Source organism: Mesorhizobium sp. M0195, assembly GCF_040322115.1.
In the GTDB taxonomy this organism is placed as follows: Bacteria; Pseudomonadota; Alphaproteobacteria; order Rhizobiales; family Rhizobiaceae; genus Mesorhizobium.
Genome location: NZ_JAMYSV010000001.1, coordinates 1 through 222,957 on the forward strand (window position 1 = coordinate 1; position 222,957 = coordinate 222,957).

Genomic DNA, 222,957 nt, shown 5'->3' on the forward strand with positions numbered 1-222,957 from the left:
ATCTCGTATGCCGGCTATGAAGGCGAAGTAATGCGTGGCGCCTTCGCCGGGGTACCGCTTGGCCAACTCGAAGCGGCCCGCGCTTTCGGCATGAGCCGTTGGAAAATCTTCAGGCGCATATGGCTCCCGCAGGCGATCAGCCGGGCACTGCCGACGCTGGCGGGTGAAACTGTTCTCCAGCTGAAAGCGACACCGCTGGTGGCAACGATAACTATGGTCGACATCTATGCCGTAGCTTCGCGGGTGCGCCAGGATCTATTCATCACCTACGAACCCTTGCTGCTTCTGGCGTTGGTCTATATGTCCATCACCGGTATCCTGGTGTTCGGTTTCCGCAGGCTCGAGGCGCGGATCCCGAGCAAGCTAGGCTAAAGCTGTTAAAGTCGCGAATTCAGGGCAGCTGCCATGCAACTCAGTCTCGACCAGGCGACAGGGCTGTGCCGGATGGCCGCACTTGGCGCCGGCGCCAACGAAGAGGCGGCGCAGTCGCTGGCTGCCTCGATCGTCGCGGCCGAGGCTGAAGGACTGTCGACAGTCGGACTGTCGCACTTCATCGATTATCTCGAAGCACTGGAAGCCGGCCGTATTGACGGCAACGCCGATCCGGTGATCACCAGGCCGGCGCTCGCGGTCTATCTTTCCGATGCGCGCGGCGGCTTAGCGCATACCGGTTTCGACCGCACGATCGATGACCTCGCCAAGGCGGCGCGGCTGTTCGGCGTCGCCATCTTTTCGCAGAAGAATGCTTATACCTGCGGCGCGCTCGGCTATTTCACCGGACGGCTGGCCGCGCAGGGATTGGTGTCGTTCGCCGCCACCAACGGCCCGGCCGTGCTTGCCGGCTCGGGCTCGGTCAAGCCGGTCTACTGCACCAACCCGATGTCCTTTGCCGCACCCACCACGGACGGGGCGCCGCTGGTCATCGACCAGTCGTCGAGCGCCACTGCCTTCGTCAACATCCGCAAGGCGGCCGAGGACGGCAAGAAGATCCCCGAAGGCTGGGCACTGGACGCCAGCGGCAATCCAACCACGGACCCGGCAGCCGCCATGAAAGGCGCCATGCTTGCCTTCGGCGGCCAGCGCGGCGCCAACATCGCGCTGATGGTCGAGGTGCTGGCTGCGGGCCTGTCGGGCGCCAACTGGTCGCTCGATGCGCCATGGTTCAGCGGCGGGCCGGACAGTCCGGGGACCGGCCTGTTCGTGCTCGCCGTCGAGCCCAAGCTGCTCGATCCGAACTTCGAGAAACGGATGAAGGACCAACTCGACAGGTTGCGGCGGCGCTATGGCGTGCATGTGCCGGGGCGTGCCCGGGCAGAAGCGGCAGAGAAGGCGGCGGCGCGCGGCATAAGCGCGCCGAAAGCCGTGGTGCAACGCATTTCCGAATTCGCCGCGCGCTATTCGTCCTAAAGAAATTCGTTTGTACGATGAGCGGCAGAGGCCGGCCGATCCGGGAGCGCGAGCCTACTTCCCGCAATGATGATCGTTGATGACGTTCACCGCATTCGCGTCCGGTCCTACCCTGTTGTAGGAGCAGGGTTCGGCGGCCGTCGTGAACAGGGGGTTGTCATAGTAGCGCGGGCCACCGAACAGAATGTCGATGATGTCGCCGTTGGCGGGAACGTAGCGTTCGGGTTGCGCTTGGTGATGCCGGTTTGCCGCGAATGCCGGGGCACCAATGCTGCAGCCTGTTACGAAAGCCAGAGCGAAGATCGCAACGCGTTTTGTCGTCATCGGCAATATCCTCCATTCGGAATCAAACCATACATCTAAAATCGCCTAGCGAACAAAGGTTCCTGTTCCTAATGGAGTTGCCGTAAAGCCGGGCCTCGACGGCGTTTTCTGCCATTTCGAACGGATCCGGAAAATCATGCTTCAACAGTGCCGGGCGACCTATGGTCGCCCTTTGCCTTTGGCGCGAAACCGACTATGAAACGGCTTCAATCAAGCCATCTGGATAGCCCGCCGGAGCCAGCCATGACCGAAATCCTTCAGACCCCAAAGCTCGTCGTCGTTTTCGGCGGCTCCGGCTTTGTCGGTCGTCATGTCGTGCGGGCGCTGGCCAAGCGCGGCTACCGCATCCGGGTCGCCTGCCGCCGGCCCGATCTCGCCGGTCATTTGCAACCGCTTGGCAATGTCGGGCAGATCCAGCCGGTGCAGGCCAATGTCCGGGTGCGCTGGTCGGTCGACCGCGCCGTGCAAGGCGCCGACCATGTCGTCAATCTGGTGGCGATCGCACATGAGGCCGGCCGGCAGAAATTTACTGCCGTCCACGAGTTCGGCGCGCGCGCTATTGCCGAAGCGGCGCGCGCCGTCGGCGCCGGCCTCACCCACATATCGGCTCTGGGAGCGGACCTCCACGCGCAATCGGACTACGCGCGTACCAAGGCGCTCGGCGAAAAGGCCGTTCTTGAGACGGTCCAAGACGCCGTGATCTTGCGGCCATCGATCAATTTCGGGCCGGAGGACGGTTTTTTCAACCGCTTTGCCAACATGGCCCGCTTTTCCCCAGTGCTGCCGCTGATCGGCGGCGGGCAGACGAAATTCCAGCCGGTCTATGTCGGCGACGTCGCCGAGGCGGTGGCGCACTCGGTCGACGGCAAGGTCCAAGGCGGCCGGATCTATGAACTCGGCGGGCCGCAGGTGCTTACCTTCAGGGAGTGCATGCAAGAGCTGCTTGTCATCATCGAACGCAAGCGTTTTTTGCTGCCCGTGCCATGGTGGCTGGCGAACCTCCAGGCATCAATTCTCGGGCTGCTGCCCAATCCATTGTTGACCAAGGACCAGGTCCTGCTGTTGCGCCAGCACAATGTCGTGTCGGATGACGCCGTCAAGGACAACAGGACGCTTGCCGGCCTCGGTATCCAGCCGCGTTCGATCGGAACCATCCTGCCAAGCTATCTCTGGCGCTACCGCGCCGCCGGCCAGTTCCAGCGCAAGTCCGCCGTATAACACGAACGGACGTCCGGTTGCCTACGGCGCGCGCCTGGTGACCTGCATCGGCAGCCCGCCTTGCGGCTGCGTCGTCAGCTTCTGCACCGGCCAGGGTCGGGTTTGCGCGGTGGTATCGAAACGATAGCGCGAAAGCATGATCGCCAACGCGATGATTGCCTCCTGCATGGCGAAGCTGGCGCCGATGCAGACGCGAGGCCCGGCGCCGAACGGCAAATACTGGAAACGGTCGATCTTTTCGCGATTCCCCGGATGGAAGCGTTCCGGCATGAAAGCGTCCGGCCGGTCCCACAATTTCCGATGGCGGTGGACGACCCACGGCATCACCAGCACCGCGGCACGCCGCGGTATGTAGAGGCCGTTCCAGGTTTCGGGCTCGATCGGTTCGCGGTTGATCGATGGCGCCGGCGGATAGAGCCTGAGCGCCTCTTCGAAGGCGGCACGGGTGAGCGGCATGGCGTCGAGCCATTTCGTCGGGTCGGGCTCACGCGCCAGCACGGCATCGATCTCGTGCTCGATCTTTTCGCGCTCCCACGGCGATTCGGCAAGGCAGTAGAGCGTCCAGCCGAGCGCCCTGGCCGTAGTCTCGTGGCCAGCGCCGATGAAGGTGATGATGTTGTCCTCGACCTCGGACCGGGTTAGCCCGCCCGGTCCCTCCGCCCTCAACAGCAGCGTAAGAAAATCCTGCGGCACCGTGTCCGGAGCACGCCTCAACCGCGCCTCGCGCATCTGCACCGTGTCGGTGACGATCTTGCGGAAGTAGGCCATGGTCTTGCGGCCGCGGATGCGGGTCAGGCGCGGCAGCCAGTCGGGCGCTCGCAACAGGTCGAGCGGATCGACCCGGCCCATCGTCTCGAACAGGCGATCGATCTCCTTGGCGAAGCTGCCGGGCTCGCCCGATATCTCGCCCGAAAACAGTGTCTCGGCCAGGATGTCGAAGGTGAGCAGCGTCATGTTGTGCGCGATGTCGAACGTGCCGCCGCCCTCGTAGCGCGTGACGAACTCCCGCGTGCGTTTCAGCATCGGCTCCGCAAAACCGAAGATATGGCGCGGCGTGAACACCGGCGCCATCGCCTTGCGTGAACGCCTCCACACCTCGCCCTCGGCGGTCAGCAAGCCGTCGCGCAGGATCGGCCGCAGGATCAGCTGGCGAACCGTCGCCATCTTGTAGTTCTTGGCGTTATCGACCAGCACGTGGCGAATGAGACCGGGGTCGTTGGCGATGACCAGCGGCCCGCCGATGCCGGTCACCGAAATCCAGGGCTCGTTATAGGTCGGCTCGCCCCACAGCTCGAGCGGATTGCGGTAGACGATGCGGATCATCTCCAGCGTCGAGGGCGGCGCTGTGCGCGGCTTCGGCGCCGGCGGGACGAAGGGGACGGGCTGACTGTCCATGGCTTGCTCCGCTGACACCTCAATGTAGTGGCGGGCAAGGCAGGCGTCCATGTGACTGGACGACAAGGCGAAGCATCCGCTCTCTGGAATGTGATCAGGGCACCGGAAAGTGCCTGCTTGCTGTGTCCGGCTGCGTGTCTTAGGTGGCAGCACCACAGATGCCACCGATCGGCAGGAGCCCCGCTTTGAAGCACCAGTTGAACGTCATCATCGGCAGCACGCGGCCGGGCCGCGCCGGACCGGTTTTCGCAAAGTGGCTGGAAAGCTTTGCGCGCGAACACGGCAAATTCGAGCCGTTGCTCACCGATATCGCCGCCTTCAATCTGCCGGTGCTGGACGAGCCGCATCATCCGAGACTCGGCAAATACGAAAACAGCCACACGAAAGCCTGGTCGAAAGCAATCGACGCCGCCGACGCATTCGTCTTCGTAGCGCCGGAATACAATTATTTCGCCGCCCCCGCGATCATCAACGCGGTCGACTACCTGCTCAGGGAATGGCGATACAAGCCGGCCGCCATCCTCAGCTACGGCGGTGTCTCCGGCGGCTTGCGTGCGGCGCAGGCGGTCAAACCGTTGCTGACCTCCGTCGGCGTCATGCCGATCCCGGAGGGCGTGGCGCTGCCGATGTACCAGAAGCTGCTCGACGAGACCGGCGCCTTCCTGCCCAGCGAGCAGGTGCTCGGCGGGGCCAGGACCATGCTGGACGAGCTGTTCCGCTGGAGCGAAGCGCTGAAGCCGATGCGGATCGGCTGACAACGCGAACGGCCGAGCTTGCCGATGCCATAACTTGCTCATGCCATAAAGAGATGGAATGCTCCGGCAAACGACCGGGCCGGGGCGGTTCGATTTGCGTCTTCTGTTTGCCTTACTGCTGATCCTCTCGACGGCCTCCGCTGCCGTGGCGGAGCGGCGCGTTGCGCTGGTCATCGCCGAGAACGACTACCGGCTGATCCGGCCGCTCGCCAATCCCGTCAACGACGGCGAGGTGATGGAAACGGTGCTGAGGAAGCTCGGCTTCGAGGTCTTCCTCGAAACCAACCGCGACCTGCGGCGCATGCGCCGGGCGCTCGACGATTTCCGCGAGGATGCCAAAGGCGCCGACGTGGTACTGGTGTTCTTTTCCGGCCACGGGGTCGAGATCGCCGGCGAGAATCGGCTCCTGCCGGTCGATGCAGACGCGTCGTCGCTCGACGCACTGGAAAAGACCAGCCTGCCGCTGGAGGAGATCCGCACGACCGTCGCCGCCACCAGCAAGGTCGGACTGATCGTGCTCGATGCCTGCCGCAGCGATCCGTTTGCGGCTACGGGCGGCGAAGGCCGCGGCGCAACGGCGCTTGCAAAAGAGGTCGGCGTCAAGGTCCGGCCGGGTCTTGGCCGCGTCGGGCGGGCAGAAAACATTCTGTTTGCCTTCTCGGCGGCGCCCGGCGAGACCGCCGCGGATGGGACCGGCCAGAATTCGCCGTTCACTGCGGCGTTGACGAAATATCTCGGCACCGATGGACTCGAGATCCGCTCCGTGCTGACGCTCGTGCAGCAGGAGGTCTACGACCTCTCGCGCGGCAAGCAATTGCCCTATGTCGAGAGCGGCCTGCCGCAGCTGTTCTTTGCCACGACAGCCAAGGAGAAACTGCCCGAGCGCGAACGCTTGTTGCTCGCTATGGCTGAGGTGACGCCTCAGATGCGCGGCGAGGTGGAGAAGATCGCCAGCGACGCCGACATGCCGCTGGCACCGCTCTATGGCGCGTTGATCAGTTCCGATTCCGGCCACCTCTCCGCCGACAGTCTGAACGCCAGGCTGCGTGAGGCAGCCGACGCCTTCGTCAAGGTGCGGAGCGAAATGCAGACGCTTGGATCCGACGATCTGCGGGTGGCAGCGTTGCGCCGGCAGGCCGAAGAGCAGCTTTCGCTGGGAGCGTTCGATGCGGCGCGTAAAAAGCTCGCCGAGGCAGCCGAGATCGATAATGTCTCTCGGAACGCTTTGAAGGCCAATTTCGTCAGCCGCACGCTCTCCGAGGCCGCAACGCGCTATCTGTCCGGCGGGGCGGCGCGCGCCGACCTCGACTACGCCACAGCCATCAGGGACTACGAGTCCGTGCTCGCGCTTTATGGCGAAGCCGGACAGGTGGTGCTGTCGCTCGACGATGCCGACCGCTTGATCCGCACGCTGGACGAACTCGGCAAGCTCTATACCACGGTCGGCAATATCGATGCGGCCGGCCGCGCCTTCGAGGCGCTGCAAGCCGATCTCGAACGGCGGTTGCATCATGAAACCGATCCCAACGTGAAGCGCGACTTCGCCGTCAGCCACGTCAAGCTCGGCAATGTGCGGATGGCGCAAGGCAATCTGCCGACAGCGCTGCAGAATTATGAGACCGCCAAGACCATTCTGCAGGGCCTGACCGAGGCAGAACCGGACAATCTGGAGTGGTTCGGCGACCTCGCCATGGCCAATGACAAGATCGGCAACGTATTGGCGACGCAAGGCGATCTGGCCGGCGCCGCAGAGGTCTACCAGGAAAGTCTGTCGATCAAGAAACAGCTCGCCGCCGGAGAGCCCGACCGTGCCGAACTGCAGCGCGACCTGACCATCACCTACGATGAGATCGGTCACCTTGCCCATGTCGCAGGCCAACTGGACAACGCACAGGCGGCCTATGAAGAGAGCCTGAAGGTGCGGCTGGCGCTGGCGGCGGACAAACCGGGAGACGCCGACCGGCAGCGTGACGTCTCGGTCAGCCACGATACGATAGGCGACCTGCTGCGCGAACGCGGCGACGCCGCCGGGGCGCTGGCGGCTTACAGGGAAGGCCTCGCGATCGTCAAGCAACTGGCGAAACGCGATCCGGACGACACCGAGCTGAAACGCGACCTGTCGGTCGGCAACGCCAAGATCGGCAATGCGCTGAGCGACCAGCAGAATTGGCCGGCGGCACTTTCGGCTTATCGTGAGGCACTTTCGCAGGCCAGCGCGCTCGCCGTCGGCGACCCGAACAACACCGAATGGCAGCGCGACCTGTCCGTCTGCCTCGAGAAGGTCGCCGGCGTCCTGGCGATACAGGGCGACCACAAAGGCGCGCTGAAAGCCTATCTGGACAGTTACGCGATTGCGCAGCGGCTGGCCAAGCTCGATCCGGCCAATTCCGGCTGGCAGCGTGACTTGTCGATAACGCTGTCCGAAGTCGCCACCCTGCGCCTAAAGCAGCGCGACGTCAGCGGAGCCCGGCAAGCCTTTCAGGACAGCCTGACCATCCGCGAGAAACTTGCCCGGTCCGATCCGGACAACGCCACCTGGCAGCGCGACCTGGTGGTCGCCTATATCGACTACGCGCAAGTCGCTAAGGATCCGAAAGCCGTGCTTTCCAAGGCGCTCGACATGACGCTCGAGCTCGACCGAAGCGGGCGGTTGGCGCCGCGATACAAATTCATGATCAAGTTCCTGCGTCAGCGGCTGGCCAGGATCGAAGCCAAGCGCCAGTAGCCGGCCGACGCGACCGTCATTCCGTCCGGAAATGCCTGCAAACCTTGGAAAAACCGCCTTTTGCGCCTATATCTACGACATTAGAAATGCGCGATTCGAAGCCGATTTTTCGCGCTCTGCACACGGCATCAATCAGACAGGTTTTCATGAGCGAACAGACCGATATCGCCAACGGCGTTGAAGCCGAATACGGCGCCGATTCCATCAAGGTTTTGAAGGGCTTGGATGCCGTTCGCAAGCGGCCGGGCATGTATATCGGCGATACCGACGACGGCTCGGGCCTGCACCACATGGTCTATGAAGTCGTCGACAACGCCATCGACGAAGCCCTGGCCGGCCATGCCGACCTGGTGACGGTGACGCTCAATCCGGACGGATCGGTGACGGTCATCGACAATGGCCGCGGCATTCCGACCGATATCCACACCGGCGAAGGCATTTCGGCGGCCGAAGTGATCATGACGCAGCTGCATGCCGGCGGCAAGTTCGACCAGAACTCCTACAAGGTGTCGGGCGGCCTGCACGGCGTCGGCGTGTCGGTCGTCAACGCACTGTCGGCCTGGCTGAAACTGAAGATCCGCCGCAACGGCCAGATCTACGAGATGAGCTTCACGCATGGCAATGCCGACGCGCCGCTGCGTGTCACGGGCAGTTATGAACAAGACAAGCTCCCCGGCACCTATGAAGGCCGCAGCGGCAGCGAAATCACGTTTTTGCCGTCGTCCGAAACCTTCACCATGGTCGAATTCGACTACGGTACGCTGGAGCATCGGCTGCGCGAGCTCGCCTTCCTGAACTCCGGCGTGCGCATCGTTTTGACCGATGCCCGCCATGCCGACATCGTGCGCCATGAATTGCACTACGATGGCGGCCTCGAAGAGTTCGTCCGATATCTCGACCGGACGAAAAAGCCGTTGCTCGACAAGCCGATATCGATCCGCGCCGAGCGCGACGGCATCACGGTCGAAGTCGCCATGTGGTGGAACGACAGCTACCACGAGAACGTGCTGGCCTTCACCAATAACATCCCACAACGCGACGGCGGCACGCATCTGGCAGGCTTTCGCGGTGCGCTGACACGCCAGATAACCGGCTATGGCGACTCTTCGGGCCTGACCAAGAAGGAAAAGGTGGCGCTGATCGGCGACGATTGCCGTGAAGGGCTGACGGCGGTGCTGTCGGTCAAGGTTCCCGACCCGAAATTCTCCTCGCAGACCAAGGACAAGCTGGTGTCGTCCGAGGTCCGTCCGGTGGTCGAAGGGCTGGTCAACGAAGCGCTCGGCACCTGGCTGGAGGAGCACCCGACCGAGGGCAAGGCGGTCATCGAGAAGGTCATCCAGGCCGCGGCCGCGCGTGAAGCCGCGCGCAAGGCACGCGACATCACCCGCAAGAGTTCGCTCGGCGTCACCTCGTTGCCCGGCAAGCTGGCCGATTGCCAGGAGCGCGATCCGGCAAAATCCGAGATCTTCATCGTCGAGGGCGACAGCGCCGGCGGCTCGGCCAAGGGCGGCCGTTCGCGCCAGAACCAGGCCATTCTTCCGCTGCGCGGCAAGATCCTCAATGTCGAGCGCGCCCGCTTCGACCGCATGCTCGGCTCCGACATGATCGGCACGCTGATCACTGCGCTCGGCACCTCGATCGGCAAGGATGAGTTCAATGCCGACAAGCTGCGCTACCACAAGATCATCCTGATGACCGACGCCGATGTCGACGGCGCCCACATCCGCACCTTGCTGCTGACCTTCTTCTTTCGCCAGATGCCGGAACTGATCGAACGCGGTCATCTCTACATCGCGCAGCCGCCGCTCTATAAGGTGACGCGCGGGAAGAGCTCGCAATACATCAAGGACGAAGCCGCCTTCGAGGAATTCCTGATCGGCTCCGGACTGGAAGAAGCGTCGCTTGCGCTCAGCACGGGCGAGGTGCGGGCCGGGCAGGACTTGCGCAGTGCCATCGACGACGCCCTAGCGGTCCGCCAGCTCATCAACGGATTGCACACGCGCTATAACAGAGGCGTGGTCGAGCAGGCAGCGATTGCCGGCGCGCTCAACCCGGAGATCTTCACCGACCTCCGCCGCGCCAACGAGACGGCCGAGCGTGTTGCACGCCGTCTCGACATTATCGCCGAGGATACCGAGCGCGGCTGGATCGGCCGCATGTCGACCTCGAACGAGGGCATCGGCGGCTATGTCTTCGAGCGAACGGTGCGCAGCGTCAAGGAGTTCGCACATCTCGACCTGGCGCTGATCAATTCCGCCGACGCACGCCAGCTCGACCGCTATGCGCCGCGTCTGGCGGAAATCTATGGCGAGCCGCCGGTGCTGCGCCGCAAGGATGTCTCGGAAACTATTTCGGGGCCGCTGGCACTGCTCAATGCCGTGTTTGCCACCGGCCGCAAGGGCTTGACCATGCAGCGCTACAAGGGCCTTGGCGAAATGAACGCCGAGCAGCTCTGGGAAACGACACTTGACCCGAATGTGCGCTCGCTCTTGCAGGTCAAGGTCAATGATGCAACGGATGCAGACAGCTTGTTTTCGCGGCTGATGGGCGACGAGGTCGAGCCCAGGCGCGAATTCATCCAGGAAAACGCGCTGTCGGTCGCCAATCTGGACATCTGAGCCACGATCTCAGATACCCAGCCAGAAGGCAATGAAGTGCATTGGTGCGCCTTGGCGCACCGATGCCGACTGTTGCAAGCAACAGAGATCACCAGGACCGCCGGAACGGAAAGGCTTTCAAGGCATTGTAGTTGATCACAATCGCCGCAGGAGGCATCCATGGGACGTGGCATTTTGCTCTGGCTTCTCGGAGTCCCGATTCCGATCATTATTCTGCTCATGCTGTTTGCAAGATAGGGGGCTTCGATGCCGTCCACCCTAACGACTGCCGACGTTTCCGCACCGACGGAATCCGCTACCCCCGCTGTCAGCTGGGGGCCAATCGTCGCCGGCGCCTTTGCTGCGTCGACGCTTACCTTCATCTTGATGCTGCTCGGCTCCGGGCTTGGGCTGAGCATGGTGTCGCCATGGTCCGGCTCGGGTGCGTCAGTCACCACTTTCGCAGTTTCCACTGCCGTCTGGCTGATCGTCGTGCAGTGGCTGTCGTCGGCCCTGGGCGGCTACCTGGCCGGACGCCTGCGCACCAAATGGGTCGGCATCCACACCGATGAAGTCTTCTTCCGCGATACCGCTCACGGCTTCCTGGCTTGGGCGCTGGCGACGCTGCTGGTCGCCGGCGTGCTCGGCACGGCGCTTTCGGCCGCGATAGGTACCGGTGTACAGGCTGCTTCGACTGTGGCATCGGGCGCGGCAATGGGCGCTTCGGCAGGTGCTGCTGCAAACGCTGGTGGCGCCTCGACTAACGACGCCACATCGTATTTCGTCGATACGCTGTTCCGCCCGGCCGATCCGGCAAGGCTCGCTGCCGCCAATCCGGAGAGCGACGCCGCGGCAACGGCGCAGGCATCGCGCATTCTGATCGCGAGTGCCGCAGCAGGCGAAATATCGGCCGACGACAAGACCTATCTGTCGCGGCTGGTGGCCGCCCGTACAGGCCTGTCCGAAGCGGATGCCACCGCTCGCGTCGATGCAGTAATCGCCAGAGCGCAGGAGGCCAAGGTCAAGGCCCAGCAGGCGGCCGACACCGCCAGAAAGGCAGGCGCCACCTTCTCGCTGATTGGCGCGCTGTCGCTGGTCATCGGGGCCTTCATTGCCAGCGCGGCTGCAGCACTTGGCGGCAGGCAGCGCGACAACGAGGAAGCAATTTTCCTGACCAATCGTTGATCGGTGACTAGGCGAACTCGGTCCGCTTCGGGAAGATTGCGCCCGAAGGGGACCTTGCTTTGAAGTGCCGCCGCGGCATTGTCGTGATCACCGCCTACAGCTCAGCTTCCAGCTTGCGGCCGAGATCGACCGCATCGCGCAGCACGGCAAGGTGCGAGCGCGGCCGTGCGCCGACCGGCGCGTTGACTTCGACGCCGCTCGCCGCCAGCGACCAATAGAGCCTGTGCGTGAAGACGCGGCCAAACGAGCCGCGCAGCTCCACCTGGATGTTTTCCACGCCAGGACCGAAGTTTTCCGTCATCTGCCCTGAAATCGGGTCGCCGGTCAGCCAGCCATTGCCCCTGTCGAAGATATTGGTCCAGCGCGTCGCGGCAAACACCGCGCCATGATGCACCGCCCGCAGCGGCTTGCCGGAATGGCTGCGCCCTTCCTGGTAGAGCATGGTTCCGCCCGCCGCGCTGTCGGCGATCGGCGGGCATGCCGAAAACAGGCGCTCGGCGATGCCGCGCCTGAATTCGGCGAGGTCGTAGGTCACCAGGAACTCGCTGTGGGTCAGCGGACTGCCGAGCGTGACGAAATCGCTGATCTTCCACGGCAGCGGATGATCGGCGTCGCCGACGCGAAGCTGCCGGTAGAGCTCCCATTGGCTGCGCCGGAATGCGGGGAGGTCATCGAGGCTGTCGAGCCAGGCGGAGGCATCGGCGGCCAGCGTCGCCTTGTCGACGGCGTGGATCGCCTTCAGCCGCGCTTTGTCGCGAATGGCTTCCAGCTTTCTAGGCCTGAAATCGGCCCACAAGATCTGCAACAGATCATAGGCGATGATCGACCCGAGGCTGTGCGAGACCAGCACGATGCGGTCATAGGCATCGTCCATCATGAGACGCTTCAGCAGCTTGAGGCCACGCTCGCGGACAAGCGCCCGTTTCTCGACCGTTGCCGCTTCGGCCCGTACATAGGCGGCGACGTCGCCGAAATAAGGCAAGCCAAACTGGTCCACCGACCAGATGACGAACGACGCCAGAACCGTGACAAGCACACCGGTCGTCCAGGAGATGTAGCCTTGCCAGGTCGACGTTGCGAGCGCCAGCGCCGCGCCGAGGACGACGATGGTGGCCAAAAGCGTGACGACGTAGAGTTTGCGCACATCGCGCGGAATATCGGCGGGCTTGCGCCAGAGCAGGGTCGTCACCCAGGCAGCAAGGCGGCTTCGGGTCGTGCCCTGGGTGATGTCGGCCCAGTAAAGCTCGTAGAAATCGGTGCGGCGGCCATCGACATCATAGGGCGTGGTGATCCGGCGGAGTTCGTGCGAATTGGTCCGGCTGTCGGGCGTGATCCAACTCTGGTTGATCTTCGCACCCATCGGGTCGGCCGGATCGGCGACATGGGCATAGAACGGTGCACGGGCCGGATCGTGGCTCCATACGGCCTGGACGAACTCCCTCAACGTGTCCATGGGCCGCTGCTCGCCCATGCCGTGCACGACCACTACCGCCTGGCTGCGCTTGCGTGGCGCCTTCTCTGCTGCGGTCAGATCGGCGGCCGGCGATGCAGCAGAACCAGGGTCGGGCACCAGCACCTCCACGATGACGTCGTTTGCAAGACGACGGGTCGGCATCGTAGCTTCAGAACCGGTAACAGCCAAGAAAAAGCCCGGCGCGGAGCCGGGCTGTATTCGACGATCGGCGGTGAGTTGGCAACGAGGCCTTTTCAGTGATCCATGGCCTTGACGATCTCCTCGGTCATCTTCTTGGCGTCGCCGAGCAGCATCATGGTGCCGTCCTTGTAGAACAGCGTGTTGTCGATGCCGGCATAGCCGGACCCAAGCGAGCGCTTGACGAACAGGCAAGTGCGCGCCTTGTCGACGTCGAGGATTGGCATGCCGTAGATCGGTGAGGACTTGTCGTCACGAGCCGAGGGATTGGTGACGTCGTTGGCGCCGATGACATAGGCAACGTCGGCCTGCGCGAACTCAGAGTTGATGTCCTCCAGCTCGAACACTTCGTCATAAGGCACGTTGGCTTCAGCCAAGAGCACGTTCATGTGGCCGGGCATGCGGCCGGCAACCGGGTGGATGGCGTATTTGACGTCGACGCCGTTGGCCTTGAGCTTATCGGCCATCTCGCGCAGCGCATGCTGCGCCTGGGCGACGGCCATGCCGTAGCCCGGCACGATGATGACCTTTTGCGCATTCATCATCAGATAGGCGGCATCCTCGGCCGAGCCTTGCTTGACCGTGCGCTCGATGCCGTCGTTGGCAATGGCTGATGTCTCGCCGCCGAAGCCGCCGAGGATGACCGAGATGAAGCTCCGGTTCATGCCTTTGCACATGATATAGGACAGGATGGCGCCCGATGAACCGACCAGAGCGCCGGTGATGATCAACGCCAGATTGCCGAGCGTGAAACCGAGTGCGGCGGCGGCCCAGCCGGAATAGGAATTCAGCATCGACACCACCACCGGCATATCGGCGCCGCCGATCGGGATGATGAGAAGGACGCCCAGCACCAGCGAGCCGGCAACGATCAGCCAGAACACCAGCTTGGATTCGGTGGTGACGAGCAGCACGATCAGCACGATCAGCGCAATGCCCAGCGCCGCGTTGATGAAGTGGCGGCCACCGATCATGATCGGCTTGCCCGACATGCGGCCGTCGAGCTTCAAGAAAGCGATGACCGAGCCGGTGAAAGTGATGGCGCCAATGGCAACGCCGAGGCTCATCTCGATCAGCGCCTGGGCATGAATGTCGGCGACGGTGCCGATGCCGAAGCTTTCCGGTGCATAGATGGCGGCGGCCGCCACCATGACCGCAGCAAGACCGACCAGCGAGTGAAAGGCGGCGACCAGCTGCGGCATCGAGGTCATGGCGATGCGCCGTGCCGTGACCGCACCGACCGAGCCGCCGATGGCCAGCCCGAGCACGATCAGCGCGAAGCGGCCGGCGGAAGGGGTGGCCAGAGCCAGCGTCGTGGCGATGGCAATGCCCATGCCGATCATGCCGTACATGTTGCCTTGGCGGCTGGTGGTCGGATGCGACAGGCCGCGCAATGCCAGGATGAACAGGATGCCGGAGACCAGATAGAGGAAGGAAGCGAAGTTGGCGTTCATAGCGGCCTACTTTTCCTTCTTCTTGTACATAGCCAGCATGCGCTGGGTGACGAGGAAGCCGCCGAAGATGTTGACCGATACCAGCATCAGCGCAACGAAGCCGAAGCCGGTGGCGATGCCCGAGGCCGAGATGCCGACGGCCAGCAACGCGCCGACTACGATGACGGAGGAAATGGCGTTGGTGACGGCCATCAATGGCGTGTGCAGCGCCGGCGTCACCGACCAGACGACGTAGTAGCCGACGAAGATCGCCAGCACGAAGATGGCGAAGCGGAAGACGAAGGGATCGATGGCACCGCCGGACAGCGCGTGAGCGGCGTCACCCGCCGCTTCGGTGCCGGGCGCGGCGGCCAGGTTCTGAACCGCGAGCCGCACGGCAGCTGTCGCCTGGTCGAGCTGGTCGAGGGCTTTCTGCAGAGTCTGATCCATCACGCGATCCCTCCGGTGGTCTTGGGCTTCCTCGAAGCGGCTGGTCTCTTCGCAGCCGGCTTCGCCGAAGCCTCGGCAACCATCGTCCTCGCCGGAATGGCCGGTGGTTCGACATGTTGGCCCTTTGGTGGCTCCTGTTCAGCCCTGACGAACGCGGGATGCACGACCTTGCCGGCATCGGTCAGCATGGTTGCCTTGACCAGCTCGTCGTCGCGGTTGATGGCAAGCGTCTTCGTCGCCTTGTCGACCAGCGTCTCGAGGAAGGCATAGAGGTTCCTGGCATAGAGAAGCGAGGCCGAGGCGGCGACGCGACCGGGAACGTTGAGATGGCCGACGATCTTTACCCCGTTGGCGGCGGTCACCACCTTCCCGGGCACGGCGCCCTCGACATTGCCGCCGCGCTCGACCGCGAGGTCGACGATCACGGAGCCGGGTTTCATCGAGGCGACCATCGCCGCCGAAACCAGCTTCGGCGCTGGCCGGCCGGGGATGAGCGCCGTGGTGATGACGATGTCCTGCTTGGCGATGTGCTCGGCGGTCAGCGCCGCCTGCTTGGCCTGGTACTCCTTCGACATTTCCTTGGCGTAGCCGCCAGCCGTCTCAGCCGCCTTGAACTCCTCGTCCTCGACGGCCAGGAATTTTGCGCCGAGCGAGGCGACCTGCTCCTTGGCGGCCGGGCGCACGTCGGTGGCGGTGACCACGGCGCCGAGGCGGCGCGCGGTGGCGATGGCCTGCAGACCGGCGACGCCGACGCCCATGACGAACGCCTTCGCAGCCGGCACCGTGCCAGCCGCCGTCATCATCATCGGCAGCGCCCGGTCATATTCGGCAGCCGCATCGATCACCGCCTGGTAGCCGGCGAGGTTGGCCTGGCTGGATAGAACGTCCATCGATTGCGCCCGGGTGATGCGCGGCATGAACTCCATGGAGAAGGCAGTAACACCGGCCCTGCCAAGGGCTGCGACGGCAGCATCGTTGCCGTAGGGATCCATGATCGCGATGACAGCGGCGCCGGACTTGTAGCCCTTCAGCTCGGCGTCCATGGGGCGGCGCACCTTTAGCACCACGTCGGCCTTGGCAGCATCGCCGGCTTTGCCGATCGCGGCGCCCGCTTTGGCAAACTCCTCGTCGGGAATGCGCGACGCCGTGCCGGCGCCGGTTTCCACGATTACGTCGAAACCCAGCGCTGCCAGCCGCTTCACCGTATCGGGCGAGGCCGCGACGCGAGGCTCGTTTGCGTCGAGCTCGCGAGGGATGAAAACCGTCTGTCCCACCGCACGATCCTTTCGGCCGGAACCCTGTTACCGCAAGACACCGACCGTCCGCGGCGGCGCCTTCGACAAAGGTTGGAGGAGTTATCGGAGAATAAAAGCGCCGATGGCCAGGATCAGCACGAACAGGATAGTCGCCGAGAAGAAGCCGCCCACAAAGAAGCCGAACGCCATGGCAAGAAGCACGGCGGCGCAAAATAGCGACCCATATTTGGCCAGCATCACAAAGCCGGCATAGGTGCGGTCGTGCTCGGCATAGTCCATCTTCGCGCCCAGTTCGACAGGACCGGTCGGCGTGTGTTCAGCCATTGGAATACCCCTTCGAAGACATCTTTCAGGCACATAGCGAAAAGCCGCGTTAAGGGCAATGGCGCTATTGCCGCATCGCCGCAGCCAACAATCTCAAGCAAAACTTGAAATCGCGGCGCGGAGCGCGGCGATACCAATCACAATGGATGGCAGGTCCGCTATTGCCGGTGTCGTCAGCCGGCGAGATGGGGGAACAGCCCGAGCAGGCCGACAACGATCAGATAAAGGGCGACGATATAATTGAGCAGCCGCGGCATCACCAGGATCAGCACGCCTGCAATCAGCGAGATAAGCGGGGTAAGGGCGAGCGTGGAAATGGTCATATCGGTTCCTTTGATCGGATCGCAATCGAAGCGGTGCGTGATGGATGTCGGCCATGCCGACCTACCACCAGCACCCTTGCCCAGAACGCCGAAGCGATCGGAAGGCTCCATGGGCTCGTTCAGGCGGCTTCGCGAAAATACTTGGCGGTCGGCAGGATGGTCAGCGGCGCGAGTTCGCCGGCGCCGGGCTTATCGAACAACATGCGCTGCTCCATCGGCGTCGAACGGAAGAACGGAAAGCGAGCGTAGGTTTCATTCTTGATCGCCAGGACATCGGCCTGATAAAGCAGCGCAAAACAGTTGATCACGCCGGCATAGGGCCGCGCATCACCGATCGGTCGCGCCCGATAGATGCGCTTGTAGAAAGCCGCATGGTCCTCACGGATCATGGATATGCAATAAGGCGCGCCGAAATGGAAGCACGCCATGCCGGCAAGGCGCAGCGTCACATACGGGATCTGAGGGTAAAGCCGTGACCATTCGGCGTCCACGGCAAAACGGCTCGGGTCGATAAAGACTTCGCCGGCCGCCAGACGCGGCATCAACAAGTCCTTGTATACGCTGAGCGCTGGTGATGTGGCGTTATCAGCAGACACGTCATGCAGGCGCATCGTGCTGACCAGCCGCCCCTCGATGTAGATTCCAAACGTATGGCAATTGGGCAGTTCGTCAAACTCGTCATGGACCTGACGGGACGCATTCTCGGGCACCAGATCGTTCATCCGATAGGAATTGTAGCGCAGCCTGTAAATGCTTTCGAAGTCCTCGCCGCTTTCACAGCGTCGGTACTCCGTCCGGTCAAGCAGCGCATAGACATGTTGCGCGAAGCTGGACATGGTCTCGGACGCATCTTTCCCACCAGCGCCCGCCGCATGGCCGAGCGAACTCAACTGGGCACACATGAACTCTATTCCCCGCGATTGCCGCCACCAGCCGACACTACGGACGGGTCATGAGATGTAAAGATGAAAATAAGTAGGAGGTCGTTTACCGCCCGTTAAGGTTAATAATTAATAAAATTATACTAAAATACGCGGTTTTCAGCGCGAAGTCAGCGCCGCGGCGCCTTCCTTGCCGTCTGGATGTCCTTGGCGAAAGGCCAGACGGTGCTCGACATGGTCTCGATGCCGGACGCGCTGAGCGCAGATCCGAACAGAAAGCCCTGGACCAGGTCCGGCTTGACCTGCAATGCCAGGATCTTGAGCTGTTCGAAGGTCTCGACACCTTCGACAGTGACTGAAAGTCCCAGCGGTCGCGACAGGTTGACGATGCCCTTCAGCAATTCGAGCGACCGGCTGTTCTGGGTGACGTCGATCAGGAACGAGCGATCGATCTTGATCTTGTCGAGCGGCAGCTTGTGGAGATAGCTCAGGCTCGAATAGCCGGTACCGAAATCGTCGAGCGCAATGCGAACGCCGAGCCGCTTCAACTCCTCGATATATTGGCGTGTCAGCGACTTGTCGTCGAGCAGCGCCGTCTCGGTGACCTCGATCTCCAGACGTCCGGCGGAAAGACCGGATTCAGCTAGCGCGTCGCGAACCTTCTGGATGACATCACGGTTGCGGAAATCCTTGGCCGAGAGATTGACCGACACGCTGGTCTGGGCCGGCCATTTCGCGCATTCCGTGCAGGCCGCATGCAGGACGAAGGTGCTGATGTCGGAAATAATCCCCATTTCCTCCGCCAGCGGAATAAAGATACCGGGGGAAATCGGCCCGAGATCGGGATGATCCCAGCGGCACAGCGCTTCGCAACTGGCGATACGCATCGTGCTCATCGCCACGATCGGCTGATAGACCACCCGCAATTCGTTGTTTTCCACGGCGCTGCGCAGGTCCGCCTTCATCAGCTGACGGCTGCGGAAGGCAGCATCCATGGAGGCCTCGAACAGCCGCCAACCGTTCTTGCCAAGCTCCTTGGCCTTGTAGAGTGCAAGGTCGGCTTTGACGATCATGGCGTCGACGTCGGTATCCTTGACCCGCGACAGCACCGCGCCGCCGCTGGCCTGGATGCGTAATCCGTGACCGGCGACATCGACCTCGCCCTGTAGATTGACAAAGATCTCATCAACCTGGCCGATCAGATGGCTTTCATCCTCGATGCGCTCGAAGAAGATCATAAACTCGTCGCCGCCGAAGCGGCTGACGGTGATGCCTGGCCCGGCGACCGCGGCCAGCCGCTCAGCAACGGCGTAGATCAATCCGTCGCCGACCGGATGGCCGAGCGTGTCATTGACGCTCTTAAAATCGTCGAGGTCGAGCACCACCAGCCCGCAGAGACGCGCGGGATCCCCTGAGGCCATGGCTTCCACCACCAACTCGTGGAAGTAGGCGCGGTTGGGCAGGCCGGTGAGACTGTCGTAGCGCGCCATGAAGCGGATCTTGTCTTCCGCCTCGACCCGGGCGGTCACATCCTCGAAAGTGACGACGCCCAGTTCCTGGCTGCCTTCGCGCGCCGAAAATTCATAGTGCTGGCCGTTGGTGAGCGAGACCAGGACCTTACGGTCGCGGCCCTCGCGCAACGCACGCGTCAACTGGGCTTCGATGTAACGGCAATCTTTCGGCGCCAACATGCCGCCTGCAGCGCCGCGCATCAGCAGACCGTGGATCGAGCGGCCTAGCAGCGCATCGGCCGATTTGAGCGACATCAGGTGCGCGGCTTCGGCATTGGCCACCGCCACCCGGCCGTCGGGACCAAGCATGACAAGGCCATGCGACATGGTGTTGAGCGCGCGGTTGAAACGCTGCGCGATGCGGTTCGCCTTCTTTTCCTCCGACAGGGCGGTAAACAGGACTTCGCGGACGATGTCGGCGAACCGCTTGATCGCAAACAGAAAAGGGGCCGACATCAGACCGAGGATAATGTGGTAGATATCGCCGCGCAGGATAAAGCCAAGCGATATGGGCCATGTGGTGGTAATGATAAAAATCATGACCATGCGCGGCGACCCATAATTGCGGCCGGCAATCGACGTAACCGATGCAAGAGTGACGCAGACAGAGGCTATTTCGGCATAGTTGTCGTGGCTGTCATTTGCCAGATAAATGCTAACGAAACAGAACGCGCCAAGCATGAAACCATGCATCGAACCGAAAATTATGTAATCATTTTCGCGATCATGGGCTTCTTCCCACGTCGTCGGGGAAGGAAGTCGCCCGTATTTCCGGATGTTGCGAAGGCGCAGAGTACCGACAATGATGAGCCCAGCAGCAACTAGAAGATACGCCAAGTCCATGGTCTTCCAATAGACCAGAATGACGAGGAGTGTCTGCGCAACAAGGCCGATCGACAGCGTGAACCCGTCGCGAAACAGCGTTTCCACGAACGGAATGTAAACGTCGACCGGAATCTCGTTTTTTCGTCTCAGATTCACGCCTGGATCCCAACCCTGGGGAACCCAGCAGTGTCACATTGGCCTTAAGAAAGGTTTAGAGCGGCGTTTCGAGCCCTGCCGGCATCCACTGGTGACGCCGCGGAAGCAGGGAAACTACAGTTCAGGTAAACAAGGGGTGTCAGAGCGCGGAATCATTCGGCGGCTTGAAGTTGCGGCCGCAGCGGCGCCCTCGAGAGGCGGTCGAGCAGGCGCTGGCGTTCGCCGGCGGCTTTTTCGGCACTGGCCTGCTTGACGTGGCCAAAGCCGCGGATGAGCGCCGGTACCGAAACAAGCGCGGCAGCGGCCTCGATCTTGCCCGGCGCCAGCGCGCCGGCGACAAGCTCCAGGTCGGCTTCATAGAGGGCAAGAAGCTGCCGCTCCATACGCCTCTCGGCGCTGTAGCCGAACAGGTCGAAAGCGGTGCCGCGCAGCCCCCTCATCGCCGCCAGCAGGCGGAACCCGTTCATCATCCACGGGCCAAAGCTCGATTTCTTCGGCTTCCCGTCACTGCCGCGCCTGCCCATGATCGGCGGTGCGAGATGGAATTCAAGCTTGCCATAGCTCTGGAACTGCTTTGCGAGCTCTGCGGCAAAGGAGCCGTCCGTATAAAGCCGCGCCACCTCGTATTCGTCCTTGATCGCCATCAGCTTGAACAGGTTCTTCGCGGCAGCTTCGGTCACCACGGTCGAGCCGGGCACAGCATCGGTTTCGGCCTTGCGCAGCGCCGCCAGTCTGTCGGCATAGCGCCTGCCATAGGCGGCGTTCTGATAGGCGGTCAGGAAGGCGACGCGGCGGGCAATGATGTCGTCCAGCGTCTCGGCAATGGCGGCAGGCTGCGTGGCCTTGCCCGGCTGGGCGAGAGGGCCGCGCACGAAATCCGGCTGGTGGGCAGCGCGGCGGCCCCAGCGAAATGCCGCGACATTCATCGCCACCGCCTCGCCGTTGAGTTCGATCGCCTTCTCGACCGCCTCCGCCGACAGCGGCAGGCCGCCATGCTGGAAGGCGAAGCCGAGCATGAACATGTTCGCGCCAAGCGAGCTGCCGAACAGCGCGGTGGCGGTGCGGGTGGCGTCGAAGAAATGCGTCTTGTCGTCGCCTGCGGCCGTTCTTATCGCTTTCTTCAGCCGCTCGACGGGCAGCGAGAAATCGGCCGAACGGGCGAACTCGCCCGGCATGATCTCGGCGGTGTTGGCGAGGAAGATGGTATGGCCTTCGCGCACCGCGGCCAGCACCTTCTTGGCACCCGAAACGACGAGATCGCAGCCAAGCACGAGGTCGGCTTTGCCGGCCGATACCCGAATGGCGTGGATGTCGTCCGGCGTGCGGGCGATGCGGACATGGGTGAACACGGAGCCGCCCTTCTGGGCGAGGCCGGCCATGTCGATCATGCCGCAGCCCTTGCCTTCCAGGTGCGCGGCCATGCCTAGCACCGCGCCTATGGTGACGACGCCGGTGCCGCCGACACCGTCGATGATCGCCGCCCAGCCTTGTTCACCGAGCGTAAATTGCGCCGGCGCCGGCACCCCCGCGAGCGGGTCGGCCGCGCCGGCTATGCCTTCGGCTTTCCTGATTTTGGCGCCGTGAACGGTAACGAAGGAGGGGCAGAAACCGTTGACGCAAGAGAAGTCCTTGTTGCAGCTCGACTGGTCGATCTTGCGCTTGCGGCCGAATTCGGTCTCGACCGGCTGGATCGAGACGCAATTCGACTGCACGCCGCAATCGCCGCAGCCTTCGCAGACCAGCTCGTTGATGAAGATACGCTTGTCGGGATCGGGGAAGGTGCCGCGCTTGCGCCGACGGCGCTTCTCGGCAGCGCAAGTCTGGTCGTAGAGCAGCACCGAGACGCCTTTGACCGAACGCAACTCGCGCTGGATGAGATCGAGGTCGTCGCGGTGATGGATAGTGGCGCCGGCGGGAAATTCCACCTTGCCGGTATATTTGTCCGGCTCGTCGGTGACGATGGCGATGCGCTGGACGCCCTCGGCGCGCACCTGCCTGGCGATCATGTCCACCGTCAGGCCGCCCTCGTGCGGCTGCCCGCCGGTCATCGCGACGGCGTCATTGTAGAGGATCTTATAGGTGATGTTGGCGTCGGTCGACAGCGCGAAGCGGATCGCCAGCACGCCCGAATGGTTGTAGGTGCCATCGCCCAGGTTCTGGAAGATGTGCTCGCGCTTCGAGAACGGCGCCTGGCCGACCCACTGCGCGCCCTCGCCGCCCATGGCGGTGAAGCCTACGGTATTGCGGTCCATCCATAACGCCATGAAATGACAGCCGATTCCGGCGGCGGCGAGCGAGCCGTCCGGCACCTTGGTCGAGGAATTGTGTGGGCAGCCGGAGCAGAAGAACGGCGTGCGCGAGGCGATGTCTGACGTGTCGGCCAGCATCGCCTGGAACTGGCGCAATTTCGCCACCCGCGCGGCGATTTCCTCTGACGGGCCGATCGTTCGCAAAATCCTCTCGCCGAGCGCGATGGCAATGTCGTTGGGGTCGAGCGCGCCCTTGGCCGGGAACAGCCAGTCGCCGCGCTCGTCCTTCTTGCCGACGATGACCGGCTGCGTCGCGGTGCCGTAAAGGTTCTCGCGCAGTTGCACCTCGATCAGCGAGCGTTTCTCCTCGACGACGACGATGGTGTCGAGGCCGCGAGCAAAGTCGGCGACGTGCTGCAGGTCGAGCGGCCACGGGCAGCCGACCTTGAACAGCCTGATGCCGATACGATTGGCGGCCGCTTCGTCGATGCCGATATCCTCCAGCGCCTGGCGAACGTCGAGATAACTCTTGCCGATGGTGACGATGCCAAGCCTGGCGCTGCTGCCGCCCGAATAGACGATCCGGTTCAGCCCATTGGCGTGGATGAAGGCGGAAGCTGCGGCGCGCTTGTATTCATGCAACCGCTCCTCCTGGCCGAGCATGTCGATCTCGTTACGGATGTTGAGGCCGCCGGGCGGCATGTCGAAGTCCGGGACGACGATATCTAGCCGGTCGAGCGCGGCATCGACCGAGGCCGTCGATTCGATGTTGTCCTTAACGCATTTGATCGCCGCCCAGGTGCCGGCAAAACGCGACATGGCAAAGCCGTAGAGGCCGTAGTCGATGATCTCCTGGACGCCGGCCGGATTGAGGATCGGCACCATGGTGTCGACGAACAGGAACTCGGTGGCATGCGCGTTGGTCGAGGATTCGGCCATGTGGTCGTCACCCATCAGGGCTAACACGCCGCCATGTTTCGACGACCCGGCGAGATTGGCGTGGCGGAACACGTCGCCGGAGCGGTCGACGCCCGGACCCTTGCCGTACCAGACCGAAAAAACGCCGTCATGGGTACCCTCGCCCAGCAATTCCGCCTGCTGCGAGCCCCAGCACGCGGTGGCGGCGAGCTCCTCGTTGAGACCGGGCTGGAAGACGATGTCCGACTGCGCGAGCTGGTTTCTGGCCTTCCACAGCTGCATGTCGAGGCCGCCGAGCGGCGAGCCACGATAGCCGGAGACGAAACCGGCGGTGTTCAGGCCAGCCCGGCGGTCGCGCTCGCGCTGCATCAGAAGCATGCGGATGACTGCCTGGGCGCCCGACAGGAAGATGCGCTCCTTTGCCAGGTCGAACTTGTCGTCGAGCGCGACGTTGTGCAGCGTCATCAGGCGTTTCCTGTGCGGAGACCGTGCCAGGAGGTGCACGGCCAACGTCGGAGTCGAGTGCCTACAGTCTTTCTTCCCTTGCCGGGGAGGTCAAACGAAATCGAAGGTGCCAGGCGGTCCGCAACAAACGATCGGTGCGCGGCCGTGTGGCGCCACGAAACGCCTGTCGGGGAGGATGGCCGAGCACGAAAACTCCGGCGGCGGTCGGTGCCGCTGGTGACGCATCATGCAGCCTTTGGGCAACTGGGCTTCGGTTCACCGGGCAGCTTGCCGTCGACATGGCCGGCCAAGTCCTTGTTGAGCTCGTAGACTGGCCCGACCACCAGGGGCCGGTCGGGCAGGACCGACTGGTCGAGCGAGGACGTCAGAGTGGTCTCGAAACTCTGCAGCAACTGGCCGCTGGAATCCTCGATGCGGATCGACACCGCATAGGGCTTGTCCTTGACAACGCAGGTGAGCGGCGGGCTGGTGAGCGTCACATGCGGCAGCTTCGGCCATATTTTCTGGGTGACGATGATCGGATCACCACCGGCCGGGTTCTGGAAGGAGACCACGGCGACCTGCCCCTCACCCACCGGCCGCAGCGGATTGAGGGTGATGACGTAGGTGGCGATACCCAGCCGGTAGTTGAACTCGAACAGCTTCCCGGAAATGGCGAACAGCTGGTCCTTGCCGGAATCACGGCAGGCGCCGAGCGCGGTCGCCGCGAACAACGCCGCGACGACAATCATCGCGCGCGAATATTTCTTAGGCATTGGTGACCTCCCTGGCCGCCGTCCGGCGGCGATAGTATCGGTTTGCCTTCTGGCGGTTGCCGCACACCGCCATATCGCACCAGAGGCGGCTGGAATTGCGGCTTTTGTCGACAAACAGCCAGCTGCAGTTCGGACATATCCTCAGCCTGGCGATGGTGTCGCTGCGCAGCAGCGACAGCGCCGAGACCGCAAGCGCCGCCTCGAAGGCGATCGGCGTTGCCGGATCGCCGAACGGTTTTCCGGGCATGCCGATTTCGGTGTGGCCATGGGCGAGGCCATCGGCGCAGGCTTCCAGGAATTCAGGCATGTCGGCGGTGTCGATCGCACCTTTCGATACCGCGCCGCGAAACAGCCGATCGGTCGTCTCGCGAATCGACAGCACCACCGGTGCGATCTTTTCAGGCGCCGGCGCTACGAGCCGCCTGCCGCCGAGCTCGGTGGCGCGAAAGCCACTCGCGGCTTCGGCAAAGCGGGCGATCTCGGCCGGATCGTCGAAACGGTCGAAAGTTTCCTCCGGATCGTTCCGCAAAACGACGGTATTCGCCGTGTCGAGCGCCAGCATGCCACCGGTGAAGCGGTGCGGAGTCCAGGATACTGTCATATCGCGAATCTAACCGATAAATCGCGTTTGACAAGTTAGATTCCGGGTGCAACGCTCGTCAGTGAGGCGATCGCCGTATTGAGAATGTCGTCGTCTCAACCCCCGCCCCGATTGTGGGGCATGCATCGAGGGTCTTGCATGCTCTATCTCTTCCAGCAGGTTCTGAACGGGCTGCATTCGGGCGCGCTCTACGCATTGCTTGCCTTCGGCTACGTGCTGACCAATGGCATCCTGCACCGCACCAATCTTGCCTATGGCGCGCTGTTCGCCTTTTGCGGGCATACGATGATCCTCACCGCGGCATTTGGCTATCAGGCGCTGTGGCTGACGCTGTTTGCATCGGTCGCGCTCGGCGTAGCGGCGGCATTCCTTTATGCGGCGCTGCTCAGCCACGTCCTGTCGCGAAGCATCTTCGAACCGCTGGCCGACCGCTCGCCCAACGCCATCGTGGTGACCACGCTCGGCATATTGCTGGTCTTGTCGGAAGCCAGCCGCATCGCCGCCGATACCCATGATCTATGGTTGCCGCCAATGCTGGCCCAGACCATCGTCTTCGCGCAGAATGCCAGCTTCAAGGCGACGTTGACACTGATTCAGTTGCTCGATTGCGCCGCCGTGCTGGCGGCTATTTCGCTGGCTGCGTGGGGGTTCACACATTCCAGCTTCGGCCGAAGCTGGCGTGCCGTATCCGACGATCCAAAGGCCGCTGCGATGTGCGGCGTCGATGTCCGCGCGGTGTTTCGGCGTGCGGTGCTTTTCGGCGGCCTTTGCGCGGCAATGGCTGGCGTGCTCGCCGCCTTCTACTACGGCAACATCAGCTTCGGCACAGGGTTGGTCTACGGGTTGAAAATCCTGTTCGTGACCGCAGTGGGCGGCTATCTTTCGCCTTTGCGGGCGGCACTGGGCGCCGCCGCTTTCGGCATGGCCGAATCGCTATGGGCCGGCTATTTCCCGCTCGAATGGCGGGACGGCTGGATGTACCTGTTCCTCGTCGCTATGCTTGTGCTGATCGGCTCCGGCCGCGACCAACAGAAGATCGCCTGAGCCGCATCCGACTTTGGTTGGACATGCAAAGGACGCGGCAGCATTTGCCGGCGGCCACCTCACAACTGTGTTTATGCGGGCTGTCCGATGTTGACCCGCCGAACCACGCACTGCATACCGTTGGTCCACAGCGACGCGACGGACAGGGAACCGGCGCGCTCCGACACAAGGGAGGAATGCATGGCAGGGCTTCTCGCTCTTTCCAGAGCCATTGACCGTTTGAACGAATTCATCGGCAAATGGGTTTCGTGGCTGATCCTGCTGGCGATCCTGGTAAGCGCCGCCAACGCCGTGATCCGCAAGGTGTTCGACATGTCCTCGAACGCCTGGCTGGAATTGCAATGGTATCTGTTCGGCGCCGCCTTCATGCTGGCCGCCGCCTACACGCTGAAGCAGAACGACCATATCCGCATCGATATCGTCTACGGCATGTTCTCGCGCCGCGTGCAGCACTGGATCGACCTTTTCGGTCACGTCTTCTTCCTGATGCCGTTCGTGACGTTGATGGTCGTCTATTTCGTTCCCTATGTGTCGCTGTCGTATCGCAGCGGCGAGATGTCGAACAATTCCGGCGGGCTGATCATCTGGCCGGCGAAGGCGATTCTGCTGGCCGGCTTTTTTCTGCTCGCGCTGCAGGGCATTTCCGAGATCATCAAGAAGATCGCCATCATGCGCGGTCAGATGGACGATCCCACTCCGTTCATATCGGTGCATGAGCAGGCCGAGCTAGAAGCCAAGGCGCTCGTCGAAGAGGTGCGCTCGTGATCGAGTTCATCGCCCAGAACATGGCGCCGATCATGTTCGCCTCGCTGGTCGTCTTCCTGCTGATCGGCTACCCCGTCGCCTTCTCGCTCGCCGCCAACGGCCTGATGTTCTTCTTCATCGGCGTGCTGCTGTCGCCCTATTCGGGCGGCTCCATCAATCTCGCCTGGCCGTTGCTGCACGCGTTGCCGGATAATTTCTATGGCAGCCGGGTGATGTCGAACGATACGCTGCTGGCGATCCCGTTCTTCACCTTCATGGGCATCGTGCTCGAACGATCCGGCATGGCCGAAGACCTGCTCGACACGATCGGCCAGCTGTTCGGACCGGTCCGTGGTGGCCTTGCCTATGCCGTGATTTTCGTCGGCGCGCTGCTTGCCGCGACGACCGGCGTGGTGGCGGCCTCCGTCATTGCCATGGGTCTGATTTCGCTGCCGATCATGCTGCGCTACGGCTACGACCGGCGGCTGGCATCCGGCGTCATTGCCGCGTCCGGGACCCTCGCCCAGATCATCCCGCCGTCGCTGGTGCTGATCGTCCTGGCCGACCAGCTCGGCCGCTCGGTCGGCGATATGTACAAGGGAGCGCTGATCCCCGGGCTCATTTTGACCGGCATCTACATGCTCTACATCCTGCTCATGTCGATCTTCCGGCCGAAGTCGATGCCGGCCCTGCCGCTGGAGGCCCGCACGCTCGGCCACGGCGTGCTGTCGCTGCTGGCGGCGGTGCTGGCGGCGGTGGTGGTTTCCTATGCGGCGTATCGCTACCTTGCGCCGAACCATGGCGGCGACGCCGATATCCTCGGCGCCACTATTGGCGTCATCTTCATCTATGTCGTGGCGATCGTCGACCAGCGCCTGAAGATCAACCTGATGTCGAGGCTGGCGCAGCAGGTGATCATCGTCCTGATCCCGCCGCTGGCGCTGATCTTCCTGGTGCTGGGCACCATCTTCCTCGGCATCGCCACGCCGACGGAAGGCGGCGCCATGGGCGCCGTCGGCGCGCTGGTAATGGCCGCGATGAAGGGGCGGCTGTCGCTCGACGTGGTCAAGCAGGCGCTGGCCTCGACGACCAGGCTGTCGTCCTTCGTTCTGTTCATCCTGATCGGCGCGCGGGTGTTCTCGCTGACCTTTTACGGGGTCAATGGCCACATCTGGGTCGAGCACCTGTTGACCTCGCTGCCGGGCGGTGAAGTCGGTTTCCTGATTGGCGTCAACATCCTCGTCTTCGTGCTCGCCTTCTTCCTCGACTTTTTCGAGCTTGCCTTCATCATCGTGCCGCTTTTGGCGCCGGCGGCCGACAAGCTCGGCATCGACCTGATCTGGTTCGGCGTGCTTTTAGGCGTCAACATGCAGACCTCCTTCATGCATCCGCCCTTCGGCTTCGCGCTGTTTTATCTGCGCTCGGTCGCCGCGCGCGTGCCCTATATCGACCGGCTCACCGGCAAGCAGATCGCGCCGGTCACCACCGGGCAGATCTATTGGGGCGCAGTGCCCTTCGTCTGTATCCAGGTGATCATGATCGGCCTGACCATCGCCTTCCCGCAGATGGTGATGCACTACAAAGGCACCGTCGTCGATCCGGGCACCATCAACTACCAGGTGCCGGAAACGCCTGGCATCGGCTTGTCGCCGCTTGGCACGCCGCCGGCCAACGGCGGCACTGCCCCGGCCTCACCTTCCACACCGGATTTGTCGCAGCCGCCGAGCTTCGACGAAAAGCCGCCCGCGAAGCCGGCGGCACCGGCAATCGATCTGTCGCAACCCCCGAGTTTCAACTGAGGCGAGTTTCAACTGAGGAAGGCCCGGCAGCCATGAAGGCGGTTCGGTTGGAGCGAGTGGGCGGCCTCGCCGTGTGCGAGGTCGAGAAACCGACTGCCGGGCCAGACGAGCTGCTGGTACGGATCGAGGCGTGCGGCGTCTGCGGCACCGACAGACATCTTTTCCATGGTGAATTCCCGTGCACGCCGCCGGTGACGCTCGGGCATGAATTCTCCGGCATCGTCGAGGCGATCGGACCTGCCGTATCCGGCTTTTCGGTCGGCGACCGCGTCAGCGGCGATCCCAATATTGCCTGCGGGCGCTGCGCGCATTGTCAGGCGGGCCGAGTCAATCTCTGCAGCAATCTGCGTGCCATCGGCATCCATCGCGACGGCGGCTTTGCTGAATATCTTGCCTTGCCGCAGAAACAGGCCTTCGTCTTGCCAGGCGATCTGAAGCCTACGCATGGTGCTTTCTGCGAGCCGCTCGGTTGCTGCCTGCATGGCGTGGACCTTGCCGCGATCAAACCAGGCTCGTCGGTCGCGGTGCTCGGCGGCGGCGTGATCGGCCTGCTCACCGTTCAGCTGGCAAAGCTCGCCGGTGCGACGACCATCATCCTGTCGACGCGTCAGGCCTCGCGGCGGGCTCTTGCCGAGCAACTTGGCGCAACGGCGACGCTCGATCCCGGCGCCTTCGATGTCACCGATGCGATCGTAGGCCGGTCGGGTTTGATGCCGGGCGGCGTCGACGTGGTGTTCGAATGCGCCGGCGTGAAAGACACTGTTGAGCAGGCGATGCGGCTGGCCAAAGCGGGCGGCACAATTGTCGTCGTCGGCGTTATGCCGCAAGGCATGAAAGCGGCGTTCGAACCGTTCGACCTGCTGTTCCGCGAATTGAAGGTCCTGGGCTCCTTCCTCAATCCCTTTACCCATCGCCGGGCCGCCGATCTTATCGCTTCGGGGGCAATCGAGGTAGGCCGGCTGATATCGCGGCAGGTCACGCTTGAAGAGTCAGCTGCAGTGATCGCCAATCCGCCTGCGCCAGGCGAGGTCAAGGTTCTGGTGGTGCCCGGCTGATCGCAAACGGAATGCGCTGCGGCGCCAGCGTCCCGAAGGAACGCCGGCGCCGCAGAGCAGCAAGGTTCAGAGCTTGCTGTTGCGCTGTTGGACCATCATGAAGGTGTCGTAGTTGTACTCGGCCACCTGCGCCCAGAGATAATGCTCCTTGCGGAACGCCTTGATCGAGTCCCAGATCTTTTTGAACGGCGCGTTCGAGGCTTCCATCTCGGCATAGACTTCGTTGGCCTTTTCGAAGCAGGCGGCCATGATCTCCTGGCTGAACGGACTCAACTTGGCGCCGCCGGCAACCAGCCGCTTCACCGCCGCCGGGTTGAGGTAGTCGTATTTCTGCAGCATGTTGGCATCGGCCGCTTGGGCGGCAGTGTGCACCAGCGACTTGTAAGCCGGCGAAAGTTCGTCGTATTTCGCCTTGTTGAACATCAGATGGACGGTCGGTCCACCTTCCCACCAGCCGGGATAGTAGTAATAGGGCGCAACCTTGTAGAAGCCGAGCTTCTCGTCATCATAAGGGCCAACCCATTCGGCGGCATCGATCGTGCCCTTTTCCAGCGCCGGATAAATGTCGCCACCGGCGATCTGCTGCGGAACCACGCCGAGCCTTTGCACCACTTTGCCGGCAAAACCGCCGATGCGCATCTTGAGGCCGGAAAGGTCGGCAACCGTTTTGATCTCCTTGCGAAACCAGCCGCCCATCTGCACGCCGGTATTGCCGCCCGGCAGCCCGAACAGACCCTGCGTCGCCAGGAACTCGTTGAACAGATCGATGCCCCCGCCATGATAGTGCCAGGCGTTGATGCCGCGCGCGTTGAGCGAAAACGGAACCGCCGCTCCCAGCGCCCAGGTCGGGTCCTTGCCCCAGTAATAGTATGCCACCGTATGGCAGGCCTCGACCGTGCCGGCTGTGGTGGCATCGGCGGCCTGCAGGCCGGGAACGAGTTCGCCGGAGGCGAAAACCTGGACCTGGAAGTTGCCGTCGGTCGCCTCCGACAGCATCTTGGAAAATACTTCGGCACCGCCATAGATCGTATCGAGCGACTTCGGGAAGGACGACGCCAGCCGCCAGGTCACTTTCGGATTGGACTGGGCGATGGCCGGCGCAGCAAGTGTTGCGGTAGCGGCCGCGGCGCCGAAACCGGTGGTGCCGGCCTTGCGGATGAACGAACGACGATCCATGAAGTTCCTCCCGTTTGGATCAACTGACCGACGTTCGGGACGCTTCGGCGCCCGCATCGGCTTCGAGCCGACAATACACAGGCAAGGAGTCGAGTCCAGCGCGGCAGCCCGGTTTGAGTGGCGCATTTCGGGGAAATTCACGGCGTTGGGCCAGATCTTGCAACTATAGTCTAAGGTCGATTAACTGGCCTACGCGACACGCCGAAACTTGCCATGGAAATGCGCCTTCGGATCGCCTATTTTGCAGGCAGATAATTCGTTGCACCCGATGGGATCCGGACCAAATGCACCAGCCGCTCGTCGCCATATCGACCGACGTCCGCCAGTTCGACAATTACACCTGGCATGCCGCGCCGCAGCAATATCTTGAAGCGGCGCTTTCAGGGGCAGGCGTGTTCCCGTTGCTGGTACCGTCCTTCGGCGACCGGCTCGACTTCGATGAACTGCTTTCCGCCGTCGACGGCGTCATGGTCACCGGTTCGAAGTCCAACGTTCATCCCTCGCTCTACGGCGGTGACGCCAGTGAAGCCAATGGTCCCTACGACCCCGCCCGCGACGCCACCACGCTGCCGCTGATCCGCAGGGCGGTGGAGCGCGGAGTACCGCTGCTCGCGATCTGCCGCGGCATCCAGGAGATGAATGTGGCGCTGGGTGGCACGCTGGCCACTGAAATCCAGGAACGCGCCGGTTCGCTCGATCATCGTGCGCCTGCAAGCGACAATCAGGACGAACGCTTCGCCATCCGCCAGAGCGTGTCGATAAAACCCGGCAGCTGCCTGGCCGGGGTCTTCGGCGCCGGCGACATCTTGGTCAATTCGGTGCATCGCCAGGCTGTCGACCGGCTTGGCCCAAAGCTGCAGGTCGAAGCGGTCGCCGCCGACGGCACTGTCGAGGCGGTCTCGGTGCGCGATGCACGGGCTTTCGCCGTCGGCGTCCAGTGGCATCCCGAATACTGGGTCAAATCGGACAGCGTCTCGGTAAAGATATTTCGCGCTTTCGGCGATGCCGTGCGGCTGCATCAGGCGGCGAAATCGGGTGCGCGCGCTGCGGCAGAATAGCGCTCGTCAGTTGCCGGCCGACGCCAGCGTCAGTAGCGGCAGCGCCGGCGCGTAGGATTCGTAACCGTCGCCATCGGCGACCGAGAACATGACGATCGGATCGCTGCCGTTGGCGCTGAATGTGACCGTACCGTCATCCTGCTCTCGCCAGAACTTCGCCTGCTCGACACCGGGCAACACCCGGCGGCAATTCGCGGCGACCGTCAACAGCGACAGGCCTTGCGAAATTTCGGCGCCACGGGTGACCGCACAAGACGCCTCGTCACCATGGGCTACCAGCCTGTAGGTGCTGGACGAAGGTGCTGGCTCACTGGCTGCGCGGCTTTGACCGCTACCTGCGTAAAACAGCTGGACGCTGCCTAACAGCGCAGCAATCGCCATCAATGCGGGAAGCGTTTTCATGCTGTTTCTCCGCGCATTTCAAGCGCGCCGTGTTCGATGTCATCAGGAGGAGGCGCGCTTCATCTTGCTGCCATGTGCCGTCAAGGGGACATACACTAGCCAAGGAGGCAGAATGATTCCGAAGGGTTAAGCTGAAGTTAACAATAGGGCGGTCACGGCCTCGCCTTGACGTTTGCCGTCTCCGGCACCGGCGTCAGCGCCTTGCGCTGCGAAAACCACGAGACCAGATTGTCGACGCACAGGTCCGCCATGGCGCGGCGGGTGTGCTGCGAGGCCGAGCCGACATGCGGCAAAAGCGAGGTATTGGGCGCGGCAAGCAACGCCGCAGGCACGTTCGGCTCGTCGGCAAAAACGTCTAGCCCGGCAGCGGCGATGCTGCCGCCGGCAAGTGCGGCGGCAAGAGCTGGTTCGTCGACCGTGCTGCCCCGGCCGATATTGACGAAGACGCCGTTCGGCCCCAGAGCCGAGAGGATTTCGGCATTGACGGCCTTGTCCGTCGAGGCCCCGCCGGGTGCGACCGAGATCAGCGTGTCGACCGCCTCGGCGAGACCTTTCAGCGTCGGGTGATAGTCATAGGACAGGCCTTCGACGCGGCGCCGGTTGTGATAGGCGATGGGCAGTCCGAAAGCATCGAGCCGGCGGGCAATGGCGAGGCCGATGCGGCCCATGCCGAAGATGCCGACCTGGCGACCGCGCAAAGTCAGCCGGCTCAGCGGATAGTTGCCGTTGCGCAGCCAACTTCCGTCGCGCAGCCAGGCCTCGGCGCGCGGCAGTTCGCGGATGGTATTGATCAACAGGCCGAGCGCCGTGTCGGCGACCTCTTCGGTCAGCACATCCGGTGTGTTGGTGACCATGATGCCGCGCCGTGCGGCGTGGTGGACATCGACCGAATCATAGCCGACGCCGAAATTGGCGATAATCTCGAGCTTTGGCAGCGCGTCCATCAACGCGGCGCTTATGCCGCCAAAGGCGGCTATGCCGCGCACGGTAAGGCGCATCTCGTCGGTGACCAGCGACGGATCGGCGCGTTCGATCCGGACGCGGCTGAACGCCCCGTCGATGCGGCCGACCGCATGGTCGTTGAACTGGCCCGGCACCAGAATGGTAACAGCTTGCTGGTCGGTTTTTGTCATGCACGTTCCACCGGTTTGCCGGTCGACTGGCGCACATGCAGTTCCGGCTTGATCAGTTCCTGCGACGGCCGCACCGTCTGTCCGTTGAGTTTGTCGAGCAGCGCGCTGGCAGCGCGGCGGCCAACCTCACGCTGGCCGTTCCAGACCGTGGTTAGCGCCGGCGTCGCGATCGCCGCCTCCTCGAGGTCGTCATAGCCCGTGACCGAAATGTCGATGCCCGGCACCAGACCAGCGCGGGCAATGCCGTTCATCAGGCCGATGGCTACGAGGTCGTTCCAGCAGCAGGCCGCGGTCGGCCTGTCCTTTAGCGCCAGGAACTGCCCGGCAGCCTCGAAGCCGGCCTGCTTGGTGCGCGGGCCCGCGATACGCCAGGACGGCCTGACCTCAAGCCCCGCCGCCTCCATGGCGTTGACATATCCCTGATAGCGGTCGCGGCCGGTCGACGTCTGATCGGTACCGCCGATCATTGCGATGCGCTTGTGGCCAAGCGAGATCAGATGGTTGGTGGCAAGCCCGGTGCCATAGGCATCGTCGCCGCGAAACACCGGCACGTCGGCACCTTCGACGGTGCGTGCAATCAGCACTGCCGGGAGACCGTTCTCCTCGGCCATGATTATGTCTTCGGGCGGCGTGCCGATGGCCGGCGACATGATGACCCCGTCAGCGCCGAGCTGCAGAAGCGTGTCGATGAAAGTGCGTTGTTTCTCGAGCTGGTCGTAGTGGTTCGACAGGATGAAGGTTTGCCGGCTGCGGTCGAGCTCGCTCTCTATCGAACGCAATATCTCGGCAAAGAACGGGTTCATGATGTCGTGGACGACGACGCCGACTATGCCCGAGCGCGAGGTGCGCAGGCTGGCGGCGCGGCGGTTGTAGATATAGCCGATGGCGCGGGCATGTTCCTTGATGCGGTCGCGGGTGCCGCCGGCGACCAGCGGGCTGTCGCGCAAGGCCAGCGAGACCGTGGCCGTGGACACGCCGAGCGCATCCGCGATGGTCGAAAGCTTGATCTTCTGTGCCAGCGCCCTGGGCTCCCGAAGCAATTTAAACTGTTTAAAGGCCGGCTCTTATGCCATCGATTCCGAGCAAATCAAAGTTTTTTTGCCAGCGCTTCCGCCTCCGCGTCCAGCGTTGCGCGGTTGCGCAAACGAAGCCGGTGCTCACGGTGAACGATGTAGAGGCCGCTGGCGACGATGACTGTGGCACCGACCAGCGTCCAGCGATCGGGAAACTGGTTGAAGACGATCAGGCCGGAGATGATCATCCAGATCATCTGCGAATAGGGATAGGGAGCCAGGGCCGTGGTGGTGGCAAGGCGATAGGCCTGCACAAGAAGCCAATGACCGATGGCGCCGAAGACGCCAAGCATCAGCAATATGAACCAGTGCCAGCCATCCTGCGGGAGCGAAGGCGAAAACGGCAGTGTCGGCAAAAGCAGCACGGCCGGCGCCAGCGCCGAAAACAGGATGAGGCTTTCGGAGGTTTCCGTAGCCGACATGCGGCGCGTCATGATGACGTAGAAACTGTTCGACAGCATCGAGCCGAGCGCAAAGAGATGGCCGACGCCAAAAACGCCGACGCCCGGCCGGGTGATGATGAGGACGCCGACAAAGCCGCTCATGATCGCCAGCCAGCGCCGCCAGCCGGCCCATTCGCCGAGCAACGGACCGGCAAGCGCGGTGATCACCATCGGGCCGAAGAAGTAGATCGAGGTGGTTTCCGCCAGTTGTAGCGTCCGCAGCACCAGAATGTTGAACATCGTCGATCCGAACAGGAGCAGACCGCGCGTGATGTGCGCCGGCAGGTTGGCGGGACGAAAGCGCAGCGGCTCACGCCATCCGCGCAGAAAAACGCCGACGATCAGCACATGGACCGCGAAGCGGGTCCACGCGACGATCAGCGCCGAGACGCCGGCCAGGACAAGGTACTTGCTGCCGGTGTCGAGGAAGGTGAAAAACACATAGACGGAAAGCATGCACAGGATCGCCGCCGGCGATGTCGCGCTTTCGTCATGTCTTGGGGAAGCATTCAATTTCAGGCCGGACGGGAAGCAAGGCAGTCCTTCACCCATGCGGGAATTGTCGCCCGCGGGCAAGCCAAAAGAGGCTGGCACAACGACAGGCTCAGGTTTTGTTGCTGGTGGCCGGAGAGTCAGGCGTGCATGCGGGCGCCCTTGGTGATCTTGTCGACGAGTTTCTTTTCGGCGCGAAGCGCGATGCCGACCACCTTGGCATCCTCCGGCGCAAATTCGGCAAAGACGGCACGGTTGGCCAGATCATAACCAGTCGAAAACATTTCCTCGACATAGAGCGATACCGTCACACCACGCTCCAGCGCCCGCCGCTGGATCGAGCCGAGCGTCTGGCCGTCCGCCGAAAGCACGATGACCGGCTGGATCGACAGCGGGTTGTAGATGTTGCCGGCGCGATCACGGTAGGGGTCGCCGATAATGTCGGGAAATTGCGCGACGATGCCGCTGGTCAGAAAGGCGGTGACATTGAGCTTTTGCCAGACGGGAAGATCATCCTTGAGCACGATTGCAAATTTCGTATCGAACATGCGACAGTTTCCAATCCGAAAGGGGCCAATCCGAGGCTGCGAGAAAAGCGATGCCGCACGGTCTAGACGGGGAAGCCTTTCAGGGTCTTGGACGTTTGTGCGTGGATGCAGTCGAAAACTGCATCGTACCGGCACCCCGTGCTGCCGGCATGGAACGCATCGAGGCCCGGTTCCACGGCAACGCCTTCGATCTCCATCGCCACGACACCTATGCGATCGGGGTGACGCTTTATGGCGTGCAGCGCTTCCGCTATCGCGGCCAAATGCATCGGAGCCTGCCTGGCCAGATCATTATCCTTTATCCCGACGAACTGCACGATGGCGGTGCCGGCACCGAAGACGGCCTGCGATACAGAATGCTCTATTTGGAGCCGTCGCTGATGCTCGATTGTCTCGGCGGCGGATCACTGCCATTCGTCGGGAATGCCGTGGTGACAGACCGCGATCTCCGCGCGACGCTGCTTTCGGCGCTCGGGCCGCTGGATCAGCAACTGGACGAGCTGTTTGTCGTCGATTTCATGACGCAGCTTATGCAAAGCATGGCCCGGCACGCCGGTCAGCCGGCGAAACCGGTAGCGAAAACGGCGTGGCGCGCCGCCAGCCTGGCGCGCGACTACCTGGAGGAAAATGTCGCGCGGATTGTACGTTCAGACGAATTGGAGGCGATAACCGGATTGGACCGTTATGCTCTGTCGCGGCATTTTCGCGCGACCTTCTCGACCAGCCCGCACCGGTTCCTGTTGATGCGCCGGCTTCAGCGAGCCCGTCGGATGATCGAAGCCGACGAGCCGCTGGCGCAAATCGCCATCGCCGCCGGCTTCAGTGATCAAAGCCATTTCAATCGGCATTTCAAGAAGGCGTTCGGCGTCACACCGGGACGTTGGTCGGCACTGACGCGGCGGCCGTCAGCGGCGAACGCGTGAGCTACACAAGCATCTTGTCTTCGATATCCAGTTCGTCATCCGGGAGCACCATTTCGCCGTTCGACAGGTTCGCCTCGACGCGGGCAAGCAGCTTGAACAGCGCTTTCTGATCCTTCTTGTCGAGACCCTTCAATGCCTGCTTTTCGGTCTTCTTCACCGACTTCTCGATGGCGTGGATGATTTCGCGGCCGGTGTCGGTGAGGAAAATATGCGCCTGGCGGGCATCGGCGGAGGAGGCGCGCTTCTCCAGAAAACCCTGCGCCTGCAGCCGGTTGATGGTCTTGGTGATGGTCGGCGGACGCACGCCGAGGCGGCCGGCAAGGTTGCCGGGCGTCTGCCCATCCTCGCGGTCGAGCGCCAGCATGATCTGGTCCTGGCCGGCATAGAAACCATGCGCCAGAAGCCGGGCGGCGAGCGCCGTGCGCGCCAGCCGCGCCGCCGAATGCAGCCGGCTCATTGTTGCAGTCTTGTCCGCCTTGGCCATGCTCATCCCTCCTCGGCCGAACCGGAGCGGACAGCATAGAAGCAGGCCGCCGGTTGGCAATGACCATCGAAAACATTCCGGCTCGGAAAATAGCTTTGCCGGCAAGCATCGCGGTGTTCGCCGTGGCTAATGCCAGATGTTTATTTCAGTTAGATGACAAACGACTTTCTGGAAGGGCTGGATGGGACATGACGAGGCGTTCTCAACCGGCCTTCACCGCGACCACCATCAAGGCCTGAAAGGCGTCCGCCATTTCCCGCAGCGCTGCCTGCGACAGCAGCCCGGCCTGCCGCGCAATGCCGTCCCGCGCGTTCGATGTATCGCGTTTGCCCGGGCGATCTTTATAGGGCGCGACGGTGGCGAATATCTGCTCGCTGAGGCTGTCGGGGAAGAACATCTGGCCGGTCATTACGGAGCGGTCGTCAGGGAAAATCTTGAAATGGATGTGGGTGGTGCGGCCGCGATACCAGCCGGGATAGATGGTGGCGAAAGAAGCGATGCCGCTTTCATCGGTTCTCTGCCAGCCCCGCAGAAAACTCTGGCCGGACGTGTCGATATCCTGCCCGTCACCCTGTCCGGGATAACCGGAATAGGCGCCCTGGGCGTCGCAATGCCAGATGTCGACGCGTGCGCCGGGAAGCGGCCGGCAGGCGGCGTCGACGATTTGCAACCGCACATTGAGGGCGATGCCCTTCTTGCCCTCGGTGATATCGGCGCGTTCGAGCTTCGGGTCGAAATAGAACGGCCCTTCGGCGACCTCGGGCGTGATGGCGCAGACGCCGGCACCGGCTTCGAACAAAGTAAGCCCGGCATAGGGCGAAACCTTCCCGGCCCTTGCACCGGCGGGCAGGAATATGCCGCCAGCGGTAACCGCAACGAGACGGAGCGCCTGCCGACGGCTTAGTGGCAAGGACTTGTCGGACATCTGGCGTCTCTTCAATGCGAACAGCCCTCGTGAAATGACCTTTTGCCTATCTAAGCCCACCGCCAACCCGCGCCAATGAAAGTTCGGCAATGTGAGGAAAGTTCGGCAATACAGCCTCTCTTTGGTCCACCGGTTTGGCTCGTGCAAAAGCCGAGCACACGTCCTATATGGAGCCGACAATCCCTATTCGAGGCACAATATGAGCGACGCACAGACGCAGATCCCCGTAACCGTCCTCACCGGCTATCTTGGCGCCGGCAAGACGACACTGCTCAACCGCATCCTTTCGGAAAATCATGGCAAGCGCTACGCGGTCATCGTCAATGAATTCGGCGAGATCGGCATCGACAACGAGCTGATCGTGGAATCCGACGAGGAAATCTACGAGATGAACAATGGCTGCGTCTGCTGCACCGTGCGCGGCGACCTGATCCGCGTCGTCGAAGGCCTGATGCGCCGGCCCGGCCGCTTCGACGCCATCGTCGTCGAGACCACAGGCCTCGCCGATCCCGTGCCGGTAGCACAAACCTTCTTCATGGACGACGACGTGCGTTCCAAGACCAGGCTCGATGCGGTGGTGGCGCTGGTCGACGCCAAGCACTTGCCGCTGCGCCTCAAGGATTCCCGCGAGGCCGAGGACCAGATCGCCTTTGCCGATGTCGTCGTGCTCAACAAGACCGATCTCGTCACCCCCGAAGAGCTGAGCAAGGTGGAGGCAACGATCCGCGCCATCAACCCGGCGGCACGCATCCATCGCACCACGCGCGCCAGCGTGGCGCTGTCCGAGGTGCTCGATCGCGGTGCCTTCGACCTGTCCCGGGCGCTGGAGAACGATCCGCACTTCCTCGAGGCGCATGACGATCACGACCATCATGATCATGATCATGATCATGACCACCACCACCATGATCACGACGGCCATGATCACCACGATCATGACGGCCATCATCATGCGCACCCTTCCGACATCCATGACGTGACCGTGCAGTCGGTGTCGCTGCGCGGTGGCGAGATGGACCCGAAAAAGTTCTTCCCGTGGATCGAGAAGGTCACCCAGATGGAAGGCCCGAACATCCTGCGGCTGAAAGGGATCATCGCGCTGAAAGGCGATGACGAGCGCTATGTCATCCAGGGCGTGCACATGATCATCGAGGGCGACCACCAGCGCGCCTGGAAGGACGGCGAGAAACACGAGAGCCGGCTGGTGTTCATCGGACGCGAACTCGATGCCGAGCGGCTGAAGACAAGCTTCGAGGCCTGCCAGGCCGCTTGATTTAGCTGCCTTCTTCCTTTTCCCCCTTGTGGGAGGAGGGGCAGCCGCAACGCTGGCGCTCTCTACTCACGACGATCCGAAGCACGGGTTGAGACGGGCAGCTCAACCCCTTAAGGGTGAGGCAGCAAAAATCTCGAACGGAATTGTCTCTCATGCCCACAGTCGCCCCGCTCGATCTCGAAGGCCACTGCCTCGCCGCCGTGTTCCTCGGCGACGTGCCGCACTTTGCGCTGGCTGACGGCACAATCCATCGGCTCGACCATGGCCACAAGACGGTGCAGGCCAATGACGGAATGCTCGCCGCCTTCCATGATGCGGCGAACGACCGGCTGATCACCGGTGGTGAGGACGGCAGGATCTTTGGCGTGACCGCTGGCGGCAATACCGCGGAATTGGCGACCGCAGGCAAAAAATGGATCACCAGCGTCGCCGCCGGGCCGCAAGGCGCTGTTGCCTATGCTTCGGGCAAGATTGCCTATGTCCGCTTTGCCGACGGCAAAACCAGGGAATTCTCGCATCCGCGCTCGGTCGAGGGGCTGGCCTTCTCGCCCAAGGGCATGCGCTTCGGCGTTGCCCGCTACAATGGCGCGACGCTGCATTTCCCGGCCGCCGACGGCAAGCCGGTCGAACTCGAATGGGCCGGTGCCCACACCGGCATCACCTTCTCTCCGGACGGCGGCTTCGTCGTCACCACCATGCAGGAAAACGCGCTGCATGGCTGGAAGCTCGCCGACGGCAAGCACATGCGGATGTCCGGCTACCCCGGCAAGGTCAAAAGCCTGTCGTGGAGCGCCAAGGGCAAATGGCTGGCGAGTTCCGGCGCGCCGGCGGCGATCGTCTGGCCGTTTTCGGGCAAGGACGGGCCAATGGGCAAGGCGCCGCTGGAACTCGGCACGCGCGGCAATGCGATGGTCACCTCCGTCGCCTGTCACCCGAGCCAGGACGTCGTTGCTATCGGTTATGATGACGGCATGGTGATGGCGGTGCGTTTCGCCGACGCCAGGGAAGTGCTGTTGCGCCGGCCGGGCAAGGGCGCCGTCACCTCGATGATGTGGGACAGGCAAGAGCGCCGCGTCGCCTTTGGCAGCGCCGCGGGTGACTGCGGCGTCATCGATATTTCGGCGTAGCCTGTTACTTACTCGGCTCCGCAAGATACTTTGCCGGTCAATTCATCCGGTTTGCCGTCCTTTTCGGCATCAGCCGTAACATCATAGATTGAGAGCAAATAGCGGCCGTCATAGACGCCTTCGTCGCTGGCCTTGGTCAGGATCGCCAATTCGACATAGCCATAGGCGTTTTCGACCTGCCGTTCGTGGTAGACAAGCAGCCGCAGTTCCTTGTTGTCGAGCCAATATTGCGTGAGGTTCTGATCCCCGAACACCGTCTTGCGCAGACTGTCGGCAGCCGGCCTGCCCAGAATTTCGAGCTCGCCGCTAAAATTGAAGGTCGGCCCGCCCATGCCTCTGGTGACCCCGGCACCGACCTGAAATTTGACGGCTGCATCCTCGGCGGAACACCAGATGCCGCCCGATGCCAGAGCCGCACCAACCGACGACAGCAGCGTTGCTGCGCAGACGATCGCCCGCACCATCTTGTCCCCTCCGGCCGAAGTACCATTGGCGCCCGAAGGCGGCTCGCGGTCAAGCGCCTGTTTCCATTTAAATGACCGCTGACCCAACACAGGGCAGCCGCCCGGCCAATTGCGGTGGCGGATGCCGATTGTCTAAACTGCGACTGAGAGGGGCCGCCATGAACGTCATCGACCATGCAAAGACTTCTATCGGCGGCATCGGCCCGGCCCGGATCGCCGAGTTGTACGAGACCGAGGCAGAAGTCTTCCGCCAGGCGCGGCCGAAATCGATGGCCATAATCGGCAATGGCTTGCCCGGCTTCTTCGGCGGCGTGCCGATGCACTGGATGAACGACTGGCCGACGCCTTTCCCGATTCTGGTCGACAGCGCCAGGGGCGCCACGATCACCGACATCGACGGCAACCGACTGGACGATTTCTGTCTTGGCGACACCGGCTCGATGTTCGGCCATTCGCCGCCGCCGGTCGCCCGCGCCATCCGCCGGCAGGCCGGACGCGGCCTGACCTATATGCTGCCCAGCGAAGACGCACTGGCCATCGGGCCGCTGCTGAAACAGCGCTTCGGCCTGCCTTTCTGGCAGATCGCAACGACGGCGACCGACGCCAACCGCTTTGCGTTACGCGTTGCCCGCGCCGTCACCAGCCGCGAGAAGATCCTGGTCTTCAACGGCTGCTATCACGGCTCGGTCGACGAGACTATGGTGCGGCTGATCGACGGCAGACCGGTCAACCGGCCGGGATTGGCCGGCGAGTTCCGCGACCTGACGCGGGCAACTGATGTCGTCGAGTTCAACGATCTGCCGGCGCTCGACGCGGCACTCCGGGGCAACGATGTCGCCTGCGTCATCACCGAGCCGGTGCTGACCAACTCCTGCATGGTGCTGCCCGAAGCCGGCTTTCATGATGGGTTGCGGCGTCTTACTCGTGCGACCGGCACGCTGCTGCTAATCGACGAGACGCATACCATCTCGACCGGTCCCGGCGGCTATACGAGGAAATTCGGGCTGGAGCCTGATCTGTTCGTGCTCGGCAAGCCCATCGCCGGCGGCGTGCCGGCCAGTGTGTGGGGGATGAGCGAGGACGTCGCGACCCGCTATGCCGCCTATAACAGGGTGAAGGAGCCGGGCTATTCGGGCATGGGCACGACACTGTCGGGCAATCCGCTGCAATTCGCGGCGATGCGCGCCGCATTGGAAGAGGTGATGACCGACGAGGCCTACGGCCATATGGATCATCTGGCGCGGCGGCTCGACGCCGGACTGACCGCCGTCATCGACCGCTACCGGCTGCCCTGGCATGTCTCACGTGTCGGCGCCCGCGTCGAGTTCATCTGCGCGCCCGGCCCGCTGAGGAATGGCGGCCAAGCGGAAGCAGCCCATGCGCCCGAACTCGAAGCGGCGATCCATGTCGCGCTGGCCAATCGCGGCGTGTTGATCGCGCCCTTCCACAACATGATGCTGATCTCCCCGGCCACGAGTGCGGCCCAGGTGAACCGGCTGATCACCGCCTTCGCGGCGGTTGCGGCCAGGCTCACGGCGTGAGACAAGCTTGCGACATGAGAGAAGCACGCAAGCCAGATTTGAGTTCCATAGTGACGTCACCTTCGGGTTCCACGCCCGCAGAGGCGCGAGCCTTTCTCGAGGCCCATCCCGAGATCGAAGCCTTCGATATCGTGCTGACCGACGCCAACGGTGTCGGGCGCGGCAAGATCGTGCGCCGGCACGAACTGATGAGCATCTTCGAGAACGGCCGGCACATGCCGATCTCGATCCTCGGCCTCGATATCACCGGCGAGGATGTGCACGAGACCGGGCTGATCTGGACGACTGGCGACGGCGATCTCCGGGCATGGCCGATCCCTGGCACGCTGGTGCCGCTGTTCGGCACGCAGCCGCCGCGCGGCCAGGTGCTGATGGCGATGTACCATCTCGACGGCCAGCCGATGTCGTCCGACCCACGGCTGGCGCTCGCCCGCCAGGTAGATATCCTTGCGGCCAAGGGCCTGCATCCGGCCGGCGCCTTCGAGCTCGAATTCTTCCTGCTCGCCAACGAGCGCGATGCCGAAGGCAAGGTGCAGCCGGCGCATGCGGTGCTCGACGGACGCCGCTCGGCCAAGACGGAGGTCTATTCCGTCGACCATCTGCACGGCATGGAGCCGCTGTTTTCCGACATCTACGCCGCAGCCAAGGTGCAAGGCATCCCGGCCGAGACGGTCATCTCGGAATATGCGCCCGGCCAGTACGAGCTGACGCTCAACTACCGCAAGGACGTGATGCGGGCGGCCGATGATCTCGTCATGCTCAAGCGTCTGGTGCGGGCCCAGGCGCGCCGTCATGGTGTCACCGCTTGCTTCATGGCCAAGCCGATCGAGAAATATGCCGGCTCGGGCATGCATTTTCATGTCTCGCTGCTGGAGGATGCCGGCAAGAATGTCTTTGCCGAAACCGGCGGTGAAAGCTGGTCGCTGCCGCTGCTGCGCGGCCTCGGCGGACTGATTCAGACGATGGCGGAATCGATGCTGGTCTTTGCGCCGCATGCCAACTCGTGGCGGCGCTTTGTCTCGCAATCCTATGCGCCGGTGGCGCCGACCTGGGGCGTCAACAACCGTTCGGTGGCACTGCGTGTGCCGGCCGGCGATACCAAGAACCGGCGCATCGAACACCGGCCGTCGGGCGTCGACGCGAATCCTTACCTGGTGGCAGCAACGGTGCTGGCAGGCATCGTCAAAGGCCTTGACGAAGGCCTCGATCCCGGTCCCGAAACCACCGGCAATGGCTATGAATCGGCCGTCACGCGCACGACGATGCCGGTCGACTGGCGTGCCGCGATCGAGGCGGCAAGGGCGTCGAGCTTCCTCAAGGGCGCATTGGGCGAAGACCTGCACCGGACGTTCGTGGCGATCAAGCAATCGGAATATCTGCGCGTCGCGCGCACGGTCAGCGAACTGGATTATCACCTCTATCTGCACGAGGTGTAGGGCATCACATCGTCGGCCATCCGCCGTCGAAGGCGCATGCGGAATAATTTCAGCGGAACCTTCGGCGGGCTTTGCTCATTGCGTGTCTGATTGCAGGAGCGAACAAGGCCGCCTTAGTCATGATCGCCAGGATGCAGCCAACCCCGACACCGCACCATGCCAAGGTGCAGGCAAGAAGCTTGCCTGCAAGCAAGTCTCCGGAAACGACAGAAATCGACGCCAGAACGATTCCTGAACTACGCGAAACGGCCAAGATCTGCCGCCGCTGTCCGCTATGGCACGACGCCACGCAGACCGTGTTCGGTGAAGGCCCTGATAAAGCCAAGGTGATCTTCGTCGGCGAACAGCCGGGCGACCAGGAGGATCTGGCGGGCAAGCCTTTCGTCGGCCCGGCCGGCAAGGTGTTCGACGCGATCCTGGACGATGCGGGCGTCGATCGGCTGAAAGTCTACGTCACCAACGCGGTCAAGCATTTCAAGTTCGAGCCGCGCGGAAAGCGGCGCATCCACTCGAAGCCCAATGCCGGCGAGGTGCAGGCTTGCCGCTGGTGGCTCGACAAGGAGATCGATCTGATCAAGCCCAATCTGGCGGTAGCGCTCGGCGCGACGGCGGCGCAGGCGCTGCTCGGCAAGGTGGTGCCGATCATGAAGATGCGCGGGGCGGTGGTGGAGCGCGACGATGGCTTGCGTGTCTTCGTCACCATCCACCCGTCCTTCATCCTGCGCATTCGCGAGCCGGCGGATAAGCAGGCAGAACGCGACCGGTTCCTGCAGGATATGAGAGCGGTGAAAAAGCTGATGGCCGCCTGAGCTATTTGATCAATATCGCCCGGAAATCGTTGACGTTTGTGCCGGTCGGACCGGATACGAAAAGGTCGTCTACGGCATTGAATGCCGTCCAGGCGTTGTTGCCGGCAAGCATGGCCTTGGCATCGACGCCCGCCTTACGCATCCGCGACACCGTCGAGCCGTCGGCGAAGGCGCCGGCATTGTCTTCCGAACCGTCTATGCCATCGGTGTCGGCGGCCAGTGCGTGCACGCCGACCATGCCGCTGATGCCAATGGCGAAGGCGAGCAGGAATTCCGAGTTGCGGCCGCCTTTGCCTTTCGCGCGCAAGGTCACCGTTGTCTCGCCGCCGGACAGGATCAGAACCGGCTTTGCAAACGGCCGGTTGCGCGTCGCCACTTCGCGCGCGATCGCGGCGTGGACGCCGCCGACCTCACGCGCTTCGCCCTCGATGGAATCGGAGAGAATGACCGCCTGAATGCCTTGGCGCTTCGCTTCGGCCGCTGCGGCTTCCAGCGAGACGCCGGCGGAAGCGATCAGATGCACCTCGTTGCGGATAAAACGCGGGTCGTCCGGTCGTGGCGCATCGGCCGCCGGCGAATTGATATGCGCCATGACCGAAGCCGGCAGGTTCATGCCATAGGCAGCGATCGACGCCAATGCGTCCTTACGACTGCCTATATCCGGTACGGTCGGACCAGAAGCGACCAGAGCCGGATCGTCGCCCGGAATGTCAGAAACAACCAGCGAGACCACCTTGGCCGGATATGCGGCGGCCGCCAGCCTGCCGCCCTTGATCGTGGAAAGATGTTTGCGGAGGGTGTTCATCGCGGCGATCGGCGCGCCGGAGGCGAGCAGCGTCTCGCTGACGGCGATCTCGTCGGCCAGCGTCAGGCCTTCGGCAGGTGACGGCAGCAGCGCCGAGCCGCCGCCCGAAATGAGCGCCACGACGAGGTCGTCCGCAGTCAGTCCCTGGACTTTTTCGAGCAGCCGCCGGGAAGCTGCGAGCCCCGCGGCATCCGGCACCGGATGCGCCGCCTCGATGATCTCGATGCGCCGGCAGGCCGCGCCATAGCCGTAGCGGGTGACGACCAGCCCTTCGATCGGCCCGTCCCACACCTTCTCGAAAGCCGCCGCCATCTGCGCCGAGCCTTTTCCTGCACCGATGACGATGGTCCGTCCCTTCGGCCTTGCCGGCAAATGATCTTTGATCGTCCTCTCGGGATCGGCGGCGGCAACGGCGGCGTTGAAGATGGCGGTGAGGAAGGGCTTGGGGTCTACCTCTGTCATTTTGCTTCCGCCGGCAATGCCAGCTCGCGCGCGTCGATGCGGAGATGCTCACACAGCGCATCGACCACCACGCCGTGGTCCTCACGCTCCGGCAGGCCCGAGACGGCGATCACGCCGATGACGCCGGCGCCCTTGACAGTGATGGGAAAGCCGCCGCCGGCCAGCACATAGTCGGCAATATCCAGTCCCTCGCCAGGCTTGAAGCTGCGGTCGGGGCGCTGCTGCTCCAGCACCATGCGGTAGGTGCTTTTCAAGAACCGTCGCACCACGTTGATCTTGCGCCGCGCCCAATCCGGATTGGAAGCATTCGAGCCGGGCATTGCCGCATAGAACAGCGGCCGGTCGAAGGTTCTGATATCGACGATGATCGGCAGGTTTTCCTTGAGAGCCCGGTCGCGGATCGCCGAGCCGATCTCGAAAGCGACGGCTTCATCGAAGGCCGAAAAGACAAGCGTGGCTTCCTGTTTCTTGATCAGAGCGATGTCGTCCGCAACGGCCATGTCGTTCCCCTGTCAACTTCGCCGCACGCTTTGCCGGATGGCTGCCGCACGGTCAAGCCGGTCGCATGCGATAGCTAAACCGCCATGTCCGTCTTGGCCGCGCGGCCGGCGACATAGACCTCGCGCACGGCGCGGTCGTCGCCGAGCGTCTGCAGCAGAAACAATTCCTCGGCGAGCGTGTCCGCCGTCTCGACCCGCAGCCGCATCGCCGGCGTGGCGCGGGCGTCGAGCACGACGATATCTGCGTCGCTGCCTTCCTCTAGGGTGCCGATCTTTTCCGCAAGCGACAGCGCCTCGGCATTGCCGCGGGTCAATTGCCAGAACGACTGGAGCGGATTGAGCTTCTCGCCGTTCAGCGCGATCACCTTGTAGCCCTCGTCCATGGTGCGCAGCATCGAATAGTTGGTGCCACCGCCGACATCGGTGGCGGCGGCGATGCGAAGCGGCTTCCCGCGGCGGCGATAGCGCTGATAATCGAAAAGGCCGGAGCCGAGAAACAGGTTGGAGGTCGGGCAGAACACCGCCACCGAGCCGCTATCGGAAAGTGCGTCCGCCTCGCGTTCCGAGAGATGGATGCAATGGCCGAACAGGCTTCTTCGGCGGAGCAGCCCGTAATGCTCATAGACATCGGTATAGTCGCGCGCCTGCGGATGAAGCTGCTGCGTGAAGGCGATCTCGGCATGGTTTTCCGACAAATGCGTCTGCATGTGCAGATCAGGATATTCGCGGCAGAGCGCGCCCGCCATCTCCAATTGCTCGGGCGACGAGGTGATGGCGAAGCGCGGGGTGATGGCATAGTGCTGGCGCCCCTTGCCGTGCCACTCCTCGATCAACGCCTTGCTGTCGTCATAACCCGATTGCGGCGTGTCGAGCACGCCTTCCGGCGCGTTGCGGTCCATCATCACCTTGCCAGCGATATTGAGCATGTTGCGGTCATGCGACTCGGCAAAGAACGCTTCGGCAGATTCCTTATGCACCGAGCAATAGGCTGCGACGGTCGTCGTGCCGTGGCGCAACACTTCATCCAGAAACAGCCTGGCGATACGGCGGCCATGCTGGGCGTTCTGGAATTTGGTCTCTTCCGGAAAGGTGTAGGTGTTCAGCCAGTCGAGCAGCTCGGCGCCGAAGGAAGCGATGACCTGCATCTGCGGAAAATGCGCGTGTGCATCGATGAACCCGGGCAACAGCAGATGTGGCCTATGATCGATCTTTTTTGTTCCCTCGCCCGCCTTTTTCTCGACTTCGGCATAGGCGCCAGCGGCAACGATCCTTCCGTCGCGCATCAGCAGGCCGCCATCTTGCTCGTAGCGCCAGGCGGAATGATCGTCGATAGTTTCTGGCCAGCGCAAAAACGACAGCGTGCGGCCGCGCAGGAGCGTGCTGGTCATGCTATTTCCCCGCGCCTTCGAACCAGGCTACCAGCAGTGCCCGTTCCTTCTCGGTGATCTGGGTGACGTTGGCGGGCGGCATGGCGTGGCTGCGTCCGGCCTGCAGGTAGATCTCGCCGGCGTGCTCGGCGATGCCGGCATCGGTATCGAGCATCACGCCCTTGGGCGCGTGGTAAATGCCCTCATAGGACGGCTCCGCCGCATGGCACATCGAACAGCGGCCAAGCACCGTGTCACGCACGGCGGGAAAATGCGCCGAGGCGACGTAGACCTGTGCCGCCGAGGACGTTTTGACCTCGCCGGTCAGCAGCTTCGGTGCCGTCGACAGCCAGATGATGACGACGAACAGGACGGCGGCGGCCAGCCAGGTCCAGGTCGGATTGCCTTTGCGCGCATGTCTGGTGTTGAAATAGTGCCGGATCAGCACGCCGATGATGAACACCAGCGAGGCAATGACCCAGTTGAACTCTGTGCCGAACGCCAGCGGATAATGGTTCGACAGCATCAGGAACAAAACCGGCAGCGTCAGGTAGTTGTTGTGCAGCGAGCGCTGTTTGGCGATCTTGCCGTATTTCGGATCGGGCTTACGGCCGGCGATCAGGTCGGCGACGACGATCTTCTGGTTGGGGATGATGACCATGAAAACGTTGGCCGACATGATCGTCGCGGTGATGGCGCCGAGATGCAGGAAAGCGGCGCGGCCGGTGAACAGGTGGGTCAGCCCCCAGGCGATGAACACCAGCACCCCATACAGCACCAGCATCAGTCCGGTGTCGCTGTTGCCGAGCGGCGAACGGCATAAGAGATCGTAAGCCACCCAGCCAACGCCGATCGTCGCCAGCGACAGCAAGATGCCTGCAGGCACCGACATGGCAAGCACATTCGGATCGATCAGGAACAGGTCCGCCCCGGCATAATAGACGATGCACAGCATGGCGAAGCCCGACAGCCAGGTGGCGTAGGATTCCCATTTGAACCAGGTCAGGTGCTCGGGCATTTCGGCCGGCGCCACCAGATATTTCTGCACGTGGTAGAAGCCGCCGCCATGCACCTGCCATTCCTCGCCGAAGGCTCCGGCAGGCATGCCCGGACGCTGGCGCAGCCCGAGGTCGAGCGCGACGAAATAAAAGGACGATCCAATCCAGGCGATGCCGGTGACGACGTGCAGCCAGCGCACGGCGAAACTCAGCCAATCCCAGAATATCGCGAAATCCATCATGAAAAATCGTCCCTGCCGATCGGCTGACTTTACGGGTTGGAGCGCAAACGAAAAGGGCCGAGACGCGCGATGACTTTCAAAAAAAATTGGAAAATACTAGGCTGATCATACGCAGCCACATGAGAGCCACGAAAGCCGCATGGCCTATCTCGATAACATCGCCGTTTTCGTCCGTGTCGTCGAGCTCGGCAATTTGTCGGCGGCTGGGCGCGACATGCGCATTTCGCCGGCGGTCGCTTCCAACCGGATCAAGGAGCTCGAGAAGCACCTGGGCGTCAGGCTGTTCAACCGTACGACGCGGCAGTTGATGCCGACCGAGCACGGCACGGTGTTCTACTCCGGCGCCAAGCAGGTACTGGATGCGGTCACCGAGGCGGAAGCGGCAGTCAGCGCGTTATCCGGCCAGCCGCGCGGCACCATAAAGGTGACAGCGCCGCTCGGCCTCGGGCGGCGGCTGGTAGCATCCGGCATCCCGGATTTCCACGACAGGTATCCCGATATCGAGGTACGACTCCGGCTTTCCGATCACAATGTCGATATCATGAAGGAAGGCATCGACGTTGCGTTCCGGCTGGGCATCATCGAGGATTCCAGCCTGAGGATGCGCGGCATTATGGAATGCGAGCGTGTGCTGGTGGCGGCCCCACAATATCTGGAGGCGCGCGGCGAACCAAGAGAGCCGCAGGAACTGATCGGCAAGAAGCACGATTGCCTGATGCTGCGCTATTCCGGCGCGCGTGAATATGTCTGGACGCTGCAGACGCCGAACGGCCCGCAAAAGTTCGAGGTGCACGGCCCTTACGATACCGATGATGGCGACGTGCTGACCGGCTGGGCGCTGTCCGGCCGCGGCATCATCAACAAACCGCGCTTCGAGGTCGAGCCGTTTATCCGCGACCAGCGGCTGAAGGTGATCCTGAGCAACACGCCGCCGACGCCGGTGCAGTTTGCCGCCGTCTACCCACACAAAAAGCTGCAGGATCCGAAGGTGCGGCTGCTGCTCGATTTCATGGCCGAGCGCTGCCAGCGGCTGATCCGGGATATTCTGGCCGGCAAATGATCGCCGGCTGGCCGGTTGCTTTCCGTCCAGCCGACGAGATAATTCCCAAGGAATCTCGCTCAACAGGGAAAAGCGATGGCCGACGGCGCCACAATGTGTCTGGCCGTTTCACTGTCTCCGGAAGCCGCCCCTTCCCATCCGCCCGGCGCCGGCCCGGACTTCAGTCTGCTGGCGCGGTTCGTGCAAGAAGCCGAAGCGGCCGGCCTGGACATGGTGTTGCTCGGCGATTCCGCGCCGGTTGCAGGTGGGCCGAACCGGCAAATGCGCTTCGAAGCGACGACCTTGCTGGCAGCGCTGGCTACGGTGACAAGCAGGATCGGCCTCGTCGCGGCAGCGTCGACGGTCGCCCACCAGCCCTACAATCTCGCGCGTCGTTTCGCCTCGCTCGATATTATCAGCCCTGGTCGCGCCGGCTGGAACGCGAGCATGAGGCCCGAACCGCGCGAGGCGGCTAATTTCAGCCGGCCGGAGGGGTTTTCCGGCGACGATTTCCGCCTGCGCGCAGAGGAATTCATCGGCATCGTGCAAGGTTTGTGGAAAGGCTGGGACGCAGACGCGCTGCTGTTCGACAAAGCTGGCGGCCGCTTCTTCGATCCCGAGAAGATGCACCTTCTCGACCACAAGGGCGAATATTTTTCCGTGCGCGGGCCGCTCAACGTGGCGCGGTCGCCGCAGGACACGCCGGTGCTGGTCATGTCCGGCCTGTCCGAGCCCGCCATGGATATTGCCGCCCGCACCGCCGATGTCGTCCTGCTGGATGAGCCATCGATCGAGCCGGCCAAGTCGGGCGATCTGAAGCGCCGTGCGCTTACTTTGGGGCGCAGGCCGGAGGCGCTGAAAGTGCTGATGAACGTTACCGGCAGCGCCGAAATCACCGCCGCGCCGGACCTGTTTGCGGACAGGCTCGAAGAGTGCTTTCGCTCGAAAGCCTGCGACGGTTTCAACATCGCCATGCCGTTCACATCGGCACTCGACGATTTCGTCGGTCTCGTGCTGCCGGAGCTTCGCCGCCGCGGCCTTGTCCGGTCCGGCTACAGCGCCGCGAAACTGCGCGCCCATCTCGGGCTTGCAGGGGAGGATCGGCAATGAGCGCCGGTCGAGGCCAGATGAAGCTCGGCGCCTTCCTGTGGGCGACAGGCCACCACATCGCCGCCTGGCGCCATCCGCAGGCGCATGTCACGGCCGGCATCGACATCGATCATTACATCCAGCTGGCGCGGACGGCGGAAGCGGCAAAGTTCGACATGATCTTCTGCGAGGACGCAGCCGGCGTGCGCGAGGCCAATGTCAACATCGCCAGCCAAACGTCGCGCTCGATCGGCTTCGAGCCGATCAGCCTGCTTGCGGCGCTCGCGGTGCAGACGGAGCGCATCGGCCTCGTCTCAACGGCGTCGACGAGCTATAACGAGCCTTACGGGCTGGCGCGAACCTTCCTGTCGCTCGACCATCTGAGCGGCGGCCGAGCCGGCTGGAACCTTGTCACTTCGGCCAGCCAGATCGAGGCCGCCAATTTCGGCTCGACCGGACTGCGCCCACATGCGGACCGGTACGAACGCGCGCGCGAATTCGCTGCCGTGGTTGCTGGCCTTTGGCAAGGCCAGGATGGACACGAAGGCAGAAGTTTTTCGGTGCGTGACCCGCTCGATCTGCCGCGCTCGCCACAAGGTGCACCGGTTATGGTCCAGGCGGGAGCGTCGGATGAGGGCCGCGATCTCGCCGCCCGGACCGCCGATGTGGTGTTCACTGCGGCGCAAACATTCGAGGAGGCAAAGGCCTTCTACGACGACCTCAAGGGACGGCTGGCGGCCCATGGGCGCGAGCCGGAGGACGTCAAGATCATGCCCGGCGTCGCGCCGGTCGTCGCGGCAAGCGAAGCGGAAGCCCGGGCAAAACATGATGAACTGCAGGAGCTGATACCGGACGATGTCGGTGTCGCGCTGCTTTCCAGCTATCTCAGCATATCCGATCTCGCGCGCTATCCCATCGACGGACCGCTGCCCGAGCTGCCGGCCAGCGAAGGCATGCAGAGCCGGCAGGCGCTCGTCATCGAGCAATCACGCCGCGACAAGCTGTCCATTCGCCAGCTTGCCCGTCATTTCGCCGGCGCGCGCGGCCATTGGCGCGTCGTCGGAACGCCCGCCCAGATCGCCGACGAGTTCGAGGCACGCTTCGAGGGCGGCGCGGCAGACGGTTTCAACGTCATGCCATCTTATTTTCCCGGCCAACTCGATGCCTTTGCCACACTAGTCGTGCCGGAGCTGCAGCGGCGCGGGCTGTTCCGTACGGATTATGAAGGCAGCACGCTGCGCGACCATCTGGGCTTGAAAAGGCCGGCGTAAACGACGAGCGGAACGAAAGTCGGAGATCGCCGTTTTGGGATGCTGTGCCGCGCGGCGATGAGGGTGTCTGCGCGCATGTTCGATTGACCTTCCACAAACTTCGCCCTTTTTTAAACCAAGCGGACGCAACCGCCACAGGAGCCGATCATGGATGCCATCGCCACCCGCAACGACCTGCAATCCAATGCCAAGAAAGAGTGTATCGATCTTCTCAATGCCCGCCTCGCCGACGCCATCGATCTGGCCTTGATCACCAAGCAGGCGCACTGGAACGTCAAGGGACCGCAATTCATCGCCATCCACGAGATGCTCGACACGTTCCGCGAGGAGATCGACGGCCATGTCGACACCATTGCCGAGCGCGCCGTACAACTCGGCGGGACGGCGCTCGGCACATCGCAAGAGGTGTCGAAGGCGACTATGCTCGAGGCCTATCCGACCGACATCCACAAGACCCGGGATCATCTGGCGGCGCTGATCGACCGCTATGCCGCAACCGCCAAGCGGGCACGCGCGGCGATCGACGAGGCGGCTGGCGCGGGCGATGCCGACACCGCCGACATTTTCACCGCCTATTCACGCTCGCTCGACAAATTGCTGTGGTTCCTTGAGGCGCACACGCAGGAGAAGGAATAGCCAAAACGTCAGCCGGCCATCGCCTTGCGGTGAGGGGCTTTGGATTGAGCGGACGGTGCCGCCGCATGGCCGGCCAACGCAGTCACAATCTCGGCTACGGCGAGTGCGGCGATCACCTGCGGGCGCTTGTCCTTAACGGCATCGCCGCCGATCGGCGAGACGAGGCGGGCAAATTCCGCCTCGCTTCCGTCCGCCGATTTCAGGAACCAGTTCCGGAACGTCGCCTTCTTAGTTCTGGAGCCGATCATGCCGACATAGGCGGCATCCCGGCGTTTCAGAGCCTCGGCAACGATCAGGAAGTCCAGCGCATGGTCATGGGTGAGAACGACGAAGGCCGATCCAGCCGGGGCTTCGCGCACCATCGCCTCAGGCATCGGCGTCAGCTTGGTTTCGACTGCTTCCGGCATGCCTTTGAGCGCCTCGGCTCGCGTCTCGACAACGACGATATGCACCGGCAGCAAGGCCATCGCCGAGGCCAGCGCTTGGCCGACATGGCCGCCGCCGAGGATGTAGACATGCGGTAGCTGCGCTTCCTCGGCTTCCGCCGCCGCAACCAGCTTGGCTTCAAGCGCGGGGTCGACCAGCTGGATCAGCAGCTCGACCCAGCCGCCGCAGCACTGCCCGATCTCCGGGCCAAGCGCGATGTCGAGGGTATCCCTCCCCCTTGAGGGGAGGGTGGCGGCGAAGCCGCCGGGTGGGGTCGCTGCGGCAGTGCTCGACGCGCCGGCGGTGCCTTCTGAGACGACCCCCTCTGGCCGCTCCGCGGCCATCTCCCCTTCAACGGGGGAGAAAAGCATCTGCCGCGCTTTGTCGATCGCCATGTATTCGAGCTGGCCGCCGCCGATCGTGCCGAAAGTGGCCGATCCTGAGACGAGCATGAAGGCACCTGTCTCGCGCGGCGTCGAACCTTTTGTCCCGGCCACCTCAACTAAGGCGACCCGGCCGGCGCCGGCAAGAAAGGCTTTCAGGCCCTGCACTTTCGCGCTCATCATTCCGTGTTTCCTATCGGGAAATATAGAGTTTTTCGGCCAGAATTGCACGTTCCCAGGGATTCAAGCGCCGGTCTTGGCTTCCCGCTTCAGCCGTTCGATCGCCATCAGCACACGCTCCGGCGTGGCCGGCGGGTCGAGGCGTGGGCAGATCTTGTGGCCGGCAACGCTCGCCACTGCGTCCGACAGCGCATGCAGCACCGACATTGCGAGCGGAAAGGGCGGCTCGCCGACCGCCTTGGAGCGGTACACCGTCGGCTCGCCTGCTTGCGCCCAGTCGGCCAAAGTCACATTAAAGATCTTCGGCCGGTCCGACGCGAGCGGGATCTTGTAGGTCGATGGCGCATGGGTGCGCAGCCGCCCCTTGTCGTCCCACCATAGTTCCTCCGTTGTCAGCCAGCCCATGCCCTGGATGAAGCCGCCCTCGATCTGGCCGAAGTCGATGGCGCGGTTCAGCGAGCGGCCGGTTTCGTGCAGAATGTCGGTGCGCTCGACGATATATTCGCCGGTCAGCGTGTCGACAGAGACTTCCGAGCACGCGGCGCCATAGGCGAAATAGTAGAAGGGACGGCCCTCGCCCTTGTCGCGGTCCCAATGGATTTTCGGCGTCTTGTAGAAACCCGCCGCCGAAAGCTGGATGCGCGCCATATAGGCCTGCCTGACGAGATCGGCGAAGGCGATCTCCTGGTTGCCGATGCGCACGCGGTTGGGCAGGAACAGCACCTGGTCGCGCGGCACCTGGTATCTCTCGACGGCAAAATTGGTCAACCGGTCCTTGATCTGGCGGGCGGCATTCTGCGCCGCCATGCCGTTGAGATCGGAGCCGGAAGACGCGGCGGTGGCCGAGGTATTCGGCACCTTGCCGGTCGTCGTCGCGGTGATCTTGACCTGATCGAGGTCGATCTGGAACTCTTCCGCCACAACCTGCGCCACCTTGACATAGAGGCCCTGCCCCATCTCGGTGCCGCCGTGGTTCAGATGCACCGAACCGTCGGTATAGACATGCACCAGCGCGCCGGCCTGGTTATAATGGGTGGCGGTGAACGAGATGCCGAACTTGACCGGCGTCAGCGCCAGTCCGCGCTTGATGAAGCGGCTGTTGGCATTGAAAGCATCGATGGTGCGGCGGCGCCTCGCATAGTTGGAACTCGCCTCCAGCTCGGCGACTATGCGGTGGATGATGTTGTCCTCGACCGTCTGGTGGTAGGGCGTGATGTTGCGGTCTGAGGTGCCGTAGAAATTCTTCTTGCGGATTTCGAGCGGGTCCTTGCCGACGGCAAACGCGACTTCGTCGATGACGCGCTCGGCGCCGACCATGCCTTGCGGGCCGCCGAAGCCGCGAAAGGCGGTGTTCGATACCGTATTGGTGTAGAGCGGCGCCGACTGCGCGTGCACCGCCGGCCAGAAATAGGTGTTGTCGCAATGGAACAGCGCGCGGTCGGTGACCGGGCCGGAGAGGTCTGCCGAGAAGCCGCAGCGCGCCGCGAACACGAAATCTACGCCCAGAATATTGCCCTCATCGTCGAAGCCGACCTCGTAGTCGACGAGGAAATCGTGGCGTTTGCCGGTGGCGATCATGTCGTCGTCGCGGTCGGGCCGGATTTTTACGGCCCGATGATGTTTCTTCGCGGCGATAGCGGCCAATGCCGCAAACTGATTGCCTTGCGTTTCCTTACCGCCGAAAGCGCCGCCCATCCGGCGGATTTCCACCGTCACCGCGTGGCTCGGAACACCGAGCGCATGGCTGACCATGTGCTGGATTTCGCTCGGGTGCTGGGTCGAGGAATAGATGGTGACGTCGTGGTCCTCGCCAGGGATGGCCAAGGCGATATGGCCTTCGAGATAGAAATGCTCCTGGCCGCCAATGCGCATTTTTCCCTTCAGCCGGCGCGGCGCCGCATTGATCGCAGCCGCTGCGTCACCGCGCTTCAGCGTCAGCGGCGGCGTGACCAGCTTGTCTTTCCCGGGATTGAGCTCGCCGATATCGGCGACGAACGGCAATTCCTCGTATTCGACCTTGGCCAGCCTTGTCGCGCGGCGCGCCTGCTCGCGGGTTTCAGCGATGACACAGAAGATCGGCTGACCGAAAAATTGCACCTTGCCGTCGGCCAGCACCGGCTCATCGTGACGGCCGGTCGGCGAAATGTCGTTCTCGCCTGGCACGTCGCTCGCGGTCAGCACATCGACGACGCCGGGTGCGGCGCGTACCGCCGAAAGATCCATGCTGGTGATGGTGGCATGCGTCGCCGTCGAAAGCCCAAGGCAGCCGTGCAGCGTGCCGGCCGGTTCCGGCATGTCGTCGATGTAAACGGCCGTGCCACTGACATGCTTGTGCGCGGAATCATGGCGCTGGTCAGTGGCGACGCCGCCGGCGATTTTTTGCGCCTTCAGGTTTGGCGTGGCGTGCTTGTTCATCATGCCGCCTCGTGCCGTGATACCTGGATCGGCGCCCGGGTGCCGGTGGTTTCGGCAAAGAAGCGCAGCAGCAGGTTGCGTGCCGCCAGCGCCCGGTATTCGGCGCTTGCCCGCATGTCGGTCAGCGGGGTGAAATCGCCGGCGTACGCGGCCATCGCCGCCTCGACCGTCGCTTCCGTCCAGGGCCTGCCCAGCAATGCCTTTTCGACGCCAAAGGCGCGCTTCGGCGTTGCCGCCATGCCGCCATAGGCGATGCGCACATCCGCCACCGTGCCATCCTCGGCGAGCTTCAGGAAAAACGCGCCCAGCGCTGCTGTGATGTCTTCGTCGCGGCGCTTGGTGATCTTGTAGACTGCAAATTTCGTCTCGCCGGCCGGCACCGGGACATGCACGGCCTCGACGAATTCGCCGGGCTGCCGGTCCTGTCGGCCATAAGCGATGAAGAAATCCTCCAGCGGGATCGTCCGCCGCTTGTCGCCGCGGCGCAGCGTCAGGCGGGCACCGAGTGCGATCAGCGGCGGCGGCGTGTCGCCGATCGGCGAACCGTTGGCGATATTGCCGCCGATGGTGCCCATGTTGCGCACCTGATCGCCGCCGATGCGATCGAACAGCGGGCCCAGCGCCGGGATGCGTTTCGCCAGCGTCGAGAAGGCCTCGCTATAGGTGACACCGGCGCCGATCGAGATGACGCCCTTGTCCTCGGAAATCCCGCACAGACCATCGAGATTGCCGATGAAAATCGCCGGCGCAATATCGCGCATGTGCTTGGTCACCCAAAGGCCGACATCGGTCGAACCCGCGACGATGGTGGCGCCCGGCTCCTTGATCAGCACGCTGGCCAGATCGTCGGCATTGGCCGGCACGATCAGCCGCTTGTTGCCGGAGCCGATCTCGATGCGCGAACCGTCCTTCATCGCTTCGAGCTTGGCCGTGACTGCCTTGCGCTCCACCGCCAACGGATCCTTTGCCGCCGTGCCGTAGCTGGAGATGGCACGTGCGGCGCGCATGATCGCCTCGTAGCCGGTGCAGCGGCAGAGATTGCCTTGCAGCGCCTTTTCTATTGCCGCGTCCGACGGCTCCGGCGACCGCATCCACAGCGCATAAAGCGACATGATGAAACCCGGCGTGCAGAAGCCGCATTGCGAGCCGTGAAAATCGACCATCGCCTGCTGCACGGGGTGCAGCTTTCCTGCGCCGCCGCGCAGATGCTCGACGGTCACGACATGCGTGCCGTCCAGCGAGCCAAGGAAGCGGATGCAGGCATTGACGCTTTCATAGACCAGTCTGCCGGCCGAGAGCCTGCCGACCAGCACCGTGCAGGCGCCGCAGTCGCCCTCGGCGCAGCCTTCCTTGGTGCCGCGCAGCGAGCGGTCGAGCCGCAGCCAGTCGAGCAGGGTCTGGTCGGGTGCAACCGTGCCGAGCGCGACGTCCTCGCCATTGAGGATGAAGCGGATTTCGTTGCGTGTCTTGATCCCGGCCATCTCAGCTTCCCCGGTAGGTCGAATAGCCGTACGGCGACAGAAGCAGCGGCACATGATAGTGCATCGGCTCGGCCATACCGAAGCGGATCGGCACATGGTCGAGGAAGGCCGGTTCCGCCAGTTTTGTCCCTTGCCCGCGCAGATAATCGCCGGCCGCAAAGACCAGCTCGTATTGGCCGGTGCGGAATTCCGCGCCGGCAAGCAGTGGAGCATCGCAGCGGCCGTCATCATTGGTGACAACCGTTTTCAGATGCGTCCGGGCCTGCCCGTCAAGATGATAGAGCTCGATCGACAGACCGGCCGCCGGTTTGCCGGCCGCTGTGTCGAGGACATGGGTCGTCAAGCGCCCGCCTTCGGCTTTCGACGTTTCCGCCACTGGCTGCTCCATTCCCTGAACGGTCGAACACTATTCATGAATTGTGCGCCAATTAAAGGCGATGCATAAGTCCCGGTCGAGCGGAGCGCGACAAAAACACTTTCAAAAATTTCGGGGGAATGCGCAGGCACTCCTTTAGACTATCCTGATCACAATTTCCGGCAGGAGCGAGAATGCGTTACGAACGAGACATGCGCGGCTACGGAGCCAATCCGCCGGATCCGAAATGGCCCGGCGGGGCGCATGTCGCGGTGCAGTTCGTCGTCAATTACGAAGAGGGCGGCGAGAATTGCGTCCTGCACGGCGACAAGGCTTCGGAGGCTTTCCTGTCGGAGATCGTCGGCGCCGCGCCCTGGCCCGGCCAGCGCCACTGGAACATGGAATCGATCTACGAATACGGTGCCCGAGCCGGCTTCTGGCGATTGCTGCGCCTGTTCAGCGAGGCACAGGTGCCGATCACCTGCTATGGCGTTGCCACGGCCCTGGCGCGTTCGCCCGACCAGGTTGCGGCGATGCAGGAGGCCGGCTGGGAGATCGCTTCGCACGGGCTGAAATGGATCGACTACCGCGACCATACCCCGGAAGACGAGCGCCGCGACATGGAGGCGGCGATCCGGCTGCATTATGAGGTCACAGGGGCGCGGCCGACCGGCTGGTACACCGGCCGCACCTCGATCAACACGGTGCGGCTGGCGGCGGAAGAGGGCGGCTTCGACTATGTGTCGGACACATATGACGACGAACTGCCCTACTGGCTCGAGCATGTGACACCGGACGGGTCGGCGAAGCCGCAGTTGGTCATCCCCTACACGCTCGACGCCAACGACATGCGCTTTGCCACGCCGCAGGGCTTCAATTCGGGCGACCAGTTCTTTGCCTATCTCAGGGATAGTTTCGATACGCTCTATGCCGAGGGCAAGGCAGGGCGGCCGCGCATGATGAATATCGGCCTGCATTGCCGTCTGGTTGGGCGGCCGGGCCGGGTCGCGGCACTGAAGCGCTTCATCGACTACGTCAAATCGCACGACAAGGTCTGGCTGGCACGGCGCATCGACATTGCAAAACATTGGCAGGAGACGCATCCGTTCCGGTTGCCGGCGCTGCGCCCGTCGAAAATGGAATTCGAGGCCTTCGTCCACACATTCGGCGGCGTGTTCGAGCATTCGCCGTGGGTTGCCGAGCGCGCTTATGGGCTGGAGCTCGGCCCGGCCCATGACAGTGCCGGCGGCCTGCACAATGCGCTCTGCCGCGTGTTTCGCGCAGCAAGCGAGGCCGAGCGGCTTTCCGTGCTCAATGCCCACCCCGATCTTGCCGGAAAACTGGCGCAGGCCAGAAGGTTGACGGACGAATCGGCCAAGGAGCAAGCTTCGGCAGGGCTCGACGCGCTGACCGAGAAGGAGCGCGAGCTGTTCGCAAAACTCAATGCCGCCTACGTCACCAGTTTCGGTTTCCCCTTCATCATCGCGGTGAAAGGCAGGACCAAGGCGGAGATCCTGGCCGAGTTCGAAGCGCGTATCGGCAACAGCCACGACGTCGAATTCGAAACCGCCTGCAGACAGGTCGAGCGCATCGCGCTGCTTCGTCTCAAGGACATGCTTCCGCAATAGGCCTTGGCTGCCGCGATAGGCCCTGGCTTCCGCAACAGGCTTGAATTTATGGATATGATGAAAATGGCCGAGCGAACCTATTATGCGCCGCAAGGCGGACATCCCGGCCAGAGTGAATTGCTGACCGGCCGCGCTGTGTTCACACAGGCCTATGCCGTGATCCCCAAAGGCGTGATGCAGGACATCGTCACCAGCGCTTTGCCGTTCTGGGATGGGACACGGATCTGGGTGCTGTCTCGGCCGCTGTCGGGTTTTGCCGAGACGTTTTCGCAATACATCGTCGAGCTCGCGCCCGGCGGCGGCAGCGACCGCCCTGAGCTTGACGCCGCCGCCGAAGGTGCGCTGTTCGTGGTCGAAGGCGAGCTATGCGTTTCGCTTGCCGGCAAGAAACATAGCTTAAGGCCGGGCGGCTTTGCCTTCCTGCCGCCGGCGAGCGGATGGACGGTGCGCAATGAAAGCGGTGCCGCCGTCCGCTTCCACTGGATCCGCAAGACTTATGACGCAGTCGACGGCATCGACCAGCCGCAAGCGTTCTTCGCCAACGAACAGGACATCGCGCCGACGCCGATGCCGGGTACCGAAGGCCGATGGGCGACGACGCGCTTCGTCGATCCGGCCGACATGCGCCACGACATGCATGTCACCATCGTCACGCTCGAGCCTGGTGCGGTCATTCCCTTCGCCGAGACTCATGTGATGGAGCACGGGCTCTACGTGCTGGAAGGCAAGGCGGTCTACCGCCTCAACCAGGACTGGGTCGAGGTCGAGGCCGGCGACTATATGTGGCTGCGCGCCTTCTGCCCGCAGGCCTGCTATGCCGGCGGCCCCGGAAAATTCCGCTACCTGCTTTACAAGGACGTCAACCGGCATGCCAAGCTTGGCGGCGCCGGCGTCGCGAGGCGCGCGCCATGACCCGAATCGTCGCCCGGCCGCTGACCCGCGAGACCTTCGCCGAATTCGGCGACGTCATCGATATGGGCAGCGACAACCATTATCCGATCAATGGCGGCAAGGCCGAGCGCTACCACGACCTCGCCACCGCGGAGGCACGAGGGCCGAATGCGCGCGTGCTGATCTCCATGGTGCATGGCACGCCCTATGAACTGCCGTTGAAGCTGACAATGGTGGAGCGCCATCCGTTCGGCAGCCAGGCCTTCATCCCGCTGTCACCACGGCCGTTCCTGGTCGTCGTCTGCCATGATGGCGAGGAAGGACCTGGCGAGCCGCACGCCTTCATCACCGCGCCCGGGCAAGGCGTCAACTACCCGCGCAATCTGTGGCACGGCGTGCTGACGCCGATCGGCGACGTCCAGGATTTTGTGGTCGTCGACCGCGGCGGCGACGGCTCCAATCTCGAAGAGTGTCATTTCTCGCATCCTTACGAAATCCATCTTCCCGACGGGAGCCGGTGATGACCGACAGTTCGCTGATCGATCGCCTGCTCGATGTCATCGAGCACGACATCGTGCCGAAGACCGTCGAAGGCGTCGCGCACGGAAACAAACTGTTCGGCGCGGCGATCCTGCGCAAGGACGACCGTTCGCTGGTGCTTGCCGAAACCAACAACGAGATCGAAAATCCGCTCTGGCACGGCGAGATGCACTGCCTGAAGCGCTTCTACGAAATGCCGAAGGCCGAACGCGTCGATACCAAGGACGCGATCTTTCTTGCCACGCACGAACCCTGCTCGCTCTGCCTGTCGGCGATCACCTGGACCGGCTTCGACAATTTCTACTATCTTTTCAGCCATGAGGATTCTCGCGACAGCTTCGACATCCCGCACGATCTGAAGATCCTGAAGGAGGTCTTCACCCTCGATCCCGGCGGCTACAATGCCGAGAATGCCTACTGGAGGAGCTTTTCGATCCGCAAATTGGTGCGATCGCTGTCTGAGACCGAACGCAAGCGGCTGGAAGCGCGGATCGGCACAATATCAGCGCGCTATGACGAATTGTCCGCCGCCTATCAGGCCGGCAAGGACGAAAACGACATTCCGCTGAATTGACGCGGATTGACCAGCCGAATTCGTTGACTGGCCCACGACGCGCTCTCACGGACTCCATCATCTGGCGCTCCTGGAGTTCGCCCGCATGAAAATCGTCACTAAATTCCCACGAAAGATCGTCGAATTTCCGGATATGGGGATCATCATGCCGGACGGCTGCCGGCTGTCGGCGCGGGTGTGGATGCCGGCCGATGCTGCCGACGATCCGGTGCCGGCAATCCTCGAACACCTGCCCTATCGCAAGCGCGACGGCACGATCTATCGTGATCAGCTGACGCATCCCTATTTTGCCGGCCACGGCTACGCCTCGATCCGCGTCGACATGCGCGGCAATGGCGATTCCGAAGGGCTGATGGACGACGAATATTCCGAGCAGGAGTTGCAGGACGCTTGCGACGTCATCGCCTGGGCGGCGGACCAGCCCTGGTGCAACGGCAATGTCGGCATGATGGGCATTTCGTGGGGCGGCTTCAACTGCCTGCAGGTAGCGTCTAAGCAGCCGCCGGCGCTGAAGGCGGTCATCAGTCTCTGTTCGACGGTCGACCGCTATGCCGACGACATCCACTACAAGGGCGGCTGCCTGCTGATCGAGAATTTCGGCTGGGCCTCGACCATGCTGTCCTATTCGTCAAGGCCGCCGGATCCGTTGCTGGCCGGCGACAACAGATGGCGCGACCTGTGGCTGACCAGGCTGGAGAACCAGCCCTTTCTGGCACCGCTGTGGCTGACGCACCAATATCGCGATGCCTATTGGAAGCGCGGCTCGATCTGCGAGGACTATTCCGCCATCCATGCCGCGGTGCTGTCGATCGGCGGCTGGCATGACGGCTATCGCAATACGATTTCCCATCTCGCCGCCAATATCGAGGCGCCGGTCAAGGGGATCGTCGGCCCGTGGATCCACAAATACCCGCATTACGCCGCGCCCGAACCGCGCATCGGCTTCCTGCAGGAGGCCTTGCGCTGGTGGGACCGCTGGCTGAAGGACAGCGACACCGGCGTCGAGGCCGACCCCGCCTACCGCGCCTATGTCATGGACAGCGTGCGCCCGGCGCGCTGGCATCCGGAGCGACCCGGCCGCTGGGTCGCTGAATCGGAATGGCCGTCACCCAACATCCGGACGCAAGAGGTTGAGCTTATCGCTGAAGGCAACCACGCTATCGTCGCTTCGCCGCAAAGCTGCGGCCTCGCCGGTGGCGAATATTTCCCCTTCACCTTCGGCCCGGAACTGCCGGGTGACCAGCGCCCCGACGACGCGCTGTCGGTGTGTTTCGACCAGCCGGTGCTGACCGAAGCGATCGACATCGTCGGTGCTCCCGAAGTTTTGGTCAGAGTCTCGGCGGATCGGCGCCAGGCGAACATCGCGGTTCGGCTGTGCGACGTCCACCCGGACGGAGCGTCGGAGCTGATCTCGTACGGCGTGCTTAACCTGACGCATCGCAACTCGCACGAATTTCCCGAAGCGCTGGTGCCCGGCGAAACCGTCAGCGCCCGGGTGGTGCTCGACCAATGCGCCTATCGCGCGCCGGCCGGCCACCGCTTGCGCGTTGCCATCTCCAACAGCTATTGGCCGATGATCTGGCCGTCGCCGGAGCCGGTCCGGCTGGAATTGTCGGCCGCGACATTGATGCTGCCGCTGCGCCCGCCGGCGACAGGCGATGAGGTCACCTTCCCCGCCTCCGAAGGCGCGACGCCCTGGGCAACAGAGACACTTCGGCCCGCCAATTCCGAACGTCATGTCGATAGCGACGAAAAGACCGGACTGATCACGCTTTTCATCGTCGACGATTTCGGCGAAGTGCGCGACCTGGAGCATGGCCTCGCCCACGGGAGCATCGCCAGAGAGACATGGGCGATCCATCCCGACAATCCGTTGTCAGCGTCGGGCAAGACGCATTGGACCCAGACGCTGTCGCGAAATGAATGGTCGGTGCGCACCGAAACGTTCGCCGAAATGCGCTCCGACGCGCAAAGCTTCATGGTTAGCGCCAGAATTGAAGCCTATGAAGGCGAGAAACTGGTCTTCGAGCGCAACTTCAAGGAGAAAATCCCGCGCGTACTGCTTTGAGCGCTTATAGCGATTGGTCCAATTGCGACGCACGATTTACGCCACGGCATGTCGCATTCGGTCTTGCTTACCGCTTTCCCTTACGGTCATTATTCTCCCGATCGAAATGAGAAAAAACGACCATAAGGTCGGACCAACAGAGTGAGGAACTTAACATGTCGAACGAACTGGAATATCTGAGCCGGCGCGTTGCGTCCGGCAAGCTGAGCCGTCGCGATTTTCTCGGCCGGGCAGCGGCGCTTGGCGTCACCGCAACCTTCGCCAATTCGCTGCTATCCAGCGCTTCCCGCGCGGCGGGTCCGGTCAAGGGCGGCACGCTCAAGGCCGGCCTGGTCGGTGGCGAGTCCACCAACAGTCTCGATCCGGCGCTGTTCATGACGCAGGTGCCGTTCGCCTTCGGCAAGATGTGGGGCGAACTGATTGTCGAACTGTCTCCTGAAGGCAAGCTCGAGAACCGCATTGCCGAGGAGATCGGCTCGTCGGACGACGCCAAGACCTGGACGCTGAAGATCCGCGATGGCGTCGAGTTCCACAACGGCAAGAAGGTGACTGCAGAGGACGTGGCCGCCACCCTCGAACGCCATTCGGACGAGAAGTCGAAGTCCGGCGCGCTCGGTTATATGAAAGGCATCGAGAGCATAAAGGCCAGCGGCAAGGAAGTGGTGCTGACGTTGAAGGAGCCGAATGCCGATCTTCCCTATCTGCTTAGCGATTATCACCTGATCATCCAGCCGAACGGCGGCAAGGATAAGGCCGATGCGGGTATCTCGGCGGGTCCTTACAAGGTCACTACCAACGAGCCCGGCGTGCGCCATGGCGGCGAGCGCTTCGCCAATTACTGGCAGGGCGACAAGATGGGCCATGCCGACCAGATCGAGATCATCGTCATCAACGACGCCACGGCGCGTACGGCGGCGCTGCAGGGCGGCCAGGTCCACATGATCAACCGCGTCGAGCCGAAGATCGTCGATCTGATCAAGCGCGTGCCCGGCGTCACCATCCGCAACCATTCGGGACCTGGCCACTACGTTTTCATCATGCACTGCAACACCGCGCCGTTCGACAACAACGACTTGCGCATGGCGTTGAAGCTGGCGATCGACCGCGAGGAGATGCTGAACAAGGTGCTGCGCGGCTATGGCTCGCTCGGCAACGACTTCCCGATCAATGCATCGTACCCGCTATTCACCGAGATCGAGCAGCGCAAATACGATCCCGACAAGGCCAAGTTCCACTACAAGAAATCGGGTCATGACGGTGCCGTCCTGCTCCGGACGTCGGACGTCGCCTTCCCCGGTGCCGTCGACGCCGCACAGCTGTTCCAGCAAAGCGCGGCCAAGGCCGGCATCAAGCTGGAGATCAAGCGCGAACCGGGCGACGGCTACTGGTCGGAAGTCTGGAACAAGCAGCCGTTCTGCGCCTCCTACTGGGGCGGCCGGTCGACGCAGGACCAGATGTACTCTACCGCCTATCTGTCGACGGCCGACTGGAACGACACACGGTTCAAGCGTCCGGATTTCGACAAGATGGTGCTGGCGGCTCGCGCCGAGCTCGACGAGGCCAAGCGCAAGGCAATGTACCACGACATGGCTGTGATGGTGCGCGACGAGGGCGGCCTGATCCTGCCGATGTTCAATCAGTTCATCGACGCGACGGGCGCCAAGGTTGCCGGCTGGGTGGATGATCCGCATCAGGAGTTGATGAACGGATATGCTCTGGCGAAGTGCTGGCTCGAAGCCTGAGCCCGGCCTTGCGGATATGTCCTCACCCATCGTGAAACTGGTGGCCCAGCGCATTGCGCTGGGCATCATCCTTCTATTGGCCGTTTCGGTCCTGATCTTCGCCGGCACGCAGATCCTGCCCGGCGACGTCGCGCAAGCCATTCTCGGGCAGTCGGCGACACCGGAGTCGCTCGCCAATCTGCGCGAGCAGCTCGGCCTCAATGATCCCGCCTACATCCGTTATTTTCGCTGGCTCGGCGGCATCCTGACCGGTGATCTCGGCACGGCTATGTCGAGCGGTCAGGATATCGCAACCTCGATCAAGGGAAGGCTGTGGAACACGCTGTTCCTCGCCTTCTGGGCGGCGATCGTCGCGGTGCCGCTGGCGATCATCCTCGGGCTGATCGCGGTGCGCTACCGCAATGGCTGGGTCGACAAGCTGATCTCGGGACTGGCGCTGGCCTCGACGTCCTTCCCGGAATTCTTCGTCGGCTATGTGCTCGTCTTTTTCTTCGCAGTGCAACATCAATGGTTTCCCGCCATTTCCACCGTCTATGAGGGGATGCTGTTCGGCGAACGCATCCAGGCCATAGCACTGCCGGCGGCGGCGCTGACCCTGGTGGTGCTCGCCCACATGATGCGCATGACGCGCGCCGCGATCCTCAATGTCATGCAGTCGGCCTATGTCGAGACCGCGGAGCTCAAGGGGCTGTCGGCCTTCGCCGTCATTCGCAGGCATGCCTTCCCCAATGCGATTGCACCGATCATCAACGTCGTCATGCTCAATCTCGCCTATCTCATCGTCGGCGTCGTCGTCGTCGAAGTGATCTTCGTCTATCCGGGTATGGGGCAATACTTGGTCGACCACGTCACCAAGCGTGACGTGCCTGTGGTGCAGGCGGTCGGGCTGATCTTTGCCGCCGTCTACATCAGCCTGAACATCATCGCGGACATTGCGGCAATCGTTGCCAATCCGCGCCTCAGACATCCGAAATGAGGGGGTCGGGTATGCTCGTCATCAAACGCATCCCCATCCCGGCGCTGGTCGGACTGGTGTTGACGGCGCTGTTCGTGCTGGCGGCGATCTTTGCGCCGTGGATCGCGCCGCACGGCAATGCCGAGATCGTCAGCGACGTCCCTTGGGAGCCAATGTCGGCGGCGCATTGGCTGGGCACCGACAATCTCGGTCGCGATCTGTTGTCGCGCATGATCTATGGCGCCCGCATCACCCTTTTCATCGCGGTGCTGGCGACCGCGCTGTCGTTCTCGCTCGGCGCCATCCTCGGCTTCTCGGCGGCGGTTTTCGGCGGCTGGTTCGACACGCTTCTGTCGCGTCTCGTCGATCTCCTGATGTCGATCCCGACACTGATCATGGCGCTTGTGGTGCTGTCGGTGCTGCCATCCAATCTGGTGACGCTGATCCTGGTCATGGGCGTTCTCGACTCGACCCGCGTCTACCGCCTGTCGAGGGCGGTCGCCGTTGACATCAACGTCATGGATTACGTCGAGGCGGCCAAATTGCGCGGCGAAGGCAGCGGCTGGATCATCTTCCGCGAAATCCTGCCCAATGCGCTGTCGCCGCTGGTTTCGGAACTCGGCCTGCGCTTCATCTATGCCGTGCTGTTCCTGTCGACGCTGTCCTTCCTCGGTCTTGGCGTGCAGCCGCCGGACGCCGATTGGGGCGGCATGGTCAAGGAAAACAAGGATGGCATCGTCTTCGGCATAGGCGCCGCCCTCATTCCGGCGGCGGCGATCGCAGCGCTGGCAATTTCCGTCAATCTCGTCGCCGACTGGGTGCTCAACCGCACGACAAGCCTGAAGGGAGGACGCGGGTAATGGCCGAAAAGCAACCGAAGCCCGGGCAACCGAAGTCCGGCGTGCTGCTCGACATCCGCAATCTGCGCATCGAGGCCACGGTATATCCGCCGGGCGAGGCGCCGAAGAACATCGTGCTGGTGCACGATGTCTCGCTGACGCTCGAAAAGGGCAAGGTGCTCGGATTGATCGGCGAGTCCGGCGCCGGCAAATCGACCATCGGCCTGTCGTCGATGGGTTACGGCCGCGGCGGCGTGCGCATCACCGGCGGCGAGGTCATCCTCAATGGCCGCGACATCCTGAAGGGCGGCAATGAAGGGTTCCGCAAATTGCGCGGCCGCGAGGTCTGCTATGTCGCGCAATCGGCGGCAGCGGCCTTCAATCCGGCGCACAGGCTGATGGACCAGGTGGTCGAGGCAGCACTCCTGCACGGCACGGCGACGCGGGCCGAAGCCGAAAAGCGCGCCGTGGCGCTGTTCAAGAAGCTCAGCCTGCCGAACCCCGAAAGCATCGGCGAGCGCTTCCCCCACCAGGTGTCGGGCGGTCAGCTGCAGCGCGTGATGACGGCAATGGCGCTGTGCTCGGAACCCGACCTGATCGTCTTCGACGAGCCGACCACGGCGCTCGACGTGACGACGCAGATCGACGTCTTGGCGGCGATCAAGGATGCCATCCGCGACACGCATGTGGCGGCACTCTACATCACCCATGACCTTGCCGTCGTCGCCCAGGTCTCGGACGAGATCATGGTGCTGCGCCACGGCCGGCTGGTCGAATGGGGCGGCACGCGCCAGATCATCAAGGAGCCGCGCCAGGAGTACACCAACGCGCTGGTTTCGGTGCATGAGATCGAACATCAGGAGCAGAAGCCCGGCACGAGCCCGTTCCTGTCGGTCAGGAACATCACCGCTGCCTATGGCCGCAGCCACATCAAGGTGCTGAAGAACGTCTCGGTCGATATTTTCCCGGGCCAGACGCTGGCGGTGGTCGGCGAGTCCGGTTCCGGCAAGTCGACGCTGGCGCGCGCCATAACCGGCCTCTTGCCGCCCGAACAGGGCACCGTCACTTTCGACGGTCGTCCGCTCGCCAACCGGCTTGCCGACCGGCCGAAAGAGGATCTGCGCCAATTGCAGATGATCTACCAGATGGCCGATGTGGCGATGAACCCGCGCCAGACGGTCGGCACCATCATCGGCCGGCCGCTGGAATTCTATTTTGGGATGCGCGGGCGCGAGCGCGACAAACGCGTCGCCGAACTGCTCGACAAGATCGAAATGGGCAAAGGCTATGTCGACCGCTATCCCGCCGAGCTTTCGGGCGGCCAGAAACAGCGCGTCTGCATCGCCCGTTCGCTCGCCGCCAAGCCGAAGCTGATCATCTGCGACGAGGTGACCTCGGCGCTCGACCCGCTGGTGGCCCACGGCATACTGGAGCTGCTGCTCGAGCTGCAGAAAGAGGAAAACGTCGCTTATCTGTTCATCACCCATGATCTCGCAACAGTGAAGTCGATCGCCGATTCGATCGCGGTGATGTATCGCGGCGAGGTGGTGCGCTACGGCCCCAAGAGCAAGGTTCTGACGCCGCCGTTCGACGCCTACACAGACCTTTTGCTGTCGTCGGTGCCCGAAATGGAGATCGGCTGGTTAGAGAAAGCGATCAAGGGACGGCGCATGGCCAGCGCGGGGAACTAGCGGGCTGCCCGTTGCGCCCGACGATCCTGTCCGGGCGTGGATTGAACGGCAGGCCCGCCCTGACTTTTCCGATCGAGCCGCATGGAGGCGCCCTTGGCGCTCAACACAAAACTTCTGCTCATCATCCTAGACGGCGTGCCTTACCGGAACTGGCGACGGCTGATGGGCAATCTCGAAGGCTGGGTGCAATCCGGCGACGCGCGCGTGTGGAAGATGCGCTCCGTGCTGCCGTCGACCTCGGCATCCTGCTATGCCTCGATCCACACCGGCGTGCCGCCTCAAGTGCACGGCATCCTGTCCAACGAGAACCGGTTTCGCGTCGAACAGCCGGATATTTTTTCCGAAGTCAGCAGGGCCGGCGGCAAGACGGGTGCGGTCACCCATTCCTACTGGTCCGAATTCTTCCGGGCCTATCCGTTCGACCTGGTCGAGGACATAGAGTTCGACCAGCCGGGCAGGCCGATCAGCCATGGCCGGTTCCACACCATGACCGGCTACAACGCTAGCAACCAGATGACGCCGAGCGACGTCGACCTGTTCGCGACGTTGACCATGCTGACCAGGCGCTACGGCATCGACTACGGCATCCTGCACAGCTGCACGCTGGACTCGATGGGCCACCGGTTCGGCCATGACTGCCGCGAGATGGATCATGCCGTCTATGCAATAGACGCCATGCTCGCCGGCTTCCTGCCGCGCTGGCGGGAGGCCGGCTACGAGGTGGTCGTCACCGCCGATCATGGCCAGACCGATCGCGGCCATCACGGTGGCCACGACGAAGAGATGCAGGATTTCGCACTTTATTACTTCGGATCCGGCGAAGGCCCGGAGGCCAATACGCTGCTCGATCAGCTGCAGCTCGCGCCGACAGTGCTTGCGCGCCTCGGCGTGCCGGTGCCGGTCACCATGAAGGCAGAGCCGTTCCTGAGTTGAGCGCGCGCCCTCTTCTCCCTCTGGCAACGCTCCCGCTCTTCAGTTAGCCTCCGCAAATATACGGGCGGATGCGGTGAACCTTTTTGGGCCGATCAGCGACAGAGCAGGCAGGAGCCAGGCGGCTCGACCGGCGATGACTGCCGCGGAGACCGATCGCGCGCTCGTCGAGCGGGTCGCGAAAGGTGACCGTGCCGCCGTGCGGCTCCTGTTCATGCGCCACCACGCGCGGGTCTACCGCTTCGCGGCACGCCAGACGGGATCGGAACTGAAGGCCGACGATATTGCGAACGAGGTATTCCTTGAACTCTGGCGGCAGGCGCCGGCCTTCGAGGACCGCTCGGAGGTCTCGACATGGCTGCTCGGCATTGCTTCAAGGCGCTGTCCCTGCTGCGCAAGAAGAAGGAAGACTGGATCGACGACGATGACGCGGCCCCAGCTCGCCGACGGTGCCGACACGCCGGAAGTCGTGACGATGAAAGAAGACAAGGCCGCTGCCTTGCGACGCTTCACCGATGTCATGCCGGAAGAGCACCGTACGGTGATCGACCTTGCCTATTATCACGGGCAATCGGTGAGCGAGATCGGCGAGGTACTCGGCATCCCGGTCGCCACGGTCAAGACCAGGATGTTCTATGCCCGCAAGAAACTCGGCGAAGCCCTCAAGGCCGCCGGTTACGACAGGGGGTGGCCATGAGCGCCGCCGAAAAGATGTCGCGCCGCGACGAAATGGAAATGCTGCTGCCGTTTTATCTGAACGGCTCGCTGGAGGGCACCGAGCTCGAAGCCATCGAGGAATGGCTGGCAAGCGATCCGGCGGCGATGGCCGCACTAGGCGAGGCCGAGGCCGAATTCTCCGGCACCGCTGCCGCAAACGAGGCAATCCGCCCGCCTGCCGATGCGCTCAGCCGCTTTGCCAAGGCGCTCGATGCCGAGGCCGGCCCCGCCCGCGGGCCGGCGGCATCGTCCTGGCTGGCGCAGGCCTGGAGCCGCTTCCTGGCGGTGCCCGCCGGCATTGCCTGGGCCGCGGCCGCGGTGCTGCTGGCCCTGGTCGTCGCGCAATCCTTTGTGCAGACCGGCAACAGAGATGGCGATTTCGAGATTGCCGGATCGGACGACGATCTGGCCAAAATGCCGTTTGCCCTTGTGAAGTTCAAACCGGATGCGAAGCTGTCCGACATCGTCGCTTTTCTCGACCAGAACCAGTTGACGATCGCCGGCGGGCCTACCGCCGACGGCGTTTTCCGGCTCGGCGTTCCGGCCAAGACCGCCGCCGACTATCAGAAACTGCTTGGCCTTATTGCCGCCCAGCCTTTCACCGAAGCTGCGCTGGAGGGAAGGAAACACGGCGAGGGATCTCGGCCCCAAGGGCCGCGACAATGATTTCGGTTTTGGCCTGCTGGACACCAAAGCGGCCGAGGCGGCCAAGGAATAGCCCGCTCAAGTCGCATTTTGCCGAGGACGTGCCAGAAAATAGAACGCGGCGATGTGTGTGATCATCAGCAGCGGTACGTAGATGATCGGGATCGCGTAGGTGGCGCCCAGTTCCCCCGCGCGTGCAGGAAGGCCGATCTGAATGGCGTGATAATAGTCGACGACGAGGTCGACCGTCCCTACGAAGTTGAAGGCGACGACCAACGGCCAGAAGAGCGGGGATATCCTCACCGTGAGCAGCGCCAGCATGGCCAGCATGCCAGTCGCGAAATCGCCGTAGGCGGCGAACACGGCGAAATTGGCGGGCAAAGTGGGGCTTACGACGCCCGGAACGAGGAAGACGAGCCCGAAGAATCGGAAGCTGTGCAGCGTAGCGATAGCGCGTTGCGCTGCGACCCGGTCCATCGACCTGAGCCACGGCAAACCGTACGCGCCGAAGCAAAGCAGCCACGCGACGTAGCCGAGAACAAGATGGGTTTGGAACACCATTTCCGTGGACATTTGGCCTACTCTCAACAGTTGGTTCACGCGGCTTTAAGCCTGCTACCGTAGTTCGACTATCCGGTGTAATCACAACAACCTATGAAGCAGAACTACACAGTCCGACATGGTGCGCTGGAGGGCGTCGAGGCGTTCCTGGCCGTCGCCAGGCGCCGTAACTTCCGCCGTGCCGCCGCCGATCTCGGCGTGACGCCGTCCGCCGTGAGCCAAGCGGTGCGCGCGCTGGAAGCTCGTCTGGGCACGGCGCTGTTTGTCCGCACGACGCGGAGCGTTGGTTTAACCGAACCTGGCCAGCGGTTCCTCGACCGTGCCGGCCCTGCATTCGAGGAGCTCGTTGCGGCCGGCGCGGCGGCTCGCGATATCGGCCAACGGCCGACCGGTCTACTGCGCCTGTCTGTACCCCGCGCCATCGTGCCGCTGATGCTGGAGCCGGTGCTCGCGTCGTTCTGCCAAGCCTATCCTGAGATCGAACTTGAGATCGCCGTGAGCGACCAAATGGTCGATCTCGCGACCGGTGGGTTCGACGCCGGCATCCGCCTCGGGCAACTCATCGCCGCCGACATGGTCGCGGTGCGGCTGACCCCGCCGTTCTCGTTCGTAGTCGTCGGCAGCCCTGACTATCTTGAGCACCACGGTCGTCCCGAGCGTGTCGACGACTTGCGCCACCACTCCTGCTTACGCTTGCGCCGCTCGAATGGCGCCATCGCGCCCTGGTCGTTCATCGACGGCAACGGCGCCATCGAAGCGATCGTCTCAGGCCCGCTGATCGCGCACGACTATTCGACGTTGGTCGGGGCTGCGATGCGGGGCGTTGGGCTGGCGCAAACGCCGCGACCACTCGCCGAAGGTCCGATCGCCGAAGGAAAGCTCAAGTCGGTGCTGGACAGCATCGCCACGACGACGCCGGGTGTCTTCCTCTACCATCCTGGCAAGCGCCAAGTCCTGCCGAAGCTGCGCGCCTTCATCGATCACCTCAAATCCGCGGCCTGAAACCAGGACGCACGCCAAATGCTCGCGCTGGCTAACAGCCGCCAACGACCTCGCCCGTATTGAGCTATGCCCCTAGGCCGGGGCGCCGGCTACCGATCCCCTGACCACCAGGTCGACCGGCCAGACCTCGCCGCGAGCGCCCTCCTCCAGGCCGGAAATCCGCGCCGCCAGCCGTTCGGCGATGCGTGCGCCCGCCAGGCGGATCGACGAACGTGTCGTCGACAGCGGCACCGAAAAGTTTTCCGGCTTCAGCCAGGGAAAGACGTCGTCATGGGCGATCAGCGACAGGTCGCCCGGAATGGTCAGGCCGAGATCGCGCACCGCGCGCACCACGCCGAGCGCCATGATCAGGCTGGAGCAGGCGATCGCCGTCGGCGCGTCGCTTTGTTCCAGCAGACGCCTGGCGGCGCGATAGCCGTTCTCCTCGGTCATTGTCAGGGAACAGACATGCTGATCACGAAGCACCAGGCCGCTTGCCGCAAGCGCGCGCCGCACGCCGCGCTCGCGATGTATGGCGAAGGTCTCGCGATCGTCGCCATTGATAAGCGCCAGACGCCTGTGACCGAGCTGGACGAGAAGCCGCGCCGCCTCGTGGAAGGCGCCCTCATTGTCGATGTCGGTGAAGGGATAGTCGAAATCGAAGCCTTCGCTGCGGCCATGGACGATGAAGGGAATGCCGAGCGTATTGACGAGCGCCACCCGCCGGTCGGCCGGCCTCGGCGAGGAGATATAGACCGCATCGACCTGCCGGTTGGCGACAATGCGGCGGTAGGTCGTCTCCTGGTCGTCGGCATCGGCCGGTGACAGCACCAGGTCGAGCTCGTGCGAACGCGCATAGTCGCCGAGGCCGGACAGGAACTCGACGAAATGCGGGTCGATATCGACGGTCGCTCCCGTCGGCAGCACATAGCCGATCATGCCGGTCTTGCCGGTCGCCAGCCGGCGGGCGCTCGGATTGGGGCGATAGCCATGACGCTTGGCGGCATCGACCACCCGCCGGCGCGTTTCCTCGTTGACTTCCGGGTAGCCGTTCAATGCGCGGCTCACCGTGGTCTGCGAAAGCGCTAGCATGTGGGAGAGCTGCTTGAGGTTCACCGGAGGCCTCCAAACCTCAAAGCGCTTTTAATCTGAAACGATCTGGCCCTACGAACCGCGTTGCCGAGCGCAGTGACCATACGCACGGTTCGGACCGGTTTGAAGCCGAATTTGCTGCTGCACCGCCAGAAAACTGTGCTGCAGCGCACTTTTGCCAGCACCCGGTCGCAAAAATTAAATCGATTAGCCTGCCTTCCTATTGACTCGCGATCAATTCAGTGGCGAGATCAAAATGACCAAAGCGCTTTGGAAGACTCCACGAAAGGTTGCAGTTCCTTTCCGACTGAGTCACAGTCCTGCGGCGCCGGCGGACGGAATGGAGGTTTCGTTCGGTGTTTGTCACCACTGGGAGGGAATACCGATGAAAAAAATGCTTCTGCTGGGCGCTGCGTTTGCCACGCTCGCCCTAGCCATGCCCGCGCGAGCCGAACTGAAGTTCAAGCCGGGCGAAGATCCCCGTTTCAACTGGGCCAACTACGAAGAGCTCAAGAAGGTCGACCTCAAGGGCGAGACACTGACGATCTTCGGGCCGTGGCGCGGCGAGGACGAAGGGCTTATCCGCACCGTTCTCGATTACTTCTCCGAAGCCACCGGCGCCGAGATCAAGTATTCCTCGTCGGAGAATTACGAGCAGCAGATCGTCATCGACACGCAGGCTGGCAGCCCGCCCAACATCGCCGTGCTGCCGCAGCCGGGCCTGATCCAGGATCTGGCATCGAAGGGCCTATTGACGCCGCTCGGCGACGACACGGCCAACTGGGTCAAGGACAATTACGGCGCCGGCCAATCCTGGGTCGACCTCGGCACCTTCAAGGACAAGGACGGCAAGCCCGGCTTCTTCGCCTTTCCTTATAAAGCCGACGTGAAATCGCTGGTCTGGTACTCGCCGGACAATTTCGAGGAAGCCGGCTACAAGGTGCCGAAGACGCAGGAAGAGCTTGCCGAGCTCGAAAAGAAGATCATCGCCGACGGCGGCACGCCATGGTGCATCGGGCTTGGTTCGGGCGGCGCCACCGGCTGGCCGGCGACCGACTGGGTCGAAGACATCATGCTGCGCACCCAGACGCCCGAGACCTACGACAAATGGGTGAAGAACGAAATTCCGTTCAACGATCCGGCCGTGGTCAACGCCATCGACATTTTCGGCAAGATCGCGACCGACGACAAGATGGTCGAGGGTGGCGCCAAGGCGGTTGCGGCGACCGATTTCCGCGACAGCCCGAAGGGCCTCTTCTCGGTGCCGCCGAAATGCTATCTGCACCACCAGGCATCGTTCATCCCGACATTCTTCCCGCAAGGCACCAAGATCGGCGAGGATGCCGACTTCTTCTATTACCCGTCCTACGCCTCCAAGCCCGAGCTCGGCACTCCGGTGCTCGGCGCCGGCACGCTGGCCATGATCACCAAAGATAGCAAGAGTGCCCGCGCCTTCATCGAATTCCTGAAGCTGCCGCTCGCTCATGAGATCTGGATGGCACAGGGCGGCTTCGTGACGCCGTTCAAGTCGGTCAACAAGGATGCCTATGCCAGCGACGCGCTGAAGAAGCAGGGCGAGATCCTGGCCAACGCCTCGACCTTCCGCTTCGATGGGTCCGACCTGATGCCGGGCAAGATCGGAGCCGGCGCCTTCTGGACCGGCATGATCGACCTTGTCGGTGGCAAGTCCGCCCAGGACGTCGCCACCGACATCCAGAAAAGCTGGGACGCGATCAAGTAAGCGGCCGGCTCGAGTCCCATGTGATGCGGTCCGGGCCTCAAACGGCCCGGACCTTCTTCGGTGCTTGGCGTCGCGTCGATTGTCGTGAGCACGACGCATTCCGGCATGACGCGCGCCCAGTGACCTGCTTTTCGGCTGGTCGCGCTCCAGACAACTGAATCGGCGCATGATCCCGTCGCCAGAGCCATTCTCGACTGGCGGATCCGTGCGCAGGGGGAGGGACCCATGGCGGCTCAGATTTTTTCGGCGATATTCGTCATCATCATCGGCGTGGGCGGCTGCGTCGCCTATTTCTGGGGTGCCAACAAGGCACTCGACACGATCTTTCCGGCACGCGGCGTTTCCGGCAAGGCGGCGATCGACAATCTGCGCCGGCAGGGGGTGATCCGGCCCTGGCTGTTCGTCGGCCCGGCGATGATCATCCTCACCATTTATCTGATCTACCCGGTGGTGGAGACGCTGAGGCTGTCGTTCCTCGATCGCGGCGGCGCCCATTTCGTCGGCTTGGCCAACTATCAATGGGCGTTCGGCGACCGTGAGTTCCGCAATTCGATCCTCAACAACATCATGTGGCTGGCGGTGGTGCCAGCCGCCTGCACCTTCCTCGGCCTGATCATCGCCGTGCTCACCGACAAGATCTGGTGGGGCACCATCGCCAAGAGCCTGATCTTCCTGCCGCTCGCCATCTCCTTCGTCGGCGCCAGCGTCATCTGGAAATTCATCTACGAGTATCGCGGCGAGGGCCAGACACAGATCGGCCTGCTCAACGCCATTATCCAGTATTTCGGCGGCCAGCCGCAGGTCTGGATATCGCTGCCGTTCTGGAACAACTTCTTCCTGATGGTCATCCTGATCTGGATCCAGACCGGCTTTGCCATGGTCATCCTGTCGTCGGCCTTGCGCGGCATTCCGGAAGAGACGCTGGAAGCCGCCGTCATCGACGGCGCCAACCCTTTCCAGATCTTCTGGAAGATCATGGTGCCGCAGATCTGGGGCACCATCGCCGTGGTCTGGACCACCATCACCATCCTGGTGCTGAAGGTTTTCGACATCGTGCTGACCATGACCAACGGCCAGTGGAACAGCCAGGTGCTGGCCAATCTGATGTTCGACTGGATGTTCCGCGGCGGCGGCGATTTCGGCCGCGGCGCCACCATCGCCATCATCATCATGATAGCGGTCATTCCGATCATGGTCTGGAACATCCGCCAGGCGAACAGAGAGACGGAAGGACATTGAGATGACTGTCTCGACCGGAAAGTCCTTTGTCAGCCGTTTCGGCGTCCATATCGCCGTTTTCATCTTCGTCGCGATCTGGACGATCCCGACGCTCGGCATTCTGGTCTCGTCGCTGCGCGACAAGGACCAGATCATCGCTTCTGGCTGGTGGAACTCGTTCACCAGTTCCAGCCAGACGGAAGCCGGACGGCTGCCGCCCGCCTCGGCGCAGGTCGAGAAGGACGGCAAGTTCGTTCTGCAAGGCAATATCTTCGGCGACGGCCCTGCCCGCAACATCAGCGCCTTCGGCGTCAAGTCGGCAGCGCCGACGCAATATCCCGCCGGCACGACAGCCGATCTCGGCGACGGCGTGACCCTGCAGCTCAATGCCGACGGCAGTTTCGTCATGACCTCGCCGAAGGCTTTTGAAAGCGAACGCGGCCAGCGCGTCTATTACGCCTCCTCGGCGCCGCCGAAATTCACCACCGACAATTACGACACGGTGCTGTTTTCGGAAGGCATCGGCCGCTCCTTCATGAACTCGCTGACCGTCACCATTCCGGCGACTGTCATTCCAATCCTGATCGCCGCGTTCGCCGCTTACGCTTTGGCCTGGATGCGCTTTCCTGGCCGGGCTCTGCTCATCGCCGTCATCATCGGCCTCCTGGTCGTGCCGCTGCAGATGTCGCTGATCCCGCTGTTGAAGCTCTATAATGGCGTCGGCAGCTTCTTCGGCGTGCCGTCGAAGACCTATCTCGGCATCTGGCTGGCGCATACCGGCTTCGGTCTGCCTTTCGCCATCTATCTGTTGAGGAGCTATATCGCCGGCCTGCCACGCGAGATCATGGAGTCGGCGCGCATCGACGGCGCTAGCGATTTCGAGATCTTCGTCAAGATCGTGCTGCCCTTGTCGTTCCCGGTGCTGGCCTCGTTCGCCATCTTCCAGTTTCTCTGGGTGTGGAACGATCTGCTGGTGGCGATGGTTTTCCTTGGTACCGAGGGCGACCAGATCGTGCTGACCGCCAAGCTCAATGCGTTGCTCGGCTCACGCGGCGGCGACTGGGAGATCCTGACGACATCGGCCTTCGTTACCATCATCGTGCCGCTGATCGTGTTCTTCTCGCTGCAGCGCTATTTCGTCCGCGGGCTGCTTGCCGGCTCGGTGAAAGGAGGTTGAGATCATGCAATCCGCTTTGAAGGCCACCCCGAAGCCCGATCTCGCTATCGATCGCGACTGGTGGCGAGGCGCCGTGATCTACCAGATTTACCCGCGCAGCTACCAGGATTCGAACGGCGACGGCATCGGCGACCTCAGGGGCATTATCGGCCGGCTGCCCTATATCGCCTCGCTCGGCGTCGACGCCATCTGGATCTCGCCGTTCTTCAAATCGCCGATGAAGGACTTTGGCTACGACGTGTCGGATTATTGCGATGTCGATCCGATGTTCGGCACGCTGGCGGACTTCGACGCGCTGACCGCCGAGGCGCACCGGCTTGGCCTCAAGGTGATGATCGACGAGGTGCTCTCGCATACTGCCGACGTCCATCCCTGGTTCAAGGAGAGCCGCTCGAGCCGCAGCAATCCAAAAGCCGACTGGTATGTCTGGGCGGACGCCAAGCCGGACGGCACGCCGCCCAACAACTGGCTGTCGATCTTCGGCGGCTCGGCCTGGCAGTGGGACACCAGCCGCCAGCAATATTACCTGCATAATTTCCTGGCCGAGCAGCCCGACCTCAATTTCCACAGCCGCGCGGTCCAGGACGCGCTGCTCGATGTCACCCGCTTCTGGCTGGAGCGCGGCGTCGATGGTTTCCGCCTCGATACCATCAATTTCTACTTCCACAGCCAAGGCCTGGAAGACAATCCGCCGCTGCCGCCCGAGCAGCGCAACGACCAGACGGCGCCGGCCGTCAACCCCTACAACTACCAGGACCATCTCTACGACAAGAGCCGGCCTGAAAACCTGGGCTTCCTCGAACGCTTCCGCGCCCTGCTCGATGAATATCCGGCGACGGCCGCGGTTGGCGAAGTCGGCGATTCGCAGCGTGGGCTGGAAGTCGTGGCGGCCTATACGGCCGGCGGCAAGCGCGTCCATATGTGTTACTCCTTCGACTTCCTGGCGCCGGAGAAGATCAGCGCGGCAAAGGTGCGCTCGGTGCTGGAAACGTTCGGCAAGGTGGCCAGCGATGGCTGGTCGTGCTGGGCCTTCTCCAACCATGACGTGATGCGCCCTGCCTCGCGCTGGGCAGCCGGCGAGCCGGACCCGACCGCGTACCTCAAGGTCATCTCCGCGCTGCTGATGTCGTTGCGCGGCTCGGTCTGCATCTATCAGGGCGAGGAGCTCGGGCTCAGCGAGGCCGAACTCAGCTTCGAGGATCTGCAGGACCCATACGGCATCCGCTTCTGGCCGGAATTCAAGGGCCGCGACGGCTGCCGCACGCCAATGGTTTGGGACGGCGCTGCCCGCAATGGCGGCTTCTCGACGGCAAAGCCCTGGCTGCCGGTGCCGGCCGAGCACCTTGCGCAAGCGGTCAATGCGCAGCAGGGCGACGACGGCTCACTGCTCGAGCACTACCGGCGCTTCCTAGCTTTCCGCCGTGCTCATCCGGCACTGGCCAAGGGCGATATCGAGTTCATTGAAAGCGACGGCGACACCGTCGCCTTCACACGTCGCGAAGGCAACGAGCAGATCGTCTGCGCCTTCAATCTCGGCGCAAAGCCGGCCGAGGTCGATCTTGGCGGCCGCTCACTGCAGCCCTTGCCGGGACACGGGTTTTCGGGACAGACTGGCGCCGGCACTATCCGCCTCGGCGGCTATGGCGCCTGGTTCGGGCGTATCGACTGAATTCAAGGAAGAACTGGAGAGTACCATGGCCGATGTCACGCTAAGGCAAGTGAGGAAATCATATGGCAATCTCAACATTCTGCACGGCGTCGACCTCGACATAAAGTCGGGCGAATTCATCGTCTTCGTCGGTCCGTCTGGTTGCGGCAAGTCCACCTTGCTGCGCTGCATCGCCGGGCTGGAGGAGATCACCTCAGGCGAGCTCAAGATCGACGGCGAGATTGTCAACCACGTGCCGCCGTCAAAGCGCGGCATCGCGATGGTGTTCCAGTCCTATGCGCTCTATCCGCACATGACCGTCTACGACAACATGGCGTTCTCGATGAAGATCGGCAAGGAAAGCAAGGCCGAGATCGACAAGCGGGTGCGCCAGGCGGCCGAGATCCTGCAGCTGACCAAATATCTCGACCGCCTGCCCAAGGCGATGTCGGGCGGCCAGCGCCAGCGCGTCGCCATCGGCCGCGCCATCGTGCGCAATCCCAAGGTCTTCTTGTTCGACGAGCCGCTATCCAACCTCGATGCGGCGCTGCGCGTCGCCACTCGGATCGAGATCGCCAAGCTCAAGGAATCGATGCCCGCCACAACGATGATCTATGTCACCCACGACCAGGTCGAGGCCATGACGCTGGCCGACCGCATCGTGGTGCTGAAGGAAGGCCATATCGAACAGGTCGGCACGCCAATGGAGCTCTACAAGCGGCCCGGCAATCTGTTCGTCGCCCAGTTCATCGGCTCGCCGGCGATGAACATCCTGCCGGCGACGATCGACAGGACCGGTAATCCGACGGTCGTCAGCCATGTCGGCGGCCGCAAGGCAACGGTGCCGATCGCAACGCCTGCCTCGGCGAAAGGCGCTGCGGTGAGCTTCGGGGTGCGGCCGGAGGATCTGATGATCGCAGCCGGCGCCGACTATTTGTTCGAAGGGACGGTCGACTATGTCGAGCAACTCGGCGAGGTCCAACTCGTCTATGTCGACATCGGCCGCGCCGACCTGCCGCTGGTGACCAAGCTGCCGGGCAATGTCGAGGTCAAGCGCGGGGCGTCGATGCGGCTGACGGCGGATGCCGGCGACCTGCATATTTTCGACGCGGACGGACACTCCTTCGCGCTCCATGAAGCAGAAGCAAAGGCGGCTTGAGGCAGGCGTTTTTCCGCCACGCAAAAGACAAGAGCGGCGGCATGGCCCGCCGCTCTTATCTGGAATTCCGGTTCGGCTGTTAGAGCGGTTCATCGTTTTCACGGAAACGCCGAACCGCTCTATCTCTTTGTTTTGACGCAATTCCGGACGGAAAACCGTTTCACACTTTTCCTGGAATTGCTCTAGTTGTTACCGAAGAGGTTGCGGTCGGCGCCCTGAGGCGCGGACTTGGGCACATCGCCAGACGAATTCAGCAACTTGTAAATCGGCGAGTTGCTATCACGCACCGAATATGTCTGCGTCTTGTCGACATTGACGGTCGACTGCTTATTGATGTCGGTCCCGCCAACATTGTCGTTTTGGGCATAGGCGCCGCCGGCGGCAATCAAGAGAGCGGCGGCAGTAAGAACAATCTTTTTCATTTGGATACTCCTGGATTTCGGATCAAAGCGGCGGGCATGCCCGCCCGCCTTGATGGTGGGATCGGCTGTTAGTTGTTGCCGAAGAGGTTGCGATCGGCGCCCTGGCCGACCGGCTGCTTTTCAGCCTGATCCGACTTCTTGAGGGAGGCCGTGTACGAGCTGTCGACCGCGACAGCCGGCTGGTTGGCTCCGTTGGAACCATAATTGTCGCTGCCGGCGAAGGCGCTGCCGGTGATGGCCAAAACGGCGACGGCGGCAAGAGCGATCTTTTTCATTTTTAATACTCCAGTATCTTAGTCTCAGTCCGTCTAGCGGCGTGTCTTGGGAGGAGTTCGCGTCGTTCGGACCGCCCCGATGTGGGAAAGCCAATGGCCAGTTTCCAATCACGAAGTTGTTTGGTGTGGACCAAGAATCTACACCTTGAAATTGTGCCACGGATTCCCTCTGCCACATTTTTATTATTTAATATCAGCGAGATAGCCCATCGCCTCGGTCTGGCTGCAAGGTGACTTGGGAGGCAGCGTTCACAGCGTCCTGCACGCATTGTCAACAGAAACGAACCGTTCGGTTCGATTTTTTAAACCGATAAAAGTCGCAGCCGGGGTTGTTTGTCGAATCGTTAACCATTTCAGCCAAGCGCCGCCTCGCCGTTCCGCCGGTTTTCGGCCCGTTTAGGCCGGCCGACAAAGGCAGCAACCGGGCAAGCAAAACCGGGTCAGACCCCGTAGCGTTCGGTGCGGATTAGAGCCGCAGGCACCCCGGCATCGATCAGTGCCTCGGCGGCGGCCGTCACGAATGCGTTCGAGCCGCAGGCAAAGGCCAGCTTCGGCGGCGCGGGCAGCCTGGTCATGGCTTGCACCATCATCGCGGCGTCGACCCGCCGCGCATAATCCGCCGGACGGCGGGCCGGCTCGCGCGTCAGTGTCAGCACCAGATCGAAGCCATCCCGGCGCTCGGCGAGGTCGATCAGCTCGTCGCGAAAGATCACCTCGTCCCAGACCCGCGCCGAAACCACCAGGGCGGCGGCAACCAGCGACCCCCGCATCGCCCGGTGACGGACCATCGACATCAGCGGCACCACGCCCGACCCACCGCCGACGAGCAGGAGCGGTCCGCCATCGCCGTCGGACCAGACGAAATGGCCGCCGAGCGGCCCGCGCAATTCGAACTCGTCGCCCACCGCCGCGATCTCGTGAAAGAACGGCGAGACCTCGCCGTCCTCGAGCTTTTCAATCGCCAGCTCGATGGTCTCGCCGGTCTCCGGTGCCGAGGCGATGGAGTAGGAGCGCCGCGCCTGATAACCGTCAGGCGCCGTCAGCCTGACATCGACATGCTGTCCGGCACGGTAGGCGAAGGGCCGCGACGGCTGCAGGAAAAAGCTGGTGACGCGCGGCGTGCGCTTTTGGATGCGGGTGATGGTGACTATCTGCCAGGGCGACTGCGCCGCCGGTGCGTCGCTCATGGATCGTTCGTGTAGCGCTGCTCGCGCCACGGGTCGCCATAGATATGATAGCCTCGCAACTCCCAGAAACCCGGCTCGTCACGCTCGGTGAACTGCAGCCCGTTCAGCCATTTGGCCGATTTCCAGAAATAGAGATGCGGAACGAGCAGCCGCGCCGGGCCGCCATGGTCGGGGGTGATCGGCTTGCCCTCGTAAAGCAGCGCCACCATCGCCTTGCCGCCGGTGAGATCCTTTGTTGGCACGTTGGTGGAATAGCCGTCGAAACCCAGCGCCAGCGTGAAGGCGGTGGGCGGCTCGATGCCGGCGTCGGCAAGGATGTCGTCGACCAGCACGCCCTGCCACGCCGTGTCGAACTTGGTCCATGCGGTGACGCAATGGATGTCGCGCGTCATCTTGGTCAGGGGCAGCGCGTTGAACTCGGCCCAGTTCCACTTCTTGATCGGCCGCGGCCCGTGCTTAAGCGTGAACGACCAATCCTCGGTGCGCACATGCGGCGTCGGGCCGGCCGACAGGACCGGGAAACCTTGCTCGAGATATTGCCCCGGCGGGATACGTGCACCCGTATCTGTCGGCGGCTTTCGTCCGGAAGAGAAACCTCGGGTAGCCATCGAGAATATCCGTTTGCGCAAGGTCCAATCGACCTTTGTCAGTTTTCTCGAAGACGCGCGCGCGGGCAACCGAAATCTTGGCTCGGCCGGCAATGCCCTCCATCGATCTTGGCAGCGCGGCGCCTGCCTCAGCCACTGGCGAAGGGGACGGCGACAAACATCTGGGCGTCGCCGCGCTGGACAAGCAGCAGCACCGATTTCTTGCCGGATTTGGCAGCCTGCACGATCGCCTGGTTAGCCTGCCTGGCGCTTCTCACCGGATGCTGGTCGACGGCGACGATGATATCGCCGGGCTGGATGCCGGAAGCCGATGCCGCCTTGTTCGGGTCGACGCGCTCGACAAGTGCGCCGTGCTGGTTGCCTGCCAGGTTCATTGCCTGGCGTACATCCGGGGTGACATCCATCAGGCGGAGACCGAGCGCCGGTGCACGGAGGCCCTGCTCCGTCGACGGCTGACCCTGATCGCCGGTCACCGATCCCGTTGCCATGTCGTCTTCGTTGCGCCCGATCTCGACGGAGATCTGCAGGCTTTGGCCCTTGCGCCAGACATTGAGGGTTTCCCTTGTGCCGGGCGCAACGTCGGCGACGGCGCGCGACAGGTCCCTTGGGTCCTTTATGTCGCGATCGGCGAAGCTGGTGATGACGTCGCCGGTCTCGATGCCGGCCCTGGCGGCCGGCGATCCGTCGCTGACCTGCGCGACCAGCACGCCGGCGGGGTGATCGAGGCCGATGGCGCTCGCCATATCAGGCGTCACCGGCTGGATCTGGACGCCGAGGTAGCCGTACTGGATGGAGCCGCCCTTCATCAGCTTGGCGACGACCTTTTGCGCCTGGTCGGAGGGGATGGCGAAGCCGACGCCGACACTGCCGCCATTCGGCGAAAAGATCGCCGTGTTGATGCCGACGACATTGCCGTTCACATCCGTCAGCGGGCCGCCGGAATTGCCCCGGTTGATCGGTGCGTCGATCTGGATGAAGTCGTCAAACGGCCCGCTGTGCAGGTCGCGGCCGCGCGCCGAGACGATGCCGGCCGTGACCGTGGTGCCAAGGCCGAAAGGATTGCCGAAGGCGAGCACCTGGTCACCCGGCATGAGCTTGTCGGAATCACCCCATCTGACGGTCGGCAAGGGCTTGCCGGCTTTGACCTTGAGCACGGCAAGATCGTTCTTGGCGTCATGGCCGATCAATTTGGCGGGAAGCTCGGTGCCGTCGTCGAGCGTCACCTTGATCGATTGGGCGCCATCGACAACGTGATTGTTGGTGACGATGGTGCCGTCGCTGGCGACGATGAAGCCTGAACCGAGCGCCTCGGTGCGCGGCGCCTGTTCCGGCGGTGTTTTGGGAGCGGGCAATCCCTGGTCACCGAAGAAATGGCGGAAATAGTCGTCGAAAGGGGAGGTTCCGCCAAAGGGAGAGGCGTCGCTCATGGTGTCGGGCTGTTGTACTTTCATGACCGTCGTGATTGTCACCACCGCCGGTTTATCGGCCGCCACGACCGGCGCGAACGAGCCGCTCGGCGCCGTCATGCCGGTGACGGGAGGGGTGACCGTTGCCGCCAGGACATCATTCAGCCTGGGAGCGAGAGGCAGGGCGAAAGGGCTGACGATCAACGCTGCGCCCAGCAGAGCGGCGACGCGATGTCTGCGAAGGGTCTGAATTGGTGACATGGCCGTTGTCCGGGCGAGAGATTGGTGAAGCGCCCTAACGTTCCGTCACCGGAACAATTCATCGGCGCGTCGGTCGTCGGCCTTGCCTGTCTCGCCTGTCAGGCAGCCGACCGGATCGACAGCCCCGCATCTAGGGCGCCGATCATGGTTTCCAGATAATGTTACGAAGATTTAATTTTCGGCTGGCAACGGCCGTGCCGGGCTGGCGCCGAAACCCGAAGACAAAAACCCGCTTTGCGGCGGGTCGTTGGGGCAAATCAGCACCATACCCAAATTACTAGCATAGCTGCCGGCACAAAGCAAGAACAAAATAGCTGCCCAAGCCAAATCGCTTCAGGCCGCCCCTCACTGCCCCGCCAAGGCTTCCTGTGCCGCTGTCCCGTCCGTTCGCCTGAGATACGCCAAGGCGATCTCGCGCATCCGCCTGCCGTCGAAGCTCGGTCCATGGCCGCCATGGCCGATCCGGATCGGCAGGTCGAGCAGCCGCTGCATGGTGCGGCGGTAGGCGGCACGATCGGAATCCGGCAGGTCGTCGATCAGCGTGGCGTCATAGATGGCGTCGCCGGCGAAGAACAGGCCGTCTGCCTCATCGAACAGCGCGATCGAATCCGGAGAGTGGCCGGGCAGGTGCAGGACGCGGAACTGCCGGTCGCCGAGGTCGATCCTATCGCCCTCGTCCAGGATCCGGTCCAGCGGCGCCGGTGGAATCCTGTAATCGGCCGCTTTCCAGCCCTTTGCCGGCAGTCTGGAGACGGCGCCTTCCAGATCATGGAACATGTAGGCGTAGGTCACCGCTTCGTCCATGCTGTCGAACTGCGTGGCGCTGTGGCGCGGACCTGCCCGCAACGGAAACTCGTGCAGCGAGCCGACATGATCGAGATGGATATGCGTGGCGACGACGAGCAGCGGCTTGCCGGCCGGCGTGGCGATCTGCGGCGCCAGCGGGCAGATCCCCATGCCGGTGTCGACCAGCAGGTCGACATCGCGGCCGCGCACATGCCAGATGTTGGCGCGCACGAAATCATGCACGAAGGGCTCGGTCAGCATCGTCGTCTTGGCGTCGACGATGGTTTTGCTGAACCAGCTGTCCATCAGATCAAGGCCGGCATCAGACGAACGGCTTGCCGATCTTGTACTTTCGCGGAACCAGCCGCTTCAGATAGACCATGCCCGCATCGGACAGCCGGTTGACGTCGGGCAGCATAAAATCATCCGGCATATGGCGCGTCTTGCCGGCGACGTTCTTCAGCGGCACCTTCTTCAGCACGGTTTTTTTGCCGTCATATTGCAGCGCCACGGAACCGCCGCCCTCGTCGGCCACGGTGACGGCGAAGGCGCCGGCATCGAAGGCCTCCTGCGCGTCCACCGCGCTGATGGCGCCGACATAGCCGCGCGGCATATAGCCGAGCGCATCGACGCGCGCCCGCTTGCCCGGCAATCCTTCGGCGAGCGCGCGCTCCAAGGCTGCCGGCAGGTCGCTGCCCGACAGCTTGACGTTGCCGTGCTGGTCGCGCTCCAGCCTTTCCGGCGGCACCAGGCTTTCGACCAGCGCCTTGCCGTCGGCGGTGCTGACGCCTTCGGAGACGGCAACGATGCAGCGCTTGTGGCGGTCGAGCGTGGCGCGCACGTCGTCGATGAAACCGGCCGCCGAGAACGGCCGCTCCGGCACGTAGACGAGATGCGGGCCGCTGTCCTGGTCGAGCTGCCAGGCCGCGGATGCGGCCGTCAGGAAACCGGCATGCCGCCCCATGACGATGCCGACATAGATGCCCGGCAGAGCGCGGAAATCGAGATCAACCGAAAGAAATGCTCCAGCGACGAACTCGGCCGCCGACATGAAGCCGGGCGTGTGATCGTTCTCCTCGAGATCGTTGTCGACGGTTTTCGGCGCATGCACGAAGGCGATCTTGCCGCCGGCGGCGTCGGTGAGGATCTGCTGCGTGCCCGAGGTGTCGTTGCCGCCGATATAAATGAAGGCGTCGGCACCGGCTTTCTTCAAGCCATTGAGAATGAGGTCGCAATAGGCGGCATCCGGCTTGTCGCGCGTCGAACCAAGCGCGGCGCTCGGCGTCGCCGCGATCAGCCGCAGGCGGTCCTCGGGGATGGCGGAAAGATCGACGTAATTGCCGTCACGAATGCCGCGCACGCCGTGGATGGATCCCAGCACCTTGGCGCCGGGATGCCGCTTGCGGATTTCGAGCGCAGCACCCACCACGGTCTGGTTGATGACGGCGGTCGGGCCGCCGCCCTGCGCGATGACAAAAGTTCCGGCCATTGTTCACGTCTCCCGGGCGATGAAATCGCAGGCACATTCGCCTGTCTTGCGGCATCGCGCAACGGCAGAGTGATCGCTGAAGGCGAAGCCGCCGTTCAGACGACGACGACCGGGTTTTTCTTGGAGACGCGGCTGTAGAGGTCGATGATGTCCTGGTTGATCAGGCGCACGCAACCCGACGACATCGCCTGTCCAATGCTCCACCATTCGGGCGAGCCGTGGATGCGATAACCGGTGTCGCTGCCGTTCTGATAGATGTAGAGGGCACGCGCGCCGAGCGGATTGTCGAGGCCGCCCGGCTGTCCGCCTTGCCACTTCACCAGTTCCGGCCTGCGGGCGATCATCTCGGGCGGTGGGGTCCAAACCGGCCATTCCTTGCCGTACTGGATGTTGGCGCGGCCGGACCAGCGGAATCCGTCCTTGCCGATGCCGACGCCGTAGCGGATCGCCTCGCCGCCGGGCTGCACCAGATAGAGCAGCCGTTCCTGCGAGTGAACGACAATGGTACCGGGCTGCTCGCCGGTCGGATCGATGACGATCTGGCGGCGAAACTCCGGCTTGATCTTGAGATAGGGCACCTCCGGCACGTTGAAGCCACCGTCGGTAAGCGAAGCGTACATCACGTCGGGGCTGGTGATGTTCTTGTCGACGCTGATGCTCGGACGGACGGGCCGGATCGAGCCGGTGGTGACGTCGTCGAGCTGGAGCGACGGCAGATCCAGCGTCTGGCTGCAGCCTGTGACGCCGAGCAGCGCTAGCGCGCCGGCGCCGGACAGCACCGTGCGGCGGGAAAGCTGTAGTTCGGTTTCGATTGCGTCGCCATTATGCGGCAGCGACAGACCGTGCGGCAACTCACGCATTTACCCAAACCCTACGCTGTCGGCGGGAAACACGGTCCGGCCGGATAGCAGGCATTTTCACCAATCATGGTTGAAAAAGCGTGAAGGCCAGCCGCCTGGCGTTAACGAGGGGCTTTTTCGATTCTTGCCTCTTTACATCTGCGCGAGGTCAAGGATTTATCCTCTTCTTTGAGCTCAAGGAGAAGAAAATGTCCTTCGAAAACTGGGCCGCGTTTGCCGCTGCCTCGGCGGTCCTTCTGGTCATTCCAGGCCCGACCATCCTGCTGGTAGTTTCCTATGCACTTGGCCAAGGCTGGCGCACCGCGCTGCCGGTGGCAGTCGGCGTGGCGCTCGGCGACTTCACCGCGATGACACTGTCGATGCTGGGCATCGGCGCGCTGCTGGCGGCGTCGGCCACCGTATTTGCGGTGCTGAAGGTGATCGGCGCCGGCTATCTGATCTATCTCGGTATCAAGCTGTTTCGCGCCGGCGGCGCGCTCCGGGCCGAACCGCGCACCGATGCGGTGTCATCGGCGAAAATGGCGGCGCATGCCTGGCTGGTTACTGCGCTCAATCCGAAAAGCATCACCTTCTTCGTCGCCTTCCTGCCGCAGTTCCTCGACCGGCACGCGGATTTCTGGACACAGATGCTGATCTTCGAGACGACCTTCCTGACGCTCGCCTTCGCCAACGCCGTCGGTTATGCGCTGATCGCCGCAAGGGCGCGCAACGTCGTGCGCAATCCAAAGGCGATCCGCATCTTCAACCGCACCGGCGGCACGCTGCTGGTCGGCGCAGGCATCGCCACGGTGGCGATGCGATCGGGCAACTGAGGACACGCTATGGCGGTCAGGGATGCATTCGGCCTGACACTGTCTGGCGCGACGGAGGCCGGGTTTTCGTCCTACAGCCAGGCCGTGCGCGAATTGCAGTGCTTCATCGGCGATCCGGTCGGCTCCATTGACCGGGCAATCGCCGACGATCCCGGCTTCGTCATGGCGCAGGTGTTCAAGGGTTATCTCTTTGGCCTCGCCACCGAGCGTGAGGCGATGGCGGTGGCCAAGGCATGTCACGAGGCGGCGCTGCCGCTTGCCGCGACGACACGTGAGCAGGCGCATGTCGCCGCCCTTGGCCACCTTGCGGAGGGACGCTGGCACGAGGCCGCCCGCGTGCTGGAGGATATCGCCATCGAGTTTCCGCTCGATGCGCTGGCGCTGCAGACCGGGCACCAGATCGACTTCTTCACCGGCAACGCGCGCATGCTGCGCGACCGCATCGGCCGCGCGCTGCCGTCCTGGCAGAGCGGCATGCCGGGCTTTCACGCCATACTCGGCATGCAGGCCTTTGGCCTGGAGGAAATGGGCGATTACGCGCGCGCCGAAAAACTTGGCCGCACGGCGGTCGATATCGAGCCGCGCGACGGCTGGGCCCAGCATGCGGTGGCCCATGTCATGGAGATGCAGAGCCGGCAAAAGGACGGCATTCTGTGGATGCGCGCCAATCCCGAAGCGTGGACGCGGGAAAGTTTCCTGCAGGTGCACAATTGGTGGCACCTGGCACTGTTCCACTACGATCTCGGCGAAATCGACGAGGTGCTGGCGCTCTATGACGGGCCGATCTATGGCGAGCGCTCGACGCTGGCGCTCAACATGGTCGATGCCTCGGCGATTCTGTGGCGGCTGCATCTCGGCGGCGTCGATGTCGGCAGCCGCTGGGCGGCGCTCGCCGCCAACTGGTTGCCCAAGGCCATCGCCGGCCATTATGCCTTCAACGACGCCCACGCAATGATGGCGTTTGTCGGTGCCGGCCTCGACGCGCCGGCCAGCGGCTTGCTCGAGGCGCAGCGCGAGGCGATGCTCGGCAAAGACGACAACGCCGGTTTCACCCGGGATGTCGGCCATCCCCTGACGCTCGCCATCAAGGCATTCGGCGAGGGCAATTATGCCGGGGCGATACGCCTGATCCGGCCGATCCGGGCGATCGCCCATCGCTTCGGCGGCAGCCACGCCCAACGCGATGTCATCGACCTGACGCTGATCGAGGCGGCATTGCGTTCCGGTGATGGCGCGCTGGCGAGGGCGCTTGCGGCGGAACGCGCGCTGGCACGGCCGGACAGCCCGTTGTCGGCACTGTTTTCACGGCGCGCAATCGCTCTCACGGCGAATTGACCAAGATTAAATCTTGCCTTAAAAACTGCCCCGGCCAGATTTTTTCGAGTGTCGAAAAAATCTTCGCGTGTTGACTGGAGCGTTTTTCCGGCAGCACGATTGCCGGGATATCTTCGCCGCTCGTGTCGCAGGACTAGGCTGGGAAGCAAGAAAGACCGTCGCCGCCAGGCCTGACGGACATGGGAGGAAGCATGTATCTCGGCCTCGATCTCGGCACGTCGGGCGTCAAGGCGCTGCTGATCGATGCAAGGCAGGGCATCGTCGGCTCCGGCCACGCGCCGCTCGATGTGTCGCGCCCGCATCCCGGCTGGTCCGAGCAGAACCCGGCCGACTGGATTCGCGCCTGCGAAGCGGCGATCGCCGAGCTGAGGTCCATGCATGCGAAGGAGCTCGCGGCGGTCAAAGGCATCGGCCTTTCCGGCCATATGCATGGCGCCACCCTGCTAGATGCCGCCGACCAGGTGCTGCGCCCCTGCATCCTGTGGAACGACACACGCAGCCACGCCGAGGCGGCTGCACTCGATGCCGACCCGCGCTTTCGCAAGCTGACCGGCAACATCGTCTTTCCCGGCTTTACCGCGCCAAAGCTCGCCTGGGCGAAAAACAACGAACCGGCTGTTTTTGCCAAGGTGGCAAAGGTCCTGCTGCCGAAGGACTTTTTGCGGCTCTGGCTCGCCGGCGACCATATCTCGGAAATGTCGGATTCGGCTGGCACGTCGTGGCTCGACGTCGGCAAACGCGACTGGTCCTCCGAACTGCTCGCAGCGACGTCGCTCGATGAAAGGCAGATGCCGTCATTGGTCGAAGGCACGGCCAAGGCCGGTGCCTTGCGCGGCGAACTGGCTGCGAAATGGGGCATGCAGACGGGCATCCCGATCGCCGGCGGCGCCGGCGACAACGCGGCCTCGGCCTGCGGCATGGGCACGGTCGGCGCCGGCCAGGCTTTCGTCTCGCTCGGCACGTCGGGCGTGCTTTTTGCCGCCAACGCGTCCTATCTGCCCAATCCGGAAAGTGCGGTGCACACATTCTGCCACGCACTGCCCGGCACCTGGCACCAGATGGGCGTCATCCTGTCGGCAACCGATTCACTCAACTGGCTGTCGGCAATTGCGGGAAAAGGCGCCGTCGAGTTGACCGCCGAACTCGGCGATGCGCTGCAGGCGCCGACCGGTGTCTCCTTCCTGCCGTACCTGTCAGGCGAGCGGACGCCTCACAATGATTCCGTCATTCGGGGCGCCTTTACCGGGCTTGCCCACGAGTCCGGCCGCGCGGCGCTGACCCAGGCCGTGCTCGAAGGCGTCGCCTTCGCCTTCCGCGACAGCCTCGAAGCCCTGGCCAAAGCCGGCACGACGCTGACCCGGGTGACGGCGATCGGCGGCGGCTCGCGTTCGCGCTACTGGCTGAAGGCCATCGCCACAGCGCTTGGCCTGCCAGTCGATATTCCAGCCGACGGCGATTTCGGCGCCGCCTTTGGCGCCGCCCGGCTTGGCCTGATCGCGGCGACCGGCGCCGATCCGCGCGCCGTGTGCACGGCGCCGGCGACGGACGCCACGGTCGAGCCGGTCGCCGCCCTCGGCGGTGCCTATGCAGATGCCTATCAGCGCTACCGCCAGCTTTACCCGGCGATCAGGAGCGCCACGGCGTGAGCGGTTTCCCACCCTCGCCGTGGCCTGCCGAGAAGGCCTCACTGTGCCGGCACCTTGTCGAGAAAGCCGGTGACGCTTTTCAGCCGGCCATTTTCGATGACGCCGATATCGGTGCCTTCGATGACGGACTCGACGCCTTCCGGCCCGAGATTCCAGGAGAAACGGATGGTATCGGCGAAGCCGTCCGGCTTGCCTTTCAGCGAGAACCTGAAGCCGGCAAAGCGCTGCTGCACGCCTTCGATCAGCGCAGCGATGCCGTCATGGCCGTCGCCCTGCATGATCGGATCGCGGTAGCCGACGTCCTCGGTGAAGGTCGCCTCGAGCAAGGCTTTCCTGCGTGCGGCGTCGCTCTCGTTCCAGGCGGCGATGTAGTTTTCGGCAATGGTGTTGAGGTCGGTCATGGTCTCTCTCCTTCGTTGGGTGGCTTTGACATGAGCCTTTTCGACCAGCGCCAGCGCGAAACCAATTACGCCTGAGGTAATCAGGCCGAACCATGCGAGAGGAAAAGAACATGAGCAGCGGTTTTTTCGGCGACATCCAACAGATCAAATACGAGGGACCGGATTCGACCAATCCGCTGGCCTACCGGTTCTACAATCCCGACGAGATTGTCGCCGGCAAGCGGCTCGAAGACCATCTGCGCTTTGCCGTCGCCTATTGGCATTCCTTTGCCTGGCCGGGCGGCGATCCGTTCGGCGGCCAGACATTTGACCGGCCGTGGTTTCCGAAGGCCGGCAGCACCGACACGATGGAGTTGGCCAAGCTCAAGGCCGACGTCGCCTTCGAGATGTTTTCGTTGCTGGGCGCGCCTTATTTCTGCTTCCACGATGCCGACGTGCGGCCGGAGGGCCGGGACTTTTCCGAAAGTGCGGCGCGGCTCGACGAGATCGCCGATTATTTCTCGGAAAAGATGAAGCAGACCGGCGTCAAGCTGTTGTGGGGCACGGCCAACCTGTTCTCCAACCGCCGCTTCATGTCGGGCGCCGCCACCAATCCCGATCCGGACGTCTTTGCCTATTCGGCGGCGACGGTGAAACACTGTATCGACGTCACCAAGCGTCTGAACGGCGAGAACTACGTGCTGTGGGGCGGCCGCGAGGGCTATGAGACGCTGCTCAACACCGACCTTGCCCGCGAGCAGGAACAGGCCGGCCGTTTCCTCAATCTGGTCGTCGATTACAAGCACAGGATCGGCTTCGAAGGCACCATCCTGATTGAGCCGAAGCCTCAGGAGCCAACCAAGCACCAGTATGATTACGACGTCGCCACCGTCTATGGCTTCCTCAAGCGTTTCGGACTGGAGAATGAGGTCAAGCTCAACATCGAGCAGGGCCACGCCATCCTGGCCGGCCATTCGTTCGAGCATGAACTGGCGCTGGCCAATGTACTGGGAATCTTCGGCTCGATCGACATGAACCGCAACGACTACCAGTCGGGCTGGGACACCGACCAGTTCCCCAACAATGTGCCGGAGATGGCTCTCGCCTACTATCAGGTGCTGCAGGCCGGCGGCTTCAAGACCGGCGGCACCAATTTCGACGCCAAGCTCAGGCGCCAGTCGCTCGATCCGCAGGATCTGCTGATCGGCCATATCGGCGGCATGGATTGCTGCGCTCGCGGCCTCAAGGCGGCAGCGCGCATGGTCGAGGACAAGGCGCTGTCCGCCCCGCTCGCCGAGCGCTATGCCGGCTGGGATTCGGCCGAGGCCAAGGCGATGCTTGCCGGCAAGCGCACCCTGGAGGAAATCGCCGAGCGCGTCGTCAAGGAGAAGATCGAGCCGCAGCCCAGATCCGGCCGCCAGGAACTACTCGAAAACATCGTCAACCGGTACGTCTGAGGCGTACCATCCCGCGGCCGCATTGTTCAGCGGCCGCGGGATAAGAGCACTTTCCGCGGGGCTGAAACCGACAAGGTTTGCCCCGTGCGAAACTTTTGGTCTGATTGCTGACCAGGCCTGGCATTTGCCTTTAGCCGTGATCGAGGCCTCTCAGGTAGGCGCAGAACATGTCGGCCATGGCGTCGGCGTAGGCTTCGATCTCCGCGGGGGTTCGGGGCAACTCCGAGAACTGCTTCCCCACCGTGCTGAGCGTCGTCATGACCAGGTCGCCAGCCAATTCGCGAGTCGCTTGCGCGGCGTTGGGCAACGCCTCCTGCATGAAGAGTTGGATGGTGCGGTCTCCGGACGCCCTTGCCGCCTGCGCCTCAGGCGCATCGCGGTAAAGTGGTGCGGCGTCGTCGAGCGCCACACGTACTGCGGCCTCGTCACACTCCGAGCGGAGGAAGGCGTGGACCAGGCCGCGCAGCCGGTCAAGTGGCGGTTTCCCGACATCCTCGAGGATGTCGCGCAGCAAATCGGTCGTCTGCCGCCATTCGTCGCTCTGGAGCCGGAACAGGATCGCGGCCTTGTTCGGAAAATACTGATACAGCGATCCGACACTGACACCGGCCTTCTCGGCCACCCGCGCCGTGGTGAAGCGCTGCGCCCCTTCCTTCGCCAAAACCTGAACAGCAGCCTGCAAAATCGCAGCAACGAGCTCTGCCGAGCGGGCCTGCTTGGGCTGTTTTCGCGAGGAAATCCGCGGACTGCGGTGATCGCTCATTGAGAGGCGCGCCAATGCGATTAGTAAATGCGAATGAATAGTCGTATTTTGAATGCCGCACAAGAACGCATTCCATTCTGACTGGAGACCGATATGACCACACTGACGACACCGCCGCTCGCGCCCCTGCTGGACCGCCTGTTCGAGGAAGCCGCTGCGGCAACGAGCCCTGCAGCGGCGGAATTCTCCGCCGAGGAGCGGAGCCGCCTCGTTCGAAGCAAGACGGAATACCTCGATTTCTATGGGCGGCTAAAGGACCTCTGGCTTCCCGTTTCGCGAGAGACCGGCACGCTGCTCTACATGCTGGCACGGGGCAGCAGCGCAAGGACGATCGTTGAATTTGGAACCTCGTTCGGCATCTCGACCCTGCACCTTGCCGCAGCCTTGCGGGACAATGGCGGTGGCCGCCTCATCACCAGTGAGTTCGAGCCATCCAAGGTGGCGCGCGCCAGGAACAATCTGACGGCAGGCGGTCTCATCGACCTAGTGGAAATCCGAGAAGGAGATGCGGTGCAAACATTAAGCGTCGATCTTCCCGAAACCATCGACCTGCTTCTGCTCGACGGCGCCAAAGCGCTCTATCCAGAGATCTTGAGTCTGGTCGAAAGCCGCCTCAGGCCGGGCGCCTTCGTCGTTGCCGACAACGCCGATCTTTGCCCCGAATACCTCGAGCGGGTGCGCTCGACCGGAAGCGGCTACATGTCCACGTCGTTCAGCGAGGATGTCGAGCTGTCGATGCGGCTTGGCTGAAGCACTGCCTGACTTGCGGGAACGATCGTGCCCAAGATGGGCGGCGGCGGATAAAACTTTGCCCGGCGCCGCCCATCAATCGCCTCGCTCTTGCCTTCAAACAGCCGTCACGAACCTCCTATAGTGTGGTTCGTGGCGGGAACGGAAAGAAGGAGGCGAAACGATATGCAGCACGAACGCGAAATCGACGCCCTGCTCTCATCTGGCGAGGCCGGATCGATCATCGACCGGCTGATGGCGCTGCCGCACCCGAAGCAAGGTGCGCTGAGTGCGAACGAATGGGATCGCGCGGTCGCCAGCCGCTTCGAGACCCATCTTGCGAGACAAATGCGTTCGCAGATCGACGGCAACAGCGACCGCCAGGACGCTGCCTGATCTACCTTTGTCTATGCATGCCGTTGTCCCAAAACCGCTACGGACTTTTGGGTGACATGCATTATCCCTGACGCAGCCTGACCGGCGCTTCGCCGAACGCTCTTGAAAACGCTCTGGAAAATGCCGCGGCGGACGAAAAGCCCGTTCGCCCGGCAATATCGGCCATGGCCACGCGCGTGTCGACCACCAGCCGGCGCGCGGCGCCGAGGCGCAGCCTGAGATAATAGGCGCCGGGCGTTTCGCCGATCGACTTGCGAAAGATACTTTCCAGCGTTCGTGCCGTCACCCCGGCGCGCTTGGCCACCGCGGCTATGGTCAGCGGCTGGTCGATATGCGCTTCCATCAGCCGGATGGCTTGCGCCAACCTGGGATCGTAGCCGTCGAGACGGCCGAGCGAGACCAGCGGCTGCGCGTCGGTCGCGGCGCGCGCCTGGTCGTAGATGAAGACGCTCGCGACATCGAGCGCCACTGCCATGCCGAGCCGCGTGCGAATCAGATGTAGCATCAGGTCGAAGGTCGGCGAGGCGCCGCCGGAGGTGAACACCGGGCCGTCGATGACGTAGCGATCGGGGCGCACGTCGACGCCGGGAAAGGCCGACGAGAAATCCTCCATGTCCTCCCAGTGGGTGGTGGCGCTGCGCCCTTCCAGCAAGCCCGCGCGCGCCACCAGCCACGTACCCGCCTCGACGCCGCCGCAGGCGCGTGCCGCGCGCGCCGCCCGGCGCAGTCCGGACAGCAGGGCCGATGTGGCATAGTTCTGTGTGCCGAATCCGGCGACGACGACCAGCATGTCGGTTGTGTCAGCCGCATCGAAGCGGCCGCTGACCGCCACCGGCAGGCCGCATGTGGTAACCGGCGCCTCGCCCGTCACCGAGACCAGCCTGAAATCGAACAGCGTCTCACCGGCAATGCGGTTTGCGGCGCGCAATGGATCGACGGCTGAGGCGACGCACATGATCGATGAGCCGGAGAATACCAGCAGCGTTACCTTGAGCGGCAAACGCTCGGCCTGAAAGATCGTCGGTTTTTCGTTTTTGGTCACACGATCTTCGTAAAACGCAAAACAGTTTCCGGCAAGTCAGGCATTCTTGCCCTGCGTCCTATTGGGAGAGAGTCCGATGCCGTTAGCGATGAACCGTGAGGTCTTCATTACCTGTGCCGTGACCGGGTCCGGCAGTTCGCAGGATCGCAGCCCGCATGTGCCGCGTTCGCCCAAGCAGATCGCCGATTCGGCCATCGAGGCGGCAAAGGCAGGTGCGGCGATCGTCCACTGTCATGTGCGCGATCCCGAAACCGGCAAGCCTAGGCGCGACGTACACCTTTATCGCGAAGTAACGGAGCGCATCCGCGCGGCGGATGTCGATGTGGTTTTGAACCTGACCGCCGGCATGGGCGGCGACATGGTGTTCGGCCCGCCGGAAAACCCGCTGCCGCTGAACGAAAAAGCCACCGACATGGGCGGTGCCAGCAACCGCATGGAGCACGTCCGCCAGTGCCTGCCGGAAATCTGCACGCTCGACTGCGGCACGATGAATTTCGCCGAGGCCGACTATGTCATGACCAATACGCCCGGCATGCTGCGTGCCATGGGCGGCATGATGACGGCGCTCGGCGTCAAGCCGGAAATCGAGGCTTTCGACACCGGGCATCTGTGGTTCGCCAAGCAATTGGTCGAGGAAGAAGTGCTGAAGCCGGACGCCTTGGTGCAATTGTGCGTGGGTGTGCCGTGGGGGGCGCCGGACGACCTCAACACCTTCATGGCGATGGTCAACAATGTGCCGGCGACCTGGAACTGGTCGGCTTTTGCCATCGGCCGCAACCAGATGGCCTACGTCGCTGCCGCGGTGCTCGCCGGCGGCAATGTCCGCGTCGGGCTGGAGGACAATCTCTGGCTCGACAAGGGCGTGCTGGCGACCAATGCGCAGCTGGTCGAGCGGGCGGTCAGCATCGTGTCGAATATGGGCGCCAGGGTCATCGGCCCGGACGAAGTCCGCAAGAAGCTCAACCTGACGAAGCGCGCACCGCTTTGAACAGGGAATCGGTTGGGAGGAGCCGCCGATGAAGTCCGTGAAATTCACCGCCATGAAGGACGGCGACCGCGAGGATTACGCCTTCCTCACCGAGCACGAGATCGACTACGCGGCAAAGACCGGCGAACGGCTGCTCGACGCGCTCGTCCAGCTGGATGCGGGTCTCTCGGGCTACAAGATCACACGGCTCGGCCATTCGCTGCAAGCGGCAACGCGGGCCTGGCGCGACGGCGCCGACACCGACTGGATCGCCTGCGCGCTGCTGCACGATATCGGCGACATCTATGCACCCTATAATCACGACGAGTATGCGGCGTCGATCCTGAAGCCTTTTGTGCGCGAGCAATGCACCTGGGTGGTGGAAAAGCACGGCGATTTCCAGCGCCTCTATTACGCCCACCACCTCGGCGGCAATCCGCACGCCCGCGACCGTTTCGCCGGGCACATGTATTTCGACGATTGCGATGAGTTTTGCGAGCGCTGGGATCAGTCGAGCTTCGACCCGGATTACGAGACATTGCCGATCGATTTCTTCCGGCCCTTCGTGCTCGAAGTGTTCGCGCGCAAGGCCTATGACGCGTCCGTGATCCGTGCCGGCGAGCGTGTCGCCCTCACCGACCCCGCAACAGCCAGCACAAGAACCGGAGCTTCCGCATGAGCATCATCAACAAGGCGGCCGCCATCGGTGGTGGCGTGATCGGCGCCGGCTGGGTCGCGCGGCTGCTGCTCAACGGCATCGACGTATCGATCTTCGATCCCGACCCCGAGGCATCACGCAAGGTCGGCGAGGTGATGAAGGGAGCGCGACGCGCCTACAAGCAGATGCTGCCCGGCGGCTTGCCGAAAGAGGGCAAGCTCACCTTCGCCAAGACGCTCGCCGAGGCGGTGGCCGATGCCGATTTAATCCAGGAAAGCGTGCCGGAGCAGCTCGACCTGAAGCACCGCGTGCTGGCCGAAATCGACCTTTATGCGCCGGCCAACGCAATTGTCGGCTCCTCCACTTCCGGCATCAAGCCGACCGACATGCAGGTGGCGATGAAGAAGCATCCGGAGCGGCTGGTCGTCGGCCATCCGTTCAACCCCGTCTATCTGCTGCCGCTGGTCGAGATCGTCGGCGGCGAACAGACCTTTCCCGAGGCGATCGACGTCGCCAAGGAGATGTATGCCTCGATCGGCATGAAGCCGGTGGTAATCCGCAAGGAGATCGAAGCCTTCGTCGGCGACCGCCTGCTCGAAGCGGCATGGCGCGAGGCGCTGTGGCTGGTCAAGGACGGCATCTGCACGGTCGAGGAGCTCGACGACATCATGCGCTATGGCTTCGGCCTGCGCTGGGCGCAGATGGGCATGTTCCAGGTCTATCGCGTCGCCGGCGGCGAGGCCGGCATGCGCCACTTCATGGCGCAGTTCGGCCCGTGCCTGAAATGGCCGTGGACCAAGCTGATGGACGTGCCGGAGTTCAACGACGAGCTGGTCGAGCTGATCGCGACCCAGTCGGACGACCAGGCGCACGGTCTGTCGATCCGCGATCTCGAAAAGATCCGCGACGGCAATCTGGTCGCCATCATGGAGGCACTGTCGAAGCAGAACAAAGGCAAAGGCTGGGGTGCCGGCGCCTTGCATAGGGACTACACCAGGCAGTTGGCCAAGCTTGCGGCGAAGAAGCCCAGCGCCTCCAGGGCGGCCGAAAAGGCCAAGGCTGAAAAGCCGAAGAAAAAGAAGAAAGGCTGAGACCATGGATTTTGGTCTTTCGGAGGAGCAGAAGCTCATCGTCGAGACGACGCGGGCCTTCGTCGAGAACGAGCTTTACCCGCATGAGCGCGAGGTTGAACGTACCGGCGTGCTGCGCCGCGAGCTGATCGAGGAGATCAAGGCCAAGGCGATCGAAGCCGGCCTCTATGCCGCCAACATGCCAACGGAGGTCGGCGGCGCCGGGCTCGATACGGTGACCTGGCTACTCTATGAAAAGGAGCTCGGCCGCGCCAATTACGCGCTGCACTGGACCTGCGTGGCGCGACCCTCCAACATCCTCCTTGCCGGTACGCCGGAGCAGCGCGAGAAGTATCTGTTCCCGTGCATTCGCGGCGAAAAATGGGATTGCCTGGCAATGACAGAGCCGGGCGCCGGCTCCGATTTGCGCGGCATGAAGGCAACCGCCGTGCAAGACGGCGACGACTGGGTGCTGAACGGCACCAAGCATTTCATCAGCCACGCCGACCTCGCCGATTTCGCCATCGTCTTCATGGCCTCAGGGGAGGAAGAGTCTTCGCGTGGAAAACGCAAGAAGATCACCGCCTTTTTCGTCGACAAGGGCACCAAGGGCTTTACCGTGCGCGACGGCTACCGCAACGTCTCGCATCGCGGCTACACCAATGCCATTCTCGAATTCGACGATTGCCGACTGCCGGCGAGCCAGGTACTCGGCGAGGTCCACAAGGGCTTCGACGTCGCCAATTCATGGCTCGGCGCAACGCGCCTGCAGGTCGGCGCCACCTGCCTCGGCCGCGCCGAGCGGGCGCTTGGCCACGCCATCGAATACGCCGCGCAGCGCCAGCAGTTCGGCCAGCCGATCGGCAAGTTCCAAGGCGTGTCGTTCAAGCTCGCCGACATGGCGACCGAGCTGAAGGCCGCCGACCTGATGGTGTTCGAAGCCGGCTGGAAGTACGATCAGGGCACCGTCACCGACCAGGACATGGCCATGGCCAAACTGAAGGCCACCGAAATGCTCGCCTTTGTCGCCGACGAGGCGATTCAGATCCATGGCGGCATGGGGCTGATGGACGACCTGCCGCTGGAACGCATCTGGCGCGACGCCCGCGTCGAGCGCATCTGGGAAGGCACTTCGGAAATCCAGCGCCACATCATCTCGCGCGCGCTGCTGCGCCCGTTCGGGGCCTAGAGCATGCCCCCAAAAAGTGGAATCCGGTCTTTGGAAAAGATCATGCTCAGACGAAAAGATGACAATGCACAGGCTTGAACGTCTTTTGCGGCCGAAATCGATCGCCGTATTCGGTGGTGCGCAGGCGGCGGCCGTCGTCGCGCAATCGATCAAGATGGGCTTTGCCGGCGAGATCTGGCCGGTGCATCCGAGCAAGGACGAGGTCGCCGGCCGCAAGGCCTATCGCTCGGTGGCCGAATTGCCCAGTGCGCCGGATGCCGCTTTCGTCGGCGTCAACCGGCACTTGACCATCGAAGTGGTCAAGGCGCTGGCGGAGCGCGGCGCCGGCGGTGCGGTCTGCTTCGCCGCCGGCTTTCTCGAAACCGAGGCCTATGACGAAGACGGCGAGCGGCTGCAGGCCGAACTGGTCGCGGCGGCCGGCCAAATGCCGATCATCGGGCCGAACTGCTATGGGCTGATCAACTACGCCGACGGCGCGCTTTTGTGGCCCGACCAGCATGGCGGCATCAGGCTGCCGGAAGGCGGTCGCGGTGTTGCCATCATCACCCAGTCGTCGAACATCGCCATCAACATGACGATGCAGAAACGCGGCCTGCCGATCGCCTTCTTGATGACCGCCGGCAACCAGGCGCAGACCGGGCTTTCCGAAATGGCGCTCGGCCTGATCGAGGACGACCGCGTCACCGCGCTCGGCCTGCATATCGAGGCCTTCGATTCGGTAGCCGGCTTCGAAAGGCTGGCGGCACGGGCACGCGAGTTGAAGAAGCCTGTTGTCGCCATGAAGGTCGGCCGCTCCGAGCAGGCACGGCAGGCGACCGTCTCGCATACCGCCTCGCTGGCCGGCTCGGACGCGGCGTCCGGCGCCTTCCTGAGGCGGCTCGGCATCGCCCGGATCGATTCAATTCCCGCCTTCATCGAGGCGCTCAAGCTATTGCACGTCACCGGCCCCCTGCCCGGCTACCGGCTGTCATCGATGAGCTGCTCGGGCGGCGAGGCGTCGGTCATGGCCGACAGCGCCGAAGGCCGCTGGGTGACGTTTCCGCCACTCACCCCCGAGCACCGCGCGCGGGTCAAATCGACGCTCGGGCCGTTGGTCGCGGTGGCCAACCCGCTCGACTACCACACCTTCATCTGGAACAACGAGCCGGCGATGACCGCCACCTTCACCGCCATGGTGTCTGGCGGCTTCGACCTCAATATGCTGGTGCTCGACTTTCCGCGTCCCGACCGCTGCTCGGACACGGACTGGTGGGCGACGCTGCGCGCCTTCGAATCGGCGCTGAAGACCAACAGCGCGCAGGGCGCGATCGTCTCCTCGCTGCCGGAAAACCTGCCCGAGGAATACACTGCCGGCCTGATGGCGCGGGGCATGGTGCCGCTGTTCGGCATTTCCGAGGCCATGGACGCCGCCCAGGCGGCAGCCTTCATCGGCTGGGCGTGGCGCGAGCCGCAGGCGCAGCCGATCGACACTTCGGCGTCCGGCGCGCCGGCCGGCGACCATGTCACGCCGGACGAGGCCGAGGCGAAGGCGCGGCTCATCGAGGCCGGGCTCCCCGTGCCGAAGGGCGAGCGCGCCGGCAACGCGGTCGAAGCTGTGATCTCCTCGATGGCGCTCGGCTTCCCGGTGGCGCTGAAGGCTCTTGGCGTCATCCACAAGTCCGAGCTCGACGCGGTCCGGCTCAACCTCAGGGATGCCGAATCGGTCAGCACCGCCGCCCATGATCTCGGCCCCCTCGGCACCGGCCTTTATGTCGAGCGCATGGTGCGCGACGGCGTCGCCGAGCTGCTGGTCGGCTTCACCCGCGACCCGATGTTCGGCGCGGTAATGACGCTAGGCACCGGCGGCGTGCTGGTCGAGCTGTTGCGCGACAGCGTCACACTGATGCTGCCGGCGACCCGTGACGACATCGAGGCCGCTTTGCGCGGGTTGAAGCTGTTCCCGCTGCTCGACGGTTATCGCGGTCGGCCGAAGGCCGATGTCGCAGCTGCAATCGATGCGATATCGGGCATTGCCGCTTTCGTGCAGCAAAATGCCGGCGAGATCGAGGAGCTCGACATCAATCCTCTGATCGTCTGCACCGAGGGCAAGGGCGCCTGGATCGCCGACGCGCTGCTGGTGCTGGGAGAGAACAAAAATGTCTGACGTCATCACCACCCGCCGCGAGGGCACGATCCTCGAAGTCATGCTCGACCGGCCCAAGGCCAATGCCATCGACCTGAAGACGTCGCGGCTGATGGGCGAGACGTTCAGGGCGTTTCGCGACGATCCCGACCTGCGCGTCGCCATCGTCAAGACCGCCGGCGACAAGTTTTTCAGCGCCGGCTGGGACCTGAAGGCAGCGGCTGGCGGCGATGCCGTCGACGGCGACTATGGCGTCGGTGGCTTCGGCGGGCTGCAGGAATTGCGCGACCTCAACAAGCCGGTGATCGCCTGCGTCAACGGCATGGCGGTCGGCGGCGGCTTCGAGCTGGCGCTGTCCTGCGACCTCATCTATGCGTCGGACCACTCCTCCTTCGCGCTGCCCGAAATCCGCGCCGGCACGCTGGCCGATGCGGCAACGATCAAGCTGCCGAAGCGCATCCCTTATCATGTCGCGATGGACCTTTTGCTCACCGGCCGCTGGATGGATGTCGCCGAGGCGCATCGCTGGGGCCTGGTCAACGAGGTGCTGCCCAAGGAAAGACTGGAGGACCGCGTCTGGGAGATCGCGCGGCTGCTCGCCAACGGCCCGCCGCTGGTCTTCGCCGCGATCAAGGAAACGGCCCGGGTCGCAGAATCGCTGACCTTCCAGGACGCCATGAACCGGGTGACGCGCCGGCAACTGCCGACGGTTGACGCGCTCTACGGCTCGGAGGACAATCTCGAGGGCTTTCGCGCCTTTGCCGAAAAGCGCGATCCGGTGTGGAAGGGCAGATAGTGGGTGTCCCTGGAACGACGGCGTTCCGTCCGAACCCCCTCCGGCCTGCCGGCCAGGCGGATTCGTTACGATCCGTTCCGTTCCCATGACCAACTACAAGAAACTCATCGACGCCGAGACCTGGGCCTTCATCGAGCGGACCAATTCGTATTATCCGCCGGATACGATCGACTACACGATCGCCGAGCAGCGCGCGATCTATGACCGGATGTGCCGCGAATTCTCTGCCGGCTATCCGGATGGCGTGACGGCTGAAACCACCGTCATTGCCGCGCCAGCGCACGACGTCCCGATCCGCATTTATCGCAGCGCAGCGCCGAACGCCTCTGCGATGGTGCTCTATGTCCATGGCGGCGGCTACATCCTCGGTGGACTCGACAGCCATGATGATGTCTGCGCCGAGCTTTGCGCCCGCACCGGCTATGAGGTGGTCTCGGTCGACTACCGGCTGGCGCCGGAACATCTGCACCCGGCCGCCTTCGACGATGTGATGGGCGTCTTCGAATGGGCCACCGCCACTTACGAATGCCCCGTCCTGCTCTGCGGCGACAGCGCCGGCGGCAATCTCGCCTGTGCCGTCAGTCATGCGACGCGTGGCCACGTGACAAAGCCGGTCGGCCAGGTGCTGATCTATCCTGGCCTTGGCGGCGACCGTTCAAGCGGTTCCTATGTCACGCATGCCGAAGCGCCGATGCTGAGGATGCGCGATCTGGAGTTCTATAAAAACGTCCGGACGGGCGGAGTGGACGCTACAGGCGACATCACTTTGTCTCCGCTTGCGGACGCCGGTTTCGCCTATCTGCCGCCTACCGTCGTGATCACCGCCGAATGCGACCCGCTGTCGTCAGACGGTGAAGCCTATCGCGACCGCATCGTTGCCGCAGGCGGACGCGCCTGGTGGTTCGAGGAGCCGGGGCTGGTGCACGGCTATCTCAGAGCCAGGCACACGGCCGGCCGCGCCCGCTCGAGCTTTACCCGGATTGTCGATGCCGTGACGGTACTTGGGAAGGGCGAATGGATCTGGTGAGGGCTGTCCTCCTCGCCGCGAAGGGCCTTTATCGGCCGCTATAGCTCTACTTGCGGCGGCGTCGGCGGCCGGAGACCCGCCTCAACCAAGGTCCCAAATGAAAGGCGCTCATCAGCAGGTACATCGGGACCATGCCGCCCAGCGGCGACGCATCTTGCCCGGTCGAGCACATCATATCCGGCGCTGCGCCGAGAAACGTCAGCAGCGCCATGGTTGCGAAGGTCGGCGCGGCCGCAAAGGACAGCCAATCGGCTGCGCCAAGGCCGGCCGGGCTCGCATCGCCGGTGGATCCGCCTGCATGAATCTCGCTCATGGCCATAGTCCTGCATAGCGAGCGGGATGCGGTCGAATGAACGTGCATCCCGCTCCTCCAATTGTCCTAGCCGCATTTCCGCGACGCCAAACGTTCTATTCGGTGCGGTTCCGGAACGCGGCCTCTCCGGCGTCCGACACCTCGACCCACTTTTTGTCGGGAACGGTTTCGGCGTCGTAATTGTCATGCCAGTTCCACCACTTGTACGTCGGCGTCTGCGGATAGCCTTCGGGCGAATCCTCCCAAACCTCCTGGCGGCCGAGCGGCGACAGGTCGAGATAGCTCCATACGGTCCCCATCGCCTCGTCGCCGCGGTTGTTGATGAAGTAGGTACGGAACACGCGATCACCATCGCGGATGAACACGTTATGGCCGTGCCACTCGTCAACGCCGAAATCGGCATCGAAGCTGTCGGTGATGGTGTACCAGGGCATTTTCCAGTCCATCCGCGCCTTCAGCCGCGCAATGTCGGCCTGGGGTGCGCGCGAGGCGTAGGCAAGCGTGGTGTCGCGGGCGTTCAGATGGGCAAGATTGCCGACCTGGTCTGCCCCCAGCGAGCAGCCGCGGCAAGCGTGATCGGGCCAGCCGAATACGCCGGGCTCGAAGAAAGCGCGGTAGACGATCAGTTGACGGCGGCCCTCGAACAGGTCGAGCAGGCTCATCTTTCCGCTGGGCCCCTCGAACGTATAGGTCTTCTCCACCGCCATCCACGGCATCCGCCGACGCTCGGCGGCCAAGGCGTCGCGAGCCCGGGTCACGGTCTTCTCCTTCACGAGCAACTGCTGGCGCGCGGCCTCCCACGCGTCAGGCGAAACGACCGGTGGTGTCTTCATCGCGAGCCGCGTCGTCTGCTCGCCTGTGCCATTCTGATGTGCCGTCATTGTGCATCTCCCTTGCTGGTCTGTTGTCGCACCATTCCCGGCGCGACGTGTTGCTGATTGGTCATGAGCCAGGATAGGGGCGATAGCGGATTGGCGAGAGTGACAAGTGTGACGCGATTCCGACGGGTCCGCTGATCACGGCCAAATTTGCCGCCCGCGACGCCTCTGCTCATTCCTACCCGGACTGCTGGATGGGCCGTGCGCCGGCCAGGTAGCGATCATTGTCAAACGGTTCGGCCTGGTTGCTTTCCGGGCTCCACAGCTGCCGGTGGGTTCGTGTGAGATCGCCGAGATAGACATGCAGGGCACCGGATCGCGCGCTGCCCGTATTCGCAACCGCATGCACGGTATTTGACGCCATGTGCACGACGGCAGGCGCTGCGATGTCCTGCCTTTCGGGAACATCGAGTTCGCTGCCGGCAACGGGATAGATGAAGTTCGTCTCGCTGCCCTTGTAGATGCCGATCAAGGCATCCATCAGGTGGTTGTGGGGCGGGTACTGCAGGCCGGGCGACAGCGTGATGTGATAGATCGTCAGGTTCGGGCTCGCATGCAAAAGAACCTCGTCGTCGTCTTCTTCGTGGGCGAGTGTTCCCGATGCGTGAAAACGGTTGGTGTAGTCGCCCAGGACCGTCCTTACCGCTTCGAGGGGATCTGGTCCCTTCGCGGCATTGACGATATCATCGGCAACGGCGTAGAGAGGCGAGTTGGCGGGTAAAGGCATATCAGTTATCCTCCCTGAGATGCTCAGATTTCCAACCTGAGGTGCTCACGCTAGCGAATGCCAATGCCAGCGTCAACCGGACAGCCAAACGGACAAAATATGAAAACGACGAAGTTGACCGCCGAACCGGCAGGGCCGGCCACGGTCGAGGCGACAGCACTGTCAGCCGCCGACGTCCTTCGCAGGGAACAGGCATATGAGCAGCTGAGGAACGACATCATTGCCTGCGTGCTGCGCCCCGGCGAAGCGCTGACCGAGAAACAGATCGGCGATCGATACCAGATCAAAAAGGCGACCATCCGCGCGGCGTTGGCCCGTCTGATGCAGGAAGGTCTGGTCAGGAGCGAGCCGCGCCGCGGCTACGTCGTTGCAACGCTCAGCCTGCGGGACGTCAACGAGATTTTCGATGTCCGCAGCTTGATCGAACCGGAAGTGTTCAGGGTGGCGGCATCGAACATTACCGAGCGCGGGCTGGAGGACATCGGGCTGGCAGCGAAAAAAGTGCTGAAGCCGGAGACGTTGCGTAGTCACGTTGCATTCCTGGCGGCTGATCGTGCGTTTCGTCTGGTCCTTGCGGAGCTCTCGGGAAATTTACGACTGGCGCATCTACTGGACCAGATACTCGACCAGTCGGCGCGGGTTCTCCACCTTGGGTTCAAGTCCCGCGACTTCACCCAGTTGATCATCGCCCAGCAAAAAGAACTGGTTCTTGCCTGCGAGGCAGGCGACGTTTCCGGCATCGTCAAACTTGCCCGTTCGCAGTGCCTGTTTCTCAAGAAGCAGGTGCTCGAGGCTTTGCTTGCCGGTTCCAAGCTTCAGGACGTCAATTTGCAGCCCTTCGCCTAGAGCGGTTCTCCTGGAACCGGTAACCCGCTCTAACTAGCTGTTTTGCCACATTTATGCGGACGCCGAATGATTCCATTTGGCTGCAAAATGCTCCAAGGGAAGTTGGCCATTCGGTGCGACCGCCATCTTGTCGCAACGGCCGCCGGCGGGGCTTGTTTCATCCCACCGAGGAAGAGGCCGCCGATGCCTGGTCGCCAAGCGACTGCTCCGGCTCCCTGCTCGACAATGATGGCCTTCTTGCCGGCCGCAGTCAGTTCGGCCGCCGCGACAAGGCCGGCAAGGCCGGCGCCGACGATGATCACATCCGCATCGTCGGGCATCTATTTGGCCATGATCTCGTCCAAAAACCGGCCAGTTGTAGGATCACGGCCGGCCTAGACTGCCTCCCAGCCTTCCTTCTCGCCGGCGCGGAAGATGGCATCGATGACCTTCTGGTTGAGCACCGATTCTTCCAGGGTGAAGACACGATCCTTGCCACCCTGTGCCGCCCGCGCGAAGGCCTCGACTTCCAGCCGGTACTGTTGCGTGCCGGGAAAGCGGAAGACCTGCGCCTCGCTGTGGTTCTGGTTGTGCAGTTCGACGCGGTGATGGTCGTAGAGTCCGGCGTTAAACGGTGAGAACACCTCGATGAAGCCCTTCTCGCCGTGGAAGACCATCACCTGGCGTGCCGCCATCTGCGTCGACAGGTAAAACGACAACTCGAAGTCGCCGAAATCGGCGCGGATCGAGGAATAGATGTCGGTGCCGAATGTCTTGTCGCGCTCGATCGTCGCCTGGACGCGCAGCGGCTCCTTGCCGGTCGAAAAGCGCGTCGATACCGTCGGATAGACGCCGATGTCGGGCAGCGCGCCGCCGCCGAGATCGAGCTTGTTGCGCATGTTGTTGGGGTCGACATTGTAGTAGGAGAACGCGCCCTGGACATGGCGCAGCCGGCCGATGGCGCCGTTGGCGATCAGCTCGCGCACCTTGATCCATTGCGGGTGGTAGACGACCATGAAGGCTTCGCAGACCAGCACCTTCCTGGCATCGCGCAGCTTGATCAGTGGCGGAATGTCCTTGGCGTCGAGAGCCAGTGGCTTTTCGACCAGAACATGCTTGCCGGCCTCGATCGCCTTGGCTGTCCATTCGACATGCTGCGAGGTCGGCAGCGGAATGTAGACGCCGTCGATGTCGCTGGAGGCGAGCAACTCCTCATAGGAGCCGAAAGCATGGCGCGCCCCGAAGCGTTCGCCCAGCGCCCGAGCTTTCGACAGATCGCGGCTGGCGATCGCCGACAGCACGCCGTTCTCCGCCTCGACGATTGCCGGCAAAAGCTGCTCGCGGCCGATTTTGGCCGTCGACAAAACACCCCATCGGAACATCAGATTTCTCCTCTCGATTGCAGGCCTGGAGGTTTGCCTGAAATCGGCGGAAAAGCCAATGCGGGAGCATGGTTCCTCGCCCCACGAAGTGGGGAGAGGAACCCAGGTCCTGCAGCGACGGTGAAATCGCAGGAAGAACCGCTCAACCCCTTCTACCCGTCAGCGTCATGTCGAATTCGACGACGTTGGAATAAATCGGCGTGCCGACATCCATGCCATAGCGCGACCGCAACACCTTGCCTGTGACGTGGAACTTTATCGTGCCCGCCTTGAGGCCGCCGAGCTCGGCCGTGAACTTTTCCTGAAAGGTCTTGCCGCGCGCCGTCAGCCGGCCGGTGACAAGGGCCGACGTGTCGCCGGTGCGTTTGACGCTGGTCGAACGGAACTGGATCTCCGGATTGTTGGTCGCGTCGAAAACCGCGTCCGAGCGGAGAAAGGCATCGATGCGGCTTTGGCCGGTACCGACGCTTTCGGGGAAGATGGTGAAATTGACCTGGGACCGGCCGACATCGCTGTTGTCGATAAGGATATTGCCCTTGAAGCGGGAGAAGGCACCGTCGAGCCCGCCGCCGCCGAGCTTGGCGATGGAGAAGTGGATGCTGGAACTCCCTGGGCTGATCGTGTAGCTGCCGGCCGCCTCGCCAAGGGCAACGGCGGCGAAAACAGGCATGGCAAAACAAGCGGCGGCTGCCGCAAATCCGAAGATGCGCGCGTACATGGAAATGGTCCTCTTGGCAGGCAACGCTTTCTTGCGTCCTCGCCCTATGAACGAATGAGCCGCCCGCTCTATTCCGTCTCGCGATGTGACGAAGCCGTGATCATGCGCGTCAGCACGGTATCCCTCAGCCAGAAATGATGACGCAGCGCAGCAGCGAGATGCAAAGCGACAAGCCTGATGCCGGCATAAGCGAGATACCAGTGCGTCGCTGCCCAGAAGCTTTCTGCCATGTCCGATTCACCAAGCGGCAGATTGGGCATGACGAACAGATTGAACGGCACGCTCGGGATCTCTAGCACCGAGACCGAGACCAGCGCCCAGCCGGACAGCGGCAGAGCGAGCTGAAAAGCATAAAGCGCAAGATGGACAAGCGGCGCCATGCGGCGCTCGAAAGGGCCGACTGAGCGCGGCAGCGGCGGGGCCGGTCTGCCAAGGCGCCAGGCGATGCGCAGGATGACCAGCCCAAGCAACAGGAAACCGAAGGATTTATGCAGCTGAATCAGCTCGAAGGCGGTGCGCTGGCTGGACAGCCGCACCATGACGAAGCCGAGCACGAACTGGCCGATAAAGAGCGCCGCGATCAGCCAGTGAAGGATGATCGCTGTCCAGCCGTAGCCGGTCGGCTGGTGTTTGGGCAGTGCTGACATGGTCTGTGAACGAATGCCAGGTCGGCTTTCTTCCATCCCGGAAAGGCGGTTTCCACTTATGTTTGGAGACGACCAATTGCCGGTGCCAACGGCGGTAAGACGAGCATTCACGCCGAAATAGATTGCCCTCCGCAGTTCCGACGGTGCCCCTATGTACTCACTTTGAAGAAATCGACAAAGGCCCTGAGCGCCGGCCGCATCTGGCGTCGGCTCGGATAATAGACGAAGAAACCATCGAAGGGCGGGCACCAGTCCTCCAGCACGCGAACGAGCTTGCCAGCGGCGAGCGGGTCGCGGACATAGTCCTCGAACACGAAGGCGAGCCCGGCGCCGTCAACCGCAGCATTGGCAATCAGATGGTCCTCGTCGAGGATCAATGGCCCTTGCACCGGGATTTCGATCTCCTCGCCGTTTTTCTCGAATTCCCAGCGATAGATGATGCCGCTGGAGAAGCGGAAGCGGATGCAGCGGTGAGCGGCGAGATCACGCGGATGCTGCGGCTTGGGCCTGGTCTCGAAGTAGGATGGCGTGCCGACCACCGCGCCGCGAAGGCTCGGCCCGATGCGCACTGCGATCATGTCGCGCTGCAGGCTCTCGCCCAGCCGCACACCGGCATCGAAGCCGCCCTCGACCACATCGGTGAAGCGGTCGTCGATGACGATCTCCAGCGCGATGTCGGGATAGGCAGCCGCAAAGGCGCCGAGCCTTGGCGTCAGCGCCAGGTGGGCGGCGGTGCGCGGCACGGTCAGCCTGAGATTGCCCGCCGGCCGGTCGCGCGCCTCGATCGCCGATTCCAGCGCCAGGTCGATTTCCGACAGCGCCGGCCTGAGGCGCTCGAGCAGCTGCGCGCCCTCCTCGGTCGGAGCGACGCTGCGCGTGCTGCGCGCCAGAAGGCGCACGCCGAGGCGCGCTTCCAGGCTGGACACCGCGTGGCTGACCGCCGACGGCGCGATTGCCAGCTCCTTGGCGGCGCCGCGAAAACTGCCGCATTGGGCGACCGTTGCCAGCACGGCAAGCTGTGAAAGATAGGTTCGCTTCATTGATCTATTTTTGGGAACAGCCCGTGCAAATAAGAGGCAATTATCGAACGCTGCGCAAGACGGTATCTCCGTGGCATCACAACCATCACAACAAGGAGACACGTGATGCAAACCCGCAAGCTCGGCAATGAACTCGACGTCTACCCAGTCGGCCTCGGCTGCATGGGGATGAGCTTTGCCTATGGTGGCCAGCCGGAGGCGGAGGCGATTGCCACGCTGCGCCACGCCGTTGAGATCGGGGTCAATTTCTTCGACACCGCCGAGGTCTATGGCCCCTACGAGAACGAGATCCTGGTCGGCAAGGCGCTGAAGCCGGTGCGTGATCGTGTGACGATCGCGACCAAATTCGGCTTCAAGATCCTCGAAGAAGGCAGCGGCACCGAGCGCATGGCTGGCGTCGACAGCCGCCCGCAGCATGTCAAGGCGGTGGCCGAAGCGTCGTTGAAGCGGCTGGATACCGAGATCATCGATCTCTACTACCAGCACCGCGTCGACCCCAGCGTGCCGATCGAGGATACGGTCGGCGCCATGGCCGAGCTGGTACGCGAGGGCAAGGTGCGGGCGCTCGGCCTGTCGGAGGCGAGTGCGGCGACCATCCGCCGGGCGCATGCCGTGCATCCGATCGCCGCGGTGCAGAGCGAATATTCGTTGTGGAGCCGCGATCCGGAGGAGGAGGTGTTTGCCGTCTGCCGCGAGCTCGGCATCGGCTTTGTCCCCTATAGCCCGCTCGGCCGCGGCCTGCTCACCGCCACGATCGCCAAGCCCGATGTTCTCGGCGCCGACGACTGGCGCCGGGGGTTGCCGCGCTTCCAGGCCGACGCCATGGCGGCCAATGCGGCGGTCGTCGCCGTGCTGGAAAATATGGCCGCAGAGAAGGACGTGGCGCCGGCGCAGCTGGCGCTCGCCTGGGTGCTGCATCAGGGCGACTTCATCGTGCCGATCCCCGGCGCGCGAAAAATCCGCCATCTGGAGCAGAATACGGCGGCAGCCGATATCGTGCTGAGCCAGGCCGAAGTGGCATATATTGGCGACGCCCTGTCGCCGGACAAGGTTGTCGGCAAGCGCTATACCGAGGAGCTGCTGGCCCTGGTCGACGGGTGAACGGCAATCGACAGTGCAATCGAAACGGGGCGTTTCGGCACCCCGTTCGAGTGCCGCAGCGGTGCAAATAATTGCGAGAAATTGGCGCGAAACACTCCCATCTGTCCTGCCGGACATCTCCCCCTCAAGGAGGGAAATTGGACGTCACCTCGGCTTGGCCAATCACCGGCGCCGGAAGGGCGGGCAGGGCGCTGGAACTGCCAATTTCCCCCGTTGCGGGGAGATGCCCGGCAGGGCAGGTGCCTCGCGCCGACATTCTACCAAGGCACGACAGTAATCTCCGGCCAGCACTCCTGTGCCCGCCTGCCCTTCATCTCATGGGTCCGCTGATTATCCATCACCCTATTCGGCGTGATGCGGAACGAAAAGATGTCGTCGAGCCCGAACGGTGCCACCAGATCGAGGCGCCCCTCGGCATCGAAGCGGACGCCGACTGCATGCGTCTTCGACGCAAAATAGCTGACCGATTCGCTTGCGCTCATATAACGCGGGCATTCCTGCCCGAACCTGATCGGATACCACAGATGCACCCGCGCCTGATTGCGCACCTCGACCGGCACCGTCAGCCCTTCGAAATGCGCCGCTGCACAACGAATGACCAAATCCTCGGCCTCGTAGGACAGATCGCTCTCATCGAAATAGAACAGGTCGACATCCCGGATGCCGTACCCCGAGGGCTTTCCGGTCAGATGATTCCAGACGCTGTTGTAAAGCGCGCCGGAGACGACCAGCCAGTCGGGAGGTCAAGCGTGCGCACCCGCGACAGCGTCTCGCCGATCAGCGGATCGGCTGAGACGATATCGAGAAAGACTGCACGCTGTTCCTCGAAAGACAGCCCTGAATAGCGCAAATGGTCCATCGCCCTTTGGACGGCGATTCGCCAGGCGCTCGCAACCCCTCAGCCGCGCAGCACACCGCCGGTCTGCTTGTGCACGTTCTCGACGATGCGCTTGGCCAGCGCCTCGAAATCCTCGTCGGTCAGCGTCTTTTCGACCGGCTGGATCGACACCTCGATGGCGATCGATTTCTTCGCCGCGCCGAGGGCGGTACCCTCGAAAACGTCGAACACCGAGACGCCGGAAATCAGCTTCCTGTCGGCGGCTAGGGCGGCGCGAACGAGTGTGCCGGCTTCGACCGCCTTGTCGACGACGAAGGCGAAGTCGCGCTTGACCGCCTGGAAGGCGGACAGATCGAGCCTTGGCTTTGTCCGCGTCGGCTTGGCCTTAGGCTCAGGCACCGCATCAATGAATACTTCGAAGCCGCAGAGCGGGCCGGAGACGTCAAGCCCTTCCAGCGTCTTCGGGTGGAATTCGCCGAATGTGCCGAGCACGACCTTCGGCCCGAGCTTGATCGTGCCGGAGCGGCCGGGATGATACCAGGCCGGGCCGCCGGCCTCGATCTGCAGCCGCTCGACCGGCGCGCCGCAGGCTTCGAGTGCTGCGATTGCATCGGCCTTGGCATCGAAGACGCCGACGGCGCCGGCGTTGCCGGCCCAATGGCGGCCGGAGCCCTCGAGCTTGGCGGTGCCGCGCCGCACGCCGGCGGCAACGCGCCGCTGCTGGTCGGCGCCGTCGCCCTCGTAAGTGCCCGACACTTCGAACAGCGCGACATCGCCGATGCCCTTGTCGGCATTGCGCTGCGCTGCCGCGATCAGCCCCGGGAGCAGCGACGGCCGCATATCCGACATATCGGCCGCGATCGGGTTGGCAAGCTTTAGCGCCTGCTGGCCGCCGCCGAACAATTCGGCGTATTTTGCCGGAATGAACGACCAGGTGACGGCCTCCATCATGCCGCGCACGGCAAGCGCCCGCTTGGCGGCGCGGGTGCGTATCTGCAGCACAGTCAGGATTTTGGCGTTGACCGCATCGTGGGAACCGAGCGGCTGCGGCGCGATATTGTCGACGCCGTGGATGCGCATGACCTCCTCGACCAGGTCGGCCTTGCCATCGACATCCGGCCGCCAGGACGGGACCGCGACATTGACGACATCGCCCGTGCCCTCCGGCCTGAAGCCGAGGCGGGCAAGAATGTCGAGGCTCGTCGAGCGCGGCACTTCGATGCCGGTCAGCCGCTTCACTTCCGACAAAGGGAACGAGACGATCTTCGGCCGATGGCCGGCATAGCCGACGACCTCGGTTTGCGCCGGCGTGCCGCCGCAGAAATCGAGCACGAGCTTCGTTGCCAGCTCCACGCCGGGAACCATCATTTCCGGGTCGACGCCACGCTCGAAGCGGTAGCGTGCATCGCTGATGATGCCGAGCGTGCGGCCGGTGCGAGCGGCGGCGATCGGGTCCCAAAGCGCCGACTCGATCAGCACGTCGGTGGTGTTCTCGTCACACCCGGAATGCTCGCCGCCCATGATGCCGGCGATCGATTCGATGCCGTCCTGGTCTGCGATCACGCACATCTCAGGCGTCAGCGTGTATTCGCGGCCGTCGAGCGCCAGCACCTTTTCGCCGTCACGCGCCCGGCGCACGGTGAGATTGCCGGTGACCTTCCCAGCGTCAAAAACATGCAGCGGCCGACCGCGGTCGAAGGTGACGTAATTGGTGATATCGACGAGCGCGCTGATCGGCCTCAAGCCGATGGCGAGAAGCCTTTGCTGCAGCCATTTCGGCGACGGTCCGTTCTTGACGCCGCGCACCAGGCGCAGCGCAAAACCGGGACAGAGCTCCGGCGCTTCGATCGTCACCTTGACCGGCGTCCCGCCCCTGCCGGGGATCGGCTCTATCGGCGCGCTCTTCAGCGTACCGAGCCCGCTCGCCGCCAGATCGCGGGCGATACCATGGACACTGGTGGCATCCGGCCGGTTCGGCGTCAGATTGATCTCGATCAGCGGGTCGTCGAGATGGGCATAGGCGGCGAAACTGGTGCCGACCGGCGCATCGGCCGGCAGGTCGATGATGCCGTCATGCTCTTCGGATAATTCGAGCTCACGTTCGGAGCACATCATGCCGTGGCTTTCAACGCCGCGGATCTTGCCGACGGTCAGCGTCACGTCGATGCCGGGGATATAGGTGCCCGGTGCTGCAAAGGCGCCGATCAGGCCGGCGCGGGCGTTCGGCGCTCCACACACGACCTGCACAGGTGGCTTGCCGTCGCCTGTGTCGACGGTCAGCACGCGAAGCCGGTCGGCATCTGGGTGCTGCACCGCCGTCACCACCTTGGCGATGACGAAGGGGGCCAGGCTCGCCCGGTCGTCGACATGCTCGACCTCAAGGCCGATCGAGGTGAGACGCTCGACGATTTCCGCCAGCGAGGCGTCGGTCTCGAGATGATCCTTGAGCCAGGAGAGGGTGAGTTTCATGACTGTGTTCCGTCTGGTCTTTGCCGGCTGACTGGTCTTTCCAGGCTGACTGGTCTGGGCACATCGCACTTGAAGCTATGCGGCCGCGCGTCCGACATGTGCAGGAAGGCGAGCTGTCCGCGGATTTGCTGCAGCCCGCTCATCACGCGCTCAAGCCCCCGAACAGCGTCGGCATGTCGAGCGGCCTAAAACCGTAATGCGAAAGCCAGCGGACATCGGCGTCGAAGAAGGCGCGCAGATCCGGCATGCCGTATTTCAGCATGGCGATGCGGTCGATTCCCATGCCCCAGGCGAAGCCCTGGTATTCGTCAGGATCGAGGCCACCGTAACGGAGCACATTGGGGTGCACCATGCCGCAGCCGAGGATCTCCATCCAGTCGGAGCCTTCGCCGAAGCGCACCTCGCCCGGCCGCGAACGGTCGCACTGGATATCGACCTCGAGGCTGGGCTCGGTGAACGGGAAGAAGGACGGCCGGAAGCGCATCTTCACGCTCGGCACCTCGAAGAAGGCCTTGCAGAACTCCTCTAGCACCCATTTCATGTTGGCGACATTGGCCGATTTGTCGATCACCAGCCCCTCGACCTGATGGAACATCGGCGAGTGGGTGGCATCGGAATCCTGCCGGTAGGTCTTGCCGGGGATGACGATGCGGATCGGCGGCTTCTGCATCTCCATGGTGCGGATCTGCACCGGCGAGGTGTGGGTGCGCAAAAGCTTGCGTTCGCCCTGCGCGTCCGGCTGGAAAAAGAAGGTGTCGTGCATCTCGCGCGCCGGGTGGCCTTCCGGGAAGTTCAGCGAGGTGAAATTGTAATAGTCGGTCTCGATGTCGGGGCCTTCGGCGATGGCAAAGCCGAGATCGCCGAAGATCGCCGCGATCTCGTCGATGACCTGGCTGATCGGATGGATGCGGCCGCGCTCGGCCGGCGATTGTCTGACCGGCAGCGTCACATCAACCTTCTCGGCGGCGAGACGCGCCATAATCGCCGCGTCCTTCAGCTCGGCGCGGCGAACAGAAAGCGCCTCGGTGACGCGGTTCTTGAGGCCGTTGATCGCCGGGCCCTTGACCTGGCGCTCCTCGGCGCTCATCGAGCCGAGCGTCTTCAGCATCTCGGAAACCGAGCCCTTCTTGCCGAGGGCCGAGACACGCACCGCCTCGATCGCCTGCTCGTCGGCGGCCGAGGCAATCTCGGCCATCAGGGAATGTTCCAGAGTTTCCATGTCACTCATGTTCCAGATCCGATTGGAAGCAAAGAAAAACCCGCGCCAGCCCTGCCAGCGCGGGTTTCCCAAATCAAGTGTCGAATAGCTTGGGAAGCGCTGGTCTTAAGCGACAGCGCTTTCAAAAGCATTCGGCGTGGTGTTCTTGAGATATTCGAGCGCGACCTTGGCCTTGGCCACGAGTGCGGCGAAGGCCTGCGGCTCGTGGATGGCCATATCCGACAGGATCTTGCGGTCGATCTCGATGCCAGCCTTGTTGAGACCGTCGATGAAGCGGCCGTAGGTCAGGCCATGCTCATGCGTCGCCGCATTGATGCGCTGGATCCACAGCGCGCGGAACGAACGCTTGCGATTCTTGCGGTCGCGATAGGCGTACTGCAGCGACTTTTCCACCGCCTGCTTGGCGATGCGAATGGTGTTCTTGCGACGGCCGTAAAAACCCTTGGCGGCTTTCAGGACCTTCTTGTGCTTGGCGTGCGAGGTGACGCCTCTCTTTACGCGTGCCATGTCATGATCTCCTTAAACGTTGTCCAGGCCGAATGCTCTAAAGGCCGTTCGGCAGAAAATTCTTGATGACCTTCTTGCCGTCCGGTTCAGCCAGAACCATCGTGCCGCGGGCATTTCGAATGAACTTGTTGGAACGCTTGATCATGCCGTGACGCTTGCCGGCCGCAGCCGACAGAACTTTACCCGTACCTGTGATCTTGAACCGCTTCTTGGCGGCCGACTTGGTCTTCATCTTGGGCATTTTGCTACTCCGTTTATATGCGCACCAATGCGCTTTTTGTTCGCTTCAGGCCGACCAAAGCCCGAAAAGCAAATGAAACCGCCACGGCATGCCCTGCCGGGCGGTTTTTTGGGAACGGCGGTCCTATACGTCAAAGCGGGCTGGCGCGCAACACCCCGTGCCCAGCAACACTGTACTCAGCAACACTGCACTCAGGGGAGACGGAACAGCACCGGCAATATGCCGGACTGCTGGGCGCCGTCGATCAGTTCGAAAGCCGGCAAGGCAACCAGGAAGACCAGACCGTCCAGCAGCGTGGTTCGCAGCAGGCGCGGCTTGAAGCCGCCGGTGTCGCCTTCCTGGTACAGCGACAGCTTCGGAAAAAAGCGCGGCACTTTCGCCAGGTAGGCCTGGTATGGCGCGCCGAGAACCTCCTTGAGGAATTTCTCCTCGCGCAGGATAACGATGTAAAAGGCACCAGCGCAGAGCGCTGCAAAGCCGATCGTGGCGGTGATCGAGCCGATCTGTGCGCCGACACCGGCGGCAGCTAAAGTAGAGAAGACATAGAGCGGGTTGCGGGTGATCGAATAGGGGCCGCCGGTCACCACTTCGGAGGATTTGCGACCGCCGATATAGAGCGTCGACCACAAGCGTCCGACGATGCCGAGAAAGATCAGCACGACGCCAACCATTTCGATCGTTTCATGCACAGGCGTATCGGGCGGAAAAACCGACTGCCCGAACAAAAGCATCGCGAACAGGACGACGACGACGACGGCAAGCACCATCCTGCGTGTGTGCTGGTAGCTGCCCAGCCCATATTTGGCTTCCGAATGCTTGACGTCATTGACCATGTCGGGAATCCGATCGTCGAGGGAACCAGAGCGTCTTTGCTCTCGCCGGCGATCGCAGCGTCTGGCCAAGAAAACAGGCGCCCCGCCGATCGCCGGGACGCCTTGCAACATGATTCAGGCGGATTTTATGCACGTCGCCCAAAAGTGCGCAGCGGTTTTGCGACAACGACATGCACAAAACAGAACTAAAGCGCAACGCGCTTTAGCGGGGCGCCAGCACCATCATCATCTGGCGGCCTTCGAGCTTCGGTTCGGCTTCGACCTTGGCGATGGGCGCCACTTCCTCGCGAACCTTGTTCAGAAGCTGCATGCCGAGTTCCATATGCGCCATCTCGCGACCGCGGAAGCGCAATGTCAGCTTGACCTTGTCGCCTTCCTCGAAAAAGCGCCGGACAGCCTTCATCTTGGTCTCGTAGTCGTGGCTGTCGATGTTCGGGCGCATCTTGATCTCCTTGATCTCGATGACCTTCTGGTTCTTGCGCGCCTCGGCCGCCTTCTTCTGGTTGGCGTATTTCAGCTTGCCGAGATCGAGGATCTTTACGACGGGCGGCACTGCATTGGGCGATATCTCGACCAGGTCGAGCCCAGCCTCTTCGGCGAGCAGCAATGCGTCGTTGATGGAGACATCGCCGCGGTTCTGGCCTTCGGCGTCGATTAGCTGGACCCGGGGAACCCGGATGTCACGGTTGGAGCGCGGGCCTTCCTTGGTGGGCGCCGCTGCTTTGAAAGGTCTGCGAATGGTCGTGGTCTCCTTGAGCCGTTTCGTTAAGGGGTTCTTCAGTTCAGAATTGCGAACGCGCAATGTGGTGAGCGCGCGGTCGGAGTCAATAGCACAGCATTCTCAGGAAATCACCTGCCCGATGAATGCTCCTCTGCACCAAGCGAAGAAAGTAGCAGAGCACTTTTCGTTGAACCCCCGCTTGTGCTAAAAGACCGGCGTGAGGGAATACACCATGAGCACCACCCCGATCTTCCTGGCCGTCGACGGGACGAGCATTGCCGTCAGGCATGCGGCAGGTGCCGAGCCCGGCATCGTGTGGCTTGGCGGCTACAAATCCGACATGCTGGGCACCAAGGCCGAAACCTTGTCGGAATGGACGCGCAAAGAAGGCCGCGCCTTCCTGCGCCACGATTATTCCGGCCACGGCGAATCGAGTGGCGCCTTTGCCGACGGCACCATCTCGAAATGGCTGGGCGAGAGCCTGGCGGTTTTCCGCCGCTTCACCCGGGGCAGGCAAATCCTGGTCGGTTCGTCGATGGGCGCCTGGATCGCGCTGCGCATGGTGCAGGAGTTGCACAAGGCGGGCGAGAACAGCGTCGCCGGCCTTGTGCTGCTGGCGCCGGCGCCCGATTTCACGTTCGAACTGGTGGAGCCGGTGCTGACCGGGGCGCAGAAGCGCGACCTCAGGAAAAAGGGCTTTTTCGAAGAGCCGTCGGACTATTCTGCCGAACCGTACATCTACACGCGCGGACTGATCGAGGACGGCCGCAACAACCGGGTGATGACCGGGCCGATCGACACGCACTGTCCGGTCCACATCCTGCAAGGCCTGGCCGATCCCGACGTGCCGTCGAGCCATGCGTTGAAGCTGGTCAGCCTGCTGCCGGCCGACGACGTCACGCTGTCGCTCATCCCCGACGGCGACCACCGCCTGTCGCGGCCGCAGGATCTCGACATGCTAGTGCGGGCGGTGGACGCTATGGTGCGGCAGGCGGGATAGAGGCATGCGCATTTCCATTCCGGTGTCCGCCTTCGTGGCGGCGATCGTCGGCTTCGGCGGTACGCTGGCCATCGTTATTGCCGCCGCCAAGGCGGTCGGCGCAACGCAGGTCGAGACGGCAAGCTGGGTGACAGCGCTTTGCCTGGCGATGGCGATCGAGAGTCTGTGGCTGTCCTGGCGCACAAAAATGCCGGTCATCACCGCATGGTCGACGCCAGGCGTGGCGCTGATCGCCGCGTCGGCCGGCTTTTCGATGGGTGAGGCGGTTGGCGCCTTCGTCGTCACCGCGGTCCTGCTGATCGCCACAGGCCTGTTCGGGCCTTTGACCAAGCTGATCGCCAGAATACCGGCCTCCGTCGCGTCCGGAATGCTGGCCGGCATCGTCGTCACCTTCGCCATCAATGCGGTCAAGACCGTTCCCGTCGACCCCTGGCTGATCCTGCCGCTGGTTGCGGCGTTCTTCATCATCCGCCTGTTCAACCCGGCACTGTCGGTGCTGCTGGTGCTGATCGGCGGCGGTCTCGCCGCCTTTCTCACCGGCCGGGTCGGCGGTCTGCCGGCACCGGAACTCTCGAGCTTGACGCTGGTGATGCCGCAGTTCACCGCCACTGCAATCATCGGCCTCGCCTTGCCGCTCTACCTCGTCACCATGGCCTCGCAGAACCTGTCCGGCCTCGCCGTGCTGAGGGCAGCCGGCTATCATCCCGAACCCGGGCCGCTGATCGGCGTCACGGGCCTGTTTTCGCTGCTGACGGCGCCGTTCGGCGCCTCGACCACCAATCTGGCGGCAATCTCGGCGGCGATCTGCACCGGGCCCGACGTGCATCCCGATCCGGCCGAGCGCTGGAAGACCGGGCCGTTCTATGCGTTGGCCTATTTCGTCTTTGCCCTGTTCGGCGCCTCGCTGGTGGCGATCTTCGCCGTATTGCCGCAGAGCCTGATCGTGCTGGTCGCCGGCCTGGCGCTAATGGCGCCGCTCGCCAATGCACTGTCGATCGCCTTGAAAGGCGAGGACGAGCGGATGGCCGCCACCGTCACCTTCGCCGTCACCGCATCGGGGCTGACGCTGTTCGGCGTCGGCGCGGCGTTCTGGGGGCTGATTGCCGGATTGGTCGTGCTTTTCCTCGAAAATCTCAAAAAGCGATAATCATTTCAGCCGCTTGTCCGGTTTTGGCGATCGCTGTCTTGAATCGCCGTTTTCTCCATCCCATTTCGATTCAACGCAGCCGGATTTGGCTGTCTCCAACTGAAGGATTGGGAGAAATGAACACATCTGCATTGATCCGTCCGGCCTGGACGCCGGCGACCATCGCGTTGATGGTGATCGGGTTTATGGTGTTCTGGCCGCTCGGCTTCGCCATGCTCGCCTACATCATCTGGGGCGACCGGCTCGAGGGCTTCAAGCGCGACGTCAACCGCGCCACTGACGGCATCTTCGCCGGTTGCCGCCGCGGTTCCGACAAGGCCGCGCGCTGGGGTCATGGCTCCGCCCGCACCGGCAACGTCGCGTTCGACGACTGGCGCGAAAAGGAACTCGAGCGGCTTGCCGAGGAACGCCGCAAGCTCGACGAGATGCTGAGCGAGTTCGACGAATATGCCCGCGAATTGCGCCGCGCCAAGGACCAGGAAGAGTTCGACCGCTTCATGGCCAATCGCAATAAGTCGACATCCCCCACGACCGGGTCGGCGACGAACAACAAACCCAGCGGCAAGTCCACGCCAGGCCTGCTCGACGAGTAAGGTCCCGTGCCCAGATAGATAATCCAACGGCGTCGCGTCAGCGGCGCCGTTTCTTTTTTGTTCTAGTCGTTTCCCTCGAATCACGTATCGTCCCGGAATGTCCTTCGGCTTCTTTCGCACCCCGACGAAACCCAAACCCACGCCCGTCGTGGAGCGCGAGCATTGCGTTGCCGGCCGCACGCTGCCGCTCAAGATCGTCGAGAACGACCGTGCCCGCCGCCTTACACTGCGCATCGATTCCGGCGGCCGCGGCTTGCGCATCACCGTGCCGCCGGGGCTGCGGCGCGGCGAGGTGGAAAAATTCCTCGACCGCCATCAGGACTGGCTGGAGCAAAGGCTAGCCAAAGTGCCCAACCGGCCGCAGGTGCGGCCCGGCATCAAGATACCGGTGCGCGGCGTGCCGCATCGCATCGTCCATGAACCGTCGAAACGCGGCACCGTCACGCTGTCGCGCGACGAGCGCGGGCCGCTGATGATCGTGCATGGCGAACGCGTGCATCTGCCGCGCCGCATCGCCGATTTCCTCAAGCGCGAAGCCAAGCGCGAGATCGAAGCGCTGGTGACCAAGCACAGTGCGGCGGTCGGCAAGCGCGCCAAGGCGATCCGCTTCAAGGATACGTCGAGCCGCTGGGGGTCGTGCACGTCGGACGGCAATCTGTCGTTTTCCTGGCGCATCATGATGGCGCCACGGCCGGTGATAAACTACCTCGTCGCGCACGAGGTGGCGCATCTCAAGGAGATGAACCACGGGCCGAAATTCTGGAAACTGTGCGAGCAGCTTTGCCCGGATACCGAACGCTGCAAGGATTGGCTCAAGCGCAATGGCGGCGCGCTGCAGGCGATCACGTTCGAGTAGTTGTCCGATCAATCGTCATTCGCCGCGTTCAACTCCTCCGGCCGCAACCCCTCATCGACATGGCGGGGCCAGGGCAGAAAATCCTTCTCGAAGGTCTCGTTGCTGAAATAAGCCAGCGCCCGGTGCGCCTCGGCGCCGTTGAAAGCCGCCTTGTCCATCAAATGAGCGATGACCTCATGGGCCTGCGCCAGCTTTTGCCTGAGTTCCGCGACGGTCTTTTCCGGCATGATCTTTGTTCTCCCGCCTTTGTGCCTGAGCAAGTAGCGTTGCGCTCTTATATCAGCAAGGTAGCGCGTTCCGCTCTTACATTAGCAAGGTAGCGCGTTCCGCGCTGGCGGCAAACAGGATGCTTTTTCTCGACTCTTTGGCCGTTTCGTGCCAATCCCGCGCCATGGCGCTCGACATCAAGATATGCGGGTTGAAGACCGACAAGGCTCTGGCTGCGGCATTGGCCGGCGGCGCCAGCCATGTCGGCTTCATTTTCTTTGCCAAAAGCCCGCGCTATGTCGAGCCGGCGGAAGCCGGCCGCCTGCGCGAAGCGGCGCGCGGCAAGGCCAAGGCGGTTGCGGTGACGGTCGACGCCAGCGACGTGTTCCTGGATGAGATCGTCGACAACATGCAGCCCGACATGCTGCAGCTTCACGGCGCCGAAACCCCTGGGCGGGTGGCCGAAGTGAAAGCGCGCTACGGCTTGCCGGTGATGAAGGCGCTGCCGGTCGGCGAGGCTGCCGATCTCGCGCGGGTCAAACCCTTCATCGGCATTGCCGACCGCTTCCTGTTCGACGCCAAGCCGCCTAAGGGTTCGGAATTGCCGGGCGGCAACGGCCTTGCCTTCGACTGGCGCGTTCTGGCCGGCCTTGACGCTGGCGTCGATTACATGCTTTCCGGTGGGCTCAATGCCGGCAATATCGGCGACGCCTTTCGGCTGGCGAACCCGCCCGGAATAGATGTTTCCTCGGGCGTGGAGAGCGCGCCGGGCGTCAAGGAACCGGCGCTGATCGAACAATTTTTCCGCGCCGTCGGGGCAGCACGCGACAACCGCGCCGCCTGACCACGCTTCAAACCTCAGACCAGGAGATCGGCGATGGACAAGCCGGCGATACCGAATTCCTTCCGCACCGGCCCCGACGAGCAGGGCATGTTCGGCATTTTTGGCGGTCGTTTCGTTGCCGAAACGCTGATGCCGCTGATCCTCGAGCTGGAGCGGCACTGGAACGAGGTCAAGAACGACCCGGATTTCAAGGCCGAACTGACCGATCTCTCGACGCATTACGCCGGGCGGCCGTCGAAGCTCTATTTCGCTGAAGGCCTGACCAGGCATCTTCGTGAGGTGTCCTCGGCAAAGGGCCTCGGGGGCGGCGCAAAGGTCTATTTCAAGCGCGAGGACCTGAACCACACCGGCTCGCACAAGATCAACAACTGCCTCGGCCAGATCCTGCTCGCCAAGCGCATGGGCAAGACAAGGATCATCGCAGAGACCGGTGCCGGCCAGCATGGTGTCGCTTCCGCCACGGTCGCGGCGCGCTTCGGGCTTCCCTGTATCGTCTATATGGGCGCGACCGATGTCGCCCGGCAAAGCCCCAACGTCTTTCGCATGAAGCTTCTGGGCGCCGAGGTGCGGCCGGTGACGGCCGGCCACGGCACGCTGAAGGACGCCATGAACGAGGCGCTGCGCGACTGGGTGACCAACGTCGAGGATACCTATTACCTGATCGGCACCGCCGCCGGCCCGCACCCCTATCCGGAGCTGGTGCGCGACTTCCAGTCGGTGATCGGCACCGAGGCGCGCGCCCAGATCCTCGAGCAGGAAGGCCGGCTGCCTGACACCATCATCGCTTGCGTCGGCGGCGGTTCCAACGCTATCGGCCTGTTCCATCCCTTCCTCGACGACAGTGGGGTGCGCATCATCGGCGTAGAAGCCGGAGGCCGCGGCCTCGACGGCATCGAGCATTGCGCCTCGATGAGTGCCGGCGCGCCCGGCGTGCTGCATGGCAACCGTACCTACCTCCTGCAGAACGCCGACGGCCAGATCATGGACGGCCACTCGATCTCGGCCGGCCTCGACTATCCCGGCGTCGGGCCGGAGCACTCATGGCTGCGCGATTCCGGCCGCGTCGACTACGTGCCGATCCTCGACAGCGAGGCGCTGGAGGCGTTCCAGTTGACGACACGCGTCGAGGGCATCATTCCTGCGCTTGAATCGGCCCATGCCATCGCACAGGCGGTGAAGATCGTGCCTGACATGGACAAGGACCAGATCGTCATCGTCAACCTGTCCGGCCGCGGCGACAAGGACGTGCATACGGTGGCCAATATGCTGGGCATGGAGATCTGATCATGGCCACCCGTATCGACCGCCGCATGGCAAAGCTGAAGGCCGAGGGCCGACCGGCACTCGTAACCTATTTCATGGGTGGCGACCCTGACTACGACACGTCGCTCTCGATCATGAAGGCGCTGCCCGGCGCCGGCAGCGACATCATCGAGCTCGGCATGCCGTTTTCCGATCCGATGGCCGACGGCCCGGCGATCCAGGCGGCCGGCCTGCGGGCGCTGAAGGGCGGCCAGACACTGGTCAAGACACTGAAGATGGCCTCGGAATTCCGCGCCGGCGACAGTGAAACGCCGATCGTCTTGATGGGCTATTACAATCCGATCTACATCTACGGCGTCGAGCGCTTCCTGAGCGACGCGCTGGCCAGCGGCATAGACGGGCTGATCGTCGTCGACCTGCCGCCGGAGATGGACGAGGAACTTTGTATCCCGGCACTCAAGGCCGGCATCAATTTCATCCGGCTGGCGACGCCGACCACCGACGACAGGCGCCTGCCCAAGGTGCTGCAGAACACCTCCGGCTTCGTCTATTATGTGTCGATGACCGGTATCACCGGTTCGGCGCTGGCCGACACCGGCAAGGTGGCGGCAGCTGTCAAGCGCATCAAGAGCCATACCGACCTGCCGGTCTGCGTCGGCTTCGGCGTCAAGACCGCAGAGCAGGCGCGCATCATCGGCGCGTCGGCCGACGGCGTCGTTGTCGGCACCGCGATTGTCAATGCCGTCGCCAACGTGCTCGGGCCGAAGGGCGAAAAGACCGCCGATCCGGCCGAGGCCGTCGCCACGCTGGTCAGCGGGCTTTCGCAAGGGGTTCGCGCGGCTCGCCTTGCTGCCGCCGAATAATCTTCCTACGTCTTCTTAAGGGACAGGAGCCGAAGCGATGAACTGGATCACCAATTACGTCCGTCCGAAGATCAATTCGATGCTCGGCCGCCGCACCGACATGCCAGAAAACCTGTGGATCAAGGATCCCGAGACCGGCGAAATGGTGTTCCATAAGGATCTGGAGCAGAACCAGTTCGTCATCCCGTCCTCCGGCCACCATATGAAGATATCGGCTAAGGAACGGCTGAAATTCTTCCTCGACGACGGCAAATACGAGACGCTCGAGAACCCCAAGGTCGTTCAGGATCCGCTCAAGTTCCGCGACGAGAAGCGCTACGCAGACCGGCTGAAGGATGCCAAAGCCAAGACCGGCATGGAAGACGCCATCATCAATGCGCTGGGCACGGTCGAAGGCGTGCCGGTGGTGGTGACGGTGCAGGATTTTGCCTTCATGGGCGGCTCGCTCGGCATGGCGGCAGGTGACGCCATCGTGCATGGTTTCGAGGTCGCCTTGCAGCGCAAGCGGCCGCTGATCCTGTTTGCGGCCTCCGGCGGCGCCCGTATGCAGGAAGGCATCCTGTCGCTGATGCAGTTGCCGCGGACCACGGTCGGCGTCGACAGGCTGAAGGAGGCCGGCCTGCCCTACATCGTCGTCCTGACCAACCCGACGACCGGCGGCGTCACCGCCTCCTACGCCATGCTGGGTGACGTGCATATTGCCGAGCCAGGCGCGCTGATCGGCTTTGCCGGACCGCGTGTCATCGAGCAGACGATCAGGGAAAAACTGCCCGAAGGCTTCCAGCGCGCCGAATATCTGATGGAACACGGCATGGTCGACATGGTGGTGTCACGGCTGGAGATGCGCCAGACGATTGCGCGGCTGCTGAGAATGCTGCTCAAGCTGCCGGAAGAGCAAAAACCGCAGGAGCCGGAGATCCTGCCGCCGTCGGTGATTCCGGCCGAAGCCCGGCCGCACGCCTGACGCGACAGCCCGCGGCGCGAGCGGCTGTTGTGTGCCGTTGCGCACGCGCCTAGGATTCTCCCATGACCACGCTTGCCGCGGACCGCGAAATCGAAAGCCTGATGGCGCTTCACCCGAAGGGCTTCGACCTTTCGCTCGACCGCATTTCGCGGCTGCTCGAACGCCTCGGCAATCCGCAGGACCAGCTGCCGCCGGTCATCCACATCGCCGGCACCAATGGCAAGGGCTCCTGTGCCGCCTTTTCACGGGCGCTGCTCGAAGCAGCCGACTACCGCGTCCACGTCCACACTTCGCCACACTTAGTGAACTGGCACGAGCGCTACCGGCTGGCCGCCGATGGCGGCGGCAGGCTGGTTGACGACAAGGTCTTCGCCGAAGCCATCGCCCGGGTCGCCGAGGCCAATCAAGGCCAGAAGATCACCGTCTTCGAAATTCTCACCGCCGTCACCTTCCTGCTGTTTTCCGAACATCCGGCCGATGCCGTCATCCTCGAGGTCGGCCTTGGCGGCCGCTTCGACGCCACCAACGTCATCGCCGAGCCGGCCGTGTCGGTGATCATGCCGGTCTCGCTCGACCACGAAGCCTATCTCGGCGACCGCGTCGAGCTGATCGCCGCCGAAAAGGCCGGCATCATCAAGCGCGGGTGCCCGGTCGTCATCGGCGCGCAGGAAAGCGAGACGGCCCAGCAGGTGCTCATCGAAACCGCCGAACGGCTCGACTGCCCCGCCTTCGTCTATGGCCAGGATTTCCTTGCCTATGAGGAAAACGGCCGCATGGTCTATCAGGACGAAGATGGATTGATGGATCTGCCGCCGCCGCGCCTGCCGGGGCGCCATCAATTCGCCAACGCGGCGGCGGCGATCGCGGCGGTCAAGGCGGCCGGCTTCGAGATCAGCCACCGCGCTGCCGAGAAGGCGATGGCGAATGTCGCCTGGCCGGGCCGCATGCAAAAGCTGCCGCAAGGCCGGTTGAGCGAACTGGCGCCGAAGGGCGCCGACATCTGGCTCGACGGCGGCCATAATCCCGGCGCCGGCGTGGTCGTCGCTGAGGCCCTGGCGGAGCAGGAGGAAAAGAACCCGCGGCCGCTGTTCCTGATCTCGGGCATGATCAACACCAAGGACCAGAGCGGCTATTTCCGGGCCTTCAAAGGGCTGGTGCGGCACGTCTACACCGTGCCGGTGAGCATGAGCGACGCCGGCGTGCCGAACGACCAACTGGCGACCCGCGCCATTGAGGCAGGCTTGTCGGCCGAACCGGTTAGTTCCGTTGCAAGCGCACTGATGCTGCTGCGCGACACATGGGACGGACCGCCGCCGCGTATCCTGATCGGCGGATCGCTTTACCTGGCCGGCGCGGTACTGGCCGAAAACGGCACGCCGCCAACCTGAGGCGTGCGTTCGCCCGGGCCGCGATGACGCCACACCTGTCAGATCACCGCGAGGAGCCAATCATGATCAAGGTAAAGCAGCTCGCACACGTTTGCATTTTCGCGAATGACCTGGAGATGACGCGAAGCTTCTATCGGGACGTCCTCGGAATGGACACTCAGTTCAATTTCCTGCGCGAGGGGAAGATTTTCGGCTTCTACCTCAATTGCGGCAGCCGCAGCCACGTCGAGGTGTTCCAGAAAGACGGCGCAAGCTATAGCGACTTGAACCAGATCAACCACTTCTGCCTCGAAGTGGAAAACATCGACGCCGCGATCGCCCATCTGAGGTCAAAGGGGGTCGATGTCACTTCCAAGAAACGCGCGTGCGATGACACCTACCAGGCTTGGATCCGCGACCCCAACGGTGTGAAGATCGAACTGTTCGAATACACTGAGAAAAGCGCACAATTCGTCGGCGGCGATCGTATCGCGGATTGGTGAATAGCGCCGCGCCGGACAATTGTAGCGGCGCAGCCGGTGGTTGGTGGACTACTTCAGTTCGACCTCGATGAAGGCGAATTCGCCATCGTTTGCGCTGATGACGTCATGTTCGACGCCCTCATTGCGGAAATACGGCGCGCCCTTCTTCATTTCGGCAAAAGATTCCCCATCCTTGGTCAGGAGCTTCACCTTGCCGTCGGTCAACGGCACGATCACATAGTCGTGGCCATGGCGGTGCCAGCCGGTGTTGTCGCCCGGGGCGAAACGGTATTCGGTGACAATGACTCGCTCATTGTCGATGAAGACGGTGGCCTTGGCGGATCCGGTCATATCGCTCCTCCTGCTTTAAGCCAGACAAGAGCATGAGACGACAAGTGGCGAGTGCCAGATCTGCGGATCGGTGGCGCCACAAGAAAGCCCGGCGCGAGGCCGGGCTTTTCTGCAAAATTCTGGTCGGATCAGGCGAGGCTGCCGTTGATCCAATGCGACAATGCCGTTTTCGGCGCAGCACCGACCTTCATGTCGGCGACTTCGCCGCCCTTGAAGATCATCAGCGTCGGGATCGAGCGCACGCCGAACTGCGCGGCCAGCTCAGGATTCTCGTCTATGTTGAGCTTGGCGATCTTTATCTTGCTGCCGAGTTCGATGGCGATGTCCTCGAGCGCCGGGGCGATCATCTTGCACGGGCCGCACCATTCCGCCCAGAAATCGACCACGACGGGCTCCTTGGCGTTGAGCACGTCGGCCTGGAAATTGCTCTTGTCGACCTTGACGGTGGCCATGCTGAGATCCTTTCGATTTGTTCGTCGCACCAAATGTGGTGGTGATCGCGTCCGTCTTCAAGCAAGTGTTGTGTCACGCTCCCGTGAGTCTAGCAAGCGCGTCGTCCATGGCCGCTGCCGGCAGATCGATCAGCCGCGGCGCCTCGGTGAACAGCAGCGCCGCCGAGACCTCGCGTCCCGGATAGAGCGGCTGAAGCAGCGCGCGATAGAGTGCGAGCTGCAGAACATAGGCTTGCGGGACTTCGGCGAGCGTAGCTGGCGCTGGCCGATTGGTCTTGTAGTCGACGATCGAAACCTTGTCCGGCGTTACTGTCAGCCGGTCGATCTTGCCGGAAATCGAGCGCAGTTTGCCCCTCACTCCCAAGCTGCCCATGATGGCGACTTCGGCGGGCGAGTTCGGCGCAAACAGCGGTGCGAAACGGCTGTCGGCAAGAATTCTGAAAACGCCAGCCAGGGCCTTGTCGCGCTCGCCGTCGGGCCATGCCGCGCCGGCTCTTGCCAGATAGCGTTCGGCGGCATCCCGGCGTTTTCCCTCGGCGATGCCGGGCAACATCTGCAGCAATTTGTGCAGCGCCAGCCCGCGCACGACGGCAAAGCCGGGCTCGGCGTCGGCATCCAGCACCGGCGAACGCGTGTCGGCCACCGCTTGCTGCGCCTCGTCGATCAGCACCGAGGCGCCGGACGGCGAGAGCGGCCGCGGCAATTCCTCGAAGGGCGGCAGAGGCTGGAACAGGGTTTCCGGCAATGGCGCGAAGCGTTCAGCCTGTCGTGCCTCATCCACGGACGCCAGTGGCATGGGCGTCAGTTTCGTCACCTGGAAACGATGCACGGTCTCGCCGGTGGCGGGATGCCGGCGTTCTTCGCTCTCCGTGGCACCGACCAGTGCGCGGCTGACGATCGAATGCCAGGTGCCGGTATTCGGCGCCCGCTTGCCATGGTAGCCGCAGACGATCAGCCGATCCTCGGCGCGGGTCATGCCGACATAGAGCAGCCGGCGATATTCATCGTCGGCGAGCTCTCGGGCGCGGGCCGATGCGGCGCGTGAAAATCCATTGGCGACATCGCTGGCCGAACGCCAGAGATAACCCTTGCCCTCCCAGCAGTCGCCCGAGCCTTCGAACGGCATCAATCTCGGCAGATGCTGGTCGCTGAACGGCGCGGAGCCGCCATCGACAAGGAATACCACCGGCGCCTCCAGGCCTTTGGCGGCATGCACGGTCATGACGCGAACCTCGTCGCGGGTCTGGTCCATTTCGCGCTTGATCTCGGGGCCGGCGTTTTCCAGCGTCGACAGGAAGGATTCCAGTCCCGGCAGGCCGGTCCGCTCCTCGGCCAGGCAGAAATTCAGGAATTCGTCGAGGATGTCGCCGGCCTCCGGCCCGAGCCGCGCGATCATCTTCTTGCGCAGGCCGTCGCGGGCGAGAGCTGCAGCATAGAATTCGAACACCGGCTTGAATGCGGCCTCGTTCGACCATGTGTCGAGCCGGCTGACGGCGGCGGCCAACGCCTCGCTTTCGCCGGCATGCCGGCGCAGCGAGGCGATCAGCGAGACGCCCGACGGCCTCTCCGCAGCAAACGCGAAAAGCTGCTCTTCCGAGACATCGAAGATCGGGCTGCGCAGCACGGCGGCCAGCGACAGATCGTCCTCGGGCTGGATGAGGAAATGACCGAGTGCGATCAGGTCCTTCACCGCGATATGGCCAGGCAGGCTGAGCCGGTCGGCGCCGGCCACGGGGATGTCGCGGCGCTTCAACGCCCGTGTCAGGGCATGGACGAAGCGGTCGCGCTTGCGCACCAGCACCAGCACGTCGCCGGGCCGGAGTTTCTTGCCACGCCCTTCGATGACCTCGCCGCCGCCGATCCAGCCGGCAACGGTCGCTGCAACGTTTTCGGCAACGCGCACCGCCGGTGCGTGGGCGTGATCCACCGCTTGCGTCCAGTCGTCCGGTTCGTCGACGGTGTCGGCGCCGAGCGAGGGCCAGACCTCGACATAGCCCGGCGCATCGTTGCGGATCGCCTTGTGGTCGAGCGGATCGGGATCGTGGCTGATGCCGCGCCGCACGTCCGGGTCGGCAAAGACACGATCCACCGCCGCAAGCACGTCGTCGGTCGAGCGAAACGACCAGGTCAGCTTGAGATCGGCGAAGGCGGCGGCGGCGGATCTGACTTTGCCGGCAAACAAAATCCGGCTGTCGGCAAAGGAGTCCGGGGCGGCTCCCTGGAAGGAATAGATCGACTGCTTTTCGTCGCCGACCGCAAAGATGGTGCGGTGGACGGCGTCGCGTGCGCCGAGCCCGGCAAAGAACTCCTCCGCCAGCCGCTTGACCACCTCCCACTGGTCGGGACTGGTGTCCTGCGCCTCGTCGAGGAGGATGTGGTCGATGCCCTGGTCGAGCTTGTATTGCACCCATGGGCCGGCGTCGGGCCGCGCCAGTAGATGGACCGTGCGGGTGATCAGGTCGTTGAAGTCGAGGAAGCTGCGGGCGCGCTTCAATTGCTCGTAGCGGGCGATCAGCCAGTCGGCGATGGTCAGCGCCGCACGGGTGCCCTCCAGCATCCTGAACAAGGCCAGCCGGTCGGAGATTTCGAGAATGGCTTCGACCGCCGCCAGATATCGTTCGGCAAGATCGGGCAACCGGTCAAGCAATGCCCTTTTAAACGTTTTTGCCGGATCGTAAGGCTCGCCGTCGGCCCTCAGGAAAGCCTTGGAGAGCAAATTCAGGCGACGGACCGGATGCTCCTCGGCGAAGGCGAGACGGGCGTATGGCAGCATGTTGTTCAGCACCACGCGGGCATCGGCAGCCTCGGCCGCCCGTGAAAAGGTGACGAGATAATCCGGCAGGAAGCCGGGCAGCGGCCAGACGGAGGCGGCTATGCCTTCGGCCGTCTGGCCGGCGCGGAACTGAAACTCGTCGAACAGCGCCTGAAAACCATCGCCGCCGGCCGCGGCGATGAACGCACGCAAACCATCGCGCTTGCGCACGATCTCGGCCAGCAGTGCGTCGAGCCCATGTTCGCCGCCGCGCTCAAGCACGGTGGCAAAGGCCTCGGCCAATGCCGCATCGCCTGCAACGCCGCCCGAAATCATGTCGCGGCGGGCGGCGGCGAACAGCGAAGCCTCCATTTGCGGATCGAGCATTTCGAAATGTGCCGGGATATTGGCTTCCAGCGGGAACTGATGCAGCACCGATTCGCAGAAGGCGTGGATGGTCTGGATCTTCAGCCCGCCCGGTGTCTCCAGCGCCTCCGCAAACAACCGCCGCGCCCGGCGCATGGTTTCGCGGTCGGGCTGGCGGCCGTCCAGCGCCTCTATCCGTTTCGAGAGCTCGGCATCGCCCAAGGTCGTCCATTGCGACAGGGTCGAAAACACCCGGTTCGACATGTTGGCGGCGGCGGCACGCGTATAGGTCAGGCACAGGATCTTGGACGGATCGGTGCCACGCAGCAGAAGCCGGATAACGCGCTGGGCGAGTACATGGGTCTTGCCGGATCCGGCGTTGGCCGACACCCAGGCGGAATTGCGCGGGTCGGACGCGCTTGCCTGGCTCGCGGCAGTGTCGCTTGGAATGGGGTAGGCCTTTTTCATGCCTCCCCTCCCTCGTCGTCGGCGTCGCCGCCGGCCGACCATTCGAGCACGCGGGCGAGATGGTCATAGTCGCCGTCGGTCTCGCCCTCGCGGAACGGCAGCGCCCGCGACAGATAGCCGGTCGCCGGGTCGGCGTAGTGGATCAGCAGTTTTTCCAGCCGCGCCCACGCTTCTTCGGCGAGATCGGCAGCGGTTCGCGGCCTGCGGTTGTATTCGAGGATGGATTCCTCGAACACTTCGCCATTCGGCCTCAGCCGCACGAAGGCCAGTTGCGACGGCTCGCATGCGCCAAGCTCCTTGAAAGCGCCGCGCCTGAGCAGCGCGCCCTCCAGCGCCAGTTGCGGCGCGAGCAGCGTGTGCGCCTGTGCTTTGGATGGCGACGAGCCGGTCTTGTAGTCGAGGATGTCGGCCATTCCGCCAGCCAGCAGATCGATGCGATCGGCATAGCCGGACAGGGTTACGCCGGATCGGCCCACACCGGTCTTTTCGGCGCGTTCCTCGGCGTGCCGCCGTGCCACGGCTGCGGCCCGGCCGCGCTCCCATTCGATGATGCCGGCGGCAAGCTTTTCGAAGCGTGGCCACCACACCGCCTCGACATCGGCGGGCAGGGCAGCCTCGGCAAAGCAGGAGCGGCCTGCGGCGATGAGCCCGTCCAGCGCCTCCGGCGCGCGCGGGTCGGCCACCCTCGCTGAGAAGAGGTGCAGAATTGCGTGAAACAGCGTGCCACGCTCGGCAGCGCCCGGATCGCGAATGACCGGATCGAGCGGCATCAGGCCGAGTATCCTTCTGGCATAGACCGCATAGGGATCGCGACGCAGCGTTTCGATCTCGGTGACCGAGAAGTGGTGCGGCCGTACGGTGAGCGGCGGCTTCGGCTGCGGCCGCGGCGCAAAGTCCTGCTTTTCGCCGGCATCGAGCACACGCGCCCAGGCAAGCAGTTCATCGCCGCGCCGGCGAAGTGCCGTAGCATGGTCCTCGCCGACGAAGGTAAGGATACGCTGCAGCCAGCGCGAGGGCACCGACGGTGCGTCGCCAGAACGGGCGGAGCGGGCCAGCACCAATTTCTTGGCGCCCATGGCCATCTGGAAATCATGGGCGGCAAGGCCGATGCGCCGCTCCGGCGGTTCTAGATCGATGCCGGTCTTCATCAGCCGCGACATGAAGCGGTCGCTTTCCGGCTTGCGCGGCCACACGCCTTCGTTGAGCCCGCCGACGACCAGCGTATCGATATCCTGAAGCCGCGCTTCCAGCACCCCCCAGATGGCGATGTTCCTGTCGGTGCCCTGCGCCGGCTTGACCATCTCGGGCGCGATCAGCGCCTCCATCACGTCAGGCCATTCGTCAGCCGCGAAGGAGAACGACACCGAGGCCGCGACCAGCCCGCGCAAGAGCTCGGCAAGCTTTTCGCCGGCATCGCCGGCATAGAGTTCGCTCAAGCTGCCGTCGGCGGCGCGTCCGAGGCTTTCGAGCGCAACGACGCTGGCACGCACAAGCGTGGCAAGATCGGCATTCTCCTCGCCGCGAAAAGCAACCAGCGGCGCCAGCGCAGCCGTTAGACGGATCAGCAGCTCGCGCGCCTGTTCGATGCGCCTGACCGAGAGGCGCGATCGCCAGAAAGGCGGGCGGCGATTGCCGCCGCCGTCGAATTCGAGGAGCCGGGTGTCGAAGAGCTGCGGCAGCGACGCGACGTCCGGACGCCCGGTGCCACCGCGCAGCGCCACGAGTTCGACGATTTCGGCCGCATGGCGCACGCTTGCCCGCTCCCGGCCGAGGCCAAGCAGGGGATGCTTGAGCAGCGACAGCAAGGCGACCGGGTCGCCCGGGCGGACGGCTGCCTGAAGCGCCAGCCTGAGCAGGCTGGCGGCTGGCGTGGTGATGAGCGGCGTGCCCCCGGAATCGTCGGCGGCGACGCCGAAGCGCAACAGCTCGACCGAGACGCGCCGCGCCAGCGCGCGATCGCCGGTGACCAACGCGGCGCGCTGGCCGGGCCGTTCGACGGCCTGTTTGAGCGCGACGGCGATCGCCACGGCTTCATCGCGTTCGCTGGCGGCTTCGAGAAGCGTCACGTCAGCGAAGGCCTCGGCAATATCACCGGCGGTAAAGCGGGCGCGCGTCTCGGCCCAGAGCTCGGTAGTCTCCGCCGGGCGAAGCGCTTCGCCGACGAGTGCGGCGCGCAATGCAAGCGGCCGCGGCGCAACAGCAAGGTCCTCGACGTCGGCGCGCGGCACGCCGATCTTGCCGATCAACTTTGCCAGGCCGTATTGCGGGTGGCCAAGCAGCGCCGGGCGCGCACCGAGCGCACTGATGGCGGCAAAGGACGGCTCGTCCAGTGTCCGGTCGAGCCCGGGCAGCACAACGGCGCCATTGGGCAGACCGGCGATCACGGCAAGCAGCTCGGCCGTGGCTGGGATCGATCCTGTGGAGCCGGCGGCGATCACCGGCCCGGCCGGCGGATTGCGCCTGAGCCGCGCCGCCTCCAGCCTTATCAGGGCATTGCGATGCGCGGCGGGATTGGAGCGATGGCGTTCCTCGAGCAGCTTGGGCCAGTTCTCGGTCACGATGCTCAGGAAATCGAGCGTCACCTGCCACCAGCCTGCGAGATTGCCGGTCACAAGGTCGGCGAGCCTCGCCCAATCCGTGCCCTCGGTCTCGATCTCATCCATCAGCCGCGCCAGGTCGCGCGCCAGCCAGAGGGCGTCGGCGGCGGAGGCCGGGATGACGATCTCCTCGTCGAACAATGCGGCGACATGTGCCGGCAGGCGACGTTTCCACGCTCGCACCAGCGGCGCCAGCAGCAGCAGGCGCTCGACCGCGGCGATCGGCGGCGCAAGGTCGATGGCGGCCGAAGCTCCTGCCTCGAAGGCCGCTTCATCTTCGTCGAATTCGCCAAGCGGGCGGATGACCGGCAGGATCGCCGAGCGGCTTCCCGAGCGCGAGAGAGCATCGACGAATTCGCCGCGAAGCGCCCGCGCCGCACGGCGCGTCGGCACATAGATGGTGAGATCGGCCAGCATCAGCGGATCGCCATCGTAGGCAAAGCCGGGAACCAGGCGCCCTGCAAGCAGCGCCTCGGCCAGCGTCGGCAGGAACGGCGCTCCGGGCGGGATCGAGAAAACGCGGCGGGAGCCGCTCATTTCGACTCGGTAAGAGCGCCGGGTGCCTCAGCAACAGCATTGGGCGTGCCGGCAAGCGCGGCGGCGACCGCAGCTTCCGCCCGCGGGATCGCGTCAGGTGTGCCGACAGTGATCCAGTGACCCTGCATCTTCATGCCGAACAGGCGGCCGGCGGCGATTGCCGCATCGAAATAGGCGTTGAGCGACAGCGGGCCGGCCGGCGCATCCTTGAAGATGCGCGGATGGACGATTGCGGCGCCGGCATAGATCAGGCCGGCCGGATCGTTGTTCGCACGCCGCAAGGCGCCGTCCGGCGCCATCAGGAAATCGGTGCCGCCGCTATGTCCGGTTGCCGACTGGAGATCCGCAAGCATCAGCAGAATGTCCATTGTCGCGCCCTCCCATGCAAGGGCAAGACGCCTGAGATTGGAAACGCCGCTGTCGATCCAGAAGGTGTCGGCGTTGAGCACATAAAACGGCGACCCCAAGCTGGGCAATGCCTTGACGATACCACCGGCGGAGTCGAGCAGGCCGCAGCTCTCATCCGAGATGACAATTCTCGGCGCACTGCGGCGGGCCACATGGTCCACGATCTGTTGGGGCAGGTAATGGACATTGACGACGGCCTTGGCGACGCTGGCTTCGGCCAGGCAGTCCAGCCCCCAGTCGAGCAATGTCTTGCCGGCGATCTTGACCAGCGGCTTCGGCATGGTGTCGGTGATCGGCCGCATGCGCTTGCCGAGCCCGGCGGCGAGCACCATGGCGGTCGTTGGCATCGGTCCCTCGTCCGACACCGCCAGGCCTAAATCCTTAGCCGTCAAATCGAGCGTTCCTCCAGCAAGCCGTGGGCGATGTAGAAATCCTGCAGCCCGGCCAGCGCCGGATGCGCCAGCGCCCGGCGAAGATAGTCGCGGATGCGCGGCAGATGCTTCAGATAATAAGGCTTGCCGTCACGTTTTTCGAGCCGCACGAAGATGCCGAGTACCTTGGAATTGCGCTGTGCGGCCATGATTGCATAGGTTTCGAGGAATTCGTCCTCGTCGAAGACGCCGGCCGCGCGCCGCCCGGCGATATAGGCGGCGAGCGTGTGCTTTTCGATTTCAGGTGAAATGGTGACGCGCGCGTCCATGGCGAGCGATGCGACGTCGTAGGCGGACGGTCCGATCAGCGCATCCTGGACATCGACGACGCCGAGGCGGTCATGACCGGAACGGTCAGCGCGCCAGATCAGGTTGGGCGAATGGAAGTCGCGCAACATAAGCGTGTATTCGCGCCCCTCGAGCCGATCGAGCACCGCATTCCATTCGCTGCGGTAGCCGGCGCGCAGCGCCTCGCTTGGCGGAGTGCGTGAAATCGCCGGGACATACCAGTCGACCAGCAATTCGGCCTCGATCATCATGGCGTCGCGGTCGAAAGGCGGCACTTCGTGGAAGACGCCGGGGCCGGCCTGCATGCGGGCCGGCCATGTTTTGCCGTGCATCATGGCAAGCAGTTCGGCCGCCGCCGCATAACGCGCGGCTACCGGCTGGCCGCGCTTGTCGAGAAAGCCTTGGGAACCGAGATGCTCCAGCAGGAGAAAACCCTGCTCGAGGTCCTGGGCATGGACTTCCGGGACGCTGACACCGCCGGCCCGCAAGGCCCGGTCGATGGCGACGAATGCCGAAACGGATTGCGCCGTGTGGGCGATCTCGGCATAGGGTTTGCCGTCGCGGACCGGCGGTCCGAGCACCAGCCTTGGCGAGTTCATCAGCACGCGCGGCGGAAATCCGGCGAGCGTGACGATCTCGTAGGAGCGAGCCGAGGCATCACCGATGAAATATCGTCGCTGCGCGTCGCCCCAACCGGCCTGCCCGAGAAAATCGCGCATTGCCAGCGATCGCGCCGCGCGCTCGAACGCGGCGCCCTCCCCCGACAGTCTCGCCAGTCGGCCGTCGCCCTGCTGGAGAAGTTCGACCAGCACCGACGTATCCGGCAAATATGCCTCTGCCCGCTCCGGCCATTCGATCAGCGCAGCCGCTTGCGTCAGCGCCTCGTCGAAGCCCAGCTCGTCCAGCTCGGACGCCGTGCCCAAGCGGTAGAGATCGAAATGATGGACCGGCACACGCGTGTCGTAGCTCTGGACCAGCGTGAAGGTCGGGCTGGGCACGTCGAGGCCGGCATCGTCGGCCAGCGCCCTGACCAGCGCCCGTGCCAAGGTCGATTTGCCGGCGCCGAGATCGCCCTTGAGAGCGAGCACGTCGCCAATGCGCAGCGACATGGCAAGATCCTCGCCGAGCCTTGCCGTCGCAGCCTCGTCGGCGAGAAAACGCTCCAGCACCAATACCGCCATCGAACGCGCTACTCGGCCGCCGCACGGATGCCCGACGGCGTGTCGGGAAAGGCGCAAACAACCGTGGTGCCCTTATCCCTGCCGGTCTCGATGCGGACGCTGCCGCCATGGAGTTCGACAAAGCTCTTGACGATCGACAGGCCGAGCCCGGCGCCACGGCGGCGGCCGCCATTGGTGCGCGGCTCGAAGCGCCGGAACACTGACTCAAGCAGGTCCGGCGGCATGCCGGGGCCGTCATCGTGAACGGAAAATTCCACGCCGTCGGCAAGCTGGCGGCAGGCGAGCGTTATGGTGCTCGCCTCCGGCGCGTAATTGGCGGCATTGCTGAGCAGATTGTAGAGTATCTGGCGGACGCGGATCTCGTCGCCGTGGAAGGTCTTCGGCGCGGCAGCCGCGTCGATCCTAAGCTTGATCGCATGTTCCTCCAGCCGATCGGCGACCAGTTCGGCGGCGGCCGTAATGGTTCGATTGATGTGAACTTCGGAAATGTCGAGTTCCATGATGCCGGCATCCACCGTCGCCAGATCGAGGATGTCGTTGACGATGGTGAGCAGGACCGAGGAGGACGAGCCGACATGCCCGATATATTCGCGTTGCTTCTGGTTCAACGGACCAGTCGACGGCAGTGAAAGAAGCTCGGTAAAGCCGATGATGTTGGTGAGTGGCGAGCGCAGCTCATAGGAGACGTGCTGCACGAATTCGTTCTTGATCTGGTCGGACTTTTGCAGCGCCTCATTCTTGTCCTTCAGTGCCCGCTCGACATTGACGCTGTCGGTAACGTCGACGAAGGTCATCATCACCTGGCCGTTGGGCAAAGGGATGACGGCGTAGCGCAAAACGGTGCCGTTGTTCAATTCGGTCTGGCCGTGGCGGTCGCGGCGCTCGTCGTCGAAGCCGGTGATGGCGGCAACGAACCCGCCCCACGGACTGTCGACGGCACGGCGGTCGCAAAGTTCGCGGATCGTCGAGACATGGACGTTGGGTTTTGAGGCATCGGCATCCAGCCCCCACAGGGCCGCGAAGGCCGGGTTGGACAATCTCAGCCTGCCGTCGGGGCCGAACACGGCGACGCCTTCGGCAAGGTTGTCGAGCGTCTCACCCTGAACCCGCACAGCGGTCTGATAGCGGCTTTCAAGGTCCATCTTCTCGGTCAGGTTCTCAAACACCCAGGTGACGCCGCCCTTGGGCTGCGGATTGGCGACGACGCGAATGGTTTTGCCGTCCGGCAGATGCCACCAATGCTCCTGCGATTCAACCGCGCGGTAAGCGCCGAGCAGGCTCTCTTTCCAGCGCCGCCATTCGGGCTGCTCGGCGATCTTGCCTTCGCTGCGCAGGCGGTCGAGCAGCAAGGCGTTATCCGGCGCGCTGTGCAGGAAGCCGCTGTCGAGGCCCCATAGTTTCTGGAACGCCTGATTGAAAAACCGCAATTTCTCGTCGGTATCGAAAATCGCCACGGCGGTGTTGAGCTGATCGAGCGTGTCGGCGTGGCTCTGCACGGTCCGCTCATATTCGGCGCGAATGGCCTCGATGGCGCTGATGTCGCAGGCAAGACCAGCCGAACCATCCGCCCCGGCAAAATCGGTCACGGCAAACATACGGCGGTCGCCTTCGATCACCGTGGAGAGCGTCTGTTCGAAGACGGGGTGCGACTTGTGCTGCGCAGCGATCGTGTCGCGCGCCTGGCCTCCGAGGAATTCCTTGCCGTCACGAACCGCCGCTTCGGCATTCTCGGCCTCGACCGCTTCGGCATAGGCCCGGTTGACCCATTTCAGCCGCCCGTCAACGGCCCGCAACCATGATGGCATCTTGAGCGCATCCAGAAGGCCGATCAGCGTCTCATGGTCGGCGGCCAAGCGCTGGTTCTCGATCTTCAGCCTGGCCTGGCTTCGCTGTGTCTCCGAAAGCGAGACGAAGCGAACCAGCACATGCGCCGCACTCTTGCGGCCGTGAACCTCGAGCGGCTGGCCGGCCTGCGATTCGATGACCAGATCGAACGGCTTTGCCTTGTCCCGCAGTGATGCGACGGCATGTTCGAGTGCGGCCGCCGAACGCGGCATCAGCCAGCGGCCGAAAGCCAGGAAGGCCGCCCGGTCCTCCGGCGCGCCGCTCTCGAGCGGCAATGTCCCGACAAGCTCGGGCTTCTTGTTTTCGGCCGCCCATACCACCACGCGCTGATCGCGGGAATGGAGCAGCGCCTCCGAGCGCTGCAGCGCGGCATTGACGTCGGCGATGCGGGTCCTGAGCTCGGCATTTTCCGCCGCGGTGCGCGCCCGTTCGCGGATCAGAAAGATGGCCGACAGCAATGCCGCCCCCATGACGCCGACGAACATGGCGAGTTGCATGACCTCGACCGTGCTGACCGACAGCCCGGCCTTTTGCGCCGCGCGGGTTTGGGCATGTGCAGCAGAGCCAAGCAGCGGACCAACCAGCGCGGACGAAGCAAGCAGCACTCCGATACGGCTGCCGGCACGCCACAAAAGGCTGCCGCCTCTGGCAGCGGAGCCCGTGACCGAATCGTTATGGCCGCCGGAAACGGCCTGTCCCGCGCAAGGCGGGTTATCCCCCGGCATGTCTTGGTCCTCTTCGCCGCCTGAATGCAAGACCGCCCTGATGCGTGCGCCCGGGCCTCGTCCCCGGACCGCGAATCAGCACCATAGCGCTTGCGCGAATCGGCGTGAAGAATCAATCAGCGCAAAAATAAAGCCGGGCGAAAAGTCAATCGCCCGGCTTCAATATCTAGTGGCAAGTTTCGCCGTGGTTAATAGCGGTAGTGTTCCGGCTTGAACGGTCCCTGCGGAGTGACGCCGATATAGGCGGCCTGTTCGCCAGACAGTTCGGTCAGGCGGGCACCGAGCTTGTCGAGATGCAGGCGCGCGACCTTTTCGTCGAGATGCTTCGGCAGGACATAGACCTGGTTCTCGTACTGGCCGGGCTTGGTGTACAGCTCGATCTGGGCCAACACCTGGTTGGTGAAGGACGCCGACATGACGAAGCTTGGATGGCCGGTGGCGTTGCCGAGGTTGAGCAGGCGGCCTTCCGACAAAAGGATCATCCGTTTGCCGTCCGGGAAGGTGATCATATCCACCTGAGGCTTGATGTTGGTCCATTTCAGGTTGCGCAGCGAGGCAACCTGGATCTCGTTGTCGAAGTGACCGATGTTGCCGACGATCACCATGTCCTTCATCAGGCGCATGTGATCGAGGGTAACGACGTCCTTGTTGCCGGTGGTGGTGATGACGATGTCTGCCGTCGGCGCCGCGTCCTCGAGCGTGACCACCTCGAAACCGTCCATCGCCGCCTGCAGCGCGCAGATCGGATCGACCTCGGTGACCTTGACGCGGGCGCCGGCGCCCTTGAGCGAAGCCGACGAGCCCTTGCCAACATCGCCATAGCCGCAGACGACCGCGACCTTGCCGGCCATCATCGTGTCGGTGCCGCGGCGAATGCCGTCGACAAGCGATTCCTTGCAGCCATATTTGTTGTCGAATTTCGACTTGGTGACGGAATCATTGACGTTGATCGCCGGGAACGGCAGCAGGCCCTTCTTCTGCAGTTGATAGAGCCGGTTGACGCCGGTCGTCGTCTCTTCGGTGACGCCGCGGATCGCTTCCTTCTGCCTGGTGAAGAAGCCGGGTGATGCCTGCATGCGCTTCTTGATCTGGGCAAACAGGATCTCTTCCTCTTCGCTGCCCGGATTGGACAGCACATCCTCGCCGGCCTCGGCGCGGGCGCCGATCAGGATGTACATGGTGGCATCGCCACCGTCATCGAGGATCATGTTGGAGGTGCCGCCATCGGCCCACTGGAAGATCTTGTCGGTGTAGACCCAATAATCCTCCAGCGTCTCGCCCTTGACGGCAAACACCGGAATTCCGGCCTCGGCAATGGCCGCGGCAGCGTGGTCCTGGGTCGAGAAGATATTGCAGGAAGCCCAGCGGATATCGGCACCGAGCGCCTTCAGCGTTTCGATCAGCACCGCCGTCTGGATGGTCATGTGCAACGAGCCGGTGATGCGCGCGCCCTTGAGCGGCTTCTTGTCGCCGAATTCCTCGCGGCAGGCCATCAGGCCCGGCATTTCGGTTTCGGCGATCTCGATCTCCTTGCGGCCCCAGCCGGCAAGCGCGATGTCTGCGACCACATAGTCCTTGCTACCCGTCATGGCAGTGCTCCGATGCGAATTGATTGCGGGACGCGCCCCGCCCCGAAGGCGTGTCGGAGGGCGCGAGTTGCCGGCCTGACTAGCAGATCGAGAGTTGGACGACAATGGGATATAAAGAAATCTTTATCCGTGCATGTCTTCGGAAGCGATCAGCACGTCAGCATTCCTCGCCAAAACGGGAAGCAACCAGTTGCTCCAGCGCATCGATGACCTCTTCGGCCTCCGGGCCGGTGGCGGTGACGCGGATCGAATAACCGGGGCTTGCCGCCAGCATCATCAGGCCCATGATCGAGGTGCCGCCGACCTTGACGCCGTCCTTCTCGACCTGGACCGTGGCATTGAAGCCGCTGGCAATTTGAACGAACTTGGCCGAGGCGCGCGCATGCAGGCCGCGCTGGTTGACGATCGGAAAGTCGCGAACGATCTTGTCCTTTTCCGGCAACAGCGCGCTCATTTGCTGCTCAGGAGTTGACTGGCGACATTGATGTATTTGCGGCCGGCAGCCTGCGCTTCATCCAGCGCTGCCGTCATGTTGTCGCCCTTGCGAACGCTGGACAGCTTGATCAGCATCGGCAGGTTCATGCCGGCAATGACCTCGATGCGGCCGGATTCCATCACGGAAATGGCGAGGTTGGAGGGCGTGCCGCCGAACATGTCGGTCAAAACGATGACGCCTGATCCCGTATCGACGCGGCCGACTGCGTCGATAATGTCGCGGCGGCGCTGTTCCATATCATCGTCGGCACCGATCGCCACGGTCTCGAAATTGTCTTGTGGCCCAACGACGTGTTCCACGGCATTGCGGAACTCGGCGGCCAGTTGACCGTGCGTTACAAGCACGAGTCCGATCATTCTTTGGTGGCTCCCGTCATCGCCGCTTCACAGGCGCATTTTATGCTCGCCGACCGTTCCAGGCGGCGGGAGCGCTATCTTGTCGACGCAAGGCCCGTTGACAAGCCCAAAATTGCGCCGGCCCAAGCCAATTTGACGCATTGCAGCAAAAAATCGAAATCGGATCACAGGAAAGGCGCAATCGACAGACGCGACATCACTGCCGGCAAGGCGGCCGGGACATTGCGCCCGGCAAGATCGATGCGCGGCACTGTCACGCCGACAACGAGTTCGCTGCAGTCTTCCTGGAAGCGGACCATTTTGCCGGCTGGCACCAGCCGGATAATGAGGTCGATCACGCAGCTTGGCTCGAACTGTATCGGTTTGGGGCCGAATCCCGGCACCTCGACGAGGCCGGCTATGCTGGCTGGTGCGCGGCAGACCAGCCGCCCCTCGCAATCGGCGGCAAAGAGCTGGTCATCGCCGATCAGCCGGGAAAACAGCCCGCGCTGGCTGCAATGATCGATCAAGGCGAGCGCCAGCGTCGTCTTGCCCAAGCCGGACGGTCCGGTGATGAGAATGCCGCGATCACCTATCAGGATCGCGGTGCCGTGAATGTGTTCAGGCTGCACAATAGGACCAGGCGTGATTGGAATTCATCCCTCAGCCTTCCGCCGGCAGTGTCACCACGAAGCGCGCGCCCTTGATCTCGCCAGGCTTGGTGCCCGGGATGTTCTCGGCGCTCAGCGTGCCGCCATGGGCTTCAACGATCTGCCTGGATATCGACAGGCCAAGGCCCGAGTTCTGGCCGAACGCCTCGCCGGCCGGCCGATCGGTATAGAACCGTTCGAAAATGCGATCGATGTTATCGGCCCGGATGCCGGGGCCATTGTCGTCGACGGTGACGATGTTGAACTTGCCGGCGCGTGCCAGCGATATGGTGATGTGGCCAAGATCTTCGGGAACGAACGAGCGGGCATTCTCGATCAGGTTGGTGATCACCTGGCCGATCCTCAGATCATGGCCGACGACGAAGTAGCCTTTCACGCCCTGCGGCAGTTTGGCGACCTTGAACTCGATCTCGACCGCCTTCTTGTTGCGCGTGGCCTCGCGCGAGACGGCGACCAGATCGGTGATGAACTTCTTCAGGTCGACGGTTCCCGCGTCTTCCCGCGCCAGCTCGGCATCAAGACGGGAGGCATCGGAAATATCGGTGATCAGGCGGTCCAGCCGCCTCACATCGTGCTGGATGATATCCATCAGCCGGCTCCGCGAATTGTCGTTCTTGGCCAGCGGCAATGTCTCCACAGCGCTGCGCAGCGAGGTAAGCGGGTTCTTCAGCTCGTGCGAGACATCCGCGGCAAAACTTTCGATCGCCTCGATACGGGCGTAGAGCGCATTGGTCATGTCGCGCACGGCGATCGAGAGATTGCCGATCTCGTCCTGGCGGTCGGAGAAGTCGGGGATTTCCTCGCGGTTCTTGACGCCGCGGCGAACCCTGACCGCCGCCGCGGAAAGCCGGCGAAGCGGGTTGGCGATGGTGGAGGCCAGCAGCATCGACAGGATGGCGGTAACCAGGGCGGCGATGCCGAACACGCGCAGGATCGCCTTGCGCTCGGCCGCGACGATCTTGTCGATGTCGCCGCCTTCGGTCGACAGCATCAGCACGCCGAGAACGGCACGGAAGCGCTGGATCGGCACCGCCACTGAAACGATCTGCTCGCCCTGCTCCGAGATCCGCACGATCGTCGACGGACTGCCGGTAAGCGCCTTGACCACTTCCGGAAACGCAGCGCCGTTGCCGCCCGGCTGCTCGCGATAGACGGGCAGCTGCTTGTTGCGGAAGAAATCGAAGACGAATTTCTGGATGCGCTCCAGAAGGTCCGGCTGCTCCTCTTCGACCGGCGGCAGGTCGTAGCGAAGGATCTGGCCGCGCGAATAGAGATGGCGGGAATCGAGCAGCAGGTTGGCGTCGCGGTCATAAATGCGGGCGCGCGTGCGCGTCGGCGAGATCAGCCGCCTGAGCACCGGCGCCACGCGCTCCGGATTGATCGGGAAATCGAGATTGTCGAGCTGGTCGGAGCCGGGGCCGAGGCTTTCGCCGGCCTGCAACTCAAGCAGCTTTTCCGGATCGATGCTGATCGAATCGGTTTCGACCGTCGCCGACGCGGCGATCGCGCCGGCGATGATCTCGCCTTGAGTCATCAGGCTCTCGACACGGGCGTCGATCAGCCCGTCGCGAAAGGTATTGAGATAGAGAATGCCGGTGACCAGGACGGCAAGGCCGGCAAGATTGAGAAAGAGGATACGCCGCGTCAGGCTGGAAAAGATGTGATGGCCGAGAAACCGGCGCATCGGCACCGTAATTTTCGACACGAAGGCGGGCAGAATCCGCGGCGGGCGCCTGGCGGCGCCCGACCGTCTCACTCGCTCTACTTCCACTGCCATCGAATAGCAGCTCCCGCTCGGTAATTAGTGAGTAGTGAGTAGGCAGCAGGAATAGAGAAATGGTTGCTGAGATCGCGGCGATGCATGAGTGGCCGCTCGCATCATTCAAAACTGACTACCGACTATTCCCTACTGCCTACTGCCTATTCATGCTTCGCGGAACCGATACCCGACTCCGTAAAGGGTTTCGATCATTTCGAAGTCATCATCGACGGCCTTGAACTTCTTGCGCAGCCGCTTGATGTGACTGTCAATGGTGCGGTCATCGACATAGACCTGCTCATCATAAGCGGAATCCATCAGCGCATCACGGCTTTTTACGACGCCCGGGCGCTGTGCCAGGGAATGCAGGATGAGGAACTCGGTGACGGTCAGCGTCACCGGCTCGCCCTTCCAGGTGCAGGTGTGGCGCTCCTGGTCCATGACAAGCTGGCCGCGCTCAAGCGACCGGGCCTGCTGGTTGGGCGCCTTGGCCGCCGCCTCGCGGGTGCTGGCGCGGCGCAGCACGGCGCGGACGCGTTCGACCAGAAGACGCTGCGAGAAGGGTTTGCGGATGAAGTCGTCGGCACCCATCTTGAGGCCGAACAGTTCATCGATCTCATCGTCCTTGGAGGTCAGGAAGATCACCGGCAGGTCGGATTTCTGACGCATCCGGCGCAGCAACTCCATGCCATCCATGCGCGGCATCTTGATGTCGAGGATGGCGAGGTTCGGCGGGCGCGCCGCCAGTCCCTCCAGCGCCGATGCCCCATCCGTGTAGGTTTCGACCCGATAACCCTCGGATTCGAGGGCGATCGAAACCGAAGTCAGAATGTTGCGATCGTCGTCGACAAGCGCGATTGTTGCCATTTCAAGCGGCTCCCTCATGAGCTGTCCCTTCTTTCGTCGAGAAGGGGCTTTTGCAGGACAAATTAGGTACAAAATGTGGCATAGGCTTTATCCGCTGTCACGCGCGGCACGCCGGCGGCCACAATTGTACCTCGATAGGGATTGGACGAATGAACATCGCCAATCCTTGGGCAACCATCAGTGTTTTTGCACATATAAACGATTTAAACAACTTTCAAAATATTTAAATCGATTAATGATTTGATATCATTCGCCTTTTCTGGTTTTGACGTTATTAGCTCCTGCAATGGGGTTTCCGGAATTCGCCGGTAAAGACGCGGTAAATCGAAGAAGGGACACCCATGTCGGAAGCCGGCAAACGCAATCCTGCATGTGCAATCGATCGGATCGGCCTGAGAACCACTGGCGTGGTGCGCTATAATTTCGGCGCGGCCGCGCTCTACGAGGAGGCCATCCGCCGTGGCGAGGCCCGACTCACCGCGCATGGCGCGCTTGCCGCCGAGACCGGGCAGCACACCGGCCGCTCGCCCAGGGACAAATTCGTGGTGCGCGACGAAAGCACCGCGCCGCATGTATGGTGGGACAACAACAAGGCGATTTCGCCGATCCAGTTCGATACGCTGCTTGCCGATTTTCGCGCCCATGCGGCTGGAAAGGACCTTTATGTGCAGGACCTGGTCGGCGGTGCCGACGAGGAACTGAAGCTGCCGACCAGGGTGATCACGGAGCTTGCCTGGCACTCCTTGTTCATCCGCAATCTGCTCATCCGGCCTGCCGCCGCCGAACTCGAGCATTTCGTGCCCGATTTGACGATAATCGACCTGCCGTCGTTCCGCGCCGATCCCGCCCGTCACGGCACGCGCGGCGAAACGGTGATCGCGGTCGATCTTTCGCGCATGATCGTGTTGATTGGCGGTACCTCCTATGCCGGCGAGATGAAGAAGTCGGTGTTCACCGTGCTCAACTATCTGCTGCCGGCAAAAGGCGTGATGCCGATGCATTGCTCGGCCAATGAAGGGCCCGCCGGCGACGCGGCCGTTTTCTTCGGCCTTTCCGGGACCGGCAAGACGACGCTGTCGGCCGACCCGTCGCGAACGCTGGTCGGCGACGACGAGCATGGCTGGGGACCGCACGGCATCTTCAATTTCGAAGGCGGCTGCTATGCCAAGACGATCAAGCTTTCGGCCGAAGCCGAGCCGGAGATCTTCGCCACCACCCAGCGCTTCGGCACGGTGCTGGAGAATGTGGCGCTCGACGCCGGTCGCGTGCCGGATTTCGACGACGGCGGGCTGACCGAAAACACGCGCTGCGCCTACCCGCTCCATTTCATCCCCAACGCCAGCAAGACGGGGCGCGCCAGCCACCCGAAGAACATCATTATGCTGACCGCCGACGCATTCGGCGTTATGCCGCCGATCGCGCGGCTGACCCCGGCGCAGGCGATGTATCATTTCCTCTCCGGCTATACCGCCAAGGTGGCGGGGACCGAGAAGGGCATTACCGAACCCGAAGCGACATTTTCGACATGCTTCGGCGCACCGTTCATGCCGCGGCATCCGTCGGAATACGGCAATCTGCTGCGCGAGCTCATCGCCCGCCACGGTGTCGATTGCTGGCTGGTCAACACCGGCTGGACCGGCGGCGCCTACGGCACCGGCAAGCGGATGCCGATTAAGGCAACGCGGGCGCTGCTTGCCGCGGCGCTCGACGGCTCGCTGAAAGCGGCCGACTTCCGCACCGACGCCAATTTCGGTTTTGACGTACCGGTGACGGTTGCCGGCGTCGACCGCGCCATTCTCGACCCGAGATCGACCTGGGTCGACAAGCCCGCCTACGACCGGCAGGCGGCAAGGCTGGTCGGCATGTTCGTCGACAATTTCGAAAAGTTCGAAGCCCATGTCGACGCCACCGTGCTCGGCGCCGCACCACGCATGCAGGTAGCGGCTGAATAGCCGTCGCCCCTGGTGATGCTTCAAGGCCCGGCTTCGATCGGGCCTTTTCTTTTTCCGCCTGCCGCGCCATCACTGCGGCATGAACGCCGACGACAAGATCATCATCACCGACGATGCGGTGATTAATCCGGGCGACCTGCACGAGGACTTCATCCGTTCGTCCGGCCCGGGCGGCCAGAACGTCAACAAGGTGGCGACGGCGGTGCAATTGCGCTTCAATGCCGCCAACGCGTCTGGCCTGTCGGAGCGGGTGCGCGAACGAACCATCAAGCTTGCCGGCCAGCGCGCCACCAAGGACGGCGTCATCGTCATCGAAGCCGGACGCTTCCGCACCCAGGAGCAGAACCGGGCGGACGCCCGGGCGCGGCTGACGGCACTGGTCGCCAAGGCCGCCGAACCACCGTCGCCGCCGCGCAAGAAGACTAGGCCATCCAAAGGCGCGGTGGAAAGACGGCTCAAGAGCAAGGCCGGGCGCGGTTCGATCAAGAAACTGCGCGGCCGGGTCGGGGATGACTGACAGCCGAAGCGGCTTCGGATCTCAGATCGCCGGTTAAAGCGCGCAGCCACCGTCGGAGGCGGCTTTCGGGTCGCCGTTTTCGTTTGACGGTGGCATTCTGATTTCCAGACCAACGGATCAAGCGACGCGATGCTCATACTGCCCAAAGGCGTCCGCCATATGCCCGGCTACCTGTCGCGCGCCATGCAGGAAGTACTGGTGGAAGATATCAGGAAAGTCGTGGAGGAAGCCCCGCTGTTCGTGCCGGCAATGCCGCGCACTGGCAAGGAGATGAGCGTGCGCATGACCAATTGCGGCCCGCTGGGCTGGGTCACCGACAAGGAGCACGGCTATCGCTACCAGCCGACCCACCCGGTGACCGGAATGCCCTGGCCGCCGATCCCGGAGATGCTGCTCGATCTGTGGCGGGACGTATCTGCCTATGCGCACCCGCCGGAGGCCTGCCTGGTCAATTTCTATTCGCAGGATGCCAAGATGGGCCTTCACCAGGACCGCGACGAGAGCGATTTCTCCGCGCCTGTCGTCTCGGTCTCGCTCGGCGATGATTGCCTGTTCCGGGTCGGCCAGACCACGCGCGACGGCGCCACCAAATCGTTCAGGCTGAAGAGCGGCGATGTCGTGGTGCTCGGCGGCGAAGGCCGGCTCTGCTTTCACGGCGTCGACCGCATCTACCCTTCGACCTCGGCACTGCTCAAGAATGGCGGCCGCATCAATCTGACGCTGCGGCGGGTGACTATGCCGAAATAGGCTGTTCGGGTGCCCCGGGGGTGCCAGTACCACGACCGCCGTTGTAGCCTTTGGCCAGCAGCAGGGCACTGCCCGGCCAGGGTTGCAAGCCCGGAGCCTGGCGGTGCGTTGCATCGTTGCGCGCACGCCAGGCCTGGAGCGCCAACAGCCGATCTCGGGCGGTCCGGGAATCGCATCATCTCGAGCCGTTCCGCAAACCGAGCCCAGCACTGGCGAATACCCAGTGGCGAAGCATCACATAGTTGACGAGCGGGATTACGAGGCATGTCAGCACAATCGGAATCTGCGCCTGCAGGCCCAGAATCCCGGACAACACGGCGGGCAGAAGAAATGACACCGCCAGACCAAGCAATGTCAGCACGAAAAAGCGAGGCGCCTCGAAACGATGCGCCCCGCTGGACACGAAGGTAAAATACTTGTGTCCGGCATAGGAGAAGACGGCGGCGATGGCATAAGCGAGCACCGAGGCCGAAGCCGGCCGCATCGACACCGCGTCCCCCATCGAAAATACCGCGGCAAGCAGTGCGTAGAGCAGAGTGGCGCCAAGGCCGATAATCAGGAAACGCGCCGGCCGCTTTGCAAGTCTGAAGCCCGAACCGGCGCTAAACACGGCCGCTGCACACATATTGCGCACCGAGCGGCAGATTTGAGAGCCAGCCCTCGACCCTGCGCGCGACCGAATTTGCGAAAGGAAACATCAGAAAATGTCTGCCTTCGACCTGTGTGAGGCCGGCTGTCTCCATGAGATGCCCGGCTTGGCGGCGACTGATCAGGACAGCATCTTCATCGAAGGGGCAGCGGAAGACGGCCAGGCGTGTCAATGGATTGAACGGGTTGTGCTCGATCACCGAGACAACGCCGCCGGGTCGGACGACGCGTCGCATCTCGGAAACGAAGCTCGGCCAATGTTCGGGCGGCACATGATGGACGACGCAAACGGCGAATGCGAGGTCGAATGTGCCATCCGCGTAAGGCAGCACGGGAGCCGTGTAGTCGGCATAGGTGACCCAGGGGTTTTCCTCACGCGCCCGCGCGATGGATTCCTTCGAAATGTCGCAGCCGTGAAGGTCTGGAAAAAGCGGCTTCACGTAAGGATGCAGCGCGCCGATCCCGCAGCCGACATCAAGCGCCCGAACGCTGCCGTCGCGCCTCGCGATACCGCGTGTCGCGATCAGGTCGGCGAGAGGGGCCAACTTGGCGTGCAGGAAGAAGTCATGCTTCAGCCCGGAGAAGCTGATCGAGTCGTCGACAGTCCTGTTATAGGTGGTGCGATATTGATCGAAGAGTTCGGCCATCAACCAAACCTTCTGTCGCGTGACGCCGACAACGTCGCCTCGGTGTTTCGATTGTCGACTTCCGCCCGGAGCGCGTCCTCGAAGCCAGTAAGGCGATCAACGACATAGAGCGGCCGGCGCTTGATCTCGGAGTGGATCCCGCCGACATAGAGGCCGACGATACCGGTCATGAACAGGTTGATCCCGGACAAGAAGGAAACAATCACAACTGTCGACGTCCAGCCTTGGACAACACCGAAACTGAATGCCCAGGAAGCCACGGCAAAGAGCCCGAGCAACGCGGCTACCCCCGAGATAGCGAGCCCGGCCCAGAGCGCCATACGCAATGGTTTTTCCGAAAAGCCGATGACCCCGTGGACAGCCAGGCGGAGCATCTTCCAGAAAGGATACTTTGTTTCACCTGCGGCGCGCGCCGGTCGCTCGAATGAAACCGCCGTCTGCTTGAATCCCATCCAACCGAACATGCCGCGCACGAAACGGTTGCGCTCCGGCATCTGCTTGAACGTATCGAGAGCCTTGCGGCCGATTAGTCGGAAATCGCCAACGTCGCGGGGAATGTCGACCGAAGTCATCTTCTCCATCAGCCGGTAGAAGATGCTGGCTGTCAGCCGTTTGAACCAGGTTTCGCCTTCGCGCCGCATACGCCTCGCGTAGACGATTTCATAGCCCTCCTTCCACTTTTCCACCAGTTGGAGAACGACTTCAGGGGGATCCTGGAGGTCGGCATCCATGACCACCACGGCTTCCCCGGCAGCCGCATCCATGCCGGCCGTAATTGCAATCTGGTGCCCGAAATTGCGCGACAGTTCGATCAGCCGGAAGCGTGGCTCCTCGGCAACCATCCCACGCAGGTAGATCACACTCGTGTCGGTACTGCCGTCGTCGACGAAAATAGCCTCTGCCGGTGCGTCCAGCGCGTCGAGCAGGGCGACTATTCGCCGGATAAGGAGTGGAAGAACCGCCTCCTCGTTGAAGATCGGAATGACCAGGGAATAGCGGGGCTGCCTCGCACGAACTCCGGTACTGCTCGCGTTGATCACAGACTGCTCCCGACAGATCCGCTGGAATTGCCCATCGAACACTAGCCGGGATAGCCTAAGGCGCCGTTAACCGCGCCGTTACAGTTTCCTGAGCGCCACTTCCTCGACCAGATGGTTGGCGCCCTTGCGCAGGATGAGATCGGCTCGGGCGCGGGTGGGCAATATATTCTCGCGCAGATTCTTCAGGTTGATGTTGGTCCACAGGCCCTCGGCGATGGCGCGGGCCGCATCCTCGGAAAGTTGCGAATAGCGGTGAAAGAAGGAGGCCGGGTCGCGGAAGGCGGTTTCGCGCAACCGCATGAAGCGGGCGATATACCAGTGATGGATCAGCGCCTCCTCGGCATCGATGTAGATGGCAAAGTCGAAGAAATCCGACAGGAAAGGCACGATCTTGCCGTCCTTCGGCAGCTTGCCCGGCTGCAGGACGTTAATGCCTTCGAAGATCAGGATGTCGGGCCGGTCGATGGTCTGGAACGCGCCCGGAATGACGTCATAGGTCAGGTGCGAATAGACCGGCGCGCGGACGTTGCGCTGCGCCGATTTGATGCCGGACAGGAAACGCAGCAGCGCGCCGACGTCGTAGCTGTCGGGAAAGCCCTTGCGCTCCATCAGATTGTTGCGGCGCAGGACTTCGTTCGGCAGCAGGAAGCCGTCGGTGGTGACCAGGTCAACCTTGGGACTCGACGGCCAGCGCGCCAGCAGCTCCTTTAGCACGCGCGCCGTGGTCGATTTGCCGACCGCGACGGAACCGGCAATGCCGATGATGAACGGTGTCTTGGCCGCGTCCAGCGCGTTGAAGAAGGCCTGGCGCTGCCTGAACAGGAGTTGACTGGCTTCGACGTGAGCCGACAACAGCCGCGACATCGAAAGATAGATGCGCTCGACTTCGTGGAGATCGACCGGATCGTTCAGCGACCGCAGACGACGGATTTCGTCCTCGGTGAGCGTCATCGGCGTATCGGCGCGGAACCGCGACCATTGCTCGGCCGAGAAGAAACGATAGGGTGAATACTTCTCGGTAGGAGCGAGCTGGTCCATCGAGTTCCTCCGCAGCGATCAGCCCCGGTCCAGCCGAGACGCCTTTTCGGCGATGCCCGAACGACCGGTGCGGCGTTCAAGCTCGTTGAGCACATCGCTCAGCGGAATGTCCGCTATGCCGAGAACGACAAGCCAATGATAGATGAGATCGGCGCTTTCCGAAACAAGCGCGTCCCGGTCGGCGCTGACGGCTGCGATCACCGTTTCGACCGCCTCTTCGCCGAGTTTCTGCGCTGCCTTGCTCATGCCGCGCTGAAAGAGCTTGGCCGTCCACGAATCCGGATCGCCGGAACGCGCGCGTTCGCCAATAATCTTCTCCAGATCGGAGAGCGAGAACTCGGTCATGACGGCGTTTACAGCCTCTTCTTAGCCGGAAAAGGCTCTAGGACCGATTACCCGGCGAGTCCAGCCGCATCGGCAGTCCGGCCTGAGCCATGTGCAGCTTGGCCTCGGCGATGCTGTAGGTGCCGAAATGGAAGATCGACGCCGCCAGCACCGCGCCGGCATGGCCGTCGCGAATGCCTTCGACAAGGTGGTCGAGCGTGCCGACGCCGCCGGAAGCGATGACCGGCACGCGTACGGCGTCGGCGACCGCGCGGGTAAGGGCTATGTCGTAGCCGGCCTTGGTGCCGTCGCGGTCCATCGATGTCAGCAGGATCTCGCCGGCGCCGAGATCGACCACTCGCCGAACGAACTCGACAGCGTCGATGCCGGTCTTCTCGCGGCCGCCATGGGTAAATATTTCCCAGCGGTCGGCCTCGCTCGCAGCGGACACTTTCTTGGCATCGATGGCGACGACGATGCACTGGTTGCCGAATTTGTCCGCTGCTTCGGCGACAAAATTTGGGGTCTTCACCGCCGCCGTGTTGATCGACACCTTGTCGGCGCCGGCCAATAGCAGCTTCCTGATGTCGGCGACCTGACGGACGCCACCGCCAACGGTCAGCGGCATGAAACATTGTTCGGCGGTGCGGGCTACTACATCGAAAATGGTCTGGCGGTTTTCCGACGAGGCGGTGATGTCGAGAAAGCAGAGCTCGTCGGCGCCGGCCGCGTCATAGGCTTTTGCCGCTTCGACGGGATCGCCGGCATCGACCAGGTCGACGAAATTGACGCCCTTGACGACACGGCCGTTCTTGACATCCAGACAGGGGATGACGCGGGCTTTCAGCATCAGATCCTCTCGATCGCCGCAAGAAAGTCGACGAGCAGCTGGCCGACGACGGGCGGAACCTCGGACTGGGAATCAAAGGCCGGGTCGTATGCCGAGAGCGTAACGCCCGCGATCGGGATAGACCTGGCCAGTCCGCAGGCAAGCTGCCGTAACTGTTCCGGGCTCGGACCGCCCGGATGCGTGTAGCGGTTCACCTGCAGCACATTCGGATCGACGACGTCCAGGTCGAGATGCAGATGCGCCCGCACAGTCACTGTCGCCGTGAGCTTTCCGATCATATCGAGTGCACCGGCACATTCGGTGCGCACGATCGGCAAGGTTTCCAGCAGGCGCTTTTCGTCGGGATCGACGTCGCGGGCATCGACCAGCATGCAGCGCGCCGGGTTTATCGGCCGGAACCCCGGAATCGCTGCCGCCATCGGACGCCAGCAGAGCCCGAGAGTCGCCGCCAGCGCCATGCCGTCGAGAAAGCCGTAGGCCGACGTCTCCGGCGTGTTGAGATCGCCATGCTGGTCGATCCAGATGATCGAATCCGCAGCTTCACCGGCAACCGCACCGGCGGCGGTCAGGCAATTTCCAGCAAGGATAATGGGGAAGCGTCCTCCATCGCGGGCGAGGCCAACCTTGGTCGCGACAGCGTTGCAGACGGCGAAGCCGGTTGCGATTTCGCGCCCCTGCTCGTCTCCCACCTTGCCGATATCTTCGACGGCGACTTCATGGCCAGCCACGGTCAGGGCTTCGACGAGCCCACCGCCGACAATGGCGTCCGGACCCTGGCCGCACCCTTCGTGATAGTGCCCGCTGTCATAGGGAGCGAGGATAATCGAGACCTTCACGTTTCACACCCCTGCCATCGGTTTGCCACGCAGGATCGCCAGTGCCTCGGCCGGATCGATGCGGCCGTCGTAGAGCGCGCGACCGGAGATCGCGCCTTCGAGCTTCTGCGCATCGGGCATGGTCATGCGCACGATGTCGGCGATCGAGGCGAGCCCGCCCGAGGCGATGACCGGGATCGAAACCGCCTCCGCAAGATCGATGGTGGCGTCCCAGTTGATGCCGCTCAGCACCCCGTCGCGATCGATGTCGGTGTAGATGATGGCGGCGACGCCGGCGCCTTCGAATTTCCTCGCCAGTTCGATGACGCCGAGACTCGAGGCCTCGGCCCAGCCTTCGACCGCGACCTTACCGCCCTTGGCATCGATGCCGACGGCGATCTTGCCCGGGAATGCCTTGCAGGCCTGCCTGACCAGATCCGGATCGCGCACCGCCACGGTGCCAAGAATGACGCGGGCCAGCCCACGGTCGAGCCAGTCCTCGATCTGCGCCAGGGTGCGGATGCCGCCGCCGAGCTGCACCGGACTGCTCGTCGCCTTGAGGATGGCGCCGACCGCGGCGCTGTTGACGCTCTGGCCCTTGAAGGCGCCGTTGAGGTCGACGACGTGCAGCCATTCGAAGCCCTGCTCTTCGAAGGCGCGCGCCTGAGCGGCGGGATCGTCGTTATAGATCGTCGCAGTTGCCATGTCGCCATGCCTGAGGCGCACACATTTGCCATCCTTAAGGTCTATGGCCGGAAACAGGATCACCTTCAGGCGCCTTCGACGATGACAAAGTGGCCGGTCGAGCCGGCGAGCCTGTACTTCAAGGCCTCCTGGTATTCAGGCGAGCCGTAGCATTCCAGCGCCATTTCATAGGATTCGAATTCCACCAGCACGTGGCGATTGCCTGTCGGTCCTTCCGGGCTGATATACCGCCCGGCGCGCACCGGGAACTTCGCCCCGTATTTCGCGAAAGCCGCGGCATTGGCCTCGATGTACTGCTTGTAGATCTCGGGATCGTGGACATCGACCATTGCCATCCAATAGCCCTTCTTGCTCATGGTTCAGGGCCTCCAGCCTAGGAAATTGGTGATCAGCGCCAGGCCCAGCGCCTGGCTCTTCTCGGGGTGGAATTGCGTTCCGGCCAGGTTGTCGCGGGCGACAGCGGCCGTTACCGGGCCGCCGTAGTCGGCAACCGCCAGCACCTCATCCTCTTTCCGTGCATCGAGATGGTAGGAGTGGACGAAATAGGCGTGCAGTCCCTTGCCGCCCGTCGCAATGCCGGAAAACAGCGGATGCTTGCGCTTCAGGTCAATCGTGTTCCAGCCGATCTGCGGGATCTTCAGTGTCGGATCGGCCGGCGTGATCTCCTTGACGTCGCCGGCGATCCAGCCAAAGCCCTTTGTGACGGTCTTTTCCAGGCCCCGCTCCGACATCAGCTGCATGCCGACGCAGATGCCGAGGAACGGCCGAGCCTTGGCGATCGCCACCTCCTCCACCGCTTCCCACATGCCGGCGACCGCACGCAGTCCAGCGGCGCAATCGGCATAGGCACCGACGCCGGGCAGGACGATGCGGTCGGCGGTCCTGACCCGCTCGGCATCGGCGGTGAGTTCGATCGCGGCGGCAATGCCGGCTTCATGCGCAGCACGCTCGAAGGCCTTGCTGGCCGAGCGCAGATTGCCCGACCCGTAGTCGATGATCGCGACCCTCATCTCAGGGCTTTCCCGGAATATGGTTCAGCCCCAGTGCCAGGCCCATCTGCGCCGGCCGGGCATGTGCTGCGTCTGGGACGATACGCTGCGCATGAGTTTGTGAATCCGAATCCGCAGCGGCTTCCAACACATAGCGGATGTCGGCGTCGTCGAGCCTGTCGGCCTCGACGACACCCCATTCATGCCAGCCGCGGCGACGAAGGGCTGCAATTCGCAAGCCTTGTCCCTCCAGCCCGACAAAGAGCATGACAAGGAAGGATAAAAGCGAGCCGGCTGTTTCCAGGTCCAGCCTTTCGCCCAGCATCGAGAGCAGGCCCATGGCGACAAACGCCAATGCCGCCTCAACCCACAGCCGGTGCCAGGCCAGCCACAGCGGCGGCACCAGGAAGCCGAGCCAGGCAAAGCCGTCACGGATAAAGATGGTGTCCACGCTTTCACCGCGGCCTGGCGGCTCCATCACGACATAGATGGCCATGGCGTTACCCTTTCAGGGATCCCTTGGTGGAGGGAACCGCGTCCAGCTGGCGCAGGTCGCGCTCAAGTGCCGAACGCAACACACGCGCCACGGCCTTGAAGCAGGTCTCGGCGATGTGGTGGTTGTTGGCGCCGTAATGATTGGTGATGTGCAGCGTGATGCCGGCATTCTGCGCCAGAGCGTGGAAGAATTCGCGCACCAGCTCGGTGTCGAACGTACCGATGTTCGGCGACGAGAACGAAACGTTCCAGACCAGAAAAGGCCGGCCGGAGACATCGATTGCCGCCCGCGTCAGTGTCTCGTCCATGGCGAGGTCGATCGAGGCGTAGCGCATGATGCCGCGCCGCTCGCCCAATGCCTTGGCCAGCGCCTGGCCGAGGGCGATGCCCGTATCCTCGACGGTATGGTGGTCGTCTATATGCAGGTCGCCCTTGGCCTTCACGGTCATGTCGATCAGCGAATGGCGCGACAACTGGTCCAGCATATGGTCGAAGAAGCCGACGCCCGTCGAAATGTCGGATTTGCCCGAGCCGTCGACCTGAACCGACACGGAGATGTCGGTTTCCCTGGTCTTGCGGCTTATCTCGGCGGAACGGGGCGCCATGACCTCATCCTTGTCTCAGATTTGCACGTCAGGCGTTCACAGGCCTGAAAACGAAAGCCTTCTAGCAGCATGATCCGGCGATTGCCAGTTACCGCTGCGGAGCACTATCCGGCCCGGCGGATGGCCGGTTTGCAATCGTCCGGCCTATGCATACATATGGCCGATCAAGTCACTCGTAACGCACCGATCGCCTCGATGGGATCGGTGCTTGTCGGAGCAGGAAATGTCGAATGAACTGACCATGCATGCCACGACCATCCTGACCGTGCGCAAGGGCGGCAAGGTGGTGATCGCCGGTGACGGCCAGGTCAGCCTCGGCCAGACGATCATGAAAGGCAACGCCAAGAAGGTGCGCCGCATCGGCAAGGGCGGCAACGTCATCGCCGGTTTCGCCGGCGCCACCGCCGATGCCTTCACTCTGCTGGAGCGGCTGGAAGCCAAACTCGAACAATATCCCGACCAGCTGACACGCGCCTGCGTCGAGCTTGCCAAGGACTGGCGCACCGACCGCTATTTGCGGCGGCTGGAAGCGATGATGCTGGTGGCCGACAAGTCGGTGTCGCTGGCGCTGACCGGCACCGGCGACGTGCTGGAGCCCGAATTTGGCGTCATGGCCATCGGTTCCGGCGGCAATTACGCGCTGGCAGCGGCACGCGCGCTGATGGACAGCGACAAGGGCGCAGAGGAGATCGCCCGCAAGGCGATGCAGATCGCGTCAGACATTTGCGTCTACACAAACAACAACTTCGTCGTCGAAACCCTCGATGCCGCCTGAGCGGAGCCTCCGCTATGGTTTTCGGCCGGTGACCCAGAGGGACCTGCCGATGATCGCCGGCTGGCTTGCCGAGCCGCATGTCGCCGAGTGGTGGGACGACCCAGAGACCGAGATTGCGGAGATCCGCGAGCATATCGACAGCATTTCGGTCGAGCCGCTAATTATCGAGCTGGACGGAAAGCCCATCGGCTATTTGCAGAGCTACGATCCGCATCTGGAGGACGGCCATCCCTATAGCGACCAGCCGTTCGGCACGCTCGGCATCGATCTGTCGATCGGCGTGCCGGAGCTTGTCGGGGTCGGCCACGGCTCCGCGATCGTCCGGCAGTTCGTCGAGCAGCTTTTCGAGGAAGGTACGCCGCGCGTCATCATCGACCCGGACCCCGCCAATGCACGGGCTATCCGTGCCTATGAAAAGGCCGGTTTCACGGCTATCGATCGCAGGAAGTCGGAATATGGCGATGCCGTGCTGATGGCGATTGATGCCCCAGAGGGTGATGCCGGACAGGGTGACGCAGAAGAGGGGCAATAGCAGCATGAGCGTATCCAGCGACAAAACCGTCTCGGCCTACGAAGACAGTTGGCGAATGGGGCTCCTGCTGGTTCTCGGCCTGGTTATCTTCCAGGCCGGGGTCCTCTATGGCATGGGGCGGACGCCGATCTGTACCTGCGGCTATGTCAAGCTGTGGCACGGCATCGTGCAAAGCTCGGAGAATTCCCAGCATATTTCCGACTGGTACAGCTTCTCGCACGTCATTCACGGCTTCCTGTTCTATGCGCTGGCGTGGTTCCTTTTCCCGCGCTCGCCGATCGGGCTCAGGCTGGCGTTTGCGGTCGTCATAGAGGGCGGCTGGGAGCTGCTCGAGAACAGCCCTTTCATCATCGACCGCTACCGCGCCGGCACGATCTCGCTCGACTATTATGGCGACAGCATTGTCAATTCGGTGTCGGACACGCTGGCCATGGTGCTGGGGTTTGTCATGGCGCGAAGGCTTCCTATATGGGTGATCGTCACCCTCGCCCTCATCTTCGAATTCGGTGTCGGCTATCTCATCCGGGACAATCTGACACTCAACGTGATCATGCTGCTGCATCCGTTCGAGTCCATTCGGCAGTGGCAAAGTGGAATTTAGTGATATGAGCACCTTCTCTCCCCGCGAAATCGTTTCGGAACTCGACCGCTTCATCATCGGCCAGAAAGACGCCAAGCGTGCGGTGGCGATTGCCTTGCGCAACCGTTGGCGCCGCCAGCAGCTCGAGGGCCAGATGCGCGAAGAGGTGATGCCGAAGAACATCCTGATGATCGGCCCGACCGGTGTCGGCAAGACCGAGATTTCACGCCGCTTGGCACGCCTTGCCGGTGCGCCTTTCGTCAAGGTCGAAGCCACCAAGTTCACCGAGGTCGGTTACGTCGGCCGCGACGTCGAGCAGATCATCCGCGATCTGGTCGAGATCGCCATCGGGCTGGTGCGCGAGAAGATGCGCGAGGACGTCAAGGCGCGTGCCCACGTCAACGCCGAGGAACGGGTGCTCGAAGCGCTCGTCGGCAAGACGGCGAGCCCGGCCACCCGCGACAGTTTCCGCAAGAAGCTGCGCGACGGCGAGCTCGACGACAAGGAGATCGAGATCGAAGTGGCCGATACCGGCAATGGCGGCATGCCTGGCTTCGAGATCCCCGGCATGCCGGGCGCCAATATCGGCGTGCTCAACATCAACGACATGTTGTCGAAGGCGATGGGCGGCAAGAAGACCAAGTTGCGCAAGACGACCGTCAAGGAGTCCTACGGGCTGTTGATCAGCGACGAGTCCGACAAGCTGCTCGATCAGGACGAAGTGGTGCGCCGGGCACTCGAATCGACCGAGAATGACGGCATCGTCTTCCTTGACGAGATCGATAAGATCGCCTCGCGCGAAGGCGGCATCGGTGCCGGTGTTTCGCGTGAAGGTGTGCAGCGCGACCTGCTGCCGCTGGTCGAAGGCACCACGGTTGCGACCAAATATGGACCGGTGAAGACCGACCATATCCTGTTCATCGCCTCGGGCGCGTTCCACGTCGCCAAGCCCTCCGACCTGCTGCCGGAATTGCAGGGCCGCCTGCCGATCCGCGTCGAGCTGCGGGCGCTGGAGAAGGACGATTTCGTCCGCATCCTCACCGAGACCGAAGCCAGCCTGATCAAACAGTATATCGCGCTGATGAAGACCGAAGGCGTCGACCTGGTCTTCACCGATGACGCGATCGATTCGTTGGCCGGCATCGCCGTGGACCTTAACGCCAGCGTCGAGAATATCGGCGCCAGGCGGCTGCAGACGGTGATGGAACGGGTGCTTGACGACATCTCCTATGACGCGCCGGACCGTAACGGCACCTCGGTGACAATCGATGCCGCCTATGTCGAGAAGCATGTCGGCGACCTCTCCAGAAACACGGACTTGTCGCGTTTCATCTTGTAAGAGACTCTTGATTCTCCAAGAGGCCGGGGAATTACTCCCGGCCTCCGTCAAATTCGGCCCGGCATTCCGGAGGTGTGGCCAAATGGAAGCATCCGGCAAGCTTTCGTCCCGTCCGGTGCAGGCGTCTCTCGACTCCCGGTGGAGCATTACCTAGTTTGCCGCCGACTATTTGGGCGGCGGCGCATGAAAAAACTGATCCTCGTCATTTTGGGGCTGACGCTGGCGACAGCCATGTTCGCCGCGCAAGCGGCAACGATGGTGCCGCCGGGCAACCGCAACACCGAGCAGCCTGACATACCGGGCGCATCGAGCCGGCGCACCCAGGCGACCAACACCACCTTCCAGGCGAAATACCGCAAAGTCTTTGCGCTGCTCCAGAACGATGCCGAGTTGCGCGGCAAGATCAAGCAGGCAGCCGCGGCCTATGGTATCGACCCAATGCATATCGTCGGCGCCATCGTCGGGGAGCACACCTACAATGTCGATGCCTACGACCGGCTGCAGACCTACTACGTCAAGGCGATCTCGTATTTATCGAGCAAGCTCTCCTTCGCCTATGACGGCGAGGACATCACCGATTTCGTGCGGCGGCCGCAATTCGCCAAATGCGCCGGGAAGTCCGATAGCTACGACCTATGGGAGTGCCGCGAGCAGGTGTGGAACCGGTCGTTCCGCGGCAAGACCGTCAACGGCGAGAGCTTCCCCAACGACCGCTTCGGTGCCACTTTCTTCCAACCTTATTATGCCGGCCAGACTTTTGGCCTTGGCCAGCTCAATCCGTTGACGGCGCTGGAAATGAGCGACCTCGTGCACAAGGTTTCCGGCCTGCCGGAACTCGACGTCGGCGACCCCAACGCGGTCTACAAGACCATCATGGATCCTGACCTGACACTGCCTTATGTCGCAGCAACGATCCGGAAATCGATCGACGCCTATAGAAGCATTGCCGGCTACGACATCTCAGGCAATCCCGGCATCACGTCGACGCTCTACAATGTCGGCAACCCCGAACAGCGCGCCTATGCGCTGAAGGCCGAGAACGACAAGCGCCGCGCTGCGGGCGAGCCGGAAAAACTGCCCGAGGAAAATTACTATGGCTGGCTGGTCAACGAGAAGCTGCCGGAGCTGAAAGCGCTGTTTTAGCCAACTCGTTCGGCCAACTATCCACGCCCTCAGTTCACGCCGCCAGCAGTGACTTCAGCTTGACCGTTTGCGAGCCTAGCGCTTCCGGCGCCGGCTTTGCCTGCTTTGCAATCAGCATCTCGGCCAGCCTTATGTCGCGGGCGACCGCGTTGCCGGGGCCGATGCCGCTTGCCGCAACCAGCCTGCCGTCCTCGGCCAGATGAAACAGGATGAAGGCGCCGTCGCCAACGTCGCGGCGAACGATGCTGCGGCCTTCGTCCGACAGGCCGGCGATCTGCAGGCTCAATCCGTACTGATCTGACCAGAACCAAGGCACCGCCGAATGCGCCTCGCCGGCGCCAAGCATGTTCCTTGCAGCGAGTGCGCCCTGTTCCTGCGCATTGCGCCAGGCTTCCAGCCGCACGCGCCGGCCGCCATAGATGGCGAGCGGAAACGAACAGCAATCGCCGGCGGCAAAGATATCCCGGTCGCTGGTGCGAAGCTCGGCGTCGACGGCGACACCATTGTCGATGGTCAGCCCCGCCTGCTCGGCAAGTCCGGTCACCGGCACGGCGCCGATGCCGATCACGGCAACATCGGCGACAATGTCGTGCCCCCCGGCAAGCGCGATGCGCACTTCCGCGCCGTTATCGGCAATGGCCGCGATGCCCTGGCCGCACAGGATTTTTACGCCTTCGGCTTCATGCGCCCGATGGATGACCTGCGCGATCTCGGCCGGCACGCCGCGCATCAGAATGCGCGGCTGCGCCTCTATGACGGTGACCGCGGCACCCAGCCTGCGCGCCGCCGCTGCGAGCTCGAGCCCGATGAAGCCGCCGCCGACTATGGCGATGCGATTGCCGGCGTTGAGATGGGCACGAATGGCCAGCGCGTCGTTGAAGGTTCGCAGATACACGCAGCGCCCGCCAAGGCCCGGCATAGGCAATTTGCGCGGCACCGAACCGGTCGCCAGCAGGAGCTTGTCGTAGGCCAGGGCGGAACCGTCGGACAGGCGCACGACATGCGCCGTGCGGTCGATAGCCACAGCCAGAACCGAATGGATATGCCGGATAGAGCGCTCGGCCAGGATCGCGTCGCTGGCGATCGCCTTGATCAGGGGCGCGTCGGCGACCATCGCGTCTTTCGACAGCGGCGGGCGCTCATAGGGAAGATGCGGCTCGTCGCCGACCAAGGTTACGGGGCCATCATAGCCGAGCTCGCGCAGCGCAAGGGCGGCGCGCCCGCCGCATTCGCCGGCGCCGATGACGACCATTCCCTTCGTCATCATCAACCGATCCGGACAAGGACTTTGCCGGCGTCGACTTTGACCAGATAGGTCCTTAGATCGACGCAGACAGGCGCGCCCCTGGCAGCCCCTGTCTTGTAGTTGAAGCGGCCATTGTGCTTCGGGCATTCGATGATGTCGTCCATGACCAGCCCGTCGGCCAGATGCACCTTCTCATGCGTGCAAAGCCCGTCGGTGGCGAAATACTCGTCGTTGGGGCTGCGATAGATAGCAAAGGTGCGGCCGCCATGGTCGAAGCGCATCACGTCCTCTTCGTCGATGTCCTCGGCGTCACAGGCCTCGACCCAGTCGCTCATTTACGGGTCCCTCGATTTTTGGTGCCTCGGCATGGGCTTGTCATTCGGCAGCCACCGCAGCGGCAGCGTTGTCGTTGTGGAAGTCCTCGCGATAGGGCCTCGCCGTCGGCGGCAGTTCGCGCTTGATGAAATAATCCTCATTGCGCAGCTGCCGCAGGAAGGTCGGTATCATCTCGCGGTAGCCGGCCAGGATGGACGGTGTCGGCGCCGGCAGATCGTGCTTGATCAGCTCATGCAGCCTGGGCAGCGCATGATAGGGCACCATGGGAAACATGTGATGCTCGACGTGGTAGTTCATGTTCCAGTAGATGAAGCGGCTTATCGGGTTCATGTAGACGGTGCGGCTGTTGAGCCGGTGATCGGTGACGTTTTCAGCCAGGCCGCCATGCTGCAGCAGGCCGACCATGACATGGTGCCACGCGCCGTAAAGCCTGGGCAGCCCGACCAGCATCAGCGGCAGGAACGAGCCCGTGTAGAGCGCCAGCGCAATGGTCGCGGCATAGACTGTCGTCCAGATGCGGGCAATGCCAATTGCCTTCGGCTGCTCCTGGTCGGGAATGAAGGTTCTTTCGGCCGGACTGACGATACCGGCTGCATTGCGCAGCATGTCGCTCATCGCATGCCAGGCGTCGAGAATGCCGACGAAGTTGAGCACGACGCGCAGCAGATCGGGCGGACGCATCACGGAGATCTCCGGATCGCGGCCGACGATGATGGTATCGGTATGGTGGCGCGTATGGCTCCAGCGCCAGGTCACCGGGTTGCGCATGATCATGAAGCAGGCGATCTGATAGACCACGTCGTTCATCCACTGCGTTCTGAAGGCGGTGCCGTGGCCGCATTCGTGCCAGCGTGAATCGGTGGAGGAGCCGTAGAGGACGCCGTAGACGAAGAAGAACGGCACGCACCACCAGCTGCCCCAGAACCAGACGCCGCCGGCTCCGCTCAGGATTAAGGCGCCGAGCCAGATGACCGTATCGCGGATCGCCGGGCCGTCGGAGCGCTGCATCAGCTCCTTCATCTGCTTGCGTGGCACGTCCGTGTGATACCACTCGGCCGCCGCCAGCCCGCTCTCGATGGCGAGCTTCGCGTCGCGGCCGATCAGGCTGTAGTCACGCCGGGACGCTGCTGTGGCGATCGTGTTCCCGGTTCGGAGTCCAATATCCACCATGGCGGAGGCCTCGATCATAGTCGGTCCGCATTCAAATAACGCCGAAGCCTGATAGGCTCAATATCACAAAGATAGTTTCTATCATTTTCCATCATAATGGTGTAAAAGCCGAACAATAGAGCGAGGCAGCGATGGCGAAACGGCCGACGATTACCGATTTGGCACGCATTTCGGGGGTCAGCGTCGCCACCGTCGACCGGGTGCTGAACAACCGGTTGCCAGTGCGCGAGGAAACCGCGCGCCGCGTCTATGAAGCGGCGACCAGCATTGGCTATCACGCAGCCGGGCTGATCAAGCAGCGGATGCGCCATGAATTGCCGGAGTATCGGCTCGGGTTCCTGCTGTTGCGGCGGGAGGACGTCTTCTACAGCGAATTTGCCCGCGAGCTTGAACTGGCGGTATCGCAGTCGCCGCGCGTTCGCGGCGTGGCGACCATCGACTTCGCCGGCTCGCTGGCGCCGGACGAGATCGTCGAGCGGATGCGCAAGCTGGCCGCCAAATCCAGGGCCGTCGCCCTGGTCGGGCCTGATCACCCGACGCTGACGGTCGCCGTCGAGGCTCTCAAAGCCAATGGCGTACCGGTGTTCTCCCTGCTTTCCGACTTTGCGTCCGGTATTCGCGAGGGCTATGTCGGCCTGGACAATCGCAAGGTCGGCCGCACCGCCGCCTGGATGATCTCGAAGGCTGCGAAGAGGCCTGGCAAGGTTGCCCTCTTCGTCGGCAGCCATCGCTTCCATGGCCATGAGCTTCGCGAGATCGGTTTTCGCTCCTTCTTTCGCGAGCAGGCGCCGGAATTCACCCTGCTCGAGACGTTGGTCAATCTGGAAGCGAACCAGATCACGCATGATGCAATGATCGAGCTTCTAGCCCGCCACCCTGATCTCGTCGGCTGCTATGTCGCCGGTGGCGGCATGGAAGGCGCGATCTCGGCGCTGAGGGAGGCAAAGCCGGCAGAGGTGCCGGCGGTCGTCTGCAACGAGATCACGCCCGACTCCCGCTCGGCGCTGGCGGATAATTTCCTGACGATGGTGATCTCGACGCCACTGGCAGCGCTTTGCCGCGAGCTTGTCGGGCTGATGGCGCATGCCATCGAGACCGGCGCTGCGAATGCGCCGGGCCAGACCTTTCTGCCCTTCGACATCTATCTGCCGGAAAACATCTGACGTCGCGGTCATTGGCGGCAGACATGATGTAATCTATCAGAACGCTTTCAGGCTTGGCTTGCCTGAGCGTCCGTCCAAATGCGCTTGAAATGCCGAAAATCCATCCTTCATGGCGAAATCTCGCTTGACGCCCACGCGAAATGGAATAAATATTTCACCGACAGAGCATTTTGGTTCTTTCGTTCCGGAAGATCTGTTTCAGGCAAATGCCTCCGGAACTAAAATGGCAATCGGGAGAGAATTCCCTGCGAGATCGGGGATTCCGGGTAGATCGGTGCAGCCGGACACCAATGTGGAGGAGAAATAAAATGAAAAAACTGCTGTTGGGCGTCGCGTTCGCGGCGCTGATGAGTTCGTCCGCCTTCGCTGCCAAGATCGGCGTGTCGATGGCGTTGTTCGACGACAATTTTCTCACCGTGCTGCGCAACGGCATGATCGAGCAGGCCAAGGGCATGGACGGCGTGGAACTGCAGGTGGAGGATGCGCAGAACGACGTCGCCAAGCAACTCGACCAGATCAAGAACTTCGCCGCCTCGGGCGTCGACGCCATCATCGTCAACCCGGTCGACACCTCGGCGACCCAGGCGATGTCGGACGCAGCCGCCGCCGCCAAGATTCCACTGGTCTATGTCAATCGCGAGCCGGTCAACGTCGACACGCTGCCCGAAAACCAGGCCTTCGTCGCCTCGAACGAAGCCGATTCCGGCACGCTCGAGACCAAGGAGGTCTGCCGCCTATTCAAGGAGGCCGGCAAGACTGAAGCCAACGTCTATGTGATCATGGGCGAACTGTCGAACCAGGCAGCGGTGCAGCGCACCAAGGACATTGACGATGTGATCGCCACGCCGGAGTGCAGCTTCATCAAGATCATCGATAAGCAGACGTCGAACTGGAAGCGCGAAGAAGCGCAGAACCTGATGACCAACTGGCTGTCGACCGGCAAGCCGTTCGACGGCGTCATCGCCAACAATGACGAAAGCGCGATCGGCGCCATCCAGGCGATGAAGGCCGCCAACATCGACATGAAGTCGGTTGTCGTCGGCGGCGTCGACGCTACCCAGGACGCGCTTGCAGCGATGCAGGCGGGCGATCTCGATGTGACGGTGTTCCAGGACGCGGCCGGCCAAGGCGCCGGCGCGCTTGACGCGGCGCTCAAGCTGGCGAAGGGCGAAAAGGTCGAGCACAAGGTCTATATCCCGTTCCAATTGGTCACGCCGGCGAATATCGACAAGTTCCTGAAGAAGAACTGAGGCAGCGGACCGGAGCGGCGCACCAGCGCCGCTCCTCCTTCTCTCTCTCGGCCTGAAGAGCGGCCGAAAGAGACTGTGGCTGACGGAGGAAGCACGATTGGCACAGACATCTCACGGCGTCGGCGGCCTCAGCTATGATGCGAAGCGGCGCGCATGGCCGGCCGAATTCAACGTCTTCCTGGCGCTCGTCATCCTGGTCGGCGCTTTCGAGCTGATCGGCCGGGTCTTCCTGGGCGACAGCTTCCTGTTCAATACCCGCGACAATATCGATGCGATCTTCAACGAAGCGCGCCTGCAGATCATCATCCTGCAGGTGTCGATCGTCGGCATCATTGCCATCGGCGTGACGCAGGTGATCATTACCGGCGGCATCGACCTGTCCTCAGGTTCGATCGTCGGCGCCACGGCAATGATCGCCATGAGCTTCGCCCAGGTGGCGACCGTCAACGGCAACCCGAACCCCAAGGCGATGTTCATCGCCCAGGGCTGGACCGACCTGCCGGTGATCGTGCCGGTGCTGGTCGCGATCGGCTGCGGACTGCTGGCCGGCCTGGTCAACGGTGCATTGATCGCCTACACCCGCATTCCGCCGTTCATCGCCACGCTCGGCATGATGGTGACCGCGCGCGGCATCGCCAAATGGTGGTCGAAGGGACAGCCGATCTCGTTTCCGACCGAGAGTTTCGCCGCCATCGGCAAGGGGCTGATGCCGGTCATCATCTTCATATCGCTCGCGGTGCTGTTTCAGCTGATCCTGAGCTACACCAAATATGGCAAGCACTGCTATGCAATCGGCTCCAATGAGGACGCCGCGCGCATGTCCGGCATCAACATCGCCAACCACAAGATCCTCGTCTACGTCATTGCCGGCGTCCTCGCCGCGCTCGCCGCCGTGGTGCTGAGCTCGAAGAATCTCACCGCCCAGGCCGGCATGGGTGTGATGTACGAGCTCGACGCGATCGCCATGGCGGTTATCGGCGGCGTCTCGCTGTCGGGCGGCCGCGGCTCGATTATCGGGACGGTGATCGGCTCGCTGATCTTCGGCGTCATCATCTCCGGCTTCACCTTTCTGCGCCTCGACGCCTATTATCAGGAGATGGTCAAAGGCGTGATCATCGTCGGCGCAGTCGTTCTCGACCAGTGGCGCCAACGCCTGCGGGCAATGAGGGCTTGACCATGTCGGACATCGTCCTGAAGACGGAAAACCTGACCAAGTATTATGGCGGCGTCCATGCGCTGGAGGGTGCCAACTTCGAGCTGCACAAGGGCGAGCATGTCGCTATCATGGGCGACAACGGCGCTGGCAAATCGACCTTCGTACGCCAGATCACCGGCGTCGAGCAGCGCACTAGCGGCAGGATGTGGTTCGACGGCAAGGAAGTGAATTTTGCCGGCCCGATCGAAGCCCGCGAGGCGGGCATCGAGACCGTGTTCCAGAACCTGGCGCTCGCCGACGATCTCGACGTGCCGTCGAACCTGTTCCTCGGCCGCGAGCGGGTGCTGTTCAATCTAGGACCCTTCTCGATCCTCGATCGCAAGTTCATGCGCAAGGCGACCGAGGCAGCCTTGGTCCGCACGGCGGTCAAGATCCCCAATCTTTCCAACACCATCCGCCATATGTCGGGCGGCCAGCGCCAGTGCGTGGCAATTGCCAGAACCGCGACCTTTGCTTCCAAGCTCATCATCATGGATGAGCCGACGGCGGCACTCGGCGTGCAGGAGACGATGCAGGTCGAAAACATCATCCGCACGCTGAAGGAAAATGGCGAACCGCTGATCCTGATCTCTCACAACATGCGCCAGGTGTTCGACCTGGTCGACCGCATCGTCGTTTTCCGGCGCGGCCGCATCGTCGCCAATTTGCGCAAGCAAGACACCGACGGCAACGATATCGTCTCCTACATCACCGGTGCCAAGACCGGGCGGGCGGAGCTTGCGGCGTAACGGCAACGCCAGGCCACAGGCGCTGACACGCCTTCCCTTCCCAACCATCCTCAAAGGAAAATTCTTCATGCCTCTTCGCTTTGCTCTTCTCGGTGCCGGCCGTATCGGCAAGGTCCATGCTCGCGCCGTTGGTTCCAATCCGCAGGCCAGGCTGGTTGCAGTTGCCGATGCCTTCGAGAAGGCGGCGACCGATCTGGCCTCTGCCTATGGCGCCGAAGTGCGCAGCATCGATGCCATCGAGAAGGCCGGCGATATCGATGCGGTCGTCATCTGCACGCCGACCGACACTCATGCCGATCTGATCGAACGCTTCGCCAAAGCGGGTAAAGCGATTTTCTGCGAAAAGCCGATCGACCTCGACGCCGCCAGGGTGGAACGTTGCCTGGCCGTCGTCGACAAGGCCGGCGCCACCCTGATGGTCGGCTTCAACCGCCGCTTCGATCCGCATTTTGCCGCCGTGCGCAAGGCGATCGACGACGGCGCCATCGGCACCGTCGAAATGGTGACGATCACCTCGCGCGATCCCGGCCCGCCGCCGCTCGACTATATCGGCCGCTCGGGCGGCATCTTCCGCGACATGACCATTCATGATTTCGACATGGCGCGCTTCCTGCTCGGCGAGGAGCCGGTGGCGGTCAGCGCGCACGCTTCGGTGCTGGTCGACAAGAAGATCGGCGAAGCCGGCGACTTCGACAGCGTCAGCGTCATCCTCGAAACCGCCTCCGGCAAGCAATGCGTCATCTCCAACTCGCGCCGCGCCACCTATGGCTACGACCAGCGCATCGAGGTGCATGGCTCGAAAGGCATGATCGCGGCCGAAAACCAGCGGCCGGTGTCGATCGAACTGGCCAACGAGAAAGGTTATACGCGGCCGCCGCTGCACGATTTCTTCATGACCCGTTATCTCGACGCCTATGCCAACGAGATCGCCGCCTTCATCGCGGCAGCGACGTCGGGCAAGAAGGCGGCGCCGAGCGGCCAGGATGGCCTGGTGGCGCTCAGGCTGGCAGATGCGGCGCTGAAATCGGCCAAGGAAGGCAAGACCGTCCGCCTCGACAAAACAATCTGACTATCAAACACAGGAGCAAGGCGATGAACGGTTCCGCCGGTCGCAATTCCGAAACACGCGCCATCGTCACCGGCGGCGCACAAGGCATCGGCTTTGCCGTCGCCGAAGCGCTGGCCGATGAGGGCTGCCGGGCGCTGGCGCTGATCGGCCGCTCGCAAGAGAAAGGCGACAAAGCTGTCGCCACTCTCAAGCGGGCAGGTGTCGATGCCATCTTCATCAGTGCCGACGTCTCAGAGGTGGCCGACTGCAAGCGTGCGGTCGAAATGGCGATTGGCCATTTCGGTACCGTCAACGCGCTGGTCAACGCCGCTGCCACCTCGGCTCGCGGCTCGCTGGTCGAGACCTCCGAGGATCTCTTCGACCAGATATTCCAGACCAATGTGCGCGGCCCGTTTTTCCTGATGCAGGGCGTGGTGGCGCATTTGCTGGCGCGCAAGGCACCGGGCTCGATCGTCAACGTGCTGTCGATGTCGGCGCATTGCGGCCAGTCGTTCCTGGCACCCTATTCGTCGAGCAAGGGTGCGCTGGCGACACTGACCAAGAATGTCGCCAATGCCTATCGCGGCAATTGCATCCGCTGCAATGCGGTGCTGCCCGGCTGGATGGACACCGAGGGCGAAGCGATCGTGCAGAAAAAATGGCACGACGCGCCGGACGACTGGCTGGAACGGGCCGAGGCCGCGCAGCCGATGGGTCAATTGGTGAAACCGGCACAGCTTGCCCGGTTGATCAGCTATATGATCAGCCCGCAGTCCGGCGTCATGACCGGATCGCTGGTCGACTACGACCAGAGCATCGCGGGGGCGTCGCCGGAGTAAGGCCAGCTGAGTGGCCCTGCGTCTGTTGCGTCGGCATCGCCATTCCCGCATAGTCAACGTAGTCGGACTAGTCACGGGATTAAGATGCCGCCTGCACCTAAGAATACCAATTGGACGGTCGCCGGGGCAAAAGCCCGGCTCTCAGAGGTCATCGAGCGCGCGCAGTCGGCGCCGCAGACGATCACCAGAAACGGCAAACCGATCGTGGTTGTCGTCTCGGCCGAGGAATGGCAGCGCAAGACCGCACGCAAGGGTACGCTTGCGGAGTTCCTGTTGGACTCCCCGCTGCGCGGCGCCGATCTCAACCTTGGGCGTCAGCGTGACGAACCGCTGGGGCGGCAAGAGCACGTCTGATGCATCCCTATTGGATCAAGGTAAGCGGCCACCTCGGGGTTGGCGTCACCGCGCAATCGAAAGCCGACGCGCTACAACTCTTTTCGCTTGCCTTTGGGTCTGCCGAGAATGTTGTCGGCATCGAGATCATCAAGGACATGAATGACCTTGACCAGAATCACGTCATACCCAATCTGGGCGTGGCCAACTGGTTTCGGCGTGGCATCTGGTTTCCCCAAGGCCAGGAGCACATTTCAAACTGAGACACTGCTTCGCCTCATCACCCACGTGACAAGCGCCCCGGCATCGATTATATGAGCCGCATGATCAACCTGACCGCCACCTATTGGTACTTTAGCAGCTCGCTGGCGGCGGGAGGATTGCGCTCGATCTGAAGATTGCAGCATCAAAAATCCGAACAGCCGCCAGACCTGGCGGCTTTTTTGTTTGCCGGCAGGTCTCCTAAAGCATGATCCCGAAAAGTGGCATCCGGTTTTCGGAAAAGATCATGCTCCAAACAAACAGGAGCAGAAAGCCGTGTTGACGACCACAGACGATCTTCGGGTCAAAGAAATAAGGGAATTGAGCACGCCGGACGAGGTGATGCGGGAGATACCGCGCACGCTGACGGCGACGCGCACCGTTGCCGCATCACGCAACGCGATCCACGCCGTGCTGACCGGCGCCGACGACCGACTGGTGGTTGTCGTCGGCCCCTGTTCGATCCACGACCCGGCCGCTGCCGTAGACTATGCCAGTCGTCTGGCGACGCTGCGCGAAAGCCTGTCGGACCGGCTGGAGATCGTGATGCGGGTGTATTTCGAGAAGCCGCGCACGACGGTCGGCTGGAAAGGCCTGATCAACGATCCCGATCTCGACGGCAGCTTCAACATCGACAAGGGGTTGCGGATGGCCCGCAACGTGCTCTCCGCGGTCAACAATCTCGGCCTTCCGGCGGCCACCGAATTCCTCGACATGGCCACCCCGCAATATATTGCCGACCTCGTCGCCTGGGGCGCGATCGGCGCGCGTACGACCGAGAGCCAGATCCATCGCGAACTGGCGTCAGGCCTGTCCTGCCCGGTCGGCTTCAAGAACGGCACCGACGGCAATTTGCGGATCGCCGCCGAAGCCGTGAAATCCGCCGCCCAGCCGCATCATTTCATGGCGGTGACGAAAGGTGGGCGCAGCGCCATCGCTACGACAACCGGCAACGAGGACTGCCACGTCATCCTGCGCGGCGGTATTGTGCCGAATTATGACGCGGCCAGCATTGCTGCTGCCTGCGCGGAACTCGGCCGGATCGGCGTGGCGCCGCGGCTGATGATCGATGTCAGCCACGCCAACAGCAGCAAGAAGCCGGAAAACCAGCCAGGGGTGGCAGCCGAGGTGGCGGGCCAGGTCGCAGCGGGCGACGAGCGCATCATCGGCGTCATGATCGAGAGCAACCTTGTCGCCGGCCGGCAGGATGTCGTGCCCGGCAAGCCGCTTGTCTATGGCCAGAGCATCACCGATGGCTGCATCGACTGGGCAACCACCGAGACGGTGCTTTACGGCCTTGCCGACGCCGTCGAGCGGCGCCGGTCGGTGCGCCGCGCCATGATATCAAGCCGTCCGGGAGCCGCCTGACCCGGCCGGCGCCGCTGCCATGGACGTTGCGCCCTTCGGGCGCGGAATTCACGCCGCCTTCAAGCCTTCCCAGACGGTGAGCGCCGAAACCGCAACGAGAAGCAGTCCGGCCGCCCGGCCGGCAAGAGCGGTTGCCCTTGGATTGGCGACCAGCAGATCGCGGCTGCGACCGGCGGTAATTGCGAGTCCGCCATAGACAGCGAACTGCGTGGCGATCGTCATGAGCCCCATGATGATCGCCTGCATCCAGATCGGGCCGTAATCCGGCCTCAGAAACTGCGGATAGACGGCAAGAACAAAGAGATAGGCCTTTGGATTAATCAGGCAGGTCATGATCCCCTGGCGAAAGGCCTTCCATGCGGAGCGGCTGGCGGCAGGGCCGTCATGGCCGACGGTGATGGAGCTGCGCATCAGCGTGATGCCGATAAAGGCCATGTAGGCCGCGCCGGCAATCAGCAGCGGATTGAAGAGGATCGGCAAGAAATGCATGAGCAGGCCGACGCCGAGCGCGCCGTTCAGCGTATGCACCACGCCGCCCAGCATGATGCCGCCGGTCGCCGCAAGCCCTCTGCTGCTGCCGCCGGTCAGCGCATTGGCAAGCACGAAAAGCATGTCCATGCCGGGCACGATGATGATGCCGAGAAGGAGGAGAAAGAAGAGCCAGAGGTTTGCCGCGTAGTCCATGTCAGTTGCCTGTCGCCTCATGCAGGCGAGCTGCAGAGGAACTTGTTGATTTTCAATTCGATAGGCGATCCTATAGGTCAGTCCAACTGACGAGGTGTTGTCAGTTGCCTTCGGGCCGAGTGAGGGAATGCGCAAGGCGTCGCGTCTGTTCGAGATCATCCAGATACTGCGGCTGGCGAGGAAGCCGGTGACGGCGGCAATGATCGCCGAGCGGCTGGAGGTGACGGTGCGCTCGGTCTATCGCGACATTGCCGCACTGCAGGCGATGCGCGTGCCGATCGAGGGCGGGCGCGGCATCGGCTACATACTGCGTCCTGGCTTCGACTTGCCGCCGTTGATGTTTTCGATCGAGGAGATGGAGGCGATCGTACTGTCTCTCGCGCTGCTCGAACGCACGGGCGACAGCGAGCTCAAGCAGGCGGCCAAGCGCGTCAGCGCCAAGATTGCCGGCGCGGTGCCGCCGCCTTTGCGCCAGACGCTCGACGCCAATCAGTTGCATGCATGGGGTCTTGCCGCGCCATCGGCCTCCGCGGTCAATCTGGCGTTGGTGCGCCGTGCCATCCGCGACGAGGCCAAGCTGGACCTTTCCTACCGCGACGAACTGGGCCGAGCCACCGAGCGCATCATCTGTCCGATCGCCCTCATCTACTACTCCGAAACCGCCAACATCGTTGCCTGGTGCGAGCTGCGCCAGGCAATCCGCAATTTTCCGCAGCGACCGGATCGAGGATTGCCAGGCGACGGGACTATGGTTCAAGGGTGAAGGCGACGGTTTGCGGCAGGTCTGGGTGAACGGGTGGGAAACGGACACCTCGGCCGCAGGCGGCTGAAGCGGCCACTGTGAAGCGGATGCCGGGGAGGGCTACCTCACGTCCTCCCAGCGGCTCTCACTGAACGACCTGGCCATCGCGTGCACGGTGCGCTCGATCTCCAAGCCTTCGTCGAAGTCGATGATGCGCGCCGGCTTGCCGGCCAGCCGCGTCAAAAGTTCCCTGCATTCGATGATCTTGAGGTCGTTGAAGCCAAGCCCGTGGCCGGGTGCCGGCAGGAAGGCGTCGTAGGGCTTGTGGTGCGGCGCCACCAGGATGGTGCGATAGCCTTGCTCGGTCGGCCGGTCGGCTGTCAGATAGAGCTGGAACTCATTCATCCGCTCCTGATCGTACAGGATCGAGCCCTTCGAGCCAAAAATCTGGATGGCGATCCGGCCTTTGCGGCCCCAGGCCGAACGGTTGACCAGCAGCGTGCCGGCGATGCCGTTTTCGAGATGCATCAGGATGCTGGCGATGTCGTAGGTTTCGACCGCGCGGCGCCCGCCAGAGGCGACGCGGCGTTCGGCATAGGGTTTGGCCATGTCGCACATGACGCGGGCAACGCGGCCGAACAGCACGGCGATGAGCGAAAGCGGATGCACGGCGAAATCGTCGAGTGCGCCGTAACCGGACGCCGCCTCGTGCTTCCAGAAGAACAGCGCCTCCGGATCGGCCATGAAGTCCTCGTCCATCTCGATGCGCAGATGGTTGACCTCGCCGATGATCTTCTCGTCGAGCAGCGCGCCGATATGGCGGATTGCGGGGTTCTGGATGTAGTTATAGCCGAGCGCGGCGACTTTGCCGGACTTTTGGGCTGCCGCAGCCATTGCTTGCGCCTCCGCAAAACTCGGCGCCATCGGTTTTTCACACCACAGATGCTTCCCGGCTTCGAGGATGGCGATGGCCATTTCCGGGTGGAACTGGTTCGGCGTGGTCAGCGAGATGACATCGACGTCGGGATCGTCGACCACCGCGCGCCAGTCACCGGAGGCCCTGGCGAAGCCGAATTCGCTGGCACGGCGTTTGGCAAGGTCCTCGTTGACCTCGCCCAGATGAACCAGCCTTGGCTTGGCCACATCGGGAAAGACGGTACCAACCGCGTTCCAGGCAATGACGTGGCACTTGCCCATGAAGCCCGTGCCGATAAGACCTACCCCGACCATCCGCTTGCCTCCCTGTGTGCAAAGTTTGTGTGGATGAATTAGTCCATTTTGTCTGCAGATGGAACGCTTGTCTCATTTTTTATGGTGTTCTTGCACAGGCCCGCTATGATGGGGCACAGAGGGAACCAGACGATGAGCCTGGGCGGAGCGACGATGGACGAACGGGTGCCGCGCGATTTCGAGACGCTGCGGGCGACGATCCTGGAGCGGCGCCAGAGCCTGCCGAAACGTATCGCCCAGATCGCCGCCTATGCGCTCGACAACCCAGACGATATCGCCTTCGGCACCGCCGCCAGCATCGCCGCTTCCGCCGGTGTCCAGCCTTCGACGCTGATCCGCTTTGCCCAGCAGCTTGGTTTTGATGGTTTCACCAGCCTGCAGTTGGTGTTTCGCGAGCGTCTGCGCGAGCGCAACTCGTCCTATGATGAAAGGCTGGCGGCATTGCGCGCCAAGGCCGAGGAAGGCGCCGGCCACCGCGCGATTTTCGATGGTTTTGTTGCCGCAGCCAGCACCTCGCTCAACGACATTTCGCGCACGCTGAATGAAGACCATTTCGAAGATGCTATCGCCGTGCTGGCCAAGGCCGAAACCATTTACGTGCTGGCCAAGCGGCGCTCCTACCCGGTCGCCTCCTACATCGCCTACGCATTGGGCAAGCTCAAGATCCGCAACCAGCTGATCGAATCGGCCGCCGGCCTCAATGCGGAGATAATCGGCTTTGCATCCCCAAGGGACGCCGTCATTGCCATAAGCTTTTCGCCCTATGCCCCGGCCACCATCGAGGAGGCGCGCGTCATTTCGGAACAAGGCGTGCCGATCGTGGCGATTACCGACTCCTCCTTTTCGCCGCTCGCCCAGTTCGCCAAGGTCTGGTTCGAGGTTGCCGAGGCCGATTTCGCCGGCTTCCGCTCGCTGTCGGCGACGATGGCCTTGGCCATGGCGCTGACCGTCGCGGTCGGCGAGAAGCGGCGCGATAGCGGAAAGAAGCGCAAGCCTTAGAGCACCTCTATTGCCGTTTCGCCTCCTGCCAAAAGCCGCGCTGCGTCGCGGGCAGGCGGCGATCCGAACTGGCGGGCATACTCCCGGCTGAACTGGGAAGCACTCTCATAGCCGACAGCGAAGGCGACACGCGCCACGTTGCCCGGCTGGGCAATTAGCAGATGGCGGGCTTCCAGCAAGCGGATTTGCTTTTGATACTGGATTGGGCTCATTGCCGTCGCCGCCTTGAAGTGACGATAAAACGCAGCACTGCTCATATGGGCGATTTCGGCCAGATCCCCGACCCGGACCGGCTGATGGGGATGCGAGCGGATCCAGGCGATCGCCTGGCCAATCCGGGACAGATGGCCGTCGGCGCGCGCAAGTTCACGAAGCTTTCCGCCTTGCGGGCCTTGCAGGAGCCGAAACAGCATCTCCCGCTCGAGCATGGCCGCGAGCACGGGAATCTCCGCTGGCCGGTCAAGCAGCCGCAGCATTCGACGCAACGCGTCGAGCAGGTCGTCATCAACGGGAGAGGTGGAGAACCTGTCGCCGCCGAGGACCGGCCCGTGCTCAACGAGGAGCGCGGCGACAGCCTGCAGGTCAAGGGTCAAGCCAATGGCCAGATAAGGACGTGCGGCGCTCGCTTCGACTATCTGGCTGATGCTGGGCGTCTCGACAGTGTAGATGAAATAGCTGGCCGGGTCGTAACGAAGAGCCCGGTCGCCGATCAGAACCGTCTTCGCGCCCTGCAATACGAATAAGACCCCCGACCCCCACACACCCGGCAATGGCGCCGTCGCGACTTCGCTGCGGCCGATCGAAACGCGGGGAACCGCCGTTCTTATTCTTCGCCCGCGCGCATGGCGGCCGGCGATTTCGATCAACTCCTGCAGCGCCCCGCTCATTGCGCCAGCATCGCGCATTCGCACCGGCCGCGCAACAGCGTGAGAGGATTAGGCAAGAGCTGGAGAGTTTCCGGCGCGCGGCGCCCGCTGCCTCGCGCCATTTGTGGGTCTTCGACAGCAAACACGGAGACACGACATGACGACATCGAAAACTGCGTTGGTAACCGGCGCCAACAAGGGTATAGGCCGTGAAATCGCCCGGCGAATGGCGACCATGGGCTTCAAGGTCTGGCTCGGAGCCAGGAGCGCCGAACGTGGCATGGCGGCGGCGCAGGCATTGCGTGCCGAAGGCCACGACGTAGAGTGGCTTGAGCTGGACGTCACGAGGGATGACAGCGTGAAGGCGGCAGCCGAGGCGTTCGGGCAGGCCAGCCCCCGCCTTGACGTGCTGGTGAACAACGCCGGCGTCGCCATCAACTACGACCTGCCGCCGAGCCAGCAGCGGATCGCCGATATCCAGGCCACCTACGACGTCAATGTCTTCGGCCAGATCCGCGTGACCCAGGCATTCCTGCCGCTGCTGCTGGCAGCACCTGCTGCCCGGATCGTGATGGTGAGCAGCTCCACCGGCTCCATCGGCCGGGCGCTGGATCCCGCCACCGCGAACCACGCCATCAATATGATGGGCTACGGCAGCTCCAAGACAGCGTTAAACGCCATCACGGTGGCCTTCGCCAGGGAGCTCGCACCGCAAGGCATCAAGGTCAACGCCGCCGCGCCCGGCTACACTGCCACCGATCTCAACGGCTATAAAGGTCACCGCACGGTGCAGCAGGCGGCCGAGATCGTCATTAACCTGGCGACCTTGGACGCCGATGGCCCGACCGCCGGGTACTTCAACGATGATGGCCCACTTCCTTGGTAAATCAGCTGGTCTCAGTGGTAGACACTTGACGTTCGTCTGACTTCAAAGTTTCTGAACGCGCGAGCCTTGCACAGCACTTTTCAGCTTGGGAATGCTCGTTCCATATTGACTATGGATTGGAATTATTATTTCATATTGCTGGCGCCACGCTGCCGCTCGCGCGTGTTACCCAAGACAACAAAGCCGATGGGAGGTTCGAATGGGCGAGGCCGTGGAAGCGAAATATTCGCCGCTCGACATCATCACGATCGGCCGCGCTTCCGTCGATCTCTACGGCCAGCAGATCGGCTCGCGCCTTGAGGACATTACTTCCTTTGCCAAGTCGGTCGGCGGCTGTCCGGCCAATATCGCAGTCGGCACTGCCAGACTAGGCCTGCGCTCGGCGCTGCTCACCCGCGTCGGCAATGAGCAGATGGGCCGCTTCATCCGCGAGCAGCTGACCCGAGAGGGCGTTTCGGTCCAAGGCCTCAAGACCGATCCGGAGCGGCTGACCGCCCTGGTGCTGCTGTCGGTCGAGGATGAAGGCGTCTCGCCGATGATCTTCTATCGCAGCGATTGCGCCGACATGACGCTTTCGCAAGACGACATCGATGAGGCGTTCATCGCTTCGGCACGCGCGATCGTCGTCACCGGCACGCATTTTTCACGACCCAACAGCGACGCCGCCCAGCGCAAGGCGATCCGTGTCATGAAAGCCAAGGGTGGCAAGGTGGTGTTCGACATCGACTACCGCCCCAACCTGTGGGGTCTCGCCGGCCACGCCGAAGGCTTTGAGCGCTATGTGAAATCCGACCGCGTGTCGGCGCGGCTGAAGACGGTGCTGCCCGACTGCGATCTCATCGTCGGCACCGAAGAGGAAATCATGATCGCGTCGGGCGCAGACGATTGCCTGAGCGCGCTGAAAACCATCCGCTCGCTGTCGGCGGCAACCATCGTGCTGAAGCGCGGCGCCATGGGCTGCATTGTCTATGACGGGCCGATCAGCGACGATCTCGAGGACGGTATCGTCGGCAAGGGGTTTCCTATCGAGGTCTACAATGTGCTTGGCGCCGGCGACGCCTTCATGTCGGGCTTCCTGCGCGGCTGGCTCGGCGAGGAAAGCCTGGCGACGGCGGCGACTTGGGCCAATGCCTGCGGGGCATTTGCCGTGTCGCGGCTCCTCTGCGCACCTGAATACCCGACTTTCGAGGAATTGCAGTTCTTCCTGAAAAACGGCAGCAAGCACCTGGCGCTGCGCAAGGACGAGGCGATCAACCACATCCATTGGGCGACCACGCGCCGGCGCGACATCCCCTCGCTGATGGCGTTCGCCTGCGACCACCGCGTCCAGCTGGAGGACGTCGCGGCAAAAGCCGGCGCCGATCCGTCGCGGATCCCGGCTTTCAAGGTGCTGACCGTCAAGGCTGCGGCCAAAGTCGCGGCCGGCCGCGCCGGCTATGGCATGCTGCTCGACGAAAAATACGGGCGCGAGGCGATGTTCGAATTCGCCCACCATTCCTTCACCTGGCTCGGCCGGCCGGTCGAGTTGCCGGGTTCGCGGCCGCTTCGCTTCGAGTTCTCGCAAGACATTGGTTCGCAACTGACCGAATGGCCGGTCGACCACTGCATCAAGTGCCTGTGCTTCTATCATCCCGATGATCCGGCGGAGCTGAAGACCGAACAGCAGCAGAAACTGCGCGCTTTGTTCGAGGCCGCGCGGAAAGTGGGCAGAGAACTTCTGGTGGAGATCATCGCCGGCAAGCATGGCAAGCTCGACGACATGACCATCCCGCGCGCGCTCGAGGAACTCTACGCACTCGGCATCAAGCCCGATTGGTGGAAGCTCGAACCGCAGGCATCGCACGGCGCATGGGCAAAGATCGAGGCGGTGATCCTGAAAAACGATCCGTGGTGCCGCGGGATTGTGCTGCTCGGTTTGGAAGCGCCGCAGGACGAGCTGGAAGCGGCCTTTGCCGCCACCGCCAAGGCGCCCACCGTCAAGGGCTTTGCCGTCGGCCGCACCATCTTCATCAACGCGGCCGAACAATGGCTTGCCGGCAAGATGTCGGACGATGAAGCGGTTGCCGACATGGCATCTCGCTTCGAGAGACTGACCGAGGCGTGGCTTGCCGCGCGCGGCCGCAAAGCAGCATAAGAAGGCGCGGCATAAGGACTGCGGAGGAACCGACATGACCAAGACAATCCGCCTGACGATGGCGCAGGCTCTGACCCGCTTTCTTGCTCGACAGATGACCGAGATGGACGGGAAGAAGGTGCCGATCTTCGGCGGCGTCTGGGCGATCTTCGGCCACGGCAATGTCGCCGGCGTCGGCGAGGCGCTGTACCAGGTTCGCGACGAGCTGCCGACCTTCCGTGCCCATAACGAGCAGGCAATGGCGCATGCGGCGATCGCCTATGCCAAAGCCAATTTCCGCCGCCGCTTCATGGCTGCGACCAGTTCGATCGGCCCCGGCGCGCTCAACATGGTGACCGCTGCGGCGCTTGCGCATGTAAACAGGTTGCCTGTCCTGTTTCTGCCCGGTGACGTCTTTGCCAATCGCATTCCCGACCCTGTCCTGCAGCAGGCCGAGGATTTCTCCGACGGCACGGCGACCGTCAATGACTGCCTCCGGCCGGTGTCGCGCTATTTCGACCGCATCACCCGGCCGGAGCAGATCATGCCGGCGCTCAACCGCGCCATGCAGGTGCTGACCGATCCCGCCGAATGCGGCCCGGTGACGCTGGCGCTGTGCCAGGACGTGCAGGCAGAAGCGTATGACTACCCCGAGAGCTTCTTTGCCGAACGAATCTGGCATCAGCGGCGACCGCGTCCGGATCGCCAGGAGCTGGCCGCCGCGGTGGCGGCTCTTAAAGCGGCGAAGAAGCCATTGGTGATTGCCGGCGGCGGCGTACTCTATTCGCAGGCCTCGCGTGAACTGGCCAGACTGGTGCAGGACGCCGGCGTTCCGGTCTGCGAGACGCAAGGTGGCAAATCCTCGCTGCCCGACGATCATCCGCTGAACATGGCGGCGGTCGGCGTCACCGGCACTTCGGCTGCCAACAGGCTGGCCGAAGAGGCCGACGTCGTGCTTGCCGTCGGCACCAGGTTGCAGGACTTCACCACCGGCTCCTGGGCACTGTTCAAGAATGCCGGCAAGACCATGATCGGACTCAACGTCCAGCCCTTCGACGCCGGAAAGCACCAGGCGCTGCCGCTGGTCGCCGATGCGGCGGAAGGGCTCGCCGAACTCGGCGAGGCGCTGAAGGGCTGGAAGGCGCCTGCCGCCTGGACCGACAATGCGATCAAGGGCAAAAAGGAGTGGCAGGCGGAGGCGGGCAAGGTGACTGCGTCGACCAATGCCGCCTATCCGTCCGACGCGCAGGTGATCGGCGCCGTACAGCGCGCCATGGGCTCCGGCGTGGTACTGCTCCATGCCGCCGGCGGCTTGCCCGGCGAGTTGCACAAGCTCTGGCAGGCGGGCGCGCCCGGCTCCTACCACGCAGAATACGGGTTCTCGACAATGGGCTATGAAATCGCCGGCGGACTCGGCGTCAAGATGGCCAAGCCGGACCAAGAGGTAGTCGTGATGATCGGCGACGGCTCCTACCTGATGCTCAATTCCGAGATCGCGACCTCGGTGATGCTCGGCCTCAAGCTGACCATCGTGCTGCTCGACAACCGCGGCTATGGCTGCATCAACCGGTTGCAGATGGCGACCGGCGGCGCCAACTTCAACAATCTGCTGAAGGACGCCCGTCACGAAACCTTGCCCGAGATCGACTTCGCCGCACATGCTGCGAGCATGGGTGCGATTGCCGAAAAAGTGCCATCGATCGCCGGGCTGGAAACGGCGCTGGCGCAAGCGAAGAAGAATACGCGAACGACCGTGCTGGTCATCGACACCGACCCGCTGGTTTCGACCGAGGCCGGTGGAAGCTGGTGGGATGTCGCAGTGCCGGAAGTCTCGGCACGGCCGCAAGTGAATGCGGCGCGCAAGAAATACGAGGAAGCGCTGAGCGGGCGGGTTCTTTGAGCCATCCGCGAACGCGCCTCGAAACGTCCGAAACTGGAGTGATGACTTGAAAGCCAAACTGGGCATGTCCCCCATTGCATGGTGGAACGACGATCTTGCCGAACTCAGCGATGATGTGTCGCTGGAGGAGTGCCTGCGCCAGTCGCGCTCGGCTGGCTTTACCGGCATGGAAATGGGCCGCCGCTTTCCCAACGATCCGCAAGTCATGCTGCCGATCCTGAAAGAGGCCGACGTGACGCTTTGCGGCGGCTGGTTCTCGGGGACGCTGGTCAATGAAGACATGGCGAAAAACAAGGATCGTATCCAGCCGATGATCGATCTGTTCAAGGCGGTGAATGCGCCCTGCATCGTCTATGGCGAAGTCGGCCGCTCCATCCAGGGCGACCGCTCGCAACCCCTCGCCAGCAAGCCCAGGCTTTCGGACGATGAGATGAAAGCCTACGCGAAGCAGCTCACGCAGTTCGGCGAATGGTGTGCCGAGCAAGGCATGCCGCTCTCCTATCACCATCACATGGCGGCAGTGGTCGAGACCGAGCCAGAGCTCGACGCCTTCATGCGCTATTCGGGAGAAGGCATTCCATTGCTGCTCGACGCGGGTCACCTGGCCTTTGCCGGGGGCGATGTGCTGCGCGCTATTGATAATCACCACCGGCGCATCAACCACGTGCATGTGAAAGACGTGCGCATGGAGGTGATCAACAAGCTGGATCGTAGCAGGCAATCCTTTCTCGATGCGGTGGCGCTTGGTGCCTTCACCGTGCCGGGAGATGGCTCGCTGGACTTTGGCGCCATCGTCCAGAGGCTCGCCGACCATGGCTATGAAGGCTGGTTCGTGGTGGAGGCCGAGCAGGATCCGAAGAAGAACCCGCCGCTCAAGATGGCGCAGGTCGGCTACAAGGAATTGATGCGGGTGATGACAGCGGCCGGCTACACGGTGGAGACACAAGGCTTTCCCAATGCTTGAGGCTCGCGCGGAAGGGCTGATCCGATGCCGGGGGTGATCCGATGAAGGACTCCGAGCACCCGTTTTTCCGGCCGCTGTGGCGGCGCGTTGCCGTTGTCGCGGTCTGCCTGGTCTGGTCGGTGATCGAATTCGCCACCGGCACGCCGTTCTGGGGCGTGATCGCGCTCGGCTTCGCCGGCTATGCCGTCTGGCAATTCTTCTATCTCTACAAGCCGGCTGACGAGGACAAGCCATCGGCGGACGCCAAACCGAAGGAATGACCATGTCGAAGCTAATCATCAAAGCCAATAAGGGCCACGGCCGCGTCGCTCATGTGACGCCGCAAAACGCCGGCTGGACCTATGTCGGCTTCGATCTGCATCGGCTGAGGCCCGGCGAGAGCGCTTCCGGGCAAACCGCGGATCGTGAGGTCTGCCTGGTGTTCGTCACCGGCAAGGGCAAGGCCAAAGCCGGCGGCAAGGATCTCGGCCTGCTGGGCGAACGCATGTCGCCGTTCGAAGGCAAGCCTTGGTCGGTCTATGTGCCGCAGGGGTCGGAGTGGTCGGTGAGCGCCGATACCGATCTCGAACTTGCCGTCTGCTCGGCGCCAGGACTGGGCGGCGGTCTGCCGGTCCGTGTCATCGGGCCCGACGATCTCGGCCAGGAGGTTCGCGGCAAAGGCACCAACACGCGCTACGTCACCAACATCCTGCCGGAGGGCAAGCCGGCCGATTCCTTGCTGGTGGTCGAGGTCATCACACCCGGCGGCCACACATCAAGCTATCCGCCGCACAAGCACGACCAGGACAATTTGCCGGCTGAATCCTATCTGGAGGAAACCTACTACCACCGCCTCAACCCGCCACAGGGCTTTGCTTTCCAGCGCGTCTACACCGACGCCGACCAGAGCGGTGCTCGTTCGCTCGACGAGGCGATGGCGATCGAGGACGGCGACGTCGTGCTGGTACCCAGGGGTTATCACCCCTGCGCAGCCTGCCACGGCTATGATCTCTATTATCTCAACGTCATGGCCGGACCGAAGCGGACGTGGAAATTCCACAACGCGCCCGAGCACGAATGGCTGATGAAGGCCTAACCACTTCCCCTTCGCCCCAATCGCTGGTCCAAGCGAAAATCGTCGGCTAACGACCCGGCTGTGTGGTTTTGTTACCGAAAACGCCGCAAAGCTTCGTCAATTCGTCATGGAAATCACCTATGGCAGCGGGGCTGACGAGGACTTTCGATGCGCTACGCGATCTATTTCACCCCCCGACAGGACGAACCGCTGGCACGGATCGCCGCCAACTGGCTCGGCCGCGACCCATTCGGTGCCGCCACAAAGCCGGTCGAGGCAGTGGGCGAGTTGTCGGCGGCAGAAGTTGCCTTCCATACCGCTTCGGCGCGCCGCTATGGCTTTCATGCTACGCTGAAGGCGCCCTTTCGACTGGCCTCCAATGAGACGGAAACCTCGCTTCGCGCGGCACTCGACGATTTTGCCGAGGCAACGCCGGTGGTTACGGTCCCGCGCCTCGTCGTCAGCCAGATCGACGGTTTCTTCGCGCTGGTGCCGGAAGCACCGCTGCCGTCGCTCAACCGCTTCGCCGATGATGTGGTGCGCGACTTCGACCGCTTTCGCGCGCCGTTGACGGAAGCCGAGATCGAACGGCGCAGCCCCGATTCGCTGAAGCCCGACGAGTTCCGCAATCTCTGCCAATGGGGTTATCCCTATGTCTTCGAGACGTTTCGCTTCCACATGACGCTGTCCGGCCGGGTCTCGTCACAGGAAAGCCCTCGTCTTCGCTTAGCAATCGACAGTCTGTTTGCGGGCGTGCTGCAAAGGCCGGTGCCGGTGGACGCGCTGACGCTGTTTGTGGAAACTGAACCCGGCGCGCCGTTCATGGTGCTGTCCCATCACGCGCTCGGGCGCCGCCCGGCCAGAAGAACTGCCTAATGACTATTTGCTCTAACCGCGTTTGTGCGACGCCAATTGGTTCCAGTTGGCTGCAAAATCCTGCAAGGACTGCTTGAAATGACCGCCGAGACTGTTCTTGACAACGCCCGGATCGTGCTCGCCGACCAGATCGTCCAAGGGTCGATCGTGCTGCGCGACGGCGTGATAGCCGACATTGCTCCCGGCGCTGGCCGAACCGGCGAGGACATGGGCGGCGACTTCATCATCCCTGGCCTGGTCGAACTCCACACCGATCATCTCGAAGGCCATTACGCGCCACGGCCGAAAGTGCGCTGGAACCCGATCGCCGCGGTGCTCGCCCATGACGCGCAGGTGGCGACCGCCGGCATCACCACCGTGCTCGACGCCTTGCGCGTCGGCATGGACGAGGATGCGGACCTGACGGCTGCCGACATACGCAAGCTGGCCGACGCGATCGAGGACAGTGTCCAGCAGGACCGGCTCAGGGCCGACCATTTCATCCATCTGCGCTGCGAGGTTTCGGCGCCGGACTGCCTTCCAGCCTTCGCCAATTTCGACGGTGACGAGCGGGTCAGGCTGGCGTCGCTGATGGACCATGCGCCGGGACAGCGGCAATTCGTCGATCTCGAGACCTACGCCTACTACTATCAGCGCAAACTGAAGCTTACGGATCGCGATTTCCAGAAATTCTGCGAAAAGCGGATGGCTGAATCGGCGAGGAACTCGAGCCCGAACCGCAGCTTCATCGCCGTGGCTTGTCATGAGCGCGGCATCGTGCTCGCCAGCCATGACGACGCGACCGTCGGCCATGTCGACGAAGCGATCGAGCAAGGCGTCCGTGTCGCCGAGTTCCCGACCACCGAGGAGGCAGCAAGGGCTTCGAAAGAGGCAGGGCTCGGCGTATTGATGGGCGCGCCGAACGTCATGCGCGGCGCTTCGCATTCGGGCAATGTCTCGGCCCGCACGCTGGCCGGCGACGGCCTGCTCGATATCCTGTCATCGGACTACATTCCGTTCAGCCTGATCCAGTCGGCCTTCTTCCTCGGCGACGTGGTCGAAGGTATCTCGCTGCCGCAGGCTGTGGCCATGGTTTCGAAGAACCCGGCCGAGGCGGTCGGCCTCACCGATCGCGGTGTCATCGAGCCCGGCCGGCGCGCCGATCTGGTTCGCGTGCGCGTCGACGACCATGTCCCGGTCGTCCGCACGGTCTGGCGGCAGGGACGCCGGGTCGCATGATGGTGTCGGCATCGGTCGAGCGTGAATTGTCCGCCGCGGGATTTCCGATCCGCGACGGTGTCTTCGTCGCCGTCGTTGGGCCGAGCGGTGCCGGCAAGGACACGGTGATCGGCTATGCGCGCGCGGTGTTTGCCGGCGAGAGCCGGCTGGAGTTCGTGCGCCGGGTGATCACCCGGCCGAGCGATGCGGCCACCGAGGATCACGATACGCTCGCCGATGCTGCCTTCGTCGAGGCCGAAGCGGATGGGGCCTTCGCCATTTCCTGGGAGGCGCATGGCCTGCGCTACGGCATCCCGGCCGAAGTCGATTGGTCGGTCTCCAACGGCCGTGTCGCGATCGCCAACGTCTCGCGCGCGATCATCCCGGCGCTGCGGGAGCGTTACGCCAATCTGGCTGTCGTCGAGATCACGGCTACACCGGAGATCCTGGCCGAGCGGCTGGCATTGCGCGGTCGCGAGTCGCGCGGCGAAGTGCTGGCACGGCTGGCGCGCAGTGCCAATGTGGCGCTGTCCGGACCGGGTGTCACCTCGATCGACAATAGCGGCCCTCGTGAAGCCGCCGGCGAGCGCTTCGCCGAGGTGCTGCGCAAGGCCATGGCCTTCTCCGACATGTCGGGCCTTATCTAAAGTAGCGCCCATCCGATGCATTCGGTATGGACGCTACTTGTCTAGCCGATATCTTTTTGGAAGCCGGGATCCCTTTTCGGGATTATGGCGTCATGCGGCGTGCCGGTCCCGACCAGCGTGACGAGTATCGGTGGCAGTGGTTGTCGAAGGCTTCACTGGCGCATCCGCCGGTGTATCCAGAACTGCAACGTGATGGCGATACACCATTTCCCAGCCCTTCCAGCCGGTGAACAGCAGTATGCAGACCACTATGAACGACAAGAGCACACCCCATGGGCGGACCGCGGCTTCGGCACCTTGGGCATAGCGAAGATAAAAATTGATCAGTGCCACAACGACCGCGGTCAGGTTGCCTAGCATGTGATACCAGGCGTCCGACAAGGCGCGAATGCGCGGCTCGTTGAGGAAGTCGATAAAACCGGCTGTCGCGGCGAGAAGGGCCATTACGATGGCTGCCCCGATCAGCCACATCGATGCCCGTGCCCAGAAAGCATCGGCAGTTCCCCAGAAAACCAGGTCGGTGACAAAGGCACCGACAAGAAACGCGACAGGAAAAGGTATCAGCATCGGGTGGAGAGGGTGAGTTCCGACCTTTGCGGTACTTGCTGGATTCGTGGGCATGGGGCGCCTCCGCATAGCAAAGCCTAAATAAACGCTTCGATACGGGTTTCGTTCCAAATGGAGATTAATCTGAACTGCTGTCGCGAAGCTCAGGCCGACTTTTTGATGCCTGCCAATGGCAATCGGCGCATTTCATCCAGCTATTTTTGCGTCATTCCGCGGCAGCACCCGCCACGCCCTTACGGGTAGCTTCCAGCATCCGCCGCCGCGCCCTGAACACGCCCCATTGCTGGTCGACCAGCACGCCGATGAGGATCACCCCGCCCATGACGGCGAAGTTGAGCGAGGACGGGATGCCGAGCAGGTTGACGAGGTTCTGCAGCTCCTGCAGCAGCACCGTGCCGAGCAGGACGCCGATCAGCGAGCCTTCGCCGCCGCGCAGCGAGAAGCCGCCGAGCACCGCTGCCGCGATGGCGTAGAGTTCGTAGAACTGGCCGTGGCTCGCCGGCGAGATCGAGCGGGTGTACATGGCGAAATAGATAGCCGACAGCGCCGTCAGCACGCCGCAGATGACATAGGCGGCTATGACGATGCGGCCGGTGCGGATGCCGGAATATTTTGCCGCTTCCTCGTTCTTGCCGATGGCGTAGAGATAGCGCCCGAATACCGAACGGTGCAGCACCACCCACATGACGACGGCGATGACGATCAGCGCGATGAAACTGTTCGGCACGCCCCAGGACCGCCCCGCCGTCAGGAATTCGAGTTCCGGGAAGTTCTGCCCAAAGGCAAAGCCGGCGGTGCCGTCGGCAGTGTAGAAGCGCGCCACGCCGCGATAGATCAGCAGGCCGCAGAGAGTGACGACAAACGGCTGCAACTTCAGCCGGGTGATCAGCCAGCCATGCATCAGGCCGATGATGGCGCCGAGCGCGATGATCAGCACGAAGGCCAGAGGCCACTCCATCTCCCGCACGGCGATGAAATCGATGAACAGCGTACCGAGTAGCGCAACCACCGAGCCGACCGACAATTCGATGCCGCCGGTGATGATGACGAAGGCTTGGCCGATCGACAGGATGCCGAACAGGCCGATCAGGTTCGAGGTGTTGGCGAGATTGATCGGCAGCAGGAAGCGCGGGTTGATGATCGCCACCACCGCGCCGACCACCAGGATCAGGATCAGCAGGCCGAGATCTTTCTTGCTCATCGTCTTCTCCCAACGCCTGCGAATTACTTCGGCTGCTTGCCGACCGCCAGCAGCAGCACGTTTTCCTGGCTGAACCGGTCCTTGTCGAGAATGCCGGAGATCTGGCCCTCATGCATGACGGCAATGCGGTCGGAAACGCCGATCACCTCCTCCATGTCGCTGGAGATCATCAGCACGGCGACCCCGGCATCGGCCAGCGCCCGCATCAGCCGGTAGATCTCGGCCTTGGCGCCTATATCGATACCGCGTGTCGGCTCATCGAGGATCATCACCTTCGGCTTCATCGCCAGCCATTTGGCCAGCACGACCTTTTGCTGGTTGCCGCCCGACAGCGTGCCGGTGCGCGTCTGCACGGAGGGCGCCCTGATGCCGAGATCGGTCTTCTGTTTTTCGGCGGTGGCGGTCTCGGCGCTGGCCGAGACCAGCGAGCGCCGCGAATGCGCCGGCAGATTGGGCAGCGAGATGTTCTGGGCAATCGACAGGTCGAGCAGGATGCCGGTCAGCTTGCGGTCTTCCGGGACGAGGAAAATCCCGTTGGCCACTGCGTCGGCGGCCGAACCAAGAACCAGGTCTTTTCCGTCAAGCTGGAACGAGCCGCCAAAGCTCCTGTCAATGCCGAACAGCACGCGCGCCAGTTCCGTCCGGCCGGAGCCGACGAGGCCGGCCAGGCCGAGGATCTCGCCATGCCTCACATCGAGGTCGACGGGCCGGTCAGGATAGGCGGCGGTGCGAATGGCCTTGACCGACAGCGCGACGGAGCCCGGCGGGCGCGCCGATTCTGCGGCCTTCTCGCGCTCCTTCAGCATGCGGCCGATCATCAGCTTGACCATCTGGTCGTGATTGATGGCGCTCTTCGACAAGGTCCCGGCGAGCATTCCGTCCCTGAGCACGACGACGCGATCGGCGACGCGCTCGACCTCGTGAAGGCGGTGCGAGATGAAAATGACACTGATGCCGTCTGCCTTCAGCGCCTTGATGACACCGAGCAGCTTGTCGGTTTCGGCGATCGGCAGGCTGGACGTCGGTTCGTCGAGGATAACCAGCCGTGCCTTAATAGACAGCGCCTTGGCGATCTCGACCATTTGCTGCTGCGCCAGCGACAGCGCCGACACCGGCGTATCGGCTGAGAAATTGGCGCCCACGCGTTTGAGCAGCGGCGCCGCCTGCGCTCGCAGCCTGGCGCGGTCGACGAGCTTGAGCGGCCCGGCGCGCAGCGGTTCGCGGCCGAAGAAGATATTGGCGGCCACGTCGAGGTTTTCGAACAGGTTGAGTTCCTGGTGGACGAAAGCGATGCCCGAGCCGATGCTGGCCTCGACAGTCAGCCCGTCATGAGCGACGCTATCGACGGTGATGGTGCCGGTGTCCGGCCTGGTCACGCCACCGAGGATCTTCATCAGCGTCGATTTGCCGGCGCCGTTTTCGCCGACCAGGCCGATGACCTCGCCGGGCCTGACCTCCATCGAGAACCCGTCCAGCGCAACGACGCCGGGATAGGTCTTGCGCACACCGTCGAGGCTCAGGAACGGAGCGTCCGCAGATGCAACGATGGATGGGTCGGAATAATTCATCACGCTTGACAGCAGCCGGTGAGCCGTTTGGTCTCAGACTGACGAGCCGCGCGAGGCCCGTCAATAGAACGCCGGCTCAAGGCGAACCTTGAGCCGGCGCAACCTAATTCGCTCAGTTTCCAGACATCGCCTTGAGGCTGGCGGCATAGGCGTCGACATCGACCTTGCCGATGATCTTGGTCGGGATGATGATCAGGCCATCGGCGGGAATGCCCGACTTGTCGCCCTCGAGATAGGCAGCCATCAGCTTCATGCCCTGATAGGCCCATTCGAAGGGTTGCTGCACGACGGTGGCGGCGACGGTGCCTTCCTTGACGCCGCCCAGCGTGATCGGGTCGTCGTCGAAGCCGACGACGGTGATCTGGCCGAGCTTGCCGGCATCGCGCAGCGCTTCGTAGATGCGCGGCGTGTTGTAGGAATAGAAGCCGACCATGCAGGTGACGTCGGGGCTGGCGACCAGCGCGTCCTCGACGTTCTTCTTGGCGCGAGCCTGATCGATGTCGTCACCACGCACGTCGACCAATTCGATCTTGGTGCCGGCGAGACCTTCCTTCATGCCCTGGATGCGCTCCTTGGCGTTGTCGGCGCCGAGCAGGCCGACGAAGCCGAGGCACTTGCCGCCGTCAGGCATTGCCTTCTTGGCGATCTCTGCCGCCTGCTTGCCGGCATCGACATTGGACGAGCCGATATAGGCGACACGCTTGGTCTGCGGCGCGTCGCTGTCGGTGGTGAACAACGCCGTTTCCGAGGCGATCTTGTTCAGCCCGTCGGTCGACGTCTTGGGATCGACGGCCGAGACCATGATCGCCTTCACGCCGGCCGTCACCAGATCGTCCATCAGGCGCTGCTGGATGGCGACCGAGGACTGCTCCGGATATTTGAGTTCCAGATTGTAGTTGGGCAGTTCGCCTTGAGCCTTCTTGACGCCGGCTTCGGCCGCCTTCCAGAAATCGGAAGCGCCGTTGACGACGAAGGCCAGTGTCGGCTTGTCGTCGGCCCGCGCAATTGCGCTGGCGGACAGGCCGAGCAGCAGGGCCGCAGCGGCGACGGACGCATTTCGTATCACAGATTTCATATTCAACCTCCCATTTTGACTCAGTAATTTTCGCTGATGATGAACGTGCCGGCGCGGCTTGGACGCCCTCCTCCTCAAGGGTTTCCGGCAGCGAAGAACGACGCCATTCCAGCCGCGATCGTCGACTTTAGAGACTCATTCGCCGTTCGTAAATAGTCCGATTTGTCTGACATTTCCCGGAGCGGCAGGCAAGCTTCGGCTGACGGGAACCGTCCGATACCAAGCTGGCTTGCGTTCCGAACATGCGCGGTCCGACGTCGTCCGGGCATGATGGATTGACGTTATAGTGATGCCAGATATTAGTAAAGAGTATTAGTTGGTCGAGATTCTCGCCACAAGGGAGAGGCCTTCCAGTCGTTGCTGCTTGGGATTGGCGACTAAATTCGCCCAAAAGGGTGAATTATATCTATTAGTAGCGCTTTGCCTTATAAATGCGCAATTCGAGGGACCAACGACATGAACGAACCACTTCGGGATGCGGCCCTTCAGGGTACCAGGCGGCGCAAGCCGTCCGGGAAAAACCCCAAGGGCCGCGTTACCATGACCGACATTGCCAGGGTCGCCGGCTGTTCGCAGGCGACGGTTTCGTTCGTGCTCAACAACACGCCGGGCATCAGGCTGTCGCAGCAAACCCGAGAGCGGGTGATCGAGACGGCGCGAGCGCTGGGCTATTCGCCGCCGGTGTTTTCTGCCTTGCGAGCCCCGGTTGCCGCATTCGACGGGCTGGATGGCGTGATCGGCTTCGCCGTCGACCAGTTGGCGACCAGCCCGGAGGCGGTCGTCGCCATTGAAGGGGCGCGGCAAGCCTCGTGGAACGCCGGCAATGTAGTGTTGGTGGCGCAGACCATGGGCGACGAGGTGATGGAGCCCCGGGCCATCGCGGCACTGACCAAGCGGGGCATTTCGGCGCTGATCTACATGACCATCTTCACCCGCGAGATCGTCGCACCGGACTATCTCTACGGCCTCGACATTCCGGTCATCCTGCTCAACTGCTACACCGCCGACTATGCCTTCCCCGCCGTGGTGCCGAGCGAGATCGCCGGCGGCCAGAGCTCGACCCGGCACCTGATCAGCTATGGCCATCGCCGTATCGCCACCATCACCGGCGAGCCCTGGATGCAGGCGGCACAGGACCGGCTGAAAGGTTACCGCCGGGCGCTGGCGACGGCCGACATCCCGTTCGACCCGGCGCTGGTCGTCGAAGGCGATTGGTCAGCGAGCGCCGGCTATGCCGCGACCATCAAGCTCTTGGCGCTGAAGGACCGGCCGACCGCCATCTTCTGCCAGAACGACCGCACCGCGATCGGCTGCTACGAGGCGCTGAAGGAGGCTGGCCTGCACATCCCCCAGGATATTTCGGTGGTCGGCTATGACGACGAGGAGATCGCGCGGCATCTGTTCCCGCCGCTGACGACGTCGATCCTGCCGCATATGGCGATGGGACAATGGGCGATCGAGCAGTTGGAAGTCCCCGCTGCTCCCGGTCGCGGCCGGAGCCGCTATCCCGTAACCAAGCTCGAATGCCCGCTGGTCGAGCGGGAGTCGGTTGGCGCCGTGGCGGGCTGAGGCGAGCGCGCCGGCGATCGACAGTTGCACAGGCTTGACATCAGGCCCGCCATATACCCGATTGATTTCATGAGATTGCAAAGCTGCTATAATTTTCAGGACTTCCGCCGGCTCGCAAAACAGCGCCTGCCAGGCCCAATCTTCAACTATATCGATGGCGGCGCGGACGACGAGACGACGCTGCGGCGCAACACGGCGGCTTTCGAGGACTGCGATCTCGTCCCCAACGTCCTTGCCGGCGTTGGACAGGTCGACATGTCGGTCACCGTCATGGGCCAGAAGCTGGCGATGCCGGTCTATTGTTCGCCGACGGCTCTCCAGCGGCTGTTTCACCATAGCGGCGAGCGCGCCGTCGCCGCGGCGGCGGAGAAGTTCGGCACGATGTTCGGCGTCTCGTCGCTCGGCACGGTCAGCCTGGAGGAAGTGCGCAAGCACAGGACGCCGCAGGTCTATCAGTTCTATTTCCACAGGGATCGCGGCCTGAACCGCGCCATGATGGAGCGCGCCAAGGCGTCCGGCGTCGAGGTGATGATGCTGACCGTCGACAGCGTCACCGGCGGAAACCGCGAGCGTGACCTGCGGACCGGCTTTTCCATCCCCTTTCGGCTTACGCTCGGCGGCATGATGCAGTTCGCGATCAAGCCGAGATGGGCTATCGACTATTTGACCCACGAAAAGTTCAGCCTGCCGCAGTTGGACGGCCATATCGATCTCGGTGGCGGAGCGCTTTCCATCAGCCGCTATTTCACGGAGATCCTCGACCCGTCGCTGGATTGGAAGGACGTCGAAGACATGGTCCGCTTCTGGAACGGCCAGTTCTGCCTGAAGGGGATCATGAGCGTTGCCGATGCCAGAAAGGCCGTCGACATCGGCTGCACCGGCATCGTTCTGTCAAATCATGGCGGCAGGCAGCTGGACGGCTCGCGCAGCCCCTTCGACCAGTTGTTGGAGATCGTCGACGCGGTGGGCGACAAGATAGACGTGATCATCGACAGCGGCGTCCAGCGCGGCACGCATGTGCTGAAAGCCCTGTCGTTGGGCGCCAAGGCCGTCGGCGTCGGGCGGTATTATCTGTTCCCGTTGGCAGCCGCCGGACAGGCCGGTGTCGAACGGGCGCTCGGCTTGATGCGATCCGAGATCGAACGTGGCATGCGGCTGATGGGATGCAGGTCGGTGGCAGAGCTTTCCAGGGAAAATGTGCGGTTTAGGTGAGGGAGCCAGGAAGCAAAGCATTTCGAAGTGCAGACCTATACCGATCTGGCGCCCGTTTCGAAGACGGCCTCGCCGGAAACAGCACCCGTATGTCCGCCCTCAAGCTGCGGCTGCGTGTAACGCGCTGTTAACGCCGTTCGGGAGTGACAGGATGTTGGCCGCAGTTCGAAGGTATAGTCTGCGTCTTGCCGTCAGTTGCGGAGGCGAAAATGAATTTGCTTCGGATTGCGCTCTTGTGCACGGCCATGATCGACCTTGGAATGCCGGCCGTTCACGCTGAGGATCGGCCTGTGCCGCCAAACAATAAAGCCGCAACAGCGCAGCCGCCCGTTCATTGTGAAGGCCAAAATTGTCTCCCGCCGGCGAAAGATCCCGTGCAGGAATGCACTGGCCAGGATTGCACGCCAGCTCCGCCGACTGAACCGGGCCCGGAGATCAAGCAGGCCGGCTGAGCAGCGTTAGCTGACGATCCCCTTTTTGGCATGGTAGCGCTCACGTCTCGCGACCTTCCGACCGGCGCCGGTTATTGTCGGACGGCTGTGAGCTCACCGCGCCCGAGAGGTCCCCTGAGGCGGGCCGTGCATTGGATTGATGGCGCGCCAGACAGGATGAAACTGGGAACCTCTATATTATTGTAGTGCCTATATAATTTCCGAAGCAGCGTCCGCCTTGCGCCAGGAGCCTACCTTGACGGATTGTCAGTTTTCGACTCGTTCCAGAAGTTCGGGTGCGAGCGCACTATGGCGCAAGGCGGCCACATTGCCGACCTTCCGCCCCCGATATTCCTTGCGAAGGATGATCCTGCTTTGAGGGCAACCATCGCCCATGACACAAAGGCTTCAACGTAGCGGCCCAGTCGGTCTTCTGCGGGGTCGCGCACGGACAGCCGTTCACTCCGGCAACCCGGCGAACCGCATGTGTTCGATCCAGCGGTCGAGGCTTCCGGGCGCGGTCCATATCTTCTCCCACTCCCTGCGTTGTTTGCTGATGGACTCGCCGGGCGAGTTCTGGAGGAAAACCCCTAGCGCTTCCTTTGCCTCCCGCTTGTTTCCCAGACAAGCGTGGATCCCCGCAAGCATTCGGTGTGCGCCGCTCGGGATTCTGGACATTTTCCGCATCGCCGTCAGCGCTGCCCGGCAATCGTTCTTTTCCCAGAGCGCCCAGCCCATCTGCCAGTGGAACCAGTCAGGGTGGAAAGGATCGATGCCCTTGGCCCGCTCGATCCGATCGATCGCTTCGTCCGTGCGGCCAACATAGAGCAGCACGTCCGTACTGTGGACGAGGATATTCGAATCACTGGGATTCAGGGCGATCGCCTGATCGTACCGGGCAAGGGCCTGCCCGATCTCGCCAGCTTCGGTGTGGATGCTGGAGCGGACATTATGCGTCTCGGCGTCGTCCGGAGCAAGCAGGATGGCCTTGTCGGCGTACACGGCGGCGCGTTTCAACACCTCATCCCGGTTATACTCCTGCTCGTGCCACCCGAACACCGCGGCATTGCGATAGGACCAGGCCAGCCCGATATAGCCGAACTGGGCGTTCGGATCCGCTTCGAGCGCTTTGAGGCTCAACTGCCGTAGCAACGCGTTCCCCGCGGCAGAGAAGTCCTTTTTGACCTCGACCTTCCCCATCAGGTAATAGCGGAGCGCGCTGACCTGCGCGGCATCGCTCTTTGGCAAGGGTCTCTGGATCCTCTGTCCGACCCGATCCGCAAGCGTGCGGATGATCTCCTCCTGGACGACGAAAAGATCGCCAATCTCCCGGTTGTAGGTGTTGGCCCAGAGATGCGATCCGTCATGCGCATTCAGCAATTGTGCGGTCACTTTCAGCCGGTCTCCGATCTTCTGCTGGCTGCCTTCGAGCAGGTAGTCGACGCCGAGTTCATCTCCAATCTGCCTGGCGTCGACCGGCTGGTCGCGGTACCTGAAACTCGAGTTCCGGGCGATGACGGCATAAGTCTTGCTCCGCGCAAGCTCGGTGATGATCCCCTCGGCGACGGCATCGCTGAGATATCCCACGTCCGCGCCGGTACTCATGTCGTCGAAGGGAAGGATTGCAATCCTGGGCATGTCCCTCGAACGAACCGGGGCGGCACGCCATATTTCCGCGCCGAAATACGCGCCGATCGCTGCCGCAACGAGGACGAGTGCAACAAGAATGAAGCCGCGTTGCGAAAATCGTGTCCTGGCGCGTTCCGTGCCGGCTGCGGCGTTTGGGTCCGCCGCGTCCGATGCATCGGCATTCAGCCGGTAGCCTCGCTTGGGGAAGGTTTCCACGATCACATGCCCGTCGTCCCCGAATGCGCGGCGAATATCGGCAATGCATTGGGTAAGGCTGTCGTCGGTCACGAAGGTATCGGGCCAAACCGCCTGCATCAGCACATCTTTGGACACAATCTCGCCCGGTCGCGCCGCGAGCGCATAGAGCACTTCGGCGGACTGGCTGCGGAGATCGACCGCTTTGCCTTCAACCGTTCGAAGTTCGTTGCTTTTGGTCAGGAAAACAAAACCGCCAAACGTGATCGTTTCGGCAGATTTCGGGTCAATTTCAGGAGCCTTTCGGGACATTTCACCCTCATGGCGCGCTCCCTAGCCTAGCCCATTCGGCCGCCGCATCCAAGCGATCCTGGCGGTGCTGGATTGGACAGGAGGCTGACATGAAACGGACCAGGTTCATCATCGCTCTCGCTCTCCTTTTGACAGCGCAAACGGCTGCAAAAGCGGACTCCCTTATTGTGAATGCAACCGCGCATGTTATTTCGCTTACATTTGCAAATGGCCGTATCGAAGAACGCCGAGAACAGAAACCCTTCGATACATACGCCCTCTGTCTCGCATGGAAACATCAGAACGAATTCCTTCCGCCGCATCCGCCTGCTTTTATTTCTTTCGTATATTGTACGCAAACAGAGGCGACGCTCGCATCATCCTGAGCACGAATGACTGAGGCGACGTTTCGCGGGGAGACGCGAATGTTTGGTACGAGCTGAGGCGGCGCCCCGGCGAAGAACCGCAAGATTCCAGAAATTTGGATCCTGCCCACGCGCATCATGGAATGTCAGTTTTTGTCCTCAATCCCGGCACAGATAAGATTCCTGCTACTTCCGCTCTCCACCCGTTGGCGACCTTGAAAGCCGAGGCGAGAATAGCCGGACTGGGCAACAGCGAACTGATGTACCCGGTTTTGTTCTGGGCCTGGAAGACCTCCCATGTCAAATCAGTGAATTACGAGTGGCGCGCCCGAAGAGATTCGAACTCCTGACCCCCAGATTCGTAGTCTGGTGCTCTATCCAGCTGAGCTACGGGCGCGCAACAGGCTATGCTTGGCATAGCCCCGCGATCCGATCCTGGCGACCGGCCGCGATGTGAGCTGTTCCCTAGCGGCTGAATTTGCGAAAAGCAAGCCGACCCTGGCCAAAAGTTTTGCAGTCATGCCTTGCCATCATGCGCCGGCCGGCGAAGGCAAGATCGCGTCACGCAGCGGCCGAGCCGACAGGTCGTAGTCTTGGATCGGTCATTTGCCAATCGGAACGGTCCGTAACGAAATGAGCCGTTGCACGGCGGCCGAGCCGATGGCTCGTAGTCTCGGACCAACGCTTCGCGAATTAAAACGATCCGTAACGATACGGTTCGTTACGCCGGGCGGCGCAGCCCGTTGCGGGCCTGGTCGAGCCGGACCGGCTGGTCGGGAATGGTGACCGCGAATGTGGTGCGGCCGCCGATCGATTCGACCAGCTCCACCGTGCCGCCATGGGCGCGGATCAATTCATGGGCGATCGCCAGGCCAAGGCCGGTGCCGCCGCTGCGGGCCGAGCCGCGAAATGCCGCGAACAGGTTTTCTCGCGCCTTTGGCGGCAGGCCGGGGCCGGTGTCGGTGACGACGATGCGGCTGACGCTGCCGATGCGCTCGGCCGATATGGTCAGGCGGCGCACCACGGCGCTCTCGGTGTCCGCCGCCATCGCCTGCACGGCGTTGCGGCTAAGATTGGTGAGCACGCGGAACAGCTGGTCGGAATCGGCATCGACCTCGAGCACCGGGTCGACGGCGTTGACGAATTCGATGCCGCATTCGATATCGAGCAGGCCCTGGACGTCTTCGACCAGCTGACGCAGCCGCAGCCTGCGGCGCGACGGCGGCGGCTCCTGGGTGCGGCCATAGGCCAGCACGCCCTCCGAATAGGACACCGCACGGTCGAGCGCGCGCAGCAGTTTTGGCGCGAAGGCCTGCACGGTCGGGTCCTTGACCTGGCGCAGGCGGTCCGACATCAGCTGCGCCGAGGCGAGAATGTTGCGCATGTCGTGGTTGATCTTCGACACGGCCAGGCCGAGATCGGCCAGGTGCTTCTGCTCGGTCAGCATCTTTTGCAGCCGCTCCTGCATCTGCGACAGTTCGCGTTCGGCGACGCCGATCTCGTCGGCCCGTGCGGCGGGGTGAATGATGCGGCCGGGATCGTCGGGCGCCTCGGAAAAGGACAGCATCGAGCGTGTCATCGTCCTGATCGGGCCGATCATGATCAGGTCTATCGCGGCATAGACCAGCATGGCGGTGAACAGCGAGATCAGCAGCGAGACGAAGGCGACGTTGCGCGAATAGATCAGCATGGCATTGCGCAGGCGGTGGTCGGGCATGATCAGCTCGAATTCCTTGTCGCTGTCGCCGACCGGCCCGAAAACGCGCAGCATGCGGTTGCCGCCGAAGAACAGCGTGTCCAGCGCGCCGGTCATGCCCTTGATCATGCCGACATTGGCGATATCGATATGCTCGTCGACCTGCGGCGGCATTTCGGCCACGACCAGAAGCCGCGAGACGCCGCCGTCGCGCACGGCGATCGCCTTGGCGCCGATCGCCATCAGTACGTCGTTCTGGGCGGCACGCGACAGCGAGGCAGGTTCGCCCTGCACCAGGACGATGGAAACCGCGGCGGCGGTGCTCAGCCTCTCCTTCAGCCAGCTCAGCCTGTAGCTGGCGATCCAGGGCACGAAGATGAGGATTTCGGCCAAGAGCACGAAGACGATGGTAAGCAGCAACAGCTTCGTCGACAGGCCGCGCGCCAGCGGCACCCTGCGGGTGGCGGCCTTCGCCCGGGCGATGCTTTCGTCGGTTGCTGGGACTTCACTCATGCTCGTCGTCACGGCTGCCTGTCATCACGGCTGCTTGTCTTAAGGACTGCTCGTCTTCACGATCGCTTGATCGGGCAAGATTAGGCGATTGCGGCTTTTTTGCCAAATTCATCCTTGGTCGAAGCCGGAAAGAGGCCGCAAGGACTTCCCTGCCAGTCCGACAACGCCGGCCCGACAGGCTGGATTGACTTCCAAAACCCTTCTTTCTATAAGCCCGCTCACGCTCGGGCCATTCGTCCCGGCGCGGTTTCGATCGCGCCAAAACCGGCCCGGCAAAGCTCCTGTTACAAAGTGACAGAATCAAGAAGGGCCGCACCCCGCGGTATTTAAACAAATGAAGCGTACTTACCAGCCGTCCAAACTCGTTCGCAAACGCAGGCACGGCTTCCGTGCCCGCATGGCCACCAAGGGTGGCCGCGGCGTCGTCGCAGCCCGCCGCAACCGCGGCCGCAAGCGTCTCAGCGCCTGAGCACCGAGCGAGAGACAAAATCGTTGCCCGCAACCGGCAAGCCAACGGGTGCCCATCCCAAGCGGCTTCTGAAGCGCGCGGAATTCCTGGCCGTCCGCCGTGGCGAAAAGCGCCGCGGGCGGCTTTTCCTCGTCGAGGTCCTGGGCCGCGGCGACGGCGAGGCGCCGCGTGTCGGCTATACCGTCACCAAGAAGGTCGGCAACGCCGTCGTTCGCAACCGCATCCGGCGGCGGCTGAGAGAGGCCGTGCGCACGCATGCCGCGGATGACATGGCGCCGGGCAATGATTATGTCATCGTCGGGCGCGAAGACGTGCTTACGACTCCGTTCGGCCAGTTGAAGGCCGAACTCTCCCGCAGATTGCGTGGAACACGATAGGCCAAGGGCTTCGATGGAAAACAACCGAAACTTCTTCATCACCATCGCACTGTCGGTGCTGATCCTGGCGCTTTGGCAATATTTCTACGTGATGCCGCGCAGCGAGATGCAGCGCGAAGCCGCCCGCATCGAAGAACAGCGCGTGGCGGAGCAGAAGAAGGCTGCCCAAGGCACCAGTCCGGGCGCGAGCGAAACGCCGGTGCAGCCGGGCGCCATTCCGAGCGCGCCCGGCGGCGACGCGGTGACGCCGGCCGGCCGCGAGCAGGCGATTGCTTCGACGAAGCGCGTCAAGATCGACACGCCGAGCCTCGAAGGTTCGATCAACCTCACCGGCGCGCGCCTCGACGATCTCCGGCTCAAGCATTACAGGGAGACGGTCGACAAGACCTCGCCCGAGATCGCGTTGCTCAACCCGGCGTCCCTGCCAAACGGCTATTTCGCCGAGATCGGCTTTTCCGGCACGCCGGATGTGGGCAGGCTGCCCGGCCCCGACACGGTCTGGCAGACCGACGGCAATGCGACGCTGACACCAGCGACGCCGGTCACGCTGACCTTCACCAACGACAAGGGCCTGGTTTTCAAGCGCACCTTCTCGGTCGACAGCCAATATATGTTCACCGTATCCGACACGGTCCAGAACGGCGGCTCGGCACCCGCGACGTTGTCGAACTATGGCCGAGTCACCCGCTTCGACAAGCCGGCTATCGCCAGCACCTATGTGCTGCACGAGGGCCTGATCGGCGTTACCGGAAGCGAGGGCCTGCAGGAATACAAATACTCCAGCGTCGAATCGGACAAGGAGTACAAACCAGGCAAGTCGAGCGACGGCTGGCTCGGCATCACCGATAAATACTGGGCGGTGACCCTGGTGCCGCCGAGCGGCCGCGAATTTCAGCCCAAATTCGCTTATTTCGAGTTCAAAAGCGGACCCCACCCGCATAGCTACCAATCCGATTTCCTGTCCGATCCGGTCACAATCGCTCCCGGGCAATCGACGACCGTGGAGTCGGAGATATTCGCCGGCGCCAAGGAAGTTTCGACGATCAACGCCTATGAAAAGGACCGTCATATTCGCCAGTTCGACCTGCTGATCGACTGGGGCTGGTTCTATTTCATCACCAAGCCGATGTTCTGGCTGATCGACACGCTCTACAAATTCTTCGGCAATTTCGGCCTGGCGATCCTCGCCACCACCGTCATCGTCAAGGCGCTGTTCTTCCCGCTCGCCAACAAGTCCTATGCGTCGATGGCGAACATGAAGAAGGTGCAGCCCAAGATGCTCGAGATCCGCGAGAAATACGCGGACGACAAGATGAAGCAGCAGCAGGCGATGATGGAGCTGTACAAGACCGAGAAGATCAATCCGCTCGCCGGCTGCTGGCCGGTGGCGTTGCAGATTCCGGTGTTCTTCTCGCTCTACAAGGTGCTCTACATCACCATCGAGATGCGGCACGCGCCGTTCTTCGGCTGGATCCAGGATCTGGCGGCGCCGGACCCGACATCGATTTTCAACCTGTTCGGGCTGATCCCGATCACCTTGCCGCACATGCTGATGATCGGCGTCTGGCCGCTGATCATGGGCGTGACGATGTTCCTGCAGATGCGCATGAACCCGACGCCGCCGGACCCGACGCAGGCGGCGATCTTCACCTGGATGCCCGTGATCTTCACCTTCATGATGGCGGGTTTTCCGGCCGGTCTCGTTATCTACTGGGCCTGGAACAACACGCTGTCGATCCTGCAGCAGGGCGTGATCATGAAGCGGCAGGGCGCCAAGATCGAACTGTGGGACAATCTGGTCGCGCTGTTCCGCAAGAAACCGTCGCCGGCGGAATAGCCGGCGCTCCGATGATGCGAAACCAGAAAGCCCCGGTTCGTCCGGGGCTTTTTGTACAGGCTGGCGGTCTGGATTAAGCGATTGGTACGGCCGGGCGGATCGCGCTATTTTGACCTGGCTGGCAGTTGCCCGACGGAGCTCGATATGACCGGACCCAATCCATCGATCAAGCATCCGATCCCGTTGCACACGCGCGTCGGCTTTCTGAAACCGCTGGTAACGGCGCCGAACATCGAGATCGGCGATTTCACCTACTATGACGACCCTGACGGGCCCGACAAATTCGCCGAAAAATGCGTGCTGCATCATTACCCGTTCATCGGCGACAGGCTGGTCATCGGCAAGTTCTGCGCCATTGCCGAAGGCGCGCGCTTCATCATGAACGGCGCCAATCACGCCATGTCCGGTTTTTCGACCTATCCGTTCAACATCTTCGGTCACGGCTGGGAGGAAGGCTTCGACCCGGCGACATGGTCGAAGGAGGTCCGCGGCGACACGATCGTCGGCAATGATGTCTGGATCGGCATGGAAGCGGTGATGCTGCCGGGCGTGAAGATCGGCGACGGCGCCATTGTCGCGGCAAAGTCGGTGGTGACGCACGATGTGCCGGCCTATGCGATCGTCGCCGGCAATCCGGCCAAGGTGGTAAAGATGCGCTTCGACGACAGGACCATCCGGCGGCTGCTGGCGCTGGCGTGGTGGCACTGGCCGGTGGAAAAGATCAGCCGCAATCTCGATGCCATTCGTGGCAGCAACATTTTTCTTCTGGAGGCAGCGGTTTGAACGCGTTGAACAAGACCACGATCGGCATCGAATTGTTCACGCGAGCCTGGATATTCATCCGCGGCGTGCCGGCGATGAAATTCCTGCCGCCGGAGGGTCCGCCCGAGATCGCCTTTGCCGGCCGCTCCAATGTCGGCAAATCGTCGCTGATCAACGCGCTGGTCAACCAGAAGGGGCTGGCGCGCACCTCCAACACACCGGGCCGCACGCAAGAACTCAACTATTTCGTGCCGGGCGGATTTTCGGGAGAGGGCGCCGACCTGCCGCCGATGGCCCTGGTCGACATGCCGGGCTATGGCTACGCCACGGCGCCGAAGGAAAAGGTCGACGAGTGGACGAAGCTCGTGTTCGACTATCTGAAGGGCCGGGTGACGCTGAAGCGCGTCTACGTGCTGATCGATGCCCGCCATGGCATCAAGGCCAAGGACGACGAGGTGCTGTCGCTGCTCGACAAGGCGGCGGTGTCGTATCAGATCGTGCTGACCAAGACCGACAAGATCAAGGCGGCGGGGGTACCGCGACTGGTCGAGGAAACGCTTCAGAAGATCAAGAAACGCCCGGCGGCCTTCCCCTTCGTGCTCGCCACGTCGTCGGAAAAGAGCGAGGGCCTCGAGGAACTGCGTGCGGCGATCGTGCTCGCCGCCAATGGCGGATAGGCAACGGCCTCCGACGGCTGGTCAGGCGGGACTGGAGGCCCGTTCCTGCTCTGCAAGCTGTTCTGTGCCGTAGGCCTTCAGGAACACGTCGACGCCCGACCTGACGATATGTTCAATCTCGGCCACACTTGGCGCCTTGGTGCGATAGGCGAATATGCACTGGCGGAAAAGACCGGCCAGGCACAGTTCGGTGAACTGATAGGCGGCAAGCTCGACGTCGTCGATCTTCAGCAGGCCACGTTCGATAGCCATGTTGAGGAAAACGACAACCCTGTCATGGCCGCGCTTCGGCCCGCGTTCGTAAAATCGCGCGCCAAGCTCCGGAATCCGTTCCGACGCACCGATCACCGTCCGCTGCGCCAGGATGACCCTGGCCGAAGTGATCTTCATGGATAGCACGATGCCGAACTTCACCAGCGTCTGGCGAAGGTCGCCGATCTGGTCGAGCACCTCATACATATTCTTGAAGATCGTGCCGCGTTCTTCCTCGATCAGCGCTTCGAACAGCTCTTCCTTGTTGGCGAAGTAGACATAGATCGTGCCCTTGGACACGCCGGCCTCGCGCGTAATGTCGTTCATCGACGCGGCTTCGAAGCCCTTGTCGATGAAGACACGGCGCGCACCCTCGATGATCTGGCTTCGCTTGACCGGGTCTTGCCCCGCGGCCGGGCGGCCGCGCGGCAGACTGTCCAGCAGATCGCACTGCTCCTTGCCAGCGCTGGACAATGGGCCTGAATCAGACAAAGGAGCGGCCTTGGGGGCTTCGGCCATAATGTCACACCTCGTAAAATAATTCGAACCATCCGGTTCGATTGCTCTTGATATGGGCCTGTTTAAGCGCTAAGTCAATGTCGAGATCGAACCGAACGGTTCAGTCTGACAACATTCAGCGCCAGTTAATTTAGAGAGATATCATGTCCTCGAACGCGCCTACCAGTGCCGAAGTCCGCCCTTTCCCCAGCGCCAAGGTCCAACCTGCGATCGAAGCGCCGGAAGCCCCTCTCAAGCCCGCCGACATCACCCCGCTGGCTCCCGCCAAAAAGAAGCGCTCGATGCGCTCGATGTTGTTGCCCATCATCGGCCTGGCCCTGCTGGGCGCCGGCGCATGGTATGGCTATGACTACTGGACCGACGGGCGCTTCATGATCTCGACCGACGACGCCTATGTCCAGGCCGACACGGCGTTCATCTCGCCAAAAATCTCGGGCTATGTCGATCAGGTCAAAGTGACCGAGAACCAGCAGGTGAAGGCCGGCGACCCGCTGCTGATCGTCGATGACGGTGACTACAAGATAGCCGTTGCCCAGGCCGAGGCGCAGATCGCCACGTTGAGCAAGACGCTCGACCGCATCGATGCCCAGACCGAAGCGGCCCGCGCCTCGCTCAAGCAGGCGCAGGCGCAGAAGACCGCCGACCAGGCCGCAGCAGACAATGCGAAGCGGGTTCAGGTCCGCGCCGCCCAGTTGCTCAAGACCCGGGTCGGTACCCAGGCCCAGTTGGACGACGCCCAGACGGCGGTCGAGCAAGCCAATGCCGCACTAGCCGGCGCCGACGCGCAGATCGCGGCGGCTCAGGCCAATATCGGCGTGCTCCAGGCGCAGCGGGCGGAATCGGCCAGTACGCTGGCCTCGCTGCAGCTTGCCCACGACAAGGCGGTGCGGGATCTGTCCTTCACCGTACTGCGCGCACCCTATGACGGCGTGGTCGGCAACCGCTCGGTCGAGCAGGGCGACCTGATCAGCCCCGGACAGAAGCTCGCCGTCATCGTGCCAATGGACAAGCTCTACATCGTCGCCAATTTCAAGGAGACGCAACTTGCCCGGCTGGTGCCTGGTGAAAAGGTCAGGGTGTCGGTCGACGCGATCGACGGCCAGGACTTCGAGGGTACCGTGTCGTCGCTGGCGCCGGCTTCGGGAGCAGTGTTCTCGCTGCTGCCGCCGGAGAACGCCACAGGCAATTTCACCAAGGTGGTGCAGCGCGTTCCGGTTCGCATCGACGTGCCCGCGGATGTGCTGAAGACGGGCAAACTGCGCGCCGGCCTGAGCGTCGTCGTCGCCGTCGACAGCCGCACGGCGCCTTCGGCATCGAAGTAAAGCGGAACCGGGAGCAAGGGTCATGGCGACCGCAACCATTACCGCCGGATCGGTGTCGGCCATCCCGGCCCAGACAGATCACATGCCGATCCGCCGCGTCATCGCCTTCCTGGCGATGGTGTTCGGCATGTTCATGGCGATCCTGGACATCCAGATCGTCTCAGCCTCGCTGGCCGAGATCCAGGCGGGCTTGAGCGCCAGCTCGGACGAGATCCCGTGGGTGCAGACGGCCTATCTGATTGCCGAGGTCGTGATGATCCCGCTGTCCGGCTTTCTCAGCCGGATGCTGTCGACGCGCGTGCTGTTCACAATCTCGGCGGCGGGCTTCACCGCGGCCAGCGCGCTGGCGGCAACCGCAACCAATATCGACCAGATGATTGTTTACCGCGCCGTGCAGGGCTTCATCGGCGGCGGCATGATCCCGAGCGTCTTTGCAGCCGCCTTCACCATCTTCCCGCCGTCCCGCCGCGCCGCCGTCTCGCCGATGATCGGCCTGGTGGCGACGCTGGCGCCGACCATCGGCCCGACCGTCGGCGGCTATATCAGCCATGCCATGTCCTGGCATTGGCTGTTCCTGGTCAACGTCGTGCCCGGCATTCTGGTGACCACGGCCGCCTGGTCGCTGATCGACTTCGACAAACCCAATCTCAAGCTGTTCAGCAAGTTCGACTGGTGGGGGCTTGCCGGCATGGCCGCTTTCCTGGGCTGCATGGAATATGTGCTGGAGGAAGGCCCCAACAACGACTGGCTGCAGGATCAGGCGGTGTTCGTCTGCGCCGTCATCATGACCTTCGGCGCGGTGCTGTTCTTCTGGCGCGTGTTCACCGCCGAGGAGCCGATTGTCGATCTGAAGGCTTTCAGCAATATCAATTTTGCGTTCGGCTCGCTGTTCTCCTTCGTGGTCGGCATCGGCCTCTACGGTCTGACCTATCTTTATCCCGTGTTCCTGGGGCGCATCCGCGGCTACGATTCGATGATGATCGGCGAGGCGCTGTTCGTCAGCGGCCTGGCCATGTTCTTCACCGCGCCGATCTCCGGCATCCTGTCGAACAAGATGGACCCGCGCATCATGATGATGATCGGCTTCTTCGGCTTCGCCACGGGAACCTGGTGGATGACGCATCTCACCGCCGACTGGGATTTCTACGAACTGCTGATCCCGCAGATCCTGCGCGGCTGCTCGATGATGCTGTGCATGGTGCCGATCAACAACATTGCGCTCGGAACCTTGCCGCCGGAGCGGCTGAAGAATGCGTCTGGCCTGTTCAACCTGACCCGCAATCTCGGCGGCGCCGTCGGCCTGGCCGTCATCAACACCGTGCTGATCGACCGCAATGCCTTCCACTACGCCAGGCTCTCCGAGCACGTGCAATGGGGAAGTGCCGCTGCGCAACAGAAGCTGCAGAACATGACGCTCAACTTCGAGCAGACCGCCGGGCTCGACGCCTCCAAGGCGGCCATCTCCAAACTGTCAGGCATGGTCCAGCAGCAGGCGTCGCTGCTGTCGTTCATGGACGTATTCTTCATGCTGACGGTTTTGTTCGCGACGCTTGGGCTCTTCACCCTGGTGATCCGCAAGCCAGCCGCTCAGGGCGGCGGTGGCGGAGGCCATTGAGGCGCGCTGGATCCCCCGCCTGGCGCCCTCGCGCATGACCCCGAAAAGCGATTTTCGGGGTCATGCGCAACATCAACCATTACGAGGTCTTGGAGCGGCGGACACTCCACCGCTCCAACTTTTTGTTTGAGCATCGGATTTTCCCAAAACCGCTTCGCACTTTTGGGTCCGATGCTCTAGCGCGCTCCGACAAAGTAAGGGTCGCAGCCGTCCTCACGCCGTCGCCGGCTTAAAGGTCAAGGCGACGCCATTGATGCAGTGTCGCAACCCGGTCGGCGGCGGACCGTCGTCGAAGACGTGGCCGAGATGGCCGCCGCAGCGGCGACAATGGACCTCGGTGCGGGTCATGCCCAACGATCTGTCCACGGTCTTGCCGATGGAATTCGGGATTTCCTGCCAGAAGCTCGGCCAGCCTGTGCCGGAATCGAACTTGGTCTCAGACGAATAGACCGGCAGGCCGCAGCCGGCGCAAGCGAAGATGCCTTTGCGGTGCTCGTTGAGCAGCGGACTGGTGCCCGGATATTCGGTGCCCTCCTTGCGCAGCACATTGAAGGCCGCGTCGGACAGGATGGCGCGCCACTCGGCCTCGGTCTTGGTAACCTCGAATGTCTCGGCCGCGCGTGCATCCTGGGCTCCGCCCATGCGCAGCGCGGTGGCGCCTGCGACAACGCCAATGGCTGCCGCACCACTCAAAAGAAGCTCGCGACGGTTCATGGCCATTCCTCCTGTTACTGCTTGTGCCAAATTCGACCGCCACACGGAAATCAAAAGCCGGTGACGATCGCTGTCCTCAAAGCGGGACTCCGCGCCTATCCATCTTGCGTGAACGGCGCGGAGTGTGCGCAGGGAGGCCCCTAGGGATATCTTCGCCGGCAGCGTGCGTTTGTTACATCTTCGGCAGGAGAACCTTATCGACGACGTGGATGACGCCGTTGGACTGTTCGACATCGGCGATGGTCACATTGGCGATGTTGCCATTTTCGTCGGTCACGGTGACCTTGCCGCCGTCGGTCTTGAGCGACAGTTCGCAACCACCGACCGTCTTAACCTTGTGCGTGCCGCCGTCGTGCTTGACCATCTTGGCGACGTCGGCGTCCATCGCTTTGGCGCCGATGACATGGCAGGTCAGGATCTTGACCAGCCTGTCCTTGTTTTCAGGCTTGAGCAGCGTCTCCACCGTGCCGGCTGGAAGTGCCGCAAAGGCCTCGTTGGTCGGCGCGAACACGGTGAAGGGGCCAGCGCTTTGCAGCGTATCGACCAGGCCGCCTGCCTTGACGGCAGCGACCAGCGTCGTGTGGTCCTTCGAGTTGACAGCATTTTCGACGATGTTTTTCTGGGCATACATGGCGGCGCCGCCTACCATCGGGTTTTGGGCATAGGCAACGGTGGCGAGCGCAGAAATGGCGACCGTACCGGCAAGCAAAAGGGTGGCGAATTTACGCATGATTTCAATCTCCTCGGGTTATCGTTCCCCTTATTCGGGAACGCAAGGAGATACGCGATAGAAAATTCCGGAGTTTCGTTCTCTCCGCAAAAAAAATTGCGTCGCTGAAATTTTCCCGGCGCGGATCGACAACCACCAACAAGCTTTGCAGGCGTTTAAATCGCGGAAGATAGATTTTAAGGTCTGCTTCCGGAGATGAGAAGCGGTCAGATGCTCTTCAGATCGCCCGCTGCGACCACCGGTCCAGTCGGCTGGCCGGTCGGTGAACCCCCGGCAGGTTCAACGCTGACCGCAAGCACGGCGCCTTGCGCCAATTTCTCCTGGACGGCGGGCGGGATGGCCAAATGCGCGGTCGCACCGGCCGGGATGACGCCCATCGACACCGGCGCCTTCTTGCCTTCGATCATCCACAATTCGAAGTCCTTGCCGGCGGCCCGCTCGCCGGAAACGTGGGAAAGACCGACCTCGTGACGGGCGGCATCGTAGACAACGAGATATTTGACGTCGCTGCCTTCGGCCGCCAGCGAGGCGACAAGCCGCGTCTGCGGCGGTTCGGTGGGCGGGCGGAAGTACGGCACGGCGATGTAGATCGCCAGCGCCGCAATGGCGGCGGCGGCGAGACCGCGCCAGAAGCCAAGGCTCGACCAGAGGCCGGCGCGCGGCTCTGCAGCGAACAACCGGCGGTCCAATGCTTCCTTGACCCTGATCGGAGGCTCTGTCTCCGGATAGGCGGCGGTCATCGGCGAAAGATGCGCCTCCCAGCTATCGACAAGGCGCGCGAAGGCGGCGTCCGCATCGATGCGGCGCGACGCGATCTCGCGTTCATCGGCGGCTAGAACGCCAAGAACGTATTCGGCGGCGAACAGGTCGTCGCCCCCACGTTCCGGTCCATTGTCGTCAGCCAGCGTCATCTTTCCAGGCATTCTCTCAGTTTCAACAGGCTGCGGCGCAGCCAGGTCCGCATCGTGTTCAGCGGTACGCCATAGCGCTCCGCCAGCTCGGCATAGCTTTTGCCATCCAGATACGCGCCCCGGACGGCCGCCGCCCGGTTCCTCTCCAACTCCTCGAGACAATGGTAGATGCGTCCGGACTCACCGCCCGCCACGGCCATGGCCTCCGGCCCCGGCGCCGGATCGGCCACGTCGAGCGCGGCATCGATATAGGCGGCAGGTTCTCGCCGCGCTCTGATCCGATCGATCGCATGATTGCGCGCAATGGCCACCAGCCAGGAGATCGGGCTCAGATTCGAAACGGCGAAACGGTCCGCCTTCGTCCATATCTTGACGAAGATCTCTTGAAGCGCCTCTTCTGCATCTCCCCGATCCTTCAATACACGAAGGCAGACGCCGAAAAGTTTCGCGCTGGTCTGCCGGTAGAGCAGATCGAACGCAGCCCGGTCCTTCATCGAAGTCCGGACAATCAGGTTGCTGATGTCCTGCGGCGTCATCGGCCGCCAAATTAGGCGATTGCAATGTATTTGCAACGACTGAAATGGTCTTGCGCACCGGCAGCGCCAGCCTCGATTGCCAATGGAATCGCCTCCCGCTAGCTTGCCATGAGCGGGAGGGCGACCATGTCGATCGAGCGGGTTCTTTGGGGGCATGACGCAACCGGCCAGGCCGCGCTCGTGCACAAGGGAGAGATCACACCGCAAGATCTCGTCGATGCGGCGATCGCCCGGGCCGAGGCCACCCGGCCGGAGATCAACGCCATCGCCGAACCGCTTTATGAGGCGGCGCGGGCGCGGGCGCGGACCGTCGACCACAAGCTGCCACTTGCCGGAGTGCCCTTTGCGCTGAAGGATCTCGGCATCGCCATGAAGGGCGTGCCGACGCATGGCGGCAGCCGCATCCCTGCCTACACCCCCGATTTCAACTCGGTCATGACGGAACGCTATCTGGCTGCCGGCCTGATCCCGATCGCCACCAGCACCGCACCCGAACACGGACTGAGGCTGGTGACCGAGTCGGTGGCTTACGGCGTCACCCGCAATCCATGGGACACCGCGCACACGACCGGCGGTTCCTCGGGCGGTGCGGCTGCGCTGGTCGCGGCCGGCGTCGTGCCGGTGGCGCACGCCTCGGACGGCGGCGGCTCGATCAGGGTGCCTGCCGCTTGTACCGGGCTGGTCGGGCTGAAAACCTCGCGCGGCCGCGTGCCCTTGACACCGCTCGTCACCGAAAGCTGGTACGGCTTCGTCGTCGACCATGCGTTGGCCCGCTCAGTGCGCGATACGGCGCTGCTGCTCGACCTGACCCACGGGGCTGACCCGCTGTCGCCCTACGCGGCACCGTCGCCGACCGGCAGTTTTGCTGCGGCGGCCGGGCGCGATCCGGGCAAGCTCAACCTCGCCTTCTATCGAAAATCGCCGCTCGGCCTGCCGATATCGGAAGAGACGTTGAAAGCTCTGGATGCGGCGATCGCGCTGGCGCGCGAAGGCGGGCACAGCGTCGAGGAGATCGACCTGCCCTATATCGATCGCGATTTCATCGCCGATTTCGCCAGAACCGTCGCCGCGGCGGTGGCCGGCACGATGCGGGGCGAGGTCTTGCGCGTCGGCCGCTCCATCTCAGGCGATATCGAACGCGCTACGCGCGTGATGAGCCGGTTCGGTGAAATCCTCTCGGCCGGCGAAATCTACGCCGGCCTGCAGCGGCTGCACGCCGCCTCGCGCCGGCTTATCACCGAAACCGCGCACTATGATGCGGTGCTGATGCCTGTCATCGCGCACCCGCCGCTCGCCTGCGGCACCATGGACCCGAAAGGCGTCGACGAATTCATCGAGAATGTCCTGGACAGACTGCGCCTCGCCGGCCTGCTGAAGTTCAAGCCGCTATTCGGCCAGCTGATGGACAAGAGCCTCTGGTTCACCCACTGGCCGGCGATCCAGAACGTCAGCGGGCAACCGTCGATCACGCTTCCGGTCTACGTCACCGATACCGGCCTGCCGCTCGGCGTCCAGGCCGCCGGCCGCCCCGGCGACGAGGAAACGCTTCTGTCGTTCGCCGCGCAGATGGAAAAGATCTCGGGCTGGCTGGGACGGCGGGCGCCGCTGCAGGTGCCGGCATAGACCATGATCCCGAAAGGTGGGAACCGGTTTTCGGACAAGATCATGGTCAAACAAATAGTAGTACCGATTTGATCGATCGTGACAGCAAAGCCGTTTGCCCCCTCGTCCAATTCCCGCTAAGACGCCGCCGTTCATGCCAAGCTGGGAACCACGCCGATGACGGACGTCGCCGCCACCGCCGAAATGCAGGCCGCGCTGCTTTCAAGGGCGCTGCCCTATATGCAGCGCTACGAGAACAAGACGGTCGTGGTGAAATATGGCGGCCACGCGATGGGCGACATCGCGCTCGGCAAGGCCTTCGCCCGCGACATCGCACTGCTCAAGCAATCCGGCGTCAACCCGATCGTCGTGCATGGTGGTGGGCCGCAGATCGGCGCCATGCTCAGCAAGATGGGCATCGAATCCAAATTCGAGGGCGGCTTGCGCGTCACCGACCAGAAGACCGTCGAGATTGTCGAGATGGTGCTGGCCGGGTCGATCAACAAGGAGATCGTCGCGCTGATCAATGCCGAGGGCGAGTGGGCGATCGGCCTGTGCGGCAAGGACGGCAACATGGTGTTTGCCGAAAAAGCGCGCAAGACCATGATCGATCCGGATTCCAACATCGAGCGGGTACTCGACCTGGGCTTCGTTGGTGAGCCTGTCGAGGTCGACCGCACATTGCTCGACCTCCTGGCGCGGTCCGAAATGATCCCGGTGCTGGCGCCGGTAGCGCCCGGCCGCGACGGCCATACCTACAACATCAACGCCGACACTTTTGCCGGCGCCATCGCCGGCGCCTGCCAGGCGACGCGCCTGCTGTTCCTTACCGACGTGCCCGGCGTGCTCGACAAGGACAAGAAGCTGATCGACGAGCTGACCGTGGCCGAGGCCAAGGCCCTGATCAAGGACGGCACGGTCTCGGGCGGCATGATCCCCAAAGTCGAGACCTGCATCGAGGCAATCGAGCGCGGCGTCGCAGGCGTCGTCATCCTTAACGGCAAGACGCCGCATGCGGTGCTGCTCGAGCTGTTCACCGAACACGGCGCCGGCACGCTAATCGTGCCGTGAGGCCGGGTGTCTGAGGGGCTCAAGCGTTTGGCGAAATAGCGGTCACGGACTGACGCGGCAGGCGTTCGACAACCATCGATTCCTCTTCCTCGTCTTGCGGCGAGCCCCAGAATTCGGCGAGCGTCGGGCCATGTTTCAGGCGGCGGTCGCGGACCAGAAAGCCCCAGACTTCGCGGAACCAGACGCGGCGGCCCATTTTGGTGTACCAGCGCATCGAATGCCGTTGCTCCGGATCCTTGTGGAACAGGATACGCGCCAACGCCTTGGGCCGCGACTGCACCGCCAGTTCGATCAGCTTGACGGCGAAGAACAACATCCACGGCTTGAGGCGGGTCATCTGCAGCACCTGATGCTTGTAGTCCCACAGGCGGGCGTCCAGCTGGATCACCTTGCGGTCCCTGGCAATCCTGAAGAACGGCGTCCAGCGATGCGGCGTCACATAGAGCGCCTGGATCTGGTCAGGGTCATAAGCGATCAGTTGGCGGAAGCCGCGCCAGAGGTCGCGCAAGCTTTCGTCCTCGAAACCGGCCACCCAGGTCGCCATCGACAAGATGCCGTTGAGGCGCAGCAGCCGTATCGCCTCGCGGTCGGATGAGGTGCTGCCGCCCTTGCGGATCAATGCAAGCGTCTGCTCGTCGGTATTTTCCATGCCAAGCAGCCAGCGAATGACGCCGGCCTGGCGATAAAGATGCAGGCTGTCGGCGTCGCGGACGATGTCGTCGGCGCGGGTGGAGCCGACGATCAGCACCGGCACATTCTCGGCGATCATCGCGTCGAGAAAGGCGAGCCAGGCCTTTTTGGACGACGTCGGGTTCTCGTCGGCAAGGTTGATCAGTTCGACGCCGTGCTCGCGGTAGAGCCAGGCAATCTCCCGCGCGAACTTCATGGGGTCGCGGTGCCGCCAGCGCGTCCAGAAGCCGCGCTGGCCGCAATAGTTGCACAGATGCGGACAGCCTCGCGAGAACTGCATGACCACCGCGCGCTTGCCTCCCCAATAGCTGTAGCGACTGAAGTCGATCAGTTCCCAGCCGATGCGGTAGTCGTCTAGGTTGATGATCGTTCTTGCCGGCCGGGTTGCAAAGGGCTGGCGCAAATCGTCAGGAAAGGCGATGCCCGCCACATCCGACAGCGGCTTGCGTTTCTCAAGCGCTTCGACCAGCGCGACGATGGTCGCCTCGCCCTCGCCGCGCACGATGAAGTCGAAAACATTCGTTTCAGCCAGTATGTCGCGCCAATGATAGGTCGGAAACACGCCGCCATAGATCAGGATTGTCGCTGGCTGGATGTCCTTGACCATGCCGGCGATCAGCAGGGCTGTCGGATGCGCAGAGGTCGAGCCGGAATGGCCGATCAGAATGCAGTCGGGATGGTCGCTCAAGGCGTCCCGGACCAGCGTGGCAAGCGCCATCGGCCCGAATTCGGCGTCCACAAGCCGCACTTGATGTCCCGCGTCGATCAGCGGACCGCCCAGTGCCAGCAAACCGAGCGGCGGCAGATGGTCGTCCGGCACACGGCTGCCGATGGCGGTATGCGGCGGGTTGATCAGGACGATTTTCATGGCGGGCCTTATGCGATGGCGGTCCGCATGTCGTAGTCGGCGATCTAGTTCCGGAGATTGGCTCGCTTCAGCAGTTCGTGTGCAGCTTTTCCGCAGAAATGCTATCGTCTGAGATGTGCCAGCGGCACATGGCCGGGTCCCTTGATGTTCTGCAGCACAAGCTGCGTGTGGACGTCGCGCACGCCTTCGAGCCGCATCAACCGGTGCATGACGAAGGCATTGAGCTCGTCGACCGACGGCACCATGACATGCAGCAGGAAATCGTAGTCTCCAGTCATCGTCCAGCACGACGACACCTCGTCCATGCGCTGCACGGCGGCGATAAAGGTTTCGGGCGAGCCGTCGCTGTGGGTCACGAGGCGCACCTGGATGAACACTTCGACCATCAGACCGACGGCGCGGCGGCTGAGTACCGCGGCGAAGCCTTTTATGATGCCCGCCTGCTGAAGAGCCTCGAAGCGCCGCGCGCAAGGTGTCGTCGACAGGCCGATCTGCTGCGCCAATTCCGATACCGGCTTGCGCCCGTCGCGCTGCAGGATGTCGAGCATCTTGATCTCGAATTCGTCAAATTGAGGCATTTTCACTCTCCCAAAGCTAGATCGTGGAGTCTTTTACCTCCAACCCTGCATTTGAGCCACCATCAAAGTTGATTTGCCTCGCGCGATCCGGCTAGAACTTCCGGCAATTCGCTGGTCATGATTTCCAGGGAGAGCAAGCCATGACAATGAACGTTGCCGACTATGCCCGCGAATGCGCGGCGCGAGGCCTTCGCGGCGATTATTCCGTCTGCCGTGCCGATTTCACCGTGGCGCAGGGCTACAATTATAGCGACGAAGAACAGGCGGTGTGGCGCACGCTGTGCGACCGCCAGACGAAGCTGACCAGGAAGCTGGCCCACCACTCCTACCTCGACGGCGTCGCGGCACTCGGCCTTCTCGACAAGATCCCGGATTTCGGTGCGGTCAGCGAGAAGCTGCGCAAGTTCACCGGCTGGGAGATCGTCGCCGTGCCGGGGCTCATCCCCGCCCAGCCGTTCTTCGACCATCTCGCCAACCGCCGCTTCCCGGTCACCAACTGGCTGCGAACCCAAAAGGAGCTCGACTACATTGTCGAGCCCGACATGTTCCATGATTTCTTCGGTCACGTGCCGATCCTGACGCAGCCGGTCTTCGCCGACTTCATGCAGATGTATGGCAAGAAGGCCGATAGCGTGATTGCGCTCGGCGGCGACGAGATGATCACCAGGCTTTACTGGTACACCGTCGAATACGGCCTGATACGCGAGCCGGGCAAGCCGCTGAAGGCTTTCGGCGCCGGGCTGATGTCATCCTTCACAGAGCTTCAGTTCGCGGTCGAAGGCGGCGAGGCGCACCATGTTCCCTTCGACTTGGAAACCGTAATGCGCACCGGCTACGAGATCGACAAGTTCCAGCGTGCCTATTTCGTGCTGCCGTCGTTCGACGCCCTGCGTGATGCTTTCGAGACAGCCGATCTTGCGGCGATCGTGGCGCGCCGCAAAGGCGAGCCAGCGATCGACCCGGCGAGCCTATAGGCTGTCGGTTGTTTCCAACGCCTCGGCCTTCAGCCGGGCCAGCTGGTCGCGCTGAAGGTCGAGGGATGCCGTGACGAAGCGCAGGATCGTGCCGAGTTCAATGTCGGTGAATGTGGCGATCACGTTTTCCCCCTCCTGAGCGATCGCGCCATAATAGCGCGTCGATAGTTCTCGCGTGAGTTCCGTCGCCTCTATGACCACCTTGCGCCTGTCCTCGAGGCTGCGCGTTCGTGTCAGCAGGCCGCGCGCTTCCAGCCGGTCGATCAGCGCGGTGACCGCGGCCGGCGTCAACCCTGTTGCGGCCGCGACCTCGCCAGCCGATCGCGGGCCGCCATAGAGCAGCGCCAGGCAATGGCGTTCCGCCATGCTCAGCCCAAGCCTATCGCCCACTGCCTCGTCATAAGCCTGCGTCGCGTCCTGCCAGCCCATAATGGCAAGGCTGATAGCGGTCTTCATGTCTGCCCGATTCACGCTTGACGAATTTATTTCGATCATCTAACTATCAATCTGCCTAACATTATGGCTATTATAGTAATGTGCTGCATCGGGCACAAGGCAAGGCCTATCGCAGCTTGCAAGGAGTGAAAAATGAATCAGACCCCGACGCGCGGCCCACTCACACCGGCTGAGGAGTTCAAATACGCCAAGCTGGCGATGGAGTGGTATGGCTGGGGCTCTCCCATTGGCCTTGGCATCGCTCTGGTCGCGCTGGCGGCCGCCGCCCTGCTGTTCCGCATCGCCATACGCGGATTTTGACAGTCTGACCACGGTCGGGTTGAATGCAGACAGGGTGGAACTCTCCCAGCGGAAGGCTCAGGGCCGAGCTCAGGCGGCTTCGGAAATATCGCGGTCGATGATCGACAGATTGCGGCCGCGATGCTTGGCCTCGTAAAGCCGCTGGTCGGCGGCGCGCATCAGCTCCGACACTGCGGCGTCCCTGCCGCAGGTGATGCCGCCAATACTGACTGTCAGCGGAACCGATCGTTCGTCGACCGGCCGGAAACGGATACGCTCGACCTCACGGCGGATGCGCTCAGCGACGCGCCTGGCCTCGTGTTCGGTGGCACCAATCAGAAGGGCGCAGAATTCCTCGCCGCCGATGCGCCCAAGCACGTCGCCGCTGCGCACGCCACGCTCTATCGCCTTTGCGATCAGGAGCAGCGCATCGTCGCCGATCAGATGGCCGTAGCTGTCGTTGATGGTCTTGAAATGGTCGGCATCGACGATCAGCAATGCCCCGCGATCGGACTTACGCCGAGAGCCGTCGAGGGCGGCAAAGAAACTTTCGCGGTTGAGCATGCCGGTCATGTCGTCGCGGCTCGCCTTGTCCGCCAGGCGCCGGTGCGCGGCTGCAAGCTGGGCATGATTGCGAGCAAGGTCGCGGTGCGCGTTCTTCACCTTTTCGCTTTGCCAGAATGCATAGGCGCCGGCGCCCCAGGCCAGAACGAGTGGGCACAGGGTGGATGTCAGCCAGATGGTGCGATTGATCGAAAATCCCATCGCCGGCACAACGATCAGCGTCGGCAGAAGTGAGGCGGCGACGGAGGCGAAAGCGATGGCGGCAGACTTTAGAAATATGTGATTCATCGCTGGCTCCCACTGCTCCGTCTTGGTGTCAGCAAGCGCTGAATGCCACCTTTCGGCGATGCTTAAAATGTTAATCGTTTCGCCATTTTCACCACTCTTGGCGGGCATAGGTTGTGGATAAACCTCCTGTTAGAAAGATCGTTTCGTGCCATAAGGACGGTATGACCACACTTCCCGACCCCGCCCGCTTTGCCCATGTCACCGACTGGGTGTTCGATCTCGACAACACGCTTTATCCGCACCATTCGAATCTGTTCTCGCAGATCGATGTGAAGATGACCGCCTACGTTGGAGAATTGCTGACGCTGCCGCGCGAGGAAGCACGCAAGCTGCAAAAGGAGCTCTACCGCGAATACGGCACGACACTGAACGGATTGATGACGCGCCACGGCATCGACCCCGACGATTTTCTCGAGAAAGTGCACGACATCGATTATTCCTGGCTGGTGCCCGATCCCGTCCTCGGCACCGCCATTCGCCAGCTTCCCGGCCGTAAATTCATCTTCACCAATGGCGATCGCCGGCATGCCGAACGCACCGCGCGGCAGCTGGGCATTCTCGAGCATTTCGACGATATTTTCGATATCGTCGCAGCCGGACTGAACCCCAAGCCGGCGCGGCAATCCTATGAGAGATTTGCCGAACTCCATGCCGTTACCGGGCAAAATGCGGTGATGTTCGAAGATCTCGCCCGCAACCTGTCGGTACCGAAATCGCTGGGCATGACCACGGTGCTGGTGGTGCCGCGCAATTTCGAGCCGACCTTCTCGGAAATTTGGGAACGCGACCCGGCCAACGAGGATGATGTGGACTTCGTCACCGACGATCTCGCCGGCTTTCTCACGGCGATCGTCGAAGTCCCTGCTTGAGGCAGCCTGCGCGCTTCAAGTCCTGCTTGCTTGTCAAAGTTTATAGAAGCGGCTGACGATCCCCCAGGCCTCGTCGGCGGTCTCGACAAAATCGATGATATCCTGGTCGCCGGGAGTGATCGTGCCTTGCTCGGCGAGGAAATCGAGGTCGATTGCCCTTGCCCAGAAAGCCTTGCCGAACAGAATGACCGGCACGCGTTCCATGCGGCCGGTCTGGATCAGGGTCAGCGTTTCGAAGAACTCGTCCATCGTGCCGAAGCCGCCGGGAAATACCGCAACGGCCTTGGCACGCATGACAAAATGCATCTTGCGGACCGCGAAATAGTGGAAGTTGAAGCAGAGTTCCGGCGTCACGTAGGCGTTTGGCGCCTGCTCGTGCGGCAGCACGATGTTGAGACCGATCGACGGCGCGCCAACATCGTCGGCGCCACGATTGCCGGCCTCCATGACGCCCGGCCCGCCGCCGGTCACCACGACGAATTCGCGATAGTACGAGGTGGCCGACTGCTGTGAGCAGAGGCGGGCGAATTTGCGCGCCTCCTCGTAATATTTGCTGTTTTGCTCGAGGTTTTTCTTCTGCGTCTCGTTCTTGGCCGCCCAGGCTTCGCCGCCGGGCTCGGGGATGCGGGCGCCGCCGAACAGGATGACGGTCGATTGGATGCCGCGCTCGGCCAGGATCATCTCCGGTTTCAGCAGTTCGAGCTGCAGCCTGACCGCGCGCAACTCGCGCCGCGTCATGAAATCGGGGTCGTTCCAGGCCAGCCGATATGTCTCCGCGCGCGTTTGCGGCGTGTCCGGCACGCTTCTCGACCGCTCCAGATCCTCGTCCGAATGCGGCAGCGGCGTCCATCCCGCCTTTTCCATGGGAGTCATATTTGCTTTACCCGTCCAATTCATTCACTTGCGCCGTCCCGTGACGCTGCCGCGATTGACCCTCCCCAAGCCTTCACATAGGGTCCGCGCGACTTTCAAACAGGTTAAGGCGCCGGCCCTTAACAGCTTGGTAATGGAGCGAATTCATGTCGAAGCACGATCTCGCGAGCCTCGAGGAGATCATCGAGAACGCCTTCGAGGAACGCGACACGATTTCGACCGCAACCCGCGGCGAGACGCGCGAGGCCATCCAATCGGCGCTCGACCTGCTCGACCGGGGCGTCGCCCGCGTCGCCGAGCGGCAGGCCGACGGCAAATGGCACGTCAACCAGTGGCTGAAAAAAGCGGTGCTGCTGTCCTTCCGGCTCAACCCGATGGAGATCATCAAGGGTGGTCCCGGTCAGGCGGTTTGGTGGGACAAGGTGCCCTCGAAGTTCGACGGCTGGAGCGCCGTCGATTTCGAGAAGGCCGGCTTCCGCGCCGTGCCGTCGTCGATCGTGCGCCGCTCCGCCTATGTCGCGCCCGGCGCCGTGCTGATGCCGTCCTTCGTCAATGTCGGCGCCTATGTCGACAGCGGCACCATGGTCGACACCTGGGCTTCGGTCGGCTCCTGCGCCCAGATCGGCAAGAATGTGCATCTGTCGGGCGGTGTCGGCATCGGCGGTGTGCTGGAGCCGATGCAGGCGGGTCCCACCATCATCGAGGACAACTGTTTCATCGGCGCCCGTTCCGAAGTGGTCGAAGGCTGCATCGTGCGCGAGGGCTCGGTGCTCGGCATGGGCGTCTTCATCGGCCAGTCGACCAAGATCGTCGACCGCGCCACCGGCGAGATCTTCTACGGCGAGGTGCCGCCTAATTCCGTCGTCGTCGCCGGCTCGCTGCCCGGCAAGCCTTTTCCAAACAACGAGCCCGGCCCCAGCCTCTACTGCGCCGTCATCGTCAAGCGGGTCGATGCCAGGACCCGTTCCAAGACATCGATCAACGAATTGCTGCGCGATTGATCTTTCTCAACGAATACGGACGGAATTCGCTTGCCTGATAGATCAGACCTCATCTGGCTTTTCTTCAAAGCTTCGGGCCGGGTCAGCCGCGCGGCCTATTTTCTTGGAGGACTGCTGGTGGCCATCATACAGGCCTTCCCGCTCTACCGTTTCACGCTGGTGCCGGAAGGCACCACCGAGAGCAACATGTGGTCGTTTATTTTCTTCATCGCCTTCATTGCCTCGCTTTGGTCGAACGTGGTGCTGGCGGTCAAGCGGTTGCACGACCTCGACAAGCCGGGCGTTGCGGCGCTGGTGCTTTTCGTACCGGTTGTCTCGATCATCGCTTTCCTGGTGCTTTGCCTGTTTCCAGGGCAACCCGGCCCCAACCGCTACGGCAAGCGCACCAATGCCCCCGGCTGAACCCTGAGCGCCGATCGGACATTTCGTCATGCGCTACCGCTCGCTTGATCCGAAACTGATCCTCGAAACCGCCGAACGGCTGGAAGGGCGCGTCGCCGAGCGCTTTCCCGATGCAGGCTTGCGCGGCGTCGCCGCCGAGCTGGTGTCGCTGTCGCGCGATCTGGCGAAAGCCGCCAAGGCGCTGGAGGCGCCGATCTGGTGGCTGCGCGGCCTCATCATCGCCGCCTTCGTCGCCGGAGCGCTGATGTTCCTGTTCGTCGGCACAATCCTGCCGCTCGGCCGCATCTCGGGAAACCACGATGCCTTCCAGTCGGTGCAAGGAATCGAAGCCTCCCTCAACGTGATCATCCTCGCGGTGCTGGGCTTCCTGGCCCTGATTCGCTCCGAGGAGCGGATCAAGCGCAAGCGGGTGTTTCGCCAGCTCCACGGGTTGCGTTCGCTGATCCATGTCATCGACATGCACCAGCTGACCAAGGATCCGGCCGCACTTTCACCCAGTTTCAATCCGACTGCCCATTCGCCAGCCCGTATCACCAACGCCGCCGACCTTGCCCGCTATCTCGACTACTGCTCCGAAATGCTGTCGATCACCGGCAAGATCGCCGCGCTGTTCGCGCAATCGGTGAATGACGCCGTGGTCATCGACGGCGTCAACGATATCGAGAACCTGGCTTCGAACCTCTCGCGAAAGATCTGGCAGAAGATCACGCTGATCGAAACCCCTCATGGGCAGCCGGCACGTGCGGCGAAGACCGATCCCGAGCAGGGTCCGCCGCGTAGACCTGCAGTCCGCAGACGACCGGGGCCGGCAAGCTAAAACCGGCGACCCGGCGGCAGATCCGCTAGAGCGGCAGAGCGGGGAGTTCCGAAAGCCCGGTTTTGCGCCGGATGCTCTAAGCGAATGTTA

215 protein-coding genes, 1 tRNA gene and 2 pseudogenes are annotated in these 222,957 nt (G+C 63.0%); 111 read left to right on the forward strand and 107 right to left on the reverse strand.

Annotated features, from left to right (window positions below):
- Both NKJ12_RS00005 and NKJ12_RS00010 read left to right on the forward strand, forming a co-directional pair.
- The coding region (locus tag NKJ12_RS00005; protein WP_352700877.1) for an ABC transporter permease subunit at positions 1-372 on the forward strand (372 nt) is incomplete at its 5' end.
- A 33-nt stretch (positions 373-405) separates the two neighbouring features.
- Complete coding sequence (locus tag NKJ12_RS00010) at positions 406-1,407, forward strand: Ldh family oxidoreductase (RefSeq protein WP_352686637.1); 1,002 nt, start codon at positions 406-408, stop codon at positions 1,405-1,407.
- 54 nt (positions 1,408-1,461) lie between these two features.
- Here the strand turns inward: NKJ12_RS00010 and NKJ12_RS00015 are convergent, their stop codons facing one another.
- Positions 1,462-1,731: a hypothetical protein gene (locus tag NKJ12_RS00015; RefSeq protein ID WP_352505873.1), complete on the reverse strand. Its 270-nt coding sequence runs from the start codon at positions 1,729-1,731 to the stop codon at positions 1,462-1,464.
- A gap of 243 nt (positions 1,732-1,974) precedes the next feature.
- Between NKJ12_RS00015 and NKJ12_RS00020 the strand changes: the two genes are divergently transcribed.
- Positions 1,975-2,949: a complex I NDUFA9 subunit family protein gene (locus NKJ12_RS00020; RefSeq protein WP_352700878.1), complete on the forward strand. Its 975-nt coding sequence runs from the start codon at positions 1,975-1,977 to the stop codon at positions 2,947-2,949.
- Between the two features lie 21 nt (positions 2,950-2,970).
- On the opposite strand, the gene NKJ12_RS00025 is transcribed toward NKJ12_RS00020, so the two are convergent.
- Positions 2,971-4,344 carry a cytochrome P450 gene (locus tag NKJ12_RS00025; RefSeq protein ID WP_352700879.1) on the reverse strand — a complete coding sequence of 458 codons (1,374 nt, stop codon included), beginning with the start codon at positions 4,342-4,344 and terminating at the stop codon, positions 2,971-2,973.
- A gap of 185 nt (positions 4,345-4,529) precedes the next feature.
- Here NKJ12_RS00025 and NKJ12_RS00030 point away from each other — a divergent pair, with 185 nt between their 5' ends.
- The 4 genes from NKJ12_RS00030 to NKJ12_RS00045 all read left to right on the forward strand — a co-directional run bounded on the left by NKJ12_RS00030 (position 4,530) and on the right by NKJ12_RS00045 (position 11,606).
- Positions 4,530-5,099 carry an NADPH-dependent FMN reductase gene (locus NKJ12_RS00030; RefSeq protein ID WP_352700880.1) on the forward strand — a complete coding sequence of 190 codons (570 nt, stop codon included), beginning with the start codon at positions 4,530-4,532 and terminating at the stop codon, positions 5,097-5,099.
- A 58-nt stretch (positions 5,100-5,157) separates the two neighbouring features.
- Positions 5,158-7,824: a caspase family protein gene (locus NKJ12_RS00035; protein WP_352700881.1), complete on the forward strand. Its 2,667-nt coding sequence runs from the start codon at positions 5,158-5,160 to the stop codon at positions 7,822-7,824.
- A 146-nt stretch (positions 7,825-7,970) separates the two neighbouring features.
- Positions 7,971-10,442 (forward strand): DNA topoisomerase (ATP-hydrolyzing) subunit B, encoded by a 2,472-nt coding sequence (gene gyrB, locus NKJ12_RS00040; RefSeq protein ID WP_352700882.1) that lies wholly within the window; start codon positions 7,971-7,973, stop codon positions 10,440-10,442.
- A 246-nt stretch (positions 10,443-10,688) separates the two neighbouring features.
- A complete protein-coding gene (locus NKJ12_RS00045; RefSeq protein WP_352700883.1) occupies positions 10,689-11,606 on the forward strand; it encodes a hypothetical protein in 918 nt (305 codons plus the stop codon).
- Positions 11,607-11,700: 94 nt separating this feature from the next.
- On the opposite strand, the gene NKJ12_RS00050 is transcribed toward NKJ12_RS00045, so the two are convergent.
- The 11 genes from NKJ12_RS00050 to NKJ12_RS00100 all read right to left on the reverse strand — a co-directional run bounded on the left by NKJ12_RS00050 (position 11,701) and on the right by NKJ12_RS00100 (position 25,404).
- Positions 11,701-13,221: a hypothetical protein gene (locus tag NKJ12_RS00050; RefSeq protein ID WP_352700884.1), complete on the reverse strand. Its 1,521-nt coding sequence runs from the start codon at positions 13,219-13,221 to the stop codon at positions 11,701-11,703.
- Between the two features lie 92 nt (positions 13,222-13,313).
- Complete coding sequence (locus NKJ12_RS00055) at positions 13,314-14,711, reverse strand: NAD(P)(+) transhydrogenase (Re/Si-specific) subunit beta (protein WP_352700885.1); 1,398 nt, start codon at positions 14,709-14,711, stop codon at positions 13,314-13,316.
- Between the two features lie 6 nt (positions 14,712-14,717).
- Positions 14,718-15,140 (reverse strand): NAD(P) transhydrogenase subunit alpha part 2, encoded by a 423-nt coding sequence (locus tag NKJ12_RS00060; RefSeq protein ID WP_302893582.1) that lies wholly within the window; start codon positions 15,138-15,140, stop codon positions 14,718-14,720.
- Positions 15,140-16,414, reverse strand: a complete 1,275-nt coding sequence (locus NKJ12_RS00065; RefSeq protein ID WP_352700886.1) for a Re/Si-specific NAD(P)(+) transhydrogenase subunit alpha — start codon at positions 16,412-16,414, stop codon at positions 15,140-15,142. The genes NKJ12_RS00060 and NKJ12_RS00065 overlap by 1 nt, the downstream gene beginning before the upstream one ends.
- An 81-nt stretch (positions 16,415-16,495) precedes the next feature.
- Positions 16,496-16,720 carry an aa3-type cytochrome c oxidase subunit IV gene (locus NKJ12_RS00070; protein ID WP_254816044.1) on the reverse strand — a complete coding sequence of 75 codons (225 nt, stop codon included), beginning with the start codon at positions 16,718-16,720 and terminating at the stop codon, positions 16,496-16,498.
- A gap of 173 nt (positions 16,721-16,893) precedes the next feature.
- Positions 16,894-17,043: a DUF3096 domain-containing protein gene (locus NKJ12_RS00075; RefSeq protein WP_013528205.1), complete on the reverse strand. Its 150-nt coding sequence runs from the start codon at positions 17,041-17,043 to the stop codon at positions 16,894-16,896.
- Positions 17,044-17,162: 119 nt separating this feature from the next.
- Positions 17,163-17,945, reverse strand: coding sequence for an N-acyl amino acid synthase FeeM domain-containing protein (locus NKJ12_RS00080; protein ID WP_352480090.1), 783 nt, complete (start codon positions 17,943-17,945; stop codon positions 17,163-17,165).
- 149 nt (positions 17,946-18,094) lie between these two features.
- Positions 18,095-20,416: a putative bifunctional diguanylate cyclase/phosphodiesterase gene (locus tag NKJ12_RS00085; RefSeq protein WP_352480089.1), complete on the reverse strand. Its 2,322-nt coding sequence runs from the start codon at positions 20,414-20,416 to the stop codon at positions 18,095-18,097.
- Between the two features lie 152 nt (positions 20,417-20,568).
- A complete protein-coding gene (locus NKJ12_RS00090; RefSeq protein ID WP_352700887.1) occupies positions 20,569-24,048 on the reverse strand; it encodes an indolepyruvate ferredoxin oxidoreductase family protein in 3,480 nt (1,159 codons plus the stop codon).
- Positions 24,049-24,272: 224 nt separating this feature from the next.
- Complete coding sequence (locus NKJ12_RS00095; RefSeq protein ID WP_352700888.1) at positions 24,273-24,803, reverse strand: hypothetical protein; 531 nt, start codon at positions 24,801-24,803, stop codon at positions 24,273-24,275.
- Entirely contained in the window at positions 24,796-25,404 is a 609-nt protein-coding gene (locus NKJ12_RS00100; protein ID WP_352480086.1) for a CGNR zinc finger domain-containing protein, read from the reverse strand. Before NKJ12_RS00100 ends, NKJ12_RS00095 begins: the two co-directional genes overlap by 8 nt.
- 138 nt (positions 25,405-25,542) lie before the next feature.
- On the opposite strand from NKJ12_RS00100, the gene NKJ12_RS00105 reads away from it, so the two are divergent.
- The 4 genes from NKJ12_RS00105 to NKJ12_RS00120 all read left to right on the forward strand — a co-directional run bounded on the left by NKJ12_RS00105 (position 25,543) and on the right by NKJ12_RS00120 (position 30,046).
- Positions 25,543-26,448: a branched-chain amino acid ABC transporter permease gene (locus tag NKJ12_RS00105; protein WP_352700889.1), complete on the forward strand. Its 906-nt coding sequence runs from the start codon at positions 25,543-25,545 to the stop codon at positions 26,446-26,448.
- Positions 26,449-26,628: 180 nt separating this feature from the next.
- A complete protein-coding gene (locus NKJ12_RS00110; protein WP_352700890.1) occupies positions 26,629-27,213 on the forward strand; it encodes a TRAP transporter small permease subunit in 585 nt (194 codons plus the stop codon).
- Complete coding sequence (locus NKJ12_RS00115) at positions 27,213-28,991, forward strand: TRAP transporter large permease (protein ID WP_352701392.1); 1,779 nt, start codon at positions 27,213-27,215, stop codon at positions 28,989-28,991. Before NKJ12_RS00110 ends, NKJ12_RS00115 begins: the two co-directional genes overlap by 1 nt.
- A gap of 32 nt (positions 28,992-29,023) precedes the next feature.
- On the forward strand, positions 29,024-30,046 hold the full coding sequence (locus NKJ12_RS00120) for a zinc-dependent alcohol dehydrogenase family protein (RefSeq protein ID WP_352700891.1): 1,023 nt from the start codon (positions 29,024-29,026) through the stop codon (positions 30,044-30,046).
- 66 nt (positions 30,047-30,112) lie between these two features.
- Here NKJ12_RS00120 and NKJ12_RS00125 read toward each other — a convergent pair whose 3' ends face one another.
- Complete coding sequence (locus NKJ12_RS00125) at positions 30,113-31,222, reverse strand: TRAP transporter substrate-binding protein (protein ID WP_352700892.1); 1,110 nt, start codon at positions 31,220-31,222, stop codon at positions 30,113-30,115.
- 284 nt (positions 31,223-31,506) lie between these two features.
- On the opposite strand from NKJ12_RS00125, the gene NKJ12_RS00130 reads away from it, so the two are divergent.
- The gene (locus NKJ12_RS00130) at positions 31,507-32,280 is read left to right on the forward strand and encodes a gamma-glutamyl-gamma-aminobutyrate hydrolase family protein (protein WP_352700893.1); all 774 of its coding nucleotides are present in this window, start codon (positions 31,507-31,509) and stop codon (positions 32,278-32,280) included.
- A gap of 6 nt (positions 32,281-32,286) precedes the next feature.
- Here the strand turns inward: NKJ12_RS00130 and NKJ12_RS00135 are convergent, their stop codons facing one another.
- From NKJ12_RS00135 to NKJ12_RS00155, 5 genes are all read right to left on the reverse strand, one after another.
- On the reverse strand, positions 32,287-32,682 hold the full coding sequence (locus NKJ12_RS00135; protein WP_352700894.1) for a hypothetical protein: 396 nt from the start codon (positions 32,680-32,682) through the stop codon (positions 32,287-32,289).
- A gap of 152 nt (positions 32,683-32,834) precedes the next feature.
- Complete coding sequence (locus NKJ12_RS00140) at positions 32,835-33,815, reverse strand: 2-hydroxyacid dehydrogenase (RefSeq protein WP_352700895.1); 981 nt, start codon at positions 33,813-33,815, stop codon at positions 32,835-32,837.
- The gene (locus NKJ12_RS00145) at positions 33,812-34,834 is read right to left on the reverse strand and encodes a LacI family DNA-binding transcriptional regulator (protein ID WP_023676245.1); all 1,023 of its coding nucleotides are present in this window, start codon (positions 34,832-34,834) and stop codon (positions 33,812-33,814) included. Before NKJ12_RS00145 ends, NKJ12_RS00140 begins: the two co-directional genes overlap by 4 nt.
- Before the next feature lie 68 nt (positions 34,835-34,902).
- Positions 34,903-35,787 carry a DMT family transporter gene (locus NKJ12_RS00150; protein WP_352700896.1) on the reverse strand — a complete coding sequence of 295 codons (885 nt, stop codon included), beginning with the start codon at positions 35,785-35,787 and terminating at the stop codon, positions 34,903-34,905.
- Positions 35,788-35,963: 176 nt separating this feature from the next.
- Entirely contained in the window at positions 35,964-36,371 is a 408-nt protein-coding gene (locus NKJ12_RS00155; RefSeq protein WP_352700897.1) for a DUF2000 family protein, read from the reverse strand.
- A gap of 50 nt (positions 36,372-36,421) precedes the next feature.
- Between NKJ12_RS00155 and NKJ12_RS00160 the strand changes: the two genes are divergently transcribed.
- Complete coding sequence (locus tag NKJ12_RS00160) at positions 36,422-37,294, forward strand: AraC family transcriptional regulator (RefSeq protein ID WP_352700898.1); 873 nt, start codon at positions 36,422-36,424, stop codon at positions 37,292-37,294.
- Between the two features lies 1 nt (position 37,295).
- Here NKJ12_RS00160 and NKJ12_RS00165 read toward each other — a convergent pair whose 3' ends face one another.
- Positions 37,296-37,778, reverse strand: a complete 483-nt coding sequence (locus NKJ12_RS00165; protein WP_352700899.1) for a MarR family winged helix-turn-helix transcriptional regulator — start codon at positions 37,776-37,778, stop codon at positions 37,296-37,298.
- Positions 37,779-37,980: 202 nt separating this feature from the next.
- Positions 37,981-38,703: an intradiol ring-cleavage dioxygenase gene (locus tag NKJ12_RS00170; protein ID WP_352700900.1), complete on the reverse strand. Its 723-nt coding sequence runs from the start codon at positions 38,701-38,703 to the stop codon at positions 37,981-37,983.
- Positions 38,704-38,902: 199 nt separating this feature from the next.
- Here NKJ12_RS00170 and NKJ12_RS00175 point away from each other — a divergent pair, with 199 nt between their 5' ends.
- Together NKJ12_RS00175 and NKJ12_RS00180 are read left to right on the forward strand one after the other, a co-directional pair.
- Positions 38,903-39,976, forward strand: a complete 1,074-nt coding sequence (locus NKJ12_RS00175; RefSeq protein WP_352480077.1) for a CobW family GTP-binding protein — start codon at positions 38,903-38,905, stop codon at positions 39,974-39,976.
- 152 nt (positions 39,977-40,128) lie between these two features.
- Positions 40,129-41,103 (forward strand): WD40 repeat domain-containing protein, encoded by a 975-nt coding sequence (locus tag NKJ12_RS00180; RefSeq protein WP_352700901.1) that lies wholly within the window; start codon positions 40,129-40,131, stop codon positions 41,101-41,103.
- A gap of 8 nt (positions 41,104-41,111) precedes the next feature.
- On the opposite strand, the gene NKJ12_RS00185 is transcribed toward NKJ12_RS00180, so the two are convergent.
- Positions 41,112-41,567 (reverse strand): hypothetical protein, encoded by a 456-nt coding sequence (locus tag NKJ12_RS00185; RefSeq protein WP_302893581.1) that lies wholly within the window; start codon positions 41,565-41,567, stop codon positions 41,112-41,114.
- A 158-nt stretch (positions 41,568-41,725) separates the two neighbouring features.
- Between NKJ12_RS00185 and NKJ12_RS00190 the strand changes: the two genes are divergently transcribed.
- From NKJ12_RS00190 to NKJ12_RS00200, 3 genes are all read left to right on the forward strand, one after another.
- The gene (locus NKJ12_RS00190) at positions 41,726-43,108 is read left to right on the forward strand and encodes an aspartate aminotransferase family protein (protein WP_352700902.1); all 1,383 of its coding nucleotides are present in this window, start codon (positions 41,726-41,728) and stop codon (positions 43,106-43,108) included.
- Between the two features lie 14 nt (positions 43,109-43,122).
- Positions 43,123-44,544, forward strand: coding sequence for a glutamine synthetase family protein (locus tag NKJ12_RS00195; protein ID WP_352700903.1), 1,422 nt, complete (start codon positions 43,123-43,125; stop codon positions 44,542-44,544).
- Positions 44,545-44,630: 86 nt separating this feature from the next.
- Positions 44,631-45,353, forward strand: a complete 723-nt coding sequence (locus NKJ12_RS00200; RefSeq protein ID WP_352701393.1) for a UdgX family uracil-DNA binding protein — start codon at positions 44,631-44,633, stop codon at positions 45,351-45,353.
- A 1-nt stretch (position 45,354) separates the two neighbouring features.
- Here the strand turns inward: NKJ12_RS00200 and NKJ12_RS00205 are convergent, their stop codons facing one another.
- The 4 genes from NKJ12_RS00205 to NKJ12_RS00220 form a co-directional block, all read right to left on the reverse strand.
- A complete protein-coding gene (locus NKJ12_RS00205; protein WP_352700904.1) occupies positions 45,355-46,620 on the reverse strand; it encodes a glycerate kinase type-2 family protein in 1,266 nt (421 codons plus the stop codon).
- Positions 46,617-47,120 (reverse strand): heme-degrading domain-containing protein, encoded by a 504-nt coding sequence (locus NKJ12_RS00210; RefSeq protein WP_352700905.1) that lies wholly within the window; start codon positions 47,118-47,120, stop codon positions 46,617-46,619. The genes NKJ12_RS00205 and NKJ12_RS00210 overlap by 4 nt, the downstream gene beginning before the upstream one ends.
- Positions 47,121-47,194: 74 nt before the next feature.
- Complete coding sequence (gene guaD, locus NKJ12_RS00215) at positions 47,195-48,508, reverse strand: guanine deaminase (RefSeq protein ID WP_352700906.1); 1,314 nt, start codon at positions 48,506-48,508, stop codon at positions 47,195-47,197.
- A gap of 1 nt (position 48,509) precedes the next feature.
- Positions 48,510-49,727 (reverse strand): urate hydroxylase PuuD, encoded by a 1,218-nt coding sequence (locus NKJ12_RS00220; RefSeq protein ID WP_352700907.1) that lies wholly within the window; start codon positions 49,725-49,727, stop codon positions 48,510-48,512.
- Positions 49,728-49,866: 139 nt separating this feature from the next.
- Between NKJ12_RS00220 and NKJ12_RS00225 the strand changes: the two genes are divergently transcribed.
- The 4 genes from NKJ12_RS00225 (at position 49,867) to dps (ending at position 53,762) form a co-directional block, all read left to right on the forward strand.
- The gene (locus tag NKJ12_RS00225; RefSeq protein ID WP_254816018.1) at positions 49,867-50,787 is read left to right on the forward strand and encodes a LysR family transcriptional regulator; all 921 of its coding nucleotides are present in this window, start codon (positions 49,867-49,869) and stop codon (positions 50,785-50,787) included.
- Between the two features lie 75 nt (positions 50,788-50,862).
- On the forward strand, positions 50,863-51,876 hold the full coding sequence (locus tag NKJ12_RS00230; protein ID WP_352700908.1) for an LLM class flavin-dependent oxidoreductase: 1,014 nt from the start codon (positions 50,863-50,865) through the stop codon (positions 51,874-51,876).
- A complete protein-coding gene (locus NKJ12_RS00235; protein WP_352700909.1) occupies positions 51,873-53,126 on the forward strand; it encodes an LLM class flavin-dependent oxidoreductase in 1,254 nt (417 codons plus the stop codon). The genes NKJ12_RS00230 and NKJ12_RS00235 overlap by 4 nt, the downstream gene beginning before the upstream one ends.
- Positions 53,127-53,273: 147 nt before the next feature.
- The gene (gene dps / locus NKJ12_RS00240) at positions 53,274-53,762 is read left to right on the forward strand and encodes a DNA starvation/stationary phase protection protein Dps (protein WP_023676226.1); all 489 of its coding nucleotides are present in this window, start codon (positions 53,274-53,276) and stop codon (positions 53,760-53,762) included.
- Positions 53,763-53,770: 8 nt separating this feature from the next.
- Here the strand turns inward: dps and xdhC are convergent, their stop codons facing one another.
- From xdhC to uraH, 4 genes are all read right to left on the reverse strand, one after another.
- On the reverse strand, positions 53,771-54,751 hold the full coding sequence (xdhC, locus tag NKJ12_RS00245; RefSeq protein WP_352701394.1) for a xanthine dehydrogenase accessory protein XdhC: 981 nt from the start codon (positions 54,749-54,751) through the stop codon (positions 53,771-53,773).
- A gap of 63 nt (positions 54,752-54,814) precedes the next feature.
- Positions 54,815-57,166: a xanthine dehydrogenase molybdopterin binding subunit gene (gene xdhB / locus NKJ12_RS00250; protein ID WP_352701395.1), complete on the reverse strand. Its 2,352-nt coding sequence runs from the start codon at positions 57,164-57,166 to the stop codon at positions 54,815-54,817.
- Entirely contained in the window at positions 57,166-58,647 is a 1,482-nt protein-coding gene (xdhA, locus tag NKJ12_RS00255; protein ID WP_352700910.1) for a xanthine dehydrogenase small subunit, read from the reverse strand. Before xdhA ends, xdhB begins: the two co-directional genes overlap by 1 nt.
- A 1-nt stretch (position 58,648) precedes the next feature.
- Positions 58,649-59,023: a hydroxyisourate hydrolase gene (gene uraH, locus NKJ12_RS00260; RefSeq protein WP_352505907.1), complete on the reverse strand. Its 375-nt coding sequence runs from the start codon at positions 59,021-59,023 to the stop codon at positions 58,649-58,651.
- 173 nt (positions 59,024-59,196) lie between these two features.
- On the opposite strand from uraH, the gene puuE reads away from it, so the two are divergent.
- The 12 genes from puuE (at position 59,197) to NKJ12_RS00320 (ending at position 72,243) form a co-directional block, all read left to right on the forward strand.
- Positions 59,197-60,630, forward strand: coding sequence for an allantoinase PuuE (puuE, locus tag NKJ12_RS00265; RefSeq protein WP_352700911.1), 1,434 nt, complete (start codon positions 59,197-59,199; stop codon positions 60,628-60,630).
- A 63-nt stretch (positions 60,631-60,693) separates the two neighbouring features.
- On the forward strand, positions 60,694-61,542 hold the full coding sequence (locus NKJ12_RS00270) for a bifunctional allantoicase/(S)-ureidoglycine aminohydrolase (RefSeq protein ID WP_502896203.1): 849 nt from the start codon (positions 60,694-60,696) through the stop codon (positions 61,540-61,542).
- A complete protein-coding gene (locus tag NKJ12_RS00275) occupies positions 61,539-62,042 on the forward strand; it encodes an ureidoglycolate lyase (RefSeq protein WP_352700912.1) in 504 nt (167 codons plus the stop codon). The genes NKJ12_RS00270 and NKJ12_RS00275 overlap by 4 nt, the downstream gene beginning before the upstream one ends.
- On the forward strand, positions 62,042-62,635 hold the full coding sequence (locus NKJ12_RS00280) for a nucleoside deaminase (RefSeq protein ID WP_352700913.1): 594 nt from the start codon (positions 62,042-62,044) through the stop codon (positions 62,633-62,635). Before NKJ12_RS00275 ends, NKJ12_RS00280 begins: the two co-directional genes overlap by 1 nt.
- 85 nt (positions 62,636-62,720) lie before the next feature.
- Positions 62,721-64,703 (forward strand): CocE/NonD family hydrolase, encoded by a 1,983-nt coding sequence (locus tag NKJ12_RS00285; RefSeq protein ID WP_352700914.1) that lies wholly within the window; start codon positions 62,721-62,723, stop codon positions 64,701-64,703.
- Between the two features lie 155 nt (positions 64,704-64,858).
- Positions 64,859-66,445: an ABC transporter substrate-binding protein gene (locus tag NKJ12_RS00290; protein WP_352464554.1), complete on the forward strand. Its 1,587-nt coding sequence runs from the start codon at positions 64,859-64,861 to the stop codon at positions 66,443-66,445.
- Between the two features lie 16 nt (positions 66,446-66,461).
- Positions 66,462-67,421: an ABC transporter permease gene (locus NKJ12_RS00295; RefSeq protein WP_352700915.1), complete on the forward strand. Its 960-nt coding sequence runs from the start codon at positions 66,462-66,464 to the stop codon at positions 67,419-67,421.
- An 11-nt stretch (positions 67,422-67,432) separates the two neighbouring features.
- On the forward strand, positions 67,433-68,260 hold the full coding sequence (locus NKJ12_RS00300; protein WP_254816006.1) for an ABC transporter permease: 828 nt from the start codon (positions 67,433-67,435) through the stop codon (positions 68,258-68,260).
- Positions 68,260-69,930, forward strand: coding sequence for an ABC transporter ATP-binding protein (locus NKJ12_RS00305; protein WP_352700916.1), 1,671 nt, complete (start codon positions 68,260-68,262; stop codon positions 69,928-69,930). Before NKJ12_RS00300 ends, NKJ12_RS00305 begins: the two co-directional genes overlap by 1 nt.
- Positions 69,931-70,023: 93 nt before the next feature.
- Positions 70,024-70,863 carry an alkaline phosphatase family protein gene (locus NKJ12_RS00310; protein ID WP_352700917.1) on the forward strand — a complete coding sequence of 280 codons (840 nt, stop codon included), beginning with the start codon at positions 70,024-70,026 and terminating at the stop codon, positions 70,861-70,863.
- Positions 70,864-70,996: 133 nt separating this feature from the next.
- Positions 70,997-71,557, forward strand: coding sequence for a sigma-70 family RNA polymerase sigma factor (locus tag NKJ12_RS00315; protein WP_352700918.1), 561 nt, complete (start codon positions 70,997-70,999; stop codon positions 71,555-71,557).
- A complete protein-coding gene (locus tag NKJ12_RS00320; protein ID WP_352700919.1) occupies positions 71,554-72,243 on the forward strand; it encodes an anti-sigma factor in 690 nt (229 codons plus the stop codon). Before NKJ12_RS00315 ends, NKJ12_RS00320 begins: the two co-directional genes overlap by 4 nt.
- A gap of 57 nt (positions 72,244-72,300) precedes the next feature.
- Here the strand turns inward: NKJ12_RS00320 and NKJ12_RS00325 are convergent, their stop codons facing one another.
- Positions 72,301-72,795, reverse strand: a complete 495-nt coding sequence (locus NKJ12_RS00325; RefSeq protein ID WP_352700920.1) for a DUF8737 domain-containing protein — start codon at positions 72,793-72,795, stop codon at positions 72,301-72,303.
- A gap of 81 nt (positions 72,796-72,876) precedes the next feature.
- Here NKJ12_RS00325 and NKJ12_RS00330 point away from each other — a divergent pair, with 81 nt between their 5' ends.
- Entirely contained in the window at positions 72,877-73,785 is a 909-nt protein-coding gene (locus NKJ12_RS00330; protein WP_352700921.1) for a LysR family transcriptional regulator, read from the forward strand.
- Between the two features lie 72 nt (positions 73,786-73,857).
- Here the strand turns inward: NKJ12_RS00330 and NKJ12_RS00335 are convergent, their stop codons facing one another.
- A complete protein-coding gene (locus tag NKJ12_RS00335; RefSeq protein ID WP_352480048.1) occupies positions 73,858-74,880 on the reverse strand; it encodes a substrate-binding domain-containing protein in 1,023 nt (340 codons plus the stop codon).
- A gap of 361 nt (positions 74,881-75,241) precedes the next feature.
- On the opposite strand from NKJ12_RS00335, the gene NKJ12_RS00340 reads away from it, so the two are divergent.
- The 5 genes from NKJ12_RS00340 to NKJ12_RS00360 all read left to right on the forward strand — a co-directional run bounded on the left by NKJ12_RS00340 (position 75,242) and on the right by NKJ12_RS00360 (position 81,799).
- Positions 75,242-76,597, forward strand: coding sequence for an ABC transporter substrate-binding protein (locus NKJ12_RS00340; RefSeq protein ID WP_352700922.1), 1,356 nt, complete (start codon positions 75,242-75,244; stop codon positions 76,595-76,597).
- A gap of 225 nt (positions 76,598-76,822) precedes the next feature.
- Entirely contained in the window at positions 76,823-77,836 is a 1,014-nt protein-coding gene (locus tag NKJ12_RS00345) for a carbohydrate ABC transporter permease (protein WP_352700923.1), read from the forward strand.
- Position 77,837: 1 nt separating this feature from the next.
- Positions 77,838-78,992, forward strand: coding sequence for a carbohydrate ABC transporter permease (locus NKJ12_RS00350; protein WP_352667393.1), 1,155 nt, complete (start codon positions 77,838-77,840; stop codon positions 78,990-78,992).
- Between the two features lie 4 nt (positions 78,993-78,996).
- Entirely contained in the window at positions 78,997-80,661 is a 1,665-nt protein-coding gene (bglA, locus tag NKJ12_RS00355) for a beta-galactosidase BglA (RefSeq protein WP_352700924.1), read from the forward strand.
- A 25-nt stretch (positions 80,662-80,686) separates the two neighbouring features.
- The gene (locus NKJ12_RS00360) at positions 80,687-81,799 is read left to right on the forward strand and encodes an ABC transporter ATP-binding protein (RefSeq protein WP_352700925.1); all 1,113 of its coding nucleotides are present in this window, start codon (positions 80,687-80,689) and stop codon (positions 81,797-81,799) included.
- Between the two features lie 182 nt (positions 81,800-81,981).
- Here NKJ12_RS00360 and NKJ12_RS00365 read toward each other — a convergent pair whose 3' ends face one another.
- The 8 genes from NKJ12_RS00365 to NKJ12_RS00400 all read right to left on the reverse strand — a co-directional run bounded on the left by NKJ12_RS00365 (position 81,982) and on the right by NKJ12_RS00400 (position 89,093).
- Positions 81,982-82,221 (reverse strand): DUF680 domain-containing protein, encoded by a 240-nt coding sequence (locus NKJ12_RS00365; protein WP_352700926.1) that lies wholly within the window; start codon positions 82,219-82,221, stop codon positions 81,982-81,984.
- Between the two features lie 68 nt (positions 82,222-82,289).
- A complete protein-coding gene (locus tag NKJ12_RS00370; protein ID WP_352700927.1) occupies positions 82,290-82,496 on the reverse strand; it encodes a DUF680 domain-containing protein in 207 nt (68 codons plus the stop codon).
- Positions 82,497-82,936: 440 nt separating this feature from the next.
- Positions 82,937-83,683: an FAD-binding oxidoreductase gene (locus tag NKJ12_RS00375; RefSeq protein WP_352700928.1), complete on the reverse strand. Its 747-nt coding sequence runs from the start codon at positions 83,681-83,683 to the stop codon at positions 82,937-82,939.
- Positions 83,680-84,291 carry a molybdopterin-dependent oxidoreductase gene (locus NKJ12_RS00380; protein WP_352480239.1) on the reverse strand — a complete coding sequence of 204 codons (612 nt, stop codon included), beginning with the start codon at positions 84,289-84,291 and terminating at the stop codon, positions 83,680-83,682. Before NKJ12_RS00380 ends, NKJ12_RS00375 begins: the two co-directional genes overlap by 4 nt.
- 128 nt (positions 84,292-84,419) lie before the next feature.
- The gene (locus NKJ12_RS00385) at positions 84,420-85,958 is read right to left on the reverse strand and encodes a DegQ family serine endoprotease (RefSeq protein ID WP_352700929.1); all 1,539 of its coding nucleotides are present in this window, start codon (positions 85,956-85,958) and stop codon (positions 84,420-84,422) included.
- Positions 85,959-86,303: 345 nt separating this feature from the next.
- Complete coding sequence (locus NKJ12_RS00390) at positions 86,304-87,050, reverse strand: MBL fold metallo-hydrolase (protein WP_352700930.1); 747 nt, start codon at positions 87,048-87,050, stop codon at positions 86,304-86,306.
- Positions 87,051-87,066: 16 nt separating this feature from the next.
- Complete coding sequence (locus NKJ12_RS00395; RefSeq protein ID WP_352700931.1) at positions 87,067-88,233, reverse strand: diphosphate--fructose-6-phosphate 1-phosphotransferase; 1,167 nt, start codon at positions 88,231-88,233, stop codon at positions 87,067-87,069.
- A 95-nt stretch (positions 88,234-88,328) separates the two neighbouring features.
- Positions 88,329-89,093 (reverse strand): L,D-transpeptidase, encoded by a 765-nt coding sequence (locus tag NKJ12_RS00400; RefSeq protein WP_352700932.1) that lies wholly within the window; start codon positions 89,091-89,093, stop codon positions 88,329-88,331.
- 188 nt (positions 89,094-89,281) lie between these two features.
- Here NKJ12_RS00400 and NKJ12_RS00405 point away from each other — a divergent pair, with 188 nt between their 5' ends.
- From NKJ12_RS00405 to xylB, 3 genes are all read left to right on the forward strand, one after another.
- Entirely contained in the window at positions 89,282-89,905 is a 624-nt protein-coding gene (locus NKJ12_RS00405; RefSeq protein WP_352700933.1) for a LysE family translocator, read from the forward strand.
- Between the two features lie 9 nt (positions 89,906-89,914).
- The gene (locus tag NKJ12_RS00410) at positions 89,915-91,240 is read left to right on the forward strand and encodes a tetratricopeptide repeat protein (protein ID WP_352700934.1); all 1,326 of its coding nucleotides are present in this window, start codon (positions 89,915-89,917) and stop codon (positions 91,238-91,240) included.
- 191 nt (positions 91,241-91,431) lie between these two features.
- Positions 91,432-92,886, forward strand: a complete 1,455-nt coding sequence (gene xylB, locus NKJ12_RS00415) for a xylulokinase (protein WP_352700935.1) — start codon at positions 91,432-91,434, stop codon at positions 92,884-92,886.
- Between the two features lie 38 nt (positions 92,887-92,924).
- On the opposite strand, the gene NKJ12_RS00420 is transcribed toward xylB, so the two are convergent.
- The gene (locus tag NKJ12_RS00420) at positions 92,925-93,287 is read right to left on the reverse strand and encodes a nuclear transport factor 2 family protein (RefSeq protein ID WP_352505928.1); all 363 of its coding nucleotides are present in this window, start codon (positions 93,285-93,287) and stop codon (positions 92,925-92,927) included.
- 110 nt (positions 93,288-93,397) lie between these two features.
- On the opposite strand from NKJ12_RS00420, the gene xylA reads away from it, so the two are divergent.
- Positions 93,398-94,723, forward strand: a complete 1,326-nt coding sequence (gene xylA, locus NKJ12_RS00425; RefSeq protein WP_352700936.1) for a xylose isomerase — start codon at positions 93,398-93,400, stop codon at positions 94,721-94,723.
- Between the two features lie 130 nt (positions 94,724-94,853).
- Here xylA and NKJ12_RS00430 read toward each other — a convergent pair whose 3' ends face one another.
- Positions 94,854-95,486 carry a TetR/AcrR family transcriptional regulator gene (locus NKJ12_RS00430; RefSeq protein ID WP_352700937.1) on the reverse strand — a complete coding sequence of 211 codons (633 nt, stop codon included), beginning with the start codon at positions 95,484-95,486 and terminating at the stop codon, positions 94,854-94,856.
- Positions 95,487-95,579: 93 nt separating this feature from the next.
- On the opposite strand from NKJ12_RS00430, the gene NKJ12_RS00435 reads away from it, so the two are divergent.
- Both NKJ12_RS00435 and NKJ12_RS00440 read left to right on the forward strand, forming a co-directional pair.
- Positions 95,580-96,236: an O-methyltransferase gene (locus tag NKJ12_RS00435; RefSeq protein ID WP_352700938.1), complete on the forward strand. Its 657-nt coding sequence runs from the start codon at positions 95,580-95,582 to the stop codon at positions 96,234-96,236.
- 165 nt (positions 96,237-96,401) lie between these two features.
- The gene (locus NKJ12_RS00440; protein ID WP_254815980.1) at positions 96,402-96,611 is read left to right on the forward strand and encodes a hypothetical protein; all 210 of its coding nucleotides are present in this window, start codon (positions 96,402-96,404) and stop codon (positions 96,609-96,611) included.
- Positions 96,612-96,672: 61 nt separating this feature from the next.
- On the opposite strand, the gene NKJ12_RS00445 is transcribed toward NKJ12_RS00440, so the two are convergent.
- On the reverse strand, positions 96,673-97,653 hold the full coding sequence (locus NKJ12_RS00445; RefSeq protein ID WP_352700939.1) for a GlxA family transcriptional regulator: 981 nt from the start codon (positions 97,651-97,653) through the stop codon (positions 96,673-96,675).
- 76 nt (positions 97,654-97,729) lie between these two features.
- On the opposite strand from NKJ12_RS00445, the gene bcoG reads away from it, so the two are divergent.
- From bcoG to NKJ12_RS00480, 7 genes are all read left to right on the forward strand, one after another.
- Positions 97,730-98,641 (forward strand): 3-dehydrocarnitine:acetyl-CoA trimethylamine transferase BcoG, encoded by a 912-nt coding sequence (bcoG, locus tag NKJ12_RS00450; RefSeq protein ID WP_352700940.1) that lies wholly within the window; start codon positions 97,730-97,732, stop codon positions 98,639-98,641.
- A 28-nt stretch (positions 98,642-98,669) separates the two neighbouring features.
- Positions 98,670-99,299 carry an HD domain-containing protein gene (locus NKJ12_RS00455; protein ID WP_352700941.1) on the forward strand — a complete coding sequence of 210 codons (630 nt, stop codon included), beginning with the start codon at positions 98,670-98,672 and terminating at the stop codon, positions 99,297-99,299.
- On the forward strand, positions 99,296-100,369 hold the full coding sequence (locus NKJ12_RS00460) for a 3-hydroxyacyl-CoA dehydrogenase NAD-binding domain-containing protein (RefSeq protein ID WP_352700942.1): 1,074 nt from the start codon (positions 99,296-99,298) through the stop codon (positions 100,367-100,369). The genes NKJ12_RS00455 and NKJ12_RS00460 overlap by 4 nt, the downstream gene beginning before the upstream one ends.
- A 4-nt stretch (positions 100,370-100,373) precedes the next feature.
- Positions 100,374-101,537 carry an acyl-CoA dehydrogenase family protein gene (locus NKJ12_RS00465; RefSeq protein ID WP_352700943.1) on the forward strand — a complete coding sequence of 388 codons (1,164 nt, stop codon included), beginning with the start codon at positions 100,374-100,376 and terminating at the stop codon, positions 101,535-101,537.
- Between the two features lie 64 nt (positions 101,538-101,601).
- Positions 101,602-103,680 (forward strand): acetate--CoA ligase family protein, encoded by a 2,079-nt coding sequence (locus NKJ12_RS00470; RefSeq protein ID WP_352700944.1) that lies wholly within the window; start codon positions 101,602-101,604, stop codon positions 103,678-103,680.
- Positions 103,673-104,455, forward strand: coding sequence for a carnitinyl-CoA dehydratase (locus NKJ12_RS00475; protein ID WP_352700945.1), 783 nt, complete (start codon positions 103,673-103,675; stop codon positions 104,453-104,455). The genes NKJ12_RS00470 and NKJ12_RS00475 overlap by 8 nt, the downstream gene beginning before the upstream one ends.
- An 85-nt stretch (positions 104,456-104,540) precedes the next feature.
- A complete protein-coding gene (locus NKJ12_RS00480) occupies positions 104,541-105,482 on the forward strand; it encodes an alpha/beta hydrolase (protein WP_352700946.1) in 942 nt (313 codons plus the stop codon).
- A 46-nt stretch (positions 105,483-105,528) separates the two neighbouring features.
- Here NKJ12_RS00480 and NKJ12_RS00485 read toward each other — a convergent pair whose 3' ends face one another.
- The 3 genes from NKJ12_RS00485 to NKJ12_RS00495 all read right to left on the reverse strand — a co-directional run bounded on the left by NKJ12_RS00485 (position 105,529) and on the right by NKJ12_RS00495 (position 107,400).
- A complete protein-coding gene (locus tag NKJ12_RS00485) occupies positions 105,529-105,801 on the reverse strand; it encodes a hypothetical protein (protein ID WP_502905684.1) in 273 nt (90 codons plus the stop codon).
- An 89-nt stretch (positions 105,802-105,890) separates the two neighbouring features.
- Positions 105,891-106,676, reverse strand: coding sequence for a DUF899 domain-containing protein (locus tag NKJ12_RS00490; RefSeq protein WP_254815971.1), 786 nt, complete (start codon positions 106,674-106,676; stop codon positions 105,891-105,893).
- Positions 106,677-106,851: 175 nt separating this feature from the next.
- Positions 106,852-107,400, reverse strand: coding sequence for an autotransporter (locus NKJ12_RS00495; protein WP_254815970.1), 549 nt, complete (start codon positions 107,398-107,400; stop codon positions 106,852-106,854).
- 99 nt (positions 107,401-107,499) lie between these two features.
- On the opposite strand from NKJ12_RS00495, the gene NKJ12_RS00500 reads away from it, so the two are divergent.
- Entirely contained in the window at positions 107,500-108,246 is a 747-nt protein-coding gene (locus NKJ12_RS00500) for a GntR family transcriptional regulator (RefSeq protein ID WP_352700947.1), read from the forward strand.
- Positions 108,247-108,275: 29 nt separating this feature from the next.
- On the opposite strand, the gene NKJ12_RS00505 is transcribed toward NKJ12_RS00500, so the two are convergent.
- From NKJ12_RS00505 to NKJ12_RS00525, 5 genes are all read right to left on the reverse strand, one after another.
- A complete protein-coding gene (locus tag NKJ12_RS00505; protein WP_352700948.1) occupies positions 108,276-108,566 on the reverse strand; it encodes an FAD-dependent oxidoreductase in 291 nt (96 codons plus the stop codon).
- 54 nt (positions 108,567-108,620) lie between these two features.
- Complete coding sequence (locus tag NKJ12_RS00510; protein ID WP_352490432.1) at positions 108,621-109,607, reverse strand: Gfo/Idh/MocA family protein; 987 nt, start codon at positions 109,605-109,607, stop codon at positions 108,621-108,623.
- A gap of 142 nt (positions 109,608-109,749) precedes the next feature.
- Positions 109,750-110,325, reverse strand: coding sequence for a YceI family protein (locus NKJ12_RS00515; RefSeq protein ID WP_352650168.1), 576 nt, complete (start codon positions 110,323-110,325; stop codon positions 109,750-109,752).
- Between the two features lie 68 nt (positions 110,326-110,393).
- Entirely contained in the window at positions 110,394-110,972 is a 579-nt protein-coding gene (locus NKJ12_RS00520) for a cytochrome b (RefSeq protein WP_352700949.1), read from the reverse strand.
- 149 nt (positions 110,973-111,121) lie between these two features.
- Positions 111,122-112,012 carry a LysR family transcriptional regulator gene (locus NKJ12_RS00525; RefSeq protein WP_352700950.1) on the reverse strand — a complete coding sequence of 297 codons (891 nt, stop codon included), beginning with the start codon at positions 112,010-112,012 and terminating at the stop codon, positions 111,122-111,124.
- A 105-nt stretch (positions 112,013-112,117) separates the two neighbouring features.
- On the opposite strand from NKJ12_RS00525, the gene NKJ12_RS00530 reads away from it, so the two are divergent.
- Positions 112,118-113,113 (forward strand): aldo/keto reductase, encoded by a 996-nt coding sequence (locus NKJ12_RS00530; protein ID WP_352700951.1) that lies wholly within the window; start codon positions 112,118-112,120, stop codon positions 113,111-113,113.
- A 257-nt stretch (positions 113,114-113,370) separates the two neighbouring features.
- On the opposite strand, the pseudogene NKJ12_RS00535 reads toward NKJ12_RS00530, so the two are convergent.
- From NKJ12_RS00535 to infC, 7 genes and pseudogenes are all read right to left on the reverse strand, one after another.
- A pseudogene (locus NKJ12_RS00535) lies at positions 113,371-113,972 on the reverse strand (nucleotidyltransferase family protein).
- Positions 113,973-114,011: 39 nt separating this feature from the next.
- Positions 114,012-116,420, reverse strand: coding sequence for a phenylalanine--tRNA ligase subunit beta (gene pheT / locus NKJ12_RS00540; protein WP_352700952.1), 2,409 nt, complete (start codon positions 116,418-116,420; stop codon positions 114,012-114,014).
- Positions 116,421-116,562: 142 nt separating this feature from the next.
- On the reverse strand, positions 116,563-117,648 hold the full coding sequence (pheS, locus tag NKJ12_RS00545) for a phenylalanine--tRNA ligase subunit alpha (RefSeq protein ID WP_352505953.1): 1,086 nt from the start codon (positions 117,646-117,648) through the stop codon (positions 116,563-116,565).
- Positions 117,649-117,744: 96 nt separating this feature from the next.
- Positions 117,745-118,146, reverse strand: a complete 402-nt coding sequence (gene rplT, locus NKJ12_RS00550; protein ID WP_006201247.1) for a 50S ribosomal protein L20 — start codon at positions 118,144-118,146, stop codon at positions 117,745-117,747.
- Between the two features lie 37 nt (positions 118,147-118,183).
- Positions 118,184-118,387 carry a 50S ribosomal protein L35 gene (gene rpmI / locus NKJ12_RS00555; RefSeq protein WP_006201248.1) on the reverse strand — a complete coding sequence of 68 codons (204 nt, stop codon included), beginning with the start codon at positions 118,385-118,387 and terminating at the stop codon, positions 118,184-118,186.
- A gap of 191 nt (positions 118,388-118,578) precedes the next feature.
- On the reverse strand, positions 118,579-119,220 hold the full coding sequence (locus NKJ12_RS00560) for a methyltransferase family protein (RefSeq protein ID WP_254815960.1): 642 nt from the start codon (positions 119,218-119,220) through the stop codon (positions 118,579-118,581).
- A gap of 202 nt (positions 119,221-119,422) precedes the next feature.
- Positions 119,423-119,959, reverse strand: coding sequence for a translation initiation factor IF-3 (gene infC, locus NKJ12_RS00565; RefSeq protein WP_023677573.1), 537 nt, complete (start codon positions 119,957-119,959; stop codon positions 119,423-119,425).
- Between the two features lie 214 nt (positions 119,960-120,173).
- Here infC and NKJ12_RS00570 point away from each other — a divergent pair, with 214 nt between their 5' ends.
- The 4 genes from NKJ12_RS00570 (at position 120,174) to NKJ12_RS00585 (ending at position 123,537) form a co-directional block, all read left to right on the forward strand.
- A complete protein-coding gene (locus tag NKJ12_RS00570; RefSeq protein ID WP_254815959.1) occupies positions 120,174-120,941 on the forward strand; it encodes an alpha/beta hydrolase in 768 nt (255 codons plus the stop codon).
- Positions 120,942-120,945: 4 nt separating this feature from the next.
- Positions 120,946-122,088 (forward strand): benzoate/H(+) symporter BenE family transporter, encoded by a 1,143-nt coding sequence (locus NKJ12_RS00575; protein ID WP_352700953.1) that lies wholly within the window; start codon positions 120,946-120,948, stop codon positions 122,086-122,088.
- 116 nt (positions 122,089-122,204) lie between these two features.
- Positions 122,205-122,681, forward strand: coding sequence for a DUF2852 domain-containing protein (locus tag NKJ12_RS00580; protein ID WP_352700954.1), 477 nt, complete (start codon positions 122,205-122,207; stop codon positions 122,679-122,681).
- Between the two features lie 97 nt (positions 122,682-122,778).
- Positions 122,779-123,537, forward strand: coding sequence for a M48 family metallopeptidase (locus tag NKJ12_RS00585; RefSeq protein WP_352700955.1), 759 nt, complete (start codon positions 122,779-122,781; stop codon positions 123,535-123,537).
- A gap of 8 nt (positions 123,538-123,545) precedes the next feature.
- Here the strand turns inward: NKJ12_RS00585 and NKJ12_RS00590 are convergent, their stop codons facing one another.
- Positions 123,546-123,764, reverse strand: a complete 219-nt coding sequence (locus NKJ12_RS00590) for a hypothetical protein (protein WP_254815955.1) — start codon at positions 123,762-123,764, stop codon at positions 123,546-123,548.
- A 164-nt stretch (positions 123,765-123,928) separates the two neighbouring features.
- Here NKJ12_RS00590 and NKJ12_RS00595 point away from each other — a divergent pair, with 164 nt between their 5' ends.
- The 6 genes from NKJ12_RS00595 (at position 123,929) to NKJ12_RS00620 (ending at position 129,548) form a co-directional block, all read left to right on the forward strand.
- Entirely contained in the window at positions 123,929-124,588 is a 660-nt protein-coding gene (locus NKJ12_RS00595) for a phosphoribosylanthranilate isomerase (RefSeq protein WP_352701396.1), read from the forward strand.
- A 33-nt stretch (positions 124,589-124,621) separates the two neighbouring features.
- Complete coding sequence (trpB, locus tag NKJ12_RS00600) at positions 124,622-125,872, forward strand: tryptophan synthase subunit beta (RefSeq protein WP_352700956.1); 1,251 nt, start codon at positions 124,622-124,624, stop codon at positions 125,870-125,872.
- A gap of 2 nt (positions 125,873-125,874) precedes the next feature.
- Entirely contained in the window at positions 125,875-126,714 is an 840-nt protein-coding gene (trpA, locus tag NKJ12_RS00605) for a tryptophan synthase subunit alpha (RefSeq protein WP_352700957.1), read from the forward strand.
- 37 nt (positions 126,715-126,751) lie between these two features.
- Positions 126,752-127,678, forward strand: coding sequence for an acetyl-CoA carboxylase, carboxyltransferase subunit beta (accD, locus tag NKJ12_RS00610; RefSeq protein WP_352480200.1), 927 nt, complete (start codon positions 126,752-126,754; stop codon positions 127,676-127,678).
- Between the two features lie 62 nt (positions 127,679-127,740).
- Complete coding sequence (locus NKJ12_RS00615; RefSeq protein WP_352700958.1) at positions 127,741-129,066, forward strand: bifunctional folylpolyglutamate synthase/dihydrofolate synthase; 1,326 nt, start codon at positions 127,741-127,743, stop codon at positions 129,064-129,066.
- A 62-nt stretch (positions 129,067-129,128) separates the two neighbouring features.
- Positions 129,129-129,548, forward strand: a complete 420-nt coding sequence (locus NKJ12_RS00620; RefSeq protein WP_352700959.1) for a VOC family protein — start codon at positions 129,129-129,131, stop codon at positions 129,546-129,548.
- Positions 129,549-129,596: 48 nt separating this feature from the next.
- Here NKJ12_RS00620 and NKJ12_RS00625 read toward each other — a convergent pair whose 3' ends face one another.
- The 13 genes from NKJ12_RS00625 to NKJ12_RS00685 all read right to left on the reverse strand — a co-directional run bounded on the left by NKJ12_RS00625 (position 129,597) and on the right by NKJ12_RS00685 (position 147,645).
- Complete coding sequence (locus NKJ12_RS00625; RefSeq protein ID WP_023718287.1) at positions 129,597-129,878, reverse strand: cupin domain-containing protein; 282 nt, start codon at positions 129,876-129,878, stop codon at positions 129,597-129,599.
- Positions 129,879-130,006: 128 nt separating this feature from the next.
- A complete protein-coding gene (gene trxA, locus NKJ12_RS00630; RefSeq protein WP_023677558.1) occupies positions 130,007-130,330 on the reverse strand; it encodes a thioredoxin in 324 nt (107 codons plus the stop codon).
- 73 nt (positions 130,331-130,403) lie between these two features.
- Positions 130,404-133,916, reverse strand: a complete 3,513-nt coding sequence (gene addA / locus NKJ12_RS00635; protein ID WP_352700960.1) for a double-strand break repair helicase AddA — start codon at positions 133,914-133,916, stop codon at positions 130,404-130,406.
- Positions 133,913-137,050: a double-strand break repair protein AddB gene (addB, locus tag NKJ12_RS00640; RefSeq protein ID WP_352700961.1), complete on the reverse strand. Its 3,138-nt coding sequence runs from the start codon at positions 137,048-137,050 to the stop codon at positions 133,913-133,915. Before addB ends, addA begins: the two co-directional genes overlap by 4 nt.
- Positions 137,047-137,805 (reverse strand): nucleotidyltransferase family protein, encoded by a 759-nt coding sequence (locus NKJ12_RS00645; RefSeq protein WP_352700962.1) that lies wholly within the window; start codon positions 137,803-137,805, stop codon positions 137,047-137,049. Before NKJ12_RS00645 ends, addB begins: the two co-directional genes overlap by 4 nt.
- Positions 137,806-137,846: 41 nt before the next feature.
- Entirely contained in the window at positions 137,847-139,358 is a 1,512-nt protein-coding gene (tsaE, locus tag NKJ12_RS00650) for a tRNA (adenosine(37)-N6)-threonylcarbamoyltransferase complex ATPase subunit type 1 TsaE (protein WP_352700963.1), read from the reverse strand.
- 8 nt (positions 139,359-139,366) lie between these two features.
- Positions 139,367-141,928 carry a sensor histidine kinase gene (locus NKJ12_RS00655; protein ID WP_352700964.1) on the reverse strand — a complete coding sequence of 854 codons (2,562 nt, stop codon included), beginning with the start codon at positions 141,926-141,928 and terminating at the stop codon, positions 139,367-139,369.
- Between the two features lie 188 nt (positions 141,929-142,116).
- Positions 142,117-143,517: an adenosylhomocysteinase gene (gene ahcY / locus NKJ12_RS00660; protein WP_352650205.1), complete on the reverse strand. Its 1,401-nt coding sequence runs from the start codon at positions 143,515-143,517 to the stop codon at positions 142,117-142,119.
- Positions 143,518-143,674: 157 nt separating this feature from the next.
- Positions 143,675-143,971 (reverse strand): HPr family phosphocarrier protein, encoded by a 297-nt coding sequence (locus tag NKJ12_RS00665; RefSeq protein WP_023677551.1) that lies wholly within the window; start codon positions 143,969-143,971, stop codon positions 143,675-143,677.
- Positions 143,968-144,369 carry a PTS sugar transporter subunit IIA gene (locus tag NKJ12_RS00670; RefSeq protein WP_254815942.1) on the reverse strand — a complete coding sequence of 134 codons (402 nt, stop codon included), beginning with the start codon at positions 144,367-144,369 and terminating at the stop codon, positions 143,968-143,970. Before NKJ12_RS00670 ends, NKJ12_RS00665 begins: the two co-directional genes overlap by 4 nt.
- A gap of 164 nt (positions 144,370-144,533) precedes the next feature.
- On the reverse strand, positions 144,534-144,980 hold the full coding sequence (locus NKJ12_RS00675) for an HPr kinase/phosphorylase (protein ID WP_352505967.1): 447 nt from the start codon (positions 144,978-144,980) through the stop codon (positions 144,534-144,536).
- A 31-nt stretch (positions 144,981-145,011) separates the two neighbouring features.
- Positions 145,012-146,796, reverse strand: a complete 1,785-nt coding sequence (locus NKJ12_RS00680; protein ID WP_352700965.1) for a sensor histidine kinase — start codon at positions 146,794-146,796, stop codon at positions 145,012-145,014.
- A gap of 147 nt (positions 146,797-146,943) precedes the next feature.
- The gene (locus NKJ12_RS00685; RefSeq protein ID WP_023677547.1) at positions 146,944-147,645 is read right to left on the reverse strand and encodes a response regulator transcription factor; all 702 of its coding nucleotides are present in this window, start codon (positions 147,643-147,645) and stop codon (positions 146,944-146,946) included.
- A 341-nt stretch (positions 147,646-147,986) separates the two neighbouring features.
- Here NKJ12_RS00685 and NKJ12_RS00690 point away from each other — a divergent pair, with 341 nt between their 5' ends.
- The 3 genes from NKJ12_RS00690 (at position 147,987) to NKJ12_RS00700 (ending at position 150,861) form a co-directional block, all read left to right on the forward strand.
- Complete coding sequence (locus NKJ12_RS00690; protein WP_352505969.1) at positions 147,987-149,597, forward strand: phosphoenolpyruvate carboxykinase; 1,611 nt, start codon at positions 147,987-147,989, stop codon at positions 149,595-149,597.
- Positions 149,598-149,676: 79 nt separating this feature from the next.
- The gene (arfB, locus tag NKJ12_RS00695) at positions 149,677-150,114 is read left to right on the forward strand and encodes an alternative ribosome rescue aminoacyl-tRNA hydrolase ArfB (RefSeq protein ID WP_352505970.1); all 438 of its coding nucleotides are present in this window, start codon (positions 149,677-149,679) and stop codon (positions 150,112-150,114) included.
- A gap of 129 nt (positions 150,115-150,243) precedes the next feature.
- The gene (locus tag NKJ12_RS00700) at positions 150,244-150,861 is read left to right on the forward strand and encodes an alpha-ketoglutarate-dependent dioxygenase AlkB family protein (RefSeq protein ID WP_352505971.1); all 618 of its coding nucleotides are present in this window, start codon (positions 150,244-150,246) and stop codon (positions 150,859-150,861) included.
- A gap of 175 nt (positions 150,862-151,036) precedes the next feature.
- On the opposite strand, the gene NKJ12_RS00705 is transcribed toward NKJ12_RS00700, so the two are convergent.
- From NKJ12_RS00705 to hisB, 12 genes are all read right to left on the reverse strand, one after another.
- Complete coding sequence (locus tag NKJ12_RS00705; protein ID WP_352686519.1) at positions 151,037-151,486, reverse strand: GtrA family protein; 450 nt, start codon at positions 151,484-151,486, stop codon at positions 151,037-151,039.
- On the reverse strand, positions 151,464-152,156 hold the full coding sequence (locus NKJ12_RS00710; protein WP_352686516.1) for a class I SAM-dependent methyltransferase: 693 nt from the start codon (positions 152,154-152,156) through the stop codon (positions 151,464-151,466). The genes NKJ12_RS00705 and NKJ12_RS00710 overlap by 23 nt, the downstream gene beginning before the upstream one ends.
- Positions 152,156-153,196 carry a glycosyltransferase family 2 protein gene (locus NKJ12_RS00715; protein ID WP_502896114.1) on the reverse strand — a complete coding sequence of 347 codons (1,041 nt, stop codon included), beginning with the start codon at positions 153,194-153,196 and terminating at the stop codon, positions 152,156-152,158. Before NKJ12_RS00715 ends, NKJ12_RS00710 begins: the two co-directional genes overlap by 1 nt.
- Before the next feature lie 78 nt (positions 153,197-153,274).
- Positions 153,275-154,234, reverse strand: coding sequence for a type I pantothenate kinase (gene coaA, locus NKJ12_RS00720; RefSeq protein ID WP_352480184.1), 960 nt, complete (start codon positions 154,232-154,234; stop codon positions 153,275-153,277).
- A gap of 18 nt (positions 154,235-154,252) precedes the next feature.
- Positions 154,253-154,579: a phosphoribosyl-ATP diphosphatase gene (locus NKJ12_RS00725; RefSeq protein WP_254815934.1), complete on the reverse strand. Its 327-nt coding sequence runs from the start codon at positions 154,577-154,579 to the stop codon at positions 154,253-154,255.
- Between the two features lie 37 nt (positions 154,580-154,616).
- On the reverse strand, positions 154,617-155,411 hold the full coding sequence (hisF, locus tag NKJ12_RS00730; RefSeq protein ID WP_352506058.1) for an imidazole glycerol phosphate synthase subunit HisF: 795 nt from the start codon (positions 155,409-155,411) through the stop codon (positions 154,617-154,619).
- Positions 155,408-156,244 carry an arginase family protein gene (locus NKJ12_RS00735; RefSeq protein ID WP_352505974.1) on the reverse strand — a complete coding sequence of 279 codons (837 nt, stop codon included), beginning with the start codon at positions 156,242-156,244 and terminating at the stop codon, positions 155,408-155,410. The genes hisF and NKJ12_RS00735 overlap by 4 nt, the downstream gene beginning before the upstream one ends.
- 3 nt (positions 156,245-156,247) lie before the next feature.
- On the reverse strand, positions 156,248-156,991 hold the full coding sequence (hisA, locus tag NKJ12_RS00740) for a 1-(5-phosphoribosyl)-5-[(5-phosphoribosylamino)methylideneamino]imidazole-4-carboxamide isomerase (protein ID WP_254815932.1): 744 nt from the start codon (positions 156,989-156,991) through the stop codon (positions 156,248-156,250).
- A 2-nt stretch (positions 156,992-156,993) separates the two neighbouring features.
- Positions 156,994-157,284 (reverse strand): DUF1330 domain-containing protein, encoded by a 291-nt coding sequence (locus NKJ12_RS00745; RefSeq protein ID WP_254815931.1) that lies wholly within the window; start codon positions 157,282-157,284, stop codon positions 156,994-156,996.
- A gap of 3 nt (positions 157,285-157,287) precedes the next feature.
- Positions 157,288-157,938 carry an imidazole glycerol phosphate synthase subunit HisH gene (gene hisH / locus NKJ12_RS00750; protein WP_352700966.1) on the reverse strand — a complete coding sequence of 217 codons (651 nt, stop codon included), beginning with the start codon at positions 157,936-157,938 and terminating at the stop codon, positions 157,288-157,290.
- Between the two features lies 1 nt (position 157,939).
- Positions 157,940-158,413: a DUF2628 domain-containing protein gene (locus NKJ12_RS00755; RefSeq protein WP_352505977.1), complete on the reverse strand. Its 474-nt coding sequence runs from the start codon at positions 158,411-158,413 to the stop codon at positions 157,940-157,942.
- 4 nt (positions 158,414-158,417) lie between these two features.
- Complete coding sequence (hisB, locus tag NKJ12_RS00760) at positions 158,418-159,017, reverse strand: imidazoleglycerol-phosphate dehydratase HisB (protein ID WP_352700967.1); 600 nt, start codon at positions 159,015-159,017, stop codon at positions 158,418-158,420.
- Positions 159,018-159,240: 223 nt separating this feature from the next.
- Between hisB and hslV the strand changes: the two genes are divergently transcribed.
- The 5 genes from hslV to NKJ12_RS00785 all read left to right on the forward strand — a co-directional run bounded on the left by hslV (position 159,241) and on the right by NKJ12_RS00785 (position 163,386).
- Positions 159,241-159,792: an ATP-dependent protease subunit HslV gene (gene hslV, locus NKJ12_RS00765; RefSeq protein ID WP_254815927.1), complete on the forward strand. Its 552-nt coding sequence runs from the start codon at positions 159,241-159,243 to the stop codon at positions 159,790-159,792.
- A complete protein-coding gene (locus tag NKJ12_RS00770; RefSeq protein WP_352477085.1) occupies positions 159,782-160,324 on the forward strand; it encodes a GNAT family N-acetyltransferase in 543 nt (180 codons plus the stop codon). Before hslV ends, NKJ12_RS00770 begins: the two co-directional genes overlap by 11 nt.
- 4 nt (positions 160,325-160,328) lie before the next feature.
- Positions 160,329-160,925, forward strand: coding sequence for a DUF2585 domain-containing protein (locus NKJ12_RS00775; RefSeq protein WP_352700968.1), 597 nt, complete (start codon positions 160,329-160,331; stop codon positions 160,923-160,925).
- Between the two features lie 4 nt (positions 160,926-160,929).
- Positions 160,930-162,243: an ATP-dependent protease ATPase subunit HslU gene (gene hslU / locus NKJ12_RS00780; RefSeq protein WP_352477083.1), complete on the forward strand. Its 1,314-nt coding sequence runs from the start codon at positions 160,930-160,932 to the stop codon at positions 162,241-162,243.
- Positions 162,244-162,426: 183 nt separating this feature from the next.
- Complete coding sequence (locus tag NKJ12_RS00785; RefSeq protein WP_352700969.1) at positions 162,427-163,386, forward strand: DUF1402 family protein; 960 nt, start codon at positions 162,427-162,429, stop codon at positions 163,384-163,386.
- 34 nt (positions 163,387-163,420) lie between these two features.
- Here NKJ12_RS00785 and NKJ12_RS00790 read toward each other — a convergent pair whose 3' ends face one another.
- The 3 genes from NKJ12_RS00790 to NKJ12_RS00800 are packed head-to-tail and all read right to left on the reverse strand — an operon-like array spanning position 163,421 to position 166,138.
- On the reverse strand, positions 163,421-164,650 hold the full coding sequence (locus NKJ12_RS00790) for an NAD(P)/FAD-dependent oxidoreductase (RefSeq protein WP_352701398.1): 1,230 nt from the start codon (positions 164,648-164,650) through the stop codon (positions 163,421-163,423).
- 2 nt (positions 164,651-164,652) lie between these two features.
- Entirely contained in the window at positions 164,653-164,967 is a 315-nt protein-coding gene (locus tag NKJ12_RS00795; RefSeq protein WP_352477080.1) for a MocE family 2Fe-2S type ferredoxin, read from the reverse strand.
- A 40-nt stretch (positions 164,968-165,007) separates the two neighbouring features.
- Positions 165,008-166,138 carry a fatty acid desaturase family protein gene (locus NKJ12_RS00800; RefSeq protein ID WP_352701399.1) on the reverse strand — a complete coding sequence of 377 codons (1,131 nt, stop codon included), beginning with the start codon at positions 166,136-166,138 and terminating at the stop codon, positions 165,008-165,010.
- 131 nt (positions 166,139-166,269) lie between these two features.
- Between NKJ12_RS00800 and NKJ12_RS00805 the strand changes: the two genes are divergently transcribed.
- The 9 genes from NKJ12_RS00805 to NKJ12_RS00845 all read left to right on the forward strand — a co-directional run bounded on the left by NKJ12_RS00805 (position 166,270) and on the right by NKJ12_RS00845 (position 174,344).
- Positions 166,270-167,301: a LacI family DNA-binding transcriptional regulator gene (locus NKJ12_RS00805; protein ID WP_352700970.1), complete on the forward strand. Its 1,032-nt coding sequence runs from the start codon at positions 166,270-166,272 to the stop codon at positions 167,299-167,301.
- A gap of 308 nt (positions 167,302-167,609) precedes the next feature.
- Positions 167,610-168,551: a sugar ABC transporter substrate-binding protein gene (locus tag NKJ12_RS00810; protein WP_254815920.1), complete on the forward strand. Its 942-nt coding sequence runs from the start codon at positions 167,610-167,612 to the stop codon at positions 168,549-168,551.
- Between the two features lie 97 nt (positions 168,552-168,648).
- Positions 168,649-169,725 carry an ABC transporter permease gene (locus NKJ12_RS00815; protein ID WP_292655972.1) on the forward strand — a complete coding sequence of 359 codons (1,077 nt, stop codon included), beginning with the start codon at positions 168,649-168,651 and terminating at the stop codon, positions 169,723-169,725.
- 2 nt (positions 169,726-169,727) lie between these two features.
- Entirely contained in the window at positions 169,728-170,495 is a 768-nt protein-coding gene (locus NKJ12_RS00820) for an ATP-binding cassette domain-containing protein (protein WP_352700971.1), read from the forward strand.
- Positions 170,496-170,562: 67 nt separating this feature from the next.
- Entirely contained in the window at positions 170,563-171,564 is a 1,002-nt protein-coding gene (gene iolG, locus NKJ12_RS00825; RefSeq protein ID WP_254815917.1) for an inositol 2-dehydrogenase, read from the forward strand.
- 23 nt (positions 171,565-171,587) lie between these two features.
- On the forward strand, positions 171,588-172,382 hold the full coding sequence (locus NKJ12_RS00830; RefSeq protein WP_352700972.1) for an SDR family oxidoreductase: 795 nt from the start codon (positions 171,588-171,590) through the stop codon (positions 172,380-172,382).
- Between the two features lie 84 nt (positions 172,383-172,466).
- Complete coding sequence (locus tag NKJ12_RS00835; protein WP_352686499.1) at positions 172,467-172,736, forward strand: type II toxin-antitoxin system Phd/YefM family antitoxin; 270 nt, start codon at positions 172,467-172,469, stop codon at positions 172,734-172,736.
- Positions 172,736-172,978 carry a hypothetical protein gene (locus NKJ12_RS00840; protein WP_352686496.1) on the forward strand — a complete coding sequence of 81 codons (243 nt, stop codon included), beginning with the start codon at positions 172,736-172,738 and terminating at the stop codon, positions 172,976-172,978. Before NKJ12_RS00835 ends, NKJ12_RS00840 begins: the two co-directional genes overlap by 1 nt.
- A 274-nt stretch (positions 172,979-173,252) precedes the next feature.
- Positions 173,253-174,344 carry a 3-deoxy-7-phosphoheptulonate synthase gene (locus NKJ12_RS00845; RefSeq protein ID WP_352700973.1) on the forward strand — a complete coding sequence of 364 codons (1,092 nt, stop codon included), beginning with the start codon at positions 173,253-173,255 and terminating at the stop codon, positions 174,342-174,344.
- 48 nt (positions 174,345-174,392) lie between these two features.
- On the opposite strand, the gene NKJ12_RS00850 is transcribed toward NKJ12_RS00845, so the two are convergent.
- A complete protein-coding gene (locus NKJ12_RS00850; protein ID WP_352700974.1) occupies positions 174,393-175,028 on the reverse strand; it encodes a LysE family translocator in 636 nt (211 codons plus the stop codon).
- Between the two features lie 127 nt (positions 175,029-175,155).
- On the opposite strand from NKJ12_RS00850, the pseudogene NKJ12_RS00855 reads away from it, so the two are divergent.
- Positions 175,156-175,858: pseudogene (locus NKJ12_RS00855) on the forward strand (helix-turn-helix transcriptional regulator).
- Positions 175,859-175,890: 32 nt separating this feature from the next.
- Here the strand turns inward: NKJ12_RS00855 and NKJ12_RS00860 are convergent.
- Positions 175,891-177,000 (reverse strand): Gfo/Idh/MocA family protein, encoded by a 1,110-nt coding sequence (locus NKJ12_RS00860; RefSeq protein ID WP_352700975.1) that lies wholly within the window; start codon positions 176,998-177,000, stop codon positions 175,891-175,893.
- Positions 177,001-177,153: 153 nt separating this feature from the next.
- Here NKJ12_RS00860 and NKJ12_RS00865 point away from each other — a divergent pair, with 153 nt between their 5' ends.
- Positions 177,154-177,999 carry a MurR/RpiR family transcriptional regulator gene (locus NKJ12_RS00865; RefSeq protein WP_352701400.1) on the forward strand — a complete coding sequence of 282 codons (846 nt, stop codon included), beginning with the start codon at positions 177,154-177,156 and terminating at the stop codon, positions 177,997-177,999.
- Here NKJ12_RS00865 and NKJ12_RS00870 read toward each other — a convergent pair.
- Positions 177,996-178,865: an AraC family transcriptional regulator gene (locus NKJ12_RS00870; protein ID WP_352700976.1), complete on the reverse strand. Its 870-nt coding sequence runs from the start codon at positions 178,863-178,865 to the stop codon at positions 177,996-177,998. The genes NKJ12_RS00865 and NKJ12_RS00870 overlap by 4 nt on opposite strands.
- A 157-nt stretch (positions 178,866-179,022) precedes the next feature.
- Between NKJ12_RS00870 and NKJ12_RS00875 the strand changes: the two genes are divergently transcribed.
- From NKJ12_RS00875 to phnN, 9 genes are all read left to right on the forward strand, one after another.
- On the forward strand, positions 179,023-179,751 hold the full coding sequence (locus NKJ12_RS00875) for an SDR family oxidoreductase (protein WP_352700977.1): 729 nt from the start codon (positions 179,023-179,025) through the stop codon (positions 179,749-179,751).
- A 199-nt stretch (positions 179,752-179,950) separates the two neighbouring features.
- A complete protein-coding gene (locus NKJ12_RS00880) occupies positions 179,951-181,885 on the forward strand; it encodes a bifunctional 5-dehydro-2-deoxygluconokinase/5-dehydro-2-deoxyphosphogluconate aldolase (RefSeq protein ID WP_352700978.1) in 1,935 nt (644 codons plus the stop codon).
- A 34-nt stretch (positions 181,886-181,919) separates the two neighbouring features.
- Positions 181,920-183,764: a 3D-(3,5/4)-trihydroxycyclohexane-1,2-dione acylhydrolase (decyclizing) gene (iolD, locus tag NKJ12_RS00885; RefSeq protein WP_352700979.1), complete on the forward strand. Its 1,845-nt coding sequence runs from the start codon at positions 181,920-181,922 to the stop codon at positions 183,762-183,764.
- Positions 183,765-183,810: 46 nt separating this feature from the next.
- On the forward strand, positions 183,811-184,728 hold the full coding sequence (iolE, locus tag NKJ12_RS00890) for a myo-inosose-2 dehydratase (RefSeq protein WP_352700980.1): 918 nt from the start codon (positions 183,811-183,813) through the stop codon (positions 184,726-184,728).
- 41 nt (positions 184,729-184,769) lie between these two features.
- Positions 184,770-184,988 carry a DUF3329 domain-containing protein gene (locus NKJ12_RS00895; protein WP_254815905.1) on the forward strand — a complete coding sequence of 73 codons (219 nt, stop codon included), beginning with the start codon at positions 184,770-184,772 and terminating at the stop codon, positions 184,986-184,988.
- 2 nt (positions 184,989-184,990) lie between these two features.
- Positions 184,991-185,803 (forward strand): 5-deoxy-glucuronate isomerase, encoded by an 813-nt coding sequence (iolB, locus tag NKJ12_RS00900; RefSeq protein WP_352700981.1) that lies wholly within the window; start codon positions 184,991-184,993, stop codon positions 185,801-185,803.
- 147 nt (positions 185,804-185,950) lie between these two features.
- Positions 185,951-186,658, forward strand: a complete 708-nt coding sequence (locus NKJ12_RS00905) for a DUF1045 domain-containing protein (RefSeq protein ID WP_352700982.1) — start codon at positions 185,951-185,953, stop codon at positions 186,656-186,658.
- 78 nt (positions 186,659-186,736) lie between these two features.
- Positions 186,737-187,876 (forward strand): alpha-D-ribose 1-methylphosphonate 5-triphosphate diphosphatase, encoded by a 1,140-nt coding sequence (locus NKJ12_RS00910; RefSeq protein ID WP_352700983.1) that lies wholly within the window; start codon positions 186,737-186,739, stop codon positions 187,874-187,876.
- A complete protein-coding gene (phnN, locus tag NKJ12_RS00915; protein WP_352700984.1) occupies positions 187,873-188,502 on the forward strand; it encodes a phosphonate metabolism protein/1,5-bisphosphokinase (PRPP-forming) PhnN in 630 nt (209 codons plus the stop codon). The genes NKJ12_RS00910 and phnN overlap by 4 nt, the downstream gene beginning before the upstream one ends.
- A gap of 90 nt (positions 188,503-188,592) precedes the next feature.
- Here phnN and NKJ12_RS00920 read toward each other — a convergent pair whose 3' ends face one another.
- From NKJ12_RS00920 to NKJ12_RS00935, 4 genes are all read right to left on the reverse strand, one after another.
- Positions 188,593-189,123, reverse strand: a complete 531-nt coding sequence (locus NKJ12_RS00920) for a DUF2231 domain-containing protein (RefSeq protein WP_352700985.1) — start codon at positions 189,121-189,123, stop codon at positions 188,593-188,595.
- Positions 189,124-189,274: 151 nt separating this feature from the next.
- On the reverse strand, positions 189,275-190,270 hold the full coding sequence (locus NKJ12_RS00925; protein ID WP_254815901.1) for an ABC transporter permease: 996 nt from the start codon (positions 190,268-190,270) through the stop codon (positions 189,275-189,277).
- A 23-nt stretch (positions 190,271-190,293) separates the two neighbouring features.
- Complete coding sequence (locus NKJ12_RS00930; RefSeq protein WP_352701402.1) at positions 190,294-191,838, reverse strand: sugar ABC transporter ATP-binding protein; 1,545 nt, start codon at positions 191,836-191,838, stop codon at positions 190,294-190,296.
- Positions 191,839-191,950: 112 nt separating this feature from the next.
- Positions 191,951-192,913 (reverse strand): sugar-binding protein, encoded by a 963-nt coding sequence (locus NKJ12_RS00935; protein WP_352700986.1) that lies wholly within the window; start codon positions 192,911-192,913, stop codon positions 191,951-191,953.
- A gap of 456 nt (positions 192,914-193,369) precedes the next feature.
- On the opposite strand from NKJ12_RS00935, the gene NKJ12_RS00940 reads away from it, so the two are divergent.
- Both NKJ12_RS00940 and NKJ12_RS00945 read left to right on the forward strand, forming a co-directional pair.
- Positions 193,370-194,482: a LacI family DNA-binding transcriptional regulator gene (locus NKJ12_RS00940; RefSeq protein WP_352700987.1), complete on the forward strand. Its 1,113-nt coding sequence runs from the start codon at positions 193,370-193,372 to the stop codon at positions 194,480-194,482.
- Between the two features lie 69 nt (positions 194,483-194,551).
- Entirely contained in the window at positions 194,552-195,694 is a 1,143-nt protein-coding gene (locus tag NKJ12_RS00945) for an alpha-hydroxy acid oxidase (RefSeq protein WP_352700988.1), read from the forward strand.
- Between the two features lie 890 nt (positions 195,695-196,584).
- On the opposite strand, the gene NKJ12_RS00950 is transcribed toward NKJ12_RS00945, so the two are convergent.
- Complete coding sequence (locus NKJ12_RS00950; RefSeq protein WP_352700989.1) at positions 196,585-198,261, reverse strand: winged helix-turn-helix domain-containing tetratricopeptide repeat protein; 1,677 nt, start codon at positions 198,259-198,261, stop codon at positions 196,585-196,587.
- 89 nt (positions 198,262-198,350) lie between these two features.
- On the opposite strand from NKJ12_RS00950, the gene NKJ12_RS00955 reads away from it, so the two are divergent.
- Complete coding sequence (locus NKJ12_RS00955; protein WP_352477054.1) at positions 198,351-198,626, forward strand: hypothetical protein; 276 nt, start codon at positions 198,351-198,353, stop codon at positions 198,624-198,626.
- A 299-nt stretch (positions 198,627-198,925) separates the two neighbouring features.
- Here the strand turns inward: NKJ12_RS00955 and NKJ12_RS00960 are convergent.
- Positions 198,926-199,002 (reverse strand) — tRNA-Arg (locus NKJ12_RS00960).
- Between the two features lie 324 nt (positions 199,003-199,326).
- Entirely contained in the window at positions 199,327-200,814 is a 1,488-nt protein-coding gene (locus tag NKJ12_RS00965; protein ID WP_352700990.1) for an ATP-binding protein, read from the reverse strand.
- A gap of 334 nt (positions 200,815-201,148) precedes the next feature.
- Between NKJ12_RS00965 and rpmH the strand changes: the two genes are divergently transcribed.
- The 5 genes from rpmH (at position 201,149) to yihA (ending at position 204,936) form a co-directional block, all read left to right on the forward strand.
- The gene (rpmH, locus tag NKJ12_RS00970; RefSeq protein ID WP_008833937.1) at positions 201,149-201,283 is read left to right on the forward strand and encodes a 50S ribosomal protein L34; all 135 of its coding nucleotides are present in this window, start codon (positions 201,149-201,151) and stop codon (positions 201,281-201,283) included.
- 23 nt (positions 201,284-201,306) lie between these two features.
- Positions 201,307-201,660, forward strand: a complete 354-nt coding sequence (gene rnpA / locus NKJ12_RS00975) for a ribonuclease P protein component (RefSeq protein ID WP_352477053.1) — start codon at positions 201,307-201,309, stop codon at positions 201,658-201,660.
- A gap of 13 nt (positions 201,661-201,673) precedes the next feature.
- Positions 201,674-203,497 carry a membrane protein insertase YidC gene (gene yidC, locus NKJ12_RS00980; protein ID WP_352700991.1) on the forward strand — a complete coding sequence of 608 codons (1,824 nt, stop codon included), beginning with the start codon at positions 201,674-201,676 and terminating at the stop codon, positions 203,495-203,497.
- 144 nt (positions 203,498-203,641) lie between these two features.
- Positions 203,642-204,280 (forward strand): CatB-related O-acetyltransferase, encoded by a 639-nt coding sequence (locus tag NKJ12_RS00985; RefSeq protein ID WP_352452996.1) that lies wholly within the window; start codon positions 203,642-203,644, stop codon positions 204,278-204,280.
- On the forward strand, positions 204,277-204,936 hold the full coding sequence (gene yihA / locus NKJ12_RS00990; RefSeq protein WP_352472343.1) for a ribosome biogenesis GTP-binding protein YihA/YsxC: 660 nt from the start codon (positions 204,277-204,279) through the stop codon (positions 204,934-204,936). Before NKJ12_RS00985 ends, yihA begins: the two co-directional genes overlap by 4 nt.
- Before the next feature lie 21 nt (positions 204,937-204,957).
- Here yihA and NKJ12_RS00995 read toward each other — a convergent pair whose 3' ends face one another.
- Positions 204,958-205,707 (reverse strand): TetR/AcrR family transcriptional regulator, encoded by a 750-nt coding sequence (locus NKJ12_RS00995; protein ID WP_352506014.1) that lies wholly within the window; start codon positions 205,705-205,707, stop codon positions 204,958-204,960.
- Between the two features lie 143 nt (positions 205,708-205,850).
- Between NKJ12_RS00995 and NKJ12_RS01000 the strand changes: the two genes are divergently transcribed.
- Both NKJ12_RS01000 and NKJ12_RS01005 read left to right on the forward strand, forming a co-directional pair.
- Entirely contained in the window at positions 205,851-207,029 is a 1,179-nt protein-coding gene (locus NKJ12_RS01000; RefSeq protein WP_352686454.1) for an HlyD family secretion protein, read from the forward strand.
- Between the two features lie 22 nt (positions 207,030-207,051).
- On the forward strand, positions 207,052-208,644 hold the full coding sequence (locus tag NKJ12_RS01005) for a DHA2 family efflux MFS transporter permease subunit (protein WP_502905685.1): 1,593 nt from the start codon (positions 207,052-207,054) through the stop codon (positions 208,642-208,644).
- A gap of 213 nt (positions 208,645-208,857) precedes the next feature.
- Here NKJ12_RS01005 and msrB read toward each other — a convergent pair whose 3' ends face one another.
- The 4 genes from msrB to NKJ12_RS01025 form a co-directional block, all read right to left on the reverse strand.
- The gene (gene msrB / locus NKJ12_RS01010) at positions 208,858-209,358 is read right to left on the reverse strand and encodes a peptide-methionine (R)-S-oxide reductase MsrB (protein ID WP_352477048.1); all 501 of its coding nucleotides are present in this window, start codon (positions 209,356-209,358) and stop codon (positions 208,858-208,860) included.
- Positions 209,359-209,530: 172 nt separating this feature from the next.
- Positions 209,531-210,088: a fasciclin domain-containing protein gene (locus tag NKJ12_RS01015; RefSeq protein ID WP_352700992.1), complete on the reverse strand. Its 558-nt coding sequence runs from the start codon at positions 210,086-210,088 to the stop codon at positions 209,531-209,533.
- Between the two features lie 206 nt (positions 210,089-210,294).
- A complete protein-coding gene (locus NKJ12_RS01020; protein ID WP_352648011.1) occupies positions 210,295-210,999 on the reverse strand; it encodes an anti-sigma factor in 705 nt (234 codons plus the stop codon).
- Positions 210,996-211,535, reverse strand: a complete 540-nt coding sequence (locus NKJ12_RS01025; RefSeq protein WP_352647800.1) for a sigma-70 family RNA polymerase sigma factor — start codon at positions 211,533-211,535, stop codon at positions 210,996-210,998. The genes NKJ12_RS01020 and NKJ12_RS01025 overlap by 4 nt, the downstream gene beginning before the upstream one ends.
- A 126-nt stretch (positions 211,536-211,661) precedes the next feature.
- On the opposite strand from NKJ12_RS01025, the gene NKJ12_RS01030 reads away from it, so the two are divergent.
- A complete protein-coding gene (locus tag NKJ12_RS01030) occupies positions 211,662-213,158 on the forward strand; it encodes an amidase (protein ID WP_352700993.1) in 1,497 nt (498 codons plus the stop codon).
- A gap of 156 nt (positions 213,159-213,314) precedes the next feature.
- Positions 213,315-214,208, forward strand: a complete 894-nt coding sequence (gene argB / locus NKJ12_RS01035) for an acetylglutamate kinase (protein WP_023677482.1) — start codon at positions 213,315-213,317, stop codon at positions 214,206-214,208.
- 19 nt (positions 214,209-214,227) lie between these two features.
- On the opposite strand, the gene bchE is transcribed toward argB, so the two are convergent.
- Positions 214,228-215,766 (reverse strand): magnesium-protoporphyrin IX monomethyl ester anaerobic oxidative cyclase, encoded by a 1,539-nt coding sequence (bchE, locus tag NKJ12_RS01040; protein ID WP_352700994.1) that lies wholly within the window; start codon positions 215,764-215,766, stop codon positions 214,228-214,230.
- Between the two features lie 101 nt (positions 215,767-215,867).
- Positions 215,868-216,344 carry an Lrp/AsnC family transcriptional regulator gene (locus NKJ12_RS01045; protein WP_352506020.1) on the reverse strand — a complete coding sequence of 159 codons (477 nt, stop codon included), beginning with the start codon at positions 216,342-216,344 and terminating at the stop codon, positions 215,868-215,870.
- Between the two features lie 140 nt (positions 216,345-216,484).
- Here NKJ12_RS01045 and phhA point away from each other — a divergent pair, with 140 nt between their 5' ends.
- Positions 216,485-217,318 (forward strand): phenylalanine 4-monooxygenase, encoded by an 834-nt coding sequence (gene phhA / locus NKJ12_RS01050; protein ID WP_352647806.1) that lies wholly within the window; start codon positions 216,485-216,487, stop codon positions 217,316-217,318.
- Here phhA and NKJ12_RS01055 read toward each other — a convergent pair.
- Positions 217,313-217,813 (reverse strand): MarR family winged helix-turn-helix transcriptional regulator, encoded by a 501-nt coding sequence (locus NKJ12_RS01055; RefSeq protein WP_352700995.1) that lies wholly within the window; start codon positions 217,811-217,813, stop codon positions 217,313-217,315. The two genes, phhA and NKJ12_RS01055, sit on opposite strands and share 6 nt — an antisense overlap.
- 93 nt (positions 217,814-217,906) lie before the next feature.
- On the opposite strand from NKJ12_RS01055, the gene NKJ12_RS01060 reads away from it, so the two are divergent.
- The gene (locus NKJ12_RS01060; RefSeq protein ID WP_352700996.1) at positions 217,907-218,074 is read left to right on the forward strand and encodes a hypothetical protein; all 168 of its coding nucleotides are present in this window, start codon (positions 217,907-217,909) and stop codon (positions 218,072-218,074) included.
- 69 nt (positions 218,075-218,143) lie between these two features.
- Here the strand turns inward: NKJ12_RS01060 and NKJ12_RS01065 are convergent, their stop codons facing one another.
- Entirely contained in the window at positions 218,144-218,905 is a 762-nt protein-coding gene (locus NKJ12_RS01065) for a GGDEF domain-containing protein (protein ID WP_352700997.1), read from the reverse strand.
- A 161-nt stretch (positions 218,906-219,066) separates the two neighbouring features.
- Between NKJ12_RS01065 and NKJ12_RS01070 the strand changes: the two genes are divergently transcribed.
- Positions 219,067-219,774 carry a pyrimidine 5'-nucleotidase gene (locus NKJ12_RS01070; RefSeq protein ID WP_352477037.1) on the forward strand — a complete coding sequence of 236 codons (708 nt, stop codon included), beginning with the start codon at positions 219,067-219,069 and terminating at the stop codon, positions 219,772-219,774.
- A 33-nt stretch (positions 219,775-219,807) separates the two neighbouring features.
- On the opposite strand, the gene NKJ12_RS01075 is transcribed toward NKJ12_RS01070, so the two are convergent.
- Positions 219,808-220,647: an LOG family protein gene (locus NKJ12_RS01075; RefSeq protein ID WP_352506025.1), complete on the reverse strand. Its 840-nt coding sequence runs from the start codon at positions 220,645-220,647 to the stop codon at positions 219,808-219,810.
- A 146-nt stretch (positions 220,648-220,793) separates the two neighbouring features.
- Here NKJ12_RS01075 and dapD point away from each other — a divergent pair, with 146 nt between their 5' ends.
- Genes dapD through NKJ12_RS01090 form a run of 3 tightly spaced genes read left to right on the forward strand, consistent with a single transcriptional unit; the run spans position 220,794 to position 222,867 of the window.
- Complete coding sequence (gene dapD, locus NKJ12_RS01080; RefSeq protein ID WP_352506026.1) at positions 220,794-221,648, forward strand: 2,3,4,5-tetrahydropyridine-2,6-dicarboxylate N-succinyltransferase; 855 nt, start codon at positions 220,794-220,796, stop codon at positions 221,646-221,648.
- Between the two features lie 30 nt (positions 221,649-221,678).
- Positions 221,679-222,050 carry a DUF805 domain-containing protein gene (locus tag NKJ12_RS01085; RefSeq protein WP_352700998.1) on the forward strand — a complete coding sequence of 124 codons (372 nt, stop codon included), beginning with the start codon at positions 221,679-221,681 and terminating at the stop codon, positions 222,048-222,050.
- A gap of 28 nt (positions 222,051-222,078) precedes the next feature.
- Positions 222,079-222,867 carry a hypothetical protein gene (locus NKJ12_RS01090; RefSeq protein ID WP_352700999.1) on the forward strand — a complete coding sequence of 263 codons (789 nt, stop codon included), beginning with the start codon at positions 222,079-222,081 and terminating at the stop codon, positions 222,865-222,867.
- Positions 222,868-222,957: the final 90 nt, after the last annotated feature.

What these genes read in the sequence shown, in the direction of transcription:
- NKJ12_RS00475 (WP_352700945.1), top strand. Translation starts at nt 103,673, where the DNA reads ATGTCTGACGTCATCACCACCCGCCGCGAGGGCACGATCCTCGAAGTC.
- NKJ12_RS00440 (WP_254815980.1), top strand. Translation starts at nt 96,402, where the DNA reads ATGCAGCACGAACGCGAAATCGACGCCCTGCTCTCATCTGGCGAGGCC.
- NKJ12_RS00365 (WP_352700926.1), bottom strand. Translation starts at nt 82,221, where the DNA reads ATGAAAAAGATTGTTCTTACTGCCGCCGCTCTCTTGATTGCCGCCGGC.
- NKJ12_RS00775 (WP_352700968.1), top strand. Translation starts at nt 160,329, where the DNA reads ATGAGCGTATCCAGCGACAAAACCGTCTCGGCCTACGAAGACAGTTGG.
- NKJ12_RS00285 (WP_352700914.1), top strand. Translation starts at nt 62,721, where the DNA reads ATGAAAATCGTCACTAAATTCCCACGAAAGATCGTCGAATTTCCGGAT.
- NKJ12_RS00910 (WP_352700983.1), top strand. Translation starts at nt 186,737, where the DNA reads ATGACCGCCGAGACTGTTCTTGACAACGCCCGGATCGTGCTCGCCGAC.
- NKJ12_RS00590 (WP_254815955.1), bottom strand. Translation starts at nt 123,764, where the DNA reads ATGCCGGAAAAGACCGTCGCGGAACTCAGGCAAAAGCTGGCGCAGGCC.
- NKJ12_RS00060 (WP_302893582.1), bottom strand. Translation starts at nt 15,140, where the DNA reads ATGGATCAGACTCTGCAGAAAGCCCTCGACCAGCTCGACCAGGCGACA.
- NKJ12_RS00035 (WP_352700881.1), top strand. Translation starts at nt 5,158, where the DNA reads ATGCTCCGGCAAACGACCGGGCCGGGGCGGTTCGATTTGCGTCTTCTG.
- NKJ12_RS00345 (WP_352700923.1), top strand. Translation starts at nt 76,823, where the DNA reads ATGGCGGCTCAGATTTTTTCGGCGATATTCGTCATCATCATCGGCGTG.
- NKJ12_RS00430 (WP_352700937.1), bottom strand. Translation starts at nt 95,486, where the DNA reads ATGAGCGATCACCGCAGTCCGCGGATTTCCTCGCGAAAACAGCCCAAG.
- NKJ12_RS00470 (WP_352700944.1), top strand. Translation starts at nt 101,602, where the DNA reads ATGCACAGGCTTGAACGTCTTTTGCGGCCGAAATCGATCGCCGTATTC.
- NKJ12_RS00080 (WP_352480090.1), bottom strand. Translation starts at nt 17,945, where the DNA reads ATGTGTGCCCAGTTGAGTTCGCTCGGCCATGCGGCGGGCGCTGGTGGG.
- NKJ12_RS00270 (WP_502896203.1), top strand. Translation starts at nt 60,694, where the DNA reads ATGGCCGAGCGAACCTATTATGCGCCGCAAGGCGGACATCCCGGCCAG.
- NKJ12_RS00195 (WP_352700903.1), top strand. Translation starts at nt 43,123, where the DNA reads ATGAGAGAAGCACGCAAGCCAGATTTGAGTTCCATAGTGACGTCACCT.
- NKJ12_RS00560 (WP_254815960.1), bottom strand. Translation starts at nt 119,220, where the DNA reads ATGGTCAATGACGTCAAGCATTCGGAAGCCAAATATGGGCTGGGCAGC.
- hisB (WP_352700967.1), bottom strand. Translation starts at nt 159,017, where the DNA reads ATGGCGCCCCGTTCCGCCGAGATAAGCCGCAAGACCAGGGAAACCGAC.
- NKJ12_RS00500 (WP_352700947.1), top strand. Translation starts at nt 107,500, where the DNA reads ATGAAAACGACGAAGTTGACCGCCGAACCGGCAGGGCCGGCCACGGTC.
- NKJ12_RS00385 (WP_352700929.1), bottom strand. Translation starts at nt 85,958, where the DNA reads ATGTCACCAATTCAGACCCTTCGCAGACATCGCGTCGCCGCTCTGCTG.
- NKJ12_RS00120 (WP_352700891.1), top strand. Translation starts at nt 29,024, where the DNA reads ATGAAGGCGGTTCGGTTGGAGCGAGTGGGCGGCCTCGCCGTGTGCGAG.
- NKJ12_RS00665 (WP_023677551.1), bottom strand. Translation starts at nt 143,971, where the DNA reads ATGAGCGCGCTGTTGCCGGAAAAGGACAAGATCGTTCGCGACTTTCCG.
- NKJ12_RS00395 (WP_352700931.1), bottom strand. Translation starts at nt 88,233, where the DNA reads ATGGCCGGAACTTTTGTCATCGCGCAGGGCGGCGGCCCGACCGCCGTC.
- NKJ12_RS00480 (WP_352700946.1), top strand. Translation starts at nt 104,541, where the DNA reads ATGACCAACTACAAGAAACTCATCGACGCCGAGACCTGGGCCTTCATC.
- msrB (WP_352477048.1), bottom strand. Translation starts at nt 209,358, where the DNA reads ATGAACCGTCGCGAGCTTCTTTTGAGTGGTGCGGCAGCCATTGGCGTT.
- trpA (WP_352700957.1), top strand. Translation starts at nt 125,875, where the DNA reads ATGGCCACCCGTATCGACCGCCGCATGGCAAAGCTGAAGGCCGAGGGC.
- bglA (WP_352700924.1), top strand. Translation starts at nt 78,997, where the DNA reads ATGCAATCCGCTTTGAAGGCCACCCCGAAGCCCGATCTCGCTATCGAT.
- NKJ12_RS00490 (WP_254815971.1), bottom strand. Translation starts at nt 106,676, where the DNA reads ATGACGGCACATCAGAATGGCACAGGCGAGCAGACGACGCGGCTCGCG.
- guaD (WP_352700906.1), bottom strand. Translation starts at nt 48,508, where the DNA reads ATGACCAGCACGCTCCTGCGCGGCCGCACGCTGTCGTTTTTGCGCTGG.
- NKJ12_RS01045 (WP_352506020.1), bottom strand. Translation starts at nt 216,344, where the DNA reads ATGCCTCAATTTGACGAATTCGAGATCAAGATGCTCGACATCCTGCAG.
- NKJ12_RS00690 (WP_352505969.1), top strand. Translation starts at nt 147,987, where the DNA reads ATGTCGGAAGCCGGCAAACGCAATCCTGCATGTGCAATCGATCGGATC.
- NKJ12_RS00190 (WP_352700902.1), top strand. Translation starts at nt 41,726, where the DNA reads ATGAACGTCATCGACCATGCAAAGACTTCTATCGGCGGCATCGGCCCG.
- NKJ12_RS00820 (WP_352700971.1), top strand. Translation starts at nt 169,728, where the DNA reads ATGTCGGACATCGTCCTGAAGACGGAAAACCTGACCAAGTATTATGGC.
- NKJ12_RS00790 (WP_352701398.1), bottom strand. Translation starts at nt 164,650, where the DNA reads ATGACGAAGGGAATGGTCGTCATCGGCGCCGGCGAATGCGGCGGGCGC.
- NKJ12_RS00965 (WP_352700990.1), bottom strand. Translation starts at nt 200,814, where the DNA reads ATGAGTGAAGTCCCAGCAACCGACGAAAGCATCGCCCGGGCGAAGGCC.
- iolG (WP_254815917.1), top strand. Translation starts at nt 170,563, where the DNA reads ATGCCTCTTCGCTTTGCTCTTCTCGGTGCCGGCCGTATCGGCAAGGTC.
- NKJ12_RS00530 (WP_352700951.1), top strand. Translation starts at nt 112,118, where the DNA reads ATGCAAACCCGCAAGCTCGGCAATGAACTCGACGTCTACCCAGTCGGC.
- NKJ12_RS00705 (WP_352686519.1), bottom strand. Translation starts at nt 151,486, where the DNA reads ATGTGTGCAGCGGCCGTGTTTAGCGCCGGTTCGGGCTTCAGACTTGCA.
- NKJ12_RS00585 (WP_352700955.1), top strand. Translation starts at nt 122,779, where the DNA reads ATGTCCTTCGGCTTCTTTCGCACCCCGACGAAACCCAAACCCACGCCC.
- NKJ12_RS00595 (WP_352701396.1), top strand. Translation starts at nt 123,929, where the DNA reads ATGGCGCTCGACATCAAGATATGCGGGTTGAAGACCGACAAGGCTCTG.
- arfB (WP_352505970.1), top strand. Translation starts at nt 149,677, where the DNA reads ATGAACGCCGACGACAAGATCATCATCACCGACGATGCGGTGATTAAT.
- NKJ12_RS00455 (WP_352700941.1), top strand. Translation starts at nt 98,670, where the DNA reads ATGAAGTCCGTGAAATTCACCGCCATGAAGGACGGCGACCGCGAGGAT.
- NKJ12_RS00880 (WP_352700978.1), top strand. Translation starts at nt 179,951, where the DNA reads ATGGGCGAGGCCGTGGAAGCGAAATATTCGCCGCTCGACATCATCACG.
- NKJ12_RS00570 (WP_254815959.1), top strand. Translation starts at nt 120,174, where the DNA reads ATGAGCACCACCCCGATCTTCCTGGCCGTCGACGGGACGAGCATTGCC.
- NKJ12_RS00110 (WP_352700890.1), top strand. Translation starts at nt 26,629, where the DNA reads ATGGCAGGGCTTCTCGCTCTTTCCAGAGCCATTGACCGTTTGAACGAA.
- addA (WP_352700960.1), bottom strand. Translation starts at nt 133,916, where the DNA reads ATGAAAAAGGCCTACCCCATTCCAAGCGACACTGCCGCGAGCCAGGCA.
- NKJ12_RS00095 (WP_352700888.1), bottom strand. Translation starts at nt 24,803, where the DNA reads ATGCCTAAGAAATATTCGCGCGCGATGATTGTCGTCGCGGCGTTGTTC.
- NKJ12_RS00895 (WP_254815905.1), top strand. Translation starts at nt 184,770, where the DNA reads ATGAAGGACTCCGAGCACCCGTTTTTCCGGCCGCTGTGGCGGCGCGTT.
- NKJ12_RS01030 (WP_352700993.1), top strand. Translation starts at nt 211,662, where the DNA reads ATGTCGATCGAGCGGGTTCTTTGGGGGCATGACGCAACCGGCCAGGCC.
- NKJ12_RS00390 (WP_352700930.1), bottom strand. Translation starts at nt 87,050, where the DNA reads ATGGACAGCTGGTTCAGCAAAACCATCGTCGACGCCAAGACGACGATG.
- NKJ12_RS01015 (WP_352700992.1), bottom strand. Translation starts at nt 210,088, where the DNA reads ATGCGTAAATTCGCCACCCTTTTGCTTGCCGGTACGGTCGCCATTTCT.
- NKJ12_RS00770 (WP_352477085.1), top strand. Translation starts at nt 159,782, where the DNA reads ATGCCGCCTGAGCGGAGCCTCCGCTATGGTTTTCGGCCGGTGACCCAG.
- xdhB (WP_352701395.1), bottom strand. Translation starts at nt 57,166, where the DNA reads ATGAACAAGCACGCCACGCCAAACCTGAAGGCGCAAAAAATCGCCGGC.
- NKJ12_RS01055 (WP_352700995.1), bottom strand. Translation starts at nt 217,813, where the DNA reads ATGATCGAAATAAATTCGTCAAGCGTGAATCGGGCAGACATGAAGACC.
- NKJ12_RS00325 (WP_352700920.1), bottom strand. Translation starts at nt 72,795, where the DNA reads ATGTCCACGGAAATGGTGTTCCAAACCCATCTTGTTCTCGGCTACGTC.
- NKJ12_RS00350 (WP_352667393.1), top strand. Translation starts at nt 77,838, where the DNA reads ATGACTGTCTCGACCGGAAAGTCCTTTGTCAGCCGTTTCGGCGTCCAT.
- coaA (WP_352480184.1), bottom strand. Translation starts at nt 154,234, where the DNA reads ATGGACCAGCTCGCTCCTACCGAGAAGTATTCACCCTATCGTTTCTTC.
- NKJ12_RS00580 (WP_352700954.1), top strand. Translation starts at nt 122,205, where the DNA reads ATGAACACATCTGCATTGATCCGTCCGGCCTGGACGCCGGCGACCATC.
- NKJ12_RS01090 (WP_352700999.1), top strand. Translation starts at nt 222,079, where the DNA reads ATGCGCTACCGCTCGCTTGATCCGAAACTGATCCTCGAAACCGCCGAA.
- NKJ12_RS00135 (WP_352700894.1), bottom strand. Translation starts at nt 32,682, where the DNA reads ATGAAAACGCTTCCCGCATTGATGGCGATTGCTGCGCTGTTAGGCAGC.
- iolD (WP_352700979.1), top strand. Translation starts at nt 181,920, where the DNA reads ATGACCAAGACAATCCGCCTGACGATGGCGCAGGCTCTGACCCGCTTT.
- NKJ12_RS00835 (WP_352686499.1), top strand. Translation starts at nt 172,467, where the DNA reads ATGCCGCCTGCACCTAAGAATACCAATTGGACGGTCGCCGGGGCAAAA.
- gyrB (WP_352700882.1), top strand. Translation starts at nt 7,971, where the DNA reads ATGAGCGAACAGACCGATATCGCCAACGGCGTTGAAGCCGAATACGGC.
- NKJ12_RS00685 (WP_023677547.1), bottom strand. Translation starts at nt 147,645, where the DNA reads ATGGCAACAATCGCGCTTGTCGACGACGATCGCAACATTCTGACTTCG.
- hslU (WP_352477083.1), top strand. Translation starts at nt 160,930, where the DNA reads ATGAGCACCTTCTCTCCCCGCGAAATCGTTTCGGAACTCGACCGCTTC.
- NKJ12_RS00305 (WP_352700916.1), top strand. Translation starts at nt 68,260, where the DNA reads ATGGCCGAAAAGCAACCGAAGCCCGGGCAACCGAAGTCCGGCGTGCTG.
- NKJ12_RS00700 (WP_352505971.1), top strand. Translation starts at nt 150,244, where the DNA reads ATGCTCATACTGCCCAAAGGCGTCCGCCATATGCCCGGCTACCTGTCG.
- NKJ12_RS00180 (WP_352700901.1), top strand. Translation starts at nt 40,129, where the DNA reads ATGCCCACAGTCGCCCCGCTCGATCTCGAAGGCCACTGCCTCGCCGCC.
- xdhC (WP_352701394.1), bottom strand. Translation starts at nt 54,751, where the DNA reads ATGAGCGCGAAAGTGCAGGGCCTGAAAGCCTTTCTTGCCGGCGCCGGC.
- NKJ12_RS00370 (WP_352700927.1), bottom strand. Translation starts at nt 82,496, where the DNA reads ATGAAAAAGATCGCTCTTGCCGCCGTCGCCGTTTTGGCCATCACCGGC.
- NKJ12_RS00045 (WP_352700883.1), top strand. Translation starts at nt 10,689, where the DNA reads ATGCCGTCCACCCTAACGACTGCCGACGTTTCCGCACCGACGGAATCC.
- NKJ12_RS00050 (WP_352700884.1), bottom strand. Translation starts at nt 13,221, where the DNA reads ATGCCGACCCGTCGTCTTGCAAACGACGTCATCGTGGAGGTGCTGGTG.
- NKJ12_RS00100 (WP_352480086.1), bottom strand. Translation starts at nt 25,404, where the DNA reads ATGACAGTATCCTGGACTCCGCACCGCTTCACCGGTGGCATGCTGGCG.
- NKJ12_RS00930 (WP_352701402.1), bottom strand. Translation starts at nt 191,838, where the DNA reads ATGAATTATTCCGACCCATCCATCGTTGCATCTGCGGACGCTCCGTTC.
- NKJ12_RS00800 (WP_352701399.1), bottom strand. Translation starts at nt 166,138, where the DNA reads ATGGTGGATATTGGACTCCGAACCGGGAACACGATCGCCACAGCAGCG.
- NKJ12_RS00375 (WP_352700928.1), bottom strand. Translation starts at nt 83,683, where the DNA reads ATGAGCGACGCACCGGCGGCGCAGTCGCCCTGGCAGATAGTCACCATC.
- NKJ12_RS00125 (WP_352700892.1), bottom strand. Translation starts at nt 31,222, where the DNA reads ATGGATCGTCGTTCGTTCATCCGCAAGGCCGGCACCACCGGTTTCGGC.
- hslV (WP_254815927.1), top strand. Translation starts at nt 159,241, where the DNA reads ATGTCGAATGAACTGACCATGCATGCCACGACCATCCTGACCGTGCGC.
- NKJ12_RS00130 (WP_352700893.1), top strand. Translation starts at nt 31,507, where the DNA reads ATGCACCAGCCGCTCGTCGCCATATCGACCGACGTCCGCCAGTTCGAC.
- NKJ12_RS00505 (WP_352700948.1), bottom strand. Translation starts at nt 108,566, where the DNA reads ATGCCCGACGATGCGGATGTGATCATCGTCGGCGCCGGCCTTGCCGGC.
- NKJ12_RS00290 (WP_352464554.1), top strand. Translation starts at nt 64,859, where the DNA reads ATGTCGAACGAACTGGAATATCTGAGCCGGCGCGTTGCGTCCGGCAAG.
- NKJ12_RS00810 (WP_254815920.1), top strand. Translation starts at nt 167,610, where the DNA reads ATGAAAAAACTGCTGTTGGGCGTCGCGTTCGCGGCGCTGATGAGTTCG.
- NKJ12_RS00155 (WP_352700897.1), bottom strand. Translation starts at nt 36,371, where the DNA reads ATGTTCGATACGAAATTTGCAATCGTGCTCAAGGATGATCTTCCCGTC.
- NKJ12_RS00225 (WP_254816018.1), top strand. Translation starts at nt 49,867, where the DNA reads ATGGCCTATCTCGATAACATCGCCGTTTTCGTCCGTGTCGTCGAGCTC.
- NKJ12_RS00090 (WP_352700887.1), bottom strand. Translation starts at nt 24,048, where the DNA reads ATGACGCTGCACAACGTCGCGCTCGACGACAAGTTCGACCTGGCAAAG.
- addB (WP_352700961.1), bottom strand. Translation starts at nt 137,050, where the DNA reads ATGAGCGGCTCCCGCCGCGTTTTCTCGATCCCGCCCGGAGCGCCGTTC.
- phnN (WP_352700984.1), top strand. Translation starts at nt 187,873, where the DNA reads ATGATGGTGTCGGCATCGGTCGAGCGTGAATTGTCCGCCGCGGGATTT.
- NKJ12_RS00320 (WP_352700919.1), top strand. Translation starts at nt 71,554, where the DNA reads ATGAGCGCCGCCGAAAAGATGTCGCGCCGCGACGAAATGGAAATGCTG.
- NKJ12_RS00710 (WP_352686516.1), bottom strand. Translation starts at nt 152,156, where the DNA reads ATGGCCGAACTCTTCGATCAATATCGCACCACCTATAACAGGACTGTC.
- NKJ12_RS00220 (WP_352700907.1), bottom strand. Translation starts at nt 49,727, where the DNA reads ATGATGGATTTCGCGATATTCTGGGATTGGCTGAGTTTCGCCGTGCGC.
- argB (WP_023677482.1), top strand. Translation starts at nt 213,315, where the DNA reads ATGACGGACGTCGCCGCCACCGCCGAAATGCAGGCCGCGCTGCTTTCA.
- rplT (WP_006201247.1), bottom strand. Translation starts at nt 118,146, where the DNA reads ATGGCACGCGTAAAGAGAGGCGTCACCTCGCACGCCAAGCACAAGAAG.
- NKJ12_RS00625 (WP_023718287.1), bottom strand. Translation starts at nt 129,878, where the DNA reads ATGACCGGATCCGCCAAGGCCACCGTCTTCATCGACAATGAGCGAGTC.
- pheT (WP_352700952.1), bottom strand. Translation starts at nt 116,420, where the DNA reads ATGAAACTCACCCTCTCCTGGCTCAAGGATCATCTCGAGACCGACGCC.
- NKJ12_RS00070 (WP_254816044.1), bottom strand. Translation starts at nt 16,720, where the DNA reads ATGGCTGAACACACGCCGACCGGTCCTGTCGAACTGGGCGCGAAGATG.
- NKJ12_RS00785 (WP_352700969.1), top strand. Translation starts at nt 162,427, where the DNA reads ATGAAAAAACTGATCCTCGTCATTTTGGGGCTGACGCTGGCGACAGCC.
- NKJ12_RS00955 (WP_352477054.1), top strand. Translation starts at nt 198,351, where the DNA reads ATGAAACGGACCAGGTTCATCATCGCTCTCGCTCTCCTTTTGACAGCG.
- NKJ12_RS00920 (WP_352700985.1), bottom strand. Translation starts at nt 189,123, where the DNA reads ATGCCCACGAATCCAGCAAGTACCGCAAAGGTCGGAACTCACCCTCTC.
- NKJ12_RS01060 (WP_352700996.1), top strand. Translation starts at nt 217,907, where the DNA reads ATGAATCAGACCCCGACGCGCGGCCCACTCACACCGGCTGAGGAGTTC.
- xylB (WP_352700935.1), top strand. Translation starts at nt 91,432, where the DNA reads ATGTATCTCGGCCTCGATCTCGGCACGTCGGGCGTCAAGGCGCTGCTG.
- NKJ12_RS00620 (WP_352700959.1), top strand. Translation starts at nt 129,129, where the DNA reads ATGATCAAGGTAAAGCAGCTCGCACACGTTTGCATTTTCGCGAATGAC.
- NKJ12_RS00615 (WP_352700958.1), top strand. Translation starts at nt 127,741, where the DNA reads ATGACCACGCTTGCCGCGGACCGCGAAATCGAAAGCCTGATGGCGCTT.
- NKJ12_RS01075 (WP_352506025.1), bottom strand. Translation starts at nt 220,647, where the DNA reads ATGACTCCCATGGAAAAGGCGGGATGGACGCCGCTGCCGCATTCGGAC.
- rpmI (WP_006201248.1), bottom strand. Translation starts at nt 118,387, where the DNA reads ATGCCCAAGATGAAGACCAAGTCGGCCGCCAAGAAGCGGTTCAAGATC.
- NKJ12_RS00510 (WP_352490432.1), bottom strand. Translation starts at nt 109,607, where the DNA reads ATGTTCCGATGGGGTGTTTTGTCGACGGCCAAAATCGGCCGCGAGCAG.
- NKJ12_RS00465 (WP_352700943.1), top strand. Translation starts at nt 100,374, where the DNA reads ATGGATTTTGGTCTTTCGGAGGAGCAGAAGCTCATCGTCGAGACGACG.
- NKJ12_RS00655 (WP_352700964.1), bottom strand. Translation starts at nt 141,928, where the DNA reads ATGCCGGGGGATAACCCGCCTTGCGCGGGACAGGCCGTTTCCGGCGGC.
- NKJ12_RS00905 (WP_352700982.1), top strand. Translation starts at nt 185,951, where the DNA reads ATGCGCTACGCGATCTATTTCACCCCCCGACAGGACGAACCGCTGGCA.
- NKJ12_RS00020 (WP_352700878.1), top strand. Translation starts at nt 1,975, where the DNA reads ATGACCGAAATCCTTCAGACCCCAAAGCTCGTCGTCGTTTTCGGCGGC.
- NKJ12_RS00405 (WP_352700933.1), top strand. Translation starts at nt 89,282, where the DNA reads ATGTCCTTCGAAAACTGGGCCGCGTTTGCCGCTGCCTCGGCGGTCCTT.
- NKJ12_RS00495 (WP_254815970.1), bottom strand. Translation starts at nt 107,400, where the DNA reads ATGCCTTTACCCGCCAACTCGCCTCTCTACGCCGTTGCCGATGATATC.
- NKJ12_RS00865 (WP_352701400.1), top strand. Translation starts at nt 177,154, where the DNA reads ATGGACGAACGGGTGCCGCGCGATTTCGAGACGCTGCGGGCGACGATC.
- NKJ12_RS00670 (WP_254815942.1), bottom strand. Translation starts at nt 144,369, where the DNA reads ATGATCGGACTCGTGCTTGTAACGCACGGTCAACTGGCCGCCGAGTTC.
- yidC (WP_352700991.1), top strand. Translation starts at nt 201,674, where the DNA reads ATGGAAAACAACCGAAACTTCTTCATCACCATCGCACTGTCGGTGCTG.
- NKJ12_RS00230 (WP_352700908.1), top strand. Translation starts at nt 50,863, where the DNA reads ATGGCCGACGGCGCCACAATGTGTCTGGCCGTTTCACTGTCTCCGGAA.
- NKJ12_RS00185 (WP_302893581.1), bottom strand. Translation starts at nt 41,567, where the DNA reads ATGGTGCGGGCGATCGTCTGCGCAGCAACGCTGCTGTCGTCGGTTGGT.
- rpmH (WP_008833937.1), top strand. Translation starts at nt 201,149, where the DNA reads ATGAAGCGTACTTACCAGCCGTCCAAACTCGTTCGCAAACGCAGGCAC.
- NKJ12_RS00745 (WP_254815931.1), bottom strand. Translation starts at nt 157,284, where the DNA reads ATGAGCAAGAAGGGCTATTGGATGGCAATGGTCGATGTCCACGATCCC.
- xylA (WP_352700936.1), top strand. Translation starts at nt 93,398, where the DNA reads ATGAGCAGCGGTTTTTTCGGCGACATCCAACAGATCAAATACGAGGGA.
- NKJ12_RS00015 (WP_352505873.1), bottom strand. Translation starts at nt 1,731, where the DNA reads ATGACGACAAAACGCGTTGCGATCTTCGCTCTGGCTTTCGTAACAGGC.
- NKJ12_RS00515 (WP_352650168.1), bottom strand. Translation starts at nt 110,325, where the DNA reads ATGTACGCGCGCATCTTCGGATTTGCGGCAGCCGCCGCTTGTTTTGCC.
- NKJ12_RS00160 (WP_352700898.1), top strand. Translation starts at nt 36,422, where the DNA reads ATGCCGCACGGTCTAGACGGGGAAGCCTTTCAGGGTCTTGGACGTTTG.
- NKJ12_RS00645 (WP_352700962.1), bottom strand. Translation starts at nt 137,805, where the DNA reads ATGCCAACGACCGCCATGGTGCTCGCCGCCGGGCTCGGCAAGCGCATG.
- NKJ12_RS00380 (WP_352480239.1), bottom strand. Translation starts at nt 84,291, where the DNA reads ATGGCTACCCGAGGTTTCTCTTCCGGACGAAAGCCGCCGACAGATACG.
- NKJ12_RS00995 (WP_352506014.1), bottom strand. Translation starts at nt 205,707, where the DNA reads ATGGCCGAAGCCCCCAAGGCCGCTCCTTTGTCTGATTCAGGCCCATTG.
- NKJ12_RS01005 (WP_502905685.1), top strand. Translation starts at nt 207,052, where the DNA reads ATGGCGACCGCAACCATTACCGCCGGATCGGTGTCGGCCATCCCGGCC.
- accD (WP_352480200.1), top strand. Translation starts at nt 126,752, where the DNA reads ATGAACTGGATCACCAATTACGTCCGTCCGAAGATCAATTCGATGCTC.
- NKJ12_RS00805 (WP_352700970.1), top strand. Translation starts at nt 166,270, where the DNA reads ATGGCGAAACGGCCGACGATTACCGATTTGGCACGCATTTCGGGGGTC.
- NKJ12_RS01070 (WP_352477037.1), top strand. Translation starts at nt 219,067, where the DNA reads ATGACCACACTTCCCGACCCCGCCCGCTTTGCCCATGTCACCGACTGG.
- NKJ12_RS00935 (WP_352700986.1), bottom strand. Translation starts at nt 192,913, where the DNA reads ATGAAATCTGTGATACGAAATGCGTCCGTCGCCGCTGCGGCCCTGCTG.
- NKJ12_RS00420 (WP_352505928.1), bottom strand. Translation starts at nt 93,287, where the DNA reads ATGACCGACCTCAACACCATTGCCGAAAACTACATCGCCGCCTGGAAC.
- tsaE (WP_352700963.1), bottom strand. Translation starts at nt 139,358, where the DNA reads ATGGCGGTATTGGTGCTGGAGCGTTTTCTCGCCGACGAGGCTGCGACG.
- NKJ12_RS00755 (WP_352505977.1), bottom strand. Translation starts at nt 158,413, where the DNA reads ATGGCCATCTATGTCGTGATGGAGCCGCCAGGCCGCGGTGAAAGCGTG.
- NKJ12_RS00235 (WP_352700909.1), top strand. Translation starts at nt 51,873, where the DNA reads ATGAGCGCCGGTCGAGGCCAGATGAAGCTCGGCGCCTTCCTGTGGGCG.
- NKJ12_RS00575 (WP_352700953.1), top strand. Translation starts at nt 120,946, where the DNA reads ATGCGCATTTCCATTCCGGTGTCCGCCTTCGTGGCGGCGATCGTCGGC.
- NKJ12_RS00520 (WP_352700949.1), bottom strand. Translation starts at nt 110,972, where the DNA reads ATGTCAGCACTGCCCAAACACCAGCCGACCGGCTACGGCTGGACAGCG.
- NKJ12_RS00950 (WP_352700989.1), bottom strand. Translation starts at nt 198,261, where the DNA reads ATGTCCCGAAAGGCTCCTGAAATTGACCCGAAATCTGCCGAAACGATC.
- NKJ12_RS00435 (WP_352700938.1), top strand. Translation starts at nt 95,580, where the DNA reads ATGACCACACTGACGACACCGCCGCTCGCGCCCCTGCTGGACCGCCTG.
- pheS (WP_352505953.1), bottom strand. Translation starts at nt 117,648, where the DNA reads ATGAGTGACATGGAAACTCTGGAACATTCCCTGATGGCCGAGATTGCC.
- NKJ12_RS00850 (WP_352700974.1), bottom strand. Translation starts at nt 175,028, where the DNA reads ATGGACTACGCGGCAAACCTCTGGCTCTTCTTTCTCCTCCTTCTCGGC.
- phhA (WP_352647806.1), top strand. Translation starts at nt 216,485, where the DNA reads ATGACAATGAACGTTGCCGACTATGCCCGCGAATGCGCGGCGCGAGGC.
- NKJ12_RS00940 (WP_352700987.1), top strand. Translation starts at nt 193,370, where the DNA reads ATGAACGAACCACTTCGGGATGCGGCCCTTCAGGGTACCAGGCGGCGC.
- trpB (WP_352700956.1), top strand. Translation starts at nt 124,622, where the DNA reads ATGGACAAGCCGGCGATACCGAATTCCTTCCGCACCGGCCCCGACGAG.
- NKJ12_RS00460 (WP_352700942.1), top strand. Translation starts at nt 99,296, where the DNA reads ATGAGCATCATCAACAAGGCGGCCGCCATCGGTGGTGGCGTGATCGGC.
- iolB (WP_352700981.1), top strand. Translation starts at nt 184,991, where the DNA reads ATGTCGAAGCTAATCATCAAAGCCAATAAGGGCCACGGCCGCGTCGCT.
- bcoG (WP_352700940.1), top strand. Translation starts at nt 97,730, where the DNA reads ATGCCGTTAGCGATGAACCGTGAGGTCTTCATTACCTGTGCCGTGACC.
- NKJ12_RS00025 (WP_352700879.1), bottom strand. Translation starts at nt 4,344, where the DNA reads ATGGACAGTCAGCCCGTCCCCTTCGTCCCGCCGGCGCCGAAGCCGCGC.
- NKJ12_RS00725 (WP_254815934.1), bottom strand. Translation starts at nt 154,579, where the DNA reads ATGACCGAGTTCTCGCTCTCCGATCTGGAGAAGATTATTGGCGAACGC.
- NKJ12_RS00525 (WP_352700950.1), bottom strand. Translation starts at nt 112,012, where the DNA reads ATGAAGCGAACCTATCTTTCACAGCTTGCCGTGCTGGCAACGGTCGCC.
- NKJ12_RS00205 (WP_352700904.1), bottom strand. Translation starts at nt 46,620, where the DNA reads ATGACAGAGGTAGACCCCAAGCCCTTCCTCACCGCCATCTTCAACGCC.
- NKJ12_RS00400 (WP_352700932.1), bottom strand. Translation starts at nt 89,093, where the DNA reads ATGCGTGAGTTGCCGCACGGTCTGTCGCTGCCGCATAATGGCGACGCA.
- NKJ12_RS00360 (WP_352700925.1), top strand. Translation starts at nt 80,687, where the DNA reads ATGGCCGATGTCACGCTAAGGCAAGTGAGGAAATCATATGGCAATCTC.
- NKJ12_RS00875 (WP_352700977.1), top strand. Translation starts at nt 179,023, where the DNA reads ATGACGACATCGAAAACTGCGTTGGTAACCGGCGCCAACAAGGGTATA.
- NKJ12_RS00055 (WP_352700885.1), bottom strand. Translation starts at nt 14,711, where the DNA reads ATGAACGCCAACTTCGCTTCCTTCCTCTATCTGGTCTCCGGCATCCTG.
- NKJ12_RS00830 (WP_352700972.1), top strand. Translation starts at nt 171,588, where the DNA reads ATGAACGGTTCCGCCGGTCGCAATTCCGAAACACGCGCCATCGTCACC.
- NKJ12_RS00105 (WP_352700889.1), top strand. Translation starts at nt 25,543, where the DNA reads ATGCTCTATCTCTTCCAGCAGGTTCTGAACGGGCTGCATTCGGGCGCG.
- NKJ12_RS00010 (WP_352686637.1), top strand. Translation starts at nt 406, where the DNA reads ATGCAACTCAGTCTCGACCAGGCGACAGGGCTGTGCCGGATGGCCGCA.
- NKJ12_RS00210 (WP_352700905.1), bottom strand. Translation starts at nt 47,120, where the DNA reads ATGGCCGTTGCGGACGACATCGCTCTGATCAAGAAACAGGAAGCCACG.
- puuE (WP_352700911.1), top strand. Translation starts at nt 59,197, where the DNA reads ATGCGTTACGAACGAGACATGCGCGGCTACGGAGCCAATCCGCCGGAT.
- NKJ12_RS00680 (WP_352700965.1), bottom strand. Translation starts at nt 146,796, where the DNA reads ATGGCAGTGGAAGTAGAGCGAGTGAGACGGTCGGGCGCCGCCAGGCGC.
- NKJ12_RS00140 (WP_352700895.1), bottom strand. Translation starts at nt 33,815, where the DNA reads ATGACAAAAACCGACCAGCAAGCTGTTACCATTCTGGTGCCGGGCCAG.
- NKJ12_RS00170 (WP_352700900.1), bottom strand. Translation starts at nt 38,703, where the DNA reads ATGTCCGACAAGTCCTTGCCACTAAGCCGTCGGCAGGCGCTCCGTCTC.
- xdhA (WP_352700910.1), bottom strand. Translation starts at nt 58,647, where the DNA reads ATGGCCGGGATCAAGACACGCAACGAAATCCGCTTCATCCTCAATGGC.
- NKJ12_RS00150 (WP_352700896.1), bottom strand. Translation starts at nt 35,787, where the DNA reads ATGCTTTCCGTCTATGTGTTTTTCACCTTCCTCGACACCGGCAGCAAG.
- NKJ12_RS01065 (WP_352700997.1), bottom strand. Translation starts at nt 218,905, where the DNA reads ATGAATCACATATTTCTAAAGTCTGCCGCCATCGCTTTCGCCTCCGTC.
- NKJ12_RS00175 (WP_352480077.1), top strand. Translation starts at nt 38,903, where the DNA reads ATGAGCGACGCACAGACGCAGATCCCCGTAACCGTCCTCACCGGCTAT.
- dapD (WP_352506026.1), top strand. Translation starts at nt 220,794, where the DNA reads ATGTCGAAGCACGATCTCGCGAGCCTCGAGGAGATCATCGAGAACGCC.
- NKJ12_RS00985 (WP_352452996.1), top strand. Translation starts at nt 203,642, where the DNA reads ATGACCGGACCCAATCCATCGATCAAGCATCCGATCCCGTTGCACACG.
- NKJ12_RS01025 (WP_352647800.1), bottom strand. Translation starts at nt 211,535, where the DNA reads ATGACGCCGCAGGACATCAGCAACCTGATTGTCCGGACTTCGATGAAG.
- NKJ12_RS00075 (WP_013528205.1), bottom strand. Translation starts at nt 17,043, where the DNA reads ATGACCATTTCCACGCTCGCCCTTACCCCGCTTATCTCGCTGATTGCA.
- NKJ12_RS00860 (WP_352700975.1), bottom strand. Translation starts at nt 177,000, where the DNA reads ATGGTCGGGGTAGGTCTTATCGGCACGGGCTTCATGGGCAAGTGCCAC.
- bchE (WP_352700994.1), bottom strand. Translation starts at nt 215,766, where the DNA reads ATGAAAATCGTCCTGATCAACCCGCCGCATACCGCCATCGGCAGCCGT.
- NKJ12_RS00795 (WP_352477080.1), bottom strand. Translation starts at nt 164,967, where the DNA reads ATGAGCGACTGGGTCGAGGCCTGTGACGCCGAGGACATCGACGAAGAG.
- trxA (WP_023677558.1), bottom strand. Translation starts at nt 130,330, where the DNA reads ATGGCCACCGTCAAGGTCGACAAGAGCAATTTCCAGGCCGACGTGCTC.
- NKJ12_RS01020 (WP_352648011.1), bottom strand. Translation starts at nt 210,999, where the DNA reads ATGACGCTGGCTGACGACAATGGACCGGAACGTGGGGGCGACGACCTG.
- NKJ12_RS00340 (WP_352700922.1), top strand. Translation starts at nt 75,242, where the DNA reads ATGAAAAAAATGCTTCTGCTGGGCGCTGCGTTTGCCACGCTCGCCCTA.
- ahcY (WP_352650205.1), bottom strand. Translation starts at nt 143,517, where the DNA reads ATGACGGGTAGCAAGGACTATGTGGTCGCAGACATCGCGCTTGCCGGC.
- NKJ12_RS00945 (WP_352700988.1), top strand. Translation starts at nt 194,552, where the DNA reads ATGAGATTGCAAAGCTGCTATAATTTTCAGGACTTCCGCCGGCTCGCA.
- NKJ12_RS00165 (WP_352700899.1), bottom strand. Translation starts at nt 37,778, where the DNA reads ATGGCCAAGGCGGACAAGACTGCAACAATGAGCCGGCTGCATTCGGCG.
- NKJ12_RS00275 (WP_352700912.1), top strand. Translation starts at nt 61,539, where the DNA reads ATGACCCGAATCGTCGCCCGGCCGCTGACCCGCGAGACCTTCGCCGAA.
- NKJ12_RS00295 (WP_352700915.1), top strand. Translation starts at nt 66,462, where the DNA reads ATGTCCTCACCCATCGTGAAACTGGTGGCCCAGCGCATTGCGCTGGGC.
- NKJ12_RS00925 (WP_254815901.1), bottom strand. Translation starts at nt 190,270, where the DNA reads ATGAGCAAGAAAGATCTCGGCCTGCTGATCCTGATCCTGGTGGTCGGC.
- NKJ12_RS00840 (WP_352686496.1), top strand. Translation starts at nt 172,736, where the DNA reads ATGCATCCCTATTGGATCAAGGTAAGCGGCCACCTCGGGGTTGGCGTC.
- NKJ12_RS00315 (WP_352700918.1), top strand. Translation starts at nt 70,997, where the DNA reads ATGACTGCCGCGGAGACCGATCGCGCGCTCGTCGAGCGGGTCGCGAAA.
- dps (WP_023676226.1), top strand. Translation starts at nt 53,274, where the DNA reads ATGGATGCCATCGCCACCCGCAACGACCTGCAATCCAATGCCAAGAAA.
- NKJ12_RS01000 (WP_352686454.1), top strand. Translation starts at nt 205,851, where the DNA reads ATGTCCTCGAACGCGCCTACCAGTGCCGAAGTCCGCCCTTTCCCCAGC.
- NKJ12_RS00485 (WP_502905684.1), bottom strand. Translation starts at nt 105,801, where the DNA reads ATGGCCATGAGCGAGATTCATGCAGGCGGATCCACCGGCGATGCGAGC.
- NKJ12_RS00410 (WP_352700934.1), top strand. Translation starts at nt 89,915, where the DNA reads ATGGCGGTCAGGGATGCATTCGGCCTGACACTGTCTGGCGCGACGGAG.
- NKJ12_RS00300 (WP_254816006.1), top strand. Translation starts at nt 67,433, where the DNA reads ATGCTCGTCATCAAACGCATCCCCATCCCGGCGCTGGTCGGACTGGTG.
- NKJ12_RS00280 (WP_352700913.1), top strand. Translation starts at nt 62,042, where the DNA reads ATGACCGACAGTTCGCTGATCGATCGCCTGCTCGATGTCATCGAGCAC.
- hisH (WP_352700966.1), bottom strand. Translation starts at nt 157,938, where the DNA reads ATGAGGGTCGCGATCATCGACTACGGGTCGGGCAATCTGCGCTCGGCC.
- NKJ12_RS00330 (WP_352700921.1), top strand. Translation starts at nt 72,877, where the DNA reads ATGAAGCAGAACTACACAGTCCGACATGGTGCGCTGGAGGGCGTCGAG.